Here is a 166,867-nt window from a genome sequence, read left to right on the forward strand (position 1 = left end):
GTGAACGTTACACAGGCTCTTGCTCAAGAAGCTTCTATGTAGGCGATGCTGTAACACAGGAAGATATTCATGCAGCCTTTAAGGACGGCGTGCTAACACTTAGCATCCCTAAGAAAGAAGCAATTCCTCAGAAGGAAGAAACCAAGTATATAGCTATCGAAGGATAAGGAGAAAGGCGCCGCAAGGCGCCTTTTTTTTACCCTAAGATATCTATATATTCCCCAGATAACGCTTTGTTCATGCTGCGGACGGCGCAGAATTTGCCGCACATAGAGCAGGTGTCATCGAATTCTGGTGAACGGTCAGCACGAATGGCTTTGGCGGTTTCTGGATCCAGTGAACATTCCCACTGCTTGTCCCAATCAAAGCACTGACGAGCTGCTGCCATCTCATTATCTATATCCATTGCATGAGGAATCTTCTTTGCAATGTCTGCTGCATGGGCAGCAATCTTTGAAGCAATAATTCCCTGTTTTACATCATCTACATTTGGAAGAGCCAGGTGCTCTGCCGGAGTAACGTAGCATAAAAAGGCTGCTCCGTTTTGTGCGGCAATAGCTCCGCCGATTGCAGAAGTGATGTGGTCGTAACCTGGAGCAATATCTGTTACAAGTGGGCCTAATACGTAGAAAGGCGCACCCATACAAATCTTCTGCTGGATTTTCATATTGGCTGCAATTTCATCCATAGGCATATGACCTGGGCCTTCTACTATTACCTGAACATCTTTTTCCCAGGCACGTTTTGTAAGCTCTCCTAATCGAACCAACTCTTCTATCTGACATACGTCGCTGGCATCTGCAAGACATCCTGGCCTGCAAGCATCTCCAAGGGAAATTGTCACATCATGCTCTCTGCAGATTTCAAGAATTTCATCATAATACTCATAAAAAGGATTTTCCTGTCCAGTCATTGTCATCCATGCAAACACAAGAGAGCCTCCGCGGCTAACAATATTCATTTTACGTTTATGCTTCTTAATCTGCTCAATTGTCTTTCGTGTAATTCCACAATGAAGGGTTACAAAGTCAACACCATCCTCTGCGTGAAGACGTACTACATCAATAAAATCTTGAGCTGTAAGTGTTGCCAAGTCTCTCTGATAATGAATCACACTATCATAGATTGGAACTGTTCCAAGCATGGCAGGACATTCTGCCACCAGCTTCTGTCTGAAGGGCTGAGTGTTTCCATGGCTTGATAAATCCATAATGGCTTCAGCTCCCATATCAACGGCAGCCATAACCTTTTCCATTTCAATCTCGTAATCCTTACAATCACGCGATACCCCTAGATTTACATTTATCTTGGTGCGAAGCATGCTTCCTACACCCTCTGGATTAATGCATTTGTGGTGCTTGTTTGCAGGAATAGCCACTTGCCCTTTTGCCACCAACTCTCTTATTTCTTCTGGTGTGCGATATTCCTTTAAAGCCACCTGCTTCATTTCAGATGTAATAATGCCCTGCCTAGCTGCATCCATTTGTGTTGTGTAACTCATTAATCATTCTCCTTTTTCATTAAATATATCTTAGCCCACTAAATGATTCAGTGGTCCTGATCCCTTACCAAGATTCAAATCTGTACTGATAGCTCTTGTTAGAAACTCTTTTGCTCGAGGAATTGAATCCTTTAATTCGTACCCTAAAGCCAAATTACAGGCTATTGCTGTGGAAAGTGTGCAGCCTGTTCCATGGGTATTTGGATTATCTATTCTTTTCCCCTCAAACCAGGTGATTTTGCCATGATCAAAAAGAACATCATTGGCATCCTTTATTCCATGTCCTCCCTTTAACAAAACCGAGCAGTTATACTTTGTTCCAAGTTCTGCCGCAGCCTCCTCCATAGCATTCTTTCCATAGATGGATTTGCTTGTTAAAACCTCAGCCTCTGGAATATTTGGAGTTATAACTTTGCTTAAAGGAAAAAGGATTTCTGCCATTCTCTCACTGGTTTCATCCCTCATTAAAACACTTCCGCTGGTTGCCACCATCACAGGATCAAGCACAACATTTTCAATCTGATATTGAAGAAGTTTTCTAGCAACCACATCCACCATTTCTACAGATGGAAGCATGCCGATTTTTATTGCCTGGGCTGGTATATCTGAAAGACAGGCTTCGATTTGCTCCTCCAAAAACTGTGGTTCAGCCTCGACTATAGAAGTCACCCCTGTAGTGTTTTGAGAAGTCAATGCGGTGATTGCTGTCATGCCATAGACACCATGGGCACACATGGTTTTAAGGTCAGCCTGAATGCCGGCGCCACCGCTTGAGTCGGAGCCAGCGATTGAAAGTACTACCTGCATAATAACACCTCCTTGCTGGACACCTCATCAGTCAGCTCCGCTGACAGCTTCCCCTCAAGGGGAAGCCTTTCAAGGGGAAGCCTTGACTTCATTTTAATTGCAGCTTCCTTTGGCGAGTCTGCTTTCATGATTGCTGAAACTGCGCATACTCCTGAGATTCCTGTGCCTCTTAGCACCTCCATGTTGTCTGGTTTTAGCCCTCCTATGGCATTGACTGGAATACTGACAGTCCGACAAATATCCGCCAAGGTCTCTACCGATGTAAGCACTGTCTTAACCTTTGTGGTGGTAGGATAAATGGCTCCCACTCCAAGGTAATCAGCCCCATCCTTCTCGGCAGCCCTAGCCGCCTCAACAGTTTTTGCAGTTGCGCCAAGGATTTTCCCTCGGCCAATGATTTTTCTTGCCAGAGCAACAGGCATATCCTCTGCACCAACATGAACTCCCTCTGCGTCCACTGCAAGCATCACATCTACCCTGTCATCGATAATGAGAGGAACCTGATACTTCTGTGTAAGCTTATGTACTTCCTTAGCCAGCTCTATATACTCTTTTGTAGATTTGGTTTTCTCCCTCAGCTGAACCAAGGTAACTCCCCCTTCCAAAGCAGATTCTACTCTCTCCAAAAATTCCTGTCTTTCATAGCCTGTGCTATCAGTTATGAAATATAGGGTCGTATCAATAATCATATAAACACCTCTTACACCTCATCAGTTAGCTCCGCCCTCAAGGAGAAGCCTTTCAAAAGGATTCTTATGTAGTTCATCCAATAGATTTACCATAAAGGTTCCTGGGCCTTTGTCAGTCTGTGCTTTTTCTCCACAGCTTTTGAAAAACTTGCAGGCCTTTTCCACCGACACCTCAGAATTATCAAAAGCAAGGAAGGTGGCAATAATGGCTCCCAGCATACAACCTGTTCCTGTAACTGTTGATAGCTGCTTGCAGCCTCCTTCAACCTTTTTTATCCCCCCTGATAGCTGCTTGCAGCCTCCTTCAACTCTTTTTTTATCCCATAATGTCTGTTCACGGTCTCCAATAGCCCTAGAAACTACTCCAGAAAATCCTATAAAATCAGCCGCTCCCGTAGCCAGAACCACACAATTATATTTCTGAGCAACTTGCAGGATTGCCGTCTCGATTTTTTTTGTCTCGATATGTGCAACTGCATCTACACCACTACTTTTATAATTTTCATCATATAGTGCAATAATTTCAGAATAATTCCCTTTAATGACGGACACCTTTCCAACAGCAAGTAATTCCTTGATAAAAGCTCGCCTAAAGCTGGAGCATGCCACTCCAACCCCATCCAAAACAACCGGTATTTCCAAGGCATTGGCAACCTTTATTGATTTTTTCATAGCCTCAATTCTATTGTCAGAAATATTTCCTAGGTTTAGTAATAGTGCATCGGCGGTTTCTGTTATCTCTTCCACTTCCATAGGATGTTCTGCCATAATAGGTCTGGCTCCTAAAGCCAGAACCGTATTTGCAGATTGATTCATTGCGATGGGATTGGTTAAACAATGGATTAAAGGCTTTCTGTTTTCTGTTTCTTTACACATACAGAATCTTCTCCCTTAAGCTTGCTTTGAATCTCAATGAGAACCCCTGCGCTTTGAAGCTGATATAAGAACAGAGCTGCAATTGAACCGCCGATTAAGGTTCCACAAATAAAAGATGGAACATAGAAAAGCCAGCTCAATCCCTCTCTTCCCCACAGGAAGGTCATAACAGGATATGACACAATTGCTCCGATAATTCCGGTTCCGATAATCTCTCCAAGCACCGCTGACATAATATTTCCCTTTGAAACTCTATAAAAAACACCTGAAAGTAATGCGCCAAACACTGCTCCTGTAAGAGCCAGTGGAGGAATCCCCATCAAGCTCATTCTCAGGACTCCAATCATCAAAGCAACCAAGAATGCTTCCACAGGTCCCAAGAAAACTGCAGCTGTAATATTTATCAAATGAGCCATAGGGCACATGCCCTCTATGCGCAGCAGGGGCGAAATCACAACTCCCACCCCCACGAACATGCTCATAGTAACAAGTTTTAGTAAATTCATCTTTTTCATCTTAATCATCCTCCTTTTGTTTGTTTTTATGTGCTCTCACAACCTTGGATGCGCGAGCAGGGAAGTATCGTGCCGAGCGAGGGAGGACCTACGCCGGCGGGAGGCCCCTCGCGAAAGTACGAGGGGTGCCCTGCGGGAGCACAAATATCTAGGTTTGCACATATAAAAAAATAGAAGCCACCTGATTCAGATGGCTTCCATGAATGTACTAAAATGTTACACGGCATCCCTACGTTGGCATTATCCAAATCAGGTTCTCGGTCGAAGGTCACACCTTCCTCTCAGCCTGTTTACAAGCTCCCGTTTGTATTAAGTTAAATTTATATGAAGTTGCAGAGCAATTTCATATAAATTAAAAAAGTAGCTGTCTGGAAACTACATTTCCAAACAGCTACAGTATATCGTATTTACGAATTAATGCAAGAACTTTTTGATAATTATATATCTGTTAAAGCTCCAATCTGCTCAAGCACGTTATTCATATCCTCAAACATGAAGCCCTTCTTGGTAATCTTAACCTTCATATCCTCAATATCATTAGATACAGTATCGAAGTATCCCTGAGAATCAGCAATGTTTGCAGATATATCCTGAATAGAAGATTCGCAGTTTTCAAAGACACCAGCCATCTGCTTACTCTGATCTGTAACCTCATCAGCAACAGTCTTAATCTGACCTACAACCTCCTGAGTTTCAACAACTCGATTATGAGAAGCCTCGATAGCATCCTTTGTGTGATCCACTGATTCTACAAGTCGATTATTGTTTTCATCAAGCTCCTTCATACTATCAAAGATAGATGTTACGACGCTCTGAATCTCGGTAGAAAGATTTGTTACCTCGTCAGCAACTACGGCGAATCCACGTCCAGCTTCACCTGCTCTGGCAGCCTCAATAGATGCATTAAGAGCAAGAAGATTTGTCTGCTTTGCGAAACCACCGATTAACTCAACCTTTTCACGGATATCATCGAAACTCTTCTGGAAGGCCTCAAACACCTCCTCAACCTGTGCAATTGTATCAGCAACAGCACCAGAGCTCTCATCTACCTTTTCCATTCCCTTGTGTGAGTCTTCTGCTGTAACCTCAAGCTTCTTTACAATATCTTCAAAAGCTCTTGTGATTTCCTCAATAGTTCTGAACTGCTCACGGAAATCACTAACAGAATCAGAAATATTAGCATATTTGTCCTCAACCACTGAGAAGGATTCTCTGATTGTATCAATACCAGCAATGGTGTTAGACTCCTCCTGCTGAAGCTTATCCTTCTGCTCAATAGAGAATCTTCCAACATCCTTAATGGCTTTCATTCTAGTCTTAAGATCAACCTTTTTTTCAACACTTTCAGCCTTAGCTTCAACCTGCTGATCAACAGCTTTCTTTCTTCCGAAAAGTCCCATAGTATTTACCTCCATGAAAAGGAATAACGTCGCTTATCCATTACTCAAACACTACACAAACCATTGTTTGATTAACGTGCTGCTTTTTGTATTGTTCACCACCACCAACTATTCCAACATGAGGTCCTACGGACTTCATATTGCCAATCAGCTCATTTAGATATCCTCTGTTCTCAAATAGCAAGTGTCTGTAAATACAATTTATTGAGAAGATGAAGGAAATCTTTCCATCGTCTTTAATTTGCTCTCTTGTTTCGGCATTAATTCCTTCGTAGTCCTTTAGTTCCAGAACCTGAATGGAATCGTTCTCATTAATTCTCTTATAGTTAATCAATGAGCCATTTGAGGTAACCTCGTATGGGCTGGAAATGAATATCTCATCACCAATAACACGCCCCAATGGATTAGTTAAAACATTATCAACTATCTGACCTCTGCTAACATCTGCATCCTCGCAATAAACATCAGCTGCTGGTCTTCCATCCAAGGTGATAAGCTCCTTATTTGCAAGGTTAACCTTGGTAGCAAAATGTTTACGAGCATGATCCATAGGACCATATATATTTTCAGAGTAGGTTCTAATCTTTCCTGACTTATTTTTAATAAGAGCGTAACAGCAAGCATCTGGGTACAACTCACCATTTAACATAGCCTTTGCCTGGGTTCCCGCTTTGTTTCCGAAGATTGTTCCACCTACTACAGGGACACGAGCCTTCTCAAGGGCAACATTCATTGATGTTACAAGTCGTTCCTCATCGTTAGTACAGAACTCTAGGCAGATTGTATTTCCATCCCCTGCTGAAATTTTCGAAACCTTCTCAGACAATGCAGGAATATCAAACATTGGAGATTTAGACAGGTTGCGAATAATACCAACCTCTACCTCTGCATCGCTTCCAAAAGCTATAAGAACCATTCTTGAATCAGAGGAGTCTGTGCCATAGTAGTTAATGCTACCTGTTCCAATTAACGGAATGTTAGGAAATTTGGAAGCTATAAGCTTTGAAGCCTTTTCCAAATGATCAAAAGAGCTTAATAGCACCAAAAGCTTAGGAGTACCTGCCTTTGCACACACCTCAGCTACTGCTGCTTCTACGTCTTGTTTAATAGATGTACCTACTGAAATTTGCATAAAAACCCTCCTAAATCACATTCTCCCCAACAACTGTCCACTTCAACAACTCCATCATAGCACAACTGTGTATTAAGACTCGGTATTTCACAGTTTTTTTAAAATAAAGACTCCGTAGTTTCACAAATTGCAAAACTACGGAGTCCATCTCCATTAAAATCAATATTTTATTCGTATCTAAGCGCATCAATAGGATTAAGCTTAGCTGCTTTATTTGCAGGATAATATCCAAAGAATACACCAATAGCCATTGAAAATCCAACAGCAATGATAATACTTGAAGGTGATACCGCTGCACTGTAGCCCATAAGCTTAACAGCAACTGTTCCAAGTCCAACGCCAAGAACAATTCCGATAACACCACCAATCAAGCAAATAACCACCGACTCAGTAATAAACTGAAGACGGATAGAGCTATTCTTTGCACCAAGAGCCTTTCTGGTACCAATTTCCTTAGTACGCTCTGTGATGGATACCAGCATGATGTTCATAACACCAATACCACCTACCACAAGGGATATTCCAGCGATAACCGACAGTGCCAGCTGAATCATGCTTATCATGGAATTCATTGAATCCATCATGGAAGCCATACTGATAACTGCCACCTCGTAAGCATCATTTCTTGAGTAATAATGAGAATTGAAAAAGTCTCTAACTGTGGTTGCAAAGGTGTTGTTGTCAGTATCAACAGATGTAACCAACATCAAGAAGCTATAACCCTTGTTCTGAGTATGGTTTTCGATTCGAGCAGTCTGTAAAGGAATCATAACCTCAGTGGTTGGATTGTCAGAGGCGCCAAAAGAAAACTGCTCTTCAACATACTTGTAAACGCCTACAACGTGATATGTGTAGTAGGTATTACCCATGGTGATTTCAATTTCCTGGCCAAGTACACTATCATTATCTCCCTTGTACAAGCGTTCTACCATTTTATCAGAAACCATGCAGACCTTTTTTCCTTCTGCATAATCCTGTGTCAGGAACTCTCTACCAGCAAGCACTTCTCGTTTGTTGAATTCCATGTAGTCTTTGTTATAACCTACAATTTTAACATTGGCACTTTTGCTGCCATGAGAAACCTTTGACTGAGGTGAACCATAGTCACCACCTATGTTTTCATTAAGAAGAATGTACTTAATGTTATCTGAGTACTCTTCCTTAAATTCCTTAAGCATATCCTTTGTGATAAGATCTTCATCAGTCATATCACGAATATATCCAGATCCATAGCTCATACCATCATCAGAGGTCTCGCTATCTCTAGATTTTTCCATAACACCCATCTGAAGGTTGTTGGCACCAATATCCTGCATGGTGCTATTAACAATCAAGGTGATTGAATTACCAACTGTCATAATGGCAATTACGGATGCAATACCAATAATAATTCCAAGCATCGTGAGCAAGGAACGCATTATATTTGCTTTAAGTCCCGCTAGTGCAACAAGGACGTTTTCTGTAAATAACATTATTCGCCCTCCTTTGCTTTTAAGCCTGCCCAATTTCCTTTAGACTCACCGATGATATTACCATCCTTAAGAGTGATAATACGCTGAGTTTCCTGTGAAAGCTCTGGCGAGTGTGTGATTAAAACTATTGTCTTGCCCTGCTCCTCGTGAAGTCTGTGGAAGATATCCATAATAAGACGACCAGTAGCAGAATCCAAGGCACCAGTTGGCTCATCTGCCAAAATGATTGCTGGGTCATTTGCCATCGCACGTGCTATAGCCACACGCTGCTTCTGACCACCTGAAAGCTCATCAGGCTTGTGCATCATTCTATCTGTCATTTCCACTTCTTCAAGAAGCATCTTTGCACGCTCTGTTCGCTCTGCTCTGCCCATGCCTGCATACATCATAGGAAGCTCCACGTTTTTAAGAGCGCTAGTTCTAGCTATAAGATTGTAGGTCTGAAAAACGAAACCTATCTTTTTATTTCTAAGAACAGAAAGCTCAGAATCCTTTGCCTTCTCAATATCAATTCCGTCAAGGGTATACTCTCCAGCAGTAGGACGATCAAGGGCGCCGATAATATTCATCAATGTGGATTTACCAGAACCAGACTGACCAACTATGGAAACAAACTCTCCCTCATTAACTGTAAAGTTCAAACCATGGAGCACCTCAAATTCATTAGGCGTTCCAATGAAAAAGCTTTTATGGATATTGCGAAGGTCAAGCATTATATTGTCTGCCATAAAAACCTCCTACATCATATAATCCATAATATCTGTGCTTGGACCATCTGAGGTTATTTCCTCAACAGTCATGCCCTTCTTAAGACCTTTGCCTTTGATTTCAACGTAATAGTCGCTTTCAAGCCCCTTTGTTACAGTGATATTCTTCTTGTTACCCTTCTTGTCGATGGTAGTAATAAAGTAGCTCTCGTCATCTTCATTTCTCTGGATACAATCATATGGGACGCAAAGAACATTCTTAACTGAATCCATAACAACACTGGCCTTAGCTGTCATACCAACACGCATTCTGTCATCCACGCCGTCCATCTTTATCTTCACTTTATATGAAGCGACACCTGAGCTAGATGAATTCTGTGAGTTGGAAGAAATAGAACCTTCTGATGCAAGGGATGCAAAAGTAACCTCGCCATCAAAGGTCTCATCTCCTGTAGCCTCAAACTTAACCTTAGCAGGAAGACCTTCCTTAATGTTTGCAATGTCGTATTCGTTAACAGTAGCCTCTACTACAAATTCGCTAGTATCAGCGATTGTAAACACAACGTTACCCTGGGCATAGTTGTTGCCCTCTTCTACATTCATTGTGAGGATGTAACCAGAAATAGGAGCCTCTACAGTTGTAGCACTCTTGCTTTCGTATACCTTATCCTTTTCATCTGCCTGAGTATAGTTCTCTGCAAACTGCTGCTTAAGCTGTGCAAGCTCAATTGAATTTTGATAAGATACAATCTGCTCCTGAAGTGTCTTAACTTCATCCTGCTTTGCTTCGTAACCATCTATTGTTACATTATGCATAGTTGCACAAGCAGAAGACTCAGATTCAAATCTCTTTTTCTTTTCCTCATCGTATGGATGATTGAGATAGTCCTCCTGAGCATCCTTTAAGTTCTTATAGTAGATTTCCTTATCCTGAAGCCATTCATTATCTTCATCGATTTTTCTCTGAGCATCGGCAATCTTCTGCTGTAAGTCAGCAATCGAATAAGTTGTCTCAACTGAGTTAATGTTGTACTGCGCATTTAACTCATTGATTTTTCTATCGTAGTCATCACCATCGAATTCAACTACAACAGTACCAGCCTCAACATAGTCACCAACCTCATAGTTGATCTTCTCAACCTTGATGCCAGTAACACTTCCACCGATAGTTGATGTTACCTTTGCAGTCTCCTTGGCTGTAAGATTTCCTGTGACACTGACAGTCTTCTGTAAGTCCTGCTGCTCAATCTGTGTGGTAACTGGCTGATTTGCCTGCTCCTCAATAAGCTTCTTAGCTTGAGCTGCTCTGTGACGAACAAAAAGTACTACGCCTACAATAACAGCAAGCACAACAATCAGCTTAACATGCTTCTTAAAAAATCCACCTAGTTTCTTTAAGAACCCTGAACCTTTGCCACCTTTAGTTGTAGAACCGTATGACCCAGTTTCTACAGTAGCGGCCTCCTTCTTTTTCATACCAAACATTTTACATCCTCCAAATATTACTCATTACTCACTGATTGGTAGTTTAAATTTATTTATTAAATATGTAAATATATATTCAAACATTTTTATAATTATTTAAGATTCTTTTAGGTTTTAAAAAAATAAGCATCTAATTACAACAAAAAGCCCCTAGTCACGGCTACAAGCCTTAGTATTTCCAAGTTCAGCTATAGGAAGCTTCACTTTGGAAATCTAAGAGCTTGATGCCTACTAGGGGCCCCTATTTTTTCTAAAAACTATAGATTACGTTATTTATTAAATTACGCCTACGAATCCACAAACAAGTACGATGACGCCGAGGATGATGCGGTACCATCCGAAGACCTTGAAGTCGTGCTTTTTGATGTAATCCATAAGGAACTTGATTACAAACATTGATACGCCGAAGGCAACTACCATTCCAATAAGAAGGATTGCTGCTTCCATAGCTGTGAAGGAAAGTCCAAACTTCACAAGCTTAAGAAGGCTGGCACCAAGCATAACTGGAATTGCAAGGTAGAAGGTGTACTCTGCTGCAACTGTACGAGCAACACCGATAATAAGTGCGCCAACGATTGTTGCTCCTGAACGAGATGTACCTGGGAAGATTGCAGCAATAAGCTGGAACATACCAATCAAAAATGCTGTTGTGTAAGTGATGTCTGCAACAGCTGTGATCTTTGCATTCTTTCCTGAGTGCTGTGTCTCAACAATGATGAAAGCCACACCAAAAACGATAAGTGCAAGTGCTACACAAACTGGGTTGTAGAATAATTCTTCAAATAAATCATCCCAAAGAACACCAACGATAGCAGCAGGAACACAAGATACTAAAATGTGGAACCAAAGAACAAAAATATCCTTTTTAATCCAAGCACCAATTCCAGTGTCAGATAATGGAGCTGCGTTGTTCTTTTTGCCAAAAGGCCAAATCTTATTCCAGAAGATGATAACTACTGCAAGAATAGCACCAAGCTGAATAACTACCTGGAACATGCTGTAAAATTCCTCTGAAACATCCAGCTTAACAAACTGGTCTAAAAGAATCATGTGTCCGGTACTACTAATAGGAAGCCACTCGGTGATACCTTCCACGATACCAAACAAAATCGATTTTAAAATCTCTATCATTTTCATATCCTCCAAATAAAAACACTGCCGGAAAATTCCGACAGTGTCTATAATACTATATTGTGTTTCCTTCAACAACCTTTTGCTGCCAGCCATTTGCTTGGAGCCTTTCTCCTCGCTCTCGTTCGGCTTCCTCTTGAAGCTTGGTCTGCATGATAGCGTTATTTAGTTGAAGCATCTTGGTATCCATCATGGATACGATTTCAGAACATTCTCGTAAGTCACGGCTAATATAGTCTGGAGCATTTCCTTCGAACTTGTAATAAATCTTGTGCTCAAGGCTGGCCCAGAAGTCCATGCCGATGGTACGAATTTGAATCTCTACCTTTGTGTCTACAGTTTTGTCTGAAAGGTAGATTGGAATTGTAACCAACATGTGATAGCTCTTGTAGCCTGATGCCTTTGGATTCTTGATGTAATCCTTTATAGAAACAACTGTAACATCAGTCTGACGTCCAATCATCTCAGCAATCTGATAAATATCGGATGTAAAAGAGCATACGATTCGCACACCTGCGATATCGTTACAATGCTCAATCATACTAGGAATCGAAACCTCGTATCCGTTCTTCTTAAGCTTTTTGACGATACTCTCAGGAGTCTTTACTCTAGTTTTAATATACTCGATAGGATTATACTGATGTACCTGCTGAAATTCGTCATTAAGAATTTCTACCTTGGTACGAACTTTTTTTATAGCTGACTCGTAAAGCAGCATGACAGTGTTCCAGGAATTAACTCCATCATCTGGAAACATACTCATGTCCAAAGCTGTTCACCTCCCCAAATCTTTCTAAGTCTATAATAACACATATTTGAGGAAATAATTATTAAGTCTTTATTAAAATTTATTCAGCTGTAATATCTGTGCCGAAATACTTAACTGATATTTCTGCAAGTGTGCCATCTTCCTTAAGCTCTTTAATAGCCTGATTTATAGCCTCTCTAAGGGAATCATTGTCGGAGCCTTTTGCAAGTGGAATTGCATAATTAGTAGTTTCTTTATCAGTAGCAGCAACCTTTAAATCCTTAGTTCCTGTTGTGTTAATGTAGTCAGCAACTGAAGTATTTGCGTTTACAGTTGCATCAACAGTTCCGTTGAGAACCAAAGTCATTGTCTCACCTAAGGTGTCTACATTTGAAACTGTAGCCCCATACTTGATGCCCATAGCTTCATAGGTTGAGCCTGCAGAATTTGCTGTTGTCTTTCCATTAAGATCCTCAAAGCTTTTGATGGAATTATTAGAAGCAAGTGTTACAACAACTGCGTGATCGTAGGCATATGGATCTGTGAAATCATAAGTCTTTGAACGCTCTTCAGTAACATCCACACCATTTGCCATCATATCGAAGGAGCCTGTAGAAACACCTGTAAGACCTCCGTCAAAAGCTACCTCTTTAAACTCTGGCTCCACACCAAGCTTTTCTGCAATGGCGGCAGCAACCTCTACATCAAATCCAACTAACTCATCACTGTCAGCGTCATGATAAGTGAATGGTGCCCATACACCTTCAGTAGCGATTGTAATTTTTCCTGCCTCTTTAATTCTGGCAAGATGATCTGCATCCCAAGAAGCATCTGTAGCTTCATTTGCATTATCACCTGAAGCTGTAGTGTCAGCACTGCCAGCTGAGCCACAACCAACTAATGCTGCAGCTGAAATTGTCATAACTGATAACATTGCAATAATCTTCTTTTTCATACCCATTTCCTTTCTTAAAAAACGATTATTTATTCCACGGTAGTAAGTCGTAAAAAATCTCTAGTTAATTCATTCTTTGGGTTTTCGAAAAACTCTATAGGTGAACCCTCTTCCACAATAACTCCATCTGCCATGAAGACTATGTTAGAAGAAACCTCTCTGGCAAAACTCATCTCATGGGTCACCACAATCATGGTCATTCCCTCATCGGCCAAAGCTCTCATAACATCAAGAACCTCCGCTGTAAGCTGAGGATCCAAGGCCGAGGTTGGTTCATCAAAATATAAAATGCTAGGGTCTGTAGCCAGGGCTCTTGCTATAGCAACTCGCTGTTGCTGTCCCCCAGAAAGCTGACTTGGATACTTGTTTATATGCTCTAGCATGCCAACCTTTTTCAGGGTGTCGTGCGCCTTTTCTTCTGCATCCTTTACAGGGATGTTTCTGGCTGAGGTCAACCCAAGAGTAACATTTTTCAGTACAGTTTTATTGGCAAAAAGATTATAGTTTTGAAAAACAAAGCCTGTGTTCTTTCTTATATTAGCTATATCTTTTTTGGATGCCTTTGGAAGATGATAGCTTCTGCCATCAAAATTCAAATATCCCTCATCTGCTGTCTCTAAAAAATTGATACAGCGCAAAAGGGTGGTCTTTCCTGAACCAGAAGGTCCAAGGACAGAAACCACGTTTCCTTTATTTACTTTTAAATCTATTCCTTTAAGGACCTGCACATCACCAAAGGTCTTGTGCAAATTAGTCACTTCCAATAATGCCATCTAGCTAGCTCCTTTATCTGGACAAAACCATTATTTACGCACACCGTAGCTGCCAAGGATTGTCTCCCCCTTCTTTTGAAGGTATGTCAGCACCGTACAGAACAACAGGTAAACCACGGCAACTTCAATATATAATGGAAGATAATTGTAAGATTGTCCTGCAATTTGTTTTGTTCTAGTGAACATTTCCACCACTGTAATGCTAGATGCCAGCGAGGTGTCCTTCACCATGCTGATAAGAGCATTGAACAAAGATGGAAAAGCGGTACGGAAAGCCTGTGGCAAAATTACATGCCAGACAATCTGCATATAGCTCATTCCAACACAGTAACCGGCCTCAAGCTGACCTGCTGGTACAGCCTCCATAGCTGCACGCATGGTCTCTGCACTATAGGCACCTTCATTTACAGTAAATACAATCACTGCCATTAGAAATGGATTAACACTGACCCCAAACAAAGGCAGTCCATAAAAGGCAACCATCAACTGAACCAGCAAGGGCGTGCCTCGAATTATCCAAATATAAAATCGACATATCTGCCTTAAAACTGGCACCTTTGCGTATTGAATCATGGCGACAACCACCGCCAAAATTGTCGATAAAATAAAGGCTATTGCTGCCAGCGGCAGGGTTACCTTAAGTCCATATTCAAGTATTTTTGGAAAAGAACTCACTAGTAGTTCCATAGTATTTTCGTTTATCATAGTTGTAATAGTAGCACACAATTACATTTTACGCAATTTATTTTTTAACAATTTCCCCCATATGTTATCAATCTTTTTTCATATTTCTTTTCTATAATTACTTTATGTTTCCATGGAAAAGTATGGGGTGAACTATGTCTGTAAATAGAAAGCCATTAAAGAAAAGTGTATCAATAGGTTGCTCTATTTTCATAGCCTTACTATGTCTAGTTTTGAGCGTTGTCACCTTTATCAGTCACACTAAATCCCTCTATCGCTCTTACGAGGAACGCATGACTGACATACTTAACTATGTCAATTATAACATCGACACTGATGATTTAGCTCAATGTTGTGAAACATTTGAGCCTTCTGATAAATATTGGGAGCTCCAGAAATTTATGGATAGAATCATGGAAAACATGGATATCCATTATCTCTATATTATTATCCCTTTAGATCCGACAACTTCGTCAAGCATCTACAACGTACTTTCTGCAGATACCACCTATGGACGTCAATATGACCCTGATGGCTACTATCTTGGCTTTTTAATTGATGACATGTACACCAGCGAAGAGGTTGCCAAGTACTATAACGCAATGCTTCAGAATGATATTTCCTTCTTTGAAATTAAAAGTGGCTGGGGCGACGACTATTCTGGCTGCCTGCCTCTTAAGGATTCCTCTGGAAAAACCTATGCCCTGCTTTGTGTAGATATTGAATTCAGTGAAATTCATAAAACCATAAACAGCTACACCTTCGGAAATATTATTCTAATACTTTTCCTTGGATTAGTTTTTGCTGTACTCTTCCTACTTTGGGTAAACTCAAACATCACTCATCCTATTATTCAATTAGAGGAAAGTGTTGGAAGCTTTGCAGCCCTGGCTCATGAAAATAGAGACCCAGAAATGCTAAACTACTATCCACCTGAAATCCATACTCATAACGAGGTGGAGGAACTGTCTAGAGCTATCAATCAAATGTCTACAGACATAAAGACTTACGCCCAGAATATCTTAGAGGCAGAAAATCAGGTTCAGGATATGAAGTCGCAGGTAACCCGAATGGATATGCTTGCATATCAGGACTCTCTGACTCATGTTAAAAATAAAACTTGGTACGATACCATCAAAGCTCGTGTTGATGAAGATATTAGAGATGGAATTGCTGAATTTGCCATCATCATGGCTGATTTCAACAACCTGAAATTTATAAATGATACCTATGGACATGAATGCGGAAATAGCTACATCGTCGGTGGTGCAAAAAAGATTTGCGACATCTGTCCTTTCTCTGCAGTATTCAGAATCGGTGGCGATGAGTTTGTTATTCTACTGGAGACAAAGGCTTACGAAATTAAGGAACTACTTTTCCATAGACTAATAGACGAATTCGACATCATTGAAAAGGATGAATCAAGAGAACCTTGGGAGCGCTACTCAGTTGCCTTCGGCATGGCTGTTTTCAGCGAAGGGGACACCTGCATGGATGATGTTTTCAAGCGTGCTGACAAGATGATGTACGATAATAAAACAAAAATGAAGGAACTCAAAAAATAAATGTACTTAGGAAAAGAGATTAGCATATGTCACGACAGGCCATTAAACGAATAATCCAAATAATTGTATTCGTTTTAGCTGCACTACTATTGTTGCAGTCTCTTTACTTTGTGGCCGTTAAGGTTGAAAAGGGAAATAATCATGAAAAGGTAACCAAATTAATAAACGAAGACTTGAAATTCAGCTGGGACACCATGGATTCCGAACTGGCGCTAATTAACGATTATATCCAAAACAAACATCTTACCAACGCTGATTTAGGACGTTTATACGAGCGTGCTGCTCTTATCTATATGCAAAAAGGGGAGACCATGTCCTACTACAGATATTTAGGTTATGCCCTTTATTACTTGGAAAAAAGTGATGAAAAGGATTATACCATCAATGTGTATTTAGACTTGGCCAATTTCTTCCTTAACAACTATGCCTATGAAAACGCCTATGCCATGATGGATAAAGCACAAGCCATCAGACCTTTTGATGAAATACAATCACTTCAAATTAAAAGCTATGCCTATAGAATGCTTGGAATTATGGAACTACAAAAGCTGAATTATAATGAGGCTGAAACATATTTCCTTGATTCACAAAGAATACTAGAGAACAGCAATACTGGCATTTTTGAAGAAAGCTATCTTGCCATGTCTGATGTGTGGCTAGCAAGAGTCTATGAAGAAACAGGACGACTTCCAAAGTGCAAAGAAATCCTTGATAAGTGGGACGGTAATGACATGTTTACCACTGATGTTTACAGAAAAATCTTCCTTAGAGATTTTATAATCCCATATTATCAAGCCAAATGTTATTACCTATGCGCCGAAAATATTAAAGAAAGAAGCAATCCAACTACAATGGATTCTGATGCAAGAGAACAGGCTGTATTAAATTATTTAAATGAATTCATGACCTTATGCTCAGAGAATGATTACGAAAAAGCTGAGCTTTATACGTTACTAAAAATCCAAAGGGAATATCCTACTAAAAATGAAGCTATTAGAGAAAAGCTTTATACCATTCTTGATGAGCTTTATCGAAGTATGTTTAATCAGCAGAATCTGACCTACGCTGGTGTCATAGATGATATGGTTCAAGATTCTATGAACGAGATGCGCAACAACGAATATATAGAAAAGCAGAGAATCAAAAGAACCGAGCTAACTCTTGTTGTGGGTGGTCTACTTGGCCTGTTAATCCTAACCTTTATCATTCTTCTTATGAACAGTCGCTTCGATGGACTGACAAAATTGCTCACCAGAAAGGTCTTCAATCATGACATTACATGTATAAAACGAAGCAACATTCCTTATGGAATTATTATGATTGACATAGACGATTTTAAGCATGTGAATGATACCTATGGTCATCCAGAAGGTGATATAGTTCTATGGAGATTAGGTCAGCTTATCTCAAAGGAAACTACCGCAGATATTAAAGGCTATCGCTACGGCGGTGAAGAGTTTATTATCATGGTTACAAAGAGTGCTCTTCCTTATGTGCCAAAGATTGCAGAGCGATTAAGAGATTATATGGAACAGCAGGGGTGGGAATTTGCTCCGGATTTGGTCATCACACTAAGTGTTGGAACAGCCACTGGCCAAGGCGGTGACGAGGTTGTTAAACAGGCCGACGAAAACCTTTACCACTCAAAACAGAATGGAAAGAACCAAGTAACAAACAGTTAAAACACAAAAAGCTATCTAGCAGTTTTTCTACTAGATAGCTTTATTTTTAATTCCACATATGTAAACCCGATTAGGCAATACTAAGTGCCTGTGAATCAGAAATTTTCATTGTGCTAACTTTGCTTACAGGTTGAATACTAACAACCCTCATAGTGTTTCTAGCGATGAACTCAGTGTGAATTCCATGTCTGAGTAAATCCTCTGCTCTCCTGTAAAGATCCTCTGGTCCTGTGCAAGCGATAATTGTACCAATAGCCATTTTTTCTCCTCCCCGGCCTATTATATTTTGTCACGTCCGCCATAACTCCCTGCGAACGTCTTTATATTAGCCTCTATCGGAGGATTTGTCTATCTTTTAGCTGTGAACAATTTGTGAATTCTGCGAAAACGTTTTCAAAATGATTATTTGTCTAAAAATTAATCAAACTCGCTCACCAGTTTCCAAACTTCAATCATTCACACTCAATTATTCGAGTTACTTCATCCATGTAGTTTCCACAATATTTTTCATATACTCCAAGCATTGCATCTCTAAATCTCTGTTTTTCTTCTGGCGATAATGAGATAACCTGTGTGCCATTTTTTACTGCCGTCAACTTCGCCTCGTTCTCTCTTTGATTCCAAAGAGTCCTTTCATAAGTGGCCGACTCAATTGCACAAGCCTTAATAATATCCCTATCATTCTGGTCCAACCTATTCCAAACAACCTTAGAACATATTTGCATTTCAGGTATTCTCATATGTTCATCTACTGTGAAATACTTGGCCAGCTTATAATGACTTTTTGCTTCATAGGATGGCCAATTGTTTTCTGCCCCATCCACGGTTCCCTTTTCTAGGGCTGAATATACATTTGAGTAATCTATCTCAACAGGATTTGCTCCCAGAGCTGAAACCATGTCTGACATCATTGCAGACTTTTGAACTCTTATATTCATCCCCTGACAATCTTCTACAGTTTTAATAGCCTTCTCTGTGCTGTAAAAGCTTCTGGCACCTGCATCATACCAGGACAAACCAATCAAATCATATTTCTGTACCTTGCTTAAATACTCATCTCCTATTTTTCCATCCAGCACTCTCCACATATGATTTGAGTCGTTGTAAAGATATGGAAGATTAAGAACGCTCAGTTCAGGAACCTTTTCAGCGAGCTGTGTGTTAGAAACTCTTGCAAAAGCTATTCCACCATATTTCAGCTGTTCAATAACTTCCTCTTCGCTGCCTAGTTGAGAATCACATTTTACAAGGATTTTTATTCTTCCATCAGTTCGCTCATAAACCAAATCAGCAAACTTTTGATCACCTAAAGTTGTAGGGTAATCCTCGGTCTGATTGTCCGCATAATAAAAAACATATTCAGGTGCATTCTCCTCAACCTTGGCCTGGCTAAAAAATATTATTTTTACTGTACAAGCAAGCACCGCTATAGCCGCGATTCCAGTTAATATACATCTTTTTTTCATTATCTAAGAACCCCATTCCTATATTCGCTAGGTGTCATTCCAGTAAGGCGTTTAAATACCCTGGTAAAATAATTAGCGTCACGATAGCCAACATCAAAGCATACATCCTTTATATTTATTGCTGGCTTTTCGAGTAACTGCTTGGCCTTATCAATCCTAAGCTCATTGAGAAAGACTATAAAGCTCTTCCCCAAATGCTGCTTAAATATCTTACAAAAATACACATCAGAATATCCAATCACTCCTGCCACATCCTGAAGAGATATATCCTCCTTGTAATGTTCATTAATATACTCCATGGCATCCTTTAGAATCAGCCTGGCATTGTAGCTTAGCTCTTGTTCCTCGGAATATAGCCCTAATGAATCCTCGCAAATATCCATGCTCTTGTCTTGTTCTTGCTGACATTGGTCTGCAATGCTAAAGGCTTCCTCAAAAGCACTGACCAGCTCCTCGTCGGTACCTGGCTTTAAAAGATAATCCAGAGCCTTAACCGATATGGCTTTCTTGGCGTAATTAAACTCATCAAAGGCAGTTAAGAAAATAATACTACAATTGGAATCGAAGCTTCTGATTTCCTCCGCTGCCTCCAACCCATTTTTCCCAGGCATGGCTATATCAAGCAGGGCGATTTGACAGTTCTGTTTTTCAAACATCTCCACTGCTTCCACTCCATTTTCAGCCCAGAATAAATCTACCTGACCTGGAAAATAGCTTCTGAGTTTCTTTGATATAACCTGACGTTCAATAGGTTCGTCATCTGCAATTAACACCTTATACATTAATCATTCTCCTTAGAGTAATAGGTCTCGCTATCCATAAAGGGAAGTGTAATTGAAATAGATGTTCCCCCACCTTTACTGCTATCCACTTCCATGTCCGCATCTTTATACATAGCTTTTATTCTTCGATAAATGTTCCCAGTTCCTATTCCTATTGATTTACTCTGCTCTTTAAAACTCTCCCTAAGTGTTTTAAGTCTCTCGGCATCCATTCCTTCACCAGTATCAGTGACCACCAAAACAAGCTTATCTTCTTTATGAGAAACTGTAAGATAAATTTTTCCGCCCTCCAGCTTTGGAGAGATTCCATGTATAATACAGTTCTCCAATAATGGCTGGAGAATAAAGGTAGGCACAACCACCTTATCTGGATCCACATCACAATTGACAATATATTTTACTCTCATGCCAAAGCGCATCTTCTGAAGATACATATAGTTTTCAGCAACCTTTAGCTCCTGGGAAAGTAAAACTTCCTTGTCCTGATTTTTCAGATTATATCTGAATAAAGCACTTAGAGCTTTTATCATCTCTTCAGTGATATCCGCGCCCTCAAGATTTGCCATACCACCTATTACATTTAAGGTATTAAAAAGAAAATGAGGATTTATTTGGCTCTTTAACAACTGAAGATTCATGGCATCCAGCTGCTTTTCAACCTCCAGGTTCTCCAGCTCCTTTACATGAAGCTTATCCAGAGCATCCCTTTTCTTTTCCAAGGCATCTATATATTCTCCAGTGGCATATTTCATTTTGTTGAAGGCATGAACAAGTTCTCCTACCTCATCCTGGTTATTAACATGAACATCCTCGATATAAAAATCATTTGCAGCGATTTTACGAGAAGCATTTGCCAATTTTAAAACAGGTTCGGTAAAATCCTTGTCCATTCGTCTTGATAACTCGATTATGACTATAAATAACAAAATGTTTATAGTTATAGCCATAAGTGGAACCGCAAAAACCTTTGGTATCAATTCTTTATATTTAGCATTTCCATCCTTTAAGGTTTGCTCAATATATTTCTCTGAATAGCCCACAAGATAGTCCTGCATATTGTAAACATCATAGGTCTTTGCAACGTATTCCTTCTTGCTCAAATGACCTTCCAACAACTCTGTTCTATATTCACAATATACCTCGTAGCAGCTTTTAAGAGCATACAATTGTGCGTATTGATTTTCACCTAATTCTTCATAATCCAAATCTACAGCATCAATAGCTTTCTTAGTCTGTTCAATAGCACTGTTGAGACTTGCTTTGTTCTCAGAATTCTTGCTACTTATATATTTTTTCAAGCACTCTCTTTCCGTATCAAGTGCCGACACAACCTGACCACCTTCAGAATTGTTTTCCATGATTTCATTAACATCAATCACGAACAGTCTAATTAAAAAAACATCAAAAATAATAGATACCAGAATTGTCAGAAATACCGTTCCTATAAAAAAGGAAATTTTATTTTTAATGGTTGCTTTTATCCAATAAGATTTTATTCTCTTCATAATTCAATAATAGTAAAGACAGCATATAGTTACCACAATTAGTATAATGCTGTCTTCACCATATTTCTATTATTCTGTTGTCCTTTTTAGTTCTCTATTTTGTTATTTTGCTACTGCATTAGGAAGGAACATACTGATTTCAGGAATAAATGTAATCAACAATAAAACTGAAATCATACATAGATAAAACGGAAGGGTTGCCTTCACAACTTTCTCCATCTTAACCTTACCTACCGCTGAGCCGATGAAGAGAACTCCGCCAACCGGAGGGGTCAATAAACCTATACCACAGTTTAATATGAGCATGATACCAAATTGTACTGGGCTTATACCGATTGACTGAGCAATTGGGAGAAGGATTGGTGTAGCAATCAAAATGATTGGTGCCATATCCATAATGCATCCAAGCAACAGTAGAATAAGGTTAATTAGGAGCGCTATAAAAATAGGATTATTTGTAAGGCCAATAATGGCACTTGCGGCTAAATCCGGAACATGTAAAGTTGTAAGACAGTAGCCAAATACGCTTGAAGTTGCAATGAGAATAAGCACAATTGCAAGAGTATCTATGCACTGTTCAAAAGTCTTCCACACACCTTTCCAATCAAGTCCCTTGTAAACAAACACACTGACAAGGAGACTATAAACAACTGCAAAAGCTGCAGATTCTGTTGCAGTGAAAACTCCACCTACAACACCAACTACCACTATGATGATTGCAGCCAAAGCCCAGAAAGAAATGCTAAGCTGCTTTAGGAAGCCTTTAAGGGAGAATTTTTCTCCCTTTGGATAATTTCGTCTTTTTGAAATAATAAAGGCTCCAATCATAAGAGATATTGCAAGAAGCGCACCTGGAATATAGCCTGCCAGGAATAGACTTCCTACTGATACCCCTCCTGCACACATGGCATATATAACCATGTTGTGGCTTGGCGGAACCAGAAGTCCCTCACATGATGATGTTATAGTTACTGCTGTGGAGAAATCATCATCATATCCCTGATCAACCATCATCGGGATGAGGATACTTCCAAGTGAGGCTGTATCTGCTGCTGCAGAGCCCGATATTCCACCAAAGAAATAGGAGGCAACTATGTTTACCATAGACATACCACCTGTCATCCATCCTACACAGGAATTAGCCAAGGCAATCAGTTTTTCTGATATACCTCCGCTCCCCATAAGACATCCCATTGTGATAAAGAATGGTACTGCCATCAAACTGAAGGAACTGATGCCCTTTACCATCTGCTGGCAAACTATTGAAAGGGGTATACCCTGGTATAACAAACATAAAATTGATGATATTCCTACTGCATATGCAATCTGGAATCTAAGCATAATCATTACGAGAAAGCTTATGAGCAGGACTGCAATCGCTGTTGTGTTTACTGCCATTATTTTTCCTCCTTTATGACTATACTTTTTACGTGACCATATAATGCTTCTAACTCAAAAACTATCATAGCAACGCCCGCAACAGGAATTGGAAAATACATCCAAAACCTAGATACAGATGGCATGCTTACATAGCAGCCTTTGCTACCGATACTGGTAGCATAATGCCATCCCACCACCAACATCACTATTCCAAAGCCAAGGACAAAAATATCATTAAGAATGTCCAAGAACTTAATTAACCATTTTGGAAGATAAGAATCAAATGCTGTCATACGTATGTGTGCACTTCGTCTAATAGCAAGTGCTGCAGATAACACTGCCATGTATGACATAAGTGTCAACACCACTTCTTCACTCCAGGATGGATCCGGAATGAATGGCACATATCGACCTACCACGCTATAACAAGTAATCAATATATCTGCAATAAGAAATACCTTGCAAATAAAAAGCATTACTTTATAGGTGACGTCATATAATGGCTTAATTCTATCTACCTGTCTAAAAATGCCTTCCATAAAACCTTCCTTCTTACTTCATATCAACAATCTGCTTGTAAAGCTCTTCCTGACCTTTGATATTGTCGTCAATAACACTCTGAACTGCCTTCTGCCATGGTGTCTTATCTTCAACATCGATAATTGTTACACCATCCTTCTTAAGCTCCTCAAGTGTCTTTGCTTCCTGCTCATCAGCGATTGTCTGATTGTATTCCTGTGCAGCCTTACCAGCTTCAATAAGAATGTTCTGCTGCTCTTCTGTAAGCTTGTTCCAAGTGTCATCTGAAATAATCATTTCTGTTGCACCGATTGTATGACCGTCAAGAATCATATAAGGTGCCACCTCTGGGAACGCATTTGATTTGTAGTTTGTAATAGGCTGCTCTGCGCCATCAACAACACCTGTCTGAAGTGCTGAATAAAGCTCACCAAAACTTACAACTGTAGGATTTGCACCAAGGCTTTCTGCAAGTCCATTCATAACAGGGTCATTCGAAACACGAAGCTTCATACCCTTGAAGGAATCGATACCTGTGATTTCTTCCTTAGTGAAGAAATGACGGAAGCCCTCCTCACCATAGAAAAGACCTCTAATACCATTTCCGTTCTCATATGGCTCCATTAAGAAATCATCTGCCAATTTTGAGGTTGCAAACTTCCAATAATGCTCACGGCTTACAAAAGTATATGGCAAAGAAAGAAGCTTAGACTTTTCGCCGCCATATGGTGTAAGAATGAAGGCAGAGATTCTTGAAATATCTACTGTGCCACCGCCGCCAAGCATTCCGTCTACTACATCATTTTCAGAACCTAAAACGCCACCAGCCTGAAGGTCAATCTTTATAGTTCCATTAGATCTGGTTTCTACTTCCTCTTTAAACTTTGAGTCCACCATACCTACAACAGTATCAAGTGGATTTACCTCAGCCATAACAAGTGTAATTGTCTCACCTGATGTAGGTGTCTTTGCATCATCAATTGATGCTGTTCCTGTTGTGCTTGATGTGTCTGGTGCAGTAACACCACAAGCTGTCATACTGAACACCATTGTTGCTGCCACTAATGTAGCCAGTAATTTTCTTCTCATTTGTTTTTCCTCCCATAAAAAAATGACATTACCATTTAGATAATGTCATTATAGGGTATAACTTTATGGTCCAAAATCGGACATTTTTAGCATTAGTAGCACTATTTTCTTTATGTGTATTAGCTTTAGTACTATCTTAATATAACTGGTTAAAATTGTACTATTCTATCTCTTTACTCGAGCTCCAGCGCCACCCATGATTGCTTCAACCTCAGAACAGGTTGCCATAGTTGTATCACCTGGTGTGGTCATTGCAAGAGCACCATGAGCAGTTCCATACTCAACTGCCTTTGCAGCATCTCCTGTGGTCATAAGACCATAAACAAGACCCGATGCGAAGGAATCACCACCGCCAACACGATCAAGAATTTCAAGGCCCTTGTAATCCTTTGCCTTGTGAATCTGACCATCTGCCCAGCAAAGAGCTGACCAGTCATTAACTGTTGCTGTCTTAACTGTACGAAGAGTTGTGGCAACCACCTTGAAGTTTGGATAAACCTTTGCTGCCTCATCAATCATCTTCTTGTAGCCATCAAGATTAAGTTCCTTAAGATTTGCGTCATTTCCTTCAATCTCAAAACCAAGACAGGCTGTGAAATCTTCCTCGTTTCCAATCATTACATCAACGTACTTGGCGATTTCCTTGTTAACCTCCTGAGCCTTTGCCTGTCCACCAATAGCAGACCACATAGAAGCTCTGTAGTTTAAGTCATAAGAAACAACTGTGCCATACTTCTTTGCTGTCTTGATTGCTTCAACAACTGTCTCTGCAGACTGCTCAGAAAGTGCTGCATAAATTCCACCTGTGTGGAACCATCTAACACCAAGCTCACCAAAGATATAGTCAAAATCGAAATCCTTTGCTGTCGCCTGAGAAATGGCTGTATTTGCTCTATCAGAACATGAAAGGGCACCACGGATACCAAATCCTCTCTCAACAAAGTTGAGACCGTTTCTACATTCACGACCAATACCATCTGTCTTCTTCCAGTTAATAAGCTTTGTGTCTACGCCACCCTGAAGAATGAAATCCTCCACCAAGTGACCAACCTCGTTATCTGCAAAAGATGTGATAACCGCTGTGTCCATGCCAAAGCATCTGCGAAGTCCACGGATTACATTGTATTCTCCGCCGCCTTCCCATACCTTAAACTCTCTAGCTGTGCGGATGCGTCCCTCACCTGGGTCGAAGCGTAACATAACTTCGCCTAAGCTGACTGCATCGTATCTACAATCTTTTTTGTCTCTAAGTTTTAAGTCCATTCTAATACTCCTTAATCCGCAAGGAATAGTCACTAGCTAAATATCTCCACGAGACACGCTTGCGCTCCTGTCGCACTGGTTGCCCTACATAAGATGCTCCTTCGGACCATCTAAGTAGGGACCGTGCTTTAAGGTCTCTTAGGAGATACTTACCTAGCTCCTATTCCAAGCTCATCTAATAATTATATTGTACTAAAATTAGATAAAATCTAACTACTTCAAAAACCGAAGTACGCTACGGCGTTACGGCCGCATATGTTACGAACGAGGGTACGTAAATACGAATCGTCGTCAGGGTATTCGCCGGCCTCCACCCATGAGCCGATTTTGTTGCAAAGGATGCGACGATAAAGCTCGTGGCGTGGGAAAGATAAGAAACTACGTGAGTCGGTGAGCATTCCCACTGATGTAGAGATAAGCCCAGTATCAGACATAGTTTCGATTTGTCTTTCCATTCCATTCTTGTGGTCACAGAACCACCATGCTGCTCCAAGCTGTACCTTGCCCTTGATGCCTGACTCGTTACTGCAGAAGCTTCCTGCCATAACATTAAGCATCTCTGTATCCTTTGGATTCAAGCAATAAAGAATTGTCTTTGGTAATTCATCAAACAAATCCATTGCTGACAACAATGCTGAAAGCTGTGGAGCGTAGTTGAAGTCGTGTGTAGCATCGAAGCCTGTATCCACTCCAAGGATTCTGAAGAAGCGTTCAGAATTATTTCTGATTGCTCCGATGTGAAGCTGCATAACAATATCATGCTTTGCATAAATACGACCAAGCTGAGTAAGCATATAGCCGCGGAACTTTCCTTCCTGTTCCTCTGTAAGCTTTACGCCAGACATTCTTGTTTTTAAAATCTGGTCAACCTCAGACTTTGTAGTTGGAACAAAGAAAAGACTTTCCAAGCTGTGATCAGAAACGCGACAGCCTTGCTCAATAAAATATTCAAGACGAAGCTCTAACGCCTTTAGCAGAGACTCTGTGTCATCGATTCTAAACTCTACCACCATGCTTAAGTCGTTGATATAATTCACGAAACCATCTTTATCAATACCAATTGCCTTCTCTGGTCTGAAGGAAGGAAGCACCTTGATTTCAAAGCCATCCTCACGGATTTTCTGATGCCATTCCAAGGTGTCAATTGGGTCGTCTGTTGTGCAAAGGACAGATACCTTTTGCATTCTAAGGAGGTTTCTCACTGAATACTCTTTTGTGTGAAGCTTTTCGTTACAGGCGTCCCAAATTTCTTTTGCGGTATCAGGATTTAGTGGTGTGGTTATGCCAAAGTAACGCTGAAGCTCAAGGTGTGTCCAGTGATATAGGGGATTACCGATAAGATTCTGTACCGTATCTGCCCATGCCATAAATTTATCAAAAGGAGCTCCATCTCCTGTGATAAGTGATTCTGAGATTCCGTTAGCTCTCATGGCGCGCCACTTGTAGTGATCGCCCCCAAGCCAAACCTCAGCCATATTATCAAAGCATTTATCCTCATAAATTTCTCTAGGATTCAAATGATTGTGAAAGTCATAAATTGGCTCATCTTTAACAGCTGCAAAAAGCTTCTTTGCAGTGTCGTTTGTTAATAGGAAATCTTCATCCATAAATTTTGTCATACTAAACTGCCTCTAATTCCTTTCTGATGTTTCCTACGCCCTTCATCTCTGCATGAATTGCAAGAACCTTCTTTGCAAGTCCATCGGAATAAAGATCAACGCCGAATACATCCTGACGCTTGAGCACATCCTTAGCTGGAAGCTGCTTTAACTCATCAAGTAATGGATCTGGACTCTGCTCAAACTGTTTACCATTGTCATCTATTCCTTCAAGATATCTTAAATATCCGGCAAGTACAAGAGGAACGATTTTCAAATTCTCTGTGCTAAGAGATGAGTTGCTTCTGTATGCCTTGATTGTCTCACCAAAACGGATTGGAAGCTTCTGTGATGTGTCGCAGGCAATTCGCTGTGGTGTATCTGGCATAAATGGATTTGGAAGACGCTTTGTGAGAACCGCATCAAGGAAGGCGTCTGGCGAAAGCACCTTAGGGTCAACTACAACCTTCATACCCTCTTCCTTACCAAGTCTTGTTACAAGCTTCTTTAAGTCTTCATCCTCCATCTCATCATGGATTGTGTTGTAGCCAAGCAGGCAACCAAAGATTGCAAGGGCTGTGTGAAGAGGATTAAGGCAGGTGCACACCTTCATCTTCTCTGTTTTATCAACTGTCTCTCTATCTGTGAAAATGATTCCACCCTTTTCCAATTCTGGGCGTCCATTTGGGAATAAATCTTCGATGACCAAGTACTCTGTCTCCTCCGCATTTACGAAGTTGGCAACGTAGGTATTTTTGCTGGTAACGATAGGCTCTGCACCTTCCACACCATCAGCAATAAGCATCTCTTTTACTGTATCATCTGGTCTTGGTGTAATCTTGTCAATCATAGAAAGTGGGAAAGCAACCACTGATGGGTTAGTTACGTAATTTACGAAATCATTCTCACACTTTCCAGCGTGGAACCAATCCTTTGCAATATCAACAACAGCTTCCTTAAGCTTGTCTCCATTGTGTGAGCAGTTGTCCATGCTTACAATTGAAATAGGATATGCACCAGCATTAAATCTCTCAAAAATAAGGCCAACGACCTTGTCCATATAGGCACGTGTCTTGTAACCCTTTTCGGTAATTGTAAAGCTTACCATCTGAAGAGATGGGTTGCGGAAGATTTCCCGAAGTCTGACCATTTCCTTTTCATTGTCCTCATCTAAAATGCAAGATTCAGCAATTGAACCAACAACCTTTTTCTCAACTGTTCCATCAGCCTTTAGCGTTGCAAGAATACTAAGGTCATCACATGGTCTGTTGTACTTCTCAATGATTTCATAGTCATACCCCTCTGCAACAATAAGGCCTCTATCCATAATTCCCTGATTCAAAAGATTCTCTACTACGTTTGCCTGAAAGGCTCTGAAAATATTACCTGCACCAAAGTGAACCCATACAGGTTTTTCCTTTGTGGCAGCTACCATCTTTTCTCTATCGTATTCTGGGAGCTTGTAACCCTTTTCCTCCCATAGGTTTCTGTCTTTAATTCCTTCGTTAGATAACTTCATTCTCTTTTCTCCTTTATTTTGACACCTCATCAGTCAGCTCCGCCGCCACCTTCTACTATAGGAGAAGGCTATTTGCTTTTCTCGATCGCTTCCCAAAGTCCATTTATGTAGGTTGCCCCAAGAGCTCTATCGTAAAGACCATATCCTGGCATTGCCTTTTCTCCCCAAATCATACGACCGTGATCTGGTCTGATTGGTCCAGTGAATCCAATGTCATAAAGTGCTTTAACAATCTCGTACATATCAAAGCTTCCATCACTTGAAAGATGTGCAGCTTCTTCAAAATCTGTTGGTGAATTGAACTTAAGATTTCTAACATGTGCAAAGTGAAGTCTTCCCTTAAGGCTTCTAATCATTGCTGGCAAATCGTTATCTAAGTTTGTACCATATGAACCTGAACAGAAGGTGACGCCATTGTGAGGGTTGTCTACCATCTTCATCATTCTCTGGATGTTTTCCTGATTGATGATGATTCTTGGAAGTCCAAATACTGGCCAAGCAGGATCATCTGGATGAATAGCCATGTTAATGTCATACTTGTCACAAACTGGCATGATTCTTTCAAGGAAATATTTAAGATTTTCAAAAAGATCTTCGTCTGTAATATCCTTATACTCTTCAAAAAGTTCCTTTACATGAGCAAGTCTGTCTGGCTCCCAGCCTGGCATTACAGTTCCGTTTGTATCGCCTGCAATTGAGTTGAACATATCCTCTGGTACAAGTGCATCAACGGCCTCCTGTGTATAAGCAAGAACTGTTGAACCATCAGGACGCTTTCTAGCAAGCTCTGTTCTTGTCCAGTCAAATACTGGCATAAAGTTGTAGCATACAAGATGAATATCTTCCTCACCAAGATTCTTTAAAGTCTCGATGTAATTATCAATTAGCTGGTCACAGCTTGGCTTTCCAAGCTTGATATCTTCATGTACATTTACACTTTCAATACCTGCCACCTTAAGGCCTGCTGCCTCAACCTCATCCTTCATAGCCTTGATACGCTCTCGACTCCAAACCTCACCTGGCTTTGTATCATAAAGTGTTGTAATTACCCCGGTCACCCCAGGTATCTGTCTAATCTGCTCTAGTGTAACGGTATCGAAATCTTTTCCATACCATCTCAGTGTCATTTCCATTATGCTCTAATCCTCCTAGTTACTCTCTCGCTAGTTACGGCTACAAGCCTGTTACTTTCTACGTTCAGCTTAGAAAGCTTCACTTAAGAAAGAACAGAGCTTGTTGCCTACTAGCTATTTCTACTTATCTTGATTAGCCCCTAACTTGTTTTACGACTAGTACTTAACTTGTTATACGACTAGCCCCTAACCTGTTTTACAATAGTGGCTGCTTCTTCTGTAAGTTGCTCGATGGCAGTAAAGTCGCCTGACGCTATAAGGTCTCCCTTCACCATCCAAGTTCCGCCACAAGCAACAATCTTGTTGTACTTAAGGTAATCCTTCACGTTGTCTTTGTTGATACCACCTGTTGGCATAAACTTAAGCTTTGTGTATGGTGCTGCCACAGCCTTAATCATTGGAAGTCCACCTGCTGGCTCAGCTGGGAAGAACTTCACAAAATCAAGTCCAAGCTCCATAGCCTGTTCCATCTCACCTGGTGTCTGAACACCTGGAGTCACAGGGTATCCCTTTTCCAAGCAGTACTTAACCACATGTGGGTTAAAGCCTGGTGCAACAATAAACTTTGCTCCGGCTGCCATTGCCTTGTCTGCCTGCTCACAGGTAAGCACTGTGCCTGCCCCAACAAGCATATCTGGAAAATCCTCTGAAAGGATTCTGATAACCTCTTCAGCGGCATCTGTTCTAAAAGTAACCTCTGCTGCAGGAAGACCACCATCCATAAGAGCCTGTCCCAAAGCATGAGCATCCTTTGCATCCTCTAAAACCACAACCGGAATAATTCCAATTTTTTCAAATTTCTCTTTCAAATCTTCGTACATTGTATCTTCTCCTTCTCTCAAGCTTCCTATTTTGGAGGAAGCAGTAATTTATAGATTCTTGTTTTTCATCAGAAAAACAAGAATTGTACTGGACCAACTTTTACATGAAATGGAAAAGTTGTCTGGCAAGGCCAGATTCTTGCTAGCAATTCCTTGTTTTGCCAGCAGAATTTCATTTTTTTTGGTTACTTTAATCTAGAAGTTGGTTGTAAACCTGTCATTTTTTTACTCTATGTGTTGAGTTATTTTTTACATTCTCATAATACTTTGTTCATTGGTGGTTTCCCATTGTCACAGTTGTCACTCATATTGCAAATCTTGCGGTTATGTGTTAAATTTCAAAATATATTGAGAATGAATAAAGTTTGCCAACAGGTTGAAGCTCTTCAATTATCGCGGGTGAACGAGATTATGGGATTTTATAGACTTGCCATTGATAAAAATCTGCTGTTTTTTGTACTTTTTTATCAATGCCCCAACGCAGTTACTGGATTTGGGATGTATGCCGCGATAAAATCTTCCAATTTTTGTCCATTTTTTATCAATGGCCCAATGAAGTTATAAGGCTTCTGAGACTTGCCGCGATAAACAAGAACTTCTTATATCAGAAAACAAGAATAATAACTAGGATTTACATAATTAATAAGATCTTAATACTCATTACAAATGCTAATCTGAAACTGAGCCTCAGATTGACAATCATATACCCCTATTGTTTTCTTAAGAATAAAAGGATAAAGAACATGAAAAAGAATTTAAAAACCGAATTTTCCACAAGACAATACATGTTATCTCAAGATTTTGAGATCTATTACTATAGCGACAGAGTGCTACCTACAGTTACTGCCCACACCCATGATTATTTCGAGTTTTACTTTTTTATAGAGGGCAATATCATCATGTATATAGATGGCAAGCAGTTTGTGCCAACCCCTGGCACTCTTATTATCATCCCGCCAAATCTACCTCACTATGCCAGACTGATTGATGGAGATGTTCCTTACAGACGTTTTGTTTTCTGGGTCACAGAAGAATTCCTTAACACCCTTGGCGGATTATCAGAAGATTACCTTTATCTCACCAATAAGACAAAAACCACTGGCAATTTTTCAATTAATAAATTTAACGAGATTGAATTCAACACCATCCAAGGAAAGGTGTTTTCTTTGATTGACGAAATTCACTCCAAGAGATTTGGTAGAGATGCAAAGATTATGCTTTGTGTCAGTGATTTTATTCTTGCTATAAACAGAATGGTTTATGAGGCTCAGAATCCAAATGTGGCGGAAGCAGATTCTGACACCCTATATCAAAGTATCATTCAATACATAGAGACACATATTGATGAGGAGTTGTCTCTGGATTTATTAGCTGAGAAATTTCATGTTAGCAAATTCCATATTTCACATGTATTTACAGATACTAACGGTCTGCCTATTCATAAATATATAACAAAAAAGCGCCTCGACATGTGTCGAGACGCCATTCTAAGCGGTCAAGATATTTCCCTTGTATCAGAAACCTACGGGTTCTCTGACTACTCAGTTTTTTACCGTGCCTTCGTAAAGGAATACGGCAAGAGCCCTAAGAAGTATAGAGATGAGATAATTAGGAAGTAACCTTTATTGATAATCATGCTGTTTTTTATCAATTTTACCCCATACATCGTTTGCAGACTCTACTGTAGATCCTCCATATACAGTCAGATAGTCACCTTCATCCACCATTCTGTAATATGTAGTTCCAAATAAAGGATCATCTTCCTAAAATAAGTACTCTGTTGCATCTCCATTTTTTGTGACCTTTATGCACAATGAAGTACTTATTGGATTAAAACTATGTGAACAAATCAAATAATCATCTGTGCCATATTCTTCTTCTATTGTAAAGGAATACATTTCAGAATTCCAATCATCATAGCAGCCTGCAAGGGACCCAAAATATTCTCTAGCTGCCTGAACCGCACTTTGTACATCGCCTTCTTCAGTTGTTGCGGAATCATTATTAGAAACATCTTCTAAGAAACGTCCTGTTCCCAATGGAGTTCCTGCTTCCTCAAAGAAACTATCATTATACTTTGTACAATCAAAAAACTTATTGTCATCTGAAAAATGAATTACACAGTACCCTTTGTTATCACCCCTTTCAACAATCAAATTGATTTCATTTCTAGAAGGGGATATAAAAGCAATATCCTTCTGTGTAACGGAAAAATCTTCCATTCTCTTTCCCTTAAAATCCTTGTCATAAATCTGAGGGAATTTAGCATCCAATCGGTACTCTTCTATCTCTTCATCATAATAAATACTAATAGTACCATCAGCCCCCAATACGTGCTCTTGTGTTTCGAGCAAATACTTAGCTGCATGTTTTTCTAAAAACTCTGTATAAGAAGACGCTAATACTTCAGAATAGCTTAACCCTTGTCCGGCATCTTCAGATGATTCTTTTACAAATGTACCATATGATACACCATCTGCCTGAATTGATAATTTATAATAACCTAAATCTATAGACATTTGCTTGTGCTTATAATCTGGCAAATCAACTGTTATAGTATTTTTATCAATGCTAAGGTTATCCTGTGTGCATTGCCACTCTGTTACATCTTTCCCATCTGATTTTGTATTCATAGTGAGGGAATAGGTTCCCTCTCCGGTTTTCTCAAGATTGAAACTAAATGAACTGTCAGCATTTGTATTGTCATAATGTCCACATACAAAATCCAGAAGTTTGATTTCCTCCTGAGATTCCAGTGGTGTGCCCAGACTTAGTGAATCCCCCTGTTCAATATCTGTTGTTGTCATTTCGACAGGCTCTTTTTTTGCCTCTTTTTTCCCGCATGAGGTCAAAACCAATGAGCCGGCTAACATACATGTAAAAAAACACCCAAAACAGTGCTAAGCAGGTTCGGGGTGAAAAATAAGTGCAACAGATTTATGTAATCCATTGCACCATTACATTAGGTACTCATATATTCTATAGGTAAGGAAATCCAAGGCTGTTTCATCCACTGAATACAGCATATAATTGCCACTTCGCTTCTTTTTTACCAAGCCTCCGGCGGCCAATACCTTTAGCTGCTTCGACACTGCAGCCTCTGAAATATTCAGCTTAAGTGCTAACTGCTGGGTGGAATCCGGCTTATGCTTCAGACTCTTTAGAATCTGAAGTCTGGTGCCATCTGCAAGACCTTTGTATAGCTTTACCAGCTCCTCTGGAGGAAGCATATCCACACTTTCTGTATAGAAATGTTTTACCAGCATCACGGATTTCTGCTGATACCCCATTATCAAATGAGGACTTAGAAAGATACTTCCCGTAACATAGATTTTCTTAATATCCTCATATTTATAGTGATATTCTTTTTCCTTATAGAAGATAAGCTCATCCTCTGTCAGCTTTAATCTCTCATGGAAATCTGAAATAGATTTGGCAATGCCCTCCTGCTCCCAGGACTTTAAAATTTTACGAAGGGCAGCACTCATAAGAGGCTGTATGATTATAATCTCCTGATAAAAATACTGCTGATAAAAGGTTCTGGACACCTCTATTATTTTCTTTTTCTGTGACTGGGAGATAGTAAGTCCGTTTCCTTGAAAAATCTTTTTCCAACTTTGAAGGCTAAGACTCTCTATGGTATTTAGAGCTTCCTCCACATCCATATCTCTCACCTCGATATAAGGTTCCACAAAGACAAAATCCATAGGAGCCAACCACATACCGGTGCAAGCTGAAAGGTCTTTTATATCATTAAGCAAATCAGCCTCTACCTGGTTTTGAATTCTCTCCCACCAGTGAAGTCGGGCTGTGTGATGCTCTGGATTGCAGATGACATGCATAGCTGCAAACATCTCAAAAAGTGGAGAAAAAAATAATTCTCCACTTTTCTTATAGGTTAAGGAATCTTCAATTCTATCGGTACAAATACCTATCTTCATTTATCACCTATCTAAAACAGAACCACATTGCCTGTTTTTCTCATGTGCTTTTCTACAATATGTATTGTAATCAATGTTGCTAGCAAAAGCACTAGGATTATTACAAAACTCACCAGGATAAGTGTTCTTATTCCTTGAAGGCCAGCACCATTCAAGGATACTTGGCGCAGTGACTCTAGGGCATAGGTAAGAGGAAAAATAAAGCTTAAAACCTTTGCCCACTTAGGAAAAATTGCCACAGGAATTTTTACCCCTGCAAAGATTTCCATTGGCTCTTCCAATATGGTGAAAAGAAAATCTGTGTCTCTTGAATATAGGAAGCATGCGTTCAAAAAGACACCCCAAAGGGTAGCCATTACCATAAAGATTCCAAGAACCAACACCAAACTCCAAAGATTTATATTCAGGCCACTACTGTTTATTGAAATCATAATCAGGCCAAATATCAACATCACTATGGCGCTTTCAAAAACTGAGGATAGCGCGTTTCCCAGCAATACTGCAAAGCGATTGGCAGGTGAAAGATAGATATATTCCAAGGTGCCACTTTGTCGTTCTCTGGAAAAGTTCCAAGCTGATTGAACCACTGATCTGAAAAAACTCATAGCCATGTATCCCAGAAGAAGGAAAATCAAAATGTTCTCTTCGTTAATATAAGAAATAATTGTCCCTTTCACATCAAAGGCACTGTAGCTATAGTATGCAGAAAGAAAGCTGAAAACTGGCCAAAGAAACAGCGAAATATATATCATTTTATTATTGAAGTAGTTCCGGTGCTGCTTGTAGGCCTCTGCCCATACCACTTTTACGAAACCAGTCATGCTATTCCCTTTGCCTCCTTCTCAATAGATTTTGATAGCTTAATAACTGCCTGCTCTAAGGATGGCTCTAGCTTGTGCAGCTCTTCTATGATTAGGCCTTCTCGAATTGCAAACTCTGCAAGGAAAGAGGATAGCTCCACCTTTGAGGTTATGACAGCAGACTTTCCCTCCAGCTGTACCTGGGCTCCAGCATCCAAAATCATAAGCTGACTTCTCAGACTACTGCAAATGCTTTCATTCATTCCTTTTACAGAAAAGGCATACTGCTTCTTCGTAAATACGAAGTCAGTCAAATCTCTTTTTGTTCCTTCCATAACAAGTTGTCCGTTATTAACCAAATAGATATAGTCGCACAGTTCCTCCACCTCAGATAAATAATGGGAGGTCAAAAGGATTCCCTTTTCCTGATTCTTCGCCAAGCTTCTTATTTCCTCATGAAGCTCTTGGGTAACAATAGCATCTAACCCTATGGTTGGTTCATCCAGGAAAATGTACTTTGGATTGTTAATCATGCCTCGGGCAATCTGCAGCCTTTGCTTCATTCCTTTTGAGAAGGTTTCCACAGGAAGGTTAGCTTTATCCTCCAGTCCTACCAGTTTAAGAAGCCTATCAATCCTCTGCTTCAGTTCTGTGTTTTCAATGCCATAAAGCTGACCATAATACCAAAGATTTTCATAGGCAGTCAGCCTCCAATAAATCATTCGCTCACCACCAGCAATCATATTAATCTGCTTTTTTATTTCCACAGGATTTTTAAGAGCATCTTTTCCATCAAAGTAGTATTCTCCTGAAGTTGGCTCTATAAGAGTGGTTAGCATTTTAATGGTTGTAGTTTTTCCTGCACCGTTTATTCCAAGTAGCCCCACAATCTGTCCAGCTTCAATCCTAAGTGATATATCCTTAACAGCCTCAACTTTTTCCTTATAGGAATTGAAGAAACTCTTTCTACGCTTAACCTCATATGTTTTTTGTAAGTTTTTAACCTCTATCATATTGTCACCTATCCCTCCATTTTTTCTAAAGCAATCACTTCCACTCTTTTCATCAGAGGGAAACCAATTGCAATGTATATTGCTCCAAGTAAAAGCTCTCTAAGACTCAGTGCAAGAAAATCTACTGAGGACATACCTCCTAAAAGAGCTGTTCTCACCAAGGTCACTGCATCTGTCACAGGGATTATGCTTCCAAGGAGCCTTAGTCCCCAAGGCAAGTATTCCTTTGGAAAGCAAATGCCACATACCAGAAACATGGCTGTAAACAATGTGTTTTGAGATATGTAGGTATCTCTTGCATATAGCATTACGCATCCAAGGATTAGAGATAATCCAAAGAAACCATACAAGGATAAGACCACCGAGATTACAAATTTCCAAAGACAAAAGTCATGAACTCGAAGCCCAAAAGCTAAACCAATTAGTGTGGCAATAGCAGTTTCACCAAAGGTCATGAGGGTTTGTAGTGTCATGTTGCCTACGAAATATGCTGTCCTTTTGAAGGGCGCCAGCATAAGACTCTCCAAGGTTCCCTCACGAAGCTCTGTGATAAGAGTCCTGCTGACATTCAGACAGGTTCGAACCACAAACAGATACATTAGACTTCCTACAATGGCATAGCTCATGTAGTCACTGGTTCCCGACAGCTGATCAAAATCCGAAGCCAGATGGCCTCTAAAGAAATAATGATACATAAGCCAGGCTCCAAAGGTGGTGTAAAAAGATGTGAGAATACATCCCACCATAAAGCTGACAGGATAGGCATGTAGCCTTACCTGAAACTCCTTTTTAATGGTTGCAAAGAAAACTCTCAACTTGATTATCCTCCTTCTCTTTAATTAACCATATAGTTAATTAAATTTGATATTCCAAAAATATACGGAAGTATAATGACTTAAGACTTCTTTGTCAATATTTTTTCTAACGAAACTTGATGGCTGATAAAACCACAAAAAAATAAGACCACCCGAAGGCAGTCTTAAAAAATTTATTCATCAACTAAATATCTCTTTTCTACGTACCAGCTAGATAATGATAAGGTCAATAATGTTAGAAAACATCCCGCCCAAACATCTGTGGCATAATGAACGCCAAGAATAATTCGTGATATCATTGTGGAGCCGGTAATAAATATGGCGGCAGTCCACATTACAAATTCCCACTTTTTGGCGCGAAGCTTAGGGACGAACCTTTTTATATACACAAGAATAAACGAAAGGGCCGCCTGAGCTGCATGTCCTGATGGGAACGAGGAATCAGCTGTAAAAGGATGATGGACAAACCAATAAGTAAACTGAGTATCTGGATTAGTTAAGGTGATAAATCGTGGACGATTAAAACCAAACTTTACCAAAGTTTGACCAAGAACAGCCACTAGTGTGGCAGACAAACCAATCATCATAACCTTTCGAAGCTCTACAACTCTTGCATAGCTGCAAACATATCTGTTGGCCCACATTGAAAAGGCTATAAAAAGCACATCATATAACACAATGTAGACTACCCAACGGCTATCCAACATATATACCGATAAAATATTGAACCCAACAAAAGTAATTAGAGCAAGCCAAGAAAGAAGGATTGACAGCAATCTCATTTTTGCAAACCTGATAGTCAAAAAATTGCTAATTGCAAAAAATATCCCGGCGGTAGGTGTAGATATAAGTCCTATAATTTCAAAGAATCGTGCATAGACACTGTCGTAATGAATAATAGCCTTTGCAATAGGAAGATCACAGAAAGTAAATATGGCCATCCCTATCACAAAAACCACAGGCCAGATTATTGGATTCCATATAATTGAATGAAAGGTATTTTTTTCTTCACTCATGCAATACCTCCATAGGTCACCTTATTTAGTCCAATTATACTATAATCAAGGCCTACATTTCCTTGTTTTCGGAATTTTTTAACATTTTCAAATATTTAAGCCTCCCTCATAAAGAGGAAGGCTTAGTAAATCCTTAAAGATTTCCACCTAAGTTTTCAAGAGAATCTATAACCACTGTACAATCTGGCTTTACATTTTGCATAACAACCTTCATCTGATTTTCAGGGATAGCAACGCAGCCACCTGTATATGGCTTGTTAGGTCCCATACAGTGAAGGAAAATAGCAGATCCAAGACCTGGTGTACCTTCAGCATTGTAGCTGATATTCAGGCAATACTGATAGTGTCTTGTATATTCTATGATATGCTCACTGTTTTCCTTATCAAGATTTGGGTAGTTCTTGATGTCGACCATCCTGTTGTATTGCATTCCAGGATTTGCATCACCAGACCAATACTGATCATTTCCACAACGAATGTATGGAATCTTGCAGCCTGGGTCAGGTGCAATACCAAAGGCAGCATTAAAACCATAAGTTCCTACAGGTGTTTTTGCATCACCCTCTTTTGTTTTACCAAGTCCATTCTTTCCTATAAATCCAGGTGTAGTCATTATGGTGCGCCATTTTCCATCAATACCTTTCTCGTTAAGCGATACCCAGGCTGTGGTGGTGCCATAAGCTGCAACAACAAGCATCTGTGAAGAAGTCTTAGCCTGTGGAAGATCAGCTATCCACTTAGGAGACTCACCAAGTAATGTGGTTGTTGACACATCAACCTCAACATCATCTGTCATTGCCTCTACGTTCAAAACACTTCCAATGAAAACAGAAAATGTAAGAACAGCTACCATTAATGTGCTCGCAAGACTTTTAACTGCTTTAGTCAAAACCATCCCCTCCTTCTTTTTCTAACAGATAATATGAATTTGTCAATGGTTATTCTAACAGGTTCACGGTCACACTAGTGTCACATTTATATCCTCTCTCTAGCTGATATCTGTATCTATGATTACCTTTTTGCATTCATCACAGAAGAATGCAGGCACATATGATGAAAACATTCTTTCGTCTGATGTCAATAGATGCTCATCTAATCCGAAAGCACCACTTACCCACGCAGCAAAACCCGTTTCTTCTTTCCAATTTATAGGTTTGCATGAAGATAGCGCACCCTTTCTCATTTCATTTTCACAGTACGGACAAATCATATTAAACTATATTCTCCCAATCTACTTTTTCGTCTTTATAAAAGAATTCCCTGTCGTGCTCACCAACGTTTCTGAGAACTCTGCAAGGATTGCCAACTGCGACCACATTTTCTGGAATGTCCTTTGTTACGACACTTCCTGCGCCTATGACTGCATTCTTTCCGATTGTTACACCTGGCACGATTACTGAGCCTGCGCCAATCCATACATTTTCTCCAATATGGACATCTTTGTTATACTGCAAGCCTTTTGCCCTAAGCTCAGGATCAATCGGATGATTTGCAGTGGCTATAGTTACATCAGGGCCAAACATTACCTTATCACCAACGTAGATATGACCATCATCAACTAGCGTAAGGTCAGAATTAGCATATATACCTGAACCAAAGTGCAAATGAGCCCCGCCCCAATTTGCATGTAAAGGAAGCTCAATGTAGCAGTTGTCACCGCACTCTGCAAAAACTTCCTTCATGTATTTTTCCTTTTCCTCTATCTGCGAAGGCTTAAGCTTGTTAAACTCCCAAAGTTTATCTTGATAAGGAAATTGCTCCGCCATGATTTCCTCATCACCTGGATCATACAATAACCCCTTTACCATACGTTCATATTGTGTCATTACTCTCTCCTTTAAATCATTAATATAGCCGTACGGCTAAATCTTATATGATTTAGTGTAAATATAGCCGTACGGCTATGTCAACGATATAGGTTAGTTTTTTTGCCAAAAGAAGGTCTTTTTTGACAATCCAGTAGGAACGTGTTGACATCTCCAATTTAGGTTTATATACTATCGCCTTATTGAATATAAATAAAAGGTATCATTGATTATGTCAATTATAAAAAAGATATTTGCAATTTTATTATTGCTAGTTAATATAGCTGTAGCCGTTAATGGCTTTAAAGAAGGCTTCTTTGAAGCCACAATAGTTTCTGAGCAAGTAACAATAACTAATAAATATGAGATAACCCACCATCATTATAAAGGCGGTACAACTTCGTCCCACTATATGACTGGCCAAAACGAAAACGGTTATTACAAGATACCTGGAGATGCTTATGATATAGGTGATGTAGTCACAGTATATCAGAACCCCGAATCAGCCAATGCCAAAGGCGGTGATCCAGAATGGCACACCTCAGAAGCAGCAGTTTATAACACAGCTAAGTTTTCATTTGTCCTGTTTACTATTTTCGCTATCATCAACGGTGTAGTTGTTTATCTTCTTTTTAAGCCTAAAAAAGAAGAACCAGAACAGCCACCACTTAGCCAATGCCTTGATGATGCATTAATCGATGGTAGAATGAAAATTCAAAGAAGCTTTGATGAAATAATAGCCTTTGTTTTCCTGTTAGGTCTGGCTATCGGTATGATTGCAGTAATAATTATTTGCATAATGGATGGTGATTATAATGTTGCTCCAGGAGTTATCGCTGCACCAATCTTATTGTATTATGCATCTGTTTCAGCCTTAGCCCAAAATCCAAATAATTATAGAGCAGAAATGCCTGATAAAACCTTCAACACCTTCAGGTTATATTACAAGGATGAAGAAATTTTTATTCCCTTTGAATGTGCTGATGACGGACGATTTAAGTATAAGACAACAAAAAATCCTATAGATGATATCGCATATACGGATGGATATAAAATGTCCGCTAGAACGAAGCAAAAAATAAATAGCTATCTTACTCTGTGGCTACGTACAAATCATTTATTTTATAGTAGTCCCAAAGCTGAAAATGAATAACAAACAAATGAAATCGCTCTCCAAAAATGGAGAGCGATTTCTTTGGGTATTAACGGTATCGCTTATGCGTTTTCGTTCTTTCTTCTAAGTGATACGTAAAGCATAATAACTATAGCTGCTACTGTGATGATTGCAATCCATACGAAGTAGCAAATACCAAGGAATGTTGGGCATAAGTGGCAAAGGTGGCACTTCTCTGCTGCTACAGAAGAAGTAAATGTCTTTGCTATAGCTGTCTGTGGCTCATCATACATAAGTGCGTATGTTGAGAACTGACCTGTTGAGATTGTGATTGTGTCGCTATTACCATCTTTGTCTTCAAGTAGTGTGCTGACACCTTCATGTGCACGCATGATGTAATATGTGTCTGATAATCCCTTGTAATTCTCAGGAATATCTACAACGATATCGATTGGATCTGTATCTGTAATCTGGTTCCAATCCTCATCATCGATTCTCATGAACATGCTGATATCGATATAGTCTGCCATTGAAAGGTTTGGCTTTTCTTCTGCTACTGCTGCAACTCCATCTGTAATAACCTGCTTGTCCAATTCAGGAATTGTCTCGTCCTCAAGTGGAAGAACCTCAACCTTGATTTCAAGGATACTTCCTGCTGCAACCATTGCATACTGCTCTTCTGTAAGGATAGACTTTGCAACTGCCTTAGCATCTGCAAGACCTGCTGTATTTCTTGAATTCTCTGGTGTCTCAAGCTTAACTACTACAGCACCTTCGCCCATAACAAGTGCGATTGGCTTTTCCTTTACAGGAACCTTATTATTATCTTCACCGTCCTTTGCTGCTGCATTGTCAGCCTTAACCTCTGCTAATGCTGCATTGATTGAAGATGTTTCGCTTGCTATCTTAACAATTTCTCCACCTGTTTCGCTGAGCTTATCTAAGAGCTTTGTCTTTGTATCATCTGACATGTCGCCCCAGATGTCACCCTTGTCGATGATTTCACCCTTGCCAAGTGTGTCGTCTAATACCTCTGCTGCAATGTCGAGAAGCTGCTCAACTACAGGAGTCTTTTCTGTTTCTGTCTCTGTCTCAACTACTGGCTCAATTACAGGTACTGTAGGTATTTCCTCTACTACTGGCTTTACTGCAACTGGCGCTGGAGCTGGTGCAGGTGCTGGCTCAGAAGAGTCTTCCACTGGTGCAGGCGCTGGCTTAGCCTTTGATACAAGTGGAATTGTAATCCAATAAGGATTATCATTTGTTCCCTGAACCTTAACTCTTAATGTACCTGTTGTTCCTGCTGGGCTGTTGTCTACGTTGTAGGTAATCTTTCCATCTACCATTGAAACGTTAGTTACGTATGGTGCAATATCTCCATCAACCTCATAGTCAACAAGTTCTGGGCCTGCGCCAAGGTAATCTGAAAGATCAATTGTGCCACCTGTTGTTCCTTCTGCAGGAATAGATGTTGTTTCCTGAATTTCTACAGGTTCTTTTGTCTGCTTGTTAATTGTTACTTCATAGCTGCCATATACTGGTGTGCAGCCTTCCTTTGAAACCTTGTAATATACTGTGTATGTTCCAGCATCTTTAAATGTTGGAAGTGACTCTGAATAATTTGTGTTAGGGTTTGTGCTGTATTCAACCTTTGCACCCTCTGTTTCAGCTACAACTGGGTATGATACTCCTGTTCCATCTTCATCATAGTCTGTTGTTATTGTGCCTGATGGTACTGGTGTAGCTAATGAAACTGTGCTCTTTGTTGTAACCTTAACACCTTCTGATGGTAATGAACCAGGCTTAGTGCTTGTTGGCTTAATGCGAGACTTAATTGTATATTCAGTGCCTTCATCTAATCCGTTAAATACATAAGTTCCATTTGTTGGTGTATCCCAATCTTGAACTAGAATCTCATTCCCATCCTCATCATATTTATATAAGCTATACTGACAATTCTCTGTTTCTGACTTAACTGTAATAGAATTTGCTGTTGTTGTAATTACATCTGTTCCTACATCTGCTGGCTTGTCTGCATCGCCATCATCATCTGTTCCTGTTGTATCAAAGTTAGGTGTTGCTGGACGTGATTCGATTGATATAGGATCTGAAGCAACATCACCTTCGCTTGGATTTTTCTTTTCAATTACTACTGTCTGTCCTGTTAAATCATAGTCTGTTCCGCTTAATGGGATATAACCATTAGTAGCATCACTTGTGATTTCATAACTATGTTGTACTCCACCATCAGTATAAGTAACAACATATGTTGTATCCTTCTCTAGTCCCTTAATATAACCGTTTACATAATCAACATTTCCACCAACTTTTGCTACTGTGCTGGCAACATCACCTACTGAGAACTGGAACTTAATGTTAGTCTTATTTCTCCATGACATTGTCATACCTGAATCAGTATCTGTAACTGCTAATGCAACACCATCCTCTGTTGTATTGCTGTCATATTTAACTGAACCAGTAGTACATCCATCTAAGTAATTATCATTATAGTCATAATGTCCACTATAACTTTGACCATAATATCCTATCCAGAATTTTACAGTATCTTTAGTAATTGGCTTTATAAGAAATGCTGGAGTGTCGTCAGGTGCAGTCTTTGTTGCTGCTCCTACCATTGCTACATAATCAAGATATCCATTGTTATCTTTTTCGGCAAAGAGAGCAGCACTATCAGCATATTTTCCAAGTAAAGTTCTATCTGCCAATTGTGTATCACAACCAAATGAAAACGATTTTTGTCCATTCTTTAAATTAGCATCAAAGAATACAGCATAACCACCATCGCCTCCAAAGCTAACATATAAATCAATATTATCCGGATCAATTGCTGTTCCAGAGCTTCTCTCAGGATCAATTTCGTCTGTTGACTTCATTTGCCATCCCGAACTATATGCTGTTTGAATCATTAAATTAAGATTAGGTAAATATCCTGTAACATCAAATACAGAACCTTTAACACCGTATGCCATAACACCATTTGATAAATAATAAGGCATCATAGGCTGTGTCCATACTCTATCAAATACATCTTTAACTCTATCAGAGGTACTAAGACTGCCTAACAACTGAACAGGTTCTGACACGTTACCATTAACAACGCATACATACCATGCACCATTTGTTATGGTATCACCTGTTAAGGTAATATTGGCATCATCCTTATCATTATTTGTAACTGGTACCCAAGTTCCCAGTGAGTCTAAATTATCCTTTGTAGGGACATGATCTACGCGTTTTTTCTCTGTTGTTTTATACCACTTAATAGATGTAGCTTCACCCGAAAGTCTTACAGCCAGCTTAACTTCGCTGTAATTTTGTGAAACCATATATGGATAGCTACTATTATCAAATACATTTGTTCCAACTACTGGAGTAGTTACTACACCATAAAGTGAAAAGCTACCTGCACTTGCCTCAAGTACATTTCCTGTTTTTGTTGTAGAAAGTTTTTCTGCTACAGTATTTCCTGTCTCAGAACCTGGAATATGATAAATAGAAGCATCTAAATCAGCACCTGTCATTTCTTCTGATTCAAAAGAAACGTATGCTCCACCGATTGTTGTATCAGGTTGAATTGCTTCTCCTGCTGCATTTAAAACTTTAATATCATATACATAAGATTTTACTACAGGAATAAATAACGCAGTGTTCTCTACTGCTGTATCAAATACGTTCTTCTCTTCTTCTGTTGCTGTTCTTGCTGAAACTGTTGCGTCTGCTGGGAATACTCCCTCGTCTGCCTTTACTGTAATTGTAACGCCATCAACTACTACGCTCTTAGTGAAAGCTGCTACTACTTCCGCTTTCTGCTCTTCCCCAATAATAACCTTGATTGTAGGAATGGCTGCGTTCATCTGATATGAAGTAGGAATATTTGCAACGTATACAAACTCTGCGCCTTCTACGCTTGAATCAAATTCTGCTGCTGAGCTGCGCTCTGCATCAAGTGTCCATGTTACACCTGGAAGTGTAATCTCAGAAGATGTAGTAACTGTCTCAACACGCTGTACTGTTGTTTCATGGACTGCAGGTGAAAGTGTTTCCTCTGCTGGGGCTGCTGGCTCTTCTGTATCTGCTGGCTCCTCTGCTGGAGTCTCATCTACAGGCTCTTCCTCTGCTGCCTTTACAACCATTGCTGGGAATAATCTATCAATAATATATGCTATAGGGTCTGATCCTTCTGATGCAGGTGCAGAATCACTTGAAGAGGTATCCTCTGCTGCTGGCTCTGATGCTGGTGCTGACTCAACCGCTGGAACTGAATCAGATACAGGTGCTGAAGTTGGCTCATTCACTGGCTCTTCACCAGCTGTAGGCTCAGATACAGGCTCTGTAGGTTCTGTAGCTGGCACCTGTGGCTCATCAGTTGTACCTTCTATTGGCTCTGATGCTGGCTCTTCTGGCTCAGCTTCAGGATCAACTGGTAACTCTGTAGACTCTACTGTTGGCGCTACGATTCCACCTACTACAGGTGCGCCATTCTCTACAGGAACCTGAACTTCTTCTTCAACAACTACTTCTCTTGTAGTTTCAAGTGTAGCTGTGAAGGAATCCGGAAATACGATATCAGATTCTTCTGCACCAACCTGAAGATGCTGAACTGCAACTTCATCATTAAGTGCCTGGATAGAAGAAATCACAGACTCTCCATCCACTGCATCTGCAAATGAAATTCCAGCGCTAAACCACATTGTTAATGTCATGGCTGCTGCAACTGCCAATGCTAACAATCTTTGAGCTGCATTGTAATTGCTTACTAATGATTTACCTCTCATAATGATACCTCCGATCTTTTAATACCCGTACAAGATCTGTATATAAACAAAAAAGCTCAAAAGTACGGCTTAGGCTATACCTAAACTGTGCTTTTGAGCTTGTTGGTTCGAATTTTAGTAGGCTAGTATAGCCAAACGTTATATTTTGTTTTCTCTTTGTATATAATATCATTTCTATAATGTTTAGCTGTGACTATAATATGATTTAATTATGCATATTTTGTGAGTTACGAAACAGGCGATGCTTTGTAAACTCTAGGGTTTCATCTGCCTATAAAGACTCTCGTGGGAATTTATCCTCTAGTGTCTCTCATCCTCGTTCTCAAATCTCTCGCAAAATCTAGCTGAGAAGGATGGCTCCTCCTTGCCCATCTTGAGATGTGTAATCTCTCCTGCGCGAAGAGTTCTGAAGGTAGCGATTCCCTTCTCACGTTCTTCAGTTACCACTTCTGTAACAGAGGTTGGTGCAAGAGCTGTAAACTGCCATGCAACAAATGGTGATACATTCCACAAACGTGAAAGTAAAAGTGAAGTGAGTCCATAATGACAATAGAATGCGATGGTCTTGTCATTGTTCTCTGTTACCTTGTAGGCCATGCCTTCTTTAACATAACCGTTGTCAGCAATAAACTTGTCAAACTCACCAATCACTTGATCATAAATCTCTGACATATCACTGGCCTTCACTATCTCAGATTCTCTCCAGCCTTCTCTATCAAAAAGCTCTGGATGATTCATATAATATGAAGGAAGCACATCCCACAAAATATGAGTCTTGTACTTACCAGTTGTTTCATCAATAGTAATCTCGTTTCCGTATGCAGTCTTAACTGCCTCTGATACATTTGGGTCGGCCTGGGCTGGAAATTCCTGAAGCCAATCCAAGGTCACTGGCTCAATACCTAGCTTCTTGCAGCTGTAGGCTGCTGTATCCTTAGCTCTGCCAAGTGGAGACTGATAAATCTCATCTATACCATAGCTTTCAATAATGTCTGCTAAAAGCTTTGCTTCTCTATGTCCCTTTTCTGTAAGTGTGTCATTCTCGTAGTCAGGGTCACCATGTCTAATAAATAAAAATCTCATTTTATATTACCTCTATAAAAAATATGTCTTCTTGATTTTCTAATGAAAATCAAAAACCGATGCCTTTCTATTATATCTGTCACCTAATACTGATGCAAACAAAAAAGCCCCAAACACTTACTAATCTATGTAAGAGCTTGGGGCATTATTATTTTGATTAGTGAAGCAGTTCCACACTTGCAAGCTGAGTATTTCCATTACCCTTGTAGCGCAAGTATAATGCTGATGCGCCATCCTTTGGCTTAAGGCTTCCCTCTGCTGCAGTCCAAATGTTTTGGAATTCAATATCAACCTTTCCAAGAATATCTCCATTGATATCTGTAAGAACTTCGAAGGTGCCGGCGCCGTAGCCTCTGGTCTTGATTCTGATTCCTGTTACATCCTTGAAATCAAAATACTTGAATCCAATCACAGTAGTGTCTGTGATATCTGTTATGTAACTATCCTCACGGCCTGAGGTGCCATACTCTTGAACAATACGAGGATAACTCTTCTCCACATAAATGCCTGTCTTATCATTGAAGATGTTGCAGGCAATATAAGAAGGGTACTCACCAATATCTGAAAGCGGACCACCGTTCAAACCGCAAGAGGTAATCTCCACCTGAGGGATGCTGCCATCAGACTCAAAGTGAATCTTTTCTGCGCAGCCCTGACGACTGAGCCAGGTTCCGTTGGTATGTCTGTGATAGAAGATGTACCAATCTTCTCCAATCTGGACAATGCTGCCGTGATTATTTGCACCTGGGCAGGTTGGCAACTCTGCTGGCTTGTAGCTATCGATATGTAAGTCGCAGTTGCTGACAATCACACCACCATAGGTGAATGGGCCTGCCGGTGACTTTGATGTTGCATAGCAAAGCTCGTGCATTACCTCAGAAGAATAGATGAAGTAATAGGTATCGTTATGCTTTCTGATGGATGGTGCCTCGAAGAAAGCGTGGCCTTCAAAGCCTGTACCCTGGCTGTAGCAGTTTCCTGGCACAATGATTTCTGGAGCCTTCTTTATGGTAAGCATATCTGGGCCGAGAACAGTGAACTGAGCACCGCTACGGCTCTTGTCCCCCTGACCACAGAAACCAGTGTAGAGATAAGTCTCATCTCCCTCGGTAAGTACTCCTGGGTCAAACTGTGGCTCGTCTCCTTCTCTCTCTCCTAGTCTGGTGCCATCCTCATAGTGAACGTAACCATAAAACTCGTAAGGGCCTGCTGGTGTATCGCTGACTGCCACTGATACAATGCTAACCTTATCCAAAACGTAGAACAAATAATATCTTCCATCAGGACCAACTGTCACATCTGGAGCGTAGAGACACATATGTCCATCCTCGTTAAGAGGGTCGTCTGTCTTTTTGTAGCTAACACCTTCGTAATGCCAATTGCCAAGATCATCCACTGGAGCTGACCAGCAAACATAATCCCCCAGACAAAAGGCTGCACCGTTGTACAAATCGTGAGAGCCATACACATAAACTCTATCCCCAAACACATAAGGCTCTCCATCTGGAATATACTCCCAGTTTGGAAGATATGGGTTTACTGCCTGCTTTCTGGTGTTCTGACGAATGCCACCCTCCTGACGTGCCTTTGCACCCTGGCTTAGGAATTCCATTTCATCCTTTTTATCAAGGCTGAAGCTTTCCCATTTTGGAAGAGGATTTCCATCGCGACCAACGCCGTTTGGATTGCTGGTCTTAATGAAATTAGCAAAGTAATCGCACATCTGTCGCGCCAAATCAAAATGTCTACCTTCATATGGACGATGACATTTGCCAAGGCTTTCAAAGAAGAACCATAAATCTACGGAATGGAAGTTTCCTGGATAGTCTACCCCATCTCCAGGAATATCTGTATCAAAACGATAATAGTAAAGCTTTCTGTTTGGATTCTTTTTAAGGGCATCCTTGAAAGCGCTCTTAACAGAGTTTTCTACCATATTTATTTTATCTACAATAAACTCATCGCTTGTATTTCCAGCAATTACTGGCACATCAGCACAATCTCCGTTTATGAATCTCTCAACAGGATCTCCCTTACAGAAAACTCCATCATTAAACGGAAACATTCTTGGATGTTCTTGAACAAATCTGTTGTAACCATTAAAAATCTCCTCTGAAGAAAGTTTTCTTGCTTCTTCCAAAGAGGTAACTCCTAAAGACTTGAAGAATTCTTCACCAAGCTTTTCAGCATCTGTTAAGCTTAACGGTCTAAAAATATCCGCCTCAACGTTTGGCATACGAATAATACCACTAAGGATTACTGCCCCCTTTACAATATCTCTATTAGCTTCGCACACCAGCTGATTCATGGTGCTGGCACCACCTGCTGACTGGCCAGCAATTACAATCTGATTTGGGTCACCACCAAAAGCTGCTATGTTTCTTGCCACCCAATGAAGGCCTGCTTTTTGATCCAAAAGTCCAAAGTTTCCTGGAGCCTCTGGTGCCTCTGCTGTAATCTCAGGATGAGCCAAAAATCCAAAGCAGTTGAGACGATAATTTACGCTTACAACTACCACACCTCTTCTGGCTAAGTGCTCTCCGTCAAATTCCATCTCTGCTGTGTAGCCCCACTGGAAAGCTCCGCCGAAAAACCAAACCAAAACAGGTAGCTTTTCATCCTTGGACTTGGCAGGAGTCCATACATTAAGATATAAACAATCCTCACTGTCCTTTAGGCCAGTATCCACATGCCATTCTCTGTCATAAAGTCCATCGCCACCCTGTGGCACATCCTGCATGGAAAGAGGACCAAACTCATAGCAATCTCTTACCCCCTCCCAGTCTTCGGCTGGCTGTGGAGCACGAAATCTATTCTTGCCCACTGGTGGTGCTGCAAATGGAATCTTTTTATAAACTGTAACTCGAGGGTCTGCGCTAGGCAAACCTCTAACCGCCCCGTTCTCAACTACTGTCTCTCTAAGCATTACATTATTCTCCTTTTAATGAATAAAAAATAGACCTACCATATTCATTTTATGATAGGTCTATTTTATTAAATTCTTTTCTATAAAACCGTGGGTAAACAATAGTTTTTTCCGGTCAAAGTTTATATTCTGTTTTATTTCTTAGCATTTTTCTTTTTTTCAAGTCGCTCCCTAATCTCACCTGCATATTTGAGAATCTTCTCTTTCCACTCAGGATCCTCCTCATCCAGGTGGTAAGCGTAATATCCATATTGCTGTGCCTGCGAGCATATTACCTTTTCATCATCAACGTGAAGACTTATGTGATAGTAAGGTGGCATTTTCTGTGGAAGTAACTTCTTTTTATCTCTTTGAACATCTTGTAAATGTCTGTTAGCATTGATAATCCCATCAAAACGAACACCGTAAAGCCTAAATAGTGTGGTGATATATCGTATTGACCTATAGGATGAAGTGTACACCCACACCTCGTAATCCTGCCTTTGAAGCTCTTTGATTAATTCAGGTGTACCCAGTCTCAGTCTCTCTTTAAAAATCATATTAAATGGAAACATTGGTGGCTCTTCTATCTTGTGAGTTTTAGGATAAACAAACAGCACCTCATCAAGATCGAAAGACACCCTCATTTTGTCACTAATATTTTTTTGCATCGCTTTCCATTTCCCCTATTATATTCTTGATTGCGGTTGACCAATTTGTATCCTCTAGATCAAACACTTTTGTCATCTTAGAAGCTCTATCCACCCAATACAATTTATCATTATAGATATGTAGTGTAAGAGTATACTTATTATTAAACATATCATCAATGGTTTTTGCAACAATCGGATTAAGCTCCGGTATTCTCTTATCACCAGTTATTATACCTGTTATTTCAGCATGGTAAAGCTTAAAAAGATTTTTCATGTATTCTAAGGAGTGCAATCGCTCCGTGAATAACCATATATCATATCCTTCGTTTATAAAGAAATGAAACAGATTAGGAATGCCCTTTCGGATTCTCTCAGTGTAAATCCTGTTTAGAGGGAATATTAATGGATTTTCCATATCGCCGGATTCTCTGTAAACCACCTGATCGAAATCAATAAGGACTCGCTTGTTATGATTAGACGCCTTAAGCAAGCGGCCCAAATCCTCCTGACTGGTGAGGTTAACAAGCTTTACAGGTACATATTTTCTTCCCAGCTTATAGTATGCTGCCCACCTGTGATGACCATTTAAAATCTTGTAGCCATCTGGATGAATCTTCTCCACTATAATTGATTCACGAGCGGAATCTGTTTTTACAAAACCGCCACTATTTCCAATTCGGCAAATGTAATCTGAGATAATAGAATAGTTAGGCCCAACATTAGGCTTACAAAACTCGTCATCTGGATTTGGATGAACTTTTGCAATAGGCACCCTTCTAATTATGGCGCGCTCTAATAAATTTGCCTTCACCGGAAACGAAAGTCTATTATATTTTTTTACTTCTTCTGCTACTACTTTTTCAAAATCAGCCATTGTGTTCGCCTTCTCGAAAAATATTTTTGTTACTTGATAATAATAACAAATATATATGACTTCTTAGTGTCCAAATAAGTAGACAATGAGCAACTGCAATCCCATTTGGGATTTGCAATTGCTCACTTGTGAAAAGTCTAATATTATTTCTGACCCTTAGCTGCCATCATCTGCGCGATAGTAGATACGAACTGAACCATAGGCTGAGTCTGAATCATAATTCTACCAGGACCTGTAACAACAGTGTTGAAAAGTCCCTCGCCACCGAAGAGGATGTTTGTCATACCCTTAATCATCACAATATCAATAGAGCAGGTATCATCCATCATAACAAGATAACCTGTGTCGATGGTCATCTTCTCACCTGGAGCAAGATCATACTCAACAACACCACCATCAATCTCAATAAGAACATCACCATTTCCTGAGAGTCTGTTCATGATGAAGCCTTCACCTCCAAAGAAACCTGAACCAAGCTTCTTCTGGAAGAAGATTGAAAGATCCACGCTTTCATCCTTTGCAAGGAAAGACCCCTTCTGAACAACAATACTCTTTTCTGGTGTAATTGTTATCTTTCTGATTTCACCTGGTGCATGTGCGCCGATTGAAAGGATACCTGGCTTTTCTGCAACATAGCGATTCATAAATAATGACTCACCAGAAAAAGCTCTACCAAACATCTTTCCAAGTCCACCACCAGTGTTGGTCTCCATTCTGATTCCTTCACTCATCCATGCCATAGCACCTGACTCACAGTTAATAGCTTCACCTGCGTCAAGGTTACATATAGCTACTGGGAAATTACCACCCTTAAATTCACACTTCATTTGTTCTCCTCCTAACGTATATACGATTAATTAGTTGGTTATTATAATACCATAAAGTGCTGTATGTGTCGAAAATGACAAAAATTGTCGCACAATTATAACCTTTATATTGTAATTGTGATAATATATTCTATGTGACAATAGTGTGATAAATGCTTTGCTAAAATGCTCACATGAATATATATGTTGTTACCGAGGAGGAGAATATGGAGTCAAAACACATTGTAGTTAGTGATTTGCAGGGGCAATTTGATAGCATCAATGAAGTACTTGATGACTATCTTTTCCGCTTAAATATTACGGGGAAAAACGCGCTTAGATTTAATCTTTTAGCAGAGGAGGCAGTGAGACTTACAAAGTCCATTATGGACGAAAACGATTCGGTAGAGTTATGGTTTGATGGCAATGCGCGAATATCCCACATATGCATTCAATCAAAGTGTAAGATGGACCCAAATAAACAGGAGGAGTTTATTTCTTTATCATCAAAGCACACAAATGATGCTGACCGCACTTTTTTTGATGACTTAAAAGAGACAATCGTTAAGCCAAAGGTAGCTACCTGGTCCTTGGCAGGTTATGAGGCTATGCTTACGGTAAAACGCCGAGAAGATAAGTATTCCCAGGAAGCTTGGGATAATTTAGAGCGTTCTGTACTTGCTAACCTTGCAGATGATATTTCTGTAGGTGTTAAAGGAAATAATGTCCTGATAATTATCACCAAGGATTTCACAGAATCTATTGAAAGCATCAGCGCAAAAAAGGCAAAACTTCATACTGAACGAATTTATTTCAACAATGATAGCGGTTTTATAAGCAGCGCTTTAAACTCTGTTGAGTCAGGATTACCAGCACTTGAACTTGGCAAAAAAGACGAGCTTCATGTGAAGCTATTGTTTGAAGAAACTATAGGAATGGTTAAGGAAATCTCAGGTGACTTTGCCGCAATCATTTGGGCAGAAAGATACAAGAGACAATGTGCCATTCGTTTAATCCTTGCCACAAGAATGGATATTGATAAGAAGACTGAATTCTTAAAAGCATCTTCCAACAGAAAGAATGCTGCAGTTAATGGTTTTATGGACAAGATTAGAGATATCATTGAGACTGGTGTTCTTAGCTACGAAGATGTTTCCAGACTTCAGCAGAAATATAACGGCGGAATGATAAACTATGGTGCCATGGGAACATACCTAGACAGTGGAGTCGGCGCAAATCCAACCTACATTGGCGGTGTCAACTGGTCATTAGGAGATTACAGAGATTCTCTACAGAAACAGATGGTTACAGAGTACGGTCAGGAAGCTTGGGATGAACTTGAAAGATCAATAGTTGCAAGTCTATCAAGAGATGTGATTGTTGGAATCAAGAGAGACAGCGTGACAATGACTATAGTTTATGACGTCAAGGAGGGAAATTAGTTATGTTAAATATCACAAAGGAACAAAATGGCGGCGTTGAATTTATTATCTTAGAGGGACGCTTGGATACTAACACTGCGCCAACACTTGAGGACGAAATTAAGGATTCCTTAGAGGGAATTAGTGAGCTTGTTTTTGATTTATCAAGACTTGAGTATATTTCCAGTGCAGGACTTCGTGTTCTTCTGACTACACAGAAAGCTATGAACAAACAAGGGAATATGGTAGTGAAGAATGTTTCTCCTGCTATTATGGAAATCTTTGAAGTGACAGGCTTCTCGGATATTCTTACGATTGATTAACAATGATAAAAAAGCTGCAACACAGTATTTCATTCTGTGTTACAGCTTTTTCTCTTTTTATCAAATACTAGATTTCCTTAGTAAGCACCTTAGTCATAAGTGTAATTCTTTTTTTATCCTCCTAAAATCAAATTATTCAACAAACTTCTTCCTTGTTTCCTCTGTCTTCTCAAAGATACCATCTTTATATATGTATTTCACATCTACAGCCTCGACATTACTTGAGTAGAATGAACCATCTATAACTTTTTCTTTTACCAATGAGTCTATCTCGTCATCGCCTGATGAAACGCTGAAAAGCCCATCTTCACTAATGCTTTCCGGTATATTAGCTTGCTCCTTGTCTGGCATCTCATCTGTTTTACTATTAGCTTCATTTTTAGTACACACGGTCGTAAATAAAACTAAGATTAAAGACCACAATATAGCTTTTTTTAAATATACATTAAATCTCATATCACAAAAATTAATACTGTTCCTGTTTACATTCTTAATGTATCCATTCGACAGGGTCTCCGTAATTATTATTCATCCAGTCATAGATGTCCTCATTTACTACTTTACCGCCCACTTCTAGTCTATTGCCGTATGAACCATCTTCCTTCTGTTCTCCGTGAGATTCTCCTAGAAGAATTTCCTCCATACCACTACTATCTATCTTCATGCGACGAAAATACCAATCACCAGCCCCTCCAGAACCATAATATTTACCATCTTTTTGAAGTTCTTCAAAACACCGTTCAGACCTTAGAACGACGTAAATATTGTCATCGTCTCTTGTAAGAATCAGATAATGTCCACCGGATTCAATTATATGAATGACCAGTTCTTTACCATTTTGATTATCTAAATCAATTAAAACAAGTTCTCCAACGTCTTTAGGTTCATCAACCTTCAAATCCTCCATATACTCTTGAAGTGATGATTGCCTATTATCTAAATCAAGACTATAAAACTTCTCTCTCCTCTCTAATACCGGAAGATAATCTTGAAAATCTGTTTTTTCATCAGGTGTCATCTGTTCTTCAAAATGTTTCCAATCAATCTTGTCGACTATTGTATTATCTGAAGCTATAGAATCACTATTTTTTTCATTTTTATTAGCTTGATCTTTGACTATTATCTCATCTGTTTTACTATTAGCTTCATTTTTAGTACACGCGGTCATAAATAAAACTAAGAGTACAGACCACAATATAGCTTTTTTCAAATACATATTAGACCTCATATCATTCAACTTTAAAAGGTTTTCTTGTTAATCGGATTCGACAACATTTATTAGAATGGCATTATATAATAGATTATCTAAATTATCTAAATCATAATGAAATCCATTCTCTCGGTATTTATAATATCTTAGTCTTATCGTCTTATCATCTGTATCAGAAATATTGCTAACATTTATGCTGATATGAAATTCATCATTTGGGAATAACGCATGTAATTTATATCCCCACAGCTCTACTATATCCAATGCTAAACGTAAGCTCTGTTCATATGTTATTCCATCAAAATAACTTCCAATAAGAAATTCACTACGATCCCATTCCCACTCAGACAAATCAACATCTTCATATAACTCGACAGTTTCAAGTGCTACTTTAGCTCGATCATTTATCTTCATAAAAACAGCATTTTTCACCTTATATATTTCTGGATTGATAACCGATAATTTCCCAGTAAAATCAAATGTATTATCAATATCTCGTATTTTTAAAAGTTCCTCTTTCATAAGATTATTCATTCTAATCATTTTATATTTCTCCTTTAATATAATTTAGAAGAACGGTTCCTCGCCAAGATACTTTAAAATAAGATATAATCTTTCCTATTCTATACTGTTATTCCTAACTAGCCAACACTTTGGCAAATTTAGCATAATTCTGGCAACAAAAAAAGGATTGATTACGCTACTGCGTAACCAATCCTTTTTAATACTAAGCTTTATTTACAAAACCCACCTGCTCCAAATGCTTCATGTAGACGCTGAGGCGCTCGTAAAGAGGCTCGGCTTCGTCGCCATATTTATCGTGAACAAGAAGTCCAATGTCGTAGACACTGCGCTTGCCATCTATGCATTTGAAAATGAAGCTTCCTAATCCCTCAAGGGTTATGAAGGAAGTATGTGGCTTCTTAAAGAAGCGCTGGGCTATTCGATTTGTAAAGCCTTTATTTTCCATTTCGACAACCACCTGACCTGACTCGTCTTCAGTCCATGAAATGCTGTCGCTTATTTTAAACACATGGTCTAAAAAATTTTCTTTATTATTCATCTTTCTTTGCCATAGCTGCCTTTAATACAGCTGCAGTAACAATAACGATAAGGATTAATGCTGGAACGTTACCTGTTGGGATAACTGAGCTTAAGTTAATCTTATCTGTGATTCCAACTACTGTGAGGATTGCAAGAAGTACACCTACAATACCTTCACCAGCAATAAGTCCTGAACAGAAAAGAATACCCTTTCCTGACTCATCCTTCTGCTCACCGAACTTCTTGTCAGCATACTTTCTAACAAGACCACCAATCATGATTGTTGATGAAAGCTCAAGTGGAAGGTAAAGACCAATTGAAACTGGAAGTGCTCCGATGCCAAGGATTTCAATAACGATTGAAATGAATGCACCGATGAAAATAAGTGTCCAAGGAAGGTTTCCATCCATAACACCTTCGATGATCATCTTCATCATTGTAGCCTGTGGAGCTGCAAGCATATCTGAACCAAATCCATAAGCAGAATCAAGAAGGATCATAACACCACCGATAGCAAGTGCTGCTGCAACTGTACCGAGGATTTCACCAATCTGCTGCTTCTTAGGTGTAGCACCAAGGATGTAACCAGTCTTTAAATCCTGTGATGTATCACCAGCCATACATGCTGCGATACAGATTACAGAACCGATTGCGATAGCACCCTGCATTCCGTGAACACCAGTATCGCCAAGTGCCTTAAGGCAGATTGTAGCGATAAGGATTGTAGCGATTGTCATACCAGAAACTGGGTTGTTTGAGCTACCTACAAGACCAACCATACGTGAACTTACGGCACTGAAGAAGAAACCGAAGATTACGATGATGATAGCACCTACAAGTGTAACAGGTACTGCTGGTACAAGCCAGATTGCTACGATAAGAACAAGGATTGAACCAAGTACAAAACGAATATCCATATCAAGGGCTGTACGCTCTGTTGATGAAGAGCCAGCTGTCTTGATGCTCTTGATAGAATCAACGAATGTTCTAACAATGAGTGGAAGTGTCTTAATAAGTGAGATGATACCAGCTGAAGCTACGGCACCAGCACCGATGTACTTAATGTACTTTGACCAGATTGCTGCTGCACCACCTGCTGCATAAAGCTCTGCAACAGATACGTCTGCTGGATACATAACAATGTCGCCACCGAAAGTAACGATTGCTGGAATAAGTACGAACCAACCAAGGATACCACCAGCAAACATGTATGCTGAGATACGTGGTCCACAGATGTAACCAACTGAAACAAGTGCTGGATAAACCTCTGCAGAGAACTCTGTCTTAAGAGCGTCAAGCTTGATTGTAAATACTGACTGGATAGCGCAAAGTCCGTCAACTACGAACTTAACAACAGCACCGATTCCCATACCAAGGAATACAGACTTTGCTGAAGAACCACCTTCCTCACCAGCTAAAAGAACCTCTGCACAAGCTGTTCCTTCTGGATATGGAAGCACGCCATGCTCCTGAACGATAAGTGCACTACGAAGTGGCACCATAAAGAATACACCAAGTAAACCACCGAAAAGTGCGATTACTGTGATTGTAGCAAGTGAAGGTGTGTCCATAACGCCTTCCTTTGCCCAAATGAAAAGTGCAGGCATTGTGAAGATTGCACCTGCTGCAAGTGATTCACCAGCAGAACCTACTGTCTGAACCATGTTGCTTTCAAGGATTGAATCCTTTTTCATGATAATGCGGATAACAGCCATTGAAATAACTGCTGCTGGGATTGAAGCAGAAACTGTCATACCAACTCTAAGGCCAAGGTATGCGTTAGCTGCACCAAAGATAACTGCAAGAAGAAGACCCATAATAATAGATGTAGGGGTCATCTCAGGAGTAACCTTATCCGCAGGGATGTAAGGTTTGAATTCCTCTTTCATAATATATATTCTCCTTTTCTAAACACGAGTGTATCTATTATATATTTACTTTAAAGTGTTGGCAATTCGCTGTACTAAAGCGTTAAAGTATTCCGTAGCGTATCATAGTATAAAAAAATAGAGGCTACATAACCTTGGCAAGCGCGAGCAGGGAAGTATCATGCCAAGCTAGGAGGGAGCCGCGTAGCGGAAAGTTGCCTAGCGAAGGTATGAGGGGTGCCCTGCGGGAGCATGTAAGACTACATAGCCTCTATATTATTTATAGTTTACCACCAGACGTAGCTATACCTTCAATGAACTGCTTCTGGAAGATTACGTAGATTACAATCATAGGGAGGCACGCGATGAGCGCTGCTGCCATAAGCTCTGGGTAGTTAGATGAGAACTGTCCCTGCATCTTTGAAAGGGCGCTGGCAAGTGTTGTCTGATTTGTATCAGGACACACAATCATTGGCCACATCAAATCCTTATAAGCAAACACTGCTGTGAAGATTCCAAGTGCTACCATTGAAGATTTTGCCAGTGGAGCCATTACAAATAGGAAGGTTTGACCGATGTTACAACCATCAAGTCTGGCTGCCTCCTCAAGCTCCTTTGGAAGTCCCATATAAGCTTGTCGAAGTAAGAAGGTTCCAAAGGCTGATACCAAACCTGGGAATAAAAGTCCAAGCATTGTATTAGTCCAACCAAGCTTACTTACCATAACGTACTGTGGAATGATGAAGATTTGAGATGGAATCATCATCTGGAACAGTACAAGTCCAAACATAAAATTCTTTCCTTTGAAGTTTAGTCGCGCGAATGCATAGCCTGCTATTGTTGATGTGAGCACTGCACAAAGGACACGAAGTGCAATCATCATAACAGTATTAAAGTATAAACGTCCGAAGTTTACATTATGCATAACCTCAGTGAAGTTATCCAATCTGAACTTGGATGGCAGGATAACGAAAGGATCCATCTGAGTTGACTCGCCAACGGTCTTGAAGGCTGTCAGTACCATCCATGCAAAAGGAACCAGCATAATGAAGGACATAATCAGTAATATTACATATATTAAAGTTTTATTCTTACTCTTCATTTCAATCACCTTCCTATTAATTGTAGTGTACCCATTTCTTCTGTCCAATCATCTGTAAAACAGTGAAGAACATAATGACTACCAGAAGAACAACTACTACAGTTGCACCGTAGCCCTTGTTGCTTTGCTGGAAGGAATATTTATAGAAGAGACATACCAAAGACTGTGTCTTGTTTAGTGCTGGGTTGTTGTTGTCAATTACCATGTAGATAACGTCGAACACCTGCATAGCTGCAATGATTCTTGTAACAAGTACAAAGAAGATTGTAGGTGAAACAAGTGGAATGGTGATGCTGAAGAACTGCTGCACACCAGTTGCTCCGTCGATTGCTGCTGCCTCATAATAATCCTTTGGCACTTCCTGAAGTCCTGCTAAAAACAGAACCATGTTATAACCAATGATTGACCAAATACCAATTACAGCGATTGAATAAATAGCAATCTTAGGATCTGAAACCCAGTTTGTCTTTCCTGGTAAGATGTGATTTAATAATCCGAATTCTGAATTGTAAAGCCACTTCCAAACCATAGCGATGGCTGCTGGAGCAGCTACCATTGGCAGGAAGAATATAGTTCTAAAGGTGCTTTTGCCCTTAATTTTCCCATTTAAAAATACTGCTAAAACCAACGAAATAATGATAGAAAGTGGAACCTCTACCACTGCGTATTTTAGTGTGTTTATAAGTGCCTGCCAAACCTCTGTGTCAGCAAACACCTTGGCATAGTTGGCGCCACCTACGAAGATGTTGCCCTTGCCGAAATCTCCAGTTTTAAAAAAGCTTTGATAAATTGTTTGAAAGATTGGAATGATATTTAGAACAATAAGACCAATCATAGTTGGAAGAATAAAAAGCCATCCCCAAATGAATTCACTTCTCTGACGTCCCGTAACCTTTGGTTTATTACCCATAACAAAACTCTCCTACTAAAAATGATAAAAGGTGCAGCGCGCTTAACACTGCACCCTCAATCAAATTAATACTTATATTACAAAAAGAATAAAGAAGAAAAAAGTTTACTCCTCACTAAGAGTCTGATTCATGCTATCACAGATTTCCTGGCAAACTGTCTTAACATCCTTTTCGCCAGTCCAAGCTTCCTTAAGCTTCTCTGTCTGCATATCTTCCCATACTGTTGTGTACTTAGAGTATGGTCTGAATACAAGGTCTGCCTCAAGCATCTGCATATGACCGTTAAGGTCGAACTTATCTGTACAGTTAACCCACTTGTCTGAGCAGCCTTCATAAGCTGACATTGTAACACCAAGCTCTGCCTGCTTCTCCTGCATTTCCTTAGAGCCTAACCACTCGATGAGTGACCATGCAGCATCAGGATTCTTTGTGTTTGCTGAAGCAGCCCAACCAAGTCCGTTGTAAATTGAAACTCTCTTACCTGTCTTAGCATCCTTTGGAAGAACAGCTACGTCACAGTTTGCTGCTGTGTACTCGTTGTCCTTGAATGCTGCTACCATCCAAGAGCCCTGTGTAACCATTGCAACCTTACCTGACTCAAAGAGCACATCTGCACCTGACTCAGAGATTGTGTTAAGGTCTGGGCAAGAGCCGTCCTGAACCATATCTACAAATAACTGAATTGCCTTCTGTGTTTCTGGCTTGTCATAACCTGAAGCCTTCTTATCATCGCTGATGATTTCTCCGCCCATTGAGTATACTGCGTTGTAGAAGGAATCCTGGTTGTTAGATGGAGCAATTGCATATCCCCAGTGATCATCGTTTGTAAGCTTCTTTGCAGCATCTGCGAAATCATCCCATGTCCAAGTGTCGTCTGGATAAGCAACACCCATCTCATCGAAGATTGTCTTGTTGTACCAAAGAGCGATTGTATCGATATCCTTTGGAACTGCATACTGCTTATCATTTGACTTGTAAAGGTCTACGATACCTTCGTAGTAATTGCCCATGTCAATCTTGTCGCTAGCTGCGATCTTGTCTGTTAAATCCATGAGCATATCATTTTCCATGTATTTCTGTGCCTGATTTGAATGCATCCAGAATACGTCAGGAAGCTCTCCACCTGAAGCACCTGCCTCAAGGAGTGTCCAATAGTCATCCCATCCTACAACCTGAATTGTAGCCTTAACTCCTGACTCAGCTGACCACTCATCAATAATTTCCTGAAGACCTGGTCTCTGATTTTCATCCCAAATAGAAACAGTGAGTTCTCCCTCAACACTGCCCTTCATTGCCTCTGGTGCATCTGCCGAATCTGTTGTTGTGTCTGCGCTTGAAGAATCCCCTGATGAACCACAAGCCATCATAGACACTGCCATGAATCCACTAAGGATTAAAGCTGCTAATTTCTTAGCCTTCATAATACCTACCTCCCAAAATTGTTTTCAGTTTACGTTCCCTCCGAAACTATACCTATAATACATATATTTCACATTCTGTGGTATGGAATATTTCATCCTATAGATGTCATTTTGTGACATCTGGTCCAAAAGGCATGGACACTTTAGTGTCCAACTTTTGTGGTCTTCTTTAGGTCTTTTTTATGCCTTAAGAATAAACATCCTCGATGTAAAGTCCCCTTTATCCATGTACCAAGGCTCATCCTTTTCCATTGTGCCAAGGCCACGTTCCATAAGGAAGTCACCGTAAAGCTTTTCTTTATCATTTACTGTATAAACAAGATTCTCATCAAGTCCCTGAAGTTTAATATGCTCCATTCCAACATTTGGAGTCTTAAGTGACTTGTACATAACAACGATGGCTGTCTTCTTATCCTCTGAAACTACCATCCAGCTAGATGTGTTCTTCTCAAATGGCGACTGAAGACGATACAAGGTACCATACTGGAAAAGACCTCTATATTCCTTCATAAACACAATCTGCTTCTTAACCTGTGCAAACTCTTCCTCAGAAACCTCGTTAAGATCAAGCTCATATCCGAAGGTTCCAAAGCAAGCAATGTTTGCTCTATCATCAGCATCCATAGAACGGCCTGTCTGGTTGTTAGGTGACTTAGAAACATGGGCACCAATTGAAGAAATTGGATAACCGTAGCTTGTGCCGTACTGAATCTTTACACGCTCATGTCCATCTGTGTCATCTGAGCACCAAGCCTGTGGAGCATAGTAAAGCATACCTGCATCAAAACGTCCGCCACCGCTGGCACATGACTCAAATAGGATATGTGGGAAATCTGCAATCAATCTCTCATAGAGGCTGTATACGCCCATGATGTATTTGTGATATACCATTCCCTGATATTCAGGTGCCACATTCTGGCTGAAGCACTCTGTAATAGAGCGGTTCATATCCCATTTAATGTAGCTGATGTTTGCCTTTGAAATCACATCGTAAAGCTGATGATAAATGTTATCTACCACCTCTGGCTTTGAAAAATCAAGAACCATCTGATGACGTCCAAGAGTGCGTCTTCTATCTGGAGCAGCAAGAACCCAATCAGGATGTGCTCTGTAAAGATCTGAATCTGGGTTTACCATTTCAGGCTCAATCCAAAGACCAAAGTCCAAGCCAAGGTCATTAACCTTTTTAGCAAGACCTGTAATTCCATCTGGCAACTTATTCGTATTTACGAACCAATCTCCAAGACCTGCATAATCGTCATTTCTCTTTCCAAACCAACCATCATCGAGAACGAAAAGTTCAACACCAGCTTCCTTCCCCTTCTTTGCAATGTTAAGAATTTTCTCCTCGTCAAACTCCATCTCTGTAGCTTCCCAGTTGTTGAGAAGGATTGGTCTTGGCTTGTTCTTGAATGGTGAACGAACAAGGTTGTTGTTCATAAACTTGTGAAGGTTCTGACTCAAATCATTGAGACCTTCCTTTGTGTAGGAAATGATAACCTCTGGTGTATCAAAAGTCTCAGCAGACTTAAGTTGCCATACAAACCAATTAGGATTTATACCCATTGTGAAGCGAAGCTTACCATAGTTATCCACCTCAGCCTTAGCAGCAAAGTTGCCGCTGTACACAAGATTGATTCCCATAGCCTCACCCTGGAACTCATCTGCATTCTTTCTCTTAAGAATGATGAAAGGATTAAAGTTTGCGCTAGAGTGTCCTCTCATACTTTCGATAGATATGATGCCCTTTTCAACAGAGCGAACATGAGGATAACGCTCACGTCCCCATGCGCCTTCAAACTGCATCCAATCATATTCGTAATCAGGAAGGTCGATACAGCAGCTAAGAGCTTTTGTAAGCTTAACCTCATCTGAACCAATATTTTTGAAGCTAGCGTGACGAGTGATGATTGAGTAGTTTTCAAAGATTGTATAGTAAAGTGTAACCTCAACCTTTGCCACCTCATCAACACAAACTATCTCAAGTGTTGTTGCCTCCTCATCCGTATTTACGTAGCTGGCTGGAAGTCCTGGAATCTGCTTCTTACCCTTGTAAATCTCATAGCGGTCATACATAAGATTTGTTACGCGAGAGCCATTGCTCTGTCTGATTTCGTAGGCAGCACCTCTAAAATCACCATTGCCAAAAGCTGGATACTCAAGGCATGCAAGCTCCTTTGTGTAATTCTCATCATCGGTCACTGGGCAGCAAAGTGGTCTTCCTGCCAAGGTCTGATATCCATATATAATCTGATTTTCATTTATTCTTTTGCCAAAATAAAGCTGGCCAATCTCTCCATCACGACATTCGCCAATCACATAACTGATTTTTGAATTGTATAAATGAAACTGCTTCTCCTGTTCAAAAACTTTAATTGCCATAATGCCTCCTGTGAATCTGTCATTCATTCTGTTTTTTTGATAGAATACATTATATTGAGAATTGTAGAAAAAGTAGATGTTATTATTAACCTTTTAAATGTCATTTTGTGACTTAGGGCCCAAAAGGCATGGACACTTTAGTGTCCAACTTTTGTGGCCTAGTAAGCTTTAGCTTACATTAAATGGCCCAAAAGGCATGGGAGATATTATGGAAGTAACCGGAGTAGATAAAGTTAAATTCGTTGACTATACAAAATCAAATGATTTTTACCTTTTTGAGGTAGGCCGCTACAAATGTGGCCCTAAATATAATTATGGCCCAATCGTTCGCACCAGGACCATCTTTCACTATGTAATTTCAGGAAAGGGATTTCTGATTTTAAATGATACCCGCTTCGAAGTGTGTGCCGGCCAGGGGTTTTTAATCCCTGCCAAATGCAAGGCCTACTACGAAGCAGATGAAGAAGAACCTTGGGAGTATGCATGGATGCACGTGGACGGTCCACGTACTTTGGAATTATTTACCAGTGCAGGAATCACCGCCGAACAACCTATCTTTGTTCCTACCAAGGATTCCTCTAAGCTTCTTGATATACTTTCAGAAATTTACAACCATAGCGACAGAGAATGCTACTGCTATGCCAAGGTTTACGAATTCTTCGACTTCATAGTTTCAAATTCTAAGAACAGAGTGTTGCATGAGGTTGACCCTCGCTTAGCCTACGTGAAATCTGCAGTAAACTACATTCGACTTAAGTATTCAGAGCCAATAAGCATCGTGGACATAGCCAGCGCCTGCGGACTTAATCGCAGCTACCTTACCCGCGTCTTCAAGCACGCCACCGGCTACACCCCACAGGAATACTTAAGCTCCTATCGCATGAAAAAAGCTACTGAGCTTCTACTTGAAAGTACAGAAAGCGTCAGTAGCATAGCGTTCCTCGTAGGGTACTCCGATGCCTTCACCTTCTCCAAAGCCTTCAAACGCGCCAAGGAAGTATCACCTTCCGAATACCGCAAACTACACGGCGTAGAAGTCTAACACAGCTTCAATGCGTTTGCTAGTTCGGTGAGCTGTGCTGACGAAGCCTCGTTGAGGGTGGACTTGATGGTTACGACTGGCTCAAGGAATTCAAGGTTCTTCATAGGCTCGAGAATAGCCTTCATGTTCTTGGCAGCCTGTGGTGCCCAGGTTCCGTTTTCAACGAAGCCTACCTTACGGTTCTGGTAAGCCTTTGCTGTAAGATGATGTAGGAAGTCCTGCATAGGGAGGAACAATCCTCCATCATAGGTGCTTGCGCAGCAAACCATCTTGTCAAAGTAGAAGGCACGTGCCACAGCCTCTGACATAGACTCACGACATACATCGATGAACATAGTCTTTACGCCGGCAGCCTTAAGCTCTTCTTCCAGCTGAAGGGCAGCTTTTTTTGTATTTCCATGAATGGATGCAGAAACAATAAGGACGCCTTCTTCCTCTGGTGTGTAGCTGCTCCACTTGTCATAAAGATCAATATAATATCCAAGATTTTCTGTAAGAATTGGTCCGTGTAGTGGACAGATTGTCTGGATATCAAGGGCGGCCGCCTTTTTCAACAATCCCTGAACTGATGCGCCGTACTTACCCACAATGTTGAGATAATATCTACGTGCTTCATCAATCCAAGGCTCATCCACATCAAGGGCGCCAAACTTTCCAAAGCCATCAGCTGAGAAAAGAACCTTCTCTGAGCTTTCGTAGGTTACCATAACCTCTGGCCAATGAACCATAGGTGCCATAACAAAGGTAAGTGTGTGGCTACCAAGTGAAAGTGTATCTCCCTCTGCCACTACGTGTTTACGATTTTCAAAAAGATCTGCATCCATAAACTGTCCCATCATAGGGAAAGTCTTTGCATTTCCAACTACAACAGTGTCAGGATACTTTTCAAGGAATGTCTTGATAGAACCTGAGTGGTCTGGCTCCATATGCTGCACTACAAGGTAGTCAGGCTTCTTGCCGCCAAGCTCCTTCTCGAGATTTGCAAGCCACTCATCAGTAACTCGTGGATCTGCTGTATCCATAACAGCAATCTTATCATCCATAATCACATATGAATTGTAAGACACACCATTTGGCACTGGATACTGGCTCTCAAAAATCCCGATAGTCTTGTCATTACAACCAATATACTTTATTGAATCTGAAAAATTTGTACTCATTTTTGCCCCCTTCTAAACTATTTTGTTACTTATATATTACCAAAAATGATACGGATTCACTAGACTACATCTTTTGATATATCACCAGAAGGGTTCTTAATTTATATTCACAAGAAAAAACGAGTGAAATCCGAAGATTTCACTCGCTGACTTTTATGGGATTTTCTTAGACGTCCCATTTTATTTTATTGGGAATATGTTATATTACTCAAAGCTATATGAAATTGTGCTTGGAGCCTTGCCTGAACCTACAAATCCGAAGGTGATTTCTCTACCATTCTCGATTGTCTTGTTCCAATCAAGTGGAGTGATTACATAGTAATCTCCGCTTTCTTCAACCTTTACGCACCAACTAGAATCGATTTTAACTTCGCTCTTCTTAAGCTTAAGCTTCCAACCATCGACTGTCTTTCCAGATTTGTTAGTAATCTTGAAGTTTGCAGTATAGCCGGTGTTCCAGCTGCTTAAGTCATAAGATGCTGTAAGTTCTGTCTTATCTACTGGAGGATTATCGATAGGAGGATTATCGATTGGTGGATTGTCGATTGGTGGGTTGTCAATTGGTGGATTATCAATTGGGTCTTCCTTTTCAGGTGCTGATAATGCTTTCCAAGAATCAAACTGTACTGAGCTTCCATCTCGTACTGCTACGAAATAAAGATCATGTACACCCTCAAGGTTGCTAGCAACTTGGACAGTTCTCTCTGTAACTTCACCACTTACCATAGCGCCTGCAAGAACCTCACCGTCTGCCTTGTCAACTCTAATCTCAAGTTTGTTAGGCTTTGTTGCGCCTGCCTTAATAAGTAACGCTTTAACGCCCTTTGAGAAGTCTACATTCTTAGCTACAACATAACCATTTGTCTTGATTACTACTGAATCCTTCTTTGGAGATACCATTGCATCCTTAAGCTCTGCTGATGCCTCTGCCTCTACTGTCTCATAAGGATTAACTGTTGTAGTCTCCACTGGTGGATTATCTACTGGTGGATTATCGATTGGTGGATTATCAATTGGGTCTTCCTTCTCTGGTGCTGATAATGCTGTCCATGAATCAAGCTGTACTGAGCCACCATCTTTTACTGTTACGAAATAAAGGTCATGCACACCTTCAAGGCTCTTTGAAACTTTTACAGTTCTCTCTGTAACTGCACCACTTACCATAGCGCCAGCAAGAACCTCGCCATCAGCCTTATCAACTCTTATCTCAAGTCTATTAGGATTTGTTGCTCCTGCCTTAATATTTAATGCAGCAACACCCTTTGAGAAATCTACATTCTTTGCTACAACATAACCATTTGTCTTGATGACTACAGAATCCTTCTTTGGAGAAATCATAGCATCCTTAAGCTCTGCAGAAGCCTCTGCCTCTACTGTCTCATAAGGATTAACTGTTGTAGTCTCTACAGGTGGGTTATCTACTGGTGGATTATCAATTGGTGGATTTTCCACTGGTGGATTATCAATTGGATCCTGCTTTCCTGGTGCTGATAATGCTGACCATGAATCAAACTGTACAGAACCTCCATCTCTTACTGTTACGAAATAAAGATCATGTACACCCTCAAGGCTCTTTGATACCTTGACTGTTCTCTCTGCAACAGCTCCGCTAACCATAGCACCTGCAAGAACCTCACCATCTGCCTTATCAACTCTTATCTCGAGTTTGTTAGGATTTGTTGCTCCTGCCTTAATGATTAATGCCGCAATCCCCTTTGAGAAATCTACATTCTTTGCTACAACATAACCATTTGTCTTGATTACTACTGAATCCTTCTTTGGAGAAATCATAGCATCCTTAAGTTCTGCTGAAGCTTCTGCTTCTATTGTTGTATAAGGATTAAGATTTTCTGCTGCCAATGAAGTAAAGCTTGTGGATGTAAAAACTAATCCAGTAGCAAGTAACATGCTTAAAAAAGCAACCACTTTTCTTTTCATAGGTACTTATGTCCCCCTTTAAATAAATTTTTTATTACATTTACTTAAACGTTTTAGTGCTCGAGCAATTTCATTGTAACAAACCCGTAACATTTCTAATATGCAATTGTTGTCCTTGAGTGATTAAAAATTGCCTTAATTTCTACGAAATTTCATTTTACGTGTATTATTACACAAACTGTGGTTTAAAATTTCAGATATAATTACTTAATGTTTAGAAGTGCCTCCCCTTTTCTTCAACAAAAAAGGAATGAGTCATGAAACTCATCCCCTAAATAAGCATATCTTACAACTAATTCAAGCATAATGGTTGTTCTTATTACTTTACAAGAAGCATATTATTAACATTCTTCTTATACAAATCATAGTCCTTAGGATCGATTTTGAGTAGCTTCATTACTTCCTCTAATCCCTGTCCCGTTGTATCCATAAGGTCAATGATTGACTGTGTTTTTGTATTTATCTCTGTTTTCTCTCTAATTCCTTCCGCATTACTCTCTTTACTAGCTTTATAATACTTCATAATTTACGAAATATCAACCAGAATAGCAAACAAAAGTTCTGTTTTTGATATTATAGTTCTTGTGAATCTTTCCTATTCATAGCTTTTGCACTCTCACAATCTAGATATGTATGGCTCAGACTAACGACTCTATTGTTTATTACTAAGGTTCTCAAAGAACCCATCAATTTGAGACATAAGCTTTATTTTACCGGCTGTCTTTAAAATGTATCCCTGAGGCTTCAGGTCCAAAACCTTTGTGACACTTTCCTTGTCCCCCTTACCAGTGAGGAATATAACAGGAATATTTGCCGTGGCAGTTTCACTTCTAATCATCTCTAAAACCTGAGGCCCTGAGGTTACAGGCATTTCATAATCCAGCATAATCAAATCTGGTGTATTTTTGGCAATGTAGGTTATAGCCTGCATTCCAGAGTTTACTATGGTGACCCTGTATTTCTTTGATAGCCAAACCTTTACCAGCTTAAGGTAAGTAGGATCGTCATCCACCAAGAGAATAGAATACTTTTTGCTATTCTCATCAGAGTTCATTCCTACTTCTACCATGGCTTCGGCCAGCATCTTTACATCAAGTGGTCGAGAAAAAATGTTGTCGATTGTACCTTGTGGTGCCACACGGTTTAGGTCTGCCACCTCGGTGGCATCCCCGATAATATTCAAGGATTTATCCTGCTCAATGCATATGTCTTTTAGATAAACAAAGGCTTCCTTTGCATCCTCAACATAATCCCCAAGATACACAAGTACTATCTCTGCATCGTCCAGCTTTTCCTTTAGATCCTTTATTTTAGGTTCACTCTTAACTACCTCGAAACCAACCCCTATGAGATTTTTTTCTATAGCCTCCACCATAAAGGTGGAACCATTGCTTATAATTAAAATTTTCTTTGCCATAATTTATCCCTCGATTGTTTACGATTTGATGGCACCGTCTACTAAGCCTCCCATGATTTGCTTCTGTGCAAACAGAAAGAGAATAATCATAGGGATGATTGCAAGCATTGCTGCTGTAAGAATCAAATCCCACTGCTTTACATAGGAACCCACGAAGGCCTGAACTGCAACTGGAAGTGTCTTTACCTTTCCATTATGACCAAGCATAAGGGATGGAAGAAGGTAATCATTCCAAATCCACATTCCGTTTAGGATTGTGACAGTCACAATTGGTGGCTTCAAAAGAGGAAGAATAATGTTGAAATATATTCTCTCTGGTGAACATCCATCAATTGATGCAGCTTCTTCAAGCTCATATGGAACAGTCTTTATGAAGCCTGTCAGAATAAACACTGTCATTGCTCCACCGAAGCCAAGGTATGCAAATATGATACCATGGAAGGACTGTAGCATACTGATTCCAAGAAACTTGCCCACATCTCTAAAGGTAGAGATAAGTGGAAGCATAACTACCTGGAATGGAATAATCATTGATGCAATAAAGGTCATGTAGATAAACACAGACCATTTTGTTTTGTTACGGCAGATTACCCATGCAGCCATTCCTCCGAAAAGTGCTAAAAGCACAAGGGATAGAATGGTAACAACAGCTGAGGTGAAAAATGCTGACCAGAAGCTGAAGTTGGAATTGTTGATTACTGAAACAAGATTGTTGTGAAGCTTTGTCACAGACATTCCTGCCATGCTGACTGGGTTTGCCACAATATCATTTGCACTTCTGAATACGTTAATTACCACAAGTGCAAATGGGAATAACACGTAAATTGCTATAAGCAAAAATACAAGTCTAATTAAAACTCCTAAAGGTGTAAGCTTTTTAACCATTACATCTCCACCTCCCTCTTATTAGATATACGAACCTGAAGTATTGATACTATTGATAAGATGATGAAGAATAAAACGGCCTTTGCCTGACCCATTGCATAGTTGTTTTTAGTGATAGCTGTGTTGTAAATATTCAGGGCTAACATCTGTGTACCATTTGATAGATACTGGCCCATGAAATCCTGTACCGAACCAGTTCCGTTTGTTAACGACATATTTACATCAAACTGCTTGAAGGCAGATTGTAAAGTCAGGAAGGTGCAGATTGTAATTGTTGATGCAATCATTGGAAGCTTAATCTTGAAGAATGTCTGTACCGCTGTTGCACCATCAATTGCTGCAGCCTCAATAACATCACTTGGAACTGTAGTAAGACCAGTGATGTAAATCATCATAATGTATCCTGCATACTGCCAAACGTAAACCATAACAATGGCAAGAAAGGCTGTGTTATATTTTGAAAGCATTGAACTGTTATAGTTGAATGCATCTAATGTCCACTTCAAAACTACGTTGTTGAAAATGAATTGCCAAATATAACCAAGTACGATACCACCAATTAGGTTTGGTATGAAATATGCTGCTCTAAAGAATCCTACGGCTCTGATTTTGCTGGTACAAAGTACTGCAAGGGCAAGACCGATTACATTTACAGCAATCATATTGATAATTACAAATACTACTGTGATGATTAATGACCAAAGAAAGCTTGGGTCTTTGAACATTGCTGTGTAGTTAGATAATCCAACAAATCCAGTCATTCTAATACCGTTCCAATCTGTGGTGGAATAGAAAAGACCAAGGCCAAAGGGAATAATAACTGTCACTGCAAAACAAAATAACAGTGGAAATAAGAAAATTATATTGATTATTGTTTTATGATGCTTTTGGGTCGGAATAAAATATAAACCTGTAAAGAAGAGCAAAATACCAAGGATTAGTAAAGCCCCTCTGAAAGAAAGCTCCATTCCCATGATATCAATTACTAAGGCTACTATTGTGCTGACAAGTCCCAACAACAAAACAACAATCGATGCTATTCTCTGTGCTGATTTATTGCTACTCATAGAGAATCCTCCTTCACGGATAACACGAGATGAGTTGTCCAGGGACAACTCATCTCGCAATAATGTTAGTCTAAATTATTGTGCATATGCCTGCTCTGTAACCTGCTTGAAGATTTCGATAAACTTAGCCTTGTCGATAGAGCCTGAAGCGAAGTCAGCGAATACCTGTCCTGTGTAGTTCTGTGCATAACCATCTGTCATGTTGAGCCAATGCCAAGCTGATGTCTTACCAGCTGCGGTGTAATCAGAGATTGTCTGAGCAAATGGATCATTAGCTACATAAGAGCATGACTTATATGGGCTGATGAAACCAGCTTCCATTACAAGCACTTCCTGTGCTGGATCTGTTGTAAGCCACTGAAGGAACTTCTCTGCCTCTTCTACGTTGCCATCCTTGTATACTGCCCACCATGATGGAGAGTTTGTAAGGATTGTATCGATTCCGTCATCAAATGCGTATGGAGCCATACCACACTTGAAGCTTCCAGCTGCCTCATAAGCATCCTTGTCATCTGTTGTCATTGTAGCACCAATCCAAGAACCCTGTGTTACAAATGCATACTTACCAGATGCAAAGTTGAGAATCTGCTGATCGTAAGTACCTGATACTAATAGTGACTGATCTGCATACTCGTTGAAGAGCTCAACCATATCTGCAAACTTAGCAAATCTAGCATCATCAAGCTTTCCACCATCATTTAACATATCGATGTAGGTTGTGTCATCTCTTGCAAGACCTTCATCAAGGTATGTACCAAAGAGATGGTTACCTGTTGACCAGTAAAGGTTTACTGGCTCTGCGAAGTAGCCAATTACTGCTGTAAGTCCAAGCTCATCCTTCTTTGAGTCGATTGTCTCAAAAGCTGACTTTAAAGCTGCTGGACTTGTGATAGATGCAGGATCAACACCTGCCTTCTCGAGGATGTCAGCATTGTATGCAAGACCAACTGCCTCTGTGGTGTAAGGGAAACCAATTGTTCCTTCATCACTAACATAAGCAGCATCTGTGTCGCTTACCCATGCCTGATCACTCATATCCTGAAGATTACCTACCCAGTTGTTGAAGTCAGCCTCGCCGCCGCATACGAAGATGTCTGGCATATTGTCTGACTGATAGTAAGCCTTAAGCTCACCCTGAATATCGATTCCACCTCCCATTGACTCGATTTCAACGTGAACACCTGTCTCCTTCTCGTACATTTCAGCAAGTTTCTTAAGCTGTGAATCAACCTCAATCTTGCCGTTTACAAGACGGATTGAGTTGCCTGATGAGCCAGAGCCATCAGAGCCTGATGCGCCATCACCGCCTCCACAACCTACAAGACTCAATGCCATAAGTCCTGCTACCATAAGTGCAAATAACCTTCTTCTCATAATTCTTCCTCTCCTTTTCTTTTTGCTTTTATTTAAGAGCTACGACCTTTTAAATTCTGCGGGAATTAAAGTCTTGCTCAGTAGCACAAAATCAAATTTCCCATACCCCGGCAAACCAAGGTGGAAGTTTTATGTTTTTCTGAAGCTTTACATTTTCATTATTGGAAATCAATAATGTTGCTTCTTCCTTACAGTCTGTTGGAACCTGATAGTCTATTTCACTATCGCTTACATTGCATATTACCAATAACGTTCTATTATTCAATTTTCTAAGATACGTATATACGTTTTCATCCTTTGGATCAAGTAATTCGTATATACCATATACTATTATATCAGACCATTCACTGTTTCGGCGAAGTTTAATCAGCTTTTTATAATAATTGAAAACTGAGTCCTCATCAGCAACCTGGCGTTTTGCATTAATATCCTTGTAATTTGGATTTACCATTATCCATGGCTTTCCAGTGGTGAAACCTGCATTTTCAGATGAATCCCACTGCATTGGAGTTCTGGCATTATCACGTCCCTTTGCCTCAACACCTTTCATGAAAGCCTCTTCTGAAAGCTTTCCACCCTCTACAAGTTCTTTATATGCATTTAAAATCTCGATATCCTTGCAGTTTTCAATGGAACCGAATTTGCAATTTGTCATTCCCAGCTCTTCCCCCTGATACACATAAGGAGTACCCTGCATCATATGAAGAACTGTAGCAACACATTTTGCTGATGCCACCGAATCGTCTCCCAAACGAGAAACAATTCTTGGCTGATCGTGGTTATCCCAATAAAGGGAATTCCAAGCCTTTCCACTAAGCTCTACCTGCCACTTTGAAAGATTTTCCTTCAAATCTGGTAGATAAAATCTCTTGGTAGTCCACTTTCCATTTTCGTCATGGTCAAGACTGGTATGCTCAAACTGGAATACCATATTAAGCTCAGTCTGATCATTTCCTGCGTATTTCTGTGCCTCTTCTATCGTCACTCCGGCACACTCACCTACAGTCATAATATCATATTTTGATAGGACTTTCTTGTTCATTTCCTGGAGATACTGGTGAACGTGAGGTCCATTTGTAGTGTTGGACAAATCTCCATACTTGCCACCTGGCCAAACCTTTCCATCAGGAAGACCTTCCACCTTGGAAATCATGGAGATAACATCCATTCTAAAACCATCGATGCCCTTCTCGCACCACCAGGTCATCATATTGAAAACCTCATCTCTAACCTTTGGGTTATCCCAGTTCAAATCAGGCTGCTTTGTTGAAAAACAGTGAAGGTAATACATTCCTGTAGTCTCATCATATTGCCAAGCCGAACCAGAAAAGCAGCTGCCCCAGTTGTTAGGCTCCTTGCCATCCTTCCCCTCTCTCCAAATGTAATAATCTCTCTTAGGATTATCCTTTGAAGAACGGCTTTCAATAAACCATTTATGCTCATCAGAAGTGTGGTTTACCACCAAATCCATAACTATTTTTATATCATGCTCATGAGCTTCCTTTAGAAGATTGTCAAAATCCTCCATGTTACCAAAATCATCCATAATATCTTGATAATCTGAGATATCATAGCCATTATCATCATTAGGTGATTTGTAAACTGGGCTAAGCCAAATTACATTTATTCCAAGGTTTTGAAGATAATCTAGCTTACTACGAATTCCGTTTAAATCTCCAATTCCATCTCCATTAGAATCACAAAAGCTTCTAGGATAGATTTGATATACAACACTTTCTTTCCACCACTTCTTGTCCATTTTATTCCTCCATTTGTTTCCTTTAGTTACGCGAATAACTATCTACAAACAAAGTAACTCAGGGAAGTTCGGCCGTCAACGGTTATGCACATAACTATTAAATTATCCCATAATCCCCAACGTGAATTTGTTATTATTTCACAAGCCTCTGGTGGACTCCCTTATAACCAATTCAACAGGCATTTTTATGCTATGTCCAACCTCCTTGCCTGCTATCATCTTAAGCATACTCTCCACTGCCAGCTTGGCTTTTTTCTCCACATTCTGGCTGACCGTTGTAATCTTTGGAGTGCAAATTGTGGAGTAGTTGATATTGTCATATCCAGAGATGGAAATATCCTCTGGCACCTTCACCCCCTTGCTCTGGAGGAAATTAATAAGCTGAAGAGCATAAAAATCTGAGATGCAAAAGATAGCTGTTTTTTCCATCATCTGAGAATAAAGCCTGTTCATACCATCAAGCATTTCTTCTTTTTCGATATCAATTATAAAATGTGAGCTTTCATCTATTGGAACCCCAGCATCCTCAAAGGCCTTTTTAAAGCCTCTCCATCTGTGTCTGTCCTCCTCACAATCCGTATCATCCAGCATTGCCACCTTTGTGTGCCCTGCACTTATAAAGTATTTTCCAGTGATATAACCACCATTAAAATCATCTATAAAAATCTGAACCAGCTTGTTGTATTCATATGCAAAAGAAGCATCTATAGTAACTATAGGCTTTACGTACTGACTTGAAACCTGAAGCATAACATCCTTTTTGTGATTACAAAGTATAAGGCCATCTAGGTTCCAACGCATGGCATCCTTTAAAATCTGGTCTGCAGACTGATTTAGGATAATAAGAATATATTTGTCATTCTTCCGAAACTCTTTTTCCAGATAAGAGAAAAAGATTCCAAAATAAGGATCAGATAGAATATTTTTCTTTTCCTGACCATTCATTACTGCCACCCCAATCAAACCTGAACTCCGGCTAACTAAAGATAAAGCCGACTGATTGGAAATGTATCCACTTTCTGCAATTTCTTTTTCTATTTTTTCCCTTACAGCAGGTGAAACCTTTTCAGTTTTTCCATGGAGTACATAGGATACTGACGCAGTGCTAACACCACATTTTTCTGCAATATCTTTAATTCTTACCATCGTTCAATACCTCCCATTAATTTTAGTTATACGCATAACCTATTTACCTGTCAAGATTTTTATGCTACCTTTCAGTTAGATTAAAAATGTATTTTAGGGGGACAATTTCATGGAGCGCAAGTGGTGGCACAACAAAATTGCATACCAAATTTATCCAAAAAGCTTTAAGGATTCAAACGGGGATGGTATTGGTGATATTCGTGGCATTATTGAAAAGCTAGACTATCTTGCCAATTTAGGTATCGATATTCTATGGCTCTCCCCTATTTACAAATCCCCTTTAGCTGACCAGGGCTACGACATATCAGACTACTACGATATCGACCCTCGTTTTGGCACTATGGAGGATTTAGAGGAGTTGATTGCCAAAGCCAAAGAGCGTGGCATTGGCATTGTAATGGACCTTGTTGTAAACCACTGCTCCGACGAACATGAGTGGTTTAAAAAGGCCTGTGAGGATCCAGATGGCCCTTATGGAAAGTTCTTCTACATTGAAGATTATAAGGAGGGTCAGCCTTTACCTTGCAATTGGAGAAGCTATTTTGGTGGCTCATGCTGGGAAAAGCTTCCTGGACACCAGGATAAAATATATCTTCACGTATTTCACAAAAAGCAGCCAGATTTAAATTGGGAAAATCCTCTTCTTCGTAAAGAGGTTTACAAAATGATTAACTGGTGGTTGGATAAGGGAATTGCTGGTTTTAGAATCGATGCAATTATAAACATCAAGAAGAAGCTACCATTCAAAGATTATCCTGTTGATAGAGAGGATGGTCTTTCATCCATGGAAAATATGTTAAAGGAAGCTACAGGCATTGGGGAATTCTTAGGAGAAATGGCAGCAGAAACCTTCAGAAAATATGATGCCTTTTCCGTTGGAGAGGTCTTCAATGAAAAGGATTCTGAGCTTCCACTTTTTATTGGAGATAATGGATACTTTTCATCTATGTTTGATTTCTCCACCACTGGGCTTGGTCAAAACGACCAGGGCTTCCATGCAGCCAAAGAAATCACACCAAAGGAATACAGAGACGCCATTTTCAAAGCTCATGAACGTGTGGAAGGAATTGGCTATCTTTCCAATATAATCGAAAACCACGATGAACCTCGTGGCGTATCACGTTATATCCCGGCATCAGGGCTTTCCTGCAAAAGCAAGAAGATGCTGGCTGGTATATACTTCCTTCTTCCAGGCATTCCTTTTATCTATCAGGGTCAGGAGATTGGTATGGAGAACCTGGCCCAGGTAGATTGCCTGGATCAGTTGGATGACTGTGCTAACATCGATGTGTATAACACTGCTATAAACGCCGGACTTAGTGAGAAAGAAGCCTTGGAGGTTTTGAGAAAACATTCTAGAGATAATGCCAGAACACCTTTCCAATGGTCGGCTGAAAAGAATGCTGGCTTCAGCGAAGCTGAGCCTTGGCTACTGGTTAATCCTAACTACAAAGATATAAATTGGGAATCTCAGGTTAACGATTCCGATTCAGTCTTTAACTTTTATAAAAAGCTTATACAACTACGTAAGAACCCTGAATACGAATCAACCTTGGTTTACGGCACATTCCAACCAGCCCACACCGATATAGACAACCTGGTATGCTACTACCGTCGCGGCGACAAAACCCTGGTCGTACTGGCGAACTTCCAAGACAAGTCGATTGAATTACCATTAGCGTCCAATATTAACAAAATCATTCTAGCAAACCGCGCCGATATTACTTACAATTCAGATACCATTAAATTATTAAGCTACGACTTTCTCATAGCTGAAGTAACGAAGTAAAAATACATGTCGTCCTTTCGACAGAGTAAAAATCCAGCTCAATCTATTCTGTAAAAATTGAGACAAAACAAGAGCCCACTGTAGGCATCAAGCTATTATGTTTCTCAAGGAAAGCTTTCTATGGCTTTCCGGAGAAATATAATGCTTGTAGCCGTAACAGTGGGCTCGTATTATTCTACAAACTTACAAATATGATTTAGCGTTATTTTTGTCGATGGCTACGAAAGGTACCCATATGAATTTACCATCCTCGGTAGCCCCTTCAATATCGGTAATATCCTTACCCTTTGCAAGAGCCTGTACTGCCTGCATAGCAGCCTTTGACTGAGCCTCTGTATCCTGGAGAACGGTCATATACATATCACCATCTAATATTGCCTGGCATCCATCAGAGGAACCATCTAGTCCTGCCACAAGAATCTTGCTGGTGTCATAACCATTATCCTTAAGCCACTGAATAGCGCTGAGAGCCATAGCATCATTATTAGAGAAGATGCAATCGAAGGACTGATTAGTATTCTTAAATACATCCAGCTTCTTATAAGCAGTATCTCCTGACCAATCCATAAAATCTGCAAACACCAAATTAATCTCAACCTGATTATCCCAGAAGAAATACTTTATAGCATCTGTTCTTGGGGCAACAGCTGAATGACCCTTCTGGCCCTTTAAAACAATGGCATTGACTGTGGTTGGTTTACCAAGTCCATTCCAGATATACTCTGCCTGATAGGTACCAGCATCCTGCTCGTAGGAAGCTACATAAACATATTGGTTAGCCTTTAAATAGTCTTCTCCTGGTTTGTTGTTGATGAAAACAATAGGAGTTCCATTTGCAGCTGCTTCCATCTGTAAAGCTGTAGAGGCATCTGCCAATCTACAAACAATTACAGCGTACTGTCCGTTAGCAGCCTCAATCTGTTCCTTCTGCTTAGCTGTGTTTTTCTCACAATATACAACATCGTAAGTATATCCCATCTGAGATAGCTCTCCAGAAGCAACCTCTAAGAATTTACTAAGGTAAGATGATCCCTCATCATGGAAAGCAAAGAGGATTTTTTTGCTACTAGAACCTGAACCTCCACTAGATGAGCTTCCACATCCTACCAAAGATGACATTATAAGGGTTAATGCAAATAGCACTATGGAAATTTTCTTAAAAATCTTTTTCATGCTGACACCTCCCTAAATCTTAAACTGCTGTACATAAGATGTAAGCGTATCTGATGTATTAGCAAGCTCATGAGAATTATCAGCTACATCCTGACTGCTTTGAGTAATGCTGTTTGCCTGCTCAACCATATGATGACTGGTCTCAAGAATTTCATCGGCACTAGCGGCCTGCTCCTCAGAAATAGCAGCTACATTTCCTGCTACATCATCTACCTTTTGAACATCCTGAATCATAAGATCAATCAGCTCATTAGACTTCTCAATGTTCTGGTAAATCTGATCGAAGGTTCCAACGGCTGTATGAATCAACTCGCTGTTTTCTTCAATATCCCTAGCACTTGCCTCGGCCTGACTAACAACATCCTCAATCAAACGTCTAACGTCATTAATCAGATTAGAAATATTATCAGCACTCTGTGCGGAATTCTGTGCCAACTTTCCAATCTCATCAGCAACAACTGCGAAGCCCTTTCCAGCTTCACCTGCACGGGCTGCCTCAATTGATGCATTAAGCGATAACAGATTTGTTTCGTCTGCAATCTCGGCAATCAAGCTTACAATCTTTGTAATCTCATCGGAAGCCTTGCCTACCTTATCGATAGACTCTACCAGCTCATTATTGCTAGCCTTGATGCCATCCATAGCCTTTGAAAGATGTTCCATATCCGAACGGCCCTTCTTACTGATTTCAACAGTCTCCTTCATGCTGGCATTAGCCTGATTAGAATTTTCTCTTGTATCAGCAACTACCATAGCAAGAGTTGTGGCATTCTCTGCAATTTCATTAACTGCAACTGCAAGCTGATCTACAGTAGTATTCAAATTCTGCATTGCTTCTGCCTGAGATCTTGAAGCATCATACATATCCTTTGAAACTCGATCAGAATTCTCAGACTGTTCTTTTAGCTTTTCAGATTCGTTATTAATAGAGGTCAACATGCCTCTCATGGATTTAACGAATTCTGAAACCTTTCCACCCATTATGCCGATTTCATCGTTGCTTTCCTGAACAATATCTATTGTGAAATCACCTTCAGACATGTCAGTAATATGTTTGGTAATAGTACCAAGAGGTGCAATTACTCTTGCGATTGTAATGTTGATTAAAACAATAATGAAAACTAAAGCAACTAAACCTATAGCAACCATTACGTTTGTAAGTCTAAGCACTGTCTTCATGAATACAGAATGTGGTACGTATGATACTAATACCCAATCAGTACCTTCAATTTGTCTAAAAGCAACCTCATAGTCTCCAATAGTTGTTGTACTAAAGTCTCTAGTAAAGAGCTTTACAGCAATCCCCTTCATAGTTGGGTCACTATCTGAATCTAGAAGCTGCGTAGAAACTCTACTATCATCTCTATGGGCAAGAATAGTATTTGTATCTGCAAGGTCAACTAAGAAGGACTCTGCTGAATCCATCTTTACACCTGAGTTAACGATTATACTAATCTGGTCCAAGGTTAAGTCTGCAGCAAAAACTCTTACTTCAGAATTACCATCATCAATAAGACCTGCCGCACTTAGTACATTTTTTCCATCCTCATCTGTGTAGGAAGAACCATAAGCAAGATTTACTCTGGTAATACCTTCCTTAAACCAAGGCTCATCCTTTATAGTGCCAAACTGCTTTGAGGATTCTTCAGCCTTAAAGGTACGACCATTTACAGATGCAATATATGGTCCATTTTTACAGTATTTATTTACACCATAGTTAGCATCCATAATAGCCTGTAATTGTTCATCATCAGGCTTGGTTTTTTCAATATCATTTTTTACAGCAGAAAAGGTGGCTAAATTTTGATTTAGCCATGCCTCAATATTATCTCCCTGATTTGCAATTGACGAATCAAGCTGTGCCGTAGCCATATCAATAAGGGCTGTTCTTGCCAGCTGACTCGAAAAAGCTACCAGTGCAATAACTGTAAGAGTTACTGCTGGTACAATAATGAATAACAGCTTAGTTTTAATCTTTCGCTGTTTTCTGTTTTTAGAGTTAGATTCTTTTGCCATGCACCTACCTCCTACCAATACATTGTCAATCTATATTCTATACCCCTAGATAATCTGATTGTTGTTTTTCACTTTTATTTCATTCTTAATTCATTATTTTTACCTAATTTCACACTGGGTGAGTATTAGAGTATTTTCCTCACTGTCATTATTAGCCTCGAATTATTTTGATATTATTTTTTGCAATAGAAAAGAGCCTTGGCATCTGCCAAGGCTCATAACTAGCAACAAATATTATTTTGAGAGTCTAGTTACAATTCTATCAAGGGTCTCGCTAGGAACTATACTGTCCCTATAAAGCTGATTAATTGTACTTTCGCTTCCAAGAAGAGCAGTCACGTCAAGCCAAGTGTCTTTCTGAAACTCCTCATCGAAAACAGCAAATATTTTTCTATTTTGTAAAAGCTGCGAAAGCGGGTATTCTCTATAATCCATAATTAAACTCTTGAGAGGTACTCTCCTGTTCTTGTGTCAATCTTGATTGTTTCACCGTTCTCAACGAAAAGAGGAACGTAAACAACTGCGCCAGTCTCAACAGTAGCAGGCTTTGTAGCACCTGTAGCTGTATCGCCCTTGAAACCTGGCTCTGTATCTGTAATCTGAAGCTCTACGAACATAGGTGGCTCAACTGAGAAGATAGAACCATTATGTGAAAGCATCTTTACGATTTCATTTTCCTTAACAAACTTGAGAGCATCACCAATCTGATCTGCTGTAAGAGCAACCTGATCGTATGTCTCAACATCCATGAAGTTGAAAAGCTCGCCATCGTTGTAAAGGTACTGCATATCCTTACGATCGATACGTGCTGCTGGGAACTTCTCTGTAGGACGGAAAGATGTTTCTGTAACACCACCGTTCTTGATGTTCTTAAGCTTTGTACGAACGAAAGCTGCGCCCTTACCTGGCTTTACGTGCTGGAACTCGATAACCTGATAAACCTGATTGTCCATCTCGATTGTCATACCGTTTCTGAAATCACCGGCTGTAATCATTATAAAATCCTCCTTAATATGGCACTTCTTTCGTGCCTTTCAAACTAATTCATTGGCCTAAGCCACACTCGTATACAGTATTTTACCTCAGAATTGCAAGTTTTTCAAGACATTTCTAATCAGACAGATTATGCTAACATGGTAAAAAAGAGGAGAAAACCCATGGAAATAGAAAGAAAATTTTTAATTAAAGAATTACCCGATTTATCTAAATATGAATACGTAGATATTGAACAGGGCTACCTATCCACTAACCCTGTGGTTCGTATCCGAAAAAAGAACGACAAATACATTCTAACTTACAAAGGAAGTGGCCTTATGGCCCGAGAGGAAATCGAAGCTAGCCTCACCAAGGAAGCCTACCAACACCTATTAGAAAAGATAGATGGCCACGCCATCACAAAGCGTCGCTATCTCATTCCCTTCGAACCATACACCATCGAACTAGACGTCTTCGAAGGACACAAAAAAGGTCTCATTATGGCGGAAGTCGAGTTCCCATCCCTTGAGGAAGCCAACGCCTTCGTAGCTCCCGACTGGTTCGGCGACGACGTCACCGAAGACCGTAGCTACCACAACAGCAACATGATCTGGGGATGACTATTCATCCCCTTTTTTTGTCACTATTCACAGACTTCAGTTATTTGATTTCTAGGGGCACCTTATACTATGGAGGTATAGGTGAATTTGAGCAGAATAATAGATTCTCTTAATGCTGCAAATGTAGCTTTCAGTGGATGTCCTTTCATTGGTTTTGCACTTTGTAGCTACTGTATGTATAGCTCAGACACTTGTAAGTTATAACAATGCTCCCCCTCAGGGTATATAACTATCAGTTGCTTCCATACTCCATTTGCTAAGTAAAATTAAAAAAGCAGGTTTTGAATATATAGTCACCGTGGCACATTCAACATCGTGTCTCAAGTGACCACTGCAGCCGCCATCCTAGCGGCTGCTGCCTATATATACAAAACCTGCTTTTTATTTTACTAAGCGCATTTCAAATTCCAGCAACTGATAGTTATGTACCCTGAGGGGGAGCATTACTAAAAATAGAGTGTGTCTGAGCAATACATACTGTAGTGCACAAAGTGCAAAGAATTGAAAGAACATCCACAATAAGAAAAGCTACATGTAGCATTTAGAGAATCATTATTTTGCGATTGAACCTATACGTCCATAGTATAAGGTGTCCCTAGAATCAGAGGAGTACGCACTGTGAATAGTGATAAAAAAATCCCGGCGAGAATAGTCCTCGCCGGGAAATTCATTATTTGATAATCTGGTACTCGTAAGTGCTAAAATCAGCCTTAAGAGTGATGGTATCAGCCCCCTTACTCCATGTAAAGGAAACAACTGAACCTTCAGTATCAATTGTAAGCTCGCTGTCGAATCCAAATGCTGGATGTGATTTGCGAAGCTGTAAAAGCTCAATTTGCTTTTTAACTACCTCTCTTTGAAGATCAGATTCAATCTGCTCCAATGAAAGGTTTGTTCTATTGATTTCTTTGTGACCGCCTGCACCAGCTCTTGCTACTGCTTCGTGGTCATTCTTGCCTGCGAACAGGTCAAGGTACCATACCTGTGGCTTACCTGGCATGAACATCTGAATTGCTCTTGCGAAAAGCATCTTCTTGTCGTCCTCACCAAGTGCGCTGTAATATGTGGCATTTACTTGATAGTACATGTTCTTTGCACCGTGAAGATCCTTAACGAATCCACCACGTCCAACGATTGTATCAATCAAGCTCTGAATCTCTTCCTCTGGGAGAAGTCCCTTAAGGTCAAGAAGTGGAATACCGTCGTGACATCCAAGCATGTTTACCACGCGGATATCGTTGTCAACTAATTCCTTTGCCCACTGGATAAGTTTGTCTGGGTTCTTCTTTTCAATAGCGTAGATAAGAAGTCCTGGAAGGAAGAAGTCGTATGTCATGTAGCCTTTGCTTGCTACAAGTTCGTATATCTTCTCTCCGTAGCTTGCATGAATCTCAGGAAGAAGTGAAAGCTGATTCTTGTCAGCTAAATCCTTAACCTTCTGAAGAAGGTCCCATGTTCCTGGGTCGTTAAGGAAGTTCTTCTCGCCTGGCTCCTTTGGAGCATAAGCAAACGCATCAAGACGAACAATCTTTGCACCATAAGATGATAATGTCTTGAGAGTGTTCTCATAGAATTCCCATACTAATGGTGACTTAATGTTTAAGTCCATCTGACCTAAATATCTGCGACTGCTTTCAAGAAGCTCTACCACCTGTGAGCGGTACTTGTCATATTTGCCAAGTTTTAAATCTGCAACAGTGCATCCCTCAGAAATCTGAGCATTAACACACTCTGCTAATCTCTGTGCTGCCACATACTGGATATCCATAACCTCCATAAGGTCCTCAGCCTCTAAAGACTTGTAGCGAACCTCCTGGTAGAAGGTGTTCCAATATGGTACATTACGTCCATCTGGAAATCTTACCATAAGAATTGGTAAGCCTGGCTTTCTGAAAAACATATCCTTGATATATTTCTCATCTGGCTGGATGTAACCAGCCTCGGTCATCTGACCACAGCCTTCCCAAAATTTGTTCCAGTCAATAAAGAAATCTTTATACTTGGACTTTTCGCCATTTTTGATAATATCCTGAAACTCTTTTGATAACACAGATGCGTGATTCAAAATGAAATCAAGCTTAAGGTCAATATCCATGCCCTTAATATCTTCGATAGCCTGACGGCTACCAAGCTCTTCATTGATTCCATAATCGATAACAGAGAAGCCTCTGTCTAAGTCTGTGTTGAAAATACTTGGAAGGATGTAAAAACTCTCAAAAGTGTCTTTGAGTTCATCCTTCTTTAAAACCTTTACGATGTCATCTAAAGTGCCACCCATAGAATCTGGGTAAGCATTCAGCATAGGTCCGTTGCTCATTTTATTCCTCCAATTCACTCCGTCAGTTACGGTAACAAGCCCTCATCCACTGGTTACAGTCACAAGCCATAGATATCTGCCGCTCAGCTATAGAAAGCTTCGCTTGAGACATCTATGAGCTTGTTACTTACCAGTGAATTTTAGCTTGTTACCTACTGACTCACTTAATAATCAACAAATAAAAACTACATGTTCATGAGCTTTTTATAATCGTCGTAAGATAAAAGCTCACCTGATTTCGAAAGAATAATTTTCGCTTTACGAGCCTGAGACGCTAAAAGGTTCTGCTCGAGTTCGAGAACTAACATTGTGAACGCACTATCAGTCTTTCCATCACGATTACGAGCTCTGCGGTGAGCAAGTGTCTCTTCTGGAGTGCTGTTGAGAAGGATTGGAATATCCACGCCTTCATAGTGGTCACTGTTGCCATGTGTCCATTCAATAACTAGAACTTTAACGGTTGAGAAATCAACCTCTTCATACCAAAGTTCAGAATCGGTTCTACCCATTCTCTTAAGGTAGATCTTATTCTGGCCAGACTTGAATGCCTTTACAATACTAGATACTTCATCAAAATCGATTTCATTTGTGGTTCCAAGGTAACCCTCAAGGCCTGCGCGACCTGCATCGATATAAGAAGCTGCCCATGGGAATTCTGATACGTGACTGCGGTCTGCATCAGTCTCTTCCTGCTGCCATTTTCTTAAAATATCGAAGTTTTCCATAGTGCCTTCGCCAGCTTTTACTAAGCCTCTAACGCCTGCGGTGCGGAAGATGCGAAGACGCTCTGCGTCATTGTACATTGGAATACGTCTTGGATAGTTGTCGCCAGACATTGTGTAAGCGCCAATGCCCTGCTCATTAAGGAAGTAGCTTAAAAGAGATGCGGTCTCTGATTTGCCAACTCCTGAGCCACCACAAACAGTGATAACTGCTCTACCATCCTTAGCGATAACCTCATCAAGCATGCCCTTAAGCTCTGTCATGATAAGCTCAGCCTTCTTAACGTGCTCCTCGCCAATTTCTACCTTGTCACCTGGCATATCGCCATGTGGAATATCTTTGTATTGTTTAAGATCAATAGCCATAATAATAATCCTCCTATTAAACTAAGATATAAACAACACGCAAATAGTATACAAAAATTTTCGTCTTCCGAAAACCTGTTTTCATTAAGTTTATCTATTTTAACGAAAAAACTGTCTATATGCACAAAGCCTCTATCCCTCCTATTCCTGCCGCCCCGCCTCAGCCTGGTCCCTCCCCTCAGTAACCAAAGAATGCGCCCCAGCCCTGCCCCGGCGGCTCTCCATATCTTAATCTAAAGCCTAAGAATTTGTATTTTCTAAATGCTACACTGCGCTTTTGTTATTGTAGGTGTCTTTCCAATTCGTTGCACTTTTATCGCTACAGTATGTATTGCTCAGACACACACTATTTTATGTAATACTCCTCATCAGGGGATATAACTATCAGTTGCTGTAGTTTGAAGTGCGCTTAGTAAAATAACAAGCAGTTTTTGCATGTATAGGCAGCAGCCGCTAGGAAGGCGGCTGCAGTGGTCACTTGAGACACGATGTTGAATGTGCCACGGTGACTATACATACAAAACCTGCTTGTTAAATTTTACTTAGCAAACGGAGTATGGAAGCAACTGATAGTTATATCCCCTGATGAGGAGTATTAGTTGAGCCTACAAGTGTCTGAGCTATACATACAGTAGCTTCAAAGTGCAACACCAGTGGAAAGACACCTACTAAAAGCTCGTTTGTAGCATTAAGAAAATGCAAAATTCTTATGCAATTATAGCTTAAGATATGGAGAGCCTCCGGGGCAGGGCTGGGGCACATTATATTATGTGTACGGGGAGGGACCAGGCTGAGAAGGGGCGGCAGGGATAGGAGATTTGTGCGATAAAAAAAGCGCTATGCCGGAACATAGCGCAAATGTTTAAGATTAAAGTGAACCGATTTCGTCGTTGTTGTCATCACTGATGTAATCGTCGTATTCGTCAATTACTTCGTTAGTGTTGTTAACGAGCTCTTCGATTGTGTATGAGTGTTCAAAAAGAACCTGCTTAGCATAGTGTCTGCTATCGACAGCCTGGATGTCAACGTTTTCCTTACCACTAAGGAGCTTGTAGCCCATGATGATAGGAATAGACTCACCTGGCTGAATCTCAGCATAGTTAAGCTTGCTTAATGAACGAGTGTAAGATCTGTCAAGATCGAAAGCACCCTGCTTTACAGTGAGGTCTACGATGCTTGAGAAATCCATAGCTTCATCTGAGTTGTTCTCGAATGTACCGATAACATATACGATGAATGTGCTGTCATCATATGGATCTGTACCGATAACAGCGTTTGTTACGTTGTAAGCGAACTTACTTGAAGTATCAACAGACTTTGCAACAATAACTCCTGAGTTATCGTCATCCTTCTTGTCGTCCTTCTTATCTTCCTTCTCTGAGTCCTTGTTCTCGTCCTCAGATTCTGCATTCTTCTTTTCAGCCTCGTCCTTAACTGCAGATACGAGTTCCTTAGCTTCTTCAATATCACCAAGACCGCATCCAACTAATGTTGAAGCTGAAAGAGCCACTAATAAAAGAGTTGCTAATATCTTTTTCTTCATAATAGTAGCGCCCCCTTAATTAAAGATCATCTGACTCTGAATCATCTTCGCTGATGTCTGATGACTCCTCGTCTGAGCTAGAAGCTGCAGGGATATCAACCTTAATCTCTGTGTTAAGGATTTCTGCCTTATCAAAGCTCTGGTTGTCAATAAGTACGATTTCAACGTTTGATGCGCTTGTAAGCTCATAAACCTGACGAACCTGGATGCTAGCACCAGCCTTAACATCTGTGTAATCATTTGATGAATCAATCTCATCGTGCATTGGATGTCTCCATGGAAGGCTTGTGCTCTTAAGCTCTACGTTATCCTGATAAAGCTTCTCATCAACTGCCCAGCTAAAGCTTGTAGCCTCTGATGAGTTGTTTGTGAATGTGTAATCGATAACTACAAGGTTCTTGCCCTCGCCGTCATCTGTAACTGTTACGTTGTCAACTGTAACATCGAACTCTGACTCAGAAGTCTTACGCTCGATTTCGCCCATCTTCTTTGTCTCTTCTAATACAGAAACCTGCTTGTAATCCTTGATTGTATGTGAAGTAACAACAATCTTAAGCTCAGAATCATCTGTATAATCAACACCCTCAAGCTCGAAAGCAGACTGTACAGTCTTTGTCTCATCTGGAGCGATCTTTGTACCAGATGCAATTGCAAATGGATTCTCATCAGATACATAAGATGTGCTAAGAGCCTTACCATCGATTGTAGCTACTACATTGTAAGAAACTGAGTAGTCATCAAGGTAATCCTCTGAATTGTTAGTAGCATCAAGATTTAAAACAAGGATATCTCCTTTGTATGCACCACAAGTAAATACTTCGTTAAGCTCTGCAGTGTACTGTGGCTGCTTACCCTTGCTACCCCCACATGCTGTAAAAAGTGATCCTGCCATTACTACAACAGCAGCTAAAAGTGTTATCCTTTTCATATTTTCCTCCTAATAACACACATAATAAAACCAACGATAGTGATAATAATACATTTTTCAAGAATTTTCAACCAATTGGCACAAAAATTTCAGGCTGTCAGTGGCTTAGGCCCCAAACAGCCTGAATATGCGTATATTTTTTATTGATATTGTTTAGCGTTGCTGGCATCAACTTTTTCAAATGGTACCCATACATATAGGCCATCTTCAGAGAGACCTTCTATTCCTTCTGTGGAACCTTTTGTTACCAACGCCTTTGCAACTTGTACCGCCTTTTCGCCCTGTCCCTTTGCTGACTGATATACAGTAAACTGCATATCGCCATCAAGGATTGACTGTAAACCTGCTGCAGTAGCATCTACGCCCACAACAGGAACCTTGGTAAGATCATAACCTGCAGCCTTTAAAGCCTTACATGCGCCTATAGCCATATCATCGTTGTTGCAGAAAACTGCATCAAATGACTGATTAGTCTTTCTGAAAATATCGATTACTTCAACCGCCTCATCCACGGACCAGTTTGCAGTATCATCAAATACAACATTTACAGTAACACCATTTTCTCTCAGCCAATTCTTTACAGAAACGGATCGAGCCACTGCTGCATTATGGGTAAGCTCTCCACGAAGGATGACTATATTCATACTGCTTGGTTTGCCAAGCTTATTCCATACATACTCAGCCTGATATTCACCTGCATTCATTTCGTAACTACTTACTGCAACATACTGATTCTCTTTTAAAAACTGCTCATCAGGACACGCATTTACATATACTATAGGTAAATCTCCTGCACATACCTCCAGCTGTAAAGCTGTAGATCTATCTACTGGCAGGCAGATAATAGCATCATAGCCAGCAGACGCAGCATTTGTAATCTGTTCAACCTGAGCATTTACACTCTCGCAAGGATCTCCCATATCAAGAGTGATACCCTCTGTACCGGCAGCTGCTTGAAGATTATCCATCAACAGTTGCTTAAAGGTATCTGAAGGTGGGCCTGAATAAAAAACCTTAACGCCGCCTCCTCCACCAGATGAACCTCCAGAGGATGAGCCACAACCTGTAAGCATAACCCCCACAACAAGGATAATAGATAGAAGGAGTACTGATAACGTTCTAATACCACGATTATTTTTCATAATCATCTACCTCCTCTCCATCAATCTTAAACTGCTGAACATAACCGGTTAGCTTTTGGGAAGTGTTAGCCAGTTCATGAGAATTGTCTGCAACATCCTGACTGCTTTGAGTTATGTTGTTTGCCTGCTCTACCATGTTTCTACTTGTTTCAAGGATTTCATCTGCACTAGCAGCCTGTTCCTCGGAAATAGCAGCTACATTTCCAGCAACATCATCAACCTTTTGAACGTCTGCAATCATTAAATCAATCAACTCATTTGACTGCTGAATGTTCTGATAGATTTGATCGAAGGTTCCAACTGCTGTATGAATCAAATCTGTGTTGGCCTCAATCTCTTGAGCACTTGTCTCTGCCTGTGAAACAACACTCTCAATCGCCTTTCTAACATCATCAATGAGCTTGGCAATGTTTTCTGCACTCTGGGCTGAGTTCTGTGCCAACTTTCCAATTTCACTTGCAACAACTGCGAAGCCCTTTCCTGCCTCTCCAGCTCTAGCTGCTTCAATTGACGCATTAAGTGACAACAGATTGGTCTCATCTGCAATCTCAGCAATAAGTCCTACTATCTTTGTGATTTCTTCTGAGGCCTTACCAACATCATTAATTGAATCTACCAACTGGTCATTACTTGTCTTAATACCTTCCATAGCATGTGAAAGCTGTTCCATATCAGCTCGACCACGCTTACTGATTTCAACAGTCTCCTTCATGCTCTCATTGGCCTGAATAGAATTTTCTCGTGTATCAGCCACTACCATTGCAAGAGTGGTTGCATTCTCAGCAATCTCGTTGACTGCAATTGCAAGCTGGTCTACTGTGGTGTTAAGATTTTGCATCGCTTCTGATTGAGTACGAGATGCATCAAACATATCCTTTGAAACTCTATCTGAATTATCAGACTGTTCCTTAAGCCTCTCGGATTCCTCATTAATTGATGAAAGCATGCTTCTCATAGACTGAACGAATTCGGAAACCTTACTTCCCATAAGACCAATCTCATCATTGCTCTCCTGGGTAACCTTAATTGTAAAGTCACCTGCAGACATATCAGTAATATTCTTGGTAATACGTCCAAGAGGTGCAATAACCTTTGCTACAACTATATTAATGATAAGTACAATAAGGATAATTGCTGTCAAACCAACAAATACCAAAATATTAGTCAGTTTATACGCGTCGCTAAGAATTATGTCATTACTAATATAAGAAACAAGATACCACTCTGTACCTGCAATATTTCTAAAGGCTACCTGATATCCTTCGATTTCTGATGTGGTATAGTCCTTCTCGGCCATCTTCTTTGCTATACCAGCCATCAACTTATTAGAATCAGTATCCGTCAAAGTTGTATTAAGTCTTGTGGAATCGCGATGGGCAAGAATCTTGTTATCAAAGCTATCAATAAGGAAGGAAGCAGCCTGGTCCATTTTTACACCAGAGTTTACAATGATTGCAATCTGGTCCAAGGTTAAGTCTGCAGCAACAATCTTAATACCAGGTTCTCCATCATTTAAAATTCCGGACGCACTAATTACAGAGTTGCCATCTGCATCAATATAGGCACCTCCATAATTCATATTAATTCTTGTAAGACCCTGTTGATACCATGATTCATCCTTGGCATTTGAAACCACCTTATCAGACTGATGGGCCTTAACCACTTTTCCGGAATCGTAGGCAATATAAATTCCATTCGGACAATTTGAATTGTAGCCGTAGAAGGTGTCTAACATGTTCTGCAGCTCTTCATCATCCGGATGTCCTTTTTCTATTACCTTTTTAAGAGAAGAGAAGTTCTCAAGATTTTTATTCAACCAAGCCTCGATATTATCCCCCTGGTTGGATATAGAAGAATTGAGCTGTTCTGTTGCCATTTCGGTCATACTTTTCCTAGATATCCAGCCAGCAATAACAACCAAAGCTAGCACCAGAACAATAACTACAGGTAAAATTAAAACTAGTAATTTGTTTTTAATTTTTGCTGTTTTCTTTGTTTTTGCTCCAGACATGGCACTTCTCCTTATAAAAAATACCAACATTGTAATTACTTACAATTTTATAATGCCTGAAACAAATTTTGTTAGGTTTCGCAAAATCTCCTTAGATTTTTCACATTATCGTCTAAACCGCATTGTCTCATATTTAGAACGTGTTCTTACACAGTTTTTTAAATCCTGAACACGGTCTTCAATATCACCATCTTCAATGACAACATCGATTGAAGATGCCATATTATCAATTAAGAGATTATCAAAATCCATAATAGGTGTTGCCACAAGAATCTTGTACTTATCCTCAAAAGAATCTGTATCTAAAAACTCAAGGAGAATTGGATTAATCTCTCCCTCTTCACGAATATTTTCCATATTGCTTATCCTCCGTTAAAAATTTGAATAGTAAATGTGTCTTGCTAAATTTGCAGTACCAAAGTCAACGATTATAGTGCCGTAGCAAGTCTCACTCTTTAATGGGTATTCCATCAAAAGATTGTTAAGAGTCTTAGCATAGCCATATGGATGTCCAATCTTTCCATCGCCGCTAGTGCTAACAAAGTTTAAGAACAAGGTTTTCTCATCCACTTCACAATTCTCAAGACCATCAACTATTGCCTGATATTTATCCTCTACAGAATATTTATATCTATCCTGAACCCAGAATCTGAAATCATCACTGACATAAAGCTCGTATGGCAAATCTGCAGGAATAGTGTTATCCTGCTCATTCCATATCATGTTGAGGCCAGTAGTACCTGAGGCCGCTGCATCCTCGAATCTGGTTGCCAAAACAATTCGTCCACGAACCTCGCCCAAGGTTGGTAGCTCATTTTCTGTATACCAATAGTCCTTGTTTGACTTAACCTCCTGAAGCAAAAGCTCCTGGATATCGGCTACAGAATGATCATCATCCTCAATCTTAATATTTAGAATAATTGTTTCCTGTGGATGTTTCTGCAAGAATGTATACAAATCAGAAATAACATCATCAAAATATAGATAATCTGAAAAAACACTTCCTGTCTCGTGACAGCTTGCAAACTTGTGAACTAATTTGATGGAATCTCCATCTTCCCCTTCATTTAGAGCAATTCTAAAATCTAAATAGCGATAACCATTCTTCAGCTGCTCATAAACATCTGTCTTCTGGCATCTCATGGAATATCCAAGCACCACATTTCTAGCACAAGTATTATGTGTGCCTGGAATAGTAATCTCCGAAATATATTTATCATCGCCGATACTAGCCATCCAATTCTCCGTATCGGAATATGGCTTATCCAAATCTACCGAAACTTCTGCTGATGCATCATCATCGCTTACAAACAATACAACCAAAATGCCAACTATAAAAGCCATCATGAAGCCACATACAATTCTGAATAGTCGTCCTTTGTTCATATGATACATCCTCCCCCCATTTGTTGTATAATGATTAGGTCACTATATATTTAATATTATATATTAACTGGCCGTGGCTTGCTAGACCACAGTTGTTAATAACCAATATAAATTCAAACACAAAGGAGAACCATCTATGATTGACAGAGGAAGACTTTTATCCCTCGGCTATTATAAAAAAGCTGCCTCCTTCACAGGCAGTGACGGGCCAAAATGCTACAAAATCGAACGCTTTCGCGAGGAAGATTCCGAAGAAGACCAGTTCAAAGCCACCATCTGGCCTGGCCCTTACAGTTCCGACAACACTCCCGACGACCAAAAGCAGTCACGCCTGGCCCCATTCACCGAAGAAGGCCTAGCCGAACTCGTCGACTGGATGAACCAACTCAGTTTCTAACACAACCTACAAAGGAGCCATGGCCCAGCACCAGGCTTCTTTTTCATTCCTCTTCACCAACTGCCCCCCTCTCACCTGCTCCGCCACGGCCGCCCACTGGGGGTTCTTGGTACAGCCTAAGAATTTGTATTTTCTAAATGCTACACTGCGCTTTTTTTATTGTACGTGTCTTTTAAATTCATTGCACTTTTATCGCTACAGTATGTATAGCACAGACACACACTATTTTATGTAATGCTCCCCATCAGGAGGTATAACTATCAGTTGCTGGAATTTGTAATGCGCTTAGTAGAATAAAAAGCAGGTTTTGTATGTATAGGCAGCAGCCGCTAGGATGGCGGCTGCAGTGGTCACTTGAAACACGATGTTGAATGTGCCACGGTGACTATACATTCAAAACCTGCTTTTTTAATTCTACTTAGCAAATGGAGTATGGAAGCAGCTGATAGTTATACCTCCTGGTGGGGAGCATTGTTTTAAGCTACAAGTGTCTGTGCTATACATACAGTAGCTTCAAAAGTGCAACACCAATTAAAAGACACGTACTAAAAGCTCGTTTGTAGCATTAAGAAAATGCAAAATTCATAGTCAATCATACCAAAACCCCCAGCGGGCGGCCGTGGCGGGCGGGTAGCTGGCGGAGCAGGTGAGAGGGGGGCAGTTTGGGATATACAGTAAAAAAAGGAGCCTGGCGCTGGGCCATGGCTCCTTTGTGGGTTGTGTTTACTCTTTTAGGTCATCCGAGTTTCTTGCTTTTTTTTTTTATTTTCGTACATGCTAGCGTCGGCACGCTTAACGATTGCACGGAAGTCCTCGTCGAGGGTGGCATCATAAACTGCGTATCCGATTGCTACTCCGATATCGTATTTGTGATTACCCTCAAGATTTGCTGTGTAAATTTTTGTGAGGAAAATCTTTTTAAGTCTTTCCATATCAGCATGGTGTGATGGTGGAATAATACAGCAGAACTCGTCTCCACCTGTACGATAGCAGTTGCCATATTTTCCAAATACCTTGCCGAAGGTGTCAGCTACGATAGTGATATATTCATCACCTGCTTCGTGACCGTAGGTGTCGTTGCAAGCCTTTAGCCCGTTGGCATCAGCCACAACAACTGTTACACCCTCGAGACTCTTTTCAGCCTGGGCCTGGCTTTCAAAAGCATTTCTGTTGAATAAGCCAGTCATGGTATCGGTGAGGGCAAATATCTCAAGCTGCTTAGCACGTCTGCCCTTCTCAATCATTTCGTAAGCACTCTTAATCAAATCTGAGGCCAGCATGATAATGAATACAAGGAACAGATAGCGACCCAATCTATCGGAATCTCCAACCCCTTTATAATAATTGAAGATATCTCCAATAATTGAAATCATAAAAAGTAAAAGTCCTATTCCACATATTCTAAGCCTTCTGGAGAAACGTCTCCTAAAGACAAGAAGGAATACGCCACCTACCATATAAAAGGCTGCCACTAATAGCATAAGCTGTATACAAGGTAAGGTCTGTCTGAACTCTGCTATTTTTGCAAGATGAAGAACACAGCAACCTATAGTTTCAACCATCGAAATAGACAAAACTATCGGTTTAAGTATTTTGCTGTTAATTTCCAAGTAAGAATCAAAGAATAGGATAAATGGTGGTACCACCAACATTAAGCATACATAAGGTATTACCGCATCAAAAACTCTATTGTTAAAAATAAGAACTGCAGCGTCAGTCTCGCTGGCTGTCCATATACCGATACATAATGCGAAATACGCTAGGTATAACAAATCTTTATTTAGTCCTTGTTTTTTATGCATAGCTGCATAGTAAACAAACAAGATACCACTAAAGATAATAATCAATAAACTAGATATGAATCTTGGCATAGAATCAGCTAAAACCTCATCATACATCTGATATGCTGATCCTACATAAAACTTTATTTCTTGGTCCTTTACCTCGTCATAAATAGGGGTAAGCTTTACAGCAACCTTCAGCATCTTTTCGTTTACTTCCACGATATTGATGTTGGAACCTGGTGTTGAACCCCAAATACCACCATCCTTATCGTAACTGTAAATTAATCTGCCGGAATTGTATACCTGAACATCCTGATGGGAGGTATAGAACATTATAGCCGTATATCTATAGTCTAAATCTGTAAGGTCAAAATAATATTCCCTAACACCATTAGACAACACAGCTGTTGAGTATGGTTGAATCTGCTGGGTATAGGAAGCATCCTTTCTATCTACCTTGGTGTTGAAATAGCACAAAAGCAATATAAGACTGCATGCTATAACCATTAGACGGTTTAGCCAAATTTGAAGTTTTTCAAATGTATTTGTTGCTTTCATAGCTCTTTCTTTTCCAATGAAACCAAACAATTAATAGTTGCGTTATATTTTATTGCCGCTTTTAAATCCAAAGCCGCATTTGTAACTATTCTACATCCTGTTCACAATTTGGTCAAGAATATTTATTACGAAAACTAGTCAATAAACATTTTAATTCTGTCATATAACTGAGCATTGTGCACAACATAATCAGAGTGTGTAGCATTAGCCACAATTTCTAATTTTGCGTCCGCTATGCTCTCTACAATCCTTTTTGTTTCCCTTTCTTTAATACAATCATTAGACCCTGCCATTATTAGGGCAGGTACTGATATTGCAGAAAGGTCTCTTTCTTTTATATCGGGTTCTAATAGCATTAACTTAACTCTTGGATCATTATTTTTTTTGAAGGATTTTTTTATTTCATGTATTGCTCTAAGATGAAAACCTGAAGGCGAAAGGTTTGCCCCGCAGCATACTATTCCAGAAAGTAGCTTAGATTCCCTCATAGCAACCATAAGCGCAATTATTCCACCATCTGAATAACCTACGAGATATGGCTTTTCTATCTCCAGAGCGTTAATCAAATTAATAACATCTGATGCCATGTCCTCATAATGGTATTCCTTTGGTGTGGCACTTTCTCCGTGGCCTCTTGTGTCCATAGCGTACACAGTATGAGTCTCACTCATAACCTCCACCAGTTCATCAAAAATGTGATGATCCTCACAATTTCCATGTATAAGAATAACCGGCGATCCCTCGCCGGTCTTTTCATAACATATTACCTGAGAATTAAGCTGAATATACATATATACCTCATCCCCCGCATATAGCGGATCCTTCTCCCTTGAAAAGATATTTTATATACTTCTAATGGGCCTAGCCTTAATAAGACCACAAGAAGTCATTATTTATTTTTCTGCTATTACCTGCTTCATATCGTAGATTCCAGCTGGCTTTCCAGCAAGGAATTTTGCAGCCTCGACTGCACCCTTAGCAAAAACGCTCTTTGAGTATGCAGTGTGCTTAATTGTAATAACCTCATCAAGACCAGCAAATATAACCTCATGCTCACCAACGATATTGCCACCTCTTACTGCAGAGATTCCAATTTCGTTCTTTGGTCTCTTCTCTCGTCTCTCAGCTCTACCATAACAATAATCATACTTTTCATCAAGAGCTTCATTACATGCATCTGCAAGAGCAAGGGCTGTTCCGCTTGGTGCATCCAACTTCTGATTGTGATGCTTCTCTACGATTTCGATGTCATAGCCAGCCTCAGCAAAAATCTGAGTAGCCTTCTTGCATAAATCAAATAAAGTGTTGATACCAAGAGACATGTTTGCAGAACGAAGGATAGCAACCTTCTTGCTAGCCTCATCAACATGCTTTAACATATCCTGATCAAGACCAGTAGTGCAAAGAACCACTGGATGATTGCTTGAAACACATTCATCAAGCATGCCATCAACTGCTGCTGCATTTGAAAAATCAATTACAACATCATAAGGAACATTTACCTCTGCAAGACTATCGAATACTGGATAATCATTTGTGATTCCCTTGTACTTATCTACACCAGCAACAATAGAAACCTCGCTGTCGCTTTTGCAAATATCAGTGATTACCTGTCCCATGTGTCCGTTACATCCGTGCATTACTACTCTTGTCATAATAATATCTCCTTGTGTTTATTTTGTAGAAAAAGTAAATCTAGTTTTTGAATTTTATATCATTGTTAAAGCTTTGAGACTTTTCATCATATTGTTCTGTTCTGGCATGAGAACGTTTTGTACGGCTTTGCTTGTATAGACTCTTGTCATCGTACATGGCCTTGTCAGCCTGAACTACCACCTCGTCAAAATCATCTCCAGGCTTGTACATATGTAAACCAAAAGAGCATGAGTAAGGTGTTTCTGAAAGTTTCTGCTTGGTGTCAGAAATAAGCTGCTCTGCTTCTTCCTTTGATGCTTTGATACCAAGCATCATAAACTCGTCACCACCAGTACGATATAAAATGAATCTGTTATCTTTAACACTTCGGCATACCTCAGCAAGGGTGAGCAAAGCAATGTCTCCAGCCTTGTGACCGAAATTGTCGTTAATAAGCTTCAAGTCATTTAAATCCATGGAAATAACAGCCATATTTGTTTTGGCATATTTGGCTGCATCTGAATAAAAGCATCGTCGCTTGTAACAGCCTGACACGGAATCCACATTGTAACGCTCTGCGTACATATATACATACACAAACAGTACTCCGATACTGCTAGAAGTAAGTGTACAATTGTCGTATATTAATGCCTCTTCCAAGAATACACCCATGCTAACTACCGCCAGCATAAACAAAATAATAAGGGCATCTCTTTGATAACCATTAAACCATTTCTTAGCGCATACTGCTAAGGCCATCAATGTATATATTCCAGCCTGTACAAAAACTATATATCCAACAGGGCCTCTGATAAATTCACCCTTTGGTCCAAAGGAGAAAACAGCTGGACTAAATGGCGCACTTGCTATAACAATGGAAATAAGAATAAATGGCGTCCATAATATCTTCAATCTGCTCTTTCTATAATCGTGACCAACAATTTGAACTACTGTCAATTCCATATAGCCTTCGCAGATGTATTTTACAATTTTAAATAAATATCTAATGTTGGTGCAACATCCTACATAACCAAAGTGGGTATCCAGGGCACCAGCGGTAAGAGCAATTAACATTGCCACTGCAACAGCAGTAAACTTGTTACGCAATCTCCTGTTAAAGGATCGCATTATAACAATAAACATCAACAACGTGATTGTAGTAATGAAACCTAAATATGTTTCACCGTCAATAACATGATTAAACAAACCTTCCATAACTTACCCTCATACTGCAGAAATGGCCAGAGAAGCTACTTCTCTGGCATATTTCTTAAACATCATCTGCAATTATTTCTTAAAACTTGCTCTCTTACGAAGAGTTGGGTCAAGAATTCTCTTTCTGATACGAAGAGACTCTGGTGTAACCTCTAACAACTCATCAACATCTATGAAATCTAATGCCTGCTCAAGGCTGAGAACTCTAGGTGGAACAAGAGTAAGTGCCTCATCAGCTGAAGATGAACGAGTATTTGTAAGATGCTTCTTCTTACATACGTTAAGCTCGATATCCTCTGCACGTGAGCTCTGTCCGATAACCATTCCTGAGTATACCTTCTCGCCTGGTCCAATGAAAAGTGTACCACGGTCCTGAGCTGAGAAGAGTCCGTAAGTAACAGACTCACCTGTCTCGAAGGCAATAAGACTACCAAGCTTACGATATGCAATATCGCCCTTGTAGATTTCGTATCCGTCAAAAATTGTATTAATTATACCATTTCCCTTTGTATCTGTCATAAACTCGCCACGGTAACCAATGAGACCACGTGAAGGAATCTTGAACTCGATACGTGTATACCCACCTGTAATAGGTGTCATATTCTGAAGCTCGCCCTTTCTCTGAGAAAGCTTCTCTATAACTGCTCCTGTAAATTCGTCTGGAACATCAACATAAGCACGCTCCATTGGCTCAAGCTTATGACCCTTTTCATCCTCTTTGTAGAGAACCTCTGCCTTTGATACAGCAAATTCAAAGCCTTCACGACGCATGTTCTCAATAAGAACTGAAAGGTGAAGCTCACCACGACCTGAAACCTTAAGGGAATCTGGTGAATCTGTATCCTCTACACGAAGAGAAACGTCTGTGTTAAGCTCCTTCATAAGACGCTCACGGATGTGGCGTGATGTAACATACTTACCTTCCTGACCAGCAAGTGGGCTATCATTTACAATGAAGTTCATTGAAATAGTAGGCTCAGAAATCTTCTGGAAAGGAATTGGATTTGGTGCGTCAACTGCACAAATTGTATCTCCAATGTGGATATCTGAAATACCAGAAATCGCTACGATTGAACCGATATTTGCTTCATCAACATCTACCTTGTTAAGGCCATCGTACTCAAAAAGCTTTGAAATACGAACCTTGTTGTTCTTTGACTCATCGTGAGCATTAACAACGATGGCATCCTGGTTAACTTTGATAGAACCATTCTCTACCTTACCAATACCGATACGTCCAACGTACTCGTTGTAATCGATTGTAGAGATAAGTACCTGTGTAGGTGCCTCTGGGTCACCCTTTGGTGCTGGAATATAATCTACGATTGTCTCGAAGAGTGCTGTCATATCCTTGTGCTCTTCATCAAGGCTTCTGATAGCGAAACCTTCCTTAGCTGAAGCATAAATAAATGGACAATCAAGCTGCTCATCTGAAGCATCAAGGTCCATGAAAAGTTCAAGAACCTCGTCGATAACTTCGTCTGGACGAGCCTCTGGTCTATCAATCTTGTTGATACAAACGATAACTGGTAAATCAAGATCAAGAGCCTTCATAAGAACGAACTTTGTCTGTGGCATAGCGCCTTCGAAAGCATCTACAACAAGAACTACACCATTTACCATCTTAAGTACACGCTCAACCTCGCCACCGAAATCAGCATGACCTGGTGTGTCGATGATGTTAATCTTTGTATCCTTATAGTATACAGCTGTGTTCTTTGAAAGGATTGTGATACCACGCTCACGCTCGATATCATTTGAATCCATAACACGCTCTGCTACTTCCTGGTTCTCACGGAATACACCTGACTGCTTTAAAAGCTCGTCAACAAGTGTTGTTTTACCATGATCTACGTGTGCGATAATTGCGATATTTCTAATATCTTCTCTACTTTGAATTGACATAAAATTCTCTTTTCTAAATTCTTACAATAAACTACCTTGTAAAAACCAAACCCCAAATCCGCTAATCCGCTGGTTACGATTACAAGCCTTAGGGCTCTCCGCTCATCTAACACGATTCGCTTGAGAGCCCTAAGAGCTTGTTATCTACCAGCTCATCTATGAATTACTTCTCACGAGTAAACATGGTTTTGTACTACTCTTTCGAAAAGCAATTTTAAGCCGACGGATTATATTTTGTCAATTAAAATTTTATTTTACGGGAACGAGGACGTCCTTTCCACCCATGTATGGACGAAGTGCTTCTGGGATAGCTACGCTTCCGTCTGCACGTAAGTTGTTCTCAAGGAATGCAATAAGCATACGTGGTGGAGCAACAACTGTGTTGTTAAGTGTGTGAGCGAAATACTTGCTTCCATCCTCAGCCTTAACACGAATCTTAAGACGACGTGCCTGTGCATCACCAAGGTTTGAACAGCTACCAACCTCGAAGTATTTCTTCTGACGTGGTGACCATGCCTCAACGTCGCATGACTTAACCTTAAGATCTGCAAGATCTCCTGAACAGCACTCAAGTGTACGAACAGGAATATCAAGGCTTCTGAATAAATCAACTGTGTTGTTCCAAAGAACATCGTAGTACTTCTTTGATTCCTCTGGCTTACAAACAACAATCATTTCCTGCTTCTCGAACTGGTGAATACGGTAAACACCACGTTCCTCGATGCCGTGAGCACCCTTTTCCTTACGGAAGCAAGGGCTGTAGCTTGTAAGTGTGTATGGAAGATTAGCTTCGTCGTTGAGTGTATCAATGAATTTACCAATCATAGAGTGCTCTGATGTACCGATAAGGTAAAGGTCTTCACCCTCAATTTTGTACATCATGGCATCCATTTCTTCGAATGACATAACACCAGTAACTACGTTTGAACGAATCATGAAAGGAGGAATGCAATATGTAAAGCCTCTATCAATCATGAAATCACGAGCATATGAGATAACTGCTGAGTGAAGACGTGCAATATCTCCCATAAGATAATAGAAACCATTACCTGCAACCTTACCAGCTGCATCTAAGTCGATACCGTTGAATCTTTCCATGATATCTGTGTGATATGGAATCTCGAAATCAGGAACCACTGGCTCACCGAACTTTTCGATTTCAACGTTGCAAGAATCATCTGGACCAATTGGTACTGAAGGGTCGATAATGTTTGGAATCTTCATCATGATTTCCTCAACCTTATCAGCAAGTTCCTTCTCAACTGGCTCTAAATCCTTGATGCGCTGCTTAAGCTCAGCAACCTCAGCCTTAGCCTTCTCAGCCTCCTCCTTCTTGCCCTGACCCATAAGAGCACCAATTTCCTTTGATGCCTTATTCATCTGAGCACGAAGATCGTCAGCTTCCTGCTGTGCTGCACGTCTCTTGTCATCAAGCTCAATAACCTCGTCTACAAGACCAAGCTTGTGCTCCTGAAATTTTTTCTTAATGTTTTCTTTTACTGCTTCTGGATTCTCACGTAAAAACTTAATGTCTATCATGTTTTTTCTCCTAATCTAATTACTTATTAGCAAACTTAACCTTCATAATGTACCAAAGCTGTGTAGCAATGAAGATTGATGAATATGTACCAGCAACAACACCAGCAAGAAGTGGTAATGCGAACTCTCTAATTGCAGAAACGCCTAAGATGAGAAGCATAAGTACTGTGATTGCTGTTGTAATTGATGTAGAAATAGAACGTGAAAGAGTCTGTGAAAGTGACTCGTTACAAAGCTCCTTAAGAGACTCTGGTGTCTCAGTTCTGAGAGCCTTGTGGTTTTCACGGATACGGTCAAATACAACGATTGTATCGTTGACTGAGTAACCGATAACTGTAAGCATACATGCGATAAATGCTGAACCAACAGAGATTCTAGCAAATGCATAAAGTGCAAGTACGATAAGAACGTCGTGTACAAGAGCAATGATTGCTGATGAAGCAAATCTGATGTCCTTGAATCTGAACCAAATATAAACGAGCATGCAAAGTACTGCAACTAAAACTGCGATTGTAGACTGGCTACGCATCTCTCCTGAGATTGTAGAACCGATACTCTGTGATGTAATTGATTCTTCCTTTACCTTGAAGGTGTTCTCAAGCATCTCGTTAAGAGTTGTTCTCTCTTCAAGTGTAAGTGTACGTGTCTTGAAGATTGCCTGATTGCTTCCATCAACTGTTGTTGTTTGGACGCTACCTTTACTAATATCAAGAGCCTTTGCGATTTCAGGAACAACCTTTGCATCTAAATCTGAAAGTGAATATGATTCGTTGAAATCAACTGTTGTAGATGTACCACCGAGGAACTCAAGTGAGAAGTTGAGGCCCTTGCCTGTCTTTGCAGTGAATACACCCATTGTAATAAAGCCTGCTGCAATAATTGCAACTGAAACAGCCATGAAGATTGCCTTCTTGCCAACGAAATCGAAGTTTGTTGGCTCCTTTGCCTTGCCGTATGCCTTTGCATTTCTAACACCAAGTGCATAGAAGGAATTCATAAGGATACGTGTAATAACAAGTGCTGTAAACATTGATAAAACAACACCAAGTGCAAGTGTGATAGCAAAGCCCTTTACTGTACCTGAACCAAGTAAACCAAGAACTGCTGCTGCAATAAGTGTTGTGATATTTCCATCAAGGATAGCTGAAAGCGCCTTAGAGAAACCTGTCTCAATAGCAGAAATAACTGGACGACCGTTCTTGATTTCCTCACGAATACGAGCAAATACAATAACGTTAGCATCTACAGCCATACCAATTGAAAGAATCATACCTGCGATACCAGGAAGTGTAAGTGTGATATCGAAAGCCTTAAGGATTCCAATAAGCATTGTTGTGTAAAGTGCAAGTGCAAGTGAAGCAACAACACCTGGCACATAGTACATTGCAATAAGGAATACCATTACAAGTGCAAGACCAACGCCTGCTGCAATAAGTGATGTACGAAGAGCATCAGAACCGAGCTGAGCACCAACAACCTGTGACTCTAACTCCTGAAGCTCGATATCAAGTCCACCGATACGGATATAAGAAGCAAGCTTCTCAGCTGCATCAAAGTCTTCCATTCCTTCGATTACACAGTTACCAGTTGTGATAGCCTGGTTAACTCGTGGAACAGAAACGAACTTGCCATCATAATAAATACCAATTGTCTCGCCTGAAGCAACTGCCTTTGTTGTTGCATCTGCGAAAGCCTTTGTACCTTCGTCATCAAATGTAAGCTGAACTACATATTCTGTAGCGTTTGTAGTCTTGTTTGACTGGCTACCAGCCTGTGAGCTCTTTACATTTGTACCAGTAGCAATAACTGAACCATTGTCGATAAGTGTCTGGATATCATAGTTAAGTGCATATCCGTTATTACCGTAGCTGTAGTTTTCATTGCCATCTGCATCACGCTGGGCGATGAAGTAAAGTGTACCAGGAGTACCTAACTCCTCCAATAATGCATTTGCATCAGAAACGCCAGGAATCTCAACTGTAATTCGCTTATCACCTACACGATAAACGTTTGCTTCTGTAGTTGAGCTCTCCTCACCGAGGTCGTTTTCAATACGCTGCTGGAGCTTTAAGATTGTATCAGCCATCTGCTCATCAGTAGGGTTCTTTCCAACCGCCTCGTATGTAATGCTGACACCACCATCAAGATCAAGACCAAGCTTGAGGCTGTCATCATTTTTCTTAATTGTGCCTGTAAGTACCATTGCTGCATAATAACCAAGTAATCCGAGGATTAAAACAAATGCAACGAGCCAGGCAATCCCCTGTCCTTTTTTTAAACGTTTCATTATTTATTCTCCTATCGTTTATTTATAACTGCATATGCAGTTCAAAGAAGCTAAGCCTCTTTTGATTCAATTTCTGATTTGTGAACCTTAAGTGCAATTGCACATTCGATTCTCTTCTTCTGAAGCTCGCAGCCTACATGATAATTTCCAAGGATGCTTCCTGTGAAATTAAAGGCATTAGCTGCGCAACCACCGCTGCAGTAGAATCTTGCAAAACAGTTCTTACACTCTTCTTTAGCGTATACGTTGCAATGCTTGAACTCATTGACAACTTCCTTCTTCTGAACGCCATTAAACACATCACCAAGACAGAAGTCTGTATTTCCAACAAACTGGTGACATGGATAAAGCTCTCCAGTAGGAGTAACAGCCATATACTCTGTACCAGAGCCACAGCCTGAAAGACGCTTGTAAACACATGGGCCACCTTCCAAATCAATCATAAAGTGGAAGAAGTTGAAGTCCTCATCTGTGCCCTGACGACGCATCATCTCTGCTGCCAAGTCGTCATATTCCTTAAAGAGCTTTGGTAAATCCTCTTCGCGGATAGCGTAATCATCTGTCTCCTGAGCAACTACAGGCTCAACAGAAATCTGCTTGAAGCCCTCGTTTGCAAGGTGGATAACATCCTTTGAGAAATCAAGGTTGTTTCTTGTGAAGGTGCCACGGATGTAGTACTTATCCTGATTTCTAGAATCTGCAAGCTTTTTGAACTTTGGCATAACGATTTCGTAGCTGCCAGCACCCTTCTTAAATGGACGCATGAGATTATGAATCTCTGGACGGCCATCACAGCTAAGCACTACATTTGCCATTTCTTTATTGGCAAACTCCTGAATCTCGTCATTCAACAATACACCGTTTGTAGTGAGAGTAAATCTGAAGTTCTTGTTGTGTTCCTTTTCGATGGAGCGGCCATAGGCAACTAAATCCTTAACTACCTGCCAGTTCATAAGTGGCTCACCGCCGAAGAAATCCACCTCAAGGTTTCTTCTGCTACCAGAATTTGCAACCAAGAAGTCAAGTGCTTGCTTACCAACCTCGTAGGTCATAAGCTCGCGCTTTCCTGTGTGATATTCTCCCTCTTCTGCGAAGCAATACTTGCAAGCAAGATTGCAATCGTGTGTGATATGTAAACACAAAGCCTTTACAACTGTAGGACGTGCAGTAAAATCTACAATCCTTGGCTCGTAGTTATCCTCTGTAAACAATGCTCCATCTGTGATGAGCTGATCAATCTCAGACTGAATCTCTGTAAGCTCAGACTCTGAAACCTGTGGGTGGCTCTCCTTCATCTGTGTGAAGGCCTCTTCTCTACCCTTCTCCTGCCAGAGAGAAAGGAAATCGTAAGTAACGTCATCCACTACGTGAATAGCGCCGCTATTAATATCAATAACAATGTTGTAACCATTGTTTTTAAACTGATGTATCACTAAAAAATGTCCTTTCATAAACGCACAATAGACCGTTCCCCACTTAACCAAGCGAGGACCGGTCTCACGTTAAATATTACTTAATTGTTCGTAAGCAATTACTTAGAGTGCTCACAGCTCTGGTTACCAACTGTGCAAGAAGTCTTGCAAGCTGACTGGCATGATGTCTGGCACTCGCCACATCCGCCTTCTTTTACAGTATTCTGTAATCTAGCAGTATTTAATGTTTTGATGTGTTCCATAATGAAAATCTCCTTTTCTTTAAATAGCTACTAACACATAGTAACTCTAGGTTAGTTGATTATACTACAATCCGACCAAAATATAAACCCTTTGCGTACGTTTAATGTTACTATTCGCTTATTTCCTTCATCCACCTTTTTCTATGGAGCCTGTCAGATTGTGACAGACTCCATAGAAAAGTTGAATATTAAATTTGAGCGAATAATAACATTATTCGGCGTCAGTTTTTTCGTCGTTTTCGGTGGTTGCAGGTGCTCCGTTGACCTTAGCGGATTCCTTGCAAAGGTCGAGGGCTTTCTGGGTGAGGTACGCTTGCTTGAAGTAACGTTCGCCTGTGTAGCCTGCAACAGTGTATACCTGGTAGAAGGTGTTTTCATCTGTGGCGCCTGATGAGGACATTACGTTTCCGATGAAGGCTTTGTAGCCATCCTCATCAATTTCAAGGCCTTCCTTCTTTGCGATGGCCTCAAGGATAAGCTCAGTTTCTGTTGACTCTGAGATGCTTTTCTTAAGGTTCTTAACGTATTCATCGTAATCCTGACCCATAGCCTCAAGGTATTCTTTGGCTGTTGTACCGTATGATTCGTACTGCTTGTCATATACCTGAAGGTACATGTCGACACGAGCCTGTAAGAGCTTCTCAGGAACCTTAGATACCTTGCTGTTGTTTAATACTGCGTTAAGGATTGCAGTCTGTGTATCGCTCTCGAGATTGCTCTGAAGGGATGCTTCGAACTGAGTCTTCATAGCTGAAACATAATCGTCTACAGTATCATAGCCAAGCTTTTCCTTAACAATATCATCTGTTAATTCTGACTTGCTAGAGAGTGCCTTTGCGATGTAGTTAATCTGGAAAGTGAAGGTAACTGTCTGACCTGCTAAATCTGCATTACCGTACTCCTTTGGGAAGGTTACCTCGTAGGCAACTTCCTCACCTACAGAATGTCCTGCAAGACCTGCAGTGAAGCCTTCGATATATCCGCCTGAACCGCCAGCAGCACAGTTGCCAGCCACATCAATCATCTGGTCCTCTGCTGAGCCGCCATCAAAGGCTACTCCATCCCGTGAACCAACGTAGTCAACATTAACAATTGAATCTTCTTTAACTTCTTTCTGGCTGTTGTCTTCAACGTAGATTGCAGCATTCTCTAAATTCTTTTGAATGTATTCTTTAAATCCTTCCTCGGTGTACTCATAAGTTCCGTCTAAAGTTACTTCAAGGTCTTTGTACTGACCAAGGGTTACATACTCGTCCACATCGTATTCAATTGGTGTAGTCTGAGCAAGTAAGTCTGCTTTTGCCTGGTCACTAGTTTTGTCTGAGTCATCCTCTTTGCTGCCACAGGCTACCATTGAAAGAGCCATGGCGCCAACCAAGGCAAGTGCTAATAATCTATTTTTCATTTGAAAATATCCTCCAATTCTATTCCCCCATTTAAAGGAAAATCCTGAATAAGTTTACCACACTTGAAAGCCTATGGCAAAAATTAGACGCTAAAAAAGAGCCCGTATTTCACAGGCTCTTTTGAAGGAGAAAATCCGATAAAGATACTACTTTTTGCCCTTTTTCGCTGTCTTTGTATTTGACTTTTTAGGGTCAGTCTTTTTCTTTTCAGGCTTTTCAGCCTTTGCTGGTTTAACAGGCTTTGGTGGCTTCTTTGTTCTGTCAAACATAACAGACATATCAAAGATCTTCTTAGCAAGTTCTGGAGTTTGTTCTTTCGCAAGAAGACGCCACTGCCAATTGCCACTGTCAGTACCAGGTACGTTTATACGATTGTATTTTCCAAGTCCGAGGAAATCCTGCATCTGAGCCACAAACAACACAGAAACTGAGCTCATACCGCCACGAATCATACCCCAATTGAAGCCCTCAGACTTTGAAATACCAAGATATTTGCTAGCGTATTCTTTATCTTTTTTATCAGCATCCTCATACCATTCCATGATAGTCGCGTTGTCATGTGTGCCAGTATAGCAAACACAATTTTTATCATAGGTATGTGGCTGATAATTGTTTGGTTCACCAGAATCGAAGGCAAATTCAAGCACCTTCATGCCTGGCCATCCGCTATCATTTAAAAGCTTTACTACTGTAGGAGAAGGCTCGCCTAAATCCTCAGCAATAAATTCGATATTTGGGAAGGTTTTGCCAAGAAGTCCAACCAAGTCCATTCCTGGGCCCTTTCTCCACTTACCATTCTTTGCAGTTGTATCCTTAGCAGGAACTGCCCAATACTCATCAAAGCCTCTGAAGTGATCAATTCTGAGCACATCATAGAGTTTAGCAGCACCTTCGATACGACGAATCCACCAACGGTAATTGTCTTTTTTGAGAGCTGTCCAATCGTAGCATGGATTACCCCAAAGCTGTCCATCCTCACTGAAATAATCTGGTGGAACACCTGCTACCACTACAGGATAGTTTTCTTCATCCAAGCTGAAGAACTCAGGCTCTGCCCAAACATCGCAAGAATCAAGTGCTACATAAATTGGAAGATCTCCAATAACGTCTATACCTAGGCTGTTAATATACTTTTTAAGCTTTGCCCACTGCTTGAAGAAAAGATACTGAATATAAACGAAGAACTCAATATCCTCGGCAAGGTCCTTTGTATATTTTTCAACTGCCTTAGGCTGATGAAGACGAATATCCTCATCAGGCCATTCCTGCCAGCTAAGCTGACCGAAATGCTTCTTGATAGACATGAATAAAGCATAGTTTTCTACCCAAGGGTTCTGCTTTCTAAATAGCGAGATTTCACCGAGAGAATCCTTGTAGCCTCTTTCCTTTGCCTTCTCAAGAATCTTGAAACGGCTTTCATAAATCTGACCATAATCCACATAGCGAGGATTAGTTCCCCAATTTTCTGCCTCAACTTCTTTCTTTGTAAGTAACCCTTCCTCGATAAGCATATCAAGGTCTATAAAATATGGGTTTCCTGCAAAGGTAGAGAAGCTTTGATATGGGCTATCTCCATAGCTTGTAGGACCAAGTGGAAGAACCTGCCAATATTTTTGTCCTGCTGCCTTCAGAAAGTCAGCAAAGTCGTATGCAGCTTTTCCAAAGGTACCAATTCCATAAGGTGATGGTAACGAAGATATAGGGAGTAAAATTCCACTACTTCTTTTCATAATTTTTTTCTCCTACTTATAAATAGTTTACTAAGTTCAGCGGGAAGGAACTGCCATAGCTTAGCCTTTAACAGCTCCCGCAATAACACCCTTAATAATGTATTTCTGTAAACATATATACATAATTATGATTGGTAATACTGTCATCATAATACATGCCATCATTGGACCCATTTCTACGTGTCCGTAGCTTCCACGGAAGTACTGGATCAAGATTGGAACTGTCATATACTTCTTTCTATCAAGTACAAGATATGGAAGAAGGTAATCGTTCCAGAGCCACATTGTTTCCAAAATAGCTACTGAGATAAGTGTTGGCTTCAATATTGGAAGCACAATCTGGAAGAAGGTCTGAAGTGGATTACATCCATCAATCATTGCTGCCTCTTCGATTTCAAGTGGAATAGACTTCATAAATCCTGTGAACATGAATACTGCAAGACCAGCACCAAATCCAAGGTAAATAACACAAATGTTAAATGGTGTATCTAAGTCTAATCTATCAGCTGTTGATGCCAATGTGAACATAAGCATCTGAAATGGTACTACCATCGAGAATACAAACAAAGCATAGCATACTTTTGAGAGAATTCCGTGAACTCTTGTAATGTACCAAGCACACATTGATGTACAAAGTAAAATAAGTACTGCAGATGATACTGTAATAAATAAACTGTATCCAAAAGCTCCTGCAAATCCCTTAGATGAAAGTGCATCAACGTAATTTGTTAAGCCTATAAAGCTTGCTGCGTTAGGAAGTTGGAAAACTGAATCTGTGCTGATATAGGTATCACCCTTTAAGGAGTTTATCAAAATCATAAATACTGGATAAACCCAAAATACAGCAAGTACACACAACACTAAAAATACAACAAGTCGTGCAATTCTTTCTTTTGATTTCATTACTGCTGAACCTCCTTAGATTTAGTAATCTTCAACTGAATCATGGAGATTATAATTACCATAATACAGAAAATAACCGCTTTAGCCTGTCCATAACCCTTCCACTGTGGGCCTGTACGGCTGTAGAAGGTATTGTAAATATTCAAAGCTAACATTTCAGAAGCATGAGCTGGCTCACCGCCTGTTAATGCCAAGTTCTGATCAAAGAGCTTAAAGCCATTTGTGATAGTCAAGAATGAACAAATTGTAATAGATGGCATTACATTTGGAATCTTAATCTTGAAAAGAATCTGTGATGTTGTAGCACCATCAATCTTTGCTGCCTCAAGATAATCATCAGGGATTGACTGAAGACCAGCGATATAAATAATCATCATGTAACCAATCTGCTGCCAGCACATGAGGATTGTAAGACCAATAAATCCGTAAGTAGCATTAAGTGCTAAAAGTGGCTTTTCCATAAGTGAAAGCACACAGTTTAAAAGAATCTGCCAAATATATCCAAGAACAATACCGCCAATAAGGTTTGGCATGAAGAATACTGTTCTGAAGAAGTTTGAACCTTTAATCTTGTTTGTAAGTGCAAGGGCAATAGCAAATGCTATTACATTTATTAGCACTGTAGAAACTACAGTGAAAAGCGCTGTGAACCAGAAGGAATGCCAAAATGCCTCGTCCTGAACTGCATACGCATAATTTCCGAATCCAACGAAGGTTGCCTTTTTAATTGTTGTAAATTTACAAAATGATAAATACAAGCCCTGAATGAATGGATATAAGAATCCAACACAAAACGCTGCAAGCGTTGGCAACACAAAAATTGGCCAGTATTTTCTTATTGCTTTTTCCATAATATATCCTTTATTGAGTATTAATCTACAGTTTTATAGCCTAATTTTTTCAGAGAATAGGAGGGCGTTAGGCCTCGCCCTCCAACTTTGTTCATGATTGCTCATGATTTTGGGAAGAAAAACTCTCCATTTATGTGAACCGAACCTCCTAAAAAGCCCGATTAACACCTATATTTACAAAAGAATGATTAGTTATTTGCTGCTGCGTACTCTGAAGCCCAGCCATCAACGAATGCTGTTACAACATCATCCCATGATCCTGTGCCTGCTGCATAAGCTGTAAGAGCTGAACCTACACCGTTCTTCCACTCCTCAGATGGCATTGTTGTAAAGTTCCATGAAACAGGAGTCTTTCCAGCCTCTGTGTATGCTCTATCGTTAAGAACAAAGAGGTTGTTTGTATCTGCTGCATTCTTGAAAGGAATTACACCAATGTTCTCAGAAAGCATCTTTGTACCTGCGTCAGATGTAACCATCCATGTAAGGAAATCAATTGTAGCCTGGATATCTTCCTCAGAAGCCTCTGAGTTTACACACCAGTAGTTCTCTGTACCTGTGCAAAGACCCTGGTTAGCTTCATCGCCTGCGCCAATGTAAATTGGAATCATTGCAAGCTCATCATCTGTCATACCCTTATCTGTAAGGTTCTTGTACTCCCATGAACCATTCTGGAAGAATACAGCCTTACCTTCAGCGAACTCGTTCTCAGCATCATCGCCTGTCTTACCTGCTAAATCAGCTGGCTTGCATGTAGCGTTGTTGATGTAGAGATCCCAAATGTTCTTGTAGTTATCAAGGTACTTGCCCTCGATAGCGTCTGTTGTATCAATCTTCTTATCCTGATACTCGAAGTAGATTGGAAGGTTTGCAAGGTGTGTCTTGAATCTCCAGTCAGAAGAACCATCCATACCTGCTGATGTGAATGCTGAGAAGCCAAGCTCTGAGCTTCTTGCTGTAATATCTTCAGCAACCTTCTTTAAATCATCAAAGCTCTGAATATCGTCTGTTGTGTAACCAGCCTGCTCAAGAAGCTTTGTGTTTGTGATGATACCGTATGACTCGATAACGTATGCGATACCAGCAACCTGATCCTCATTGTAAAGTGCAAATGAATCACTTGTTAATTCCTTGTAAAGTGATGAATCCTTAAGGTCATAGCAGTAATCTGCCCAGTTAGCAAGACCTACAGGACCGTTAACCTGGAATAATGTAGGAGCTTCATCCTTTACGATTTCAGATGAAAGTGTCTCCTCGTATGTACCAGAAGCTGCTGTAATAACTGTTACAGGTACACCTGTCTCCTCTGTGTACTGCTTAGCAATATCCTGCCAAGCCTGATCTGCCTCTGGCTTGAAGTTAAGGTAATAAACCTTTCCGCCCTCTGCCGAATCCGAATCACCGGAAGCTGATGAACCACAACCTGCAAAAGTAGCTGCTGCCATCATGGCAATTAACCCTAATGCCAATACTTTTTTTCTCTTCATTTTCTTACACTCTCCTTTTTAAAGTGAAAATATTTATGTTTCTCATTCAGGCGAGTTAATCACCAGAATGTAAAAACCATTTTGCTTAAATCCAACTAACTTTTGCATTCAGCTTATGTTATCGAAGTGTTTCTCCTGCTCGAAGGGTGGTTGGCAATACAATATGTTTATGATTAATCTTCCCTTTGATTAGGCCCACCACTTGCTTCACAGCTTCACTTCCCATATCATCCATAGGCTGACACAAGGTTGAAAGAACTGGATTCATATATTCGGAAGCTTCAATTCCATCAATTGCAATAAGTGCAACATCCTTTGGAATATCCTTTCCTTTTTCCCTAAGGGCTTTCATAGCTCCCATTGCCATGTTGTCTGAAATTGCAAAAACGGAATCGAAATCATAGCCATTTCTCAACCATTCGTTCATTCCCTCGTAAGCATCTGCAATGTTAAAGCTATTAATTGAAATGATTAGGTTTTCATCTAAATCCAAACCAAAATCATTAAGAGCTCTCTCATAACCAGCAAATCTAACCTGGCTAACTGAGCCATCATCCGGACCAGAAAGAAGCACCGCTATCCTTCTGTGACCTTCTTTATATAGATACTCAACTGCGTCGTAAGCTGCCTGATTATCATCAATGCAAACGCTTGAGTAATCTGCCTTATCGAGATTTCCATACTGATTATTGAAGGTACAGCACACAAACGGAACATTTATAGTTGATACCTGCTCCTTGGTATAGTTAAGCTTTCCTCCAAGGAAGATAATACCCAAAAGCTTTTTATCTCTCTCCATTCTTGCCGCTGTAAGAATCTCATCATCTGATGTGCCAATCTGCTGAAGCACCATAGTGTATCCAGCGTTTTCGATTCTAGCACCCACCTCAGTAATAATCTTTGTATAGAATGGGTTTGACATACCTCGTACAACCACACCAATATTATCTGACGAACTCTTTCCAAGCTCTCTAGCGCTAGTGTTTGGTATGTAATTGTATTCGTTAACAATAGCGAGAACCTTTTCCTTAGCCGCCTTGCTAACATCAGGATGATCATTCAAAACACGCGATACCGTGCTTACGCTGACTCCTGCCAATCTAGCAATATCTTTAATCGTCATTTGGTTTTCCTTCCTTCTCCCTAGCCTTCATTCATGGGGCCTAATCCATTTTGTGAATATCCAGCTTTATTACGATTTTCTGGTAACGTTTCTGGTAACGTTTCCAAAGCACGTTATTATGTTACTACTGAAAACGTTTCCAGTCAACCTGCTTTCAACATTTCGCCTATTATCACAAAATTAATACACGGCTGTCGTGCAATTTATACAACAGGCCACCATCACACTTTCTTCCCCACAGCCCTCTTACTCCTCAAGGCCCTGTGCTGGCACTTCTCAACCACTGCTCACGTCTCCCCTCCCCCGCCTGCCGGCTCTCTCCATACCTTTGTGGCAAAGCCAAATAATTTGTATTTTCTAAATGCTACACTGCGCTTTCTTTATTGAAGGCGTCTTTTCAATTCGTTGCACTTTGTGCACTACAGTATGTATCACGCAGACACACATTACTTTTAGAAATGCTTCCCATCGGGGTATATAACTATCAGTTGCTGGAATTTGTAGTGCGCTTAGTGGAATAAAAAATGTGTTTTGATATATATAGGCATGTGCCGCCATGGACGGCGGCACAAGTGCGATTTGCAACAGGACGTTGACATTGAGCACGGTGACTATATATACAAAACACATTTTTGAAATTCCACTTAGCAAACGGAGTATGGAAGCAACTGATAGTTATATACCCTGATAGGAAGCATTGTTTAGGCTACTAGTGTCTGCGTGATACATACAGTAGCTTCAAAGTGCAACACCAGTGAAAAGACACCTTCGGAAAGCTCGTTTGAAGCATTAAGAAAATGCAAAATTCTTCGTCAATTATGCTCACAAAGGTATGGAGAGGGCCGGCAGGCGGGGGAGGGGGAGGGGTGAAATTAAAATAGAAGTGCCAGCACAGGGCCAATAGAATTTGGTGGGCTGTGGGCCAGAAATAGAAAACGGCCTAAGCATAAATTGCCTAGGCCGTGTATTAATTTTGTTTGGTATACGATGATTAGAGGTTCTTGATACGCTCGATGGCTCTTGCAGTGTTTTCAGCTGATCCGAAGGCTGTGAGTCTGAAGTAGCCTTCGCCTGATGGTCCGAAGCCTGCACCAGGAGTACCAACTACCTGAACCTTTTCCAGAAGGTGATCGAAGAAATCCCATGAAGTCATTCCGTCTGGAGTCTTGAGCCAGATGTATGGTGCATTAACGCCACCATATACTTCAAAGCCAGCATCCTTAAGACCAGTGTAGATAGTCTTTGCGTTGTTCATGTAATAGCCAACCTGCTCTTTAATCTGCGCCTGTCCCTCTGCGGAGTAAACAGCCTCACCAGCGCGCTGGATGATATAAGGAGCCCCGTTGAACTTTGTGCCGTGACGACGAGCCCACATACCGTGAAGACTAACACCATCGAATACAAGATCCTTTGGAACTACTGTGTAGCCAAGACGTACGCCTGTGAAGCCTGCATTCTTTGAGAATGAATGAATCTCGATTGCACAAGTCTTAGCGCCTGTGCACTCATAGATTGAATGAGGAACATCTACCTCTGAAATATATGCCTCGTAAGCTGCATCAAAGATGATGAGACAGCCATTTTTGTTGGCGTAATCAACCCAAAGCTGAAGCTGGCTCTTTGTAAGTGTAGTACCTGTAGGGTTGTTTGGAAGGCAAAGATAGATAACGTCTGGAGTCTCCTTTGGGAACTCTGGTACAAATTTGTTCTCCGCTGTAGTTGGCATGTAAATGATGTCTGACCACTTGCCAGCAACCTCATCATAAGTGCCACAACGTCCAGCCATAACGTTTGAATCAACGTATACTGGATAGACTGGATCGCATACTGCAATCTTTGCATCTGCTGAGAAAAGCTCCTGAATATCTGCTGAGTCAGACTTTGCACCATCTGATACGAAGATTTCATCTGCACTGATATCACAGCCTCTAGCCTGATAATCATTCTTTGCAATTGTCTCACGAAGGAATGGATATCCTAAGTCTGGTGCATAACCGTGAAATGATGAAGCATTGCCCATTTCATCAACTGCTGAATGAAGTGCATTAATCATAGCTGGGGCGATTGGCTGAGTAACATCACCAATACCAAGTCTGATGATATCTGCCTCTGGGTGCGCCTCATTGTATGCTGCTACCTTCTTTGCGATTGTAGAAAAAAGATAACTTCCTGGTAGCTTCTGAAAATTTGTATTAACCTTAAACATGTATTCCTCCCTTTAGAGCAATTAACAAAGTTCTATGTATTAGCGATTAACTATTCGCTTAACAATTCGATCATATGAAAGTTCTCCACCAAATAAATCTAGGCAAGAACCTACAGTAAAGTCCATGTTGTTGTCTGAAAGATAGCTGATGAGCTCAATGTCCCCATAGTCATGAACACCACCTGCGTAGGTGATTGGAACTCTCTTGTAGCGAGAAAGAAAACCAACTAAATCTCTATCGATTCCGCTTCCTCTTCCTTCCACATCTGCTGCATGAATTAAAAACTCATCGCAGTAGAAGGCAAGTCTATCAAGGAAATTGTAGGTGATAACTTCCTTTGAGATGTTCTGCCATCTGTCAGTAACGATAACAAATTTATCATCCACTCTTGTGCATGATAAATCTAAAACAAGATGCTCTCTTCCAACTGTTTCTGAAAGACGTTTCAATGCATCATAATCAACTCGGCCATTGTTGAAAACAAATGAAGTGACTATTACGTGGCTGGCACCAGCCGAGATAAAGTCCCTGGCATTCTTATCGTCCACGCCGCCACCATACTGCATTCCTCCTGGATATGCGCTAAGTGCCTTGAGTGCCATCTCTTTCGATGTCTCGTATTCGTCTGTGCCCTTCATGTTGAGATTGATAATATGGCCTCCCCTGAGACCATCACGCTTGTAAATTTTAGCGTAGTAAGTAGCATCCTTGTCGGCAACAAAATTTTCCTTTGGATGACCATTTGTCTTTCCAAGATCTGAAAGTGTAGAACCAACAATCTGCTTGACCTTTCCATTGTGAATGTCGATGCATGGCCTAAACTGCATGTGTAAAATCCTCCTGGCCCATTATGTAATTTTATTTTGCCTCTTTAACGTGCTAAAGCAAAATTTACTTCAAATTATAACTGTCTGCCGACGTACTTTCAATAACAGTTTCGTAAAATTTCGTAGCTATTTTAAGTAAATATTCGGTATCTTTCACACCGGCAGTTTCGTAAGGTGAATGCATTGCTAGCTGAGCCAAGCCTATGTCTACGCCATTAATTGATACATGTGCATTTGAAATATTTCCAAGAGTAGAACCACCTGCAACATCAGAACGATTCACAAAAGTCTGGTATGGAACCTTTGCCTTCTTACATATTTCAGTGAAGATTCCAAAGGCCAAACCATCCGTCATATATTTCTGGTTTGCATTAAATTTGATTACCACACCTTCGTTCATATATACCTTGTTGGTTGGGTCACTCTTTTCCGAATAATTAGGATGGAGGGCGTGGGCGTTGTCAGCAGAAACCATAAAGGAATTTGCAATTGCTTCAAGAAGCTTTGAATTGTTTCCTTCCATTGCTTCGTTTATACGAACTAAAGCATCGTAAAGGAAAGTAGAATCAGCGCCCTGTTTTGTGCCACTGCCTACCTCTTCATTGTCGAAGGTAACATGAATCTGAACTGCTGAATCAGTATTCTTTGCATTAATAAGTCCCATCATTGAGCTATATGAACACTGCAAATCATCAAGGCGTCCAATTGAAATGAACTCATCCTTTGCACCCCAGATGCGACCACCGTCTCGATTATAAAGGAATAAATCCGATCCAATAATATCTTCAACCTTAAGTCCAAGTTCTTCTGCCAAAAGTTCCTTCAAATTAAACTTTTCATCCATGGAAATAAGAGGAAGTAAATCCTTTTGAGCGTTGTATTTATAGCCGTCGTTTGCTTCACGATTCATGTGAATTGCAAGGGATGGAAGCATACATAAATCCCTGTCAAAATTAACAAGCTTGGTTTCTATTGTGCCCTTTCCTGTTCTAACAATAGCTCGACCTGCAATGGAAAGAGGTCTGTCAAACCAAGGCGCCATAAGCATACCGCCGTAACGTTCTGTGTTAAGCTTCACATAGTGGCCTTCCTTCATCTCAGGCATTTCTTTGATTCTGAAGGTTGGAGAATCTGTGTGACTGGCCATAATCATAAAGCTTTTGTAAGCTTTCTTTGGCATTCTAAATGCAAGAATCGAAGAACCATTTCTGGTTACAAAATAATTGCCGCCAAGCTTGAGCTTCCAGGCATTTGCCTCTGTAAGCTCTTCAAAACCGGCAGCTAAAAATTCCTTTTTTTGATTTTCCACCACATGAAACTGTGATGGACTTTTCTCGATAAAATCAAATAAACCTCTTACTGTCTTATTCATTTTTTGCCTTTCCCTCTTTCTTTGCCTTATTTGATTTAGACTTCTTTTTTGTATCCTTTTTTATAGAATATCCAAAGGTTCCCTGTGGTCGTGTAAGACCAAAATAGGTGCCATGACTGTAAGCTAAAAGTCCAGATTTTTCCAAATCGAACTTTCCCTTTTCATCCATGTATTTTTCGTCTGCATGAACACATAAAACATCTGCCACAAACATTGTGTGACTTCCATATTCATGAACCTCACGAACCTTACACTCTATATTAACAGGTGACTCCTCTATTAATGGAACGTTTATCTCATCAGCTTCCACCTTATGAAGCCCACACTTTTCAAACTTATCTACATCCTTTCCTGATGTAACTCCACAGTAATCTGTGGCAAAGGAAATCTCTTCTGTGGTGAGATTGATTGCAAACTCACCTGTTTCCATAATCATTGGATAAGAATGTCTGCTAGGTCTAACAGATATATATGCCATTGGAGGATTGGTACAAACTGTACCAGTCCAGGCAACGGTAAGAACATTATCTTTACCATCCTTTCCTCTGCAGGTAACAAGCACTGCAGGAAGAGGATAAATCATATTTCCTGGTTTCCATTTTTGTTTACTCATAATAATCATCCTAGGTTTTCAAAAATTCAGTCGTCGGCCAAAGGCCTCCTAATACTAACAAGTCTTCGCTAAGCTCGACTTTAAGTATCACAGTCATTCATCATTTCTGAGAAAGTTCCCATGTATACATTTCCTTTTCCGAGAAGGAATTCCAAGTCGTCCATAAAAGCCTTTGTCTTTGGGTCATCTGCAAAGCCTTTGCTTTTGATTTCTTCAAGGAACTGTTCTCCAAGCTTTGAATCGATAATATAATCTTCATCCATTTCAGGGTCATCAAAGCTACGATTTTTAACATATTCCCCTCTAAACTTTTTATACTCAGCAGCCTTCACGCCATCGTATTTCATGCTATCTGTTTCGATGATACGTATGCACTCAAGCATATCCTCTGCATCGTTTAAAGCATTATGCGCAACGTAGCCTCCAAGACCACAGATAGTCTTCATATCTGCAAGAGATAAGTTTGCATCCAAGCCTCCCGTAATATCAAGGCTCACTTCCTTTTGGATGTTTTCGAAGGTGCTTATGAATTTTGCCACGCTTCGCTTTAATGGCTTTTCCAAGTTTCTGGATTCAAAATCTCGTTGGAAGTTATTTTTATCTCCACCCCATACGCAGATTTTTCCAACCTGCCACTTCTTGATTCTGTCTATAAGCTCGGTCATTACTTCTTCATAGGATGGAGCATCCTCCAATTCCTCATTTGTAAGACCAGTCAACTCTGTAATCAGCGGCGGTAACTTATGTCCTCTGGTAAGCTGCACTGTTGAATAAAATCTATCAAGCTCCTCGTGAGCTGGGTTTGTAATTACCACACCAATAGATATTACATCTTCTATAGAGCTTTTCTTAAAGCGCATGCTCAAGTATTCTGCATCTAAAAAGGCTTGGTTCTTTCCTTTAAAACCAGCAGGTGCAGTTTGACTTGGTCCCTTTATTTTATTTGTCTGTTTGGTAGTTTTTGTTGCCAATATTATCTCCAAATCTTTCTATTTCTTCTTGCCGTCAAAATAAAGTAATTGTAAGCAAGTATCTTTTCCTTATATGGTCCCTAAATTTTCCAATTCTTCGACCCATGATATTCTATCATATAATTGTGTCCAAAATAATAGGGATGGCTAAAAAGCCATCCCATATAATCATTTAGCTTCTGACAATTACTTGTTCTGTCAGTAAAAAGTCATGACCGTTATTCCTCAGATTCTTCTGAAGCCTCTGTATCCTCAGCCTCTTCTCCTTCTGAAGCTGGTGCTAAGCTTGAATCAATATCATATGCAACGTCATAGTTTTCTGATATGAATGTATTAGCATCTTCTACGCTTTCAAATCCAAAGAATTTAATGCTCCACTTTAATCTACCTGAATACTTGAAGTTTGTTCTATACTCAAATGCAGAGTGATCGTCTAGATCATAGTTATTTAAGTCGTAAGAACATTCGCCATCCTTGTTAACAGCCACATCATAGAAGGAAGCTGCACGATAGTATGTAATCTTCTCTTCTCCAGACTGCTTAGCAGATGTGATTGTAACATCAAGCTTTACAACAAAGTCAATCTTGTTACCACTGCCATCTCTGTTAAGGATAACAAAAGCAGCTGCAGTTTCTGTATTGTCAACTTTTACGCTAAGGTCACCAAGATCTGTCTTCTCTATATCATCCTTGCAAACCTCAGCTGCCTTATCGCCCATTTCCTTGATAGCCTCCTCAGATAACTGAGAAACCTTAGATACATATTCACCAAGACCTTCAACTGTAAATTCCTTTTCTGTCTCAGTTGGAATTGTGCCATAATGCTCTGCAGCGTATTCGTTAAGGTCATCTTCATGTCCTTTACCAAATGTTACCGTTACTGTATCTCCTTCTGAAAGGTCAGAAGACTTATCCAAACTGAAGGTTAAGTCGTCATACATTGTATCCTCATTTGTAACCTTAACAGAACACTGTCCCTTACCGTTAACGCCTGAGAACTCAAGAGTCATATCATCAAATGGATTGAAGGTATCAACCTGCTCAAGGCCACCTACTGTATAATTTGTATCTGTAAACTTCAGCTTAACGCCATAGGTCTTCTTAATGTAATCTGCATCAATATCCCATGTAAGTTCAACACTTTCACCGTTTGAAAGGTCTGTTTCCTTATCAAGTTCATAGTCAATGCCATCTTCCAAATCACTCATGTTATGAGGCTTATTCTTCTTGTTCGCTTTCTTGCCAAAATCCTCCATGAACTTGTCTTCGTCTATAACAACTTCTGCCTTACCCATTGTGTCGTAGCCTGAGAACTCAACACTTGTATAGTCGTTAATGTTCATAGTCTTTGAAATACTAATTCCAAAGAAGATTCCAACTACTGCTAATATAACAAAAATAACAAGTAGAATTATTGCAACTACTGGGAACTTCTTCTTTTTCTTAGCAGGTGCAGGTGGTGCCTGATTGTATACAGGCTCAGTATATACCGGCTGAGTATATACAGGTCCATTGTTAACTGGAGCTGAGTATACAGGCTCCTGTGCTGGGGCTACTGGTGTCGGCTCCTGCACTGGGGCTACTGGTGTTGCCTCCTGCACTGGCGCTACTGGTGTTGCCTCCTGCACTGGCGCTGCTGGTGTTGCCTCTTGTACTGGCGCTACTGGTGTTGCCTCAGCTACTTGAACATTTTCTTCAACTTGATTGTTTTCTGGAACTGGTCCCGCCCCCCTTACAGGCGTACCGCACTGAGCACAGAATAGATTTCCAGCCTGCAATTCTGCTCCGCACTGCTCACAAAATGCCATATATTTATCCTCCGTTTTCTATATAGTGTAAGGCCCTACAATCCGCCTTTACACACGTAAAATGAGTATAATTATTTTTAAATATAATGTCAATTTTGAGCTAGCTTCGATAGGCTCAAATAAATAATTCTTGACGCCAAGCAATTTGCATGCTAAATTTACTAAGTCTTTTAAAAAATCACATTCTTATTTTCGAAAAAAATCCCAGATTTACATCAAAAATAAAAAAGTAATAACACAAGGATTATTTTATCAATTAGCTTCCTGCAAACGTACATAGTTCGTTTTCAAATTGATAAACGCACCAATTTTGACACTCAGCATACTGTAGTGGTAATATGAGAAAAAGCTCTTTGCACTGCAATAACACATATGTGCCATCTACAGTACAAACTGAACAGGCAATACTAGATACATCACATAGTATGTGGCCGGGTCAAATTAATGACAGCAGAAGATATTTCGCATCTGCGGGACAGTAGTATAGCTACATCCTGGGGTGCGTTTTTTTATTTATAAAAAAATATTATTACTTTATAAATGGTGCGATTTTTACTATGTAGGAAAAACTCCTATAAATTAAAAAAGCCCAGACAGCTGAGCACAATCTTTTAAAATTAAGGGGATTTACTATGGATGAAAACACAATTGTAAAGAAATTGTCTCGCATAGGAATTTTAGGAAATGTGGCACTTTCTGCTTTTAAGTTGGTCGCAGGAATCATAGGAAACTCTACAGCCATGGTTTCTGATGCTATTCATTCTTTGTCTGATGTTTTTGCTACATTAATCGCATACGTAGGTGTACTCATGTCACGACAGCCAGAAGACAATGAGCATCCCTATGGTCACGAACGCCTAGAGTGTGTTGCATCCTTGTTGCTTGGCACAATACTTGCTGTAACTGGACTTGGAATTGGCTATTCTGGTGTTCATAAAATCATTTTTCCAAGAGAATTAGAAATTCCTACAATACTTCCTTTGATAGCTGCTGTTGTATCTATCTTGGTGAAGGAGGGTATGTTTTGGTACACAATGTACTATGCTAAAAAGTTAGATTCGTCAGCCTTCAAAGCTGATGCCTGGCATCATCGCTCTGACGCTATTTCTTCAGTAGGTTCGTTTATTGGTATTGGAATGGCAAAGCTTGGATTTCCTATAATGGACCCTGTAGCCAGTTTATTAATATGCTTGTGTATTTTGAAGGTGGCTTATGACATATCCAAGGACGCCTTCATAAAAATGCTAGATACCTCCTGTGGTGAGGATTTTGAACAGGAGCTTAGCAACTTTATCTTGGAGCAACCAGGCGTTGTAGGAATAGATTTATTGCATACTAGACAATTTGGTAATAGAAACTATGTGGAACTAGAAATTGCAGTTAATAGAGATATTTCCCTGGTAGAAGCTCACGATATTGCAGAAAATGTTCATGCAAGTCTTGAGAAGAATTACCCCAATATCAAACATGTAATGATTCATGTGAATCCTGCAGAAGAAAAAAATGAAGCATGTTCAGATATTGTATCGGATGCAGAACCGAATTCAGAGCCTGATACAGCATTGGCTATTGCATCAGATACAGAATTAGAAGCAACATCAGATATAGATTCTGGCATCCAAGCAGAACATATAATTAACCCTGAAAAAATGACTGAAAAGGATTCTGCAAATAATATTATCTATGAGGATAATCATTTTAAGCTATATAGTCACTCTAAGAGACTTTATCTAGAAATAGATAAAGTACATTATGAATTAGGATGTAAGCATCCTTATGATCCCATTAGCTATATTTCAGATAATCATGGCATGACAAAACTTTTTAGACCAGGATGGTATTTTTCCGATTATGATATTAATGCTCTTTTGGCAGGAAAGCCTATTAGGTCTATAACTGGCCGTGATCTTAATGCATATGATTTATGTAGACTTATGGAAACTACGATAAATAGTGAATCAGATATGAATGAAATTGGAGATTTGGAAAGAAAAACTTTCTGTTAATGTGCGTTTATCAATTTGAAAACGAATTATGTACGTTTGTAGGGAGCTAATTGATAAACGCGCAAAAATGGCCTATGCCCCCGGGGCTTAGGCCATTTTCATGATGAAAGAAGCTTAAAATCTTAGCATCTTTAGCTTTTAAATTTATCTTATTGCAAGAAGTGTTGCTAGTGAATTTTTAGCTTTTAAATCTATCTTGGAGCAAGAAGTGTTGTTAAATCAACTCCTGCGAAGCCACTAGCCTGAGCAGTGTACTCTGGATTTCCGGCATTCTTGTAGAAGTTGTAAGAAGCCTTTGCGGTGTTATCACTTCTAAGGATTCCGTTTGCAAGGCCCTGTGGTATCTCGATGATTGGGTCATCCTTTTCACGAGAAAGAATCAATCCGTCAATGTGACTGTTATTCTCAGCTACCAGGAATGCGTATGTAATAGCTGCTGCCTGAAGCTGTTCACCTTGTGATGAGGTGTAGCCCTGCTCCGCGAGCTTAACGGTACGAACTGCTCCACTTGGTGAAAGAAGGTCTGGCTGTGACAAGAAATCAGTTACCACATCAATATTGTAAACAGAGATAAACTGTGTGTTCTGACTTCTCTGTACCTTTGCTGATGGAGCCCATGCTGTAACTGAGTTAAGTGGATAGTTGTATGCATGTAAAGCAAGTCTCCAATCGATGTTGCCCTGTGCACGGATGTAATTGTTGAAGGATGTAATGAAAGATCTTGCTCCGTGTACAGTCTTCTGATTTAATGCCCACTGATGGTCAGTACAAATATAAACATTTGCATTACCATTTTCAGATTTAATTGCATTGTAAAGAATGCGGAAGGCATTTGCATATTCCTGAGTGTAAACCGCAAGATTGCCACCACAGTTCATGTAATTCCACTCATTCCAAGCATTAACCTCATTACCAATAATGAAGTTATCAACCTTAGCGTTCATACCAAAGTATGAATATCCACTCCAACGGCTGGCTACAAAAGAACCCATAGCCTCAAGGATTTCAATTCCCTCCGTAGTAGTTGCGTTTAATCCATAATAATTATGTCTACCAATTCCATCATATGCATAAGGGCTTATAAATGGCTGCTCTGCGCCCTGGTCAACCAGGAGAATCATTGTAACCTGTACACCCTGAGCATTAAGACGTCCAAGATAGTTGTCGAAAGCGGCAATATATCTTGAATTAAAGTTATATGTTTTTCCATTATAAACGTAAGGTGTTCCCTGTCCGTAGGAAATCTTTGAAAGAGGAAGAGAAACTGTTGCCTGCTTAACACCAAGGTCTGCTAGTGAACGCATACCCATGTTTACTGAGCTGGCATCACAAAGTAATCCCTTCTTTCCATTATCCATACGATATGCAGAACGTCCTGCACATGCCTCTGGATTTGAGATATACATACTGTTTGATACAGGAGTAATTGTTCCACCCTTGTTAACACAAACAGTAAACTTCTTGAACAATACAGAGTTAGCCTGTCCCTTGTTTAAAGGCACAGAGAAAGTGACATTTGCAGCCACAGGAACCTGTGCAACCTCAAGACCAGTGTTTCCTGCCTGATTTACATCTGATGCAATAAGGTGATACACACCATCATCAGATGCTGCCTGACCGGTTGTTGGAATGGTAACATTAGCGCCATCAATCAAAGCACCACCAACTGTCACAGCCACTGATGAACCAGATGACTTTTTTGCAGCCTCTGCCTTAAGCTCAGGAGCAAATGTAAAGCAAGTCGCTATTAACATCAATGATAGAGCTAAACTCGCAAGCCTCTTTGTAAATTTCATAATCCCATAATTCCTTTCATATATCATTATCGTCTAATTAACGAGGTGTGATTAGCTTTGTTAAATCTGTACCAGCAATTGCATTTGCCTGTGCGATAATATCAGGACTGTCTGCATTCTGATAGAAATCAAATCCCATCTTGTGAGAACCATCTAAGTTACATAAACCTGAATGCATTCCCTGTGCAATATCAATTGCATCATCGGATTCTCTTGAAACAACAAGACCATCAATAAGACTATTATTGTTTGCCACAAGATTTGCATATACTAATGATGCGGCCTGGAGCTGTTCACCACCAGCACTGGTGTATCCAACCTCAGAACACTTTACGGTACGAGGTGCTCCTGTTGGCGAAAGCATATCTGCCGAACACATAAAGTCTGTTAAAACATCTATATTTGCCATAGTCACATATGGAGTGCTCTGGCTATGAGAAACATTCTTGCCTGTCTCCCATGCAATTGGTGCATAAAGAGGAGCATTATATGGATGAACTGCAAGTCTCCAATCAACGTTTCCTTCACTCTTAATAATATTGTTAAGCTTAGTTACAAATTCCTTACCTGAAATATAGTAAGAAGCTTCTGATCTAGCCCACTGATGATCTATACAGGTGTAAACATTAGCGTTTGCATTTTCAGACTTGATACCGTTATACATAAGTCTGAAGGCCTTAGCATATTCCTGCATAAACACATCGTTAGAGCCACAATTCATGTAATTCCAAAGCCACCATGCATTAACCTCATTACCAATAATAAAGTTATCTACCTGACCATAACCGATTCCTGAATAATGCTTTGCAACAAAGGATGCTGCTTCCTGTATTGACTTAACACCTTCTGCTGTATTTGCATTCAAGCCATAATAATTGTGAGCGCCTAAACCGTCATAAGAATATGGATTAATGTAATTAATTGGAGTTGAATCATTAACTAAAAGAATTACATTAACCTGCATTCCCTGAGCATTATACTTGCGTACAGAGAAATCATATCCTGCTAAAGAACCAAGCTTTGCAAGATTAATATTCAAATTAACCTGTTTTGCGCCAAGCTGCTGAGGCTGATTTTTGCTTGCAACTGACTGTAACAAATCAGGTAGGATACCCTTCTTGCCATAATCCATTCTCTTAGGAGCTGCTGTAGCGCATGCCTCTGGATTTGTGATGTACATGCTATTAGAAACTGCCTTTAAAGCTCCACCACTCATAACACATACTGTAAATTTCTTAAATAGCATTGAGTTGGCAGTGCCCTTTGCAAGTGGTACTGTAAATGAAGTTGCAGCACCTACTGCAGCCTGAGCAACATCGGTTCCCTGAGGAGCTGCTTCGTTTACATCAGAAGCAACAAGATGATACATACCATCCTCAGAAGCTACTGTACCCTGAGAAGCTATAACTACATCTGCTCCCTGGATAACTGCTCCACCAATTGTAACGTTATCTTTTGCATAAGCTGTCTGTGTTGGAACAAACGCAAATGCTGTAACTACAAGGATTAGTGATAAAACAAAACTAGTGATTTTCTTTGGAAATTTCATAAACTCAAAAACTCCTTTCGAATAATCAATATCATTCTCAGCCCGTGTGACGGGACAATACTCACTATAATATAGAGTTATTAAAAAAGTGTGAAAATAATAATTAAAAGAATAATATAACACAAAGAGTTCACTGATACTCTAGAGTTAAAGAAATGTTGTTAAAGCCATATACTTCACAATACATAAAAAGAACCCCCTAAGTACCTTGTACCTAGGGGATTCCTAATTATCTATATCTTATTAGAATAAGTGATTACTCCATATGTCCATCACGATACATGGAGAACTTATCCATTGGGTAATTCTCAAGGTTCTCAAGAATCTTACGTCCATCAGCCTTGCCGATAAGACCAGTTCTAGCCTTAAGGATTTCTCTCTCAGCCTTGTGCTTAGAAGGTCCGCCTACGCAACCACCTTCACAAATCATACCCTCGATGAAGTCTGCATCAAGCTTACCGCTCTTAAGAAGCATAAGTGCCTTCTTACACTCAGCACCACCTGCACACTGCATAAGCTTAAGGTCGTCTGTATTCTGTCCACGCTCCTGCATGCACTCGATAACAGCCTTTGCAACACCGCCTGAAGATGCGAAGTGCTTACCAAATGTAGATGACTCCTGGTAGTTCTCATCTACTGGCTCGAACTCAACACCCTTAGAACGCATCATAGCACGAAGCTCACCGAATGTGATAACGTAATCTGCATTTCCTGGTACTGTCTCATCAGCAGCCTCAGACTTCTTAGCGATACATGGTCCAACGAATACTGTTACAACGTCCTCACCCTCTGTTGCCTTAAGGAAACGAGAGATAGCGCACATTGGAGATACAGTTGAAGACATGTTGTTCTCGAACTGCTCTGGGAAGTGCTTTCTAAGCATGTTGATGAAAGCTGGGCAGCAAGATGTTGTCATCTTACGTCCTTCTTCCTTAGCCTCGTACCACTCAGCTGACTCATAAGCAGCTGTCATATCTCCACCGAGACCAACTTCGATCATATCTGTGAAACCAAGCTTCTTGCATGCAGCCTTAACAGCAGCCATTGAGATATCCTCACCGAACTGTCCCTCTGTAGCAGGTGCGCACATAGCGTAAACCTTCTTGCCCTCAAGGATAGCCTTGATGATATGTACAAGATATGTCTTAGATCCGATAGCACCGAATGGACAGCTGTGGATACAGTGACCACATGAGATACACTTCTCATCATCGATTACGCAGTGACCGTACTCGTCGTAAGAAATAGCGCCAACTGGGCAAGCCTTCTTACATGGTCTCTCAAGGTGAACGATTGCCTGATAAGGACATTCCTTAGCACACATACCGCACTCCTTACACTTTGTAGGATCGATGTGCATTCTTCTCTCACCTGGAGAGATAGCACCGAACTTACAAGAGTTGAGACATGCTTTTCCAAGACAGAAACGGCAGTTATCTGTAACTGAATAAGATGCGATAGAACAGTCATCACAAGCTGGCTGGATAACCTGAACTACGTTCTTTGAATCTGGGTTTGTTGGAAGATTCTCAGCGCAAGAAAGAATAACTCTCTGTCTAACGATTTCTCTTTCCTTATAAACGCAACAACGATATGTTGGTCTTGGTCCAGGAATGATTTCGTAGCAAACAGCCTCTTTGTGCTCAGCGTCAAGCTCACCATTCCAAGCAAGCTTACAAACCTCTTCCATAATGTTGTGCTTCAAACGTACAATACTTTGATCTGAAGTAACCATATTTTTCTCCTTTTACAAAAATACTTTTAATTGCCAGTTTTTATTATTCTTAGACTTCTGTCTAAAATACCATTGAATTTTGCAATGGCCATTCCATAATTCACAATAGGAACGCCCTGCTGCTTGCAGCGCTTCGTTCTGCTTTGCATCTCGGCTTCATTAACCATACATCCGCCGCAGTGAACTACAAGCTTATACTTTGTTAAATCCTCAGGAAAATCATTTCCAGAGGTAAACTCAAATCTCACATCCTTGCCAGTGAAGTTTTTAATCCAACCTGGAAGCTTTACCGTACCTATGTCGTTACATTGACGATGATGGGTACAAGCCTCAGAAATGAGAACTGTATCATTATCTTCAAGCTTTTCTAGAGCTGCTACACCTTCCAGCTGTGTGGCAAGGCTTCCTCTGTAGCGCGCCATCAAAATACTAAAGGATGTAAGTTCTATTTCCTCAGGTACGATTTTTGATACCTGCTGAAAAGCCTGTGAATCAGTGATTACCAGTGAAACCTTGCTATTTTCCTCAAGAGCTTCACGAAGCTCTTCTGGCTGACAACAAATAATCTTGCAATTGTTGTCAAGCAGGTCTCTGAGAACCATCTGTTGAGGAAGAATTACTCTTCCCTTTGGAGCAGATTCGTCGATTGGAATTACCAGGACAACTGTACTTTTCTCCTGCACCAAATCTGCAACTAAAACCTGTTCCTTTTCTTTTATCTGTGGAAGCAACTTAATCAAGGCTTCCTTTACTGAGCTCATATCATCGCTAGTGGCATCTAAATAGATAAGCTGCTCATCAGATGATATCTCATTAAAGCTGTGCCCCTCTGCCTCATCCACATGATTTTCAATTATTATATGAGGAAGCTTTCTTTCTTCAACTATCTTGATGAAATCAGCCTCTTCTTCTGTAAGAGTTTGGTTTCTGGCATCTAACACCAGTACCACAATATCTATCTCATCAAGGATGCGATAGGTTCTGTGTTTGCGAAGTTCTCCAAGCTCTCCCTCATCATCAAAACCAGCTGTATCGATGATTACCACTGGGCCAATTGGAAGAATCTCCATGGCCTTTTTAACCGGATCAGTGGTGGTACCTTTGTGGTCTGACACAAGTGATACTGGCTGATTGGTGAGCTTATTAACTATGCTTGACTTGCCAGCGTTCCTAATTCCGAAAAAACCTATGTGAGTACGCTGACCGCTTGACACATCATTCAAAGTCATTTTACACCTCATAAGTCACCTGCGGTGACAGCTTCTCCTCAAGAAGAAGCCTATTGTATTATAGTAAAAATATTTGTATATTTAATGACTAAAATCTGAAATCTCTACGATTAGAATTCTTAATAGCCTCGATATTTTCCTCAGCCGTCTTTCTGACATTTTCCTTTGGAATCTTCTTAAGCTCTTCCTCAATCATCTTGTAACCAACCTTCTTTGTTTCCTCAGAAGCGTAATCAACAAGATACTCTGTAAGAGTCATCAAAGCGTTTGGATGACAACAGTTGATAATCTGACCCGTCTTGCAAAGAGACATGAAACGATCTCCAGTACGTCCTGCACGATAGCATGCTGTACAGAATGAAGGAATATGACCTGTCTCCATAAGCCACTTAACAACCTCATCAAGAGTACGCTGATCAGAAACATCGAACTGCTCTGTGTCGTGAGGTCTTTCTTCCTCTGTGTAGCCACCAACTGATGTACGGCTGGCACCAGAAACCTGTGAAATACCAACCTGAAGCATCTTGCGACGAACCTCCTCAGACTCACGAGTAGAAATAATCATACCTGTGTAAGGAACAGCGATTCTGATACAAGCTGCAATCTTTGTGAACATCTCGTCTGGAATAGAGTTGTCAAATACATCTGGATCAATATCATCAGCATGCTTTACACGTGGAACTGAGATAGTGTGTGGGCCAACCCCATGAACTGCCTCAAGATGCTCTGCATGCATAAGAAGACCAGCGAATTCGTACTTGTAGCTCTCAAGTCCAAAAAGAACACCAAGACCTACATCGTCGATTCCACCTTCCATAGCACGGTCCATTGCCTCTGTATGATATGCATAATCATGCTTTGGACCTGTAGGATGAAGCTCCTCATAGCTCTTTTTATTGTAAGTCTCCTGGAAGAGGATGTATGTTCCAATACCTGCATCCTTGAGCTTGCGATAGTTTTCAACTGTTGTAGCAGCAATATTGACATTGACACGTCTGATATCGCCATTTTTATGATGAATGCTATAAATTGTGTTGATGCACTCTAAGATGTACTCGATAGGATTGTTTACTGGATCCTCACCTGCCTCAATAGCAAGTCTCTTGTGACCCATGTCCTGAAGTGCAATAACCTCAGCCTTAACTTCTTCCTGAGTAAGCTTCTTACGGCCGATATGCTTATTCTTTAAGTGATATGGACAATATACACAGCCATTTACACAATAATTTGAAAGATAAAGTGGTGCAAAAAGCACGATACGGTTGCCATAGAAAGCATCCTTGATTTCCTGTGCAACCTGATACATCTTCTCAATGTACTTTGGTTCTTCGCAGGCAAGAAGTACTGATGCCTCACGGTGAGTAAGACCGCTACATACACATCCCTCTGCTGTCTTTACTGGACGAGCCTTTTCCAAAAGCTGTTCAATAAGTTCAAAATTGTTTTTGTTGGCCTCAGCATAGGCAATTGTATCAAGGATTTCCTGATTGTCTATGAACTCCTCAGCCTTTAGAGAATTTACATTGTACATTTATACTACCTCTTTTCTATTAAAAACCTGCCCTGTTACCAACATCTTCAACGATTTCATATCCGATAGAGGATATACGATTTTTAAGACAGTTAACGCACTCTGCTGCTTCTTCGCCGGTACAAATTTTGTTGTCGTACAAGGTGTATTTCTTACGAACATTTACCGGAGAAAGATTAGGCATTACAACATTGGCACCAGCCAGGATGCCCTTTTCGCGCCCCTGTGGGTGTATAGTGCCAAGTGCTGTAGTTGCAGGTAATAACACCTGCGGATAAATGATTCTAATAAGGGATAAGCACAACAATGTGGTTTCTAAGGTGCCACTCTTTTCTTTTGAAAAAGGTGTATCCTTATGGCTGATAAACGGCCCGATACCACACATATCTGGCTTAAATTCCTCAACAAACTTTAAATCCATAGCTAGGTCATAAGGTGTCTGACCTGGGGATTCCACCATAAATCCTGCTCCCACTTGATAGCCTATCTCTTTTAATGTCTTGAGACAAGTCATTCTGTTCTCCCAAGAGAGATTCTCTGGGTGAAGCTTTGCATAAAGCAGTGGATTGGCGGTTTCATGTCTAAGTAAATATCTATCTGCCCCAGCGTCAAAATAAGCCTGATAGCTTTCTCTTGAACGCTCACCTATTGAAAGTGTAACCGCAACATCTGGATGCGCCTTTTTAATTGAGCGGACAATATCACAAACGTCCTGATCAGAAAAAGCGAAATCCTCGCCTCCCTGCAGGACTACTGTCCTATAGCCCAATTTATAACCCGTATCTGCACATTCCATAATGTCCGATTTGGACAAACGATATCTCTCACATTGATTATTATCTCGCCTGATTCCACAGTAATAACAATTATTTCTGCAGAAATTCGTAAACTCCACTAAGCCACGAGTAAACACCTTGTTTCCATAATACTGTTTCTGATATGCACGTGCATACTCAGCCGCAAGCTCCATAAGCTCACCGTCAGCATTCTTCAACAAGTACTCGTATTCCTCAACTGAAAGCGAATGATTAATATTTAGTTCATCAAGTAATTTCTTTGAATCTAAATCCATATCCTATTAATGAGAAAATATATCGTTTATTTTTTCACAAAGTATACTATATCATAATTTAACTAGGGTTAAAGTTTTATTTTCAATACAAAAAGCTACTATATTCTAGGATACTTTCCGCCTCCACCTTCCCCTATTCTCTTGCCACCCTCTGGCAGCCTCTTTTTCTATTATAACTCCATCTCTCCTCCTCTGCACACCCCGCAGCCACACAGTCAGGGCCTCAGTACTTTTGTGGGCATGATTGCCGGAGAATTTTGCATTTTCTTAATGCTACAAACGGGCTTTCAGTAGGTGTCTTTTCGTTGGTGTTGCACTTTGAAGCTACTGTATGTATTGCACAGACACTAGAAGTATTCATTAATTCTCCTATCAGCTATATACATATTAAGTGTCTTCATACTCCATTCACCAAGTGGAATTAACTAAAAAATAGTGTGTGTCTGTGCAATACATACTGTAGCGACAAAAGTGCAATGAATCGAAAAGACGCCTACAATAAAGAAAGCGCAGTGTAGCATTTAGAAAATGCAAATTCTTTGGCTTTGCCACAAAAGTACTGAGGCCCCGACCGTGTGGCTGCGGGGGCGTGCCTAGAGCTGGGATGAAGTTTTAGTGAATATAGGGAGGCTGCCAGAGGGTGGCCTGGGGATATGGGAAGGTGGAGGCGGATGTAGGTACTGGGGTAGCTTTTTGTACAAAAAAGACGTAACAACTCTCCCAAATTGTTACGTCTTTAGTGGCATTTGAATATTACTTTTTAAGATTGGCTTTAACTTGCCTTCTTGTGTGGTAATTCTCTACCATTGTTCTGAAAATTCTCATTTTCAAAATCAACACCTTCATAACATGCTACCTCATCATCTTTTTCCGCAGTTTATTTGAACTAAATAAATTGTGTCTTTATTGTGAACATGCCCTTCACGATTATCACTTTACCATTACTTACAGTAACAAACAAGGCCTTGGCAAGATTATCTTCTTTTTGGCAAAAAGGAAGCAACCTGAAACCTCCAAGTTGCTTCCTAATAATTGTTTTATTGATTTAATTTATCGATAATTTTTGCTGCACGATGACGCTTTATCTCAAGGATGGCAACACCTCCACCTGCTACAAAAACACCTGCCAATCCAACGAACCATCTGCTTCTTTCCATTAATCCAGAAAGTGTAATTCCAAGAGGTGTGTCCTCATCTGGAATCTCGATGACAATCTTTGGAACGGAAGATGGCTTCTTCTTTGTTTCAGAAGAATCCTTACCTGAGGAGATAGCAGAATTATCAGCCTCATTGGAAGCGTCAAACTGGGCTACCATATTGCTTCTTGCATATCGGCCAACAGTTGTTACCTCTGTAACTTCAGGAGCCTCTGTGACTTCTTCGGTAAGCTCTTTTTCTATATCCTGCTCAAGAGTGTTTATCTGAGCAAGACTATAGGTTCCAGAAACCATCGATGTAGATTCCTCTTCAGTCTGAAGTTGACTGCCTGGATTAAGCTTTGCAGCGAATCTTGAAGTAAAGATATCCTTGGCTTCTGTAAGGGAATTCTTTGCTTTTTCAAGATTGTCCTTGGCCAATCCGTAGGTTTCCTTGGCTGAATTCAACTGCATTTCCAAACGGATAATATTTGTCATGGAAATAACTGTGCCAGTGTTATCAAGAGTGTCTAAGCGCTGTTGGATTTCTGCCACCTTTTCGCTAGCTGCCTGGTACTGATTCTTGGCATCCACAACGGATTTGATAAGGTTATCATAAGCTGTAACCTTTGCTCTTGCACCTGAAACATAGGAGGTGTAGTCTGTGGAGTCGTCCATCCATAATGGGCTGCCGGTGTCAGTAAACTTTTTATCAAGCCTTGAATAAACCTTGGCAGAATATGTGCCCACTGTTTCATATTGGCGCTCTGCTGATTTGTAGCTTGTATTCCAATCGTCGTTAAAGGTAAGGTCTACCTTGTATTCTTCTCGGTCTGGAGTGAAGCTTTTCTGTACGAGCCTTTGTGCCGCAGCAACAGATGAACTGCGTGTAGCAGTCTTCATGGTTCGAACACTATCATACACCCCATCATACTCAAACAGTGGAAGGTAAGTTGTGTTGTCAATCTCGACTTTGCCATTTAGCTTTTCTGCTTCTTCCTTATTTAGAACTACAGGCTGGCCTGTAACATCGTTGTATTGATATGTAAGTTCCTTGGTGTATAACTGAATCTGGCCAGTTGCTTCATCAACCACATATCCATAATTGGCATTTACTGTTCTAAGGACGTTGCCACTTTCGTCAGTAATATCGTAGCTTACCTGAAGGAGGCCTTCCTCATCAGTGGTCACAGATGAGAAGTTTGAAATCTTCTGACCTTCCTTGAGCTCCTCCGTAGTTGGTATGTAGTAATTCTCCAAAACAGCTGTAACATACTTTACTGTGTCAGCAGATTTATTATCCTCTGCTGCAAGTAAAGCATCAACACCTGCATCTGTCAGCTCTGTTCTGGCTTCGCTAAGCTGCTTTTCAAGCTCCTGAAGCTTTGTCTGAATTGCCTCTAAGGATTCGTTTGCAGAAACCATCTCCTCTTTGGCTGTGGCAACATTGCTGTTGTAGGCTGCAAGTGCAGTATCGTAATCGTCCTTGGCAGCAGTATAATCTGCCATTGCCTGGTCGTATTTTTCTGTAGCAGAATCAAAGGCTGTGGTTGCTTCCTCAACAGTCTTTGTTGTATCGGCAATAAGAACCTCAGCATCTGTCTTTGTTGTGGAATCTTGAGCTACAACAATGACTGCATTTTCTGCATCAACGGCTGCCTGACTTGTGGTCTCCTGTACTGCGGATGAAACCTCACCAGCATCAGTGGTAGCTTGATCAACCTGCCCAACTGCATTCTCCATAGCTTCTGCAGCCTTGGCTACATTATCTGTAGACACACAAGTAGAATCCACCGCATCTTTCGCCAAAGTCTCTTCCTTAGATATATCATCAACCTGCTGTTCATACTGTCCATCAAGGGCTTCTTCACCAGCAGAGTCCTTAAGATTCTCGCTTACGCCGGAATTATTCAATTGTTCTGATAAATTGGAAACATCATCCGCCACGTCTGTTTCACTGGAACTTGCGATTTCCTGCTCCTGGACCTCTTCCTTTACGTCCACCTCATCCTCAGCTTCCATGGCATATGCGGTTAAACTGACAGGTGAGGATAATAATAGAGCAGATAAACCCATGGACATGGCTTGAATTTTACGATTTCTCATAAACAATTTGTCCTTCTTAGTTTAGCGTCTCCCTATAGTTACCCTAATTTTTATAGTGTATTTCGTTATATACTTTAACAAAACCAGAAGAAGACGCAATACGTTTGGCAAAAACTGACGTTTTTTGACAAAAAGTATTGCGTCTTCCAATATTTTACTAGACTCTATTAAATTTTTGAGGATTTTAAAAATCTTCTAAATCTTAATTCTCACTATGGATTATAAATCTCTATTGAGCATTGAAAAGATAGTCCTGAATCTTCTGTTTTATATCTGCAACCTTCTTTGCTGATATAGGATAAACAGTTCTGTCATCCAAGTACACATCCGCTCCATCAACTCTATCTATGAAATCCATGTTCACGATAATACCTCTGTTGATCATTATGAAGCGTCTATCTGAACCTGCCATACTTAGGAACTCTCCGGAGGTTAGTCGCACTCTAGAGGTTGTTCCGTCATCCTTGTGAATCTCAAGATAATGGCCGTCTGTGGTTACAGAAATAATATTCTTCAGATAAATTCTCTCATCCACAGCACCCACAGAAATCTTTATGAAAATTGCATCTATAGGTGTGTGTTCCACAATTTCAGAAATCAACAAATCAATTCTTTCAATTGTAAATGGCTTTGTAATGTAATCAAAAGCATGGAGCGAGAATGCATCTGGATAATGTCCATCAGATGCAGTCATAAAAATTAGAAATGTTCGTTCAGAAAGTTCACGAAGCTTTTTTGCTGTTTCGATGCCATCCATATCTGGCATAAAGATGTCCATAAAAACGATGTCGAATCGACGGTCCTTTAAGGCCTCTATAAAAGCTGGGCCTGATTCAAACTCTTCCACATCAAACTGAAGAGTTCTTGCACTAGCGACCTTTTCTACCATCATTTTCAGCTGCATTCTAAATAAGCCTTCATCATCAATAACTGCTACTCTCATCTTGCCTCCCCGTATGCAAAGTCGCATATTTCTTCTTATTTGCTATAATACCACAAATTTATCTGTATGATAATGAAAATTGTATAAACATTATATATAATATTAATGAATATTATTTGTAACTGTTAAAATATATAACGATACATACACAATTAAGGTGAACATAATGGCTTTTATCAAAGACTTCATGATATATATTAATATTATACTTTTAATCGGCGGAACCACCTCTATACATCTCGGTTGCAGTTTCCTGACTCGTGAGAAAAATACAAAGGGATTCTTTAAATATGCGGTCTTCCTTCTTGCTTTAGGAAATGGACTATGCTCAATCGGTTATGCCACAATGTCACTAAGTTCCAATATAACCTACGCCTATCTATTTAGAGTTCTGGGATTAGCCGGCATTGATATCTATATTCTTGCAGAAGTCATTCTAATCACCAGCTGTTTAGGTATTAGTCGCGCTGCAGAAATATTTATTATTGTGGTGACGATTCTTGCGGACTTGCTGGATATCTTTATCTATGGACATCCTGACACCCTGACCTTCGTCAGATATGACAACTACACAATCTATGTCAGCAACGACCCTTATCGATACCTTTTCCATATTTGCTATATGGTTGTCATCGCAATTTGCCTTTTATCAATTGGTGTCATTTGGGCTTTAAAGGTAAAGTACCGTCGTGATAAACGACTTGTATTCTTTGCCTTTTTATCTAATTTCATTTTTGCGGCTTCATCAATTCCGGACTTTTTTATAGCCATGCATGATGTACCGTTTATTCATGCCTTTTATTGCGTTGGTGTGTTCCTGGCATTCTCTGTTTTCTATCTTTCTGCCAATAATTACATGGTATTTTATATTACCGTCAACAGTATAAGTAGAGATATTTTTTCCACCTTAGGAACAGGACTTCTTGTATTTGACACTAACTACCATTTGAATCTTTCAAACGACTACGCAAACAAGCTTTTAGGCTTGGATAAAGAACCTCACCGCATTCGTCTTAAGGAAATTTTTGACCTGCAAAGTGGCGAGCCAATGAAGATGTTTAATGAATCCAAGGAAGGTATCGCCATCGATTATCGTCTTACTGCCAACGTAACAAAGAAAGTTGTACTGGTAAACTTCTCCTGCAAAATGGATAAAAACAACCAGCCAATGTGTTACATCCTTATTGCCACAGATCTTACAGAGGAAAACAGACTGATTGAAGAAGCTCAGGCAGCCAACAATGCCAAGAGTAATTTCCTAAGCAACATCTCCCATGAGATTCGTACACCTATTAATGTTATTTCAGGTATGAATGAGCTGATTCTTAGAGAGTGCTCAGACCCAACCATTCTAAAATATGCTGATAACATAAATGTTGCCTCTAGAAATCTTACTTCGCTTATAAATGACGTTTTGGATTTCTCGAAAATTGAATCTGGTAAGCTGGAGCTGGTTACCGACGACTTTAACATAGGGGAAGTTTTAAATGACAGCTACAACATGTTCTTAAATCTTACCCAAAACAAGAAGCAGAACTTTTATCTGGATTGCAACCAGGCCACCCCAAGCATTTTAAGAGGTGACGAGGTTCGTCTGAAACAGATTCTCACGAACCTTATTTCAAATGCTGTTAAGTACACTCCTGAATATGGAACCATTAACATTTTGGTAAACTTCGAGGCAATTGGAAGAGATAAGATTAATCTCATTATGGCGGTAAAAGACAGTGGAATAGGTATCAAACCAGAGGATATACCAAAGTTGTTTTTGAATTTCCAACGCTTTGAGCTTTCTAGAAATAATACAATTCAAGGAACGGGACTTGGTCTTGCCATTGTAAAAAATCTTACTGAACTTATGCATGGAACCATCGATGTAGATAGTACCTACGGCAAAGGCTCGACCTTCACCTTAAAAATACCATTTGAGGTTTATGATTACGCTCCGGTAGGTGAAACCAAAGAGCGCTTCAGCGCTGGTTCTGGTGAGAAATACCAAGAAAGCTTTACTGCCAAGGATGCTCGTCTTCTTACCGTGGATGATGTTCAGATGAACCTGGATGTCTTTACCGGTCTTTTGAAAAAGACTGGCGTGAAAATTGACTGCGCTTTAAATGGCAAAGATGCTTTGGAATTAATGAAGCATAATAAATACGATATTATTTTCTTGGATCATATGATGCCAGAGATGGATGGCATAGAAGTTTTAAAGAAGCTTAAGGATGATGTTAACGGACCAAACCTTCATACTCCTGTCATCATGCTTACAGCCAATGCAACCATGGGTGCCGACAGAAAATATTTAGCGGATGGCTTCGACGATTATTTATCAAAACCAATTCGTCCGCTATCGCTTGAAAATATGGTAGTCAAATATTTACCTAGCGATAAGTATCAACTTAGTTCAGATACAAATATCGTAAATACGAATTCAGATACATCGACACCAAAGAACAAAGAGCTGTTTGACAAACTAGACTTTCTCGATACAAAGGCCGGACTAGAATTTGCTGCCGGTGATGAAGATTTTTATATTCAAATTCTTCAGCGCTTTGTGACTGACAACAAGTGCAAGGCCCTTCAGGAATACTTTGAAAATGAGGATTGGCCAAACTATAAAATTGCTATCCACTCTATTAAGGGAACCTCTCTTACCATCGGCGCCACCGAGCTTTCGGTGATTGCCAAGGCTATTGATGCAGCGGTGAAGGAAGAAAACTACGATTATGTGAAGGAGCATCATGCTGAGGTACTGGAGAAGTATGGGGAGTTGATTGAGAAGATGAAGGGGGTTGTGTGACAGGAACGGGAAGAACGGGAAGAACAGCCCATTTGAAAATCGCCTTCGGCGATGGGCTGTTCGTGGCAAATAAAAAGCAGCTAGCATAAATGCTAACTGCTTTTATATTTGCTGATGCCGGCAGTGGGACTTGAAGCTGCAGGATGTTTAAACATCCCACTAAAATCAATACTTTAGAAAGGTAAAAGTGGCATCGACGACTCAAGTCCACGACTAGTCCATGACTCATTTAACTAACAATAGTGTCTTCAAATAACCTACGGTCATCTTTGGGATATACAATACCTAAGATAGTTGCTTTGTTATCAACGCTATTTCCCTTTAACTGTTTAGAATGTGCCATATAATATAAGTGTTCATCACCACAATATACCTTATATAGCCAAGCTTCATCACCCATAGTCCTAATATCACTTGAAACTAAGGCAATTTCTTTTAACTGAGATTTTTCCAATGCTATTTCGTGCAAAAAATCTTTTTCACTTATTTCATGAATCCTGCCATAAAACCCAAAGAAAATACCTTGATTAATCGCCTCTCTAACTAAAAACATTTTTTCATAGAGCATCTTTTCTTCATCCGAAAGCTCTGTAAAATTATTCATTATGGCAATTGATTCCTTTGAAAATGGGAGAACTCTATTTTTTTCTCTAAAATCAAAGTATTCCTTTGCTTTTTCTTTATATAAGAACCCACGATTTGTATTATTATATAGAGAAAAACTTTTCTTCATTAACGTTCTATCAACTGCTAGTTTTACATTTGAGATTGAATTTGTAATACGAAACTTCCAGTTCTTTGGTATCTTATCACTTATATCTTCACCAACAAGACAACCGTGTGCAACTATATCAAATAGCCGTGATACTTCATCAGAAGCATTTACCAACTCGGTAAAAAGGTCATCTTCCCTAACCATATTTGCTATATTTACCAAAAAATCTTTTTCAGGATTGTCGTCCTCATTCAGCACATTCAATAAAGTTTGGTATATAACTCTATACGATGAAAAATAAAATCTGTTAACCTTAGATTCAACATACTGCTTATAAACCCCATATTGAAAATCACCGCGATACTTTTCTTCAACGTGATTGACTATATCTAAAAGTTTTCTCCCCTCATCTGTCTTTCTGAACTCTTTTCCAACTTTAATTGAATACTCCAAAACATTCATTTATTGTCCCTCCAATGTAGCTCTGATTTTATAGATTAGTATTCTAGAAGTAATACCACATATTTTTTTTGCATCTATTGTAGTAATATAGCGCATAGTTATACCATGTATTAATTTATTTCTTGTACTTCGTAAATCCACAAGCAATTTCTTTTCATCTTCAGTAATAGGAATATTTAACCTATTAATTAAGTTCCCTAGCTTTGTATTGAAGTTGGTCTCAGTTAACTTGTTTCTAATCATGTTTCCTATACTTGCATTCAACGAATTCAAATCTTCTTCAGAAAAGCCTACAATATCATTAATTACAGCCTTTTCAATAATACTGTCAATTAAAGCTTTACGTTCCTCATCCGTAAATTTCTTATCACGAACAGCTAATGAACGCTCGTCAAAAATATTCAATCCTGTTTCGCCATTTATAATAAATTCTAAAGCCGTAGAGCAATATATTAATTTGTCATACTTATCATCCGTCTTCCAAGCCTGAACAATCCATTTGATTGCATACTCTAATCTCAAATTTTTCTTATCACATTCTTGTATCTTTGTAAAAAAGGCATCTATCCAATCCTTCTCAAATAGTGATTCGGATTCTTCATTAATTATTATTGAAGTAGGAGATAGTTTTTTCTTGTCATCAAAGGTTATCGATTCACCTGTTAAACAGTTTTCCAAATAAAACAATGTATCTAATTCTATGTTTGGAGTATGGGCGCAAACATCCCAAACACAATTCTTTTGTCCATCCGTTCCATACCAATCAGTGAACATATCATTTTTTATAGCTAGAGAGATAAAATCACAAGCATAGCTAAGAAGATTCTTACCTTTCTCATAGGCCTTATAAAATGAAGTTTCCTTAACATTAACCCAAACAACAGTCTTTTCACCTTCAATTTTAGAGAATTCTTCTTCAAAATTCTTTGACGTCGTTACATTGCCTATCCGTACTGAACCTATTACTAAATCCTGTATATCTACTTGAAGATTATTTATAACACCCACAATTATATAATCCTCATCTTTCGCAGCATATGATTCAGGAAATGCAACCTCAGTCACTCCACTATCAGCCGTATTCACAAGAAACTCCACAAATTTAAACGGATGAATACCATTTTCGCATGTCATATTTCCGCATCTAGACGATTGAATAATTTCCATCGGATAGGGATGAATATAGAAGACAAAAGCACTATCTACCACTTGTATTCTAACGATATTACCTGAATATCTAACAATCTCTTTTTCAAGCTTTAGTTCAAAACTACAATCTGTATATAACCCAAGATTTAATAGTTCTTTATTATTATCATCTATGGAAAGCCCTACAATCATTCCGCCATCTGATACTGACGTAAAAGCAGTGTAAAAAGAAAGTGGATACTCGATATCATTAACGATTAAACAAGAATCTTCTATAGTTGTACCAACAGTATTCAAGCTCTCATAGGCATGAACCAATCCCTTTGTATCCAATGCATTTTTGTAACGGTAAATATCTGGCGTGCTTGTTGCACCTATCCTTGAATAAAGTGCACGCTCTATATTAGTAACCGCTTTCATTTGTTCACTAGAAACCGAAACTCCTTTGCCAGAGTTAATTTCAGCAAAAAAATTCATTCTACTATTGTCATAGGTATAAGTTAGCATCCTGAAACAATTACTTGCCGTTCCAATAATCATCCCAGAGTCAATTGTACAGTCTAAATGATTAATTGTTATTGTGTCCCCAACAAATAATTTGTCGTGAACAGATTTGACTATTTTTCCCATGTTAATACTCCCTTTGTATTTTGTATGACTCTCAAATTATTATATCGCATATACGAATCAATTGAAGAATAATTCTAAATATAAAAACAGTGCGCAAAAAGCGCACTGCATACATAATTAAATATAACTCCAATAGTATCCACCACATTTCGTGTTGTTTTTTAATGCATATCTTAAAGATGGAATGGTAACTCCCATAGCTTCAGATGCTTCTTTAAGAGAAAAATATTCTTTTCCTGTATCAATACATCGTACTGGCTTTCCACGTTTCTTTTCTCGACATGAAGGACATCCGCGACCTGCATTTCTGTTTAAAATAGTAGCATACCATGAGTATCCACAGTCTTTGCATATCCACCAAGCTTTTTTTGCACTACCAGCCACGACCATATCTGGTTTCAAATCGCTGTTCTTCTCATAGTCCCACTCACTAGCAAGGTCAGGATTTGTTGTTGCCAAGTCATTAAAATCCTTCAATACCTTTTTATTCGTGCATATTGGACACTTACTGTTAAATCGCTCAGACGCTCGTGTTGAAATGAATGATTCAAAAGAATGTCCCTTAGCGCATTTCCACCAGACTTTTTTATTATCGTTTTTTCCATATTCTTCGGGACCTTTTTTGTTTTTCTCATAATCCCATTCTTTGCACAAATCAGGATGAGTCTGCGTCAAATTATGTAGTTTCCTTTTCCCCGAACAATAAGGACAACCTGTTTTCCGCTTACCAGTTCTACTATCAACCAGAGCGTAATAACTATGCCCATTGGAGCATTTCCACCATACTCTAGCATTGCTGTGAGGAGCAATATCATTTGGTGTCAAATCTCCATTTTTCTCGTAATCCCAATCTTTAGCTATTTCTGGAAATTTCAATGCCAAAGTATTTCCCAAACTCTGATTTCGCTGTTTTACGGTTTCTTTTAGCTTTATGGCGTAACCACAGAGAGGACAACCTGTATTAGCTGAAACTCTAACCACTATTTTTGCCTTCCATGAATTACCACATGTTTTGCATTTCCACCATACAGCTTCAGATGATGTTGGCTTATAGTTATCTGGACTTTTATCATTATTCATCGAATAATCCCATTCATCAGCAATTTCGGGGTACTTAGTTTTTAAATCATTTTCGCCTTTTACAAATGTTTTACCTAGACAAATAGGACAGCACCTACTATTAACCATCAGTCTAATCGATTTTTTAAATGAATGTCCTTTATCGCATTTCCACCAAGCACACTTATTGCTACCATAATATACATTGTCTGGGGATGTTGATTTATTTTGATTGTAATCCCACCATTCCACTACACTAGGATATTGTGAAAGCAAGTCATTATATCCCTTCAATACTCGTAATCCAATGCATATTGGGCACTTTCCTTGTCCGAATACTCTATTATTGGGAGACATTAAATAGGAATGTCCTTTGTCACACTTCCACCAATACTTTTTCTGAGACCCCGGCATTATTTCGTTAGGTTTTACATCATTTTTCTCAAAATCCCATTCATTCTCTAAATATGGATAACGCGTAATCATATCATTATATCCGCTTAACACCTTATGATTTGTGCAATAAGGGCAAGAATTAGCCGTACTGCTAAATTTGTTTGAAGGTGACGCTTTGAAAGAATGACCTAATGAACAAATCCACCAATAATTTTTATTCGAAGTAAAGTTAACCATATCTGGAGTGATGTTCTTATTTTTCTCAAAATCCCACTCTTTAATTGCTTCAGGATGGTTAACAGAAATAGACTTATCATGCAAAACTTCTATGAATTGTTGCATGATATTTCCTCTATCTTCAACTACATCAATAGTATCTTTAGAATAGTCTACTTGAAGAATATCTAATAATCTTTTAATCACTTCGTTCAAAGATTCTTCATCAATTTGCTCTCGATGTATCAAGCAGTCACAATAATTATCTATGTTTATATCAAACTCTGATACTCTGATAAGTTTAATATTTCGTTCCTTACATAAAGAATACTTCAAACGTCCTTTTTCAATTTGGTTAGCAGATTTATGCCATGCTACGCCGTCATATTCTATACCTACTTTTAATGATGGGATGTAAATATCAAGTTCTAATAAACCACGCCCTTTTTTATAGTCTGAAAATACCGACCTACAACTATTTTCCACATCTTCAAAATACTTTTGTAAATAATAGTATATCGCCTGTTCAGGGAATGACGTTCTGACATGTTTCCTACATTTGGGACAACCACTTCCATTTATAGCTCTATTTTTAATCGAAGCTATCCAATTATTGCCGCATGTCGAACAAACCCACCAAACTTTTAGCCCGCTATTAGAAGAATATTCTTCCGGCTTTAAATCTTGATTTTTCTCATAGTCCCATTCTTCTAACAGTTCTTTATATTGAACAGCGAAACGATTATTCTCGTTAAGTAATCTAGTAGCTCTATATGATTTAACTCGCTTGATATCCGCACACTGCGGACAACCTCGTTCTCCTGATTTTCTATCATTCATTTTTGTTTGCCATTCAAATCCACATAAATGGCATTTCCACCAAACCTTCTTATTACTGCCCCTTGTTAGCTGAGATGGAGTGTATTGTGTGTTCTTATCATAATTCCAGTCAACTAATAACTCAGGACAAACTGTGGCTATATCATTAAAACCAGACAAAACTTTTTTTCCAGAGCAATATGGACACCCTTGACCTCGACCAACTCTTTTATCAGGAGTCGCCTCGTATGAATGACCTTTATCACAAACCCACCAAACCTTCTTATTCGAATGAGGCGCAACTTTGTCGGGTGTTATCCCCACATTCAATTTATAATCCCATTCTTTCGCTATTTCCGGATATTTATCAATCAAAGAATTAGCACCCATGCACAATACATCCCTTCCAATGTATATATATATATATATAAATGATATCACAAAAGAATGAATCAAATGTAACTCATTCGCTTCTCGTAAGAGATCAGCGAATGAGAGATAATAACAACTTAACAAATAGGAGCCCCCGAGGAGCTCCTATAATCATTTCTTTCTTTTATAATAACCACTGGCACGTCTTAGTTCGTAGCACTTTCTACAACCTGAGCCACCACATCTATTCGCAATCGCTGCTTGCCACAAGTGACCACTAGCACACTTCCACCAAACTTTTACTCTCGAACCTTTTGTAAAATACTCAGGAAGAAGAGGATAATTCTTTTCGTAATCCCAGTCCTGAAGAAGATTTGGGTATAGTTTTGCTATAGAGTTTTCTTTAATCAAAGATACTTTTGATTCAAGAATTTCATGATAGTCTCTTTGTATATCTATTTCAAAAGCTCTTTCTACTTGTAAATAATTAAATAAATCAGTACAAGTTTCTTTTAACAATTCCCAAGTTGTGCAATCACATGATAAATTCATAGCATTCAACGTGTGCTCTAATGGCTTCTCACGAAGTCTTATTAACTGAATACCATTATTTTTACAATAATTATCTTTTTTAATTTCTCGTTCAATGGCGCCAGACACGGAATGAAAATACGAGCCATCATATTCAATAGCCAACTTCTTTGACGGTACAAATATATCTAATTCATATCCATCCACAATAAATCTATTTTCAGCATCTGGAAATACTTTCTTCATATAATAAAAAATAGCTTGTTCAACAAAAGATGTCCCGTTGTTATTACAAGAAGGGCAGCCTCTACCATGTGCCCTGTTATTAATCTTTGCCTTCCAAGAATTTCCACATATAGGACATCTCCACCATACATGTTTCGCAGCATGAGATAAAACCTTATCAGGAGTTAAAGGGGCATTCTTTTCATAATCCCATTCTTCAGCAAGTTTTGGATTGAGTGTCTGCAAATCATTTTCGCCTGAAATAACTCTTTGCCCAGCGCAATAAGGACAGTTTGCTTTTTTTGATGTCCTCTGGTTTACCTGCTGTTTAAAAGAATGACCTTTTTTACATTTCCACCATACTTTTTTATTAGACGAAGCAGGAATGATTGAAATATCAATTTTAGCATTCTTTTCATAATCCCATTCATCACGTAAATGAGGATACTGTTCAAATAACGGATTATTTTCTGCCATTGTTCTCAATCGAAGTATTTTCCCTCGTTCCAAAGAACACTCTGGACAGCCCGTTCCATTACCACCATGGGTTCTTGAATAAACTATAGCATTCCAAGAATTACCACATTCTGTGCACTTCCAAAATGCACGGGCGTTTGAACCAGCTGTGATAGTATCAGGGTCAATTGTATTTTTTTCATAATCCCATTCTTTCTTCAGCTCAGGATTTGTAAAGAACAAATTATTATATCCAACTAACACTTGTTTATTCGAACAAATAGGACATGAATTCCCTCTTACTCTTGTATTAATCTGCGCCTTCCAGCTATGCCCCTTATTACATTTCCACCAGACCTTCTTTTCAGAACCTTTCCCCACTTTCAACGGGTCGCATTTCTGATTCTTCTCATAATCCCATTCATCCATTAATTCTGGGCAAACTGTCGCTAAGTCATTATAACCAACTTTAATTCTAAGATTTTGACAGTATGGGCATCCTGTCTTTGTTCTGTTGTTTGGTGAAATGTGCCAAGAATTTCCACAGTCCTTGCATTTCCACCAGACTTTTTTTGCAGAAGCGTAGACTATTTCGTCGGGTAATAATTCTCCATTCTTTTCATAATCCCACTCGCCAGCGATTTCAGGTCGCTGACTCAACAAATCATTAAATCCTTTTTTTACCCTCAGGTTTGCACAATAAGGGCATCCACTACCTTTTCTTGCTCTATTAACAATAGAAGCTTGCCAAGTACTTCCACAAGTTTTGCACTTCCACCAAGCCACTGTTGCAGACCCTGAAGTAATCGCCTCTGGATTAATATCAGCTTTATCATTTTCTTCCCATAGCCACTCATCCATTAAATCAGGATTCAAAGACGCAAAATCGTTAAATCCTGCAAGTACTTGATGATTAGAACAAAACGGACAACCATTATTTCTAGAGGTGCGCTTTGTGACCGCACATTGATATGCGTGCCCCTTATTACATTTCCACCAGTACTTCTTATTTGATTGAGGCGCAACATCCTCAGGTCGCACATCTTCATTCAAATCATAAGCCCATTCTTTAGCAACTTCTGGATATTCACTTAGTAATGATTTCTTTTCCATATACTCCATACCAATTATAAACATGTATAAATATTAGGAATCACCACGATATGTAGCTAACATTAATTTCTCAACATCTAATAAACATCATAATAATTCCTGAAAATGAAATAATCAATTTTTATCATGGTGTATTCTCATTATAGCTGTTATAATATCATACGTTGTCGCAACTCCATTCTGACAGCAGAAAGGAGGTGTACGACTTGGAACTAATAATCACTTTTTTGATCTCCGTCGCAGCATCTGTAGTCGGCTACTACATTTGCAAATGGCTAGATGGAGATGACAGCGACAATTAGCCTAGCGGATGCTCAACCGTATAAAATGAGAAAAAACCCTAGAGAGCGGCCACTCTCTAGGGTTTTGTTTTTGTACAACTTGAAAATAATCACTTTTCTAGCTGCTTATACATTAACATGTTTCTGCTAAAAAGTCAAAAAAAAAGAAAATACCTCTAGTTCTACTAGAGGTATTTTTTCGATGCCGGCAGTGGGACTTGAACCCACACGATGTTGCCATCAACAGATTTTGAGTCTGCCTCGTCTGCCAATTCCGACATGCCGGCGTCCGAAGATTAGTATACTAAAAGGGGCTTCTATTTTCAACAAGAAAATTAAAAAGAAGAGGACAATTATTTGTTGTAATCCACCTAGCCAGCTATGATTGATAAAAACTATTACTTGTAATTCTTTTCATCAAAATCAGCAGGTCTTTTTTTCTTATCAATATGTTCAAATTCTATCCCTGTCCATTCAGTCTCTGTTCCAAGTGTAAATAAATAGAAGTCGAAATACACATAATCTCCTTCCTTTACATGTATATTTCTACATGTTCCAGAATAGGATATAACCTTTTTTCCATCAAAAACATTTATACTAACTTTGTCTTTTTTTATTTCTGTTATCAAGCCCTCGTACTCATAATGCTTATATTCTGAAAACGGCTCATTTGTTTTCATTATGGAATCATCAATCTTGTAGTTAGAATCCTTATATAGTTTATAAAATTCTTCTTGTTGCTCTTCCGTTAAATTGCAAAGCATTATCCTGTCATTTGAATAATAATTTGAAACCAATTCTTGTTGCTTTAAATAAATATCTCTAATTGAACATGCATCATCAAATGATAAGTCAAAATAAGACTCCTCTTTTTCTTTCAAAGCAAGATTGTTAAATGCTTTCTCTATATTGTCGAGGTCTTCGCTATGAATTCTATGAATCGAATCAACATAATCATCATATAACTCATTATTTTTTGAGAATCTAAACATTTCATTTTCTTGTAAATATACATCTTCAAGTTCTTCAATAGAAACATCTTTGCCAGTAAAATAATTGTAGTAACATAAGTTTATCAATAAACCGTTTTCATGGAATTTAATATCACTATCTTCTCTATACGCCCAGAAAATATACCAATTTTTTGGAAACTTGTCATTATCTACAGTAAATATACTTCGATGTGATATTATGCCCCACCCTATCAACAACACAAAAATAAATATTATTAATACTGCAATTATTTTTAAATCTGTTTTTTCACTCATTGTTTATGTAACCATTTCTAGTTGTCTTGATATATTATTTCTGAAGATGCAGCTTCGGTTTTTTCTTTTCGGATGGCTTCCTCCTCTTCTGTACTCTCTTGAAATTCTATATCATTGTCCTTACAGAATTGCTCAACAGGTGCTCCCTTTGGCGCTTTAATTATACTTTTTACATCGTACAAATCATCATATGATATGTCTTGATTGTTCCCATAAAAAGTAACCTCGTTCTCATATCCAAACTCCAAGCACATGTTTAATGAATCTGGAAGATACAAGGTCCTTGTTTTTTCTTCGTTGTCTTTTCCTATAACGGAAAATACGTTGATATTTTTAACGCCCTCAGGAATCACAATTTCATCTTTAGGGCCATTATAAAACAGCAAAACCCCATCTCCAACCACGTAATACTTGTCATTCTTGTGGGCTTCGCTATAACCTGTTTCTTCAAAGTTAAATACTATTTTTTTCACAGAACTAGGTATGACAACATCTTTTAATTGCGGACACTTTGCATATTCAAATTCAATCTTTTCAATTCCATCTGGGAAAAATATTTTTTCAAAATTTTTACAATTAATAATATCAACACAATCTTCTTTTATGCCGTTTTCATACTCCAACTCTCTTAAAACGTCATTTTCCTTGATTTTAACTATATATTCAATATCAGGCGGAACAACTATCTTTTCTACTGTTTTGCTATTACTGAATGTTTCTTTTGAAACATATTTAATTTTGAACGGCCCAATATGTGTAGACAACACAACTTTAGTATCATTTCCTGTATATTCAGTAAGCCTAATTGTACACCTTTCATCTGTGTTAAACTCATATTTGTAATCCCCAATTATGCCGTTCATACTCAGCACAAGAATTATGACTATAAATACTATTATGCCAAGACAACAACTACCAAATATTATCATTTTGCGTTTCAATATATTTCTCCTTCTTACTCGTCAATTTTTCAAATAATCTTGCACATAAGGAATTTTTACTTCCATACCCTCACGATTATTCCCAATAGCATTTGAAAAAGCAGTACTTAATTTGTCTTCATTTTCAATAAATTCATCATTAAAAGCATTTACACATTGTGTCAATAGGTCCACCGGTATATCTGTAAATGATTTATACATTGAATTATTATCACTATTAGTATTTCCATAAAAGAAAAAGTTCAACGCTGCCTTCTTTTCTTCTATCGAATAATTGCCATCACTTATAGCTCCAATTGCTTTTCCAACTCTTCTTTCAATGTTAAATTTTGCGGATATATTAGAATAATCATTTTCACTATACATAAATAATATTCCGCTTTGCTCCCACTCTCGCATTGCTTGTATCCTATAGTAATCATTTATTTTCAGATAATAATGATCTCCATAAGTCATAACAGAGTAGAACATCATAGCCTGCTCTATATCATTTAAGGCTTCAATATAATCATTACCGGATTCATATCGATCATAAAAATCCCCAATGGCCCTAAAATATACACTTGTATATTCGTTTACATTTTTGAATCCTGGCACTGCATACCCCAGTGCAATAAGAGAGTCAATTTTAGAACCACCCTCACCATAAGTAAGAATGTCTACACCGAGTTTCATAACACTGGCTATTGCAGGATTATAAACTTCCACTATGCCTACAGGCAAGTCAATTATCGAAGTCATATAATCACGTAACGCTTTCCTTTTAACTGCTTTTTTTTGTGATTCTACTATTTCAGTGACAGCTTCAAGTTCATTAGTTTCATCTAAATCTATCTCAGTATTTATATGACTATCAGCCACCATACCATATACGCCATACATAGTATTTTTTAGTGGTATTACGTAGTAATCTAAAAGAATTGTATCTTTCCTATAAAAATCAAAATTTTCACCATCCTTATTATCAAACCCAACAGTACATGACCTAATATTATACTCATGGTACAACCTATATAATTTTGTCCATAATACTTCATTATGGTTAGCAATCTCCATACTTCTCACTAATCTTCCAGGTGTCCAATCGCAATCTTCGACTTTATTAGGATCAATTTCCCAAGCCATCGCAATATAATTATTTGCAGCAAATACACTACCTAATAGTATTGCTTCTACATATCCTTTTGCATAATCCGGATTCGTGTTAAGCGCTGCATTTACAAATGCTAGATATTCTTTATATCCACTGCCTCTATAATTATCATTAGCCAATGCAACCAGATGATTTCCTAATAGTATTTTTGCATTATAACTAAGATTTTCAGGATTAACCGTAAATACGTTTGAATAATCACGATTTGATTTGAATATTTTCTCATATAAACACAAATCTGCAGAATTCTGAGCAGTCAAATATAACGCTACCAATGATGCTTGTTTTTCATTTTTAGATAGCTTTGTACTATTTATTACATCAAAAATACTGTACTCATGTGCAAACCATTCAGGATGATTTTTATCAGCAGATTTAACATAACGAGTGGTTCTCTCTTCCGTGAGGTGCATCCATAAATCTTGAGCCTTATATTCCTTGCCATTTTTATACTCAAAAACAACGGCTGGTCCAATCATTTCAACAATTATTGAACTTTTTTTAGAATCATATCCAGGACAATTCTCGACTTTAACTTTCCCTAATTCAATCATATATTGCTTTGTCACATTATTTGAAATATATGACTTTACTTCATCTATTATATTAGAATTAAAAATTGTCTCATTTGAGCTTGGATTCGCATTTTTAAATTGCTCTAGAATGTTAGATACTCTACGTTCCTGCATCAAACATTTTCCTTCATCAAAATGACTATCTATAAATGCGATATCAACTTCAAATATTCGGGAAACTGCTTTCTTGGTGGTTACACTTGCATTTTCCCAATAGTCCTTAGTATTTGCTAACCCACTCAAATCTTTCCCATAAGTATCAAAAAGATTCTGAATCTCAGCATCTACCTTAGCATCCCCAGTAGCATAATTTCCAATATCAACTTTATTCTCTTTTTTCTTGCTCTTGGTATCTGCTTTACCCTTAGCCTTAGTCTTGCTCTTTCCAGTACCATCAGCTCTAAGGGTAGCGAAGCCACTTCTAGACTTCCCAACACCACCATTCCTATAGCTCCAAAATGATGGAAACAGAATATCCCCCTGGCTATGTCTAGTTCTAAATCCTCCTCTAGAGAAAATCTCAAGCCACACCTTTGGTGCATGCTTTTTGACGATACCCAAATCCTGCTTATCTATCATTCCATCAAAGATGCTAAGAGTATCTGCCTGCGATGGTTGAATGCCTAACTCTATCATTAGTTCCTGGGCTCTTTCCATCAAGCCACTTTCAGCCAGTTCACGACACACTGCATCATCATATTCTATAAAGCGCTGCATACAGTTATAAATGTATCCAGCTTCATCATCCTCTCCACCGCATAAATCAATCATGGCATTTCTGCAGCCTGAAAAATCTGGTGTTCTAATATTTCCATATTTGCTATATTTTTGTTGGCACCTAGAGGCTATTTCCTCTAAGGAATCAAAAATATCTACCGTCTCAAAATAAAGCTCCTTGAAATCATTATTTATCTTTTCTAAACTGTCATAATTTATTCTGAGGTCATAAGAATTATCCTCAAAATAAATTTCAAACATTCGAAGGCTATGCTCTGCAAACTCCATAGCATCCTTTTGAATTGCGATAATTTTATCCAAAAGAGGAACCTGCTCATTTGCCAACAAATCCTTTGCAGCATCTGCATCCTCTCCCTGCCATGCATCAGTTGTTGCCATATCCATCAAGCTTGCTCTGTGAATTTCTGCATACTTTTGATAGGTCTAGAAACTCTCAGCAATCTTATTAAAGAATTCTCTTGTAGCAACTGTGTTATAAAATTTACCATTATGTCTACCCATGTTGTCTGTTCTCCTAGTAAATCAACTTGTCTCAATGTAATATGTGCATACTCTCTTATTCAGATTTTAGACACAGCGCTGATATTATTGCATAAACAACATTTAAAAGCAATAAAAAAACACCCTTCTTTGTAAAGTATTGTTGTTTTGTAACCCAATATCTTTTCACAAAGAAGAATGTTCTATTATTATATTACTTTATTTTAAGATTCCGTCTACTACCCCAAGTCCATCGAAGGTTGCAAGATAATCCTTGATTGTTTCTGGTCGACGGATGAGCTTGAAGCTTCCATCCTCTTTTAAGAGAACCTCTGCACTCTTAAGCTTTCCATTGTAGTTGTAGCCCATTGAATATCCGTGAGCTCCTGTGTCATGAATAAAGAGCACATCACCCATATCAATCTTTGGAAGCTGACGGTCCACTGCAAACTTATCACAATTCTCACAAAGTGAACCAGTTACATCATAAATGTGATCCTCTGGTTCATGTTCTTTTCCAAGCACTGTCACATGATGATAAGAACCATACACTGCCGGACGCATCAAATCAACTGCACAAGCATCAACTCCAATGTATTCCTTGTAGATGTGCTTTTCATGAATGGCTGTGGTAACAAGTCCACCATAAGGGCCCATCATAAATCTTCCCATCTCAGTGAAGATTGAAACATCACCAAGTCCAGCTGGAACAAGGATTTCATCAAAGGCCTTGTGAACCCCCTCGCCAATCTTTGCAATATCATTTGGTTTCTGATCTGGACGGTATGCGATACCAACACCACCAGAAAGATTTACGAAAGAAAGAGAAATTCCTGTCTTTTCCTTAAGCTCAACAATAAGCTCAAAGAGAGTTCTGGCAAGAGTTGGATAATAATCGTTAGTAACTGTATTTGAAACAAGGAAGGCGTGAATTCCAAATTCCTCTACGCCCTTATCTTTAAGAATTTTATAAGCCTCAAAGATTTGGTCTTTAGTCATTCCATACTTGCTATCTCCAGGGTTGTCCATGATGCCATTGGCAAGCTCATAAACTCCACCTGGATTAAATCTGCAGCACATCTTCTTTGGAAAATGGCCAACAGTCTTTTCATAAAAATCAATGTGTGTGAAATCATCAAGATTAACGATAACGCCTAAATCATCAGCATATTTAAACTCTTCAGCAGGGGTATCGTTAGAAGAAAACATAATGTCATCTCCCTTGAAACCAATTTCATCAGAAAGAGCAAGTTCAACATAAGAAGCGCAGTCTACACCGCAGCCTTCTTCCTGTAGGATTTTCAGGATAAATGGATTTGGATTTGCCTTAACTGCAAAATACTCCTTAAAACCTTTGTTCCAGCTAAAAGCAGCATTAACAGCTCGTGCGTTTTCACGAATTCCCTTCTCATCATAGATGTTGAATGGAGTAGGAATTTGAGAAATTATTTCTTGGATTTTTTCTTTTGTAACAAATGGGGTTTTCATAAATAATTAATCTCCGCTAGTGTTTTTTTAAGTAGTGCATATTCGTCTGTTTCTGGCAGTTCGCGAAGAAGCTTTTTCAGGTCAGCTTCCAGCTGATCCTTTGATGCAGATGCGGAAATATAATTGGTATAAGGAACATCTGCACCCCGTTTCATAATGGCTTTGATGTTTTTAACGTAGCTTCTGGTTTCCCCATAAGGAGGAACACCGCCATATTCCTTCACTGCACTGCTGCCAGCGTTGTAGGCTGCCAGTGCTTTGTCTACATTTCCGTTAAATTCTTTTAGCTTCTCTGCAATATATTTTGCTCCTGCCATGATATTCTCATAGGCATCATATGGATTTTTAAGCCCTAGATACTTTGCAGTCTCTGGCATAATCTGCATGATTCCCATGGCACCACTTCGGCTAACAGCATCAGGATTGAATCCTGATTCCTGCTGAGCCATTGCAGTCAGCAAATCATAGCTTACTCCATACTTTTTGCTTGCTTCAATGAAAATATCCTTGTAACTTGTGGCGGTAGAAATCTTATTGGCCACAGTCTTGGTATTCAGTGCTTTTTCAAAGGCGCGACTTACATTTCCTGCTTTGTAGCTATCAGAACCTTCACTTTCTCTTAGCTTCTCTAGCACCTCTTCATAAATCGCATTTGCCCCTGGAGACACAACTGAAATTTTCATACCTCTTAACCCCTTTTTGAATAAACCATTATTCCCAAAAAGGTTGACATCAACACCTATCTCTGATATGCTTTTTCTTGCTGAAAAGCAAGCTGGTGTGGCTCAGAGGTAGAGCACTTCCTTGGTAAGGAAGGGGTCACGGGTTCAATTCCCGTCACCAGCTTTTTTTGTTGCCTTAAAGTTCTGCTCAAGATTAATAAATTATGAATGTTGATTTGGTTTTGAGCAGAGCTCTTCTAACTTGCTCTACACTTTACCATAATAAAGTGATGATGTAAACCTATTCCAACTATATTTATGGTATCTGATATTATTTCTCGATTCAATTTATCTCAAATAGGTTTCAAAAACTTTTCATAATTATACAAAAAAATGAGCTCCAGCCTTAATAACTGGAGCTCATTTTACTATCAAAACTTAGGCTATCTCACATACTCCACCAAAAGTCTGAAGGTGTTCTCCACGCCTTTTCTATGAGAGCGTTCGTAGCCGTGGCTGGCATATACACCAGCGCCAATGAGGCCATGCTTTACATCATAACCAGCCTTAAGTGCTGCGTCAGCGTCAGAGCCATAATGAGGATAGACATCGATGGCAAAATCAATATCATTCTTCTTTGCAGTGTTTACAAGAGCAGTCACAACATCATAGTTGTAAGGACCTGCTGAATCCTTTGCACAGATGCTGACCTGTGTTTCCTTGCAATCAAGGCCTTCACCGATACAGCCCATATCAACAGAAAGAATTTCTGTAACACCTGTTGGAACTGTGCCGCAAGCACCATGTCCAACCTCTTCATATACAGTGATATGATGATAAACCTTTCTCTCAGGAGTGATTTTGTTGTCAGCAAGATACTTTGCCTGACCAAGAAGGATTCCTACAGAAAGCTTGTCATCAAGGAAACGACTCTTAATGTAGCCAGATTCTGTAACCCTTGTACGAGGCTCGAAGGCAACAATGTCACCAATCATAATACCAAGCTTCTTGGTGTCCTCTGCACTTGCCACTTCCTCATCAATAACAACCTCCATACCCTTAAATTCACGAGTCTTTGTGCTGTAGTCGTCATTTACATGAACTGAAGCATCGTTAAGCTGGAAGGTACCCTCGTATATCTTGCCCTCACGAGTGTAGATGCGACAGTTTTCTGCCTCGCCATTGTTTGGAGAAAAACCGCCAAGAGGAGTAAGCTCAAGATTGCCGTTGCTCTTAATCTGGCAAACCATTCCTCCAAGTGTATCCATGTGAGCTTCAATAAGGATTGCATCATCTTCCTTCTTACCGCCAAGATCCACAAGGATTCCACCCTTTGTGGTCATAACAGGCTTGTAACCAAGCTTTTCGTATTCTGCCATAAGATGCTTTGCAGCTGTGGATGTAAAACCTGTCGGGCTATCAATTCCCAAAATATCTACAGTCTGCTGCACCATGTAATCAACATAATTTTTTGTATCCATATTACTTCTAGCCTCCATTAATAATTGATTATTCTATTCCAACCTCTTCCTTTGCCATTCTGTCAGCGGCTTCATTTCCCGGAATGCCAGTGTGAGCCTTCACATGAACAAAGTTTACTTTCAGCTTATCCCTAAGCTGCATATATTCTTCCACATAAAACTTGGAGATTTTTTTATTAGTCTTCCACATTCCTGTAGGCCATTTTTCAACACCCTCGTAATCATAGAAAAGTGTCATTTCTGTAAGACCAAGCTCAACTGCCTTGTGCATCGCTGCCACCGCGCCGTGAACCTCTCCTGCTACATTTCGTGATACAGCTTCCTCTGGATCATTTCCATTGCCACGGATTTCAACATCATCCTCAGAATTACTATAATGAAGAAATCCTCCGAAGCCATAAACTCCTGTAGCTATATTATAGGAGCCATCCGTAAATGCGTATATTTCTGGAAGATTTGTAACACCATCCTCTTTATTAGGGGAAACGGCGTTTACGCTAGCATTTTCTGCCACACCAGCCATAAAAGCCTCCGCCTCGGCTAAGGTCTCAAAGCCTTTGAAAACAGCACCTGGAAAGCCTGATGTATTAGCCTGACACTCTGGCCAGGTCTTATAAATGCCTGGAGTTTTTCCAACTCGAACAGCATAAAAATTTTTCTTTGCCATTTTATTCTCCTTGTAATTTCATTAGAAATCTTTTTTATTGTAACATATATGACACGCCAATTCCTCAACAGTTACTTACTTTCGATTACCGTTTATTCTTTTTCAAATAAAAAAAGGATAAAACACTAAACCTGTAATCTAGTGCTTTATCCCTATCTTATCTTTACTCACTGCTGCCTAATAAACTAGTAAGCTGTATTAGTCTTCATCTAAAACATGTATTTCCAAATAATCAAATGGAATCTCATCTACAAAATTATCCTGAGTGAATCTGGCTTTGCCATGACGCTTAAACTCACGAATGGTAGAATCTAACCAAACTGGCTTACTAGTGTCGAACTCGTAGCTGGCCTTATCCACTGCATTGAAAATCTTGTGAGTGCGAGTCTCCTCAGAATCATCTTCTATTACAAGGTCATGTAAAAGACGATTGTCTTTCCATGATTTAAACCATATTCTCATGTTCAGTCTCCAATAAAATCCAGTCTGTTACACTAACAATCCTGAGAGTTACTTTCAGTCACTAGATGTTCCTTGCAGTAACCTCAGAGATTGTTAGTTACAGACTTCATCTAATTCTTCTTTGTCTCTGGGCCTCGTAAATAAGAATGCTCGCTGCCACAGATGCGTTAAGTGATTCCAACTGGCCCTCCATAGGAATTCGTAAATACGAAGTGGCATGACCTGCCATTTCATCTGTGAGGCCATTGCCTTCGTTTCCAATCATGAAGGCTGTAGGGCCTGTGTAGTCAAATTCGTCGTGGAAACGCTGTCCCTTAAGGTGAGCTGCATACACTGATACTCCATGTTCAGCCTTGAGCTGTTCGATGGTCTCGCCCAAATCGGCGACTACCAAATGCGGCATTCTAAAGATGCTACCCATGGTAGAACGAACCACCTTTGGAGAATAAATGTCTACAGTGGTGGTGTTCATAATGATGCCTGTAGCGCCGGCGCCTTCGGCTGTACGGATGATGGTGCCCATGTTGCCAGGGTCTTGAAGGGATTCAAGAATCACTATATGAGCTGGCTTGCCTGAGTCTGTGCCAAGCACCTGAGATAATGTGAAATCCTGCATGCGAACAAGGGCCAAAACTCCCTGAGGAGTGACAGTGTCACTCATGGAATTGAAGGCAGACTTTGCCACCTCTTCAAGCTGAGCCTCCGGTGCCTTAGACCTGATGTCAGCCAAGAAACTCTGGCATTCTGAAGAAGAGCCAAAGCCCTCCACATAGTAAACAGCCTGTAAAAGATCAGCTGGCACTTCAGCTACAGCACGTATTCCCTCAACCACAAAAAGCCTTTGAGCTTTACGCTCTCTGGCTTTTTTGTTAAGTGCTATTATGTTTTTGATTTGATTATTCTGTGTACTTGTAATCATTGTTCAACGAATTGCAAATCTTATACTGATATTCATCAACGTCCTTGTGCATTGCAAGAGCCTCATCGATATCGAAATCAACGAACTCACCGTGACGATAACCAACTACACGGTTTGTCTTGCCTTCGCAAAGAAGATCAACTGCCATAGCACCCATTGTAGATGCGTATACACGATCCTTACATGTAGGTGAACCACCACGCTGCATGTGACCAAGGATAGTAGCACGTGTCTCAATACCTGTAGCTGCTTCGATACGCTTTGCCATAGATGTTGAGTGACCAACGCCCTCTGCGTTGATGATGATGTGGTGCTGCTTACCCTTCTTACGTCCCTCGATGATGTGATTTACAAGCTTCTGCTCGTCGTAATCATATCTCTCTGGAAGAAGAACATCCTCTGCACCGTTTGCGATACCACACCAAAGAGCGATGTAACCTGCTCCACGACCCATAACCTCGATGATAGAGCAACGCTCGTGTGATGTAGATGTATCACGAACCTTATCGATAGCTTCCATAGCTGTGTTAACAGCTGTGTCGAAACCGATTGTATATTCTGTACAAGCGATATCAAGATCGATTGTACCTGGAAGACCGATTGTGTTGATACCGAACTTAGAAATCTTCTGAGCACCCTTGAAAGAACCGTCACCACCGATAACTACAAGGCCATCAATGCCTGCAGCGATAGCGTTCTTTGCAGCCTTTTCCTGATATTCAGGATCAAGCATCTCAAGACATCTAGCAGTCTGAAGAATAGTACCACCACGCTGGATAGTCTCAGAAACGCTGTGTGCGTTCATATCTATAATTTCGCCAGAAAGAAGTCCAGCGTAACCTCTTCTGATTCCTTTAACTGTCTTGCCTCTTGCGATAGCCTGACGAACAACTGCACGGATAGCAGCGTTCATACCAGGAGCATCTCCACCAGAGGTAAGAACACCAATTGTCTTTACCTTATCTGCCATTTTGATAATTCCTCCTAAATGTATCCCTCTTCAAACAATCCGCATCTATTTTATCTTCTTTTGCAAACGTTTTCAATACATATATAAAAAAAGACCAGCTAAAAACTAACGAAAATCTAGTGATTTTCATTAGTTTGACTAGTCTTTACGCACAAATCCGATTACCATCTTCTGGTTTTTGCAAACTCAACTTTACCGGCAACAATCTTTACATTGTCTTTTCCGTAGTTTTCTTCAAGGATAGAAATGTTGTCAGCAGTTGCACCTATGCACCAATTAGGTGGCATAACCTGAATCTGTTTTTCCTCTTTAAAATAAAGGACTAAGGTGTCTCCACCATCCATTTCTTTAATGATATTTGAAAGCTTTCCTTCATCATAGGCTGCCTTGTTTTCAATCTGCACCCATATCCTTCTTTGGCAATCGTCAAAGCTCTTGATATCCTGACAGATTACCTTTGCATCCTTTTCTTCCTCAGCCTGAACTCGACCTTTGACATAGACCTTATTTCCTTCTGTTATAAGAGCCCTTGCTTTTTCATAGGAATTTGGAAATACAATAACTTCAATAGTTCCTGTCAAATCTTCAAGGTTGATAAAGGACATTGCCTTGCCCTGCTTAGTGTATTTGGTGGTGATTCCAGTAATCATTCCGCCGATAACCACTTCGCTGTCATCGGTTACTTCTACCTTACCAGTTTCACTATCTATAACAAATTGGCTGGCGCTGGCTGTTGTGTTCTTTTCCAAATCAGAAATGTAATCTTCAAGTGGATGTCCACTAACATAAACGCCCATCAATTCCTTTTCAAAGGCAAGCTTTATTTCCTTGTCAAAATCCTCTACAGGAGGAAGGGATACCTTCATCTCCTCCTTTTGCTCATCACTGGCAAAATCAAACAGGGACATCTGACCTTCTATATTGTTCTTTTTCTTGCTGTTGATGGAGTCCATAATCTCTGGGAATACCAAGCATTTCTGTCGACGATTTCCTTCCATAGTATCAAGAGCTCCAGCTTTAATCAGATTCTCGATGGTTCGCTTGTTGGCATCGTGTCGCACAACTCGCTTAATGAAATCTTCCAGATCACGATACAAACCATTTTCTTTTCTATCCTCAATAATGCCAGCAATTGTGTTGCTACCAACTGATTTGATAGCAGACAAGCCGTAGCGGATTTTTCCATTATCTACAGAGAAATCTGACTCTCCATAATTAACATCAGGTGGAAGAAGCTCTATTCCTGCTTCCCTACAAGAGGCAATGTATTCAGCAATCTTTGTACTGCTATTAAGCACCGAAGTCATAAGAGCTGCCATAAACTCAAGAGGATAGTACTTCTTTAAGTATGCTGTCTGAACGGCAACATATGAGTAGGCTGCTGCATGAGACTTATTAAATCCATACTCAGCGAATGGCATCAACTGGTCAAACAACCAGTTTGCATCCTGCTCTGAAATTCCGTTCTTTTCAAAGCATCCTTGAACAAAGGTTGGTCGCTCTGCTGCTAGCTTATCCCTCTTTTTCTTGCTCATCATTCGTCTGACATTGTCAGCTCGCCCCATGGTGTAGCCAGCACAGGTTGTCATGATTTGCATAACCTGTTCCTGATAAACTGGGAAGCCGTAGGTATCTGCAAGCACATCCTTCAAAAGTGGGAACTTCTGAACAAATGGAGACTCTTTTCCTGTGTTCTTACAGTCAATGATGTTTGGTATGAAATCCATTGGACCTGGACGATATACCGCATTGGCCAAGATTAAATCTCCTATCTGAGTTGGGTTAAGCTGCTTTAAAAGATTCTTCATTCCCGCAGACTCAAACTGGAAAACACCATCTGTTTTACCAGCGGCGAAAAGCTCCATTGCACCTTTGTCGTTGTAATCTATCTTGTGTAAATCAATTTTTGTTCCGTAATTCTTTTCCACCTGCTTGATGGTGTCATTGATAACAGTAAGGTTTCGAAGGCCAAGGAAATCCATCTTCAAAAGACCAATCTCCTCGATAACTTCCTTCTCATACTGAGTGATGATAACGTCTCCCTTTCCAAGGGCAAGTGGCATATATTCATCTGTGGGCTTTCCAGAAATAACAACACCTGCTGCATGAACGCCAGTGTTTCTTGGAAGTCCTTCCAGGCTCATACATATATCAAGAAGCTTTTTAATTTCAGGGTCAGACTCGTACATAGTCTTAAGCTCGGTGCTGTATTTAATAGCGTTTTCTATGGTGACCTTCTTATCATCAGGCATTACATCTGGAATCAGCTTTTTGATACTGTTGGTATAAGGAATAGGAAGTCCCATTACACGGCCAACATCCTGAACCACGCTCTTTGGCTTCAAGGTACCAAAGGTAACAATCTGAGTTACACAGTCATCACCATATTTTCTTCGAACATAGTCGATAACCTCTTCACGTCCCTCTGGGTCGAAGTCGGTATCAATATCAGGCATGCTAACACGCTCAGGATTCAGGAAACGCTCGAATACCAAATTGTATTTCATTGGGTCAATATCTGTGATTCCTGTGGTGTAACTGATAAGTGAACCAGCAGCAGAACCACGACCTGGACCAACAGGAATATCGTGGGTACGGGCATAATTAATGAAATCCCAAACGATAAGGAAATACTCGATGTAGCCCATTTCCTTGATGGTGTTAAGCTCGTATGTAAGACGTTCCTCATAAAGATGAGCATCGTCACCATAACGCTCCTTCAAACCATCAAAGCAAAGCTTGTTAAGATAAGTCCAAGCATTGTAGCCCTCTGGCACTGCAAAAGGTGGAAGGCCGGCAATGTGGTACTCAATCTCAACATTACATCTATCTGCTATTTCCTGGGTACGATATACTGCTTCCTTTGCATATGGGAAGAGCTCCAACATCTCCTGCTCTGTTTTAACATAGAACTCCTCAGTCTCGAAGCGCATTCTGTCTTCATCGTCCATCTTTGCGGCAGTCTGAATGCAAAGAAGAACATCATGGCTATAGGCATCCTCTTTGTTTGTGTAGTGACAGTCGTTGGTAGCCACGAGCGGAATGCCTGTCTCGTTTGAAAGGCGAAGTAACCCCTGATTTACATCTTTCTGTAAATCAATACCGTGGTCCTGAAGCTCTAGGAAATAGTTCTCAGCACCAAATAAATCTCTATACTTAACTGCAACTTCCTTTGCTTCATCATACTGACCTCTAGCCAAGGCTCTGGCAACCTCTCCCGCAAGGCAGGCTGAAAGGCAGATAATGCCCTCATGATACTTCTCCAAAATCTCAAAATCCACACGAGGCTTGTAGTAAAATCCATCTACATATCCAGCTGAAACGATCTTGATAAGATTGTGATAACCTAAGTTATTTTCTGCAAGCAAAATAAGGTGATAATATCTGTCATCACCTTTTACCATTTCTCTATCAAAGCGAGAGCCTGGGGCCACGTACACCTCACAACCAATGACCGGCTTAATCCCCTGGGCCATGCACTCGTCATAAAACTTTGTGACACCGTACATGTTGCCATGGTCTGTGATAGCAGCTGCATTCATTCCCTCAGCTTTGCATTTTGCAACATAGGACTTTATTTTATTGGAACCATCCAAGAGTGAATACTCCGTATGGGTGTGAAGATGGACAAAACTCATATTATTCTCTCTTTCAAAAAAAATCACTACCACTATTGTATAGTGGTAGCGACTAAATCACAATGTATTTATTTTGTATCCTTCAAAGCGTAGGCGATGTTGATAGCATGGTCGGCGCATCGCTCAATATCTGTAACCATATCTGAGAAGATGACACCTGCGATTGGCTCGCATTTGTTTTCCATAAGTCGCTCTACGTGATGATTAATAAGCTGCTTTTCCTGCTTATCAACTTTTTTCTCAAGCTTTTCTATCTTATCTAAGTTGCCATAGTTTTCTGAGGTAAAGATATCGATAGCAAGCTCAACTTCTTCCATTGAGTTGTCAGCCATCTCTTTAAGCTCTTTGGCTGCCTTCTTTGAAAGCTTTGTCTTTTTGTTCTTCATGCGGGTAGCATATTCAATGATGTTTTCCGCATGGTCTGAAATACGCTCCATATCAGTAACTGCAATGGTGATTGCAGAGATACGACGAAGATTTGCCGGGGTCAAGTTCAAGGCCTGAAGCTTAACCATCGCATCCTGAATAGCATGATTGAGGATGTTAACTGTCTCCTCACGCTTCTCAACGTCTTCAACCTTTTCTGGTGAATAATCGAAGAAGCAATCGATAGCCTTTTCAAAGTTTTCTGCTGCAATAGCACCCATTCTGGCTGCCTCAAGCTGTGCCTGGTGAATAGCCATGTTTGGTGGAACGTTTGTAACCTGAGACATAAACACAAGCTGTCTGTCTTCTGCTGCACGTGTCTCCTCTGGAAGCTCAGGAATAAACATATATGTAAGCTTTATAATCAAATCCGTGAATGGGAAGATGATGCATACAGCTACGATAGCGAAAATTGTATGTGTGTTAGCTATCTGACGTGCTGGATCAGTAGATGTAGACTGAATCCAACTCAACAGTGGTGTGACATTGATGATAATAATGATTACCATAGCTCTGCAAAGGTTGAAAAGCAGATTCAAAATTGCAGAACGCTTACCATTTCTGTTGGCTGTAAGGGATGCCAAAAGGTTTGGTGTAACAGAACCAATAGCAGCACCGATGATAAGATATACAGCTGCATCATAATCAAGAATTCCCTGTGCCACAAAGGTCTGGAAGATAACTGTTGATGATGATGAACTCTGTAAAAGTGCTGTAAAGGCAATACCAAAAATCAACAACAAGAATGGATTACGAACATTACTAATGAAATCAACAAAAGCCTGTGTATGCTTAAGTGGCTCAATAGCTGCCTTCATGATAGTGATACCCTGGAAAAGCATACCAAATCCCATGAAGAAGGAACCTAAATGCTTTACAATATCCTTTTTCATAAAAAGGTACATTACCGCACCAGCAAACAAGATAAATGGTGTGAATGTAGCAATATTAAAAGCTGTAATCTGTGCTGTGATTGTGGTACCGATATTAGCACCAAGGATAACTCCAATAGCCTGAGCCAAGGACATCATTCCCGAATTAACGAAACCGATAACCATGACATCAGTAGCTGACGAGCTCTGAACAAGGACCGTCATTAAAAGTCCAACTAAGACAGCCACCACTTTATTTGTAGTAGCCTTTTCTAAGATAACTTGAAGATTGTCACCGCAACTATTTTTCAGACCAGTGGACATAATAGACATTCCAAACAAGAACAAGCCCACTCCACCTAGCAGTGATAATATTTGTGCAATTGTCATTTCTTTCTCCTTCTACCCGGTTTACCTACTTAGTAACCGCACTTTTCCTTCGTGAAAAGCAAAACTCTCTTTCCTTCTTTATTTGTCCGCTAATTATCATAACAAATATTGAAAGGAATGTCTAAGAAATAATTAACCACAAAATCAACGGATTTCTACACTTTTATCTACAAATATGCCTTAATGAAGATTCCATCCTCACGATATTCCTCGGAAATCAACTCGCCATTCTCGCGAATCCTTGCAATAGTACCAGCCTCAGCATATGGAACCAGCTTTTCAATATACTCCTTACCATCTCTAAGAAGCTCAGCCAAAATCTCTTTAACTCTATCCACCCCCTTGCCAGTCTTAATAGAAGTATGAACAGTATAATCTGCTCTCAAATCGTGATAATCATGCTCATCCTCAACCTTATCAACCTTATTGAAGATAGTAACCACTGGCTTATCACAAACTCCAAGCTTATCAAGAGTCTCGTAAACAATCTCCATCTGTCTATCCATCTGAGGATTACTTACATCCACCACATGAATAATGTAATCTGCGTACTTGGCCTCTTCCAAGGTACTCTTGAAAGCATCCACCAAATGATGAGGAAGCTTTCTAATGAAACCAACTGTATCTGTCAGCAAAATCTTTTGATCATTATCTAAAAACAATTCTCTTGTAGTAGGATCAAGGGTTGCAAAAAGAGCATCCCACTCCAAAATATTTGCATCTGTCATCTTATTAAGAAAAGATGACTTACCTGCGTTTGTGTAACCAACTATAGCTGCCACCGGCACACCATTACGTTGACGTCTAGCTCTGGTAACCTCACGGTGTTCCACCACCTCATTCAATTCCTTCTTAAGCTGAGAAATACGTCCAGCAATAAGACGCTTATCCATCTCTAGCTTTTTCTCACCAGGACCACGTGTTCCAATAGCACCACCGCCACCAGCTGCAGTACCACCCACTCGTGACATATTCTTACCAAAACCAGTAAGTCTGGTCATCTCGTATCTAAGTTGAGCAAGCTCTACCTGTATCTTTCCTTCTGCAGTACCTGCTCTTGCAGCAAAAATATCAAGGATAATAAGGGTTCTATCCATTACCTTTGTATCTAACACATCTGCAAGATTTCTCATCTGCGCAGGCGTAAGCTCGTCATCACACACAATACCTGTGGCACCTGTCTCCCAAATCAAATCGGCGATTTCATCCACCTTACCTGTGCCCACATACGTACCAGGATTGCGACGATCCAAATTCTGCATTATACGACCAACGACCTCAGCCCCTGCCGTCTTACACAAATCCGCAAGCTCATCCAAGGAATCCTTAGCCTCAACCTCGTCTCCCTCGTTCACCGCAACAAGTATTACTTTCTCAATTATCTTCTCTGTATTAACCATTACAATTCCTTTTCAATTTATTCACCTAAATTCTAACATATCCCGCAATACCCTGCCACAATCTCCCGCTTTTGTTCACATTTTCCGCAGGTTCCCATCAGCCGCCCCGCCACCATTTATACCTACAAGCCTTGGCACCCTTGCCCACGCCCCCCGCCCCGCCACCTGGCTGTCCCTCTCAGGTTCTGTCAAAGTCTAGGAATTTGTATTTTCTAAATGCTCCACTGCGCTTTCTTTATGGTAGGTGTCTTTTAAATTCATTGCACTTTGTGCACTACAGTATGTATTGCGCAGACACCCACTACTTTTAGTAATGCTCCCCACCAGGGTATATAACTATCAGTTGCTGGAATTTGTAATGCGCTTAGTAAATGGAGTATGGAAGCAACTGATACTTATATACCCTGATGGTGAGCATTATATTAACCTATAAGTGTCTGCGCT

Annotated in this window: 131 protein-coding genes, 2 tRNA genes, 1 pseudogene and 2 riboswitches (1 of these 136 running past the window's edge); of the genes and pseudogenes, 14 read left to right on the forward strand and 120 right to left on the reverse strand. The window is 39.8% G+C overall.

All coding sequences use genetic code 11. The features are described 5' to 3' along the window. A protein-coding gene (locus BLR54_RS05965; protein WP_090418103.1) for an Hsp20/alpha crystallin family protein crosses the window boundary here: on the forward strand, positions 1-167 show its 3' portion. It extends 274 nt beyond the left edge of the window; the window shows 167 of its 441 coding nt (coding positions 275-441); its start codon lies off the left edge, out of view; the stop codon is at positions 165-167. A gap of 29 nt (positions 168-196) precedes the next feature. Here the strand turns inward: BLR54_RS05965 and thiC are convergent, their stop codons facing one another. The 15 genes from thiC to BLR54_RS06040 form a co-directional block, all read right to left on the reverse strand. Further along, positions 197-1,501, reverse strand: a complete 1,305-nt coding sequence (gene thiC / locus BLR54_RS05970) for a phosphomethylpyrimidine synthase ThiC (protein ID WP_090418106.1) — start codon at positions 1,499-1,501, stop codon at positions 197-199. Positions 1,502-1,531: 30 nt separating this feature from the next. Further along, positions 1,532-2,308, reverse strand: coding sequence for a bifunctional hydroxymethylpyrimidine kinase/phosphomethylpyrimidine kinase (gene thiD, locus BLR54_RS05975; protein ID WP_090418109.1), 777 nt, complete (start codon positions 2,306-2,308; stop codon positions 1,532-1,534). Beyond that, the gene (gene thiE, locus BLR54_RS05980) at positions 2,299-2,997 is read right to left on the reverse strand and encodes a thiamine phosphate synthase (protein WP_090418112.1); all 699 of its coding nucleotides are present in this window, start codon (positions 2,995-2,997) and stop codon (positions 2,299-2,301) included. The genes thiD and thiE overlap by 10 nt, the downstream gene beginning before the upstream one ends. Positions 2,998-3,018: 21 nt before the next feature. After that, on the reverse strand, positions 3,019-3,873 hold the full coding sequence (locus tag BLR54_RS05985) for a hydroxyethylthiazole kinase (RefSeq protein ID WP_090418118.1): 855 nt from the start codon (positions 3,871-3,873) through the stop codon (positions 3,019-3,021). Further along, positions 3,840-4,388: an energy coupling factor transporter S component ThiW gene (gene thiW / locus BLR54_RS05990; protein ID WP_090418121.1), complete on the reverse strand. Its 549-nt coding sequence runs from the start codon at positions 4,386-4,388 to the stop codon at positions 3,840-3,842. The genes BLR54_RS05985 and thiW overlap by 34 nt, the downstream gene beginning before the upstream one ends. A gap of 209 nt (positions 4,389-4,597) precedes the next feature. Beyond that, positions 4,598-4,702, reverse strand: a riboswitch (TPP riboswitch). Between the two features lie 123 nt (positions 4,703-4,825). Beyond that, positions 4,826-5,788: a methyl-accepting chemotaxis protein gene (locus BLR54_RS05995; protein WP_176761866.1), complete on the reverse strand. Its 963-nt coding sequence runs from the start codon at positions 5,786-5,788 to the stop codon at positions 4,826-4,828. Between the two features lie 40 nt (positions 5,789-5,828). Then, positions 5,829-6,920 carry an FIST signal transduction protein gene (locus BLR54_RS06000; protein WP_090418127.1) on the reverse strand — a complete coding sequence of 364 codons (1,092 nt, stop codon included), beginning with the start codon at positions 6,918-6,920 and terminating at the stop codon, positions 5,829-5,831. A 167-nt stretch (positions 6,921-7,087) separates the two neighbouring features. After that, positions 7,088-8,392 (reverse strand): ABC transporter permease, encoded by a 1,305-nt coding sequence (locus BLR54_RS06005; protein WP_090418130.1) that lies wholly within the window; start codon positions 8,390-8,392, stop codon positions 7,088-7,090. Beyond that, complete coding sequence (locus tag BLR54_RS06010) at positions 8,392-9,120, reverse strand: ABC transporter ATP-binding protein (protein WP_090418134.1); 729 nt, start codon at positions 9,118-9,120, stop codon at positions 8,392-8,394. The genes BLR54_RS06005 and BLR54_RS06010 overlap by 1 nt, the downstream gene beginning before the upstream one ends. A 9-nt stretch (positions 9,121-9,129) precedes the next feature. Then, positions 9,130-10,584 (reverse strand): efflux RND transporter periplasmic adaptor subunit, encoded by a 1,455-nt coding sequence (locus tag BLR54_RS06015; protein ID WP_090418142.1) that lies wholly within the window; start codon positions 10,582-10,584, stop codon positions 9,130-9,132. A 276-nt stretch (positions 10,585-10,860) separates the two neighbouring features. After that, positions 10,861-11,715, reverse strand: coding sequence for an undecaprenyl-diphosphate phosphatase (locus tag BLR54_RS06020; protein ID WP_207645275.1), 855 nt, complete (start codon positions 11,713-11,715; stop codon positions 10,861-10,863). Between the two features lie 55 nt (positions 11,716-11,770). After that, complete coding sequence (locus BLR54_RS06025; RefSeq protein ID WP_242871209.1) at positions 11,771-12,478, reverse strand: GTP pyrophosphokinase; 708 nt, start codon at positions 12,476-12,478, stop codon at positions 11,771-11,773. Between the two features lie 85 nt (positions 12,479-12,563). Continuing rightward, complete coding sequence (locus BLR54_RS06030; RefSeq protein ID WP_090418151.1) at positions 12,564-13,418, reverse strand: transporter substrate-binding domain-containing protein; 855 nt, start codon at positions 13,416-13,418, stop codon at positions 12,564-12,566. A 29-nt stretch (positions 13,419-13,447) separates the two neighbouring features. Then, the gene (locus tag BLR54_RS06035; protein WP_090418154.1) at positions 13,448-14,191 is read right to left on the reverse strand and encodes an amino acid ABC transporter ATP-binding protein; all 744 of its coding nucleotides are present in this window, start codon (positions 14,189-14,191) and stop codon (positions 13,448-13,450) included. Between the two features lie 30 nt (positions 14,192-14,221). Next, entirely contained in the window at positions 14,222-14,878 is a 657-nt protein-coding gene (locus tag BLR54_RS06040) for an amino acid ABC transporter permease (RefSeq protein WP_090418509.1), read from the reverse strand. A gap of 290 nt (positions 14,879-15,168) precedes the next feature. On the opposite strand from BLR54_RS06040, the gene BLR54_RS06045 reads away from it, so the two are divergent. Next, a complete protein-coding gene (locus tag BLR54_RS06045) occupies positions 15,169-16,440 on the forward strand; it encodes a GGDEF domain-containing protein (protein ID WP_176761867.1) in 1,272 nt (423 codons plus the stop codon). 26 nt (positions 16,441-16,466) lie between these two features. Beyond that, positions 16,467-18,122: a GGDEF domain-containing protein gene (locus BLR54_RS06050; RefSeq protein ID WP_090418160.1), complete on the forward strand. Its 1,656-nt coding sequence runs from the start codon at positions 16,467-16,469 to the stop codon at positions 18,120-18,122. A gap of 70 nt (positions 18,123-18,192) precedes the next feature. Here BLR54_RS06050 and BLR54_RS06055 read toward each other — a convergent pair whose 3' ends face one another. The 12 genes from BLR54_RS06055 to BLR54_RS06110 form a co-directional block, all read right to left on the reverse strand. Beyond that, positions 18,193-18,381, reverse strand: coding sequence for a hypothetical protein (locus BLR54_RS06055; protein WP_090418163.1), 189 nt, complete (start codon positions 18,379-18,381; stop codon positions 18,193-18,195). A 193-nt stretch (positions 18,382-18,574) separates the two neighbouring features. Continuing rightward, positions 18,575-19,588: a TRAP transporter substrate-binding protein gene (locus tag BLR54_RS06060; RefSeq protein WP_090418167.1), complete on the reverse strand. Its 1,014-nt coding sequence runs from the start codon at positions 19,586-19,588 to the stop codon at positions 18,575-18,577. After that, positions 19,588-20,370 carry a response regulator transcription factor gene (locus tag BLR54_RS06065; protein ID WP_090418170.1) on the reverse strand — a complete coding sequence of 261 codons (783 nt, stop codon included), beginning with the start codon at positions 20,368-20,370 and terminating at the stop codon, positions 19,588-19,590. The genes BLR54_RS06060 and BLR54_RS06065 overlap by 1 nt, the downstream gene beginning before the upstream one ends. After that, entirely contained in the window at positions 20,370-21,728 is a 1,359-nt protein-coding gene (locus tag BLR54_RS06070; protein WP_176761868.1) for a sensor histidine kinase, read from the reverse strand. The genes BLR54_RS06065 and BLR54_RS06070 overlap by 1 nt, the downstream gene beginning before the upstream one ends. Before the next feature lie 249 nt (positions 21,729-21,977). Then, complete coding sequence (locus BLR54_RS06075) at positions 21,978-23,273, reverse strand: TRAP transporter large permease (protein WP_090418180.1); 1,296 nt, start codon at positions 23,271-23,273, stop codon at positions 21,978-21,980. Further along, a complete protein-coding gene (locus BLR54_RS06080; RefSeq protein WP_090418183.1) occupies positions 23,273-23,794 on the reverse strand; it encodes a TRAP transporter small permease in 522 nt (173 codons plus the stop codon). Before BLR54_RS06080 ends, BLR54_RS06075 begins: the two co-directional genes overlap by 1 nt. A 13-nt stretch (positions 23,795-23,807) precedes the next feature. Beyond that, positions 23,808-24,863, reverse strand: coding sequence for a TRAP transporter substrate-binding protein (locus tag BLR54_RS06085; protein WP_090418186.1), 1,056 nt, complete (start codon positions 24,861-24,863; stop codon positions 23,808-23,810). Between the two features lie 165 nt (positions 24,864-25,028). Next, the gene (locus tag BLR54_RS06090; RefSeq protein WP_090418189.1) at positions 25,029-26,126 is read right to left on the reverse strand and encodes a sugar kinase; all 1,098 of its coding nucleotides are present in this window, start codon (positions 26,124-26,126) and stop codon (positions 25,029-25,031) included. A gap of 218 nt (positions 26,127-26,344) precedes the next feature. Then, entirely contained in the window at positions 26,345-27,745 is a 1,401-nt protein-coding gene (uxaC, locus tag BLR54_RS06095; protein ID WP_090418192.1) for a glucuronate isomerase, read from the reverse strand. A gap of 1 nt (position 27,746) precedes the next feature. Beyond that, positions 27,747-29,243, reverse strand: a complete 1,497-nt coding sequence (locus tag BLR54_RS06100; RefSeq protein ID WP_090418195.1) for a mannitol dehydrogenase family protein — start codon at positions 29,241-29,243, stop codon at positions 27,747-27,749. A 68-nt stretch (positions 29,244-29,311) separates the two neighbouring features. After that, on the reverse strand, positions 29,312-30,376 hold the full coding sequence (gene uxuA, locus BLR54_RS06105; protein WP_090418198.1) for a mannonate dehydratase: 1,065 nt from the start codon (positions 30,374-30,376) through the stop codon (positions 29,312-29,314). A gap of 179 nt (positions 30,377-30,555) precedes the next feature. Next, the gene (locus tag BLR54_RS06110; protein WP_090418201.1) at positions 30,556-31,197 is read right to left on the reverse strand and encodes a bifunctional 4-hydroxy-2-oxoglutarate aldolase/2-dehydro-3-deoxy-phosphogluconate aldolase; all 642 of its coding nucleotides are present in this window, start codon (positions 31,195-31,197) and stop codon (positions 30,556-30,558) included. A gap of 743 nt (positions 31,198-31,940) precedes the next feature. Between BLR54_RS06110 and BLR54_RS06115 the strand changes: the two genes are divergently transcribed. Beyond that, positions 31,941-32,816 carry a helix-turn-helix transcriptional regulator gene (locus tag BLR54_RS06115; RefSeq protein ID WP_090418204.1) on the forward strand — a complete coding sequence of 292 codons (876 nt, stop codon included), beginning with the start codon at positions 31,941-31,943 and terminating at the stop codon, positions 32,814-32,816. A gap of 144 nt (positions 32,817-32,960) precedes the next feature. Here the strand turns inward: BLR54_RS06115 and BLR54_RS06120 are convergent, their stop codons facing one another. From BLR54_RS06120 to BLR54_RS06160, 9 genes are all read right to left on the reverse strand, one after another. Then, positions 32,961-34,004 carry a hypothetical protein gene (locus BLR54_RS06120; protein WP_090418207.1) on the reverse strand — a complete coding sequence of 348 codons (1,044 nt, stop codon included), beginning with the start codon at positions 34,002-34,004 and terminating at the stop codon, positions 32,961-32,963. A gap of 150 nt (positions 34,005-34,154) precedes the next feature. After that, on the reverse strand, positions 34,155-35,138 hold the full coding sequence (locus tag BLR54_RS06125) for an ArsR/SmtB family transcription factor (protein ID WP_090418211.1): 984 nt from the start codon (positions 35,136-35,138) through the stop codon (positions 34,155-34,157). A gap of 11 nt (positions 35,139-35,149) precedes the next feature. Next, positions 35,150-35,959, reverse strand: a complete 810-nt coding sequence (locus BLR54_RS06130; protein ID WP_090418215.1) for an ABC transporter permease — start codon at positions 35,957-35,959, stop codon at positions 35,150-35,152. Next, the gene (locus tag BLR54_RS06135; protein ID WP_090418218.1) at positions 35,956-36,951 is read right to left on the reverse strand and encodes an ABC transporter ATP-binding protein; all 996 of its coding nucleotides are present in this window, start codon (positions 36,949-36,951) and stop codon (positions 35,956-35,958) included. Before BLR54_RS06135 ends, BLR54_RS06130 begins: the two co-directional genes overlap by 4 nt. 8 nt (positions 36,952-36,959) lie before the next feature. Beyond that, complete coding sequence (locus BLR54_RS06140; protein WP_242871206.1) at positions 36,960-37,766, reverse strand: ABC transporter permease; 807 nt, start codon at positions 37,764-37,766, stop codon at positions 36,960-36,962. Between the two features lie 173 nt (positions 37,767-37,939). Further along, positions 37,940-38,782, reverse strand: a complete 843-nt coding sequence (locus tag BLR54_RS06145; RefSeq protein WP_090418224.1) for a phosphatase PAP2 family protein — start codon at positions 38,780-38,782, stop codon at positions 37,940-37,942. A gap of 133 nt (positions 38,783-38,915) precedes the next feature. Then, positions 38,916-39,671, reverse strand: coding sequence for a L,D-transpeptidase family protein (locus BLR54_RS06150; RefSeq protein WP_207645277.1), 756 nt, complete (start codon positions 39,669-39,671; stop codon positions 38,916-38,918). Positions 39,672-39,770: 99 nt separating this feature from the next. Further along, a complete protein-coding gene (locus BLR54_RS06155) occupies positions 39,771-39,992 on the reverse strand; it encodes a PF20097 family protein (RefSeq protein ID WP_090418227.1) in 222 nt (73 codons plus the stop codon). Position 39,993: 1 nt separating this feature from the next. Next, the gene (locus BLR54_RS06160; RefSeq protein ID WP_090418230.1) at positions 39,994-40,608 is read right to left on the reverse strand and encodes a sugar O-acetyltransferase; all 615 of its coding nucleotides are present in this window, start codon (positions 40,606-40,608) and stop codon (positions 39,994-39,996) included. Positions 40,609-40,855: 247 nt separating this feature from the next. On the opposite strand from BLR54_RS06160, the gene BLR54_RS06165 reads away from it, so the two are divergent. After that, a complete protein-coding gene (locus tag BLR54_RS06165) occupies positions 40,856-41,740 on the forward strand; it encodes a hypothetical protein (RefSeq protein WP_143008403.1) in 885 nt (294 codons plus the stop codon). A gap of 62 nt (positions 41,741-41,802) precedes the next feature. Here BLR54_RS06165 and BLR54_RS06170 read toward each other — a convergent pair whose 3' ends face one another. From BLR54_RS06170 to BLR54_RS06195, 6 genes are all read right to left on the reverse strand, one after another. Next, positions 41,803-46,497, reverse strand: coding sequence for a fibronectin type III domain-containing protein (locus BLR54_RS06170; RefSeq protein ID WP_090418235.1), 4,695 nt, complete (start codon positions 46,495-46,497; stop codon positions 41,803-41,805). A gap of 300 nt (positions 46,498-46,797) precedes the next feature. Then, positions 46,798-47,580, reverse strand: coding sequence for a histidine phosphatase family protein (locus BLR54_RS06175; protein ID WP_090418238.1), 783 nt, complete (start codon positions 47,578-47,580; stop codon positions 46,798-46,800). 157 nt (positions 47,581-47,737) lie between these two features. Next, on the reverse strand, positions 47,738-50,506 hold the full coding sequence (locus BLR54_RS15210) for a carboxylesterase family protein (protein WP_330388149.1): 2,769 nt from the start codon (positions 50,504-50,506) through the stop codon (positions 47,738-47,740). Between the two features lie 134 nt (positions 50,507-50,640). Further along, positions 50,641-51,156, reverse strand: coding sequence for a hypothetical protein (locus tag BLR54_RS06185; protein ID WP_090418240.1), 516 nt, complete (start codon positions 51,154-51,156; stop codon positions 50,641-50,643). Beyond that, positions 51,140-52,012, reverse strand: coding sequence for a ParB N-terminal domain-containing protein (locus BLR54_RS06190; protein ID WP_090418242.1), 873 nt, complete (start codon positions 52,010-52,012; stop codon positions 51,140-51,142). Before BLR54_RS06190 ends, BLR54_RS06185 begins: the two co-directional genes overlap by 17 nt. A 143-nt stretch (positions 52,013-52,155) precedes the next feature. Then, positions 52,156-52,839 (reverse strand): TIGR00266 family protein, encoded by a 684-nt coding sequence (locus BLR54_RS06195; protein ID WP_090418246.1) that lies wholly within the window; start codon positions 52,837-52,839, stop codon positions 52,156-52,158. 206 nt (positions 52,840-53,045) lie between these two features. Here BLR54_RS06195 and BLR54_RS06200 point away from each other — a divergent pair, with 206 nt between their 5' ends. Continuing rightward, positions 53,046-54,260 carry a hypothetical protein gene (locus BLR54_RS06200; protein ID WP_090418249.1) on the forward strand — a complete coding sequence of 405 codons (1,215 nt, stop codon included), beginning with the start codon at positions 53,046-53,048 and terminating at the stop codon, positions 54,258-54,260. Positions 54,261-54,262: 2 nt separating this feature from the next. After that, positions 54,263-54,562, forward strand: a complete 300-nt coding sequence (locus BLR54_RS06205; protein WP_090418252.1) for an STAS domain-containing protein — start codon at positions 54,263-54,265, stop codon at positions 54,560-54,562. A gap of 132 nt (positions 54,563-54,694) precedes the next feature. On the opposite strand, the gene BLR54_RS06210 is transcribed toward BLR54_RS06205, so the two are convergent. The 9 genes from BLR54_RS06210 to BLR54_RS06250 all read right to left on the reverse strand — a co-directional run bounded on the left by BLR54_RS06210 (position 54,695) and on the right by BLR54_RS06250 (position 64,500). Then, on the reverse strand, positions 54,695-55,018 hold the full coding sequence (locus tag BLR54_RS06210) for a hypothetical protein (RefSeq protein WP_090418254.1): 324 nt from the start codon (positions 55,016-55,018) through the stop codon (positions 54,695-54,697). Between the two features lie 34 nt (positions 55,019-55,052). Continuing rightward, positions 55,053-55,778, reverse strand: coding sequence for a hypothetical protein (locus BLR54_RS06215; protein WP_090418257.1), 726 nt, complete (start codon positions 55,776-55,778; stop codon positions 55,053-55,055). Between the two features lie 39 nt (positions 55,779-55,817). Beyond that, positions 55,818-56,315 (reverse strand): hypothetical protein, encoded by a 498-nt coding sequence (locus BLR54_RS06220; protein ID WP_090418259.1) that lies wholly within the window; start codon positions 56,313-56,315, stop codon positions 55,818-55,820. A gap of 184 nt (positions 56,316-56,499) precedes the next feature. Next, entirely contained in the window at positions 56,500-56,835 is a 336-nt protein-coding gene (locus tag BLR54_RS06225; protein ID WP_090418261.1) for a PqqD family protein, read from the reverse strand. Then, positions 56,828-58,705: an OPT family oligopeptide transporter gene (locus BLR54_RS06230; RefSeq protein ID WP_090418263.1), complete on the reverse strand. Its 1,878-nt coding sequence runs from the start codon at positions 58,703-58,705 to the stop codon at positions 56,828-56,830. The genes BLR54_RS06225 and BLR54_RS06230 overlap by 8 nt, the downstream gene beginning before the upstream one ends. Positions 58,706-58,964: 259 nt before the next feature. Next, positions 58,965-59,786 carry a carbohydrate ABC transporter permease gene (locus BLR54_RS06235; protein ID WP_090418265.1) on the reverse strand — a complete coding sequence of 274 codons (822 nt, stop codon included), beginning with the start codon at positions 59,784-59,786 and terminating at the stop codon, positions 58,965-58,967. Positions 59,787-59,802: 16 nt separating this feature from the next. Next, a complete protein-coding gene (locus BLR54_RS06240) occupies positions 59,803-60,696 on the reverse strand; it encodes a carbohydrate ABC transporter permease (protein WP_090418268.1) in 894 nt (297 codons plus the stop codon). Positions 60,697-60,801: 105 nt separating this feature from the next. After that, positions 60,802-62,118 (reverse strand): ABC transporter substrate-binding protein, encoded by a 1,317-nt coding sequence (locus BLR54_RS06245; RefSeq protein WP_090418271.1) that lies wholly within the window; start codon positions 62,116-62,118, stop codon positions 60,802-60,804. Positions 62,119-62,298: 180 nt separating this feature from the next. Then, positions 62,299-64,500: an alpha-galactosidase gene (locus BLR54_RS06250; protein ID WP_090418273.1), complete on the reverse strand. Its 2,202-nt coding sequence runs from the start codon at positions 64,498-64,500 to the stop codon at positions 62,299-62,301. A gap of 208 nt (positions 64,501-64,708) precedes the next feature. Between BLR54_RS06250 and BLR54_RS06255 the strand changes: the two genes are divergently transcribed. Next, complete coding sequence (locus BLR54_RS06255) at positions 64,709-65,542, forward strand: AraC family transcriptional regulator (RefSeq protein ID WP_176761869.1); 834 nt, start codon at positions 64,709-64,711, stop codon at positions 65,540-65,542. Here the strand turns inward: BLR54_RS06255 and BLR54_RS06260 are convergent. The 9 genes from BLR54_RS06260 to BLR54_RS06300 all read right to left on the reverse strand — a co-directional run bounded on the left by BLR54_RS06260 (position 65,539) and on the right by BLR54_RS06300 (position 76,288). Continuing rightward, the gene (locus tag BLR54_RS06260; protein ID WP_090418279.1) at positions 65,539-66,702 is read right to left on the reverse strand and encodes an FprA family A-type flavoprotein; all 1,164 of its coding nucleotides are present in this window, start codon (positions 66,700-66,702) and stop codon (positions 65,539-65,541) included. The two genes, BLR54_RS06255 and BLR54_RS06260, sit on opposite strands and share 4 nt — an antisense overlap. Before the next feature lie 204 nt (positions 66,703-66,906). Then, positions 66,907-68,640, reverse strand: a complete 1,734-nt coding sequence (locus BLR54_RS14930; protein ID WP_090418282.1) for a cellulose binding domain-containing protein — start codon at positions 68,638-68,640, stop codon at positions 66,907-66,909. A gap of 319 nt (positions 68,641-68,959) precedes the next feature. Continuing rightward, on the reverse strand, positions 68,960-69,163 hold the full coding sequence (locus tag BLR54_RS06270) for a hypothetical protein (protein WP_090418285.1): 204 nt from the start codon (positions 69,161-69,163) through the stop codon (positions 68,960-68,962). Between the two features lie 129 nt (positions 69,164-69,292). Further along, the gene (locus tag BLR54_RS06275) at positions 69,293-70,057 is read right to left on the reverse strand and encodes a response regulator (protein ID WP_090418288.1); all 765 of its coding nucleotides are present in this window, start codon (positions 70,055-70,057) and stop codon (positions 69,293-69,295) included. Positions 70,058-70,075: 18 nt separating this feature from the next. After that, positions 70,076-70,942 (reverse strand): carbohydrate ABC transporter permease, encoded by an 867-nt coding sequence (locus BLR54_RS06280; RefSeq protein WP_090418291.1) that lies wholly within the window; start codon positions 70,940-70,942, stop codon positions 70,076-70,078. Then, positions 70,942-72,009, reverse strand: a complete 1,068-nt coding sequence (locus BLR54_RS06285) for a carbohydrate ABC transporter permease (RefSeq protein WP_090418295.1) — start codon at positions 72,007-72,009, stop codon at positions 70,942-70,944. Before BLR54_RS06285 ends, BLR54_RS06280 begins: the two co-directional genes overlap by 1 nt. Before the next feature lie 75 nt (positions 72,010-72,084). Continuing rightward, positions 72,085-73,383 carry an ABC transporter substrate-binding protein gene (locus BLR54_RS06290; RefSeq protein WP_090418298.1) on the reverse strand — a complete coding sequence of 433 codons (1,299 nt, stop codon included), beginning with the start codon at positions 73,381-73,383 and terminating at the stop codon, positions 72,085-72,087. Positions 73,384-73,474: 91 nt separating this feature from the next. After that, positions 73,475-75,142 (reverse strand): glycoside hydrolase family 13 protein, encoded by a 1,668-nt coding sequence (locus BLR54_RS06295; RefSeq protein WP_090418301.1) that lies wholly within the window; start codon positions 75,140-75,142, stop codon positions 73,475-73,477. A 138-nt stretch (positions 75,143-75,280) separates the two neighbouring features. Further along, entirely contained in the window at positions 75,281-76,288 is a 1,008-nt protein-coding gene (locus tag BLR54_RS06300; RefSeq protein ID WP_090418304.1) for a LacI family DNA-binding transcriptional regulator, read from the reverse strand. Positions 76,289-76,397: 109 nt separating this feature from the next. On the opposite strand from BLR54_RS06300, the gene BLR54_RS06305 reads away from it, so the two are divergent. Beyond that, entirely contained in the window at positions 76,398-78,077 is a 1,680-nt protein-coding gene (locus BLR54_RS06305) for an alpha-glucosidase (RefSeq protein WP_090418307.1), read from the forward strand. Positions 78,078-78,260: 183 nt separating this feature from the next. On the opposite strand, the gene BLR54_RS06310 is transcribed toward BLR54_RS06305, so the two are convergent. The 4 genes from BLR54_RS06310 to efp all read right to left on the reverse strand — a co-directional run bounded on the left by BLR54_RS06310 (position 78,261) and on the right by efp (position 82,261). Further along, positions 78,261-79,250 carry a substrate-binding domain-containing protein gene (locus BLR54_RS06310; protein WP_090418311.1) on the reverse strand — a complete coding sequence of 330 codons (990 nt, stop codon included), beginning with the start codon at positions 79,248-79,250 and terminating at the stop codon, positions 78,261-78,263. A 12-nt stretch (positions 79,251-79,262) separates the two neighbouring features. After that, the gene (locus tag BLR54_RS06315) at positions 79,263-81,266 is read right to left on the reverse strand and encodes a methyl-accepting chemotaxis protein (RefSeq protein ID WP_090418314.1); all 2,004 of its coding nucleotides are present in this window, start codon (positions 81,264-81,266) and stop codon (positions 79,263-79,265) included. 234 nt (positions 81,267-81,500) lie between these two features. Next, the gene (locus BLR54_RS06320) at positions 81,501-81,701 is read right to left on the reverse strand and encodes a hypothetical protein (RefSeq protein ID WP_090418317.1); all 201 of its coding nucleotides are present in this window, start codon (positions 81,699-81,701) and stop codon (positions 81,501-81,503) included. A 2-nt stretch (positions 81,702-81,703) separates the two neighbouring features. Beyond that, positions 81,704-82,261: an elongation factor P gene (gene efp, locus BLR54_RS06325; protein WP_090418322.1), complete on the reverse strand. Its 558-nt coding sequence runs from the start codon at positions 82,259-82,261 to the stop codon at positions 81,704-81,706. A 162-nt stretch (positions 82,262-82,423) separates the two neighbouring features. On the opposite strand from efp, the gene BLR54_RS06330 reads away from it, so the two are divergent. Continuing rightward, the gene (locus BLR54_RS06330) at positions 82,424-82,861 is read left to right on the forward strand and encodes a CYTH domain-containing protein (RefSeq protein WP_090418325.1); all 438 of its coding nucleotides are present in this window, start codon (positions 82,424-82,426) and stop codon (positions 82,859-82,861) included. A gap of 670 nt (positions 82,862-83,531) precedes the next feature. Here the strand turns inward: BLR54_RS06330 and BLR54_RS06335 are convergent. The 8 genes from BLR54_RS06335 to BLR54_RS06370 form a co-directional block, all read right to left on the reverse strand. Continuing rightward, the gene (locus tag BLR54_RS06335) at positions 83,532-85,178 is read right to left on the reverse strand and encodes an alpha-amylase family protein (RefSeq protein WP_090418327.1); all 1,647 of its coding nucleotides are present in this window, start codon (positions 85,176-85,178) and stop codon (positions 83,532-83,534) included. A 185-nt stretch (positions 85,179-85,363) separates the two neighbouring features. After that, the gene (locus tag BLR54_RS06340; RefSeq protein ID WP_090418330.1) at positions 85,364-86,266 is read right to left on the reverse strand and encodes a nucleoside/nucleotide kinase family protein; all 903 of its coding nucleotides are present in this window, start codon (positions 86,264-86,266) and stop codon (positions 85,364-85,366) included. Positions 86,267-87,134: 868 nt separating this feature from the next. Continuing rightward, the gene (locus BLR54_RS06345) at positions 87,135-87,809 is read right to left on the reverse strand and encodes a DUF5067 domain-containing protein (protein ID WP_090418333.1); all 675 of its coding nucleotides are present in this window, start codon (positions 87,807-87,809) and stop codon (positions 87,135-87,137) included. Positions 87,810-87,828: 19 nt separating this feature from the next. Next, a complete protein-coding gene (locus BLR54_RS06350; RefSeq protein WP_090418336.1) occupies positions 87,829-88,737 on the reverse strand; it encodes a DUF5067 domain-containing protein in 909 nt (302 codons plus the stop codon). 140 nt (positions 88,738-88,877) lie between these two features. Further along, entirely contained in the window at positions 88,878-89,879 is a 1,002-nt protein-coding gene (locus BLR54_RS06355; protein ID WP_176761870.1) for a substrate-binding domain-containing protein, read from the reverse strand. Then, complete coding sequence (locus tag BLR54_RS06360) at positions 89,869-91,890, reverse strand: methyl-accepting chemotaxis protein (RefSeq protein WP_090418341.1); 2,022 nt, start codon at positions 91,888-91,890, stop codon at positions 89,869-89,871. Before BLR54_RS06360 ends, BLR54_RS06355 begins: the two co-directional genes overlap by 11 nt. A 105-nt stretch (positions 91,891-91,995) precedes the next feature. Next, a complete protein-coding gene (locus tag BLR54_RS06365) occupies positions 91,996-92,247 on the reverse strand; it encodes a hypothetical protein (protein WP_090418342.1) in 252 nt (83 codons plus the stop codon). Positions 92,248-92,262: 15 nt separating this feature from the next. Next, complete coding sequence (locus BLR54_RS06370; RefSeq protein ID WP_176761871.1) at positions 92,263-93,276, reverse strand: phosphatidylinositol-specific phospholipase C domain-containing protein; 1,014 nt, start codon at positions 93,274-93,276, stop codon at positions 92,263-92,265. A 136-nt stretch (positions 93,277-93,412) separates the two neighbouring features. Here BLR54_RS06370 and BLR54_RS06375 point away from each other — a divergent pair, with 136 nt between their 5' ends. Next, on the forward strand, positions 93,413-93,673 hold the full coding sequence (locus tag BLR54_RS06375) for a hypothetical protein (RefSeq protein WP_090418347.1): 261 nt from the start codon (positions 93,413-93,415) through the stop codon (positions 93,671-93,673). Between the two features lie 731 nt (positions 93,674-94,404). Here BLR54_RS06375 and BLR54_RS06380 read toward each other — a convergent pair. The 22 genes and pseudogenes from BLR54_RS06380 to BLR54_RS06485 all read right to left on the reverse strand — a co-directional run bounded on the left by BLR54_RS06380 (position 94,405) and on the right by BLR54_RS06485 (position 121,566). Then, positions 94,405-96,015 carry a sensor domain-containing diguanylate cyclase gene (locus BLR54_RS06380; RefSeq protein WP_090418350.1) on the reverse strand — a complete coding sequence of 537 codons (1,611 nt, stop codon included), beginning with the start codon at positions 96,013-96,015 and terminating at the stop codon, positions 94,405-94,407. Between the two features lie 134 nt (positions 96,016-96,149). Then, positions 96,150-96,806, reverse strand: a complete 657-nt coding sequence (locus BLR54_RS06385; RefSeq protein WP_090418352.1) for an alpha/beta fold hydrolase — start codon at positions 96,804-96,806, stop codon at positions 96,150-96,152. Between the two features lie 102 nt (positions 96,807-96,908). Then, positions 96,909-97,670, reverse strand: coding sequence for a 4-hydroxy-tetrahydrodipicolinate reductase (dapB, locus tag BLR54_RS06390; RefSeq protein WP_090418355.1), 762 nt, complete (start codon positions 97,668-97,670; stop codon positions 96,909-96,911). A 40-nt stretch (positions 97,671-97,710) separates the two neighbouring features. Then, positions 97,711-98,865, reverse strand: a complete 1,155-nt coding sequence (locus tag BLR54_RS06395; protein ID WP_090418358.1) for a GGDEF domain-containing protein — start codon at positions 98,863-98,865, stop codon at positions 97,711-97,713. 72 nt (positions 98,866-98,937) lie between these two features. Further along, complete coding sequence (gene typA / locus BLR54_RS06400) at positions 98,938-100,770, reverse strand: translational GTPase TypA (protein WP_090418361.1); 1,833 nt, start codon at positions 100,768-100,770, stop codon at positions 98,938-98,940. 249 nt (positions 100,771-101,019) lie between these two features. Beyond that, positions 101,020-102,309: a serine--tRNA ligase gene (gene serS, locus BLR54_RS06405; protein ID WP_090418364.1), complete on the reverse strand. Its 1,290-nt coding sequence runs from the start codon at positions 102,307-102,309 to the stop codon at positions 101,020-101,022. 19 nt (positions 102,310-102,328) lie between these two features. After that, entirely contained in the window at positions 102,329-104,596 is a 2,268-nt protein-coding gene (gene secD / locus BLR54_RS06410) for a protein translocase subunit SecD (protein WP_090418366.1), read from the reverse strand. Positions 104,597-104,646: 50 nt separating this feature from the next. Beyond that, positions 104,647-106,029 carry a thioether cross-link-forming SCIFF peptide maturase gene (scfB, locus tag BLR54_RS06415; RefSeq protein WP_090418519.1) on the reverse strand — a complete coding sequence of 461 codons (1,383 nt, stop codon included), beginning with the start codon at positions 106,027-106,029 and terminating at the stop codon, positions 104,647-104,649. A gap of 98 nt (positions 106,030-106,127) precedes the next feature. Then, positions 106,128-106,271 carry a six-cysteine ranthipeptide SCIFF gene (gene scfA, locus BLR54_RS06420; RefSeq protein ID WP_015548727.1) on the reverse strand — a complete coding sequence of 48 codons (144 nt, stop codon included), beginning with the start codon at positions 106,269-106,271 and terminating at the stop codon, positions 106,128-106,130. Positions 106,272-106,482: 211 nt separating this feature from the next. Continuing rightward, on the reverse strand, positions 106,483-107,676 hold the full coding sequence (locus tag BLR54_RS06425) for an FKBP-type peptidyl-prolyl cis-trans isomerase (protein ID WP_090418369.1): 1,194 nt from the start codon (positions 107,674-107,676) through the stop codon (positions 106,483-106,485). A gap of 147 nt (positions 107,677-107,823) precedes the next feature. Further along, positions 107,824-109,407 carry a 4-alpha-glucanotransferase gene (gene malQ, locus BLR54_RS06430; RefSeq protein ID WP_090418370.1) on the reverse strand — a complete coding sequence of 528 codons (1,584 nt, stop codon included), beginning with the start codon at positions 109,405-109,407 and terminating at the stop codon, positions 107,824-107,826. A 60-nt stretch (positions 109,408-109,467) separates the two neighbouring features. Then, complete coding sequence (locus tag BLR54_RS06435) at positions 109,468-110,310, reverse strand: carbohydrate ABC transporter permease (RefSeq protein ID WP_090418371.1); 843 nt, start codon at positions 110,308-110,310, stop codon at positions 109,468-109,470. Beyond that, positions 110,310-111,161, reverse strand: coding sequence for a carbohydrate ABC transporter permease (locus BLR54_RS06440; protein WP_090418373.1), 852 nt, complete (start codon positions 111,159-111,161; stop codon positions 110,310-110,312). The genes BLR54_RS06435 and BLR54_RS06440 overlap by 1 nt, the downstream gene beginning before the upstream one ends. Before the next feature lie 188 nt (positions 111,162-111,349). Then, the gene (locus tag BLR54_RS06445; protein WP_090418375.1) at positions 111,350-112,645 is read right to left on the reverse strand and encodes an ABC transporter substrate-binding protein; all 1,296 of its coding nucleotides are present in this window, start codon (positions 112,643-112,645) and stop codon (positions 111,350-111,352) included. Positions 112,646-112,763: 118 nt separating this feature from the next. Beyond that, positions 112,764-113,582, reverse strand: a complete 819-nt coding sequence (locus BLR54_RS06450) for a substrate-binding domain-containing protein (protein ID WP_255396683.1) — start codon at positions 113,580-113,582, stop codon at positions 112,764-112,766. A 57-nt stretch (positions 113,583-113,639) separates the two neighbouring features. Then, positions 113,640-113,774: pseudogene (locus tag BLR54_RS15160) on the reverse strand (LacI family DNA-binding transcriptional regulator); the annotation flags it as partial. 985 nt (positions 113,775-114,759) lie between these two features. Then, positions 114,760-115,974, reverse strand: coding sequence for an LL-diaminopimelate aminotransferase (locus tag BLR54_RS06460; protein WP_090418381.1), 1,215 nt, complete (start codon positions 115,972-115,974; stop codon positions 114,760-114,762). Between the two features lie 39 nt (positions 115,975-116,013). Beyond that, positions 116,014-116,802: a phosphoribosylformimino-5-aminoimidazole carboxamide ribotide isomerase gene (hisA, locus tag BLR54_RS06465; protein ID WP_090418384.1), complete on the reverse strand. Its 789-nt coding sequence runs from the start codon at positions 116,800-116,802 to the stop codon at positions 116,014-116,016. Positions 116,803-116,866: 64 nt separating this feature from the next. Continuing rightward, positions 116,867-118,174: a M18 family aminopeptidase gene (locus BLR54_RS06470; protein WP_090418386.1), complete on the reverse strand. Its 1,308-nt coding sequence runs from the start codon at positions 118,172-118,174 to the stop codon at positions 116,867-116,869. Continuing rightward, entirely contained in the window at positions 118,167-118,787 is a 621-nt protein-coding gene (locus BLR54_RS06475) for a flavin reductase family protein (protein ID WP_090418388.1), read from the reverse strand. Before BLR54_RS06475 ends, BLR54_RS06470 begins: the two co-directional genes overlap by 8 nt. 80 nt (positions 118,788-118,867) lie before the next feature. Continuing rightward, on the reverse strand, positions 118,868-119,758 hold the full coding sequence (locus BLR54_RS06480) for an exonuclease domain-containing protein (RefSeq protein WP_090418391.1): 891 nt from the start codon (positions 119,756-119,758) through the stop codon (positions 118,868-118,870). 218 nt (positions 119,759-119,976) lie between these two features. Next, positions 119,977-121,566, reverse strand: a complete 1,590-nt coding sequence (locus BLR54_RS06485; RefSeq protein ID WP_090418393.1) for a zinc ribbon domain-containing protein — start codon at positions 121,564-121,566, stop codon at positions 119,977-119,979. Between the two features lie 383 nt (positions 121,567-121,949). Continuing rightward, a riboswitch (NiCo riboswitch) is annotated at positions 121,950-122,047 on the forward strand. 151 nt (positions 122,048-122,198) lie between these two features. Between BLR54_RS06485 and BLR54_RS15215 the strand changes: the two genes are divergently transcribed. Further along, positions 122,199-123,572 carry a cation diffusion facilitator family transporter gene (locus BLR54_RS15215; protein WP_090418396.1) on the forward strand — a complete coding sequence of 458 codons (1,374 nt, stop codon included), beginning with the start codon at positions 122,199-122,201 and terminating at the stop codon, positions 123,570-123,572. A 191-nt stretch (positions 123,573-123,763) separates the two neighbouring features. Here BLR54_RS15215 and BLR54_RS06495 read toward each other — a convergent pair whose 3' ends face one another. The 8 genes from BLR54_RS06495 to BLR54_RS06530 all read right to left on the reverse strand — a co-directional run bounded on the left by BLR54_RS06495 (position 123,764) and on the right by BLR54_RS06530 (position 136,669). Continuing rightward, positions 123,764-125,368, reverse strand: a complete 1,605-nt coding sequence (locus BLR54_RS06495) for a DUF5722 domain-containing protein (protein WP_143008404.1) — start codon at positions 125,366-125,368, stop codon at positions 123,764-123,766. 37 nt (positions 125,369-125,405) lie between these two features. Continuing rightward, complete coding sequence (locus BLR54_RS06500) at positions 125,406-126,917, reverse strand: DUF5722 domain-containing protein (protein ID WP_090418399.1); 1,512 nt, start codon at positions 126,915-126,917, stop codon at positions 125,406-125,408. A gap of 256 nt (positions 126,918-127,173) precedes the next feature. Beyond that, entirely contained in the window at positions 127,174-128,652 is a 1,479-nt protein-coding gene (locus BLR54_RS06505; RefSeq protein ID WP_090418400.1) for a 4Fe-4S dicluster domain-containing protein, read from the reverse strand. A 26-nt stretch (positions 128,653-128,678) separates the two neighbouring features. Further along, positions 128,679-129,881, reverse strand: coding sequence for a [FeFe] hydrogenase H-cluster maturation GTPase HydF (hydF, locus tag BLR54_RS06510; protein WP_090418403.1), 1,203 nt, complete (start codon positions 129,879-129,881; stop codon positions 128,679-128,681). Positions 129,882-129,969: 88 nt separating this feature from the next. After that, positions 129,970-131,412 carry a [FeFe] hydrogenase H-cluster radical SAM maturase HydG gene (gene hydG, locus BLR54_RS06515; protein ID WP_090418406.1) on the reverse strand — a complete coding sequence of 481 codons (1,443 nt, stop codon included), beginning with the start codon at positions 131,410-131,412 and terminating at the stop codon, positions 129,970-129,972. Positions 131,413-131,431: 19 nt separating this feature from the next. Then, positions 131,432-132,484: a [FeFe] hydrogenase H-cluster radical SAM maturase HydE gene (gene hydE / locus BLR54_RS06520; RefSeq protein WP_090418408.1), complete on the reverse strand. Its 1,053-nt coding sequence runs from the start codon at positions 132,482-132,484 to the stop codon at positions 131,432-131,434. Between the two features lie 1,037 nt (positions 132,485-133,521). Beyond that, positions 133,522-135,726 carry a hypothetical protein gene (locus BLR54_RS06525; protein ID WP_090418410.1) on the reverse strand — a complete coding sequence of 735 codons (2,205 nt, stop codon included), beginning with the start codon at positions 135,724-135,726 and terminating at the stop codon, positions 133,522-133,524. Between the two features lie 229 nt (positions 135,727-135,955). Beyond that, positions 135,956-136,669 carry a LytR/AlgR family response regulator transcription factor gene (locus BLR54_RS06530; RefSeq protein ID WP_176761872.1) on the reverse strand — a complete coding sequence of 238 codons (714 nt, stop codon included), beginning with the start codon at positions 136,667-136,669 and terminating at the stop codon, positions 135,956-135,958. Between the two features lie 166 nt (positions 136,670-136,835). Here BLR54_RS06530 and BLR54_RS06535 point away from each other — a divergent pair, with 166 nt between their 5' ends. Next, on the forward strand, positions 136,836-139,469 hold the full coding sequence (locus BLR54_RS06535) for a hybrid sensor histidine kinase/response regulator (protein ID WP_090418414.1): 2,634 nt from the start codon (positions 136,836-136,838) through the stop codon (positions 139,467-139,469). 229 nt (positions 139,470-139,698) lie between these two features. Here the strand turns inward: BLR54_RS06535 and BLR54_RS06540 are convergent, their stop codons facing one another. The 10 genes from BLR54_RS06540 to BLR54_RS06585 all read right to left on the reverse strand — a co-directional run bounded on the left by BLR54_RS06540 (position 139,699) and on the right by BLR54_RS06585 (position 155,219). Next, positions 139,699-140,646 carry a hypothetical protein gene (locus BLR54_RS06540; protein WP_090418417.1) on the reverse strand — a complete coding sequence of 316 codons (948 nt, stop codon included), beginning with the start codon at positions 140,644-140,646 and terminating at the stop codon, positions 139,699-139,701. Beyond that, positions 140,647-142,425, reverse strand: a complete 1,779-nt coding sequence (locus BLR54_RS06545) for a hypothetical protein (protein WP_090418420.1) — start codon at positions 142,423-142,425, stop codon at positions 140,647-140,649. A gap of 117 nt (positions 142,426-142,542) precedes the next feature. After that, positions 142,543-145,305: a zinc-ribbon domain-containing protein gene (locus BLR54_RS06550; RefSeq protein WP_090418423.1), complete on the reverse strand. Its 2,763-nt coding sequence runs from the start codon at positions 145,303-145,305 to the stop codon at positions 142,543-142,545. A 153-nt stretch (positions 145,306-145,458) separates the two neighbouring features. Then, entirely contained in the window at positions 145,459-147,612 is a 2,154-nt protein-coding gene (locus BLR54_RS06555) for a zinc-ribbon domain-containing protein (RefSeq protein ID WP_176761873.1), read from the reverse strand. Positions 147,613-148,096: 484 nt separating this feature from the next. Then, positions 148,097-148,180: transfer RNA gene (locus BLR54_RS06560), tRNA-Leu, on the reverse strand. 111 nt (positions 148,181-148,291) lie between these two features. Next, positions 148,292-149,161, reverse strand: coding sequence for a hypothetical protein (locus BLR54_RS06565; RefSeq protein ID WP_090418431.1), 870 nt, complete (start codon positions 149,159-149,161; stop codon positions 148,292-148,294). A 17-nt stretch (positions 149,162-149,178) separates the two neighbouring features. Continuing rightward, positions 149,179-150,102, reverse strand: a complete 924-nt coding sequence (locus tag BLR54_RS06570; RefSeq protein WP_090418434.1) for a leucine-rich repeat protein — start codon at positions 150,100-150,102, stop codon at positions 149,179-149,181. A 21-nt stretch (positions 150,103-150,123) separates the two neighbouring features. Further along, on the reverse strand, positions 150,124-152,946 hold the full coding sequence (locus BLR54_RS06575; protein WP_176761874.1) for a hypothetical protein: 2,823 nt from the start codon (positions 152,944-152,946) through the stop codon (positions 150,124-150,126). A 321-nt stretch (positions 152,947-153,267) separates the two neighbouring features. Further along, complete coding sequence (locus BLR54_RS06580) at positions 153,268-154,536, reverse strand: diaminopimelate decarboxylase (protein ID WP_090418441.1); 1,269 nt, start codon at positions 154,534-154,536, stop codon at positions 153,268-153,270. Continuing rightward, positions 154,533-155,219, reverse strand: coding sequence for a lytic transglycosylase domain-containing protein (locus tag BLR54_RS06585; protein ID WP_090418444.1), 687 nt, complete (start codon positions 155,217-155,219; stop codon positions 154,533-154,535). The genes BLR54_RS06580 and BLR54_RS06585 overlap by 4 nt, the downstream gene beginning before the upstream one ends. Before the next feature lie 91 nt (positions 155,220-155,310). Between BLR54_RS06585 and BLR54_RS06590 the strand changes: the two genes are divergently transcribed. After that, a tRNA-Thr gene (locus BLR54_RS06590) sits at positions 155,311-155,382 on the forward strand. 259 nt (positions 155,383-155,641) lie between these two features. On the opposite strand, the gene BLR54_RS06595 is transcribed toward BLR54_RS06590, so the two are convergent. The 8 genes from BLR54_RS06595 to hflX form a co-directional block, all read right to left on the reverse strand. Beyond that, complete coding sequence (locus BLR54_RS06595; RefSeq protein ID WP_090418447.1) at positions 155,642-156,679, reverse strand: M42 family metallopeptidase; 1,038 nt, start codon at positions 156,677-156,679, stop codon at positions 155,642-155,644. A 28-nt stretch (positions 156,680-156,707) separates the two neighbouring features. Further along, positions 156,708-157,346 carry a ribonuclease H1 domain-containing protein gene (locus BLR54_RS06600; RefSeq protein WP_090418450.1) on the reverse strand — a complete coding sequence of 213 codons (639 nt, stop codon included), beginning with the start codon at positions 157,344-157,346 and terminating at the stop codon, positions 156,708-156,710. 198 nt (positions 157,347-157,544) lie between these two features. Next, positions 157,545-157,808, reverse strand: a complete 264-nt coding sequence (locus tag BLR54_RS06605; RefSeq protein WP_090418452.1) for a hypothetical protein — start codon at positions 157,806-157,808, stop codon at positions 157,545-157,547. Between the two features lie 106 nt (positions 157,809-157,914). Next, complete coding sequence (locus BLR54_RS06610; RefSeq protein ID WP_090418455.1) at positions 157,915-158,727, reverse strand: TrmH family RNA methyltransferase; 813 nt, start codon at positions 158,725-158,727, stop codon at positions 157,915-157,917. After that, positions 158,705-159,697, reverse strand: a complete 993-nt coding sequence (gene pfkA, locus BLR54_RS06615; RefSeq protein WP_090418458.1) for a 6-phosphofructokinase — start codon at positions 159,695-159,697, stop codon at positions 158,705-158,707. The genes BLR54_RS06610 and pfkA overlap by 23 nt, the downstream gene beginning before the upstream one ends. A gap of 161 nt (positions 159,698-159,858) precedes the next feature. Beyond that, a complete protein-coding gene (locus BLR54_RS06620; RefSeq protein WP_090418461.1) occupies positions 159,859-163,335 on the reverse strand; it encodes a DNA polymerase III subunit alpha in 3,477 nt (1,158 codons plus the stop codon). A gap of 68 nt (positions 163,336-163,403) precedes the next feature. Then, on the reverse strand, positions 163,404-165,023 hold the full coding sequence (locus BLR54_RS06625; RefSeq protein ID WP_090418464.1) for a Na/Pi cotransporter family protein: 1,620 nt from the start codon (positions 165,021-165,023) through the stop codon (positions 163,404-163,406). Between the two features lie 167 nt (positions 165,024-165,190). Next, complete coding sequence (gene hflX / locus BLR54_RS06630) at positions 165,191-166,423, reverse strand: GTPase HflX (protein WP_090418467.1); 1,233 nt, start codon at positions 166,421-166,423, stop codon at positions 165,191-165,193. Between the last annotated feature and the right edge of the window lie 444 nt (positions 166,424-166,867).

Origin of the sequence: Pseudobutyrivibrio sp. YE44, assembly GCF_900104335.1 — a bacterium.
Taxonomy (GTDB): Bacteria; Bacillota; Clostridia; order Lachnospirales; family Lachnospiraceae; genus Pseudobutyrivibrio.

Bases quoted from the DNA above. Each gene is read 5' to 3' on its own strand.
- thiC (WP_090418106.1), bottom strand. From the start codon at position 1,501: ATGAGTTACACAACACAAATGGATGCAGCTAGGCAGGGCATTATTACA.
- thiD (WP_090418109.1), bottom strand. From the start codon at position 2,308: ATGCAGGTAGTACTTTCAATCGCTGGCTCCGACTCAAGCGGTGGCGCC.
- thiE (WP_090418112.1), bottom strand. From the start codon at position 2,997: ATGATTATTGATACGACCCTATATTTCATAACTGATAGCACAGGCTAT.
- BLR54_RS05985 (WP_090418118.1), bottom strand. From the start codon at position 3,873: ATGTGTAAAGAAACAGAAAACAGAAAGCCTTTAATCCATTGTTTAACC.
- thiW (WP_090418121.1), bottom strand. From the start codon at position 4,388: ATGAAAAAGATGAATTTACTAAAACTTGTTACTATGAGCATGTTCGTG.
- BLR54_RS05995 (WP_176761866.1), bottom strand. From the start codon at position 5,788: ATGGGACTTTTCGGAAGAAAGAAAGCTGTTGATCAGCAGGTTGAAGCT.
- BLR54_RS06000 (WP_090418127.1), bottom strand. From the start codon at position 6,920: ATGCAAATTTCAGTAGGTACATCTATTAAACAAGACGTAGAAGCAGCA.
- BLR54_RS06005 (WP_090418130.1), bottom strand. From the start codon at position 8,392: ATGTTATTTACAGAAAACGTCCTTGTTGCACTAGCGGGACTTAAAGCA.
- BLR54_RS06010 (WP_090418134.1), bottom strand. From the start codon at position 9,120: ATGGCAGACAATATAATGCTTGACCTTCGCAATATCCATAAAAGCTTT.
- BLR54_RS06015 (WP_090418142.1), bottom strand. From the start codon at position 10,584: ATGTTTGGTATGAAAAAGAAGGAGGCCGCTACTGTAGAAACTGGGTCA.
- BLR54_RS06020 (WP_207645275.1), bottom strand. From the start codon at position 11,715: ATGATAGAGATTTTAAAATCGATTTTGTTTGGTATCGTGGAAGGTATC.
- BLR54_RS06025 (WP_242871209.1), bottom strand. From the start codon at position 12,478: ATGAGTATGTTTCCAGATGATGGAGTTAATTCCTGGAACACTGTCATG.
- BLR54_RS06030 (WP_090418151.1), bottom strand. From the start codon at position 13,418: ATGAAAAAGAAGATTATTGCAATGTTATCAGTTATGACAATTTCAGCT.
- BLR54_RS06035 (WP_090418154.1), bottom strand. From the start codon at position 14,191: ATGGCATTATTGGAAGTGACTAATTTGCACAAGACCTTTGGTGATGTG.
- BLR54_RS06040 (WP_090418509.1), bottom strand. From the start codon at position 14,878: ATGGAACTACTAGTGAGTTCTTTTCCAAAAATACTTGAATATGGACTT.
- BLR54_RS06045 (WP_176761867.1), top strand. From the start codon at position 15,169: ATGACTGACATACTTAACTATGTCAATTATAACATCGACACTGATGAT.
- BLR54_RS06050 (WP_090418160.1), top strand. From the start codon at position 16,467: ATGTCACGACAGGCCATTAAACGAATAATCCAAATAATTGTATTCGTT.
- BLR54_RS06055 (WP_090418163.1), bottom strand. From the start codon at position 18,381: ATGGCTATTGGTACAATTATCGCTTGCACAGGACCAGAGGATCTTTAC.
- BLR54_RS06060 (WP_090418167.1), bottom strand. From the start codon at position 19,588: ATGAAAAAAAGATGTATATTAACTGGAATCGCGGCTATAGCGGTGCTT.
- BLR54_RS06065 (WP_090418170.1), bottom strand. From the start codon at position 20,370: ATGTATAAGGTGTTAATTGCAGATGACGAACCTATTGAACGTCAGGTT.
- BLR54_RS06070 (WP_176761868.1), bottom strand. From the start codon at position 21,728: ATGGAAAACAATTCTGAAGGTGGTCAGGTTGTGTCGGCACTTGATACG.
- BLR54_RS06075 (WP_090418180.1), bottom strand. From the start codon at position 23,273: ATGGCAGTAAACACAACAGCGATTGCAGTCCTGCTCATAAGCTTTCTC.
- BLR54_RS06080 (WP_090418183.1), bottom strand. From the start codon at position 23,794: ATGGAAGGCATTTTTAGACAGGTAGATAGAATTAAGCCATTATATGAC.
- BLR54_RS06085 (WP_090418186.1), bottom strand. From the start codon at position 24,863: ATGAGAAGAAAATTACTGGCTACATTAGTGGCAGCAACAATGGTGTTC.
- BLR54_RS06090 (WP_090418189.1), bottom strand. From the start codon at position 26,126: ATGGACTTAAAACTTAGAGACAAAAAAGATTGTAGATACGATGCAGTC.
- uxaC (WP_090418192.1), bottom strand. From the start codon at position 27,745: ATGACAAAATTTATGGATGAAGATTTCCTATTAACAAACGACACTGCA.
- BLR54_RS06100 (WP_090418195.1), bottom strand. From the start codon at position 29,243: ATGAAGTTATCTAACGAAGGAATTAAAGACAGAAACCTATGGGAGGAA.
- uxuA (WP_090418198.1), bottom strand. From the start codon at position 30,376: ATGGAAATGACACTGAGATGGTATGGAAAAGATTTCGATACCGTTACA.
- BLR54_RS06110 (WP_090418201.1), bottom strand. From the start codon at position 31,197: ATGTACGAAGATTTGAAAGAGAAATTTGAAAAAATTGGAATTATTCCG.
- BLR54_RS06115 (WP_090418204.1), top strand. From the start codon at position 31,941: ATGAAAAAGAATTTAAAAACCGAATTTTCCACAAGACAATACATGTTA.
- BLR54_RS06120 (WP_090418207.1), bottom strand. From the start codon at position 34,004: ATGACAACAACAGATATTGAACAGGGGGATTCACTAAGTCTGGGCACA.
- BLR54_RS06125 (WP_090418211.1), bottom strand. From the start codon at position 35,138: ATGAAGATAGGTATTTGTACCGATAGAATTGAAGATTCCTTAACCTAT.
- BLR54_RS06130 (WP_090418215.1), bottom strand. From the start codon at position 35,959: ATGACTGGTTTCGTAAAAGTGGTATGGGCAGAGGCCTACAAGCAGCAC.
- BLR54_RS06135 (WP_090418218.1), bottom strand. From the start codon at position 36,951: ATGATAGAGGTTAAAAACTTACAAAAAACATATGAGGTTAAGCGTAGA.
- BLR54_RS06145 (WP_090418224.1), bottom strand. From the start codon at position 38,782: ATGAGTGAAGAAAAAAATACCTTTCATTCAATTATATGGAATCCAATA.
- BLR54_RS06155 (WP_090418227.1), bottom strand. From the start codon at position 39,992: ATGATTTGTCCGTACTGTGAAAATGAAATGAGAAAGGGTGCGCTATCT.
- BLR54_RS06160 (WP_090418230.1), bottom strand. From the start codon at position 40,608: ATGACACAATATGAACGTATGGTAAAGGGGTTATTGTATGATCCAGGT.
- BLR54_RS06170 (WP_090418235.1), bottom strand. From the start codon at position 46,497: ATGAGAGGTAAATCATTAGTAAGCAATTACAATGCAGCTCAAAGATTG.
- BLR54_RS06175 (WP_090418238.1), bottom strand. From the start codon at position 47,580: ATGAGATTTTTATTTATTAGACATGGTGACCCTGACTACGAGAATGAC.
- BLR54_RS15210 (WP_330388149.1), bottom strand. From the start codon at position 50,506: ATGCTTAGAGAGACAGTAGTTGAGAACGGGGCGGTTAGAGGTTTGCCT.
- BLR54_RS06185 (WP_090418240.1), bottom strand. From the start codon at position 51,156: ATGCAAAAAAATATTAGTGACAAAATGAGGGTGTCTTTCGATCTTGAT.
- BLR54_RS06190 (WP_090418242.1), bottom strand. From the start codon at position 52,012: ATGGCTGATTTTGAAAAAGTAGTAGCAGAAGAAGTAAAAAAATATAAT.
- BLR54_RS06195 (WP_090418246.1), bottom strand. From the start codon at position 52,839: ATGAAGTGTGAATTTAAGGGTGGTAATTTCCCAGTAGCTATATGTAAC.
- BLR54_RS06200 (WP_090418249.1), top strand. From the start codon at position 53,046: ATGGAGTCAAAACACATTGTAGTTAGTGATTTGCAGGGGCAATTTGAT.
- BLR54_RS06205 (WP_090418252.1), top strand. From the start codon at position 54,263: ATGTTAAATATCACAAAGGAACAAAATGGCGGCGTTGAATTTATTATC.
- BLR54_RS06210 (WP_090418254.1), bottom strand. From the start codon at position 55,018: ATGAGATTTAATGTATATTTAAAAAAAGCTATATTGTGGTCTTTAATC.
- BLR54_RS06215 (WP_090418257.1), bottom strand. From the start codon at position 55,778: ATGTATTTGAAAAAAGCTATATTGTGGTCTGTACTCTTAGTTTTATTT.
- BLR54_RS06220 (WP_090418259.1), bottom strand. From the start codon at position 56,315: ATGATTAGAATGAATAATCTTATGAAAGAGGAACTTTTAAAAATACGA.
- BLR54_RS06225 (WP_090418261.1), bottom strand. From the start codon at position 56,835: ATGAATAATAAAGAAAATTTTTTAGACCATGTGTTTAAAATAAGCGAC.
- BLR54_RS06230 (WP_090418263.1), bottom strand. From the start codon at position 58,705: ATGAAAGAGGAATTCAAACCTTACATCCCTGCGGATAAGGTTACTCCT.
- BLR54_RS06235 (WP_090418265.1), bottom strand. From the start codon at position 59,786: ATGAAGAGTAAGAATAAAACTTTAATATATGTAATATTACTGATTATG.
- BLR54_RS06240 (WP_090418268.1), bottom strand. From the start codon at position 60,696: ATGGGTAATAAACCAAAGGTTACGGGACGTCAGAGAAGTGAATTCATT.
- BLR54_RS06245 (WP_090418271.1), bottom strand. From the start codon at position 62,118: ATGAAGGCTAAGAAATTAGCAGCTTTAATCCTTAGTGGATTCATGGCA.
- BLR54_RS06250 (WP_090418273.1), bottom strand. From the start codon at position 64,500: ATGGCAATTAAAGTTTTTGAACAGGAGAAGCAGTTTCATTTATACAAT.
- BLR54_RS06255 (WP_176761869.1), top strand. From the start codon at position 64,709: ATGGAAGTAACCGGAGTAGATAAAGTTAAATTCGTTGACTATACAAAA.
- BLR54_RS06260 (WP_090418279.1), bottom strand. From the start codon at position 66,702: ATGAGTACAAATTTTTCAGATTCAATAAAGTATATTGGTTGTAATGAC.
- BLR54_RS14930 (WP_090418282.1), bottom strand. From the start codon at position 68,640: ATGAAAAGAAAAGTGGTTGCTTTTTTAAGCATGTTACTTGCTACTGGA.
- BLR54_RS06270 (WP_090418285.1), bottom strand. From the start codon at position 69,163: ATGAAGTATTATAAAGCTAGTAAAGAGAGTAATGCGGAAGGAATTAGA.
- BLR54_RS06275 (WP_090418288.1), bottom strand. From the start codon at position 70,057: ATGGCAAAGAAAATTTTAATTATAAGCAATGGTTCCACCTTTATGGTG.
- BLR54_RS06280 (WP_090418291.1), bottom strand. From the start codon at position 70,942: ATGGTTAAAAAGCTTACACCTTTAGGAGTTTTAATTAGACTTGTATTT.
- BLR54_RS06285 (WP_090418295.1), bottom strand. From the start codon at position 72,009: ATGAGTAGCAATAAATCAGCACAGAGAATAGCATCGATTGTTGTTTTG.
- BLR54_RS06290 (WP_090418298.1), bottom strand. From the start codon at position 73,383: ATGAGAAGAAGGTTATTTGCACTTATGGTAGCAGGACTTATGGCATTG.
- BLR54_RS06295 (WP_090418301.1), bottom strand. From the start codon at position 75,142: ATGGACAAGAAGTGGTGGAAAGAAAGTGTTGTATATCAAATCTATCCT.
- BLR54_RS06300 (WP_090418304.1), bottom strand. From the start codon at position 76,288: ATGGTAAGAATTAAAGATATTGCAGAAAAATGTGGTGTTAGCACTGCG.
- BLR54_RS06305 (WP_090418307.1), top strand. From the start codon at position 76,398: ATGGAGCGCAAGTGGTGGCACAACAAAATTGCATACCAAATTTATCCA.
- BLR54_RS06310 (WP_090418311.1), bottom strand. From the start codon at position 79,250: ATGAAAAAGATTTTTAAGAAAATTTCCATAGTGCTATTTGCATTAACC.
- BLR54_RS06315 (WP_090418314.1), bottom strand. From the start codon at position 81,266: ATGGCAAAAGAATCTAACTCTAAAAACAGAAAACAGCGAAAGATTAAA.
- BLR54_RS06320 (WP_090418317.1), bottom strand. From the start codon at position 81,701: ATGGATTATAGAGAATACCCGCTTTCGCAGCTTTTACAAAATAGAAAA.
- efp (WP_090418322.1), bottom strand. From the start codon at position 82,261: ATGATTACAGCCGGTGATTTCAGAAACGGTATGACAATCGAGATGGAC.
- BLR54_RS06330 (WP_090418325.1), top strand. From the start codon at position 82,424: ATGGAAATAGAAAGAAAATTTTTAATTAAAGAATTACCCGATTTATCT.
- BLR54_RS06335 (WP_090418327.1), bottom strand. From the start codon at position 85,178: ATGAGCAACGGACCTATGCTGAATGCTTACCCAGATTCTATGGGTGGC.
- BLR54_RS06340 (WP_090418330.1), bottom strand. From the start codon at position 86,266: ATGGCTATTGATCTTAAACAATACAAAGATATTCCACATGGCGATATG.
- BLR54_RS06345 (WP_090418333.1), bottom strand. From the start codon at position 87,809: ATGAAGAAAAAGATATTAGCAACTCTTTTATTAGTGGCTCTTTCAGCT.
- BLR54_RS06350 (WP_090418336.1), bottom strand. From the start codon at position 88,737: ATGAAAAGGATAACACTTTTAGCTGCTGTTGTAGTAATGGCAGGATCA.
- BLR54_RS06355 (WP_176761870.1), bottom strand. From the start codon at position 89,879: ATGAAAAATAATCGTGGTATTAGAACGTTATCAGTACTCCTTCTATCT.
- BLR54_RS06360 (WP_090418341.1), bottom strand. From the start codon at position 91,890: ATGTCTGGAGCAAAAACAAAGAAAACAGCAAAAATTAAAAACAAATTA.
- BLR54_RS06365 (WP_090418342.1), bottom strand. From the start codon at position 92,247: ATGGAAAATATTCGTGAAGAGGGAGAGATTAATCCAATTCTCCTTGAG.
- BLR54_RS06370 (WP_176761871.1), bottom strand. From the start codon at position 93,276: ATGAACAAAGGACGACTATTCAGAATTGTATGTGGCTTCATGATGGCT.
- BLR54_RS06375 (WP_090418347.1), top strand. From the start codon at position 93,413: ATGATTGACAGAGGAAGACTTTTATCCCTCGGCTATTATAAAAAAGCT.
- BLR54_RS06380 (WP_090418350.1), bottom strand. From the start codon at position 96,015: ATGAAAGCAACAAATACATTTGAAAAACTTCAAATTTGGCTAAACCGT.
- BLR54_RS06385 (WP_090418352.1), bottom strand. From the start codon at position 96,806: ATGTATATTCAGCTTAATTCTCAGGTAATATGTTATGAAAAGACCGGC.
- dapB (WP_090418355.1), bottom strand. From the start codon at position 97,670: ATGACAAGAGTAGTAATGCACGGATGTAACGGACACATGGGACAGGTA.
- BLR54_RS06395 (WP_090418358.1), bottom strand. From the start codon at position 98,865: ATGGAAGGTTTGTTTAATCATGTTATTGACGGTGAAACATATTTAGGT.
- typA (WP_090418361.1), bottom strand. From the start codon at position 100,770: ATGTCAATTCAAAGTAGAGAAGATATTAGAAATATCGCAATTATCGCA.
- serS (WP_090418364.1), bottom strand. From the start codon at position 102,309: ATGATAGACATTAAGTTTTTACGTGAGAATCCAGAAGCAGTAAAAGAA.
- secD (WP_090418366.1), bottom strand. From the start codon at position 104,596: ATGAAACGTTTAAAAAAAGGACAGGGGATTGCCTGGCTCGTTGCATTT.
- scfA (WP_015548727.1), bottom strand. From the start codon at position 106,271: ATGGAACACATCAAAACATTAAATACTGCTAGATTACAGAATACTGTA.
- BLR54_RS06425 (WP_090418369.1), bottom strand. From the start codon at position 107,676: ATGAAAAATAGATTATTAGCACTTGCCTTGGTTGGCGCCATGGCTCTT.
- malQ (WP_090418370.1), bottom strand. From the start codon at position 109,407: ATGAAAAGAAGTAGTGGAATTTTACTCCCTATATCTTCGTTACCATCA.
- BLR54_RS06435 (WP_090418371.1), bottom strand. From the start codon at position 110,310: ATGAAATCAAAAGAAAGAATTGCACGACTTGTTGTATTTTTAGTGTTG.
- BLR54_RS06440 (WP_090418373.1), bottom strand. From the start codon at position 111,161: ATGGAAAAAGCAATAAGAAAATACTGGCCAATTTTTGTGTTGCCAACG.
- BLR54_RS06445 (WP_090418375.1), bottom strand. From the start codon at position 112,645: ATGAAGAGAAAAAAAGTATTGGCATTAGGGTTAATTGCCATGATGGCA.
- BLR54_RS06460 (WP_090418381.1), bottom strand. From the start codon at position 115,974: ATGTTTAAGGTTAATACAAATTTTCAGAAGCTACCAGGAAGTTATCTT.
- hisA (WP_090418384.1), bottom strand. From the start codon at position 116,802: ATGCAGTTTAGGCCATGCATCGACATTCACAATGGAAAGGTCAAGCAG.
- BLR54_RS06470 (WP_090418386.1), bottom strand. From the start codon at position 118,174: ATGAATAAGACAGTAAGAGGTTTATTTGATTTTATCGAGAAAAGTCCA.
- BLR54_RS06475 (WP_090418388.1), bottom strand. From the start codon at position 118,787: ATGAGTAAACAAAAATGGAAACCAGGAAATATGATTTATCCTCTTCCT.
- BLR54_RS06485 (WP_090418393.1), bottom strand. From the start codon at position 121,566: ATGGCATTTTGTGAGCAGTGCGGAGCAGAATTGCAGGCTGGAAATCTA.
- BLR54_RS15215 (WP_090418396.1), top strand. From the start codon at position 122,199: ATGGATGAAAACACAATTGTAAAGAAATTGTCTCGCATAGGAATTTTA.
- BLR54_RS06495 (WP_143008404.1), bottom strand. From the start codon at position 125,368: ATGAAATTTACAAAGAGGCTTGCGAGTTTAGCTCTATCATTGATGTTA.
- BLR54_RS06500 (WP_090418399.1), bottom strand. From the start codon at position 126,917: ATGAAATTTCCAAAGAAAATCACTAGTTTTGTTTTATCACTAATCCTT.
- BLR54_RS06505 (WP_090418400.1), bottom strand. From the start codon at position 128,652: ATGGTTACTTCAGATCAAAGTATTGTACGTTTGAAGCACAACATTATG.
- hydF (WP_090418403.1), bottom strand. From the start codon at position 129,881: ATGACTTTGAATGATGTGTCAAGCGGTCAGCGTACTCACATAGGTTTT.
- hydG (WP_090418406.1), bottom strand. From the start codon at position 131,412: ATGTACAATGTAAATTCTCTAAAGGCTGAGGAGTTCATAGACAATCAG.
- hydE (WP_090418408.1), bottom strand. From the start codon at position 132,484: ATGGATTTAGATTCAAAGAAATTACTTGATGAACTAAATATTAATCAT.
- BLR54_RS06525 (WP_090418410.1), bottom strand. From the start codon at position 135,726: ATGAGAAATCGTAAAATTCAAGCCATGTCCATGGGTTTATCTGCTCTA.
- BLR54_RS06530 (WP_176761872.1), bottom strand. From the start codon at position 136,669: ATGAGAGTAGCAGTTATTGATGATGAAGGCTTATTTAGAATGCAGCTG.
- BLR54_RS06535 (WP_090418414.1), top strand. From the start codon at position 136,836: ATGGCTTTTATCAAAGACTTCATGATATATATTAATATTATACTTTTA.
- BLR54_RS06540 (WP_090418417.1), bottom strand. From the start codon at position 140,646: ATGAATGTTTTGGAGTATTCAATTAAAGTTGGAAAAGAGTTCAGAAAG.
- BLR54_RS06545 (WP_090418420.1), bottom strand. From the start codon at position 142,425: ATGGGAAAAATAGTCAAATCTGTTCACGACAAATTATTTGTTGGGGAC.
- BLR54_RS06550 (WP_090418423.1), bottom strand. From the start codon at position 145,305: ATGGGTGCTAATTCTTTGATTGATAAATATCCGGAAATAGCGAAAGAA.
- BLR54_RS06555 (WP_176761873.1), bottom strand. From the start codon at position 147,612: ATGGAAAAGAAATCATTACTAAGTGAATATCCAGAAGTTGCTAAAGAA.
- BLR54_RS06565 (WP_090418431.1), bottom strand. From the start codon at position 149,161: ATGAGTGAAAAAACAGATTTAAAAATAATTGCAGTATTAATAATATTT.
- BLR54_RS06575 (WP_176761874.1), bottom strand. From the start codon at position 152,946: ATGGCAACAACTGATGCATGGCAGGGAGAGGATGCAGATGCTGCAAAG.
- BLR54_RS06580 (WP_090418441.1), bottom strand. From the start codon at position 154,536: ATGAAAACCCCATTTGTTACAAAAGAAAAAATCCAAGAAATAATTTCT.
- BLR54_RS06585 (WP_090418444.1), bottom strand. From the start codon at position 155,219: ATGAAAATTTCAGTTGTGTCTCCAGGGGCAAATGCGATTTATGAAGAG.
- BLR54_RS06595 (WP_090418447.1), bottom strand. From the start codon at position 156,679: ATGGATACAAAAAATTATGTTGATTACATGGTGCAGCAGACTGTAGAT.
- BLR54_RS06600 (WP_090418450.1), bottom strand. From the start codon at position 157,346: ATGGCAAAGAAAAATTTTTATGCTGTTCGAGTTGGAAAAACTCCAGGC.
- BLR54_RS06605 (WP_090418452.1), bottom strand. From the start codon at position 157,808: ATGAGAATATGGTTTAAATCATGGAAAGACAATCGTCTTTTACATGAC.
- BLR54_RS06610 (WP_090418455.1), bottom strand. From the start codon at position 158,727: ATGATTACAAGTACACAGAATAATCAAATCAAAAACATAATAGCACTT.
- pfkA (WP_090418458.1), bottom strand. From the start codon at position 159,697: ATGGCAGATAAGGTAAAGACAATTGGTGTTCTTACCTCTGGTGGAGAT.
- BLR54_RS06620 (WP_090418461.1), bottom strand. From the start codon at position 163,335: ATGAGTTTTGTCCATCTTCACACCCATACGGAGTATTCACTCTTGGAT.
- BLR54_RS06625 (WP_090418464.1), bottom strand. From the start codon at position 165,023: ATGACAATTGCACAAATATTATCACTGCTAGGTGGAGTGGGCTTGTTC.
- hflX (WP_090418467.1), bottom strand. From the start codon at position 166,423: ATGGTTAATACAGAGAAGATAATTGAGAAAGTAATACTTGTTGCGGTG.